This window comes from Saccharopolyspora hirsuta, from assembly GCF_008630535.1.
Lineage (GTDB): Bacteria > Actinomycetota > Actinomycetes > Mycobacteriales > Pseudonocardiaceae > Saccharopolyspora > Saccharopolyspora hirsuta.
The window spans coordinates 112,169-338,053 of record NZ_VWPH01000003.1; the positions used below are offsets into that span (position 1 = coordinate 112,169).

At 70.3% G+C, this 225,885-nt stretch carries 217 protein-coding genes, 6 tRNA genes and 1 pseudogene (1 of these 224 running past the window's edge); 96 read left to right on the forward strand and 128 right to left on the reverse strand.

The features are described from left to right. Window positions 1-7 precede the first annotated feature (7 nt). A complete protein-coding gene (locus F1721_RS06640; RefSeq protein WP_246154370.1) occupies window positions 8-1,414 on the forward strand; it encodes an NsdA family TPR-like regulatory protein in 1,407 nt (468 codons plus the stop codon). On the opposite strand, the gene F1721_RS06645 is transcribed toward F1721_RS06640, so the two are convergent. From F1721_RS06645 to F1721_RS06675, 7 genes are all read right to left on the reverse strand, one after another. Continuing rightward, a complete protein-coding gene (locus F1721_RS06645; protein WP_150065680.1) occupies window positions 1,389-2,270 on the reverse strand; it encodes a phosphotransferase family protein in 882 nt (293 codons plus the stop codon). The genes F1721_RS06640 and F1721_RS06645 overlap by 26 nt on opposite strands. A gap of 557 nt (window positions 2,271-2,827) precedes the next feature. Beyond that, window positions 2,828-4,618: an endonuclease/exonuclease/phosphatase family protein gene (locus tag F1721_RS06650; protein WP_150065681.1), complete on the reverse strand. Its 1,791-nt coding sequence runs from the start codon at window positions 4,616-4,618 to the stop codon at window positions 2,828-2,830. A gap of 606 nt (window positions 4,619-5,224) precedes the next feature. Further along, window positions 5,225-5,310: transfer RNA gene (locus tag F1721_RS06655), tRNA-Ser, on the reverse strand. 43 nt (window positions 5,311-5,353) lie between these two features. Beyond that, entirely contained in the window at window positions 5,354-5,911 is a 558-nt protein-coding gene (locus F1721_RS06660) for an RNA polymerase sigma factor (RefSeq protein WP_246154372.1), read from the reverse strand. A 114-nt stretch (window positions 5,912-6,025) separates the two neighbouring features. Beyond that, window positions 6,026-6,241 (reverse strand): CsbD family protein, encoded by a 216-nt coding sequence (locus F1721_RS06665; protein ID WP_150065682.1) that lies wholly within the window; start codon window positions 6,239-6,241, stop codon window positions 6,026-6,028. A gap of 68 nt (window positions 6,242-6,309) precedes the next feature. Beyond that, window positions 6,310-6,798: a nucleoside deaminase gene (locus F1721_RS06670; RefSeq protein WP_150065683.1), complete on the reverse strand. Its 489-nt coding sequence runs from the start codon at window positions 6,796-6,798 to the stop codon at window positions 6,310-6,312. Beyond that, complete coding sequence (locus tag F1721_RS06675; RefSeq protein WP_150065684.1) at window positions 6,795-7,283, reverse strand: tRNA adenosine deaminase-associated protein; 489 nt, start codon at window positions 7,281-7,283, stop codon at window positions 6,795-6,797. Before F1721_RS06675 ends, F1721_RS06670 begins: the two co-directional genes overlap by 4 nt. A 123-nt stretch (window positions 7,284-7,406) precedes the next feature. On the opposite strand from F1721_RS06675, the gene F1721_RS06680 reads away from it, so the two are divergent. Next, window positions 7,407-8,378, forward strand: a complete 972-nt coding sequence (locus F1721_RS06680) for a prephenate dehydrogenase (RefSeq protein ID WP_150065685.1) — start codon at window positions 7,407-7,409, stop codon at window positions 8,376-8,378. 347 nt (window positions 8,379-8,725) lie between these two features. Here the strand turns inward: F1721_RS06680 and F1721_RS06685 are convergent, their stop codons facing one another. Beyond that, on the reverse strand, window positions 8,726-8,917 hold the full coding sequence (locus F1721_RS06685; protein WP_150065686.1) for an antitoxin: 192 nt from the start codon (window positions 8,915-8,917) through the stop codon (window positions 8,726-8,728). Window positions 8,918-9,122: 205 nt separating this feature from the next. Here F1721_RS06685 and F1721_RS06690 point away from each other — a divergent pair, with 205 nt between their 5' ends. Together F1721_RS06690 and F1721_RS06695 are read left to right on the forward strand one after the other, a co-directional pair. Further along, on the forward strand, window positions 9,123-9,812 hold the full coding sequence (locus F1721_RS06690; RefSeq protein ID WP_150065687.1) for a TetR/AcrR family transcriptional regulator: 690 nt from the start codon (window positions 9,123-9,125) through the stop codon (window positions 9,810-9,812). 35 nt (window positions 9,813-9,847) lie between these two features. Continuing rightward, a complete protein-coding gene (locus F1721_RS06695) occupies window positions 9,848-11,029 on the forward strand; it encodes a cytochrome P450 (RefSeq protein WP_150065688.1) in 1,182 nt (393 codons plus the stop codon). A 60-nt stretch (window positions 11,030-11,089) separates the two neighbouring features. Here the strand turns inward: F1721_RS06695 and F1721_RS06700 are convergent, their stop codons facing one another. After that, window positions 11,090-12,268: an MFS transporter gene (locus tag F1721_RS06700; protein WP_150065689.1), complete on the reverse strand. Its 1,179-nt coding sequence runs from the start codon at window positions 12,266-12,268 to the stop codon at window positions 11,090-11,092. Window positions 12,269-12,697: 429 nt separating this feature from the next. Here F1721_RS06700 and F1721_RS06705 point away from each other — a divergent pair, with 429 nt between their 5' ends. Both F1721_RS06705 and F1721_RS06710 read left to right on the forward strand, forming a co-directional pair. Next, window positions 12,698-13,303: a class I SAM-dependent methyltransferase gene (locus F1721_RS06705; RefSeq protein ID WP_150065690.1), complete on the forward strand. Its 606-nt coding sequence runs from the start codon at window positions 12,698-12,700 to the stop codon at window positions 13,301-13,303. A gap of 51 nt (window positions 13,304-13,354) precedes the next feature. Continuing rightward, on the forward strand, window positions 13,355-13,825 hold the full coding sequence (locus F1721_RS06710; RefSeq protein WP_150065691.1) for a YbaK/EbsC family protein: 471 nt from the start codon (window positions 13,355-13,357) through the stop codon (window positions 13,823-13,825). Window positions 13,826-13,908: 83 nt separating this feature from the next. On the opposite strand, the gene F1721_RS06715 is transcribed toward F1721_RS06710, so the two are convergent. Genes F1721_RS06715 through F1721_RS06725 form a run of 3 tightly spaced genes read right to left on the reverse strand, consistent with a single transcriptional unit; the run spans window position 13,909 to window position 16,426 of the window. After that, entirely contained in the window at window positions 13,909-14,694 is a 786-nt protein-coding gene (locus F1721_RS06715; RefSeq protein ID WP_150065692.1) for an SDR family NAD(P)-dependent oxidoreductase, read from the reverse strand. 53 nt (window positions 14,695-14,747) lie between these two features. Then, on the reverse strand, window positions 14,748-15,416 hold the full coding sequence (locus tag F1721_RS06720; protein WP_150065693.1) for an O-methyltransferase: 669 nt from the start codon (window positions 15,414-15,416) through the stop codon (window positions 14,748-14,750). A 2-nt stretch (window positions 15,417-15,418) separates the two neighbouring features. Further along, window positions 15,419-16,426 (reverse strand): GlxA family transcriptional regulator, encoded by a 1,008-nt coding sequence (locus tag F1721_RS06725; protein ID WP_150065694.1) that lies wholly within the window; start codon window positions 16,424-16,426, stop codon window positions 15,419-15,421. Between the two features lie 45 nt (window positions 16,427-16,471). Between F1721_RS06725 and F1721_RS06730 the strand changes: the two genes are divergently transcribed. Further along, complete coding sequence (locus F1721_RS06730; protein ID WP_150065695.1) at window positions 16,472-17,716, forward strand: MFS transporter; 1,245 nt, start codon at window positions 16,472-16,474, stop codon at window positions 17,714-17,716. Window positions 17,717-17,723: 7 nt separating this feature from the next. Here F1721_RS06730 and F1721_RS06735 read toward each other — a convergent pair whose 3' ends face one another. The 3 genes from F1721_RS06735 to F1721_RS06745 all read right to left on the reverse strand — a co-directional run bounded on the left by F1721_RS06735 (window position 17,724) and on the right by F1721_RS06745 (window position 19,236). Then, window positions 17,724-18,125, reverse strand: coding sequence for a hypothetical protein (locus F1721_RS06735; RefSeq protein ID WP_150065696.1), 402 nt, complete (start codon window positions 18,123-18,125; stop codon window positions 17,724-17,726). A gap of 93 nt (window positions 18,126-18,218) precedes the next feature. Then, entirely contained in the window at window positions 18,219-18,626 is a 408-nt protein-coding gene (locus F1721_RS06740) for a DUF6924 domain-containing protein (RefSeq protein WP_150065697.1), read from the reverse strand. Window positions 18,627-18,717: 91 nt separating this feature from the next. Then, complete coding sequence (locus F1721_RS06745; RefSeq protein WP_150065698.1) at window positions 18,718-19,236, reverse strand: RICIN domain-containing protein; 519 nt, start codon at window positions 19,234-19,236, stop codon at window positions 18,718-18,720. 242 nt (window positions 19,237-19,478) lie between these two features. On the opposite strand from F1721_RS06745, the gene F1721_RS06750 reads away from it, so the two are divergent. The 3 genes from F1721_RS06750 to F1721_RS06760 are packed head-to-tail and all read left to right on the forward strand — an operon-like array spanning window position 19,479 to window position 20,876. Beyond that, window positions 19,479-19,841 (forward strand): ArsR/SmtB family transcription factor, encoded by a 363-nt coding sequence (locus F1721_RS06750; RefSeq protein ID WP_150065699.1) that lies wholly within the window; start codon window positions 19,479-19,481, stop codon window positions 19,839-19,841. Beyond that, window positions 19,838-20,320, forward strand: a complete 483-nt coding sequence (locus F1721_RS06755) for an SRPBCC family protein (protein WP_150065700.1) — start codon at window positions 19,838-19,840, stop codon at window positions 20,318-20,320. Before F1721_RS06750 ends, F1721_RS06755 begins: the two co-directional genes overlap by 4 nt. A gap of 1 nt (window position 20,321) precedes the next feature. Beyond that, the gene (locus tag F1721_RS06760) at window positions 20,322-20,876 is read left to right on the forward strand and encodes a maleylpyruvate isomerase family mycothiol-dependent enzyme (protein WP_150065701.1); all 555 of its coding nucleotides are present in this window, start codon (window positions 20,322-20,324) and stop codon (window positions 20,874-20,876) included. Window positions 20,877-20,912: 36 nt separating this feature from the next. On the opposite strand, the gene F1721_RS06765 is transcribed toward F1721_RS06760, so the two are convergent. After that, complete coding sequence (locus F1721_RS06765) at window positions 20,913-21,461, reverse strand: DUF1062 domain-containing protein (protein WP_150065702.1); 549 nt, start codon at window positions 21,459-21,461, stop codon at window positions 20,913-20,915. Between the two features lie 310 nt (window positions 21,462-21,771). On the opposite strand from F1721_RS06765, the gene F1721_RS06770 reads away from it, so the two are divergent. Further along, entirely contained in the window at window positions 21,772-23,142 is a 1,371-nt protein-coding gene (locus tag F1721_RS06770; RefSeq protein WP_150065703.1) for an MFS transporter, read from the forward strand. Between the two features lie 142 nt (window positions 23,143-23,284). Here F1721_RS06770 and F1721_RS06775 read toward each other — a convergent pair. The 4 genes from F1721_RS06775 to F1721_RS06790 form a co-directional block, all read right to left on the reverse strand. After that, window positions 23,285-23,357 (reverse strand) — tRNA-Arg (locus tag F1721_RS06775). Between the two features lie 41 nt (window positions 23,358-23,398). Beyond that, window positions 23,399-23,488, reverse strand: a tRNA-Ser gene (locus F1721_RS06780). An 80-nt stretch (window positions 23,489-23,568) separates the two neighbouring features. Then, window positions 23,569-25,560 (reverse strand): acetoacetate--CoA ligase, encoded by a 1,992-nt coding sequence (locus F1721_RS06785; RefSeq protein ID WP_150065704.1) that lies wholly within the window; start codon window positions 25,558-25,560, stop codon window positions 23,569-23,571. A gap of 407 nt (window positions 25,561-25,967) precedes the next feature. Beyond that, window positions 25,968-26,630 (reverse strand): dienelactone hydrolase family protein, encoded by a 663-nt coding sequence (locus F1721_RS06790; protein ID WP_150065705.1) that lies wholly within the window; start codon window positions 26,628-26,630, stop codon window positions 25,968-25,970. Window positions 26,631-26,813: 183 nt separating this feature from the next. Between F1721_RS06790 and hisC the strand changes: the two genes are divergently transcribed. Both hisC and F1721_RS06800 read left to right on the forward strand, forming a co-directional pair. Further along, a complete protein-coding gene (gene hisC / locus F1721_RS06795) occupies window positions 26,814-27,872 on the forward strand; it encodes a histidinol-phosphate transaminase (protein WP_150065706.1) in 1,059 nt (352 codons plus the stop codon). A gap of 129 nt (window positions 27,873-28,001) precedes the next feature. Next, entirely contained in the window at window positions 28,002-28,907 is a 906-nt protein-coding gene (locus F1721_RS06800; protein WP_246154375.1) for a D-alanyl-D-alanine carboxypeptidase family protein, read from the forward strand. 661 nt (window positions 28,908-29,568) lie between these two features. On the opposite strand, the gene F1721_RS35505 is transcribed toward F1721_RS06800, so the two are convergent. The 5 genes from F1721_RS35505 to F1721_RS06825 form a co-directional block, all read right to left on the reverse strand. Then, window positions 29,569-30,051 carry a hypothetical protein gene (locus F1721_RS35505; RefSeq protein ID WP_150065707.1) on the reverse strand — a complete coding sequence of 161 codons (483 nt, stop codon included), beginning with the start codon at window positions 30,049-30,051 and terminating at the stop codon, window positions 29,569-29,571. A gap of 47 nt (window positions 30,052-30,098) precedes the next feature. After that, window positions 30,099-30,887, reverse strand: a complete 789-nt coding sequence (locus F1721_RS06810) for a L,D-transpeptidase (RefSeq protein ID WP_150065708.1) — start codon at window positions 30,885-30,887, stop codon at window positions 30,099-30,101. 325 nt (window positions 30,888-31,212) lie between these two features. Continuing rightward, window positions 31,213-31,752, reverse strand: a complete 540-nt coding sequence (locus tag F1721_RS06815; RefSeq protein WP_150065709.1) for a DUF4352 domain-containing protein — start codon at window positions 31,750-31,752, stop codon at window positions 31,213-31,215. A 263-nt stretch (window positions 31,753-32,015) separates the two neighbouring features. Next, window positions 32,016-32,288, reverse strand: coding sequence for a hypothetical protein (locus tag F1721_RS06820; RefSeq protein WP_150065710.1), 273 nt, complete (start codon window positions 32,286-32,288; stop codon window positions 32,016-32,018). 18 nt (window positions 32,289-32,306) lie between these two features. Continuing rightward, entirely contained in the window at window positions 32,307-32,528 is a 222-nt protein-coding gene (locus F1721_RS06825; RefSeq protein ID WP_211840357.1) for an HC3 family zinc finger protein, read from the reverse strand. A gap of 128 nt (window positions 32,529-32,656) precedes the next feature. Between F1721_RS06825 and F1721_RS06830 the strand changes: the two genes are divergently transcribed. From F1721_RS06830 to F1721_RS06845, 4 genes are read left to right on the forward strand one after another with little or no spacing between them, the layout of a single operon-like run. Further along, a complete protein-coding gene (locus tag F1721_RS06830; protein WP_170301384.1) occupies window positions 32,657-33,505 on the forward strand; it encodes a helix-turn-helix domain-containing protein in 849 nt (282 codons plus the stop codon). Beyond that, complete coding sequence (locus tag F1721_RS06835; RefSeq protein WP_150065713.1) at window positions 33,502-33,693, forward strand: DUF397 domain-containing protein; 192 nt, start codon at window positions 33,502-33,504, stop codon at window positions 33,691-33,693. Before F1721_RS06830 ends, F1721_RS06835 begins: the two co-directional genes overlap by 4 nt. A 12-nt stretch (window positions 33,694-33,705) precedes the next feature. Then, window positions 33,706-33,903 (forward strand): DUF397 domain-containing protein, encoded by a 198-nt coding sequence (locus F1721_RS06840; RefSeq protein ID WP_150065714.1) that lies wholly within the window; start codon window positions 33,706-33,708, stop codon window positions 33,901-33,903. Next, window positions 33,900-34,112 carry a DUF397 domain-containing protein gene (locus tag F1721_RS06845; RefSeq protein WP_246154378.1) on the forward strand — a complete coding sequence of 71 codons (213 nt, stop codon included), beginning with the start codon at window positions 33,900-33,902 and terminating at the stop codon, window positions 34,110-34,112. Before F1721_RS06840 ends, F1721_RS06845 begins: the two co-directional genes overlap by 4 nt. Window positions 34,113-34,232: 120 nt before the next feature. On the opposite strand, the gene F1721_RS06850 is transcribed toward F1721_RS06845, so the two are convergent. The 4 genes from F1721_RS06850 to F1721_RS06865 all read right to left on the reverse strand — a co-directional run bounded on the left by F1721_RS06850 (window position 34,233) and on the right by F1721_RS06865 (window position 38,022). After that, window positions 34,233-35,645 (reverse strand): cytochrome P450, encoded by a 1,413-nt coding sequence (locus tag F1721_RS06850; RefSeq protein WP_246154380.1) that lies wholly within the window; start codon window positions 35,643-35,645, stop codon window positions 34,233-34,235. A gap of 169 nt (window positions 35,646-35,814) precedes the next feature. Beyond that, window positions 35,815-36,585 carry an ABC transporter permease gene (locus tag F1721_RS06855; protein ID WP_150065715.1) on the reverse strand — a complete coding sequence of 257 codons (771 nt, stop codon included), beginning with the start codon at window positions 36,583-36,585 and terminating at the stop codon, window positions 35,815-35,817. Beyond that, the gene (locus F1721_RS06860) at window positions 36,582-37,565 is read right to left on the reverse strand and encodes an ABC transporter ATP-binding protein (RefSeq protein ID WP_150065716.1); all 984 of its coding nucleotides are present in this window, start codon (window positions 37,563-37,565) and stop codon (window positions 36,582-36,584) included. The genes F1721_RS06855 and F1721_RS06860 overlap by 4 nt, the downstream gene beginning before the upstream one ends. Then, window positions 37,549-38,022 (reverse strand): MarR family winged helix-turn-helix transcriptional regulator, encoded by a 474-nt coding sequence (locus F1721_RS06865; protein WP_246154382.1) that lies wholly within the window; start codon window positions 38,020-38,022, stop codon window positions 37,549-37,551. The genes F1721_RS06860 and F1721_RS06865 overlap by 17 nt, the downstream gene beginning before the upstream one ends. 118 nt (window positions 38,023-38,140) lie before the next feature. On the opposite strand from F1721_RS06865, the gene F1721_RS06870 reads away from it, so the two are divergent. Together F1721_RS06870 and F1721_RS06875 are read left to right on the forward strand one after the other, a co-directional pair. After that, entirely contained in the window at window positions 38,141-38,569 is a 429-nt protein-coding gene (locus tag F1721_RS06870) for a MarR family winged helix-turn-helix transcriptional regulator (RefSeq protein ID WP_150066048.1), read from the forward strand. A 47-nt stretch (window positions 38,570-38,616) separates the two neighbouring features. Continuing rightward, window positions 38,617-38,701: transfer RNA gene (locus F1721_RS06875), tRNA-Ser, on the forward strand. A gap of 79 nt (window positions 38,702-38,780) precedes the next feature. Here the strand turns inward: F1721_RS06875 and F1721_RS06880 are convergent. From F1721_RS06880 to F1721_RS06940, 16 genes are all read right to left on the reverse strand, one after another. Next, window positions 38,781-40,130 (reverse strand): tyrosine-type recombinase/integrase, encoded by a 1,350-nt coding sequence (locus F1721_RS06880; protein ID WP_150065717.1) that lies wholly within the window; start codon window positions 40,128-40,130, stop codon window positions 38,781-38,783. 11 nt (window positions 40,131-40,141) lie between these two features. After that, complete coding sequence (locus F1721_RS06885; protein ID WP_150065718.1) at window positions 40,142-40,447, reverse strand: helix-turn-helix domain-containing protein; 306 nt, start codon at window positions 40,445-40,447, stop codon at window positions 40,142-40,144. Beyond that, entirely contained in the window at window positions 40,444-41,700 is a 1,257-nt protein-coding gene (locus tag F1721_RS06890; protein WP_246154384.1) for a DUF3631 domain-containing protein, read from the reverse strand. The genes F1721_RS06885 and F1721_RS06890 overlap by 4 nt, the downstream gene beginning before the upstream one ends. 29 nt (window positions 41,701-41,729) lie before the next feature. Beyond that, window positions 41,730-42,785 (reverse strand): bifunctional DNA primase/polymerase, encoded by a 1,056-nt coding sequence (locus F1721_RS06895; RefSeq protein WP_150065720.1) that lies wholly within the window; start codon window positions 42,783-42,785, stop codon window positions 41,730-41,732. Window positions 42,786-42,869: 84 nt separating this feature from the next. After that, window positions 42,870-43,130 (reverse strand): hypothetical protein, encoded by a 261-nt coding sequence (locus F1721_RS06900; protein ID WP_150065721.1) that lies wholly within the window; start codon window positions 43,128-43,130, stop codon window positions 42,870-42,872. Between the two features lie 143 nt (window positions 43,131-43,273). Beyond that, a complete protein-coding gene (locus F1721_RS06905; RefSeq protein WP_150065722.1) occupies window positions 43,274-45,451 on the reverse strand; it encodes an FtsK/SpoIIIE domain-containing protein in 2,178 nt (725 codons plus the stop codon). Next, the gene (locus tag F1721_RS06910) at window positions 45,448-46,347 is read right to left on the reverse strand and encodes an ABC transporter permease (protein ID WP_150065723.1); all 900 of its coding nucleotides are present in this window, start codon (window positions 46,345-46,347) and stop codon (window positions 45,448-45,450) included. Before F1721_RS06910 ends, F1721_RS06905 begins: the two co-directional genes overlap by 4 nt. Next, window positions 46,344-46,631: a hypothetical protein gene (locus tag F1721_RS06915; protein WP_150065724.1), complete on the reverse strand. Its 288-nt coding sequence runs from the start codon at window positions 46,629-46,631 to the stop codon at window positions 46,344-46,346. The genes F1721_RS06910 and F1721_RS06915 overlap by 4 nt, the downstream gene beginning before the upstream one ends. Then, the gene (locus F1721_RS06920) at window positions 46,628-46,993 is read right to left on the reverse strand and encodes a hypothetical protein (protein WP_150065725.1); all 366 of its coding nucleotides are present in this window, start codon (window positions 46,991-46,993) and stop codon (window positions 46,628-46,630) included. The genes F1721_RS06915 and F1721_RS06920 overlap by 4 nt, the downstream gene beginning before the upstream one ends. An 87-nt stretch (window positions 46,994-47,080) precedes the next feature. Further along, window positions 47,081-47,260, reverse strand: a complete 180-nt coding sequence (locus F1721_RS06925; RefSeq protein ID WP_150065726.1) for a hypothetical protein — start codon at window positions 47,258-47,260, stop codon at window positions 47,081-47,083. An 18-nt stretch (window positions 47,261-47,278) separates the two neighbouring features. Next, window positions 47,279-47,413, reverse strand: a complete 135-nt coding sequence (locus F1721_RS35290) for a hypothetical protein (protein WP_281288743.1) — start codon at window positions 47,411-47,413, stop codon at window positions 47,279-47,281. Between the two features lie 17 nt (window positions 47,414-47,430). Beyond that, on the reverse strand, window positions 47,431-47,592 hold the full coding sequence (locus F1721_RS34335) for a hypothetical protein (protein ID WP_170301385.1): 162 nt from the start codon (window positions 47,590-47,592) through the stop codon (window positions 47,431-47,433). Window positions 47,593-47,609: 17 nt separating this feature from the next. After that, window positions 47,610-47,996 (reverse strand): RRQRL motif-containing zinc-binding protein, encoded by a 387-nt coding sequence (locus F1721_RS06930; RefSeq protein WP_211840358.1) that lies wholly within the window; start codon window positions 47,994-47,996, stop codon window positions 47,610-47,612. Window positions 47,997-48,024: 28 nt separating this feature from the next. After that, on the reverse strand, window positions 48,025-49,032 hold the full coding sequence (locus F1721_RS06935) for a hypothetical protein (protein WP_150065727.1): 1,008 nt from the start codon (window positions 49,030-49,032) through the stop codon (window positions 48,025-48,027). A gap of 17 nt (window positions 49,033-49,049) precedes the next feature. Beyond that, the gene (locus F1721_RS34340) at window positions 49,050-49,226 is read right to left on the reverse strand and encodes a hypothetical protein (RefSeq protein WP_170301386.1); all 177 of its coding nucleotides are present in this window, start codon (window positions 49,224-49,226) and stop codon (window positions 49,050-49,052) included. Further along, window positions 49,226-49,510 carry a hypothetical protein gene (locus F1721_RS06940; RefSeq protein ID WP_150065728.1) on the reverse strand — a complete coding sequence of 95 codons (285 nt, stop codon included), beginning with the start codon at window positions 49,508-49,510 and terminating at the stop codon, window positions 49,226-49,228. The genes F1721_RS34340 and F1721_RS06940 overlap by 1 nt, the downstream gene beginning before the upstream one ends. Before the next feature lie 169 nt (window positions 49,511-49,679). Between F1721_RS06940 and F1721_RS06945 the strand changes: the two genes are divergently transcribed. Next, window positions 49,680-50,459, forward strand: a complete 780-nt coding sequence (locus tag F1721_RS06945) for a GntR family transcriptional regulator (RefSeq protein WP_246154386.1) — start codon at window positions 49,680-49,682, stop codon at window positions 50,457-50,459. 35 nt (window positions 50,460-50,494) lie between these two features. Continuing rightward, on the forward strand, window positions 50,495-51,319 hold the full coding sequence (locus F1721_RS06950; RefSeq protein WP_150065729.1) for a glycosyltransferase family 2 protein: 825 nt from the start codon (window positions 50,495-50,497) through the stop codon (window positions 51,317-51,319). Here F1721_RS06950 and F1721_RS06955 read toward each other — a convergent pair. Then, window positions 51,304-51,828 (reverse strand): hypothetical protein, encoded by a 525-nt coding sequence (locus F1721_RS06955; RefSeq protein ID WP_246154391.1) that lies wholly within the window; start codon window positions 51,826-51,828, stop codon window positions 51,304-51,306. The genes F1721_RS06950 and F1721_RS06955 overlap by 16 nt on opposite strands. Before the next feature lie 430 nt (window positions 51,829-52,258). Here F1721_RS06955 and F1721_RS06960 point away from each other — a divergent pair, with 430 nt between their 5' ends. Further along, window positions 52,259-52,513 carry a GntR family transcriptional regulator gene (locus tag F1721_RS06960; RefSeq protein WP_150065730.1) on the forward strand — a complete coding sequence of 85 codons (255 nt, stop codon included), beginning with the start codon at window positions 52,259-52,261 and terminating at the stop codon, window positions 52,511-52,513. A 37-nt stretch (window positions 52,514-52,550) separates the two neighbouring features. After that, window positions 52,551-52,898 (forward strand): hypothetical protein, encoded by a 348-nt coding sequence (locus tag F1721_RS06965; RefSeq protein WP_150065731.1) that lies wholly within the window; start codon window positions 52,551-52,553, stop codon window positions 52,896-52,898. A 546-nt stretch (window positions 52,899-53,444) separates the two neighbouring features. Here the strand turns inward: F1721_RS06965 and F1721_RS06970 are convergent. Further along, a complete protein-coding gene (locus F1721_RS06970; RefSeq protein ID WP_150065732.1) occupies window positions 53,445-54,029 on the reverse strand; it encodes a dihydrofolate reductase family protein in 585 nt (194 codons plus the stop codon). A gap of 128 nt (window positions 54,030-54,157) precedes the next feature. On the opposite strand from F1721_RS06970, the gene F1721_RS06975 reads away from it, so the two are divergent. Beyond that, window positions 54,158-54,781, forward strand: a complete 624-nt coding sequence (locus F1721_RS06975; RefSeq protein ID WP_150065733.1) for a hypothetical protein — start codon at window positions 54,158-54,160, stop codon at window positions 54,779-54,781. A 121-nt stretch (window positions 54,782-54,902) separates the two neighbouring features. Here F1721_RS06975 and pcaD read toward each other — a convergent pair whose 3' ends face one another. Further along, window positions 54,903-55,706 carry a 3-oxoadipate enol-lactonase gene (gene pcaD / locus F1721_RS06980; RefSeq protein WP_211840360.1) on the reverse strand — a complete coding sequence of 268 codons (804 nt, stop codon included), beginning with the start codon at window positions 55,704-55,706 and terminating at the stop codon, window positions 54,903-54,905. Between the two features lie 73 nt (window positions 55,707-55,779). Here pcaD and F1721_RS06985 point away from each other — a divergent pair, with 73 nt between their 5' ends. Next, window positions 55,780-56,715 (forward strand): LysR family transcriptional regulator, encoded by a 936-nt coding sequence (locus tag F1721_RS06985; RefSeq protein ID WP_150065734.1) that lies wholly within the window; start codon window positions 55,780-55,782, stop codon window positions 56,713-56,715. Between the two features lie 47 nt (window positions 56,716-56,762). Continuing rightward, window positions 56,763-57,623 carry a M15 family metallopeptidase gene (locus F1721_RS06990; RefSeq protein ID WP_150065735.1) on the forward strand — a complete coding sequence of 287 codons (861 nt, stop codon included), beginning with the start codon at window positions 56,763-56,765 and terminating at the stop codon, window positions 57,621-57,623. A 3-nt stretch (window positions 57,624-57,626) separates the two neighbouring features. On the opposite strand, the gene F1721_RS06995 is transcribed toward F1721_RS06990, so the two are convergent. The 3 genes from F1721_RS06995 to F1721_RS07005 form a co-directional block, all read right to left on the reverse strand. Continuing rightward, complete coding sequence (locus F1721_RS06995; RefSeq protein WP_150065736.1) at window positions 57,627-58,322, reverse strand: hypothetical protein; 696 nt, start codon at window positions 58,320-58,322, stop codon at window positions 57,627-57,629. A gap of 91 nt (window positions 58,323-58,413) precedes the next feature. After that, complete coding sequence (locus F1721_RS07000) at window positions 58,414-59,094, reverse strand: DUF899 family protein (RefSeq protein ID WP_150065737.1); 681 nt, start codon at window positions 59,092-59,094, stop codon at window positions 58,414-58,416. A 77-nt stretch (window positions 59,095-59,171) separates the two neighbouring features. Further along, a complete protein-coding gene (locus tag F1721_RS07005) occupies window positions 59,172-59,771 on the reverse strand; it encodes a cysteine hydrolase family protein (protein WP_150065738.1) in 600 nt (199 codons plus the stop codon). A gap of 48 nt (window positions 59,772-59,819) precedes the next feature. On the opposite strand from F1721_RS07005, the gene F1721_RS07010 reads away from it, so the two are divergent. The 3 genes from F1721_RS07010 to F1721_RS07020 all read left to right on the forward strand — a co-directional run bounded on the left by F1721_RS07010 (window position 59,820) and on the right by F1721_RS07020 (window position 61,651). Then, window positions 59,820-60,182, forward strand: coding sequence for a VOC family protein (locus F1721_RS07010; protein WP_150065739.1), 363 nt, complete (start codon window positions 59,820-59,822; stop codon window positions 60,180-60,182). An 83-nt stretch (window positions 60,183-60,265) separates the two neighbouring features. Then, window positions 60,266-60,997, forward strand: a complete 732-nt coding sequence (locus F1721_RS07015; RefSeq protein WP_246154393.1) for a D-Ala-D-Ala carboxypeptidase family metallohydrolase — start codon at window positions 60,266-60,268, stop codon at window positions 60,995-60,997. Window positions 60,998-61,126: 129 nt separating this feature from the next. Then, the gene (locus tag F1721_RS07020) at window positions 61,127-61,651 is read left to right on the forward strand and encodes a DUF4352 domain-containing protein (RefSeq protein WP_150065741.1); all 525 of its coding nucleotides are present in this window, start codon (window positions 61,127-61,129) and stop codon (window positions 61,649-61,651) included. Window positions 61,652-61,655: 4 nt separating this feature from the next. Here F1721_RS07020 and F1721_RS07025 read toward each other — a convergent pair whose 3' ends face one another. Together F1721_RS07025 and F1721_RS07030 are read right to left on the reverse strand one after the other, a co-directional pair. Beyond that, window positions 61,656-62,816: an endonuclease/exonuclease/phosphatase family protein gene (locus tag F1721_RS07025; protein ID WP_150065742.1), complete on the reverse strand. Its 1,161-nt coding sequence runs from the start codon at window positions 62,814-62,816 to the stop codon at window positions 61,656-61,658. 392 nt (window positions 62,817-63,208) lie between these two features. Next, window positions 63,209-64,720, reverse strand: a complete 1,512-nt coding sequence (locus F1721_RS07030; protein WP_150065743.1) for a M28 family metallopeptidase — start codon at window positions 64,718-64,720, stop codon at window positions 63,209-63,211. Between the two features lie 181 nt (window positions 64,721-64,901). Here F1721_RS07030 and F1721_RS07035 point away from each other — a divergent pair, with 181 nt between their 5' ends. Continuing rightward, window positions 64,902-65,879, forward strand: coding sequence for an NAD(P)H-quinone oxidoreductase (locus F1721_RS07035; protein WP_150065744.1), 978 nt, complete (start codon window positions 64,902-64,904; stop codon window positions 65,877-65,879). Window positions 65,880-66,307: 428 nt separating this feature from the next. Here F1721_RS07035 and F1721_RS07040 read toward each other — a convergent pair whose 3' ends face one another. Further along, on the reverse strand, window positions 66,308-67,507 hold the full coding sequence (locus F1721_RS07040; protein ID WP_150065745.1) for a cysteine desulfurase-like protein: 1,200 nt from the start codon (window positions 67,505-67,507) through the stop codon (window positions 66,308-66,310). A 227-nt stretch (window positions 67,508-67,734) separates the two neighbouring features. On the opposite strand from F1721_RS07040, the gene F1721_RS07045 reads away from it, so the two are divergent. The 6 genes from F1721_RS07045 (at window position 67,735) to F1721_RS07070 (ending at window position 75,114) form a co-directional block, all read left to right on the forward strand. Beyond that, a complete protein-coding gene (locus F1721_RS07045; protein ID WP_150065746.1) occupies window positions 67,735-68,262 on the forward strand; it encodes a bacterial proteasome activator family protein in 528 nt (175 codons plus the stop codon). A gap of 187 nt (window positions 68,263-68,449) precedes the next feature. After that, entirely contained in the window at window positions 68,450-69,313 is an 864-nt protein-coding gene (gene wzm / locus F1721_RS07050; RefSeq protein WP_211840361.1) for a galactan export ABC transporter permease subunit Wzm/RfbD, read from the forward strand. Window positions 69,314-69,327: 14 nt separating this feature from the next. Further along, window positions 69,328-70,146 (forward strand): galactan export ABC transporter ATP-binding subunit Wzt/RfbE, encoded by an 819-nt coding sequence (gene wzt, locus F1721_RS07055; RefSeq protein WP_150065747.1) that lies wholly within the window; start codon window positions 69,328-69,330, stop codon window positions 70,144-70,146. Next, a complete protein-coding gene (gene glfT1 / locus F1721_RS07060; protein ID WP_150065748.1) occupies window positions 70,143-71,057 on the forward strand; it encodes a galactofuranosyltransferase GlfT1 in 915 nt (304 codons plus the stop codon). The genes wzt and glfT1 overlap by 4 nt, the downstream gene beginning before the upstream one ends. A gap of 182 nt (window positions 71,058-71,239) precedes the next feature. Further along, on the forward strand, window positions 71,240-74,542 hold the full coding sequence (locus tag F1721_RS07065; protein ID WP_150065749.1) for an arabinosyltransferase domain-containing protein: 3,303 nt from the start codon (window positions 71,240-71,242) through the stop codon (window positions 74,540-74,542). A 302-nt stretch (window positions 74,543-74,844) separates the two neighbouring features. After that, entirely contained in the window at window positions 74,845-75,114 is a 270-nt protein-coding gene (locus F1721_RS07070; protein ID WP_150065750.1) for a hypothetical protein, read from the forward strand. 127 nt (window positions 75,115-75,241) lie between these two features. Here F1721_RS07070 and F1721_RS07075 read toward each other — a convergent pair whose 3' ends face one another. Beyond that, window positions 75,242-75,748: an LppP/LprE family lipoprotein gene (locus F1721_RS07075; RefSeq protein WP_150065751.1), complete on the reverse strand. Its 507-nt coding sequence runs from the start codon at window positions 75,746-75,748 to the stop codon at window positions 75,242-75,244. A 226-nt stretch (window positions 75,749-75,974) separates the two neighbouring features. Next, window positions 75,975-76,409, reverse strand: coding sequence for a GtrA family protein (locus tag F1721_RS07080; RefSeq protein WP_387510597.1), 435 nt, complete (start codon window positions 76,407-76,409; stop codon window positions 75,975-75,977). Between the two features lie 207 nt (window positions 76,410-76,616). On the opposite strand from F1721_RS07080, the gene dprE1 (F1721_RS07085) reads away from it, so the two are divergent. From dprE1 (F1721_RS07085) to dprE2, 3 genes are read left to right on the forward strand one after another with little or no spacing between them, the layout of a single operon-like run. Then, complete coding sequence (gene dprE1, locus F1721_RS07085; protein ID WP_150065753.1) at window positions 76,617-77,981, forward strand: decaprenylphosphoryl-beta-D-ribose oxidase; 1,365 nt, start codon at window positions 76,617-76,619, stop codon at window positions 77,979-77,981. Between the two features lie 26 nt (window positions 77,982-78,007). Further along, entirely contained in the window at window positions 78,008-79,342 is a 1,335-nt protein-coding gene (gene dprE1, locus F1721_RS07090) for a decaprenylphosphoryl-beta-D-ribose oxidase (RefSeq protein WP_170301406.1), read from the forward strand. Continuing rightward, on the forward strand, window positions 79,339-80,094 hold the full coding sequence (gene dprE2 / locus F1721_RS07095) for a decaprenylphospho-beta-D-erythro-pentofuranosid-2-ulose 2-reductase (RefSeq protein WP_150065755.1): 756 nt from the start codon (window positions 79,339-79,341) through the stop codon (window positions 80,092-80,094). The genes dprE1 (F1721_RS07090) and dprE2 overlap by 4 nt, the downstream gene beginning before the upstream one ends. Before the next feature lie 259 nt (window positions 80,095-80,353). Here the strand turns inward: dprE2 and F1721_RS07100 are convergent, their stop codons facing one another. Next, the gene (locus F1721_RS07100; RefSeq protein ID WP_246154404.1) at window positions 80,354-80,614 is read right to left on the reverse strand and encodes a YiaA/YiaB family inner membrane protein; all 261 of its coding nucleotides are present in this window, start codon (window positions 80,612-80,614) and stop codon (window positions 80,354-80,356) included. Between the two features lie 145 nt (window positions 80,615-80,759). Between F1721_RS07100 and F1721_RS07105 the strand changes: the two genes are divergently transcribed. Together F1721_RS07105 and F1721_RS07110 are read left to right on the forward strand one after the other, a co-directional pair. Beyond that, window positions 80,760-82,010 carry an LGFP repeat-containing protein gene (locus F1721_RS07105; RefSeq protein WP_150065757.1) on the forward strand — a complete coding sequence of 417 codons (1,251 nt, stop codon included), beginning with the start codon at window positions 80,760-80,762 and terminating at the stop codon, window positions 82,008-82,010. 155 nt (window positions 82,011-82,165) lie between these two features. Next, complete coding sequence (locus F1721_RS07110; protein WP_170301387.1) at window positions 82,166-82,714, forward strand: DUF4232 domain-containing protein; 549 nt, start codon at window positions 82,166-82,168, stop codon at window positions 82,712-82,714. A gap of 3 nt (window positions 82,715-82,717) precedes the next feature. Here the strand turns inward: F1721_RS07110 and F1721_RS07115 are convergent, their stop codons facing one another. Next, the gene (locus tag F1721_RS07115) at window positions 82,718-84,205 is read right to left on the reverse strand and encodes a hypothetical protein (protein WP_246154407.1); all 1,488 of its coding nucleotides are present in this window, start codon (window positions 84,203-84,205) and stop codon (window positions 82,718-82,720) included. 204 nt (window positions 84,206-84,409) lie between these two features. On the opposite strand from F1721_RS07115, the gene F1721_RS07120 reads away from it, so the two are divergent. The 5 genes from F1721_RS07120 (at window position 84,410) to F1721_RS07140 (ending at window position 93,634) form a co-directional block, all read left to right on the forward strand. Further along, window positions 84,410-87,547 (forward strand): arabinosyltransferase domain-containing protein, encoded by a 3,138-nt coding sequence (locus F1721_RS07120; RefSeq protein ID WP_246154410.1) that lies wholly within the window; start codon window positions 84,410-84,412, stop codon window positions 87,545-87,547. Between the two features lie 322 nt (window positions 87,548-87,869). Next, the gene (locus tag F1721_RS07125; RefSeq protein ID WP_246154412.1) at window positions 87,870-90,953 is read left to right on the forward strand and encodes an arabinosyltransferase domain-containing protein; all 3,084 of its coding nucleotides are present in this window, start codon (window positions 87,870-87,872) and stop codon (window positions 90,951-90,953) included. A gap of 2 nt (window positions 90,954-90,955) precedes the next feature. Then, window positions 90,956-91,969, forward strand: a complete 1,014-nt coding sequence (locus F1721_RS07130; protein WP_150065760.1) for a glycosyltransferase family 2 protein — start codon at window positions 90,956-90,958, stop codon at window positions 91,967-91,969. Then, window positions 91,956-92,363, forward strand: coding sequence for a GtrA family protein (locus tag F1721_RS07135; RefSeq protein ID WP_150065761.1), 408 nt, complete (start codon window positions 91,956-91,958; stop codon window positions 92,361-92,363). Before F1721_RS07130 ends, F1721_RS07135 begins: the two co-directional genes overlap by 14 nt. Beyond that, the gene (locus F1721_RS07140) at window positions 92,360-93,634 is read left to right on the forward strand and encodes an NAD(P)/FAD-dependent oxidoreductase (RefSeq protein WP_150065762.1); all 1,275 of its coding nucleotides are present in this window, start codon (window positions 92,360-92,362) and stop codon (window positions 93,632-93,634) included. The genes F1721_RS07135 and F1721_RS07140 overlap by 4 nt, the downstream gene beginning before the upstream one ends. Window positions 93,635-93,686: 52 nt before the next feature. Here F1721_RS07140 and F1721_RS07145 read toward each other — a convergent pair whose 3' ends face one another. From F1721_RS07145 to glf, 6 genes are all read right to left on the reverse strand, one after another. Then, complete coding sequence (locus tag F1721_RS07145; protein ID WP_150065763.1) at window positions 93,687-95,267, reverse strand: alkaline phosphatase D family protein; 1,581 nt, start codon at window positions 95,265-95,267, stop codon at window positions 93,687-93,689. Between the two features lie 100 nt (window positions 95,268-95,367). Then, entirely contained in the window at window positions 95,368-95,928 is a 561-nt protein-coding gene (locus F1721_RS07150) for a Uma2 family endonuclease (RefSeq protein ID WP_170301388.1), read from the reverse strand. A 136-nt stretch (window positions 95,929-96,064) separates the two neighbouring features. Next, complete coding sequence (locus F1721_RS07155; RefSeq protein ID WP_387510679.1) at window positions 96,065-97,024, reverse strand: decaprenyl-phosphate phosphoribosyltransferase; 960 nt, start codon at window positions 97,022-97,024, stop codon at window positions 96,065-96,067. A gap of 256 nt (window positions 97,025-97,280) precedes the next feature. Beyond that, a complete protein-coding gene (locus F1721_RS07160; protein WP_387510590.1) occupies window positions 97,281-97,862 on the reverse strand; it encodes a phosphatase PAP2 family protein in 582 nt (193 codons plus the stop codon). 22 nt (window positions 97,863-97,884) lie between these two features. Further along, window positions 97,885-99,846, reverse strand: coding sequence for a glycosyltransferase (locus tag F1721_RS07165; protein WP_150065765.1), 1,962 nt, complete (start codon window positions 99,844-99,846; stop codon window positions 97,885-97,887). 1 nt (window position 99,847) lies between these two features. Further along, window positions 99,848-101,038, reverse strand: coding sequence for a UDP-galactopyranose mutase (gene glf, locus F1721_RS07170; protein ID WP_150065766.1), 1,191 nt, complete (start codon window positions 101,036-101,038; stop codon window positions 99,848-99,850). A 304-nt stretch (window positions 101,039-101,342) separates the two neighbouring features. Between glf and F1721_RS07175 the strand changes: the two genes are divergently transcribed. Together F1721_RS07175 and F1721_RS07180 are read left to right on the forward strand one after the other, a co-directional pair. After that, window positions 101,343-102,590, forward strand: coding sequence for a glycosyltransferase 87 family protein (locus F1721_RS07175; RefSeq protein WP_150065767.1), 1,248 nt, complete (start codon window positions 101,343-101,345; stop codon window positions 102,588-102,590). Between the two features lie 215 nt (window positions 102,591-102,805). Beyond that, complete coding sequence (locus F1721_RS07180; protein ID WP_150065768.1) at window positions 102,806-103,825, forward strand: peptidoglycan recognition protein family protein; 1,020 nt, start codon at window positions 102,806-102,808, stop codon at window positions 103,823-103,825. 349 nt (window positions 103,826-104,174) lie between these two features. Here F1721_RS07180 and F1721_RS07185 read toward each other — a convergent pair whose 3' ends face one another. Continuing rightward, window positions 104,175-104,987 (reverse strand): HAD family hydrolase, encoded by an 813-nt coding sequence (locus tag F1721_RS07185; protein ID WP_150065769.1) that lies wholly within the window; start codon window positions 104,985-104,987, stop codon window positions 104,175-104,177. A 122-nt stretch (window positions 104,988-105,109) separates the two neighbouring features. Here F1721_RS07185 and F1721_RS07190 point away from each other — a divergent pair, with 122 nt between their 5' ends. Then, window positions 105,110-105,982, forward strand: coding sequence for an LLM class flavin-dependent oxidoreductase (locus F1721_RS07190; protein WP_150065770.1), 873 nt, complete (start codon window positions 105,110-105,112; stop codon window positions 105,980-105,982). A gap of 156 nt (window positions 105,983-106,138) precedes the next feature. On the opposite strand, the gene F1721_RS07195 is transcribed toward F1721_RS07190, so the two are convergent. Then, the gene (locus tag F1721_RS07195; RefSeq protein ID WP_246154415.1) at window positions 106,139-106,735 is read right to left on the reverse strand and encodes a helix-turn-helix domain-containing protein; all 597 of its coding nucleotides are present in this window, start codon (window positions 106,733-106,735) and stop codon (window positions 106,139-106,141) included. A 96-nt stretch (window positions 106,736-106,831) separates the two neighbouring features. Here F1721_RS07195 and F1721_RS07200 point away from each other — a divergent pair, with 96 nt between their 5' ends. Then, window positions 106,832-107,428: an endonuclease gene (locus F1721_RS07200; protein WP_150065772.1), complete on the forward strand. Its 597-nt coding sequence runs from the start codon at window positions 106,832-106,834 to the stop codon at window positions 107,426-107,428. 65 nt (window positions 107,429-107,493) lie between these two features. Here the strand turns inward: F1721_RS07200 and serS are convergent, their stop codons facing one another. The 3 genes from serS to F1721_RS07215 all read right to left on the reverse strand — a co-directional run bounded on the left by serS (window position 107,494) and on the right by F1721_RS07215 (window position 110,694). Next, window positions 107,494-108,756, reverse strand: coding sequence for a serine--tRNA ligase (gene serS, locus F1721_RS07205; protein WP_150065773.1), 1,263 nt, complete (start codon window positions 108,754-108,756; stop codon window positions 107,494-107,496). Between the two features lie 105 nt (window positions 108,757-108,861). After that, complete coding sequence (locus tag F1721_RS07210; RefSeq protein ID WP_150065774.1) at window positions 108,862-110,031, reverse strand: glutathionylspermidine synthase family protein; 1,170 nt, start codon at window positions 110,029-110,031, stop codon at window positions 108,862-108,864. A gap of 3 nt (window positions 110,032-110,034) precedes the next feature. After that, window positions 110,035-110,694: a hypothetical protein gene (locus F1721_RS07215; protein ID WP_246154418.1), complete on the reverse strand. Its 660-nt coding sequence runs from the start codon at window positions 110,692-110,694 to the stop codon at window positions 110,035-110,037. A gap of 138 nt (window positions 110,695-110,832) precedes the next feature. Between F1721_RS07215 and F1721_RS07220 the strand changes: the two genes are divergently transcribed. Both F1721_RS07220 and F1721_RS07225 read left to right on the forward strand, forming a co-directional pair. After that, on the forward strand, window positions 110,833-111,831 hold the full coding sequence (locus F1721_RS07220) for a septum formation family protein (protein WP_150065776.1): 999 nt from the start codon (window positions 110,833-110,835) through the stop codon (window positions 111,829-111,831). Between the two features lie 17 nt (window positions 111,832-111,848). Next, the gene (locus tag F1721_RS07225) at window positions 111,849-112,199 is read left to right on the forward strand and encodes a metallopeptidase family protein (protein ID WP_150065777.1); all 351 of its coding nucleotides are present in this window, start codon (window positions 111,849-111,851) and stop codon (window positions 112,197-112,199) included. A 259-nt stretch (window positions 112,200-112,458) separates the two neighbouring features. Here F1721_RS07225 and F1721_RS07230 read toward each other — a convergent pair whose 3' ends face one another. Both F1721_RS07230 and pheA read right to left on the reverse strand, forming a co-directional pair. Continuing rightward, window positions 112,459-113,085, reverse strand: coding sequence for a histidine phosphatase family protein (locus tag F1721_RS07230; protein WP_150065778.1), 627 nt, complete (start codon window positions 113,083-113,085; stop codon window positions 112,459-112,461). A gap of 158 nt (window positions 113,086-113,243) precedes the next feature. Continuing rightward, a complete protein-coding gene (gene pheA / locus F1721_RS07235; protein ID WP_150065779.1) occupies window positions 113,244-114,167 on the reverse strand; it encodes a prephenate dehydratase in 924 nt (307 codons plus the stop codon). A gap of 229 nt (window positions 114,168-114,396) precedes the next feature. On the opposite strand from pheA, the gene F1721_RS07240 reads away from it, so the two are divergent. The 3 genes from F1721_RS07240 (at window position 114,397) to F1721_RS07250 (ending at window position 116,408) form a co-directional block, all read left to right on the forward strand. Continuing rightward, window positions 114,397-114,996, forward strand: coding sequence for a macro domain-containing protein (locus F1721_RS07240; protein WP_150065780.1), 600 nt, complete (start codon window positions 114,397-114,399; stop codon window positions 114,994-114,996). A 69-nt stretch (window positions 114,997-115,065) separates the two neighbouring features. Beyond that, window positions 115,066-115,578: a DoxX family protein gene (locus F1721_RS07245; RefSeq protein ID WP_150065781.1), complete on the forward strand. Its 513-nt coding sequence runs from the start codon at window positions 115,066-115,068 to the stop codon at window positions 115,576-115,578. 188 nt (window positions 115,579-115,766) lie between these two features. Beyond that, window positions 115,767-116,408, forward strand: a complete 642-nt coding sequence (locus F1721_RS07250) for a response regulator (RefSeq protein ID WP_170301389.1) — start codon at window positions 115,767-115,769, stop codon at window positions 116,406-116,408. A 179-nt stretch (window positions 116,409-116,587) separates the two neighbouring features. Here the strand turns inward: F1721_RS07250 and F1721_RS07255 are convergent, their stop codons facing one another. From F1721_RS07255 to F1721_RS07295, 9 genes are all read right to left on the reverse strand, one after another. After that, window positions 116,588-117,775, reverse strand: coding sequence for a GAF domain-containing sensor histidine kinase (locus F1721_RS07255; RefSeq protein ID WP_150065783.1), 1,188 nt, complete (start codon window positions 117,773-117,775; stop codon window positions 116,588-116,590). Between the two features lie 191 nt (window positions 117,776-117,966). Further along, entirely contained in the window at window positions 117,967-121,227 is a 3,261-nt protein-coding gene (gene cydD, locus F1721_RS07260; RefSeq protein WP_150065784.1) for a thiol reductant ABC exporter subunit CydD, read from the reverse strand. Window positions 121,228-121,681: 454 nt separating this feature from the next. Further along, window positions 121,682-122,692 carry a cytochrome d ubiquinol oxidase subunit II gene (cydB, locus tag F1721_RS07265; RefSeq protein WP_150065785.1) on the reverse strand — a complete coding sequence of 337 codons (1,011 nt, stop codon included), beginning with the start codon at window positions 122,690-122,692 and terminating at the stop codon, window positions 121,682-121,684. A 20-nt stretch (window positions 122,693-122,712) separates the two neighbouring features. Continuing rightward, the gene (locus F1721_RS07270) at window positions 122,713-124,212 is read right to left on the reverse strand and encodes a cytochrome ubiquinol oxidase subunit I (protein ID WP_150065786.1); all 1,500 of its coding nucleotides are present in this window, start codon (window positions 124,210-124,212) and stop codon (window positions 122,713-122,715) included. A gap of 682 nt (window positions 124,213-124,894) precedes the next feature. Further along, the gene (locus tag F1721_RS07275; RefSeq protein WP_150065787.1) at window positions 124,895-125,278 is read right to left on the reverse strand and encodes a four-helix bundle copper-binding protein; all 384 of its coding nucleotides are present in this window, start codon (window positions 125,276-125,278) and stop codon (window positions 124,895-124,897) included. Window positions 125,279-125,367: 89 nt separating this feature from the next. After that, a complete protein-coding gene (locus F1721_RS07280; protein ID WP_150065788.1) occupies window positions 125,368-126,234 on the reverse strand; it encodes an NAD(P)H-binding protein in 867 nt (288 codons plus the stop codon). A gap of 278 nt (window positions 126,235-126,512) precedes the next feature. Then, on the reverse strand, window positions 126,513-127,199 hold the full coding sequence (locus F1721_RS07285) for an IclR family transcriptional regulator (RefSeq protein WP_150065789.1): 687 nt from the start codon (window positions 127,197-127,199) through the stop codon (window positions 126,513-126,515). Window positions 127,200-127,203: 4 nt separating this feature from the next. Further along, complete coding sequence (locus tag F1721_RS07290; RefSeq protein WP_150065790.1) at window positions 127,204-128,409, reverse strand: fumarylacetoacetate hydrolase family protein; 1,206 nt, start codon at window positions 128,407-128,409, stop codon at window positions 127,204-127,206. Continuing rightward, entirely contained in the window at window positions 128,406-129,272 is an 867-nt protein-coding gene (locus F1721_RS07295; RefSeq protein WP_281288744.1) for a hypothetical protein, read from the reverse strand. The genes F1721_RS07290 and F1721_RS07295 overlap by 4 nt, the downstream gene beginning before the upstream one ends. Before the next feature lie 281 nt (window positions 129,273-129,553). Here F1721_RS07295 and F1721_RS07300 point away from each other — a divergent pair, with 281 nt between their 5' ends. Continuing rightward, on the forward strand, window positions 129,554-130,333 hold the full coding sequence (locus tag F1721_RS07300; RefSeq protein ID WP_150065791.1) for a DUF2470 domain-containing protein: 780 nt from the start codon (window positions 129,554-129,556) through the stop codon (window positions 130,331-130,333). 55 nt (window positions 130,334-130,388) lie between these two features. On the opposite strand, the gene F1721_RS07305 is transcribed toward F1721_RS07300, so the two are convergent. Then, a complete protein-coding gene (locus F1721_RS07305; RefSeq protein ID WP_150065792.1) occupies window positions 130,389-130,748 on the reverse strand; it encodes a hypothetical protein in 360 nt (119 codons plus the stop codon). A 121-nt stretch (window positions 130,749-130,869) separates the two neighbouring features. Between F1721_RS07305 and F1721_RS07310 the strand changes: the two genes are divergently transcribed. From F1721_RS07310 to F1721_RS07320, 3 genes are all read left to right on the forward strand, one after another. After that, window positions 130,870-131,679 (forward strand): CPBP family intramembrane glutamic endopeptidase, encoded by an 810-nt coding sequence (locus F1721_RS07310; protein WP_425474397.1) that lies wholly within the window; start codon window positions 130,870-130,872, stop codon window positions 131,677-131,679. 123 nt (window positions 131,680-131,802) lie between these two features. Beyond that, window positions 131,803-133,011: an arginine deiminase gene (locus tag F1721_RS07315; RefSeq protein ID WP_246154421.1), complete on the forward strand. Its 1,209-nt coding sequence runs from the start codon at window positions 131,803-131,805 to the stop codon at window positions 133,009-133,011. A gap of 256 nt (window positions 133,012-133,267) precedes the next feature. Next, the gene (locus F1721_RS07320) at window positions 133,268-133,828 is read left to right on the forward strand and encodes a ferritin (RefSeq protein ID WP_150065794.1); all 561 of its coding nucleotides are present in this window, start codon (window positions 133,268-133,270) and stop codon (window positions 133,826-133,828) included. Between the two features lie 74 nt (window positions 133,829-133,902). Here F1721_RS07320 and F1721_RS07325 read toward each other — a convergent pair whose 3' ends face one another. From F1721_RS07325 to F1721_RS07355, 7 genes are all read right to left on the reverse strand, one after another. Next, window positions 133,903-134,130: a hypothetical protein gene (locus F1721_RS07325; RefSeq protein WP_150065795.1), complete on the reverse strand. Its 228-nt coding sequence runs from the start codon at window positions 134,128-134,130 to the stop codon at window positions 133,903-133,905. Between the two features lie 821 nt (window positions 134,131-134,951). Next, window positions 134,952-135,434, reverse strand: a complete 483-nt coding sequence (locus F1721_RS07330) for a hypothetical protein (protein ID WP_150065796.1) — start codon at window positions 135,432-135,434, stop codon at window positions 134,952-134,954. Further along, complete coding sequence (locus F1721_RS07335) at window positions 135,434-136,009, reverse strand: SigE family RNA polymerase sigma factor (protein WP_387510569.1); 576 nt, start codon at window positions 136,007-136,009, stop codon at window positions 135,434-135,436. Before F1721_RS07335 ends, F1721_RS07330 begins: the two co-directional genes overlap by 1 nt. 230 nt (window positions 136,010-136,239) lie before the next feature. After that, entirely contained in the window at window positions 136,240-137,190 is a 951-nt protein-coding gene (locus F1721_RS07340) for a DUF5926 family protein (protein ID WP_150065797.1), read from the reverse strand. 21 nt (window positions 137,191-137,211) lie between these two features. Next, on the reverse strand, window positions 137,212-138,054 hold the full coding sequence (locus F1721_RS07345) for a glycerophosphodiester phosphodiesterase (RefSeq protein ID WP_150065798.1): 843 nt from the start codon (window positions 138,052-138,054) through the stop codon (window positions 137,212-137,214). Between the two features lie 173 nt (window positions 138,055-138,227). Then, window positions 138,228-139,142: a DUF4328 domain-containing protein gene (locus tag F1721_RS07350; protein ID WP_150065799.1), complete on the reverse strand. Its 915-nt coding sequence runs from the start codon at window positions 139,140-139,142 to the stop codon at window positions 138,228-138,230. Further along, complete coding sequence (locus F1721_RS07355) at window positions 139,139-139,492, reverse strand: rhodanese-like domain-containing protein (RefSeq protein ID WP_387510564.1); 354 nt, start codon at window positions 139,490-139,492, stop codon at window positions 139,139-139,141. The genes F1721_RS07350 and F1721_RS07355 overlap by 4 nt, the downstream gene beginning before the upstream one ends. Window positions 139,493-139,826: 334 nt before the next feature. On the opposite strand from F1721_RS07355, the gene F1721_RS07360 reads away from it, so the two are divergent. Next, window positions 139,827-140,045 carry a hypothetical protein gene (locus F1721_RS07360; protein ID WP_150065800.1) on the forward strand — a complete coding sequence of 73 codons (219 nt, stop codon included), beginning with the start codon at window positions 139,827-139,829 and terminating at the stop codon, window positions 140,043-140,045. Window positions 140,046-140,101: 56 nt separating this feature from the next. Here F1721_RS07360 and F1721_RS07365 read toward each other — a convergent pair whose 3' ends face one another. The 10 genes and pseudogenes from F1721_RS07365 to F1721_RS07410 form a co-directional block, all read right to left on the reverse strand. After that, window positions 140,102-141,706 carry a solute symporter family protein gene (locus tag F1721_RS07365; protein ID WP_211840381.1) on the reverse strand — a complete coding sequence of 535 codons (1,605 nt, stop codon included), beginning with the start codon at window positions 141,704-141,706 and terminating at the stop codon, window positions 140,102-140,104. A 182-nt stretch (window positions 141,707-141,888) separates the two neighbouring features. Beyond that, window positions 141,889-142,233, reverse strand: a pseudogene (locus F1721_RS34925) (DUF485 domain-containing protein); the annotation flags it as partial. Window positions 142,234-142,538: 305 nt separating this feature from the next. Next, window positions 142,539-144,281: a sodium/solute symporter gene (locus F1721_RS07375; protein ID WP_150065802.1), complete on the reverse strand. Its 1,743-nt coding sequence runs from the start codon at window positions 144,279-144,281 to the stop codon at window positions 142,539-142,541. 44 nt (window positions 144,282-144,325) lie between these two features. Next, on the reverse strand, window positions 144,326-144,733 hold the full coding sequence (locus F1721_RS07380; RefSeq protein WP_150065803.1) for a DUF485 domain-containing protein: 408 nt from the start codon (window positions 144,731-144,733) through the stop codon (window positions 144,326-144,328). Between the two features lie 16 nt (window positions 144,734-144,749). Next, entirely contained in the window at window positions 144,750-145,580 is an 831-nt protein-coding gene (locus tag F1721_RS07385; protein ID WP_150065804.1) for a LytR/AlgR family response regulator transcription factor, read from the reverse strand. 314 nt (window positions 145,581-145,894) lie between these two features. Beyond that, window positions 145,895-146,800: a S49 family peptidase gene (locus tag F1721_RS07390; protein WP_150065805.1), complete on the reverse strand. Its 906-nt coding sequence runs from the start codon at window positions 146,798-146,800 to the stop codon at window positions 145,895-145,897. A 9-nt stretch (window positions 146,801-146,809) separates the two neighbouring features. Further along, window positions 146,810-148,063, reverse strand: coding sequence for a GAF domain-containing sensor histidine kinase (locus F1721_RS07395; RefSeq protein ID WP_150065806.1), 1,254 nt, complete (start codon window positions 148,061-148,063; stop codon window positions 146,810-146,812). Between the two features lie 168 nt (window positions 148,064-148,231). Beyond that, window positions 148,232-149,083, reverse strand: coding sequence for an Fpg/Nei family DNA glycosylase (locus F1721_RS07400; RefSeq protein ID WP_150065807.1), 852 nt, complete (start codon window positions 149,081-149,083; stop codon window positions 148,232-148,234). Between the two features lie 70 nt (window positions 149,084-149,153). After that, entirely contained in the window at window positions 149,154-149,591 is a 438-nt protein-coding gene (locus F1721_RS07405) for a DUF983 domain-containing protein (protein ID WP_170301390.1), read from the reverse strand. 172 nt (window positions 149,592-149,763) lie between these two features. Next, entirely contained in the window at window positions 149,764-150,360 is a 597-nt protein-coding gene (locus F1721_RS07410) for an RNA polymerase sigma factor (RefSeq protein WP_150065808.1), read from the reverse strand. A gap of 99 nt (window positions 150,361-150,459) precedes the next feature. Here F1721_RS07410 and F1721_RS07415 point away from each other — a divergent pair, with 99 nt between their 5' ends. The 4 genes from F1721_RS07415 to F1721_RS07430 all read left to right on the forward strand — a co-directional run bounded on the left by F1721_RS07415 (window position 150,460) and on the right by F1721_RS07430 (window position 152,661). Continuing rightward, window positions 150,460-150,870, forward strand: a complete 411-nt coding sequence (locus tag F1721_RS07415) for a PPOX class F420-dependent oxidoreductase (RefSeq protein WP_150065809.1) — start codon at window positions 150,460-150,462, stop codon at window positions 150,868-150,870. 72 nt (window positions 150,871-150,942) lie between these two features. Continuing rightward, a tRNA-Gly gene (locus tag F1721_RS07420) sits at window positions 150,943-151,015 on the forward strand. Window positions 151,016-151,423: 408 nt separating this feature from the next. After that, window positions 151,424-151,780 carry a hypothetical protein gene (locus F1721_RS07425; RefSeq protein ID WP_150065810.1) on the forward strand — a complete coding sequence of 119 codons (357 nt, stop codon included), beginning with the start codon at window positions 151,424-151,426 and terminating at the stop codon, window positions 151,778-151,780. Between the two features lie 296 nt (window positions 151,781-152,076). Next, window positions 152,077-152,661, forward strand: a complete 585-nt coding sequence (locus F1721_RS07430) for a hypothetical protein (protein ID WP_150065811.1) — start codon at window positions 152,077-152,079, stop codon at window positions 152,659-152,661. Window positions 152,662-152,667: 6 nt separating this feature from the next. Here the strand turns inward: F1721_RS07430 and msrA are convergent, their stop codons facing one another. Both msrA and F1721_RS07440 read right to left on the reverse strand, forming a co-directional pair. After that, the gene (msrA, locus tag F1721_RS07435; protein WP_150065812.1) at window positions 152,668-153,336 is read right to left on the reverse strand and encodes a peptide-methionine (S)-S-oxide reductase MsrA; all 669 of its coding nucleotides are present in this window, start codon (window positions 153,334-153,336) and stop codon (window positions 152,668-152,670) included. 21 nt (window positions 153,337-153,357) lie between these two features. After that, on the reverse strand, window positions 153,358-155,175 hold the full coding sequence (locus F1721_RS07440) for an acyltransferase family protein (RefSeq protein ID WP_246154425.1): 1,818 nt from the start codon (window positions 155,173-155,175) through the stop codon (window positions 153,358-153,360). A gap of 228 nt (window positions 155,176-155,403) precedes the next feature. Between F1721_RS07440 and F1721_RS07445 the strand changes: the two genes are divergently transcribed. Beyond that, window positions 155,404-156,648, forward strand: a complete 1,245-nt coding sequence (locus tag F1721_RS07445) for a hypothetical protein (protein ID WP_150065814.1) — start codon at window positions 155,404-155,406, stop codon at window positions 156,646-156,648. Window positions 156,649-156,762: 114 nt separating this feature from the next. On the opposite strand, the gene F1721_RS07450 is transcribed toward F1721_RS07445, so the two are convergent. Further along, the gene (locus F1721_RS07450) at window positions 156,763-160,023 is read right to left on the reverse strand and encodes a glycosyltransferase (RefSeq protein WP_150065815.1); all 3,261 of its coding nucleotides are present in this window, start codon (window positions 160,021-160,023) and stop codon (window positions 156,763-156,765) included. A 162-nt stretch (window positions 160,024-160,185) separates the two neighbouring features. On the opposite strand from F1721_RS07450, the gene F1721_RS07455 reads away from it, so the two are divergent. The 3 genes from F1721_RS07455 to F1721_RS07465 all read left to right on the forward strand — a co-directional run bounded on the left by F1721_RS07455 (window position 160,186) and on the right by F1721_RS07465 (window position 162,689). Then, window positions 160,186-160,422, forward strand: coding sequence for a hypothetical protein (locus tag F1721_RS07455; protein ID WP_150065816.1), 237 nt, complete (start codon window positions 160,186-160,188; stop codon window positions 160,420-160,422). After that, the gene (locus tag F1721_RS07460) at window positions 160,409-161,890 is read left to right on the forward strand and encodes a sensor histidine kinase (RefSeq protein ID WP_150065817.1); all 1,482 of its coding nucleotides are present in this window, start codon (window positions 160,409-160,411) and stop codon (window positions 161,888-161,890) included. Before F1721_RS07455 ends, F1721_RS07460 begins: the two co-directional genes overlap by 14 nt. Window positions 161,891-162,026: 136 nt before the next feature. Then, window positions 162,027-162,689, forward strand: a complete 663-nt coding sequence (locus F1721_RS07465; protein WP_150065818.1) for a response regulator transcription factor — start codon at window positions 162,027-162,029, stop codon at window positions 162,687-162,689. A 323-nt stretch (window positions 162,690-163,012) separates the two neighbouring features. Here F1721_RS07465 and F1721_RS07470 read toward each other — a convergent pair whose 3' ends face one another. Continuing rightward, entirely contained in the window at window positions 163,013-164,128 is a 1,116-nt protein-coding gene (locus F1721_RS07470) for a baeRF11 domain-containing protein (RefSeq protein WP_150065819.1), read from the reverse strand. A 291-nt stretch (window positions 164,129-164,419) separates the two neighbouring features. Here F1721_RS07470 and F1721_RS07475 point away from each other — a divergent pair, with 291 nt between their 5' ends. The 3 genes from F1721_RS07475 to F1721_RS07485 all read left to right on the forward strand — a co-directional run bounded on the left by F1721_RS07475 (window position 164,420) and on the right by F1721_RS07485 (window position 168,179). Further along, window positions 164,420-165,319, forward strand: coding sequence for a DMT family transporter (locus F1721_RS07475; protein ID WP_150065820.1), 900 nt, complete (start codon window positions 164,420-164,422; stop codon window positions 165,317-165,319). Between the two features lie 181 nt (window positions 165,320-165,500). Next, window positions 165,501-167,006 (forward strand): SLC13 family permease, encoded by a 1,506-nt coding sequence (locus F1721_RS07480; protein WP_150065821.1) that lies wholly within the window; start codon window positions 165,501-165,503, stop codon window positions 167,004-167,006. Window positions 167,007-167,030: 24 nt separating this feature from the next. After that, window positions 167,031-168,179 carry a glycerate kinase family protein gene (locus F1721_RS07485; RefSeq protein ID WP_150065822.1) on the forward strand — a complete coding sequence of 383 codons (1,149 nt, stop codon included), beginning with the start codon at window positions 167,031-167,033 and terminating at the stop codon, window positions 168,177-168,179. A 324-nt stretch (window positions 168,180-168,503) separates the two neighbouring features. Here F1721_RS07485 and F1721_RS07490 read toward each other — a convergent pair whose 3' ends face one another. Together F1721_RS07490 and F1721_RS07495 are read right to left on the reverse strand one after the other, a co-directional pair. Further along, the gene (locus tag F1721_RS07490; protein WP_150065823.1) at window positions 168,504-170,312 is read right to left on the reverse strand and encodes a gamma-glutamyltransferase family protein; all 1,809 of its coding nucleotides are present in this window, start codon (window positions 170,310-170,312) and stop codon (window positions 168,504-168,506) included. A gap of 187 nt (window positions 170,313-170,499) precedes the next feature. Continuing rightward, a complete protein-coding gene (locus tag F1721_RS07495; protein WP_150065824.1) occupies window positions 170,500-171,798 on the reverse strand; it encodes a UDP-glucose dehydrogenase family protein in 1,299 nt (432 codons plus the stop codon). Window positions 171,799-171,954: 156 nt separating this feature from the next. On the opposite strand from F1721_RS07495, the gene F1721_RS07500 reads away from it, so the two are divergent. The 6 genes from F1721_RS07500 (at window position 171,955) to F1721_RS07525 (ending at window position 176,209) form a co-directional block, all read left to right on the forward strand. Further along, entirely contained in the window at window positions 171,955-172,911 is a 957-nt protein-coding gene (locus tag F1721_RS07500) for an aldo/keto reductase (RefSeq protein WP_150065825.1), read from the forward strand. 104 nt (window positions 172,912-173,015) lie between these two features. Continuing rightward, entirely contained in the window at window positions 173,016-173,138 is a 123-nt protein-coding gene (locus F1721_RS35295; protein ID WP_281288745.1) for a hypothetical protein, read from the forward strand. Between the two features lie 104 nt (window positions 173,139-173,242). Beyond that, window positions 173,243-174,004, forward strand: coding sequence for an SDR family NAD(P)-dependent oxidoreductase (locus F1721_RS07505; RefSeq protein ID WP_150065826.1), 762 nt, complete (start codon window positions 173,243-173,245; stop codon window positions 174,002-174,004). Window positions 174,005-174,434: 430 nt separating this feature from the next. Further along, entirely contained in the window at window positions 174,435-174,950 is a 516-nt protein-coding gene (locus F1721_RS07515; RefSeq protein WP_150065828.1) for a DUF6879 family protein, read from the forward strand. Then, window positions 174,937-175,791 carry a helix-turn-helix domain-containing protein gene (locus tag F1721_RS07520; protein WP_150065829.1) on the forward strand — a complete coding sequence of 285 codons (855 nt, stop codon included), beginning with the start codon at window positions 174,937-174,939 and terminating at the stop codon, window positions 175,789-175,791. The genes F1721_RS07515 and F1721_RS07520 overlap by 14 nt, the downstream gene beginning before the upstream one ends. A gap of 67 nt (window positions 175,792-175,858) precedes the next feature. Next, window positions 175,859-176,209: a hypothetical protein gene (locus F1721_RS07525; RefSeq protein ID WP_150065830.1), complete on the forward strand. Its 351-nt coding sequence runs from the start codon at window positions 175,859-175,861 to the stop codon at window positions 176,207-176,209. A gap of 171 nt (window positions 176,210-176,380) precedes the next feature. Here the strand turns inward: F1721_RS07525 and F1721_RS07530 are convergent, their stop codons facing one another. The 5 genes from F1721_RS07530 to F1721_RS07550 form a co-directional block, all read right to left on the reverse strand. Continuing rightward, window positions 176,381-176,614: a hypothetical protein gene (locus tag F1721_RS07530; protein WP_150065831.1), complete on the reverse strand. Its 234-nt coding sequence runs from the start codon at window positions 176,612-176,614 to the stop codon at window positions 176,381-176,383. A 701-nt stretch (window positions 176,615-177,315) separates the two neighbouring features. Then, window positions 177,316-177,801, reverse strand: a complete 486-nt coding sequence (locus F1721_RS07535; RefSeq protein ID WP_150065832.1) for a hypothetical protein — start codon at window positions 177,799-177,801, stop codon at window positions 177,316-177,318. 27 nt (window positions 177,802-177,828) lie between these two features. Next, a complete protein-coding gene (locus F1721_RS07540) occupies window positions 177,829-178,041 on the reverse strand; it encodes a hypothetical protein (RefSeq protein WP_150065833.1) in 213 nt (70 codons plus the stop codon). 609 nt (window positions 178,042-178,650) lie between these two features. After that, window positions 178,651-179,262: a hypothetical protein gene (locus F1721_RS07545; protein WP_150065834.1), complete on the reverse strand. Its 612-nt coding sequence runs from the start codon at window positions 179,260-179,262 to the stop codon at window positions 178,651-178,653. A gap of 1,121 nt (window positions 179,263-180,383) precedes the next feature. Then, a complete protein-coding gene (locus F1721_RS07550; protein ID WP_150065835.1) occupies window positions 180,384-180,692 on the reverse strand; it encodes a hypothetical protein in 309 nt (102 codons plus the stop codon). 452 nt (window positions 180,693-181,144) lie between these two features. Between F1721_RS07550 and F1721_RS07555 the strand changes: the two genes are divergently transcribed. Then, a complete protein-coding gene (locus F1721_RS07555; RefSeq protein ID WP_211840363.1) occupies window positions 181,145-181,735 on the forward strand; it encodes a hypothetical protein in 591 nt (196 codons plus the stop codon). Between the two features lie 46 nt (window positions 181,736-181,781). On the opposite strand, the gene F1721_RS07560 is transcribed toward F1721_RS07555, so the two are convergent. After that, entirely contained in the window at window positions 181,782-183,350 is a 1,569-nt protein-coding gene (locus F1721_RS07560; RefSeq protein WP_170301391.1) for a recombinase family protein, read from the reverse strand. A 486-nt stretch (window positions 183,351-183,836) separates the two neighbouring features. On the opposite strand from F1721_RS07560, the gene F1721_RS07565 reads away from it, so the two are divergent. Then, entirely contained in the window at window positions 183,837-184,871 is a 1,035-nt protein-coding gene (locus tag F1721_RS07565; RefSeq protein ID WP_150066063.1) for an NAD(P)-dependent alcohol dehydrogenase, read from the forward strand. Between the two features lie 15 nt (window positions 184,872-184,886). Here the strand turns inward: F1721_RS07565 and F1721_RS07570 are convergent, their stop codons facing one another. Beyond that, window positions 184,887-186,518: a TM0106 family RecB-like putative nuclease gene (locus F1721_RS07570; protein ID WP_150065837.1), complete on the reverse strand. Its 1,632-nt coding sequence runs from the start codon at window positions 186,516-186,518 to the stop codon at window positions 184,887-184,889. Between the two features lie 272 nt (window positions 186,519-186,790). Here F1721_RS07570 and F1721_RS07575 point away from each other — a divergent pair, with 272 nt between their 5' ends. Then, the gene (locus tag F1721_RS07575; RefSeq protein WP_246154439.1) at window positions 186,791-187,354 is read left to right on the forward strand and encodes a DUF6474 family protein; all 564 of its coding nucleotides are present in this window, start codon (window positions 186,791-186,793) and stop codon (window positions 187,352-187,354) included. Window positions 187,355-187,499: 145 nt separating this feature from the next. Here F1721_RS07575 and F1721_RS07580 read toward each other — a convergent pair whose 3' ends face one another. The 6 genes from F1721_RS07580 to F1721_RS07605 all read right to left on the reverse strand — a co-directional run bounded on the left by F1721_RS07580 (window position 187,500) and on the right by F1721_RS07605 (window position 194,702). Then, the gene (locus F1721_RS07580; protein ID WP_246154440.1) at window positions 187,500-188,498 is read right to left on the reverse strand and encodes a glycine betaine ABC transporter substrate-binding protein; all 999 of its coding nucleotides are present in this window, start codon (window positions 188,496-188,498) and stop codon (window positions 187,500-187,502) included. After that, a complete protein-coding gene (locus F1721_RS07585) occupies window positions 188,495-189,262 on the reverse strand; it encodes an ABC transporter permease (protein WP_150065838.1) in 768 nt (255 codons plus the stop codon). The genes F1721_RS07580 and F1721_RS07585 overlap by 4 nt, the downstream gene beginning before the upstream one ends. Next, the gene (locus F1721_RS07590) at window positions 189,262-190,440 is read right to left on the reverse strand and encodes an ABC transporter ATP-binding protein (protein WP_150065839.1); all 1,179 of its coding nucleotides are present in this window, start codon (window positions 190,438-190,440) and stop codon (window positions 189,262-189,264) included. Before F1721_RS07590 ends, F1721_RS07585 begins: the two co-directional genes overlap by 1 nt. Further along, window positions 190,433-191,080: an ABC transporter permease gene (locus F1721_RS07595; protein WP_150065840.1), complete on the reverse strand. Its 648-nt coding sequence runs from the start codon at window positions 191,078-191,080 to the stop codon at window positions 190,433-190,435. The genes F1721_RS07590 and F1721_RS07595 overlap by 8 nt, the downstream gene beginning before the upstream one ends. 3 nt (window positions 191,081-191,083) lie before the next feature. Further along, a complete protein-coding gene (locus F1721_RS07600; RefSeq protein WP_150066066.1) occupies window positions 191,084-192,718 on the reverse strand; it encodes a BCCT family transporter in 1,635 nt (544 codons plus the stop codon). Between the two features lie 301 nt (window positions 192,719-193,019). Continuing rightward, complete coding sequence (locus F1721_RS07605) at window positions 193,020-194,702, reverse strand: BCCT family transporter (RefSeq protein ID WP_425474399.1); 1,683 nt, start codon at window positions 194,700-194,702, stop codon at window positions 193,020-193,022. 387 nt (window positions 194,703-195,089) lie between these two features. On the opposite strand from F1721_RS07605, the gene F1721_RS07610 reads away from it, so the two are divergent. The 3 genes from F1721_RS07610 (at window position 195,090) to F1721_RS07620 (ending at window position 196,863) form a co-directional block, all read left to right on the forward strand. Then, window positions 195,090-195,530, forward strand: coding sequence for a hypothetical protein (locus F1721_RS07610; RefSeq protein ID WP_150065842.1), 441 nt, complete (start codon window positions 195,090-195,092; stop codon window positions 195,528-195,530). Between the two features lie 65 nt (window positions 195,531-195,595). Beyond that, entirely contained in the window at window positions 195,596-196,336 is a 741-nt protein-coding gene (locus F1721_RS07615; RefSeq protein WP_150065843.1) for a YcnI family copper-binding membrane protein, read from the forward strand. Continuing rightward, complete coding sequence (locus F1721_RS07620) at window positions 196,333-196,863, forward strand: copper resistance CopC family protein (RefSeq protein ID WP_150065844.1); 531 nt, start codon at window positions 196,333-196,335, stop codon at window positions 196,861-196,863. The genes F1721_RS07615 and F1721_RS07620 overlap by 4 nt, the downstream gene beginning before the upstream one ends. A gap of 192 nt (window positions 196,864-197,055) precedes the next feature. On the opposite strand, the gene F1721_RS07625 is transcribed toward F1721_RS07620, so the two are convergent. The 4 genes from F1721_RS07625 to F1721_RS07640 form a co-directional block, all read right to left on the reverse strand. Further along, a complete protein-coding gene (locus F1721_RS07625) occupies window positions 197,056-199,650 on the reverse strand; it encodes an HAD family hydrolase (protein ID WP_150065845.1) in 2,595 nt (864 codons plus the stop codon). A 336-nt stretch (window positions 199,651-199,986) separates the two neighbouring features. Beyond that, window positions 199,987-200,289: a hypothetical protein gene (locus F1721_RS07630; RefSeq protein ID WP_246154445.1), complete on the reverse strand. Its 303-nt coding sequence runs from the start codon at window positions 200,287-200,289 to the stop codon at window positions 199,987-199,989. A gap of 148 nt (window positions 200,290-200,437) precedes the next feature. After that, entirely contained in the window at window positions 200,438-201,349 is a 912-nt protein-coding gene (locus F1721_RS07635; protein WP_387510543.1) for a phosphotransferase enzyme family protein, read from the reverse strand. A 38-nt stretch (window positions 201,350-201,387) separates the two neighbouring features. Continuing rightward, a complete protein-coding gene (locus F1721_RS07640) occupies window positions 201,388-202,755 on the reverse strand; it encodes a helix-turn-helix domain-containing protein (protein WP_150065847.1) in 1,368 nt (455 codons plus the stop codon). Between the two features lie 222 nt (window positions 202,756-202,977). On the opposite strand from F1721_RS07640, the gene F1721_RS07645 reads away from it, so the two are divergent. Both F1721_RS07645 and F1721_RS07650 read left to right on the forward strand, forming a co-directional pair. Further along, entirely contained in the window at window positions 202,978-203,229 is a 252-nt protein-coding gene (locus F1721_RS07645; protein WP_150065848.1) for a hypothetical protein, read from the forward strand. 13 nt (window positions 203,230-203,242) lie between these two features. Then, a complete protein-coding gene (locus F1721_RS07650; protein WP_150065849.1) occupies window positions 203,243-203,581 on the forward strand; it encodes a hypothetical protein in 339 nt (112 codons plus the stop codon). A gap of 345 nt (window positions 203,582-203,926) precedes the next feature. Here F1721_RS07650 and F1721_RS07655 read toward each other — a convergent pair whose 3' ends face one another. Further along, a complete protein-coding gene (locus F1721_RS07655; RefSeq protein ID WP_246154448.1) occupies window positions 203,927-207,355 on the reverse strand; it encodes an L-tyrosine/L-tryptophan isonitrile synthase family protein in 3,429 nt (1,142 codons plus the stop codon). Window positions 207,356-207,783: 428 nt separating this feature from the next. Between F1721_RS07655 and F1721_RS07660 the strand changes: the two genes are divergently transcribed. Then, the gene (locus F1721_RS07660; protein WP_150066069.1) at window positions 207,784-208,434 is read left to right on the forward strand and encodes a TetR/AcrR family transcriptional regulator; all 651 of its coding nucleotides are present in this window, start codon (window positions 207,784-207,786) and stop codon (window positions 208,432-208,434) included. A gap of 211 nt (window positions 208,435-208,645) precedes the next feature. Here the strand turns inward: F1721_RS07660 and F1721_RS07665 are convergent, their stop codons facing one another. Then, window positions 208,646-209,821 carry an amino acid deaminase/aldolase gene (locus F1721_RS07665; protein WP_150065850.1) on the reverse strand — a complete coding sequence of 392 codons (1,176 nt, stop codon included), beginning with the start codon at window positions 209,819-209,821 and terminating at the stop codon, window positions 208,646-208,648. A gap of 83 nt (window positions 209,822-209,904) precedes the next feature. On the opposite strand from F1721_RS07665, the gene F1721_RS07670 reads away from it, so the two are divergent. After that, window positions 209,905-211,272, forward strand: a complete 1,368-nt coding sequence (locus F1721_RS07670) for a D-arabinono-1,4-lactone oxidase (protein ID WP_150065851.1) — start codon at window positions 209,905-209,907, stop codon at window positions 211,270-211,272. Window positions 211,273-211,279: 7 nt separating this feature from the next. On the opposite strand, the gene F1721_RS07675 is transcribed toward F1721_RS07670, so the two are convergent. The 4 genes from F1721_RS07675 to F1721_RS07690 all read right to left on the reverse strand — a co-directional run bounded on the left by F1721_RS07675 (window position 211,280) and on the right by F1721_RS07690 (window position 214,344). After that, window positions 211,280-211,936: an SDR family oxidoreductase gene (locus F1721_RS07675; protein ID WP_150065852.1), complete on the reverse strand. Its 657-nt coding sequence runs from the start codon at window positions 211,934-211,936 to the stop codon at window positions 211,280-211,282. Between the two features lie 213 nt (window positions 211,937-212,149). Continuing rightward, window positions 212,150-212,698, reverse strand: coding sequence for a hypothetical protein (locus F1721_RS07680; protein ID WP_246154453.1), 549 nt, complete (start codon window positions 212,696-212,698; stop codon window positions 212,150-212,152). 315 nt (window positions 212,699-213,013) lie between these two features. Further along, window positions 213,014-213,802 carry an IclR family transcriptional regulator gene (locus F1721_RS07685; protein WP_150065854.1) on the reverse strand — a complete coding sequence of 263 codons (789 nt, stop codon included), beginning with the start codon at window positions 213,800-213,802 and terminating at the stop codon, window positions 213,014-213,016. Window positions 213,803-213,894: 92 nt separating this feature from the next. Then, a complete protein-coding gene (locus F1721_RS07690) occupies window positions 213,895-214,344 on the reverse strand; it encodes an HD domain-containing protein (RefSeq protein WP_246154464.1) in 450 nt (149 codons plus the stop codon). A gap of 328 nt (window positions 214,345-214,672) precedes the next feature. Here F1721_RS07690 and F1721_RS07695 point away from each other — a divergent pair, with 328 nt between their 5' ends. Beyond that, window positions 214,673-215,542, forward strand: coding sequence for a helix-turn-helix transcriptional regulator (locus F1721_RS07695; RefSeq protein ID WP_150065855.1), 870 nt, complete (start codon window positions 214,673-214,675; stop codon window positions 215,540-215,542). A gap of 128 nt (window positions 215,543-215,670) precedes the next feature. Further along, entirely contained in the window at window positions 215,671-216,525 is an 855-nt protein-coding gene (locus tag F1721_RS07700) for an oxidoreductase (RefSeq protein ID WP_150065856.1), read from the forward strand. A 524-nt stretch (window positions 216,526-217,049) separates the two neighbouring features. Here the strand turns inward: F1721_RS07700 and F1721_RS07705 are convergent. Then, window positions 217,050-217,132: transfer RNA gene (locus F1721_RS07705), tRNA-Leu, on the reverse strand. A gap of 212 nt (window positions 217,133-217,344) precedes the next feature. Here F1721_RS07705 and F1721_RS07710 point away from each other — a divergent pair. The 7 genes in view from F1721_RS07710 to pknB are tightly spaced (at most 45 nt apart) and all read left to right on the forward strand, a layout consistent with a single transcriptional unit that may run on beyond the window. Continuing rightward, window positions 217,345-218,697, forward strand: a complete 1,353-nt coding sequence (locus F1721_RS07710) for an FhaA domain-containing protein (RefSeq protein WP_150065857.1) — start codon at window positions 217,345-217,347, stop codon at window positions 218,695-218,697. Between the two features lie 45 nt (window positions 218,698-218,742). Next, window positions 218,743-219,204, forward strand: a complete 462-nt coding sequence (locus tag F1721_RS07715) for an FHA domain-containing protein FhaB/FipA (RefSeq protein ID WP_150065858.1) — start codon at window positions 218,743-218,745, stop codon at window positions 219,202-219,204. Continuing rightward, window positions 219,201-220,643, forward strand: coding sequence for a PP2C family protein-serine/threonine phosphatase (locus tag F1721_RS07720; protein WP_150065859.1), 1,443 nt, complete (start codon window positions 219,201-219,203; stop codon window positions 220,641-220,643). Before F1721_RS07715 ends, F1721_RS07720 begins: the two co-directional genes overlap by 4 nt. Next, on the forward strand, window positions 220,643-222,055 hold the full coding sequence (locus F1721_RS07725) for an FtsW/RodA/SpoVE family cell cycle protein (protein ID WP_150065860.1): 1,413 nt from the start codon (window positions 220,643-220,645) through the stop codon (window positions 222,053-222,055). The genes F1721_RS07720 and F1721_RS07725 overlap by 1 nt, the downstream gene beginning before the upstream one ends. Then, the gene (locus F1721_RS07730; RefSeq protein WP_150065861.1) at window positions 222,052-223,509 is read left to right on the forward strand and encodes a peptidoglycan D,D-transpeptidase FtsI family protein; all 1,458 of its coding nucleotides are present in this window, start codon (window positions 222,052-222,054) and stop codon (window positions 223,507-223,509) included. Before F1721_RS07725 ends, F1721_RS07730 begins: the two co-directional genes overlap by 4 nt. A gap of 3 nt (window positions 223,510-223,512) precedes the next feature. Further along, window positions 223,513-224,793 carry a serine/threonine-protein kinase gene (locus F1721_RS07735; RefSeq protein ID WP_150065862.1) on the forward strand — a complete coding sequence of 427 codons (1,281 nt, stop codon included), beginning with the start codon at window positions 223,513-223,515 and terminating at the stop codon, window positions 224,791-224,793. A gap of 37 nt (window positions 224,794-224,830) precedes the next feature. After that, on the forward strand, window positions 224,831-225,885 hold the 5' portion of the coding sequence (gene pknB / locus F1721_RS07740) for a Stk1 family PASTA domain-containing Ser/Thr kinase (protein WP_150065863.1). 907 nt of this gene lie beyond the right edge of the window; the window shows 1,055 of its 1,962 coding nt (coding positions 1-1,055); the start codon lies at window positions 224,831-224,833; the stop codon falls past the right edge of the window.

A 225,885-nucleotide genomic window follows, 5' to 3' on the forward strand; every position in this document is an offset into this window, starting at 1 on the left:
GACGGAGGTGACCTTGGAGGGCAACGAAGACCTCGCTGCCCTGATGCGCGAGGCCGGTTTCCTGAAGGGCGACGGCTCAGTCGGGCTGAAGGTGTTCGCCCGCGCCGTGAGCCGACATTCAGACCGGACGTACACGCACACCTACGTGAAGCGCTGGCTCGGCGGCATGGTGCCGCGAGACGACATGACGCGCCGCGCGATCACACGTGCCTTGAGCGAACGGCTCGGCCGCGCGGTCGGGCTCAGCGAAGTCGGCTTCGGCACGGCCGAGAAAGTGCCTGCTCACCTCGGGCTTTCGTACCCGGACAAGGCTGCTGAGGGGATCGCGATCGTTGGCAGCCTGTGGCAGGCAGACCTGGCCAACACCACAGCGCTGCTCAACGCGCCGACCAACGTCGGCGCGTGGAACGAGGCTTCACTGTCCTGGCTGGTTGCGGCCCGGCACGATACCGCGAATGGCTCTGGGAAACGGCGCGTCAGCCCCGGTGACATCGCGGGCGTCCAGAGCATGACCGAGATGTTCGACAGGCTTGACGGCCAGCACGGCGGCGGGCATGCCCGCCGCGCCCTGATCGAGTTCCTGCGGACCGACCTGGCGGCCCTGCTCCGCGGCTCCTACAGCGATGAGACCGGGCGTGAGCTGTTCAAAGTCGCATCTCAGGCGACCCTGCTCGGCGCGTGGATGTCCTACGACGCGGGCCTGCACGGCCTTGCTCAGCGGTACTTCATCCAGGCGCTCAAGCTGGCCGAGTCCACCGGCGATCGCCTTCGCGGGGCCAGCATCCTCGACGCCATGAGCCACCAGGCCACGTTCCTCGGCAAGTACAGGGAGGCCGCGAACCTCGCCCGCGCTGCGCGAATGGGAACGGAGACCGCCGGGTCGCCAAGCGCCTCTGCGCACTTCTACGCGATGGAGGCCCGCGCCCTGGCTCGTCTCGGCGACGCGGCCGAGTGCGACCGGGCCATGTCCGCAGCTGTCCGCGAGTTCGAACGCCGCAACCCGGAAGACGACCCGGCCGACTGGTTCGCCTACTTCAACGAGGCAGAGCTAGCGGCGGAGCTCGGCCACTGCAACCGCGACCTCGGCCGGTCGGTCGACGCCAGCACCTACGCCGCGCAGTCGCTCGGCCCGACCGAGAGCGGGTACGTGCGGAGCGACTTCTTCGCGACGATGGTCCTCGCGGACGCATACCTGGACCAGGGCGAAGCTGAGCAGGCCTGCCGCGTAGCGCTGGGGGCGCTCGAAATCGGCGAACAGCTCAAATCGGCCCGGTGCCAGGCCTACGTCGACGAGTTCCGGCAGCGCCTCGACCGAGTCGGCAACAGCGCGACGGTGCGGGACTTCGCAGAGCAGGCGTCGAATACCCGCCTGTGGCATCCCGAGGACGCTAGAAGGGCGCCCAATCTCGCCTAGTCCCGCCCGTCCTGATGGCCTCGACCCTCTTCCGCACTTCGGCGGCAGCGCGGGCGTCCTCACCCGCCTTGCCGCAGAGCCAGAGCGTCATCGAGATCTCGCGGTAGTCCGCGAGGACGCGGTACCCCGGCCACTCCATGACGTCGAATCCGTACACCTTGACGAACGTCCGGTACTCGTCTTCGGTGTGCCATCCGAACCGCTCGTAGAAAAGCGCGGTTTGAACGAGATCCCATTCCCGCGGCCCTATGCAAAAGCTGTCTAGATCGATAAGGACGGGACGGCCTTCACGGTCCACGATCACGTTTCCGACATTCGCGTCTCCGTGAATCACACCAGGTCGGAGCGGGAATTCCAGAGTCTCGTACTGGGCCCGGAGGTCAGCAATCCGATGCCGTAGGAATTCAGCGTCGCCCTGGTCGATCTCCGCCAGATTCAGCACCCGGCTATCAAGCTCCGAAAAGGGCTCTTTCATCGGCAGATCCAGCGATGGTTCCGGAAGCTCATGCAGGCGCCGGATCAGCTCCGCAACGCCCTCGATCGGCGAGTACTCCTCGCGTTCCGAAACGGACTCCCAGAACGTGGCCACGTGGCAATCGACCTCGACTGGCTGATCGACGTTCAGTGCGCGCGTGGCTGGGTAGTCCTGCGCTTCCAGCCAGCGAGCTACAGCCACCTGCTTTCGAGCGTTCTCAATCGACTCGCCATCGCGGGTAATCCGTACAATTACGGGCGTCTTCAGCCGGTACACCGCGTTCGAGCCGATGCGGATCAGCTCCGCTCCGGCCGGGTCGAGCCCGACCTGCTCGCATGCGGCCACCAGCGCGTGTTGCGCGGTCTCCTGAGTCAAAGCCATTGGTCTTGGCCTCTGTCCTTCCCACTCGCATCACCGGTTCCGAACGTACCGATGTCCGTTGTCCTGTACAGACCTCCGCCGGTCGAACCGCGCCTGGTGGATGGCTGGAACAGTGGGGGGCGGGCGACGGAGGCCCGGGCGCGCGGCTCAGCAGGCCGCTGGCGGCCGATCGGCCAGGGAACTGGATTGGAAGCTGCCGCTGAACGCCGGGCCTCAGCGAGGCTCTCAGGAGGCGCTGAGACGGCCGTAGAAGCCACGAACCGACCGCGCCCATGTGGATAGACCCGCCAGCACGGTCACGCACTCTCGGCCGTCGCCGTGATCGGCTCAATTTCCGTCTCAGTTCGCACCCGTGCCACCCACCCCCCACTGTTCCAGCAATGACGCTGACCAGCACGGATGTACGGCTGGGTACCTGTGTTGACCCGCGCCATCGGAATTGGAAATCGTGTTGGGTTAACAGCCCTCACGGGTTCGAATCCCGTATCCTCCGCTCTTCAGGCGGATGCCCCGCGAGATCTGATCTCGCGGGGCATCCGCCTTTTTCGCGCCAGGGGTCAGCGGACCGCGAAGCGGGCGATCTGGGGGTCGTGGTCGCTGGCCTGGTCCGCGAACTCCGCGTTGATGTGCACCAGGTCGTAGTCCGCCGGGAGCGACGGGGTCGCCAGGATGTGGTCCAGCTGCTGGGAATTGCCCTCGTAGACGTAGCTGTAGCGCTCCAGCGGGGGCAGGGCGTCCGCCAGCGGGACGAGCGCGCCGCCCTCGGTCAGGCGCTGCACCGCCGGGGAGAAGCCGTAGTCGTTGAGGTCGCCGAGAACCACCACGCGGGCTTGGTCGTCGATGGCCCGGGCTTCGTCGACGAAGCCGCGCACCGCCTGCGCCTGCTGGTCGCGCTGCAGCTCGGAGACGCGCTCCGGCGGCTGGATGCGGCCGTGCAGCGGCTGATCGCCGCCCTTGGAGTTGAAGTGGTTGGCCACCACCAGGACCGTCCGGCCGCGGAACAGGAACTCGCCGACCAGCGGCTTGCGGCTGTCCTCCCACGCCTCGTTCGCCGGGTCGATGCGGCCCGGGGAGGCGCTCAGCCCCACCCCGTTGCCGCGCTCGACCGGGTGCACCGGGGTGGTCGCGTCACCGCCCGGTCGGTCCACGAAGGACACTCGCGCCGGGTTGTAGAGGAACGCCACCCGGATGTTGCCGCCGGGCTGGCCGCCGTCGGCGTTGTTCTGCGGGTCGATCTGGCGCCACAGGTAGCGCGGGCCGCCCGCCGCCGCGATCGCGTCGGTGAACTGGCGGAGCGTCTCGTCGGCGGCCACCACGCCGTCGTCGGTCGGGCCGCTGTTGTCCTGGACCTCTTCCAGCGCGACGACGTCCGGGGACGCCAGGTGCTCGACCACGCCCTGCGCGAGGCGGTCGAACTTCGCCTGGTCGTTGCCCGCCGCGAGGTTCTCCACGTTGTAGGTGGCGATCGCCAGCTCGTCCTTGCTCTGCGGGCGGGTCGACTCCGGCCGCAGGTCGCCCGGCCGGTGCTCGCCGAGGCGCGTCGCCGCCAGCACGTACCCGCCGAAGCGGGAGTAGTCCAGCGGGCCTTCGGTGCTGCCGCGCAAGCCATCGCCGACGTCGGCCGCGGGGAACGGGCCGTCGGCCAGCGATTCGACCTTCAGCCGCCCCGCGTTGGGGTCGGCGTAGCCGGTGTAGGTGGCACCGCCGCGGCTGTTGGCGTTCTGCTCCGGCTTGGTGGTGATCCACAGCGCCCGGTAGCTGTCGGTCGGCCCGACGACCCGCGCGTCGTCCACCCGCAGCAGCATGCCCTCGCGCGACTCGTAGTAGTCCAGCGCGTAGTGCTGCGGTTCCAGCTCCCGCTTGTCGATGTTGCCGTCCAGCGGCGCGAACTCGGCCGGGACCGTCTCCGGGCCGACCACTTCGGCGGGCACCTCGCCCCGGCCGGTGACCTGCCAGCTCGCCTCGACCAGCTCGGTCACCGACTGGTTCGGCGTGGTCTCCGGGGTCTCCCCGCTCGCGGTCGGGTAGTACTCGGCGACCTTCCCGTCCACCGCCACCGCGTCGCCGACGGCCACCGCCGGGGTCTGCTCGCCGGTGAAGACGAACAGGCCCTCGCTGGTGCGCGGATCGCCGTCGGGCTCCGGGTCCTGGAGCCAGAACCCGCGGGCCGAGCCGTGACCGCGCACGCCGGTGACGACGCCGGGCACCCCGGTCACCCGCTGCCCGTCCAGCGGGGACACCCGCGCAACGCCCTGGATGTCGTGGATCCGGACCGCGGTTCCGGCAGCTGCGGCGGGGGCTGAGGACAGCAGCACCCCGGTAGCGACGAGCAGTGACGTGATGCGCACTTCGGCTTCCCCTCGCCAAGCGACATGATCGACGAGAAGCTACCCGCCCGAAGCGACGCACGACACACGATCAAGTGAACAAGAGGCCTGCTGGACCAGCCCGCGCCTCCCCTCAGCCGACAGCCAGCGATGCGAGGCGGCGCCCGATGAACGGCAGTTTCAATTGAAACTGTGAATCGCCGTGGGTGGAGAGCACAGTTTCAATGAGCCTTTTTCATCCTGCCCGTGGACCGCAGCTGCGAAGGGCGAACTGCACCGATCGGCGAGGGTCGCATGCGCCGCAGGCGCATAACCCACCCTCGCAACTCGCACCGCCGCGGGTTCTCAGCGTTCGCCTGGCGAGGACGGCCCTGACGCCGTGTATTGGTCATACATCAGTCAGGGCACCCACAGCCAGGCGGGCGCTGAGGTTCCGCCACCCGCACCGCCACGCAGAACGAGGTTGGAAAAACCTCAATTGAAACTGCGGCCTCCCGCGGACATCGAAGGTCGAAAGCCTTCCGGGAGCGGGAACCACCGGCAGGAGCGCCGGTGGGCGGTCGGCGAGGGCCGGGAAGGCGGTGTGCGCATGAAAAAGCCGGTCCCCGCGGGGACCGGCTTCTCGAGCGGTAGCGGTGGGATTCGAACCCACGGTGGCTGTTAACCACACGCGCTTTCGAGGCGCGCTCCTTCGGCCGCTCGGACACGCTACCGCCGACTAGGCTACATGTTCGGTTCGCAGCTCCGGACGGGGGGTCAGCGCCAGGCTCGGAGGGCGTCCGCCAGGGCCGCCCTGGCGCGGAACAGCCGTCCGCGCACCGCTTGCTCACCTGCGCCGACGCGCTCGCCGATCTCCAGGTACGACAGGCCGTCGATCTCGGCGAGCAGCCAGACCTCGCGCTGCGCGGGCGGCAGGGCGGCCAGCGCGCGCAGCAGCTCCAGCACGCCAGCCCCGGATTCGACCGCTCGCTGCGGGTCGGCCAGGGGCACGCCGCCGGACACCGAGCGCTGCTCGGGCACCGACCACACCGGGTCGGTGCGGCGGGTGCGGCGGGTGCGCAGGACGATCAGGCAGCGGCGGCGGGCGATCTGGAACAGCCAGCTCCGCAGCGCAGCCGGTTCGTGCAGGTCACCGGCACGCCGCCACACCGTGATGAAGGCGTCCTGGACCACGTCCTCGGCGTCCGCGCGGTCGCCCAGCATCCGCAGCGCCATGCCCAGCAGCGGGGCCGAGCAGCTGTGCACCAGTTGTTCGAAGGCCGCATCGTCACCAGCGGCGATGCGCTCTGCCAGCACCGCATCGGTCGGCTCCACGTCACTCCCCTGCAACGCGATGGGTCCGCCCCGGCGAAGCGGAGCGGACCCATCGTCACAGGATCCGGTCGCGAAGACGGCCCGGACAGGCCACCCGAACCGGTGGAATATTCCCTACTTGTCGTCGTCGCGGAGGCGGTCCTTCACGTCGTCCACGGCCCCGGCCGCGCGGTCCTTGATGTCCTGACCGGCCTCCTTGGCCTTGCCCTCCACCTGGTCGCGCTGCCCGGCACGCTTCATCTCGTCATTCCCGGTGGCCTTGCCGAGGGCTTCCTTGGCCTGACCAGCCAGCTGCTCCGCCTGCTGCTTGGCCTTGTCGAACACACCCATCGGTCACTCCGTTCCTCGGGGAACACGTGCACCATGTTGGGTACCCGGAACGCCCCGAACGTCTCGGGTCAGTGGCCCACGTCACCCCGATGGGCGGCGAAGAACTCCTCCAGCACCGCGGCGCACTCGTCGGCCAGCACCCCGCCGACCACCTCGGGCCGGTGGTTCTGCCTGCGGTCCCGCACCACGTCCCACAGCGAGCCGACGGCGCCGGTGCGCGGCTCCCACACCCCGAACACCACCCTGGCCACCCTGGCCAGCACCAGCGCACCCGCGCACATCGTGCAGGGCTCGACGGTGACCGCGATCGTGCAGCCCTCCAGCCGCCAGCCGTCGTCGTGCGCGGCGGCCGCGGCGCGCAGCGCCAGGATCTCGGCGTGCGCGGTGGGGTCGCGGAGGGCTTCCCGCTGGTTGTGCGCCTGCGCCAGCACCCGCCCGGCCGGGTCGACCACCACCGCGCCGATCGGAACATCCCCAGTGGACGGAGCTCCGGCGGCGACGCGCAGCGCGGCCCGCACCAGCTCGACGTCACCGGCGCGGAAACCGGATTCGCTCACTGCTCCAACTTCTCCAGCAGCTTCTCGAAGTCGTCCCCGAAGCCGCAGCGCTGGGCGATCATCACCAGCTGCTCGTCCGGGTAGAGGTCGACCTCCTCGATGATCACCAGCAGCTCGCCCTCGGGCAGCCCGAGGTCGGCGAGGATGGCCAGGTTGCCCTCCGGCCAGACCTCCTCGTCGTCCTCGTCGGGCGGCTCGACGCGCAGCAGGTCCAGGACGTCCGCGGCGATGTCGTAGTCCAGCGCGGCGGCCGCGTCCGACAGCAGCAGGTCCACCCCGCCGGGTATCGGCCGGATGAGCACGAAGAACTCGTCGTCCACATTGCACATGCCGAACACCGCGCCGGTGGACCGCAGCTCGCGCAACGCCGTGATCGAGGCGTCCAGGCCGGTCAGCGCGGTTCTGTCCATCGCGCTGCACCGCCACCGCCCGTCCTCGCGCACCACGGCGACGGCGAAGCCCGCGACCGGCTCCTGCACCGTCATGGGGACACCGTAGAGCGTGAGAACGCCACCCGAAAGCACTATTGCGCGCTCGTAACCTTCCGAGCACCGAATGCCGCTCAACCGGGTGCGCCGTGACCCACCGGGGTCGGGCAGGATGGGTGAATGCGTGCCGTGTGCGTGATCGGACTGGGACTCATCGGCGGCTCGGTGCTGCGGGCCGCCTCCGCCGCCGGGCGCCCCGCCTGGGGCAGCACCGCCTCCGAGGCCGACGCCGCCGCAGCTCGGGCGGACGGCTTCGACGTCGTCGACGTGGACGCGGCGCTGCGCCGGGCCGCCGCCGAGGACGCGCTGGTCGTGGTGGCCACGCCGCTGACCGCCGTCCGCGAGGTGCTGCGGAAGGTGGCCGAGCACGCGCCCGGGGCGTGGCTGACCGACGTGGTCAGCGTCAAGGACCCGGTCGACGCCGAGGTCCGCAGCCTGCTGCCGGGGGCCCGGTACGCGGGCGGGCACCCGATGGCCGGGCTGTCCAGCTCCGGGTGGGCGGCCGGTTCCGCCGAGCTGTTCTCCGGCGCGGCCTGGGCGGTGACCCTCGAGGAGGACACCTCGCTGGAGGCGTGGCGGGAGGCCGCGCAGCTGGCGCTGGACTGCGGTGCGCAGGTGGTGCCCACCTCGGCGGCGGCGCACGACTCCGCGGTCGCCCGGATCTCGCACCTGCCGCACGTGTTCGCCGCGGTGCTCGCTGCGGTCGGCGCGGACGGCGGACCGCTCGCGCTGTCGCTGGCGGCTGGATCGTTCCGGGACGGCACGCGGGTGGCGGGCAGCTCGCCGGACCTGGTGCGGGCCATGACGGAGGGCAACCGCAGCGCCCTGCTCGACGCGGTCGACGACGCCCTCGGACGGCTGGGCGCGGCCCGCGGCTCGCTCGCCTCGACCGGCGGTTTGAAGTCCACAGTGGATACCGGCTACGACTCGCGCCGGTACCTGGAGGAGCTGGTGGCCTCCGAGCGCACGAGCACGGCGGTCCGCCTCGACGCCTCCGCCCCGCAGCGCCTGCGCGAGCTCGGCGAGCTCGGCGGCCGGGTCGTCGCGCTCACCGCCGACACCGCGGAGGTCGAGATCCCGACCTCGGTCTGACCCGACGAGTGCGATTTCAATGGAAATCAGACCTCCGATTTCCATTGAAATCGCGGAAGTCCCCGCACCGCCGTCGGCGTGTCGGGCGCCCGACACGCAGTGGAACCACAGTTCCAATTGAAACTTTTCCATCGTGTCCGTGAACCGCAGCCGCGAAGGGCGACCGGCACCGCCACGCAGAACGAGACTGGAAGAACCTCGTTGGCCCGCACCGGGCTCGGACGCGAAGAGAGGCCGCCCTGTGCGTGGGGCGGCCTCTCCATGATCCGCTCCGACCACTGCCGCACCGGGACGGCCCTCACCAGGTCCCGTGCCGCAGCGTGGGTCGGGCGGCGATGTTCTGCTGTCTACTGCTGACCCGGCTCGGGTTTCGAATCGCCCAGGAACTCCTTGCCCTTCTGCGCGGCCTGATCGATCTGGTCCTCGTGGCCGAACTTCTCCTTGGCCTTCTCCGCGGCCGCGTCCAGACCCTGCTCGACCTTGTCCCCGTGCTCCCGGCCCAGGTCCTGCAGCCGGTCCTTGAAATCTCCGAGTCCCATGGTGCTCCCTTCCAGGTCGCGGGATAAGTCCTCGGGCTACGCACGCCGAACCTAAGCCCGGGGCCCGGGACCTGCAGCCCGTCAGGATCGCGTTAACACGTTCGAGGGGTCTTGCCGCCGATGCGTTCCGGCACTACCGTTCGTTCTGACCAGATGACCAGATTTCAAATCCGGTCACGAAGTCAGAACCACCCGGAGGTGCCCAGTGCCGCAGCCCACCGAACGCGCCGACCGCATCCTCGACGCGGCCGGGGAGCTGATGATCCGGTTGGGCTACCGGAAGGTGACCATCGAGGACGTCGCCCGCCAGGCGGGCATCGGCAAGGGCACCGTCTACCTGCACTGGCGCACCAAGGAGCAGCTGTTCGAGTCGCTCATCCTGCGCGCGGCGATGGAGATGCTCACCGAGCTGGCGGCGAACCTGCGGCGCGATCCGGGGGAGATCCAGCCGCACCGCTTCCTGCGCGCCGCGTTCATCGCCACCCAGCGCAACCCGCTGCTGCGGGCGCTGGTCACCGCGGACGCGGAGCTGCTCGGCAGCCTCACGAAGTCCCCGGTGCGGGCCCGGGAGCAGGACCTCTCCGCCCGGTACCACGCGCTGATCACCAAGCACGGCCTGGTCCGCGACGACGTCCCGCACCTGACCTACGCGATCAACGCGGCCACCCTCGGCTTCTACACGATCGGCTCCCTCAAGCCCGGCGTGCCGCACCTGGACGACGAGACCGCGGCGGACGTCCTGGCGCACACCGTCCGACACGCCTTCGAACCGGACGACGACCCCGACCCGGCTTCGCTCGTCTCGGCCGCGAACGAGATCGCCGACCTGTTCGACGACCTGAACACGACCTACCGGGAGTGGATATACGCCGCTCCCGGGACCGAGCGGGGTTGATCCCCCCGCTCGACCACCACGGAAAGGGGCAACACATGACGACCCTCGCCGACACCTGGGGAATCAACGAGGCGCAGTTCTGGCTGCGCGGTGTTCGACCGGACCACCCGGTGGAGCACGACGAGGCGACGGGAATCTGGAACGTCTACGGCTACCCCGAGGTCCTGGCGGCCCTGAGCGACCCCAGCACCTTCTCCTCCAACACCCAGCGGTTGGTCCCGGAGACGAGCCCGCAGTTCTCCGAGGGCAACCTCGTGCAGATGGACCCGCCGGAGCACAACAAGCTGCGCAAGCTGGTCAGCCACGCCTTCACCCCGAAGGTCGTCGCGGACCTGGAGCCCCGCATCGCCGAGCTCACCAACGAGCTGCTCGACGCGGTCCACGACCGGACCGAGCTGGTCGCGGACCTGGCCTACCCGCTGCCGGTCATCGTGATCGCCGAGCTGCTGGGCGTGCCGAGCAGCGACCGGGGGCTGTTCAAGAAGTGGGTCGACGCGATGTTCGACAGCTCCAACCAGTTCTCGCTCAAGGAGCGGAGCAAGGAGCAGGAGGAGTACTTCGCCAAGGCCATGGAGCAGGTCCAGCAGCTGACCGACTACCTGGTCGAGCACGCCCGGGAGCGGCGGCGGCAGCCGCGCGAGGACCTGCTGTCGAAGCTGGTGCTGGCCGAGGTGGACGGGGCGCGGCTCAGCGACAACGAGGTCGCCAACTTCGGGATGGTGCTGCTCATCGCTGGCCACATCACCACCACGATGCTGCTGGGCAACACCGTGCTGTGCCTGGACGCGCACCCCGAGCAGTACGCGAAGATCCGCGCGGACCGGTCGCTGGTGCCCAGCGCCATCGAGGAGTCGCTGCGCTTCTTCAGCCCGTTCGCGGCCGTGTCGCGGTCGACCACCCGGGACGTGGAGCTGGGCGGGCGGACCATCCCGGCCGACCAGCTGGTGCTGTGCTGGGTGGCGGCGGCGAACCGGGACCCGCGGCAGTTCACCGACCCGGACGTCTTCGACATCACCCGCGACCCCAACCCGCAGATCGGGTTCGGCCGGGGCATCCACTTCTGCCTGGGCGCACCGCTGGCCCGGCTGGAGGGGCGGGTGGCGCTGAACATCCTGCTGGAGCGGTTCCCGAACCTGCGGACCGATCCGGCCGAAGCACCGGAGTTCCTCCCGAGCCCGGCCATGACCGGGGTCAAGAGGCTCCCGCTGCTGCTCTGAGACGGGGTCGGGGACCCACCGGTGGGGCGGGCGGCCCGGGGACCGTCCGCCCCCTCGGGGTCAGGCTGGCACCGCCTCGCGCTCGGGGGCCGGGACCGGTTCCGGGGCCGGGGTGGTCGGCATCCGCCAGAACAGGCCGAGGGCGAGCACGGCGACGGCGGCCGACACCGGGCCCAGCGCCCACCAGCCCCACTGCGCGGCGACCGCGCCGCCGGTGATCCCGCCGAAGCCCATCCCCAGGTAGAGCGCGGAGGAGTTGAACGCGATCACCACCGCGGCACCGGTCGGGGCCGCGGAGATCAGCCGGTGCTGGACCGCGGGCATGATCCCCCAGCCGCCGAGGCCCCACAGCACCAGCAGCACCGCTGTGATCACCGGCGAACCACCGGCGAGCGGCAGGAACGCCAGTCCGGCGGCGAGCAGCAGCAGCGAACCCGCGATGCCGACGCTCGACCCGAAGCGGTCGGTGATCCGGCCGACCACCGCGTTGCCCATCGCACCGGCGACGCCGTAGATGAACAGCAGCGCGCCGAGGGTTCCCGCCCCCGCGCCGGTCAGCGCGGAGAGCATCGGCGAGGCGTAGGTGTAGGCGGCGAAGTCCGCGAGGGAGGCCAGCATCGAGACCACCAGGACCCACGCGACGGCCTTGTTGCGCAGCACCGACACCCGCTCGCCGAGCCGCATCGCCGGTGGCGCCGGGACCGGCGGCAGCGCCAGCAGCGCGGTCGAGGCGAGCACGCCCAGCCCTGCGATCACCCAGAACAGCCCCTGGTAGCCGACGGACTCCTCCAGCAGCACGCCCAGCGGCACGCCGATCACCGTGGCCAGGGTCAGCCCCGCCAGCACCATCGACACCGCGCGGCCGCGCCGGTCCAGCGGCACCAGGTCGGCGGCGATCACCACCGCGGTCGGGGTGAACAGGCTCGCGCCCAGCGCGCCCAGCACGCGCGCGGCGGTGAGGGTGCCGAAGTCCGGGGCGAGCGCGGTGGCGATGTTGCCCACCACGAACAGCGCCAGCGACAGCCACAGCAACCGTCGCCGCTCCCACTTCCCGACCACAGTGGAGAGCACCGGCGCGCTGATCGCGTAGGTCAGGGCGTGCACGGTGACCAGCTGGCCCGCGGTCGTGACCGGCACTCCCACGTGCGCGGCGATCGCCGGGAGCACCCCGGCGACCAGGTAGGACCCGGTGTTGATGACGAAGGTGCCGACGGCGAGCACCAGGAGCCGGAATTGCATTGGCGTCCCTCGGGATGGCGGGGTGGGCAGGGCAGCACGCAGCGCGCGACGACCCGCGGGCCGATCGCGTGGAGCTGGGAGGACCGAGACCTGTCGAGGCCTGCGGCGGGGAGTGTTCGGTTGGGGATTGACCCTGCAACTGCGGACGGCCGAGAAGGCCAGACCCGTTCTCGGTGTCAGGCGGAACAACGACCACAACGGGGCCGCACCCCGCATTTCGATCGCGCCCCGACGTGCGTTAACACGCGTGACCCGGATCACCGATCACGCGCCGGATCACCTTGTCCAGCAGTGGTTTCCGGGCCGGTGGCGGGCCCGGAAACCGGAACCGCGCGCCCGGCGATTTGCGATTCCCGCAAAGAACTTCGTCGGCTCCTCGCCGCAGCGGGCAGGTTGGGGGCGACGACCGGCACGACCGAGCGAGGACTCATGGACCAGCAGTTCTGGGACGAGCGGTACCGCAGCAGCGACCAGCTCTTCAGCGGCAACCCCAACGGGGTGCTCGTCGCCGAGGCGAGCGACCTGCCGCCGGGGCAGGCGCTCGACGTGGGGTGCGGCGAGGGCGCCGACGCGATCTGGCTGGCCCGGCGCGGCTGGCGGGTCACGGCGGTCGACATCTCGCGGGTCGCCCTGGAGCGCGCCGCCGCGACCGGGGCGGACCTCGGCGACCGCATCTCGTGGCAGCACGGCGACCCGATGACCACACCGCCCCCGGCGGGCGCGTTCGACCTGGTCTCCGTGCAGTACTTCCCGCTGCTGCGCCAGCCCGGGCACACCGCGCTGCGCGGCCTGCTGGCCGCCGTCGCACCGGGCGGCACGCTGCTGCTCGGCGGCCACGACCCCGCCGACGTGCCCTCCGACGCGGAGTTCGACCCGGCCGACTACTACCACCCCGCCGACGTCGCCGCCCTCCTCGACGACGGCTGGACGGTGCTGGTCGACGAAACCCGCGCGCGCACCGCTCCCCCGCCGCCGGGCACCCACCACACCCGCGACACCGTCCTGCGGGCCCGCCGCTCACGAGCCGTCGGGTGACGGGCGGCAATTCGCTTGTCCCGGCGTGCGACCTGGGGGATTCTGCGCGGCATGAGCAATGCCACCGACACCTTCGCCGCCTGCTTGCGCGGGCTGGACGTGCCCGGTCAGGTCGTCGAGTTCAGCACCGAGGTGCCGACCGCCGCCGCGGCCGCCGAACAGCTCGGCTGCGAGGTCGGCGCGATCGCCAACAGCCTGGTCTTCACCGCCGACGACGAACCGCTGCTGATCATCGCCAGCGGCGCGCACCGGGTGGACACCAGGCACGTCGCGCGGCTGCTGGGCACGGGCCGGATCCGGCGCGCCACCCCGGAGTTCGTGCAGGCGGCCACCGGGCAACCGGTCGGCGGCGTCGGGCCGGTGGGGCACCCGCGGCCGATCCGGACGGTGGTGGACCGGATGCTCGCCGATCACCCGGTGGTGTGGGCGGGGGCGGGCACCAAGCACGCGATGTTCCCGACGACCTTCGAGGAGCTGGTGCGGATCACCGGCGGCCTGCCCGCCGAGGTGGAGAAGCCCTGATCGCACGGCCTCCGCTGGTCAAAGCCCGTGAGCACTTCGTGGGGCTATAGCCCCAGAAAGTGCTCACGGGCCTGAGCAGCAGGTCAGACGCCGGGGTCGAAGCGGCCGTCGATCGCCGTCCAGCCGCCCTCCACCAGCTGCAGGCTGCCGGTCACGTAGGACGACGCGTCCGAGGCCAGGTACACGACGGTCCCGGCGATCTCGTCGGCCTTCGCCCAGCGCTGCAGCGCGGTCTTGCGCGCGTACGCGCCGTACCAGGCCTCGTCGGACTTGATCTGCTCGGTCAGCGGCGTCTCGAACGGGCCGGGCGCGACGGCGTTGACCCGCACGCCCTTCGGCCCAAGCTCGGCCGCCAGCGCGCGGGACAGCTGCACCACCCCGGCCTTCGTCGCCGCGTAGATGCCCTGACCCGGTTCGACCACCTCCGCGCGGAAGCTGGCGAAGGTGATGATGCTGCCGCGCCCGCGCTCGCCCATCCGCGCGCCGAACTCGCGCAGCAGCCGGTAGGTGCCCTTCAGGTTGACGTCGACGACCCGGTCGAACTCGTCGTCGACGGTGTCCACCAGCCGCTTGCGGACGTTGATGCCGGGCGTCACGACCAGCACCTCCGCGTCGGACTCGGCCTCGGCGAGCTCGCCGATCCCCGCGCCGTCGCGCACGTCCAGCTCGCGCCAGCTCGCCTCGTGGCCCAGCTGCCGGATCGCCTCGGCGGTCTCCGCCGCGCCACCGGTGTCCAGGTCCGCGATGACCACCCGCGCGCCGAACTCGGCGAGGCCGAGCGCGCTGGCGCGCCCCAGGCCGCTGCCGCCGCCGACGACCACGGCCTTGCGCCCGTCGAGTTGGAAGAGGTTGCCAGGCCGATCCGACATGCACTGCCTCCCGATCGTCCACAAGGGACGTACGTCCCGCTCCGAGAGGCGAATCATTCCCCCTCGGACAGCACCAGGGCAAGGGTGAACCCGTCGTGCCCCTTCGCCCCGACGGTCTGGATCGCGGTCGCCGCCGCGCGCGGTTCGGCGGCCAGCAGCTCGTGGAACCGGCGCACGCCCACCAGTTCCGGGTCCTGGTCGGTCTCGTCGAGCACCGCACCGCGGCGCACCACGTTGTCCACGACCACCAGCCCGCCCGGCCTGGTGAGCTCCAGCGCCCACCGGAAGTACTCGGGGAGGTTGGGCCGGTCGGCGTCGACGAAGGTCAGGTCGAAGGTCTCCCCGACCAGCTCCGGCAGGGTGTCCAGCGCCGCCCCGACGCGCACCTCCACGACGTCGTCGAGCCCGGCGCGGGACAGGTTGGCGCGGGCGATCTCCGCGCGCGCCGGGTCGTGCTCGAGGGTGACCAGCCGACCGCCCGGCGGCAGCGCCCGACCGAGCCAGATCGTGCTGTACCCGGCCAGCGTGCCGACTTCGAGGATGCGGCGGGCCTGCACCGTCCGGGCCAGGACCTGCAGGAACTTGCCCTGCAGCGGGGAAACCGCGACGTGCGGGAGCCCGGCCTCGTCGGCAGCGCGCCGCGCGGCGATCAGCACCGGGTCCTCCGGCGCGTGCCGCTCACCCAGGTAGTCGTCGACCGCTGCCCACTGCTCTCGTCCCATGCTCAGCTCACCGCCAGGACATCGCTGCCGCGGAAAGTGCTGCGATAAGCACTGGGCGACACCCCGAGCGCGACCTGCAGGTGCTGGCGCAGCGAAGCCGCGGTGCCGAACCCGGCTTCGGCGGCGATCCGCTCCACCGGCAGGTCGGTCTCCTCCAGCAGCTGGCGAGCGCGCTCGATGCGCTGCTGGGTGAGCCACTGCAGCGGCGAGATCCCGACCTCGTCGCGGAACCGCCGGGTGAAGGTCCGCACGCTCATCGACTCCTGAGCGGCCAGCTCGCGCAGCGACAGCGGCCGGTCCAGGTGCTCCAGCGCCCAGGTGCGGGCCCGCCGGGTGGACGAGACCTGCGGTTCCGGCACCGGCCGCCGGATGTACTGGGCCTGGCCGCCGTCGCGGTGCGGCGGCACGACGGTCATCCGCGCGACCTCGTTGGCGACCGCCGCCCCGTGGTCGGACCGGATCATGTGCAGGCACAGGTCGATCCCGGAGGCCTCCCCGGCGGAGGTGAGCACGTCGCCGTCGTCGGTGTAGAGCACGTCGGGGTCCAGCTGCACCTCCGGGAAGAACGCGCGGAAGCGGTCGGCGGAGATCCAGTGCGTCGTCGCCCGCCGCCCGTCCAGCATGCCCGCGGCGGCCAGCACGAAGGCCCCGGTGCAGATCGAGGCGATGCGCGTGCCCGGCCGGATCCGGGCCAGCGCGGCGGCCAGCTCCGGGCCGAGCCGCCCCTCGGTCTCGGTCTCGTCGTACTCGTGGGTGGCCAGCACGATCACGGTGTCGGCGGTGGCCAGCGCCTCCGGTCCGTGCGCGACGTGGATCGGGAAGTCCGCGTCGGTGCGCACCTCCCCGGGCTCGAGGGCGCAGGTGATGACCTCGTACAGCGGCTCCCCGGCGGGCGTGCACGCACGACCGAACAGCTGGTGCACCAATCCCAGCTCCATCGGCATGACGCCGTGCCGGACCAGTGCGACGATGCGACTCGACATGGCCCGATTCTTGCACATGTTGGCCATCAGGCCACTCGTTCTCGGGTGCCGAGAAGCGCAGGGTCGGTGGTCATGAGGATCGAAGTGCACCGCGCCTGGTGGGTCGCCGCCGTCACCGCTCTGGTCGTCGTCGCCGCGGGGGCCTGCGCCACCGCGGCGGGCCTGCTGGTCACCCCGCTGCACCGCGAGTTCGGCTGGTCGCGCGCCACCATCGGGGTCGCGGTGTCGGTGAACATGGTGCTGTACGGGCTGACCGCGCCGTTCTCCGCCGCGCTGGTGGACCGCTTCGGCATCCGGCGGGTGGCGGTGGGCGCGCTGCTGCTGATCGCCGCCGGGGCCGGGGCGACCACCGCCGTGTCCGCGTCCTGGCAGCTGGTCGCGGGCTGGGGCGTGCTGGTCGGGATCGGGTGCGGCGCGCTGGCGATGACGTTCGCGGCGACCGTGACGCACCGCTGGTTCGCGGCCCGGCGCGGCCTGGTGACCGGGTTCCTGACCGCCGCGAGCGTCTTCGGCCAGTTCGCGTTCCTGCCGGTGATGTCCTGGGTGATCGACCACTTCGCGTGGCGCTCGGCGACCGTCGGCCTCGCCCTGCTCGCGCTGGCCGCGGCACCGCTGACCTGGTCGGTGTTCCGCGACCACCCCGCCGACCTCGGCCTGCGCCCGTACGGCGCGACGGCCTTCGAGCCGAAGCCGCACCCCGAACCCGGCGCGGCCCGGCGCGCGCTCCGGCTGCTGCTCGACTCGGCGCGGACCGGCCCGTTCTGGCTGCTGGCGGGCACTTTCGCGATCTGCGGCGCCTCCACCAACGGGATCATGTGGACCCACTTCGCCTCGGCCGCGCACGACCACGGCATGCCGACGACCATCGCCGCTTCGGTGCTGGCGATCATCGGCGTGGTCAACGTGGTCGGCACCATCGCGTCCGGCTGGCTCACCGACCGCTTCAGCCCCCGCCTGCTGCTGGCCGCCTACTACGGCCTGCGCGGGGTGTCCCTGCTGTTCCTGCCGTCGCTGCTGGCGCCGGCGGTGCAGCCCGGCATGGTCGCCTTCGCGGTCCTGTTCGGCCTGCTCGACGTCGCGACGGTCCCGCCGACGATCGCCCTGTGCCGCGAGGTCTTCGGCGCGGGCGGCGCGATCGTCTTCGGCTGGGTGAGCACGGCCCACCAGGTGGGCGCCGGTCTGGTCGCGCTCGGCGGCGGCGTGGCGCGCGACGTCATGGGCTCCTACGACGCGGTGTGGATCAGCGCGGCGGTCCTGTGCGCGATGGGCGCCCTGCTGGCCACCGCCATCAAGAAACCCGCGCTCCAGCCGGTGTGATGCCGCCTCACCCCATCGACTGCACGACGGCGGCGGCGACGGCCTGCGCGCCGTCGCGGACGCTCTGCCACGCCTCCGAGGTCTCCTCCGGCCACTCCAGCAGCTGGTGCTTCTCCAGCAGCGCAGCCAGTTTCGGCGACAGCTCCGGCTGGAGCGGCATCCCCTCGCGCAGCGCCGCGACGATGCGCTTCAGGTCGTCGGGCGCCGCGCTGCGGCCGTCCAGCGCGGCGCGGGCCAGGTCGAGCGCGGCCATGTCGGCGATCAGCCAGCCCTTGGGCGGAGCGGTGCCGACCTCGGCGTCGACGTGGGCTTCGATGAGGTCGGCGAGCAGCCCGCAGGACTCCGCGGGCAGCGCCGCACCCGTGCGCAGCGCGCGGATCGCGCGGTCCATGTCGTCGCCACTGGCCATCGAGAACCTCCCCGTCGCGGTCAACCGACAGGCATTCTGCCCCCGCCGCCCGCAGCCCCTCGGAACCGGTCCGGCGGAAGTTCCCAGCAGCCTTCAGAAGCCCCGGAAGACACCGCCGTCGTCCGCCGAGCGCGTGAAGTCCGCCCAGTCCATGTTCCCCGTGCTGATGTTGTTCTCCACGCTCCACAGCGCAGCGGGCACCACTCGGAACGGCTGCTCGTCGACGTGGCTGCGACGCAGCACCCGGACGGCCAGGACCGGACGTTCGGCGTCGGTGAGGGTCCGCTCGTCCGCGAGGAAGGAAACCGCCGTCCCGCCCTCCTGCCGCGCCACCAGCTCTGCGGCGCTCAAACCCTCGAACGCCAGGTCGTCCACCGGAACGATGTTCGCCACGAACCCCTCGGCGCTGGGCGTCCGGACCTCCAGCAGGAGGGAGTCCCACGCGCGGGCATCGCCGAACCACGTGCGGACGAGAGCAGGAGCCTTCGGGAGCGCGGTCATTCGCGCACTCTAGAACGGGGTGGTTCTGGGCCACGCACGCGAGAGCGCCCGGCCGGGGTTCCGACCGGGCGCTCTCCGACAGCTCTCGGGGTCAGCCGACCCGGGTCAGCTGCCAGTCCTGGCCGATGCCCTGTCGGGCGTGCTGGACGTCGACCCGCGGCGGGAAGATCAGCACCGGCGAGACGTCGAGGCGGAACTCGCCCTCCGGGCTGTAGCTGGCGATGCGCACCCGGTCGAACTGCGACGAGGGCGCGAGGTCCCAGGTGTAGGGCGTGGCCGAGGCGACGGCGAACCGGTGCTGCCGCGGCTCGCTCTCGACGCCGAGGTAGAGGCCGGACTTCACGTTCCGGATGGTGTAGCCCCTGCCGTTCGGCGTGATCCGCCAGTCCTGGCTGCCCTCGCCGCGGGGCAGCAGCAGCGCGGGCGCCCCGGGCTCCGCAGCGCCCTCGGTCAGCACCTCGCCGAACGAGCTCGCGCCGAACCCGATCTGGTAGACGCCGGACGGGACGGCCGCGCGGGACTCCGCCGCCGTCGCCGCCGGTGCGATCCCGGCCAGCGCCGCGATGGACAGCAGCGCGAAGGCCCACGCCAGAGCACGTCGAAGAATCATCGTTCGAGGTCCTTTCCCGGGAAGTGCCGATGCCGGCGACCGCCCGGCCCCACCCGGACGATCACGCCCTCTCCATCGGCCACCAGACCCCCGGCCCGATGTCCTCGCCAGGAGGATTTCCCGCCCCCGACGGGTGATCCGTGATCCGCGTCCACCCGCGAGACCCTTTCTCAACCATCTGGTTGACAACGGCTCGGAACCCGGTCTAGCTTGGTATTCAACCGACTAGTTGAGGAATAGCGGTGAACGAGAGCACGGAGCGGCTCAACCGGGCGTTCGCGGCCTTGGCCGACCCGACCCGGCGCGAGCTGGTGGCCCGGCTGGCCGGGGCGGACGCGACCGTCGGCGAGCTGGCCGAGCCCTACGACATGAGCCTCCAGGCGATCTCCAAGCACGTGAAGGTGCTCGAGGACGCCGGTCTGGTGACCCGCAGCAAGGACGCGCAGCGTCGGCCGGTGCACCTGGACGCGGAGGTGTTCGACCTGATGTCGAAGTGGATCGAGCGGTACCGGCGGGAAGCCGAGGAGCGCTACCAGCGCCTCGACGCCCTGCTGGACCGGATGGACGAGGACCGGGAACCGGACCGGAGGAAGGACGCATCATGAGCGAGCACGAGACCCGGATCGAGGCCGACGAGAAGGTCCCGACGATCGAGATCGTCCGGGAGTTCGACGCGGCCCCCGAGCGGGTGTTCCGCGCCCACGTCGACCCCGAGCTCTACGCGCAGTGGGTCGGCCCGCGGTCGCTGTCCACGCGGATCACGCGGTGGGACGCCCGCACCGGCGGCGAGTGGGCCTTCGCCAACGACCGCGACGGCGAGGAGATCGCCACGTTCTACGGCAGCTTCCACGAGGTGCGGCCGAACGAGCGGATCGTGTGGACCTTCACCTACGAGGGCCACCCCGACGTGGTCGCGCTGGAGACGCTGACCTTCGAGGCGCTCGAAGGCGGCCGCACCCGGCTGCGGACGCTGAGCGTGGTGGGGGACTTCGAGACCCGCGACGGCATCATGGCCAGCGGCATGGACACCGGGGTCAACGAGGGCTACGACAAGCTCGACGAACTGCTCGCGAAAGACTCCTGAGATGACGTCCCGCGCCCAGCAGCACGCGCACGACGCCGCCCGGTTCACCGAACTGGTGGACGCGGCCGACGACTGGTCGCGGCCCAGCCCGGTCACCGGGTGGACGGCACTCGACATCGTGAAACACCTGGTCGAGTGGTCCCGCGGCTTCCTGAGGGGCGCCGGGATCGAGCTCCCCGCCCTGGACGTGGCGGCTGATCCGGTCGCCGCCTGGAAGCAGCACGTCACCGACGTCCAGGCGATCCTCGACGACCCCGCCGGGCGGGTGCTCAGCAACCCGCACACCGGCGACAAACCGGTGGACGAGGCGATCGACCAGTTCTACACGGCCGACGTCTGGATGCACACCTGGGATCTCGCCAAGGCGCTCGGCCGCGAGCCCGACCTGGGCGAGGAGCGCTGCCGCGCCGCGCTGGCGGCGATGAAGCCGATGGAGCAGGTGCTGCGCGACAGCGGGCAGTTCGGCCCGGCCGTGCCGGTCTCCGACGACGCCTCCGCGCAGGACGCGCTGATGGCCTTCATCGGGCGCGATCCGTCCTGGTCCGCGGACGACTGAGGGCCTGTCCGGCGCACGCCGGACAGGCCCCACCGCTCATGGTTTGAGCAGGAAGGTGAAGCCGCCGGAGAGCTTGCCGCTCAACCGGACCGCCGAGACGAGACTCCCCTCGTCGATCAGCCGCTCGACCTCGGCTCGCGAGAAGCCGAAACCGTCCGCGATCAGCCGCACCGGCCGGACGGGGATCCGCGCCGCGAAGCGGACCGCGACGTCGATCGCCTCGTCCGCCGGCCGCTCCGATCCGCCGGTCTCCAGCCGCCAGGCACCCTTCCAGTCCAGGGCGACGCGGTTGCGCCGCTGCACGACCGGATCCTGAAGCAGCTCGGCCGCCAGGTCGGGATCGTTGTCGTGCAGCCGGTCCAGGAGCTCGGGTCGCACGGAGCGCACGTGCGCCCGCTCCAGGACCGTGAGCTTCGCGGTGTCCCCGCACCCCTCGCACAGCACGAGGAGCCAGGCGTCGAGGAGCTTGTGGTTGGCGTTGACGCGAAATTTGCCGTTGGCCCGGAACCGCTCGGATTCGCACGCGTGGCAGCGACGACGAACGAGCGGCAGGCAGGTGGGCACGACCATCCAGTTGATGAGCACAGAAGTACACCTGTTCCAGTGAGAAATCCGCAGCAAGAAGAAGCGCGGCGCAGATGCGCGACGCGCGACGAATCAGCGCTCGGGAGGTCTCACTTGATGTACAACGGCCACGCCCTCAGCTAGACAACTCGGCCCGGCAGCAGAGTAGTGACGCACAGCCGTGCAGATCCACTGATTTTCCGCACCCCTCCGCCCAGCACCCTTGACTGATACCCCTATGGGGTATATAACCCTCCCGGGAGCGATACCCCCTATGGGTATATGAACCGCAGTGCTCGACGGTGACTGCGGTGCGCGGGAGGAGACGGGCATGGGGCTGTTCGCGATTCGCGACTACCGGCGGCTGTTCAGCGCTCAGGTCATCGCGCTGTTCGGCACCGGCCTGGCCACCGTCGCGCTGGGCCTGCTCGCGTACGAGCTCGCCGGACCGCGCGCCGGAGCGGTGCTGGCGACCGCGCTGACGATCAAGATGGTGGCGTACGTGGTCGTCGCCCCGCTCGCGGCCGCGTACGTCGACCGCCTGCCCAGGCGCTGGTTCCTCACAATCCTCGACGTGGTCCGCGCCCTGGTGGTGATCGCGCTGCCGTTCGTCACCGAGGTGTGGCAGATCTACGTGCTGATCGGGGTCCTGCAGACCGCGTCGGCGGCGTTCACCCCGACGTTCCAGGCGGTCATCCCCGACATCGTGACCGGGGAGGCCGACTACACCCGCGCCCTGTCCGCGTCACAGGTCGCCTCGACCATGGAGAGCCTGCTGAGCCCGGTGCTGGCGGCGGTGGCGCTCACCTTCATGTCGTTCAACCTGCTGTTCCTCGGCACGTCCGCCGGGTTCGCGGTGTCCGCGCTGCTGGTCCTGTCCACCCGCATCCCCGATGCGCGCCCCAGCGCCCGCGCGAACGCCTGGGACCGGGCGGTGTCGGGCATCCGCACCTTCGCGACCACGTCGAGCCTGCGCGGTGTCATGGCGCTGAACCTGGTGGTCGCGGCCGTCGGCTCCATCGTGGTCGTCAACACCGTGAACTACGTCCGCGACGTCCTCGGCGGCACCCAGTCCGACGTGGCCTGGACGCTCGCCGCCTCCGGCACGGGAACGCTGCTGGTGGCGCTCGTCCTGCCGCGAGTCCTGGACCGGGTGGCGGACCGCTCCGCGATGCTCACCGGCGCCGCGGTGCTGCTGCTCGCGATCGGCGCGGCGGTCGCGATGTCCGCGACGGGCCTCGCGGCGGCGCTGCCTACCGGGGTGATCTGGGTGGCGGTCGGCGGCGGCATGGCGCTGATCATCACGCCGACCGGCCGGGTGCTCCGCCGAGCGGTCGCCCCCGCCGGAATCCCGGAGGTCTTCGCCGCCCAGTTCTCCCTCTCCCACCTGGCCTGGCTGATCACCTACCCGATCGCAGGCTGGGTAGCCACCCAAGCGGACTTCACGACCACCTGGCTCGTCCTCGCAACCCTGGCCGTGATCGGAGCAACCACAGCCCTGACGGTCTGGCCGAGCGACGAGAAGGCCGAGGCCCGCAAGACCGCCGACCGCACCGCGAAGCCCGGAGCCGCAGCGGCCCACAAGACCGAGAACCGCGACCTCGTCACGGTGACGGCCGCCAGGCCCGAAACCCAAGAAGACGCGGAAGCGGCAGAAGGCACCCTCGCAACAAGCCAGTGCTCCTGCGTCCGCACGGTCTGAGGCAGCCCGATGAACAAAGCGGGCCTCCCGCCGCGAGCGAGAGGCCCGCTTCCCCATGTGAGGAGCAGCACGTTTCCGACCACAACCCAAAAAAGCAGGAAACCCCCTGCGTGAGGGGGTTTCCAGCTGTCTCGACCAGACGCGCGCCCGTAGGGATTCGAACCCCAAACCTTCTGATCCGTAGTCAGATGCTCTATCCGTTGAGCTACGGGCGCTTGTTCAATTGTGGGCCCCCACCTTACGGCGGGAACCGCTGCGGAGGCTCCGGGATTTGAACCCGGGAGGGGGCGTAACCCCCAACCGCATTAGCAGTGCGGCGCCATAGACCAGACTAGGCGAAGCCTCCCGGCGTCCTTCGCGGCCACCGGAGAAAAGACTACACGCCCCGTTCAACCCCTTTGCAAGGGGGGTCCACTTGAGCCGCGATCAGCCCCTCAGGTGCTCGCTGAGCTGCACGAACGGGTCCAGGGCCGCCGGGTTCTGCAGGGCGTCGCGGCTGACCGCGCGGTCCGGCGGGGTGCCCGCGAGGATCTTCTTCACCGGCACCTCCAGCTTCTTGCCGTTCAGGGTGCGCGGCACCTCGTCCACGACGATGAAGCGGTTCGGCACGTGGCGGGGTGAGAGCTCGCTGCGCAGCGCGGCCTCGAGCGCGGGCTGGACGTCGGCCAGCGATGCGTCCTCGGCGAGGACCAGGAAGCACAGGAGCTCGCCGTCGGTCTCCCCGGCGCCGGAGGTGTCGATCACCAGCGAGTCGACGATCTGCTCGAAGCCCTCCACCACCCGGTAGAACTCCGCGGTGCCCATCCGGACGCCGCCGCGGTTGAGCGTCGAGTCGCTGCGGCCGTAGATCACCACCGAGCCGCGGCCGGTCAGCCGCACCCAGTCGCCGTGCCGCCAGACGCCGGGGAACGCGTCGAAGTAGGCCTCGCGCAGCCGCGAGCCGTCCGGGTCGTTCCAGAAGAGCACCGGCATGGTCGGCATCGGCTTGGTCAGCACCAGCTCGCCGACCTCCTCGTGCAGCTCCGCGCCGCGCTCGTCGTAGGAGGCCACCGCGGCGCCGAGCATCGGGCAGGAGATCTCGCCCAGCCACACCGGGACGTCCGGGGACGAGCCCACGAACGCGGTGCACACGTCGGTGCCGCCGGAGACGCTGGCGATCTGCACGTCCGCGTCGATCGCGTCGGCCACCCAGCGGAAGCCGTCGGTGCTCAGCGGCGCGCCGGTGGAGCCGACCGCGCGCAGCGCCGAGAGGTCGAAGTCGTCCTTCGGGCGCAGGCCGTGCTTGAGGCAGCTCTGGATGAACGGGGCCGAGGTGCCGAAGAAGCTGACCCGGCTCCGGGCCGCCAGCTCCCACAGCACCGACAGCGACGGGTAGCCGGGGCTGCCGTCGAACAGCACCACCGCGGTGCCGTTCAGCAGGCCGCCGACCAGGAAGTTCCACATCATCCAGCCGGTCGTGGTGAACCAGAAGAACCGGTCGCCGGGACCGAGGTCGCAGTGCAGCCCGATGGCCTTCAGGTGCTCCAGGACCATGCCGCCGTGGCCGTGCACGATGCCCTTGGGCAGGCCGGTGGTGCCCGAGGAGTACAGCACCCACAGCGGGTGGTCGAACGGCACCGCGTCGAACTCCAGCGGTGCGCCGCGGTGCTGCGCGAGCAGGTCGTCCCAGCTGAGCGCGCCCTCCAGCGACCCGCCGCCGACGTAGTCGACCAGCACCGTCGCGGTCAGGCCCGGCATCGCCCCGCGCAGCCGGTCCACCGTGGGACGGACGTCGAAGGAGCGGCCGCCGTAGTGGTAGCCGTCGACCGCGATCAGCACCTTCGGCTCGATCTGCACGAACCGGTCCGCCACCGCCCGCGCGCCGAAGTCCGGCGAGCACGACGACCAGGTGGCGCCGAGGCTGGCCGCGGCGAGGAACGCCACCAGCGTCTCGGGGCAGTTCGGCGCCAGCGCGGCGACCCGGTCGCCGGTCCGCACGCCCAGGTCCACCAGCGCCGCGCGGGCCGCCGCCACGCGGGCCCGCAGCTCGCCGTAGGTGATCTCCTCGGTGCGGCCGTCCTCGCGGGCGAAGATCACCGCGAGGTCCTCGTCTCCCTTGCCCGCGCCCTCGCGCAGGGCGTGCTCCGCGTAGTTCAGCGTCGCGCCGGGGAACCACTCCGCGCCCGGCATCACCTCGGCGGTCAGCACCCGGTCTGCGGGGTGGTGGAAGCGGACGTCGAAGAAGTCCGCGATCGCGGCCCAGAAGCCGCGCAGGTCGGACACCGACCACTCCCACAGCGCCCGGTAGTCGGGCAGGTCGAGATCGCGCTCGGCGCGCAGCCAGTCGCGGAACGCGGCCATCCGGCTGGCGGCCACGCGCTCGTCGCTCGGCTGCCACAGCACTTCGGGGTTCGAGGCGGGTTCGGTGCGCGAGGTCATGCGCTCTTTCTAAAACACCGCACCCCCACCCAGCCACCCCTGTGAGCTGCTCGTTTCCGGGGCGCGCTCCCATCGCCCGTCCGGAGATCGCGCGATTTCAATGGAAATCAGAGGTCCGATTTCCATTGAAATTGTTCATCCTGCCCGTGGACCGCAGCCGCGAAGGGCGACCGGCACCGATCGCAAGGTGTCGCATGCGCCGCAGGCGCATAACCCACCCTCGCAACCGGCACCGCCGCGGGTTCTCAGCGTTCGCCTGGCGAGGACGGCCCTGACGCCGCGTATGGACATGCACAAGTCAGGGCACCCACAGCCAGGCGGGCACTGAGGTTCCGCCACCGGCACCGCCACGCAGAACGAGGGTGGAAAAACCTCACTGAAATCGCGGGCGGTCGTCCGCAGGTGGGTCAGCGGAGGTGGTGGTCGAGCCAGTTGCGGGCGCGGCGCCAGGCCTCGGCCGCCGCATCCGGGTCGCGGTCGAAGCGGTGGCCCGCGCCCGGGTAGCGGACCACGTCGGTCACCGCCGACGCCGTGTCCGCGACCTCCCGGAGCTTGTCCACCTCGCCCGCGTCCACGCCCTCGTCGTCGCCGTACAGGCCGAGCCACGGGCAGGAGAGCTCGCCCGCGATCTCCACCAGCGGCGGCAGCTCGGCCGACAGCGGGTCGAGGATGCCCCGCCCGCCGACGCTGACCGCCGCGCCGAGGGTGCGGCTCGCGGCCACCACCAGCGCCGCGGTGCCGCCGATGTCGAAGCCGATCACGCCCTGCCGGTCGGTGGGCACGCCCTGGTCGGACAGCCACAGGAAGGACGCATCGGTGTCGGCCAGGATCGATTCGCCGGACAGCCGCCGGACCTGGCCGGGGTCGTCGCCGCGGTACAGGTGCGGGGCGACGGTGAGCCAGCCCTCCTCCGCCAGGGCGCTGCTCAGCTTGCGCACCCGGTCGGTGACCCCGCGGGCCTCGTGCAGGAAGACGAGCCCGCCGCGCACCACGTTGTCCGGTTCGGCAACGGTGAGCCGCAGCTCGGTGCCGTCGGTGAGCGCGAGCGTCTCGGTCCGGGTTTCGGTCATGCCGTGCAGGTAATCACGCCCAGGTGAACACCAGTCAACAACGTCATCCGGTCGGACCAGCGAGTACGTCACAAGATCACCGGAACGCGGCAACGGGTGGCACTGACCGGAGTCGGACACGGGGCTGCTGCGCGCGGTCCCGGCGAGTTAACGTCAGCGTGACCGACCTCGAAGGAGTCGTAGATGAGCGTGCGCACCCGTGCCGACCTCGATCAGCTGCCCGCTTACGTGGCGGGCCGGACCGTGCCCGGTTCGATCAAGCTGGCCAGCAACGAGGTTTCCGAGGGCCCGCTGCCCAGCGCGGTGGCGGCCATCAACCAGGCGGCCACCGAGGTGCACCGGTACCCGGACATGGGCGTCGGCCGGTTGACCGAGGCGCTGGCCGCGCACTACCGGGTCGAGCCGGAGCGGATCGCCGTCGGCTGCGGTTCGGTCGCGCTGTGCGAGCAGCTGGTGCAGGCCACCTGCACCGCCGCGGACGAGGTGATCTTCCCGTGGCGGTCGTTCGAGGCGTACCCGATCATCACGCAGGTCGTCGGCGCCAAGCAGGTGCGGGTGCCGCTGACCGGCGAGCACGCGCTGGACCTGGAGGCGATGCTCGCCGCGATCACCCCGGCCACCCGGCTGATGTTCGTGTGCACCCCGAACAACCCGACCGGCACGCTGCTGCGCAAGGCGGAGCTCGACGCGTTCCTGGACCGGGTGCCGGAGGACGTGCTGGTGGTCCTGGACGAGGCGTACTTCGAGTTCGTCAGCGACCCGGACGCCCCGGACGGCGTGGAGATCGCCCGCGAGCGCAGCAACGTGGCCTCGATGCGCACCTTCTCCAAGGCCTACGGCCTGGCGGGTCTGCGCGTGGGCTATGCGATCGCGCCGCCGGAGGTCGCCGCGGCGCTGCGCAAGGTGATCATCCCGTTCAGCGTCAACGCCCTCGCGCAGGTCGCCGCGATCGCGTCCCTGGAGGCGCAGGACGAGCTCCGCAAGCGCTGCGCCAACGTGGTCGCGGAGCGCGAGCGGGTGCACCGCGAGCTGCTGGCCCTGGGCTACGAGGTCCCGGAGACCCAGGCGAACTTCGTCTGGCTGCCGCTGGGTGACCGCACCGCGGACTTCAACGAGCACTGCCTGCAGAACCGCGTCGTGGTCCGGGCGTTCGTGGGCGAGGGGGCGCGCGTGACGATCGGCCAGCCGGAGGAGAACGACGCGTTCCTGGCCGCCGCGCGGTCGTTCACCCGAGTGGCGTAGTGACTTTTCCCGGGTTCGGCGCATCCGGTTCCCCGGATGCGCCGAACTTGCCCCGTGCATGATCATCATCCGCTGTCGCGCGCGTAGGGTCGGCCCCGCGGGCGAAGCAAGACATCCATGGGGCTACAAGTGAATTTCACGAAGAAGGCCGTTGCCGGTCTGGCGACGGCGACCGCCGCGGTTCTGCTCGCGGCATCTCCCGTCCACGCGGAGCCGAGCGACGTGACCACCGGGTACGTCGTGGTCGACGCGGATTCCGGGGAGACGAAGGCCAAGGACAACGAGCACCACAAGTTCCGGTCGGCTTCGCTGGTGAAGCTGCTCATCGCGATCGACTACCTCGAGAAGCTCGACGGCGCGGAGATCCCGGCCGAGGACCGCGCGCTGCTGGAGCCGATGCTGCGGTCCAGCAACGACGACGCGGCCAGCGTGTTCTGGGTCCGCGGCGGCCAGCAGGAGATCATCGAGCGGATGGTGTCGAAGATCGGCCTGACCGACACCGCTCCCCCGCCTGCCGAACAGCCGGGCGTGTGGGGCTACACCGCGGTCAGCGCGGCCGACGTCGCCAAGGTCTACCAGTACATCTTGGACGATGCCGAGCCCGAGGTCCGCGAGTTCATGCTGACCAACCTGCACGCCCACACCAAGTGCGCGGGCGACGGTTTCGACCAGTCCTTCGGGATCCCCAGCGCGGTCGACGAACCGGGCGCGGTGAAGCAGGGCTGGTCCGGCTTCGGCGAGGGTCCGGAGCCCGGCGAGGAGTGCGAGGACTCCAGCAACCCGGCGCTGACCGCGAGCGTCCTGGCCTCCCCGGAGGTCCAGGAGGCCCGCCGCATCGCCCCGGCCGAAGCCCCCGGGACCCGGGCGGCCGGTGACATCGACCTGAAGCGCCGAGCGATGCACACCTCGGGAACGGTCGGCGACGACGACAAGATCATCGTCCTCCTCACCCTCCAACCGGAGGACACCTCCTGGGAGCAGGCGTCCAAGACCACAACAACCCTCACCAAACTCCTGGACCGCACCACCGACTGAAAAACCAGGCAAGCGCAACAACTTCGCCGCTCACCGGACACCAAGCCCGGCGAGCGGCGAAGCCGTTTTCGGCCGCATCCGGCGGGTGGACAGAGACCAACGTTCCGACCGCCAAGCCACGAACCTCGCAAACCGGCCAACGCCTGACCCGGCAGCCGAAGGCCAGCAAAAGCAGCGAGACGACGTCGCAGATCAGCCACCGTCAGGCAAGCGGCGAAGCCGCTTCCAGCGGTAAACAGCAACCGCGACGAACGACCGGCACCGACCTCAAGGTCGCCGCATGCGCCGCAGGCGCATAACCCACCCTCGCAGCTTGCACCGCCGCGGGTTCTCAGCGTTCGCCTGGCGAGGACGGCCCTGACGCCGTGTATTGGACATACATAAGTCAGGGCACCCACAGCCAGGCGGGCGCTGAGGTTCCGCCACCGGCACCGCTTCTCAGAAGGACCACTGGAATCCACGGACACAAAAACGGTGGTGCCCAGCGAAGAGAGGGGGAGTACTTCGCCGGGCACCACCGCAGGGGGTGTGGTCGTCCGAGCCGGGACGGCCACGTGGAGCGCGTAGCGATCTACGCAGCTCCGGAATGTAGTTGTGATCTCGGACCCCCGCCAGCCTGAACGGTGTGTTGTACCCGTTCAGGTGGCGGGTGTGCCCGTTGTCAGCCGGTGACCGCGTGGTGACCGAGCACCGGCGCCGGGGACGGCGCGGTGGGCAGGTCGGAGTTCGACGGCGGCGTCGTGCTCTGGACCGGCGGCGGGGTCTCGCCCTGCACCGGCGGGACCACACCGTCGCCCGGGGGCATCGGGGTGTCGTCGACCGGCGGGGTCTCGCCCTGCACCGGCGGCGGGGTCTCGCCCTGCACCGGCGGCTCCCAGTCGTCCTGCGCCGGGGGCTTCCCCTCGGGGTGGTCCGCGATCGGCGCGTTGACGCACTGGTTGCCCTGCGGCGACAGGATCGACACGACCGCACCGATCACCGCGATGTTGTTGCCGCACAGCTGGATCGGCGCAACGCTCAGGTTGTTGTCGTTGCCCGCGTTGATGCCGTCGTTGTCGGCGCTGTCGGCGAACGCCGGAATGCCTCCGGCGAGCAGTCCTGCGCCTGCGACGAATGCGCCGGCGAGGCAAGCACTTCTACGCATAGGCCCTCCCAATTCGTTGTCGTTCGGGGTGTTTCCATCCGCGGTGATCACCGCAGGTGGACCAGGGTGCCCAGCGGCAGCGTGGTGAGCAGCTGGAGCGCGTCGTCGGGCACCCGGACGCATCCGTCGCTGCTGGCCTGGCCGAACACCGACGGTTCGGGCCAGCCGTGCAGCGCAACGGTGCCGGGTCCGCCGCCATAGGTGCTGAAGGTGTTGGAGTGGGTGCCCAGCGGCAGGATGATCGGGCTGAACTTGGTCACCGTCTCCTCGATCGCGGCCATGATGTAGGTCCGGCCGCGCGGGGTCGGCGAGCTGGTCGCGCCAACTCCGACCACCCATTCACCGATGGGCGCGCCGTCCTTGCGCACCACGAGGCGGCGAGCGTCGATGTCGACGTCGACCACGTAGGGCGTTCGGGCGCGTTCGACCGGGCCGTCGGTGCGGACCCAGCCGGTGCTGCCGTTCGGGCGGGACGGGAGCAGCACCTGCGCCCACGGCCCGCGTTCGGCGATGATCGGCACCCAGGTCGGGTTCTCCAGCTGCTTCGCGGGCAGCTTGGCGAACACCGCGCCGTCGGGTGCGTGGTGCACGGCGATGTCCTGCTTGACGCGCAGGACCACGCCACCGGTCTCCCCGTTCGGCGCCGGGTCCTTCGGCGCGGTGGGGAACTCGGTGAAGGTGCTGGCCGGTGCCTGCATGCCGAGGTCGGCCCGGGCCATCAGCTGGGCGGGCTGGGCGGCCGGGGCGCTGCCGCAGCCCGTGAGCGCGACGCACAGCGCGCCCAGTGCAGCACCCAGCTGGATCCTGCGCCTGGCAGCGGCGGTCCGTGTACTCATGATCGGCTCCTGGCCCGTCGGAGGTACCGGTTCCCGGCGTCGGCCGGGAAAGCACCTGTGCGGTTGGCGGTTTGACCTGCGAGATCAAATGCTGGACGGACGCTAACCCGGAGGCGCAAGCTGTTGACGTGGGCCGATCGTCGCGCGATCCGGCGAATCCACCGTCTGAACAGGACAAACAGGCCAGCTTGATCGATTGAATTAAATCGTTACTAAGAAGCGATCACTCAATAGTGTTGCTTTTTTAGCTCTTCCGAGCGACAAATGGCCGGATCGCTCAAGCCCCAAAAGGGCTCGAACAACCCGGCCGAGGGGTGCCGGAGCGTCACTTCCAGCTGGCGAGCACGCCCATCGACTTGTCGTTCACGTCGGTCGGCTCGTACTCGACGGTGAAACCGGTCGCGTCCGCCGGGACGTCGTAGACGATCTTGCCCGACACCTGCTGCCCCCGGGACAGCAGGTGCAGGAACATGTTGTCCAGCGACACGGTGGTCGGCTGGTACCGGTTGCCCTGCGCGTCGATCAGCGTGAACTCGTCCTCGCTGATGTTCTCGACGGCACCCGCCACCAGTTCCGCCTGGGCGTCGACGGCGACGTACTTGCCGACCTCCGGCTGGAAGAGCGAATCCGCGGGGGTGTAGTCCGCGGGGGCCGCGACGGACACCTTCAAGCGGGCGCCCATCTCCTTCTCGACCTCGGCGAACTCGCCGAAGGCCACCGGACCGCTGGTGGTCTCCTCGGACGCCTGACCGGTCTCCGAGCTGCCGGAGTCCGGCTTGGTCGGCATCTCGATCGGCACGGCGGCACCGCAGCCCGCCAGCCCGATCAACAACGCCGCGGCCAGGGGTGCAATCAGCCTGTTCAACGTTCCTCGCACAAGGGGTGTTCGAATGGGTTCAGGAACAGGACTTTTGCACGCCAGAACGACGAATTTCACCGGAATGGACTAATGTTCTGAAGGATATTCGCACTGCACTCGGGATGAGCGCGGCTCATTCCCGGCTGGCGCAGGCCAGCTCGGCGAAGCGGGGTGGCCGGTCGGCGCGCGGGGAGGGACGACGCGCCGACCGGCCGTCCGGCTCGACGCCGCAGGTCGGGGGCATCGGCGACGAGCCGGGATTCGGGTGGTCAGAGGCGGCGGAGCCCGTCCAGCACGCGCTGCTGCAGCTCCAGCGGCGGCCCGGCATCGTCCGATGTGGACTCGACCGGTTCGCGGAGCCGATGTCGGCCGACGCGTTCTCGTTCCCGCCGCTCGGCTTCCACGTGCGCGACGAGCTGCCACACGGTCAGCGCGCCCTCGCCGCCCCCGGCATGCTGAGCGCGGCGCGGCCGCCAGGTGATGACGAGGTAGCAGGCGAGGATCGCCGCGACGTATCCGATCTGCGGCACGAGTTCCACCATGTCGAGTCCTCCCGGAGTTCAGCGAGCGTCGTCGGCCATCCGCCGCGCGGCGGCGTTGCAGTCGGTGCAGGTGCCCCAGAGCCAGGCGACCTCGGAGTTGTCGGCGACGAGCTCGGCCCCGCACAACGTCCGAACCCCGGTCCCGCTCGGATACGCCAAAGCCCCATCAGGCCGCGCATCGGTACTCGCATGCCGCGCCCCACCAGCAGGAACCCAATGAAACGGATACACGGTCACCACCCCAGGTCAACGGTTGATCGGGTCTCAGTCCCGAAGCTGACATGGGAAATATCGGGAGCAATCCCTCCCTTTTAAATCCTTCGATTCGGTGTCGTTCCGCCACGATCGGGTCGCGCTACGCTCCAGCTATGCCGACCATCCCGACGCGGCGGAAGAAGCGGCTCGGCCAACATCTCGCGCGTCTTCGCGTGGAAGCCGACAAGACGCTCGCCGAGGCAAGTGCACTGCTGCGCGTCGGTGATTCGACGGTCAGCCGCTACGAGACCGGCCACAACAGGCCTGGCTGGGCGACGTTGCAGGCATTGCTCGCGTTGTACAGCGCGAGCGAGGACGAACGCGCCGAAGCCGCCGCGCTGTGGGAGGACGCTGGCGAACGAGCTGCTCGGATCGTCACCCCGAACGGTTCGCCCAAGGCCTTCCGCGCCTTCCTCCGCGCTGAGGCGGAGGCCGACTCCGTACGCATCCTCGGCCCGCTCGTCATCCCGGGCCTGCTACAGACGCAGGGGTACGCCCGCGCGCTCAACTCGAGCGGCAGGCAGTTCCACGCAGCCAGCCCTGAGCGCTACGTGAACGCTCGCATCAACCGCCAAGCACGGCTGACCGGGCCAGCTCCGCTCCAGCTGCACGCCTTGATCGACGAGTCGGTCATGCATCGGCTCGTCGGCGGGCCTGAGGTCATGGCCGAGCAGTTGACCCACCTGCTCGCCAGCAGCGAGCGCGACAACGTGACGATCCAGATCGTCCCGTTCAGCCTCGGCTCGTACGGCACCATGACCGGCGGCTTCACGGTGGTCGACTACAGCACTCCGGAGGATCCGCCCGCCGTCTATCTGGAGTACATCGCTGGCGGTTCTTGGGTGGAGAATGCAGACGATGTGCAGCAGTTCCTCGACATGTTCGACGAGATCTCCTCGTCGGCGCTGTCACCTGCCGAATCGTCGGAACTGATCCGCTTGAGGTCGAAGGAGTTGGAATGAGCGGCTTGAACTGGCGCAAGAGCACCCACAGCGGCAGCGGGGCCAGCGAATGCGTGGAGCTGGCCATCACCGAGGCGACCACCTACATCCGCGACACGAAGGACCGCGACGGCGGCACGTTACGCGTGGGCCAGCCGTCGTGGGTCTCGTTCCTGGCCACCGTCAAGGCGGGGCGCCTGGACCGCTGACAAGGAGTCCTCATGCACCAACATCTGAAGGGCTGGCGGAAGTCCAGTCACAGCACTCAGCAAAGCGCGTGCGTGGAAGTCGCCATCAACGGCAGTTCCGCTGGTATCCGAGATTCCAAGCTCGGCGAGCAAAGCCCTGTGCTGCTGTTGTCCGCCCCTTCCTGGGCCGCCTTCCTGACCAAGGTCAAGGACGGCCACCTGGACCGATGAACAGGCAGGCGGTGATGGCAAACGGCCTGAACTGGCGCAAGAGCAGCCGTAGCGGCAGCGGTGCCAGCAACTGCGTCGAACTCGCCATCGGCGAGTCGGTGACCTGCATCCGCGACACGAAGGACCGCGACGGCGGCACGTTACGCGTGGGCCAGCCGTCGTGGGCCTCGTTCCTGGCCACCGTCAAGGCGGGGCGCCTGGATCGCTGAGTCCGGTCCTGGCGGGGGTGGCGATTTCGCGCGAAATCGGCGTTGGGCCAGGCACGCGGGTGCCGTTTTCGCGCGAAATCGGCGCGCATCCCAGCGCAGCAGGTCGGTCCGGCCGGGCCGTCAGGTGCGGCGGGTGAGGTGGATCGGGAGGCCGTCGGTGGGCATGGGGCCCGTGCCGTAGCGCATCGGGGGTTCGTAGTCCGGGGCTGCCGTCCAGCGGTGGCGGAGGAGGAGTTGGTGGAGGATCGCCTTCACCTCCATCGTGCCGAAGTGCATGCCGATGCACTTGTGCGCTCCGCCGCCGAACGGGGCCCACGCGTAACGGTGGACCTTGTCCTCGCGGCGGTGGTCGGCGAAGCGCTCCGGGTCGAACTCGTCCGGGTTCGGCCACCACTGCGCCATCCGCTGGGTCGCGTAGACCTGGGCGACCACCTTGGTGCCCGCCGGGACGTGGTGGCCGAGGATCTCGGTGTCCTTGACGGTCTCGCGGAACAGCCCGCCCACCGGGGCGTTGAGGCGCATGGACTCCTTCACCACCATGTCCAGCAGGGGTAATCGGTCCAGGTCGGCGTGCTCGACGGCCGGTTTGCCCAGGGCCAGGGCCTCCTCGCGGACGCGGTCCTGCCACTCCGGGTGCTTGCCGAGGTAGTGGGCCGTCATGGCGAGCGTGATCGTGCTGGTGTCGTGCACCGCCATCAGCACGAAGATCATGTGGTTGACGATGTCGTCGTCCGAGTAGCGGTCGCCGTCCTCGGTCTCGGCCCGGCACAGCACGCTGAACAGGTCCTGGCCGTCGCCCGCCCGCTTCGCCGGGATCCGCTCCCGGAAGTAGCGCTCCAGGAACCGGCGCCCGCGCAGGCCCCGCGCCCAGGTGCCGCCGGGCACGTCGGCGCGCACGATCGCGTGGCCGCCGTGCACCGCGTCCACGAACGCGCGGCTGAGCCGGTCCGCGTCCGCGCCGGGCTCCTCCCCGACGAAGACCTCGGTGGCCAGGTCGAGGGTGAGCCGCTTCGCCGCGGTGTACACCGGGAACCGCTCGCCGGGCCGCCACTTGGCGAGCTCGCGCTCGATGGCCGGGGTCATCGCGTCGAGGTAGCCGACCAGGCGCTCCCGGCTGAAGGCCTGCTGCATGATCCGCCGGTGGTGCAGGTGCTCGTCGAAGTCCAGCAGCAGGATGCCGCGGCGGAAGAACGGGCCGATCAGGTAGTCGTAGAAGCCTTCGTTGCCGAAGGCCTTGTCGCGGTTGGTGGCCACCGCCTCGATCGCGTCCGGACCCATCACGGTCACCGCCCGGGTGCCGAGCGTCACGCCCCACGACACCGGACCGAACTCCTCGTACCGGCGGCGGGAGGACCCGAGGAGATCGGTCAGCACGCTGACCGTGTGCCCGATGACCGGCAGCCCGCTGTTGCCGAGCACCGGCCGCAAACCGGAGCCCGGTGGTGGTTCGGCCAGCGGGCGGACCGCGGAAGCCATCCGCTCGGCCCGGTGGATCGTGGACTGCAGCTGTCTGACGAGCGTCCGAGTCGTCACCGGCGACCTCCCTGCGGAGCGGGGCACACCCCCTTCCACGGAAGCACGTCGCCGGTGCGCGAATCATCCGCCGTCAGCACGAACCTGATCCGCCGAACGCCTGGTCAAGGACCGTGAGCGCTTTCTGGCGCTATGGCACCACAAAGTGCTCACGGGACGATCTCGGCCATCAGTCGAGGGCGCGCCGGAGGAAGAACTTGATGCCCAGGGCGCCGAAGACCGCGCAGGAGGCCAGCAGCGCCAGCACGCAGATCCACGGCGCCATGTGCGGGACGTCCGGGAGGAGGGCGCCGCGCATGCCCTCGCTGACGTAGGTCAGCGGGTTGATCGCGCAGAGGACCTGGAACCAGCGCAGGTGCTCCAGCTGGGCCCACGGGAACTGGGTGGCGCCGGTGAACATCAGCGGGGCCAGGATCACCGCGAACATGATGTTGATCCGGCGCGGCGGGACCGCCGCGCCCACCGTCAGGCCGACCGCAGCCCCGGCGAAGGAGCCCAGCAGCATGCAGAGCAGCGCGAAGGCCAGGCCGCTGTAGTTCCAGTTGATCTCGCCCAGCATCACCATGCCGATCGGCACCATCAGCACCGCCGCGAGCAGGCCGCGCAACGCGCCGAAGAGCATCTTCTCCACCGCCACCCAGCTGATCGGCAGCGGCGCCAGCAGGCGGTCCTCGATCTCCCGCGAGTACGAGAAGTCCAGCACCAGCGGGAAGGAGGTGTTCTGCAGCGACACCAGGAACGCGTTCAGCGCGATCATGCCGGGCAGCAGGATCTGCGCGTAGCCGGGCTGGGCGTAGCCGAGCTCGCTGAGCACCTTGCCGAAGATGAACAGCAGCGCCACCGGCTGGACCAGCACCTGCGCCAGGAAGCTCGGCAGCTCCCGGCCCGTCACGAACACGTCGCGGCCCAGCACCGCGGTGAAGGCGCGCACCGGACTCATCGCAGCTCCCTCCCGGTCAGGTCGATGAAGACGTCCTCGAGCGTGGCCGAGCCCAGCGCCAGGTCGCTGACCGAAACCCGTTGCTCGTGCAGGGTTTGCGCGACCGGGCCGAGCAGCGCGGACGGCTCGCCGACGACGTAGAGCCGCAACCGCAGCTCCGCCTCGCCGTCCGCCGCGGTGCCACCGCCGATCCGCTCCACCCGCTGCACGCCGTCCACATCGGACAGGAGCGTCGAGATGCGGTCCGGGTCGTGGCCGTTGGGCCGCAGCGTCGCGTCCACCGTGCCGCTGCCCGGCAGCGACTTGATCAGCGCCTCCGGGGTGTCCAGGGTCAGCAGCTTGCCGTGGTCCACCACGCCGACGCGGTCGGACAGCTTCTCCGCCTCGTCCATGTCGTGCGTGGTGAGCACGACGGTCACGCCCTCGGCGCGCAGGTCGTTGATCCGGTCGTGCACGAACAGCCGGGCCTGCGGGTCCAGGCCGGTGGACGGCTCGTCCAGGAACAGCACCTCGGGCTTGTGGATCAGGGCGCGGGCGATCATCAGCCGCTGCGCCTGCCCGCCGGACAGGTCGTCGACGCGCGCCTTCGCCTTGTCCGCCAACCCCATCCGGTCCAGCAGCTCGTCGGCGAGGCGGCGCCGCTCGGACCGCGGCACCCCGTGGTAGGCGGCGTGCCAGATCAGGTTCTGCCGGGAGTTGAGCGAGCGGTCCAGGTTCACCCGCTGCGGCACCACGGCCACCTTGCTGCGCGCGGCCACCGGGTCGGCGGCCACGTCCACCCCGGCGACGCGGGCGGTGCCGCTGGTCAGCAGGACCCTGGTGGTCAGGATCCCGACCGTGGTGGTCTTGCCCGCGCCGTTCGGCCCGAGCAGCCCGAAGATCTCCCCCGCGCCCACCTGGAAGCTGAGCCCGTCGACCGCGTTGCCCCGCGCCTTCGGGTACCGCTTGACCAGGTCGGTCACTTCAACCGCAATGGTCACATCCGCCTTCTTCCTCGCCCAGTCCGCTGAGGACCGCAAGCAGGTACTGCCGGACGATCGCCGCCTCCGCCGCCGGGACGTCCGGTTCGATCCGCTGGAACTCCGCGCGCACCCCCTGCCACGCCGAGTGCAGCTCCGCGCGTCCCCTCGGGGTGATGCGCAGCCTGACCACCCGCCGGTCCACGGGATCCCGACGGCGGGTGACCAGCCCGCCGTCCGCCAGGGCGTCGACGACGGGGGTCAACGTCGCCGGGCGCACCCAGCAGCGGCGGGCCACTTCACGATGGGTCTGGTCGTTCTGCTGGTCGAGCACGTTGAGCACGAGCAGGGCGGTCCGGCTCAGCTCGGTACTGCGCGCCACGGCCCGCTCCCAGTGCTGGGACAACCGCCGACCGGTCAAACCCACCAGCCGGGTCAGCGGCATCAGCTGCGGGTCCTGCTCCGCGAAGCCGGGCACGCCCCGATGGTATCCGCGCCGAATGGTCAGGCGGCAAATGATTTTTCGGACCGTCGGTGCTGGCAGGTAGCCTGATCAAGTGACAGAGCAGGGCACTCGATGGCTGAACGACCGCGAAATGGCGGCCTGGCGCTCCTACATCGTGGGCAGCGCGCTGCTGACGCATCGCCTGAACAGGGACTTGCAGCTCACCCACGACCTGTCGATCGCGGACTACGAGATCCTGGTCCGGCTGTCCGAACGCCCCCACCAGCGGATGCGCATGAGCGAGCTGGCCCACGACGTGGCGCACTCCAAGAGCCGCACGTCGCACCAGGTCCGCCGCCTCGAAGCGGCCGGTCTGGTCCGCCGCGACGAGTGCCCGGACGACGGCCGCGGCGTCTTCGCGATCCTGACCGACAAGGGCGCGGCGAAGCTCCGCGAAGCGGCCCCCAGCCACGTGGCGAGCGTCCGCGAGAACCTGATCGACATCCTGGACGAGCGCGAGCAGGAGACCCTGGGCCAGATCTTCGACCGCCTGACGACCCACCTGGGCGGGATCAAGTAGCGGCCCGCCTGCACGCCGACCCGCCCCGATTGGCTACGCTGCGGCCTGGAAGCGTGGCAGAGCGGCCGAATGCACTCGCCTTGAAAGCGAGCGTCGCGAGAGCGACCGGGGGTTCGAATCCCCCCGCTTCCGCTCCTGTGACCAGCAGAAACAGAGCCCGGCGGGGATCTTCCCTCACCGGGCTCTGTCGCGCCTGGTCTCAGTTTTGGTCTCAGTTGGTGTTGTTTCCGGGCTCTGGTGGTTGGTTCTCCGCCGCCGCGAACAGCGCCCGGAGCACCGGTTGGTAGTGCTCGGGCAGATGCCGCGAAAGCTCCAGGATGACCTCGGTGCTGTCGAGCGGCTTCTCCTCCTCCGGCTCCGGCCACAGCGTCGCCCCGACCTTGTCGGCGACCGAGCCGAGAACGGTCCCGTTGACGTGCATGTACCGCTTGGTCATCGACGGGTTGGACCACCCCATCACGTGTTCCGCGGCGCGCTGAGTGACTCCGAGCTCCAGCAGCACCGTGGCGGCGGTGTGCCGGGCGTCATGCAGCCGAGCGTCACGCACACCCGCCGCGGCCAGCAGCTCCTTCCAGCGTTTGAGGTCGGTCCGGTGGTTGAGCGGCTTCCCGAGCTCGTCGGTGAACAGCCACTCGCCCTCGTGCCAGAGGCTTCCCGCCCGCTCCCGCTCGGCCGCTTGCTCCGCGGCGTGCAGTTTGAGCTGGTCCAGCAACGGGTCCGGGAGCCCGATCGGCCGCTTGCCCGCGCGGGACTTCGGCGTCTTCGTCTCCGCCCGGAGGTTGACCCGCTGCGGGCAGTGGCCGGCGTGTTTGCGGCCGCAGGTGTCGCCGCAGCCGTGCGCCCACTTCGGCCGGGCCCGCTGGATGTTGACCCGCAGCGTGCCCTCTTCGAAGTCGATGTCGGACCACCGCAACCCGAGCACCTCTCCCTGCCTCAGCCCCAAAGAGATCGCGATGATCCATCGGCAGGCATTGCGCTTCTTCAGCGCGACGTTGAACAGCTTGGAGATCTCCTCCCGCGAAAACGGCTCGATCTCCCGGTCTTCCACCTTCGGGGGCTTGGCGAGCAGAGCGGGGTTCTTCGCGAGCTTCTCTCGCGCCACTGCCACGTTCAGCGCCGTTCGGATCGTCCGATGCACCTGGTGCACGGTGGCGGCTGAGGCACCTTCCTCCTGCATCTTGCGATACATCGCCTCCAGATGCTCGGGCCGGAACTGGGGCGACAGCTTGTGCGCCCCGACGTACCTGCGGATGTGCTTCACCGCGTAGAAGTAGGCGTCCCACCCGTTATCGCTCGTCGTCGCGGTCACGATGTTGTTCAGCCAGTGGTCCATCCACTCGGCAACGGTCCACTTCTCGCCGGGCTTGGTGACGTTCCCCGAGTCACGCGCCTTCTCCAGCTCGCGGACCTTGCGGGTTACCTCCGCTCGCGTCTTTCCTCGGACATGTCGGCGGTCGGGCTTGCCGTCGTCGCGGACTCCCATGCTCACTCGCCCATGCCAACCGTCTGCCGCTTGGTAGATGGAAGACCGGCCGTTGGCGTTCCGTGTTCGCTTCGCCATTGGTGCCTCCTTCAGGCAGCTCGCTCGCTGATCTGTTGGCTGATGAGCCGCTCCGCGTAGGAGTCGATGGCCGCACGTGGGACGCGCCGAAGGCGACCGATCCGGACGGATTCGATCTCGCCCGAGGACACCAGCTCGTAGGTCTTCGTCCGGCCGATCCCGAGGTACTGGGCGGCTTCCTCGACGGTGAGCAACGTCCGGTTCGGCAGCGCCCGGGTCTCCGGTTCCGCCTCAACCTTCTCGGGGGTCTGCTCCTCGGCGAGCAGGGCCGCGAGCGCAGCGAGGGCGGCGGCGAGCTGGGTGGCGTTCGCGGTCATGCGACCCCCTTCGTGTTGGTGGCAGGCGGGGTAGCCGTCCCAGCCGTCCCATCCGTCCCGACGCAGGTCAGGGCGGGACGGCTGGAGTTGACGGGACGGCCGTTGCCGTCCCAGAGGGCCAAGCCGTCCCGCTGTGACGTGGGCGGGGACGCTTGGGACGGCTGGGACGACTCCCCCGGCTGAGTGGGGCAGTAGCGGGTCCAGGCGTCGTGGAAGTCGGAAGCGCGGTAGCCCTTGGCCTGGGTGCCGTCGGGGAACCGAACGTTGGCCGACTTGATCTCGAACTCGGACAGGAGGCTGGCGAGCTTCGCCGCGGTGAGCCCAGTCTTTCCGTAGCTGGACCAGGGCGCTTCGGGGTCGGCGTTGAGCTGGCGCAGCAGCTCGGCTGTCGAGATGGCCGTCTGGTCTCCGAACGTGGTGCGGCAGTCAACGAGCAGCCTGGTCCGCAGCGAGCCCTGGTCGTTGCCCGCGGCCTCGGCCAGCAGGTCAACCGCGGCGTTCCGAGCCCGTTCCGGCCAGTCCCCGCCAGCGTGGTCGGCGACGATGACCAGCGGTTCCCACGTGTCGGCGGCCCGGTCCTCGACCGGCATGGCCGGTTCGGCGGCTTCGAGCTGGGCGAGGTCGGCGCGCAGCCAGCGTTCGAGCCGCTGCGCGATGCTGGCCAGCACGGGCCGGTCGCGCCGGTAGCGGTAGGGCGAGACGGTTTCGCCGGGGGCGCGGCGACGCATGCGGATGATGACGGCGCGGTCCTCGATGGTGTCGGGCATCGCCCCGATCCCGGCGAGGGCGGCCATGGCGAAGGTGGGGATGGACTCGACCCGGTTGGCGGCGGCGTCGTAGCGCTTGGCGGGCCGGTTCCGCTGGTGCCCGGCGTTGAGCAGGCCGCGCAGGTCCTCGTTGCTGCCAGCGTCGGGGCCGAAGATGGTGTCGGCCTCGTCTACCAGCATGGTCGGCGGATCGTCGCTGATCGACCGGTACACCGCCGATGGCGAGGCGTTGACGGTGATGAACGGCTCGTGGCAGGTCGCCTCGACCACGTCGAGCAGGCGGGACTTTCCGCACCGCTTCTCCGGGGCGCGGATGACCAGCCGGGGCGCGTGAGCCCAAGCGGGCTGCGCGTGGGTGGCGGCGATCCACAACGTGACCGCGTCGACGGCCTGCGGGCTGGGCAGGATGACGTAGCGGGTCAGCGCGGAGTGGAGTTCGTTGAGCAGGGCCGCGCCCTGGTGGGCGTCGGCGGGCTGTGGCGTCACGGTGGTTCCTCCAGTGCTGGGGTGGGCGGTCATGCAGCGGTGAAGCCGTGCAGGGAGTCGGGACCGTCGTTCGCGCCGCGCTGCCAACCGCGGGCGGCATTGCGGCGCGCTGCGGCTTCTTCGACCGGCTTGCCGGTGCGCTGGCGTCGACGGATCGCGGCAGCCACCAGGGCGTCGATGACGTCGTGCTCGCTCCACGGGGCAGCGTCGTGGGCCGCGAGGTTGGCCAGTCGGCGCGCGGAGTTGTAGACGATGCGCCAGCGCTCGCCGTCGAGGGTCTCGACCTTGGCCAGCTCGCCGTCCCAGATCCGTTGCCAGTAGCCGGGGGCGTGGTTGCCGGGCTGGACGCCCCCGAGGTTGGGAGCTTTCGCTTGGGCGAGCGGCCGAGGGGCCGGGGCGACCCGGTGTCGCAGCCACTTCGGCAGCGGTGCGATGTCGGTGGTGGTCGACACCCGGACATATGCGCCGAAGGTGTCTTCTGGAGGCGCGGTGATCTCGCAGCTGGGCGCGACGACGTAGCCGCCTTCAGCACGGATGTCGACCTGATGACCGACGCGGCCGGTGGCGTCACTGGACACTCGCGCCTCGTCGGCGCGGAAGTACAGGTGTCGCCCCTCGCTCGGGGTAGCGATCGTCAAGGTGTCCGGCCACTGCTCGCCGTCGGCCGCTGCGATCGCACGCAGGGCTTCCATCCCGTCCGCGACCAGCTCGGGCACGTCGGATGCGGCCGGTGCCGGGAGCTTGGGCTTGCGGTCGAGGTCGAGCACGACCAGCCCGGACGGGCCGGTGGCGATGCCGACGTTGGCACGCGGAGTTCGCGCCCACCAGCGCCGGATCACTGCGGGCTCGGTGGTCGCGGCCAGCAGGCCGTGGCAGGGCCGGTCGGCGGTCAGGCATCCGCACTCGGCCGGGGTGCACTCGTCGGCCTTGCAGCGCGCGCAGTTCCCGAACGGGCGCTTGGAGTACGGCCGCAGCGGGAAGACGTAAAGGTCGTGGCTGGCCAGCCACGTGGCGACGTGCAGCGGGGTCGTCGCGCGGGCACTACCGCTGCGGTGGTCGTCGCAAGCGCGAGGTTCTGCGATCATGGTTCGGCGCTCCTCGTGGGTGCGGCGGCCTCGTTCAGAGCTCGGGCAGAGACGGCTGAACGGGGCCGTGCTCTTTTTCAGGGATCAGCTGCGGCGGTTGCGCCGGTTGGCGCGGTAGAGGCGGTTAAGGGAGTTCCACGCCTTGCGCCCGGCCCGTAAGCGGAGCCCGCTGGCTTCGCACGGAGGGCACAGCCGGATACCTCGCCCCAGCCGGGAGGTGATCCGGCCGCTTCCCTTGCAGACGCGGCAGGCCTTGAAGGGCCAGATCAGGCACATCAATCCGTAACTGACCGTGATCAGCAGGATGAAGGGCCAGCCCTTCACTAGGAGGTCGAACAGGGGCACCGATTCCTCTCCTTCCACTGTTTTTGGACGTGTTGAGCCAGACGCCTCTAGGAACTAGGGCGCTGGTGGGAAAAGGGATGGGTGTCTAGCTGGGCCTCTAGACCTAGAGGGGCTGGGGTCTAGGCCTAGAGGCCGTTCGTGGGCTAGCTCGCTTCCCGCTCACTGTCACGCTCCGTGACAGTCTTGGCGATGTCGGCGCGGACGATGCCGATCCGGTTCGCGCCCTTGCCGTCGTCGGTGGTTCCCCAGACCTGCCCGGTGCGGATGCCGTGCCGCTTGAGCGCGGCAGTCAGGTCGGCGGCTTCCCGGTACGTCTCGTAGACATCGGGGCGGAGCTCGTAGAGCCGGGCGATGACGCGCTCGTTCCAGACCTTCTTCTCGGTCTCGGGCACCACGGCCAGGATGTCCTCCAGCAGCGTGTCCCGGCGCGTGCTCTCCTCGACTTGCAGGGCTTCGCCGATGGCGTGCCCGGAGAGGGTCCCCGCCTTCTCACGCAGGGCACGGGCGTAGGCGGCGACCTTCTCCGAGGCCGGGCCGTCGAGCCCGGCGACGGTGCGCACGATCTGCGCGTCGGAGCCCTCACCGACCAGGTAGCCGATGCCCTTGTCCGCCCACGCGAACGTGGTTGCCCGCACGCCCTGCTTGTACTTCGAGGTGCCCAGCACCATGTCGTTTTCGGTCTGGCCCTGCACCTTCAGGCAGAACCGGGTGGAGACGTTCGCCGAGATGCCGGTCGGCAGGCTCTTGGCGTCCGGGCGCTGGGTGGCCAGGATCAGGATGATCCCTAGCGCCGGACCGCGCTTGACCAGGTCAGTGCAGATCCCGGCCAGCTCCTCGCCGTACTCCTCGTGCTCGAACCACACCTGGCATTCGTCCACGCCGATGACGATCGGGTGCAGCTTCAGGGACTTCTTGCTGGCCAGGTCCGGGGTGACCTTGTTCTCCGGGGCCATGCCCTGCTTGGCCAGGTCCCGGATGAGCTTGGCCCGGCGGCGCAGCTCCTCGCGGAGTCCGCGCAGGTCAGCCACGCCCTTTTCGATCTCGTCCTCGTCGTCGCCGACCCCGTGGACGTGGGTGACCTTCTCCAGCGGGTCGAGGTCGCCGGTGCCCTTGAGGTCGTAGGTGTGCAGCTCGGCGCGCGGGTCCAGGGCGGCGATGAGCAGCAGCTCACGCAGCGCGAAGGTCTTGCCCATGCGCGGGATCGCGCCGATGGCGACGCTGGTGAACATCAGCCGCAGGTCGACCCACCGGCCGCGCTGGTCGGTGCCGAAGGGCTGGGGCTGGAACAGGTCGACCTGCTTGCCGCTGCGCAGGGCCCATGCGGGCTGCTTCGCCTTGCGCATGTCCTGGTCACCGACCCACAGCACCATCCGACCGGCGTGCTCGGAGTTGTCGGCCTCCGGCCACACACACCCCAGCGGGCGGCGCAGGCCGGACGCGAGCTTCTCGCGGCGGTCCATGATGTCCCCGGCCGTCACCCCGTACGGCAGATCAACGTCAGCCCGCCAGCCCTTGCCGTCCCGGCTGATCGGCTTGGGGAACCCGATCCCTTCCCCGCCCTTGCCTACAGCCTGGTTGATCTGCGAGATCCCCAGCGAGGACAGGGCACGAGTCACCGCGTCGCTGGTCAGCTTGGGCACCTTGGTGGCCTCAACCGCCCGGCTGGCGATCGGCTTGTCCGCGGGAGCTCCCAACCAGCCCAACGCGCCGACGGCACCGGCAACGATCGACCACTGCACGATCTCGGGCAGCATGGCCCGGCCAACCAGGAACGCAGTGATTCCGGCTGCCCCGAGCCCGATTGCCATCACGGCGCGGGTGCGGACCCGGTGGTCACGCTGAATCGACAGCTTCAGGTACTCGCTGGCGTCCTCGCGGCGGGCCGACGCACCGCGGACCGGACGCCCTTCCGCGTCGGTCAGCCACGCCACCAGCCCGCCGATCAGGCGCAGCGAGCCCTGCGGAACCCGGGCAAGGACCCGAGCGATGTAGACCGGGCAGCGCACCGCGTGGAACGCGATGGTGTGCCCGGCGTAGCCCAGTGCCCACCGTGCGGTGTCGCGGAACTCCTGGGTGCTCTTCGCCCACGCGGGCAGGATCGGCTGCCGCTTCTCGGAGCGCACCAGCTCGGTACCCGGCTGCCGCTTCTCCGGCTGGTCGACCTGCGTCGGCTCCACCAGCTCGCCTTCGAGAACCTCGCCGGACTCGGCGTCGGTTCCGTCGAGGCGCTGGGAGGGGAAGTGCAACACCCGCGCTTCCTCGCTGGTCACGGTCTCGGCGCTCTGCTCGCTGGGGCGCTGGTCATCGGTGCGCTCGGTCATCGCGCCACCTCCAAGCGGTCGTCCTTGATCAGGTGAGCAAGCGCGGCCCCCATGCCCAGCACTGCAACGGGCAGGCAGGCGACCAGCGCGGTGATCGGCCACGGCGCGGCGTCCATGCCAGCGGCCTTCATCAAGTGGTAAGCGATCTGCCCCAGGGCCCCCAGCAGCAGAGACCCGAGAGCGGACCACTTGGCGAACCGCCGAGCTCGGGCCGGGACCTGCCCGGACATCCACACCCTCAGGGCGTAGGCTGCGTAGGTCTCCATCCCGATCGGCAGGGTGATCGCGGTGTTGAGGGCGAACCCGTCGGCGATCCCGGGCAGCGGGTGCACGATCCCGAAACCGGTAAGCCCACCCAGGCCTACCCAGCCGGACCAGATCGCCACGAACGCGGGCAGCGACAGCAGCAGCACCGGCCACGCCGACAGCGGCTTACCCAACCGGCTTGCGCGGGTGGGCTCAGCCGGGTCCGAAACCGCCGTGACCGGCTCGGACTCCGCCTTGCGTGTCTGCGGGGTCTCAGCGGCCGCAGCCGGGCTCGGCTCCGGTGCCGACTCGGCCACATCGGGACCGGCCACCGCCTCGGCACCCGCGCCAGAGGTGGTGTCGCCGGGGTGACCATCCCCGGGTTCGTCGCGGGTGGTCTCGGACTCCGTACCCACCTGGGCGGGGATGGACTCGGTGACCAGGTGCAGCCGGGTCGGCGAGTCGGGCGCGGACTCCTGCCGTTCGGCGTTGAGCTGGTCGAGGATCGCGCGGGCCTTCGTCGCGCCGATCCGCAGCTCGTTCATGAGCTTGTTGCGGCCCGGCACCCGGCCGAGGTCGGCGGCGAGCTGGCGGGCACGGGGCAGCAGTTCCTCCACCGGCACCGGGTACGCACTCTTCGCGGTCGTCATCGGCCGCTCACCCCCAGACGCAGCCGCGGGGCTGGGGCGATCTCGCCGAGACGATCGGCACCGGCCCACACCCGGCGCAGCACCACGACCGCGCCGAAGAGCACCAGCCCGGCCGTGCGGGCTGCCCCGGACACCACTGCCAGCAGCACCAGCACCACCGCGGGCAGGACGGTGGTCACCGCGAACCGACCAACCACAATCAGCGTGAACAACGTCAGCGGCAGGACCACCAAGGCCAGGAACTCGACCAGCCGGAACCCGGCCCCGAGCAGCGCGGTTTTCATCGCGTACCTCCGTCGTACTGGTCGTGCTGGTGGGTGGTACGCACCTCGCGGCAGCGGCGGCAGACCTTCGCGCGCTCCCCACAGCCGCCGGAGAGGTAGCCGTCTACGCACATGCACTGGTGTTCCTCGCCCCAGCGATGTCCCACGTAGGCGCAGATCAGGCGGGGATGGCAGGCGGAGCAGTACAGCTCCAGCGTGGGCAGCACCTCCCACGCACCGGCCCCGTCCGGGCCGCCCTCGGAGGTGACCGCTTCCAGCGCGTCCCCCTCGTCGAAAAAGTGCACGATCACGCCCGCCGCATCGCTGGCCGTGGTCCCGCAGCTGTCACACACGGCGACGGCGTACGGGTGCTTCCGTAACATCAGGGATCTCCTAGCGGTCGAAAGGTGGTTGGGAGACCCGGCCCAGCAGGTGTTCTTGGCGGAATGTGCTGCTGGGCCGGGGCGCGACTACTTCCCCGCGGCCTTCTTCGCGGCCTGGCAGGCCGGGCACTTCGGCGAGGCCGCCCCGAGGTACCAGTACTCGGACAGGGTCTTGCGGGTTTCGGCCTTCAGGCCGCACCAGAAGATGACCGTCCCGCTCCACAGGGACGTCTTCTTCGTCTCGTGCCACATGTCGTCGCTGGCCATGTCTCCGCCTCCCCTGTCTCAGTCCTCGCCCAGCAGGCCGCAGGTGTCGCAGCCGCAGCACGGGCACCCGCCCTGGTCCTGGCACTCCGGGCACGCGGCCGTCGCGTCGAGGACCTCGCCCTCGATGACCGGCCCCACCAACTCATTGCCCATGACGTCTCCAGCCGGACTCAGCGCCGCCACCACGGCACGTTCTCGGCGGCCCGGGCGACGCGGTCGTTGGCGGCCAGGTACTCGTCGGTCTCCGTGCGGTCGCGGCGGCTGACCTTCTCCAGCTCGGCCTGCGCGGTCTTGTACTCGTCGACGGCCTGCTTCTTGCTGTTCCAACCCATCTCGGTGTCCTTCCTCCTCAGGCGGCTTGCGCCGCGGTGGTGGTGCAGTTCCAGCAGATTCGCGGGCGGGGCAGGCAGTACCCGGCGTCGCTCCCGCATCGGGTGCAGCGGCGGCGGGCAGCCATCGCCGCGGCCAGGGCCCGGCGCTGCGCCAGCGTCGGGACCCGCTTCGGCTTGGCCTGGTTCACGTCGTAAAGCCCGGCCCACGCCTTGCCGCGGCGCCAGACGAGCTGGGCGACGATGCCGTGCCCGCCCGGGCACAGCCCCGCGGCCCGCAGCTGGCGGCGGGTCGCCAGCCCCTTCGGGGCCAGGCCGAACGGGAAGGTCGGCAGCCCGTTCGCGATCCAGCCGAACTCACGGCGGCCGTCGGGCAGCTCGACCAGCTCCAGCTTGCGCCTGCTCATCGCCAAGACCTCCACAGTGGCCAGTCGGTCAGAGCCGGTTGCCGTACTGCTCGATCTCCGAGACCGCCGCGTAAACCAACTGGTGCAGCTCGCTGACACGCTGCCCTTCCTCGGACAGGTCCCGGAACGCGGCGATGGCCTGCAGCACCTCGGACTGCTGGGACTGGCCGAGCGTGGTGTAGAGGTGCCCGGCGATCTCGCCAGCCCACTGCTGGACCTGGGCCAGCGCGGCGTAGATCTGCTCGGTCTTGGTCTTGGTGTTGGCGAGCGCGGCCTGGATCTCCTCGATACCGGCCATGGCAGAACCTCCCGTGTGCGTGGTGGTGGTTGGGGTGCTGGGTGCCGTCGGACGCGAGGCCTGGGTGGCGGTGACGATGCGCCGGACTTCGGTGCCGTTGAGTCGGCTGCGGGTGAGCAGCTGCTGGGCAACGGCGGTGATGTGGGGCCAGCGCTGGGCGATCCGGGCGTCGGCAGTGCGGTTGGCGCTGTCCATCGCCTCCCGCATCGACACGCGCCTGCCGCGGTCGTTTTCGAGGTTGATCACGTCCCCGAAACCGCCGTAGGCGACGTCGATGCGGTTGGCGTGGGTGTCCCACCCCCGCTCTGCCAGCCACCGCAGGTTGGCGCGCATTCCCGCGACGATGTAGGCGTGGTAGTCGTCGGTGGCGACGCGCTTCCCCTCCATGTCCCAGCGGGTCATGCCACCGGACGACAACGACGTGCCGTGGACGCTGGTGTCTTGATGCCCCAGCAACACCTCATCCAGGACGAAACCCGCGTCGGTGCCGACGACGGCGTGCGCGGCCTCGTGCACCGCGAAGTACTCCCGCCGGTCCTTCTCCGGCATCCACTTCAGCGGCTGCTCAAGAACCAGCTTCGGCGTGCCGTACTGCTCAACCGCGGCGTGAATCCGTGCAAGACACCCGCCACAACGGCTGAAGTCGGCGTTCACCAGGTGCTCGAACCGCTTGCCCCACCCCTCGCTGAGGATCGAGGCAGTGCAATCAGCACACAGAACCTCGGCGTACCGCAGCACCTTCTCGTCCGACCCCATCACGCCGCGCCTCCGGAAAGGACGGTCATGAACTCGATGGCCTTGCCCGCTCCGGCGCGGATGAAGGACGCGGACTCGCTGGGCCAACGCACGACGATGAAGATCAGGGCGGCGACCATCAGGAACGCCTTGAACGACCCCTTGCCGGGGTGCGCGAGAACGGGCTGACGTGCCATCACGCGGCCTCGCCATCGGTCGCCGGGAACGAGATGTAGGAGGTCTTCGCGGGCGGCAGGGCGCGGAGAACCCGCCGCTCGGTGCGCCGGTTGCGGCGCTTCTCGGCGATGTCGGTGGCCAGCGACGACGGCTGGCGCAGGGCCGCCTCGTCGAACTCGGAGTAGGCCTCGCTGATCAGGATGTTGATCGCGGTCTCGTTCAGCCCATCCGGCGCGTTGTACGACTCGACCGGGGCCTCGTCCAGCCACTTGGCGATCGAGCGGGGGACCGATCCGTACCTCATGACGCTCCCAACTTCGCGGGTCTGCAGGTTTGAGGGTTTGACCTCAAACTTTCGATGTTGAGCACGTTAACCCGGCCGCGAACCAAGCGCAAGGGGGTTTGCCTGCAAACCTTCAAACCGGCGTACTATGCGACGCATGGAACCTCGACCGACCGCCGTCGCAGCGCCGATGCAGCTGCGCATTGCGGACGACATCCGAATGCAGATTGAGCGGGGCGAGCTGACACCAGGCGACCCGCTACCGACGTTGCACGAGCTGGCCGCCCAGTGGGGGTGCTCCCTCAACTCTGCGCGGTCGGCAATTTCCCTGCTCAAGCAGCAGGGGCTGATCACCGGAGGCCGCGGGAAAGCACCGGTCGTGCGCACCCAGCCCCGCCAGGTTGTCCGGTCTTCGAACCGCCACCAGGTCGAGAAGGACCTCGTTCTGGCGGGCGAGGACGAGCGGGGGCAGAACGGCGTTGCTGAGAACGACCTCGGGGTGCCGCTCGACGACCTGAAGTTCACGGCCACCCACGAGGTCATCAGCGCTGACGCCGACCTCGCGGAAGGCTTCGGCATCGAGCCGGGTGCCGACGTGCTTCGCCGCGTGTTCGAACTGGCCGACCCGAAATCAGGTCACCTCGAAGCGTGGAGCGTCTCGTACATCCCGTACGACCTGGTCAGCGCCGCGCCGGAGATCTTCGAATCGACCAAGCCTCACCCCGGCGGCACGCAGCACCAGCTCTACGCGGCCGCCGGGATCGAGCTCGCCCGCATCGATGACGAGGTCACGTCGGCGATGCCCACTACTGTCACTGCGCAGCAGTGGGGCATGGACCCGGGCATCCCGATGATCCGCGTCCGTCGAATCTCCATCGACACGCAGGGCCGGACCGTCGAGATCTCCGACGCCGACTTCCCCGCCGATCGAACCAAGCTGCACTTCTCAACACCGCTGACCTTGTGGTGACCCCCGCCCCGAACCGCGCAGGAAACGGAGACCTCATGCCCCGGATCTCGATCGTTACGGCAGCGTACGGACCCACCGCGACCTACTTGGGCGAGACGATCGACAGCGTCAAGGCCCAAGCGCTCCCCCCCGGTTGGGAGCTCGAATGGGTCGTCCAGGAAGACGGGGATGCCCCCTCCTTGGCCGCGCAGTTCGACGGGCTCGACTTCGCCCGCTACGAGGCCAACGAAGCACAGCTGGGCCTCGCGGTTACCCGCAACCTCGCGCTGTCGCGGGTAACCGGTGACCTGGTGCAGATCCTTGACCACGACGACATCCTGCTGCCAGATGCCTTGACGGCCCTGATTCCGCGGTTCGCCAACCCGGCCATCCACTGGGCAATCGGGCAGGCTGACGACCTGATGCCGGACGGAAGCCGCGCCTCGTTCGCGTCCATGCTCGACCACGGCGTCGTTCCGGCTGGCCGCGTCAACGAGTGGGCTGCCGACAACGGCGGCAACTGGCCGATTCACTGCGCCGGGCTGATGATGCGCGCCGCGACACTCCGCGCTCTTGGCGGCTGGGCCGCCTCCCCGGCAGATGACGACCTGGTGATGTTCGCGGCGCTGTCCGAAGTGGTCGACGGTTACAACGACCCTGCCCTGACCTGGCTTTATCGGCAGCACCCCAACCAGACCCACAAGACGCAGTCCTGGAAGACGTGGGGCAACGCTGGTCGGCGGATCGCCCTGCAGCGCGCAGCCGCGGTCCGTGCCGCTGGGATCTTCGCGGCAGAGCCGGTCGCGCCCGTCGACGGGGCCGCCGTCGAAGCGGTCGAGGTCGGCCAGCTCATCCCGAAGGAGAACTACCCGGGCCGCTGATCACGGCCAGAAGGGCCGCCATGGTGTGCACCATGGCGGCCCTTCGCGTTCCGTGCGCAATCCGGCGTCGCCTCGTGCCCTGGGAGCGGCAAACCGTTGTCGTCGACGCTCCGCTCTCGCTCCTTCATCTCCGCCTCGAAAACGTGTCGCCGACCTTGTAGCAGCAGGTCGCGGGCTCGCTGTTCGTGTTCGCGGAAGCAGCGCCAGTAACCGTCGTCGAATTCCTCGACGACCTGGAACGTCCACCGCCCGGCGATGACGTTGCGGCCGACGAGCTCGCACTTGATCGTGTCGGCCAGCTCGCCTTGGCCGCAGTCCTTCAGGGCCGCCACAGCTGCGGAGAGGGCCGCGGCACCGGAACCGATCAGCTGGTGGAACTCGTAGAGGTGCCCACGTGCTCGCTCGATGGTTTCCAGTGCCTCGGTGAGCTTGCCAACCGCAGCCACCGTCGCGTCGTCAACGCCTTCCGGGCGCTGGTGCTCGAGTGCTGGCCGATCCGCGACGTCCATGCGGCCATGGTGAGCTCGCGTGGCGCGCTTAGCCTGTTGAGCCTCCCGCCTGGCCTATACCGAGGTATGGGCCAGCGCCTCTCAGGGCCGCTACGGCGATCTGAGAGCGCCTTGAAATCGCTTCTAAGGCGCGCGGGTGTCGTCGGGTGCCGAAGCTGCGTCTAGAGCTGTTTCCCCTGGCATAGGCGTCGCCAGCAAGTCAACGAGTGCCTCCAGCCTTCGCGCGAGCCGGGCTCGCTGCTCCTGCGTGACCTCGCCGCGGGGCAGCGCGAAAGCAACTTCGTCCAGTTCCCACTGGGCAGCGCGAAGCACGACGGCCAGGCGCGCGTTCTCGGACATGCCAAGCAGGGTAGACGACTATGTACGTCTCTAGACATCTCTAGTCGTAGAGGTTCATCCGTACAGGTCAGCGGGTATCCAGGCTGGGGTCATGTCCTGGAATGACCGGTCCGACCGCATCAACCACGACGGCCCGACCACCGTATGGCGGCAAGTTGCCGACGACATCACGGCCGACATCGAGTCGGGCGAGCTGTCGCCGGGCTCCCGCTTGCCGAGCGAGGCTGAGCTTGCCGAGTTGTACGGGGTCGCTCGCGGAACCATTCGGCGAGCGGTGGTGGCGTTGGTCGAATCTGACGCGGTGACTGTGGTGCATGGTCGCGGTACGTTCGTGGCTGCTAAGTAGGCCTGGCATGGGCGGGGCGAGCAGCGAGGACTGAAGCATGCTTGAGACCGGAAGCAGCGAGGACGCGATTCGCAGCAGCAATCCTGACAGCGTCGAGGGAATCGTGCTGCGACTCGCAGCATTCGGCATACAGGTCAGCGAACCGCAGCAGGCTGCGTTCTCAGGGCTGTCCTTTGACCAGGCGCTCCGCTTGGTCGAAGTTGGTGAGCTTTTCCAGATCAGAGACTGCCTGCACGACCTGCGCGTAAACACCGAGAACGTAGATGAGCACTTGGCGAACGTCGCCAGCAACACGTCCAACCTCAACACGATGACCCAGCACCTGGGGGCCGTCGTAAGCGAGCTCGAATCCAAGTCCGCTCAGCCGGAACAGGGCTCCCTGTAGCCCACAGGTGCGACGACCTTCGCTGCCTGGGGCCGACTTCAGCTGCGCGACTTTCTCGGTCTCAGTTCTGGTCTCATTCGCCTTCGTCCGCGACCGTTCAGCGGTGTCCGCGAGAGCCTCCGACCGACCCATACGGACAGAACGAACCGCACAAAACGGAAGATCGCAGACCTTGAAAGCGAGCGTCGCGAGAGCGACCGGGGGTTCGAATCCCCCCGCTTCCGCTTAGCTGACCAGCACGCACAGGTCCCGGCGGGGATCTCCCCCTTCGGGCCCTGTGCCCTGCGAGTCGCGTTCACCTTGGCCATTGACCGCTTCTTCTGCATCGTGGCCGGTGGCGGGGAGCGCAACCCCCTTCGCGGGCTCACGTGCAGCACTTACGCGTTGACCTCCTGCGATGTGCTGGAGGCGCTCGCTTGGTGTAGCGAGAACCAGGCGACCCCCGGTTGTTTCGTGCTCCACGCCGCTTCCTGGACCAACCACGGCTACCTCAGCATGCCGCCATGGTGCCGGGCTCCGGAGCCGCGGAGGGGTATCCGCCGGGTGTCAGCGGCGGACCGGGTAGGTGAGGTGGAGGGCTCGGCGGCCTTGGATCACGGTGGGGTCTTCGAGGAGGAGGTGCCCCCGGTCGAGCTTGGTGAAGTGGGGGACGCCTTCGCCGAACAGGACCGGTACGAGGCTGACGCGGACCTCGTCGACCAGGTCGAGGTCGAGGGCCTGCTGGATGATGTTGGCGCTGGCGATCGTGATGTCCTTGCCGCCAGCGATCTTCCGCGCCTCGGCGATCGCCGCCTCGACTCCGCTCGCGAAGGTCGTCCTCGGCCACCGCTCGGCGTCGGCCGGGGTGTTGTGGGTGACCACGACGACCGGGGCGCCGCACGGGTGCGCGTCGTTCCAGCCGTGCGCGATGTCGAACAGCCGTCGGCCCGCGACGAGCGCTCCGACGTTGCCGGTCAGGTCTCGCAGCGCCTCCGCGCTGGCCTCGTCGACCTGGAACGCGATGTCCTCGTTGCCGCTCGGCACGGACACCTCACCGGCGCCGTACCAGTCGAAGAGCTCGGCGAAGTGGTCGTCGGGGTCGGCCACGTAGCCGTCCAGGGACATCGTCACGTGCGTGAAGACCTTGCCCATCGTGGTGCTCCTCAGGTAGCGGGTTACCACCTGTCCAGACCAGGCAGGCCGGTATTTCTCATCGGCGGCCGCTGGCTGCGTCCCCGTTTCGCAGCGGGCGGGGCGGGGGTTCGGGCACACTGCGAGCGGTGAGCTTCCGCGATCAGGTCCCGACTTCTGAGCAGATCGAGGCGCTGGACCACGAGTTGCGGGTCAGCCCGGGCACCGCCTACGGCGACGAGGTCTCCGCCGTGCTCGACTGGTTGCGCGAGGAGCGGCCGAACGGCGGGGCGCACCTGGCGCGGTTCCGGTTCGGTCCGCACCCGGTGCTCGACTGGTTCGCCACCCGGAACCGGTTGCCCGAGCTGAACTGCATGCTCGACCACCCCGTCGTGCGCGGCACCCTCCCCGCCGAGTTCCAGCAGCCGTTCCCGCTCCCCGAAGCCGCGGAGCGCTATCGGCGGGGCTGGATCCCGGGCGTGTCGATGCAGCTCAGCAGGGAGTGGGCGTGGAGCTTGTACGCCGGTGGCATGCACACGTCCGTCGATCTGACGTTGACCGCGGAAGAGCGGGAGCAACGCGCCCACCGCGCCATCGACGCCGGGCAGGCGCTGTACTCGGCCTTGTTCCGCGACCGGTACGCCGCCATCAACGTGTACAGGACGCCGGACCCGTGGTGCGCGTGGTTCCCGGGCCTGTTCAACAGCACGTGGGCCGCCTACGACCTGGACGAGCGGACGTTGCTGTTGCTGTGCGTCACCGACATGGACTGAGCGGCGCGTTCAGGCCAGGCCCGCGTCGCCGCCAGCTGCTCCTGCAAGCCGCGTGCACGGATGATCGCCGCGCTTCGGGCATGACCTGATTCTGCCGCGCAGCTTGAGAAGTGCGCCGCGCTCAGCGCTCCTCGGTGAGGAAGGTCAGGACGGCTTCCAGGAACTCCGGTTGGGCTTCGACGTTGGCCATGTGGACCGTCGGGAGGATGGTGAGGCTCGCGCCGGGGACGATCTCGGCGAGCTCCTTGCCGTGGGCGGCGGACGTGACGGTGTCGTGCTCGCCCGCGATGACCAGCGTCGGGGCCTCGATGAGCGCGGCCGTGCGGCGCAGGTCGTAGTCGCGCACCGCTGCCCAACTACCGGCCACCCCCTCGCGCTTCGTGGCGAGCAGGGTGCGGCGGAAGGGCTCGACGACCTCGTCCTGCAGCATGTGGGGCGGGAACCAGTTGTTCAGGAACCTCTCCGCGGTGGCCCGCATGTCGGGGGCCGCCAGGAGGTCGGCGATCGGCTGGTCCCACTGGTCGGCAGGGCCGAGGTTCGCCGCGGTGTTGGAGAGCACCAGGCGGTCGACGCGCTCCGGGACGTGGATCCCCAACCACTGCGCGACGATCCCGCCCAGGGACAGGCCAAGCACGTGCACCCGCTGCAGGCCCAGGGCGTCCAGCAGCTCCACCACGTCGCGGCCCAGCCGGTCCAGGGAGTACGGGCCGCTCGGGACGTCGGAGGCGCCGTGGCCGCGCGCGTCGTAGCGCAGCACCCGGAAGTGCTCGGTGAGCGCGGGCACCTGGCCGTCCCACATGTGGAGGTCCGTCCCGATGGAGTTCGAGAGCAGCAGCACCGGCTTGTCCCGGTCCCCGTCGAAGCGGTAGGCGATGCGGACGCCGTCGCCGGTGGTGATCCCCATGTCAGCGTTCTCAGCGGTCATGCGCTCAGCCTATGGAGCCCTCCTGCAGACAGCTATTACAAAGATCGGACGGTCCTTGTAGATTGCTTGGACAATGTTCACGCTCCACGAGTTGCAGTGCTTCAACGCCGTCGTGCTCGACGGCGGGTTCCAGGCCGCCGCCGAGCGGCTGCACCGCTCCCACCCCTCGGTGTTCGCAGCGGTCTCCAAGCTGGAGCGCCAGCTGGGCCTGGAGCTGCTGGACCGCTCGGGCTACCGGGTTCAGCTCACCGAGGCGGGGCGCGCCTTCCACCGCAAGGTGCGCTTCCTGCTGCACGAGGCCGAGGAGCTGCAGACCTACGCCGCGCAGCTGGCGATGGGCGAAGAGGCCGAACTGCGCGTGGTGTTCGGAGACCTGTGCCCGCTGCCACCGGTGCTGGAGCTGCTCAGCCGCTTCTTCGCGGAACGCCCGCAGACACGGCTGCACCTGCAGTTCGAGACGATCACCGGCCCGTGGGAGCGGCTGCTGGAGGACGAGGCCGACCTCATCGTGCACCGCGTCCCCAAGAGCGACGTGCGGATGGAGTGGATCGACCTCGGCCGCGTCGCGCTGGTGCCCGTCGTGGCGCCCGGTTTCCTGCCCTTCCCGCCGGACACCGACATCACGCCGCAGCGGATGCAGACCTTCACCCAGTGCGTGGTCCGGGATTCGGCGCGGAACCCGTTCGAGCAGGGCCACTTCCTGGTCGAGGGCGCGCCCCGGAGCTCGGTGCCGGACCACCTCATGAAGAAGGAGCTGATCCTGCACGGCATGGCCTGGGGGCACCTGCCGCGGTTCCTGATCGAGCAGGAGCTGCGCGACGGGCGCCTGCTCTCCATCGCCGGGCGGCACTTCCCCGGCGTGGTCGAGGACCTCTCCGCGGCGCGCCGCCGCGACCGGCCGCACGGACCGGTCGCCGACCAGCTGTGGGACTTCCTGGCCAGCAACGCGCCGGTCCTGCGGCCGGGGCTGGGCCGGGTGGCCCGGATGAAGAGGCCACCGGCGGGCTAGGAGTCGCTCGCAGCGCCGGGTGGGACGAGCGGGGTTAGCGTGGCGGGATGACCCGACGGCTCCTCTCGGCAGCGGCGTTCGCGCTGGTAGCGGCGGCGTGCGGGACGACCGCGCCACCCGCTCCGGCACCGCCGCCACCCGCTCCGGCACCGCCGCCACCCGCGCCCAGCTCTCCTGCGCCGAGCCCGACGCCCACGCCGGAGGTCGAGCACGCGCCGCCCGGTTTCGTGCGGCTGCGCGACGTCGACCCCTCGATCGTCGAGGAGATCCGCTACGCGACGCCGCACAACTTCACCGGCGATCCGGTGCCGGGCTACGACGAGCCGATGTGCGTCGTGACGCAGCCGCTCGCCGAAGCGCTCCGCGCGGCGCAGCAACGATTCACGAGCCAGGGCTACACCCTCAAGGTCTACGACTGCTACCGGCCGCAGCGCGCCGACGGGCACTTCGTCGCGTGGGCGGAGGACGTCGACGACCAGCGCATGAAGGACGAGTTCTACCCGGGCCTGGACAAGTCGCGGCTGTTCGCCGACGGCTACATCGCCGAGAGGTCCGGGCACAGCCGGGGCAGCTCGGTCGATTTGACGCTCGTGCGGCTGCCCGTCAGCCCCCAGCGCCCCTACGTGCCTGGCGAGCCGCTGACCTCGTGCACCGCCCCGGCCGGGCAGCGGTTCCCGGACAACAGCATCGACATGGGAACCGGTTACGACTGCTTCGACAGCCGGTCGCACACCGACGACCCGCGCGTGACCGGCGAGGCCGCGGCCAACCGGAACCTGCTGCGCGACGTGCTCACCTCGGTCGGCCTGAAGAACTACGCCTACGAGTGGTGGCACTTCAACCTGCCCCGCGAACCGTTCCCGGACCGGTACTTCGACTTCCCGGTGAACAGCGCGGCCTTCCGGTGACCGCTAGCGCAGCCGCTCGGCCAGGCGGGCCCTCAGCGGCTCGTAGTCGTGGTCGGGGAAGATCTCCGGCAGCGCTTCGAGCATGTCCGCCAACCGGTCCGGTGTGCGGTCGTACTCCTCGGTTCCCAGCGGCGCTTCGGTGAAGAGGTGCTGCCAGTCGTAAGCACCCTTGGTGATGCGCAGCGCTTCGAGGTAACCGGGGTAGTCGAGGTCCATCTTCCAGAGCCGGCTGTGCGAGTCCGAGTACCAGACCTCGGGGTTCCCCACCCCGGGTTGGAGCCGGATCGCGGCGAAGTGACCGGCGCCGGTGACCGGGCCCTCGTCGATGACCCGGAGCTCCGCGCCCACCCGGCGCTCGGCCTCGGAGTGCAGCGACGACTCGAAGCTCGGCGGGTCCTCGTGGACGAGCAGCGCGAGCGGTGTGAGGTGGAACTCGCCCGCCACCCACGCGTGCGGACCGGCTGTCTGCCACTGGCGACCGAGCTCGGCGAAGCGGATGTTGAGCTCGCACAACGACCGGTCCAGGCTGATGCCCTCCCAGTCCTCCAAGTCGTCGAACGACCCGGAGGCGTCGGTGGCTTCCAGCTGAACGTCCCCCTGGTGCTCGTAGGACACCTCGATCGCCGGGTTCTCGTCCAACGCGCGGACGACCTCGAGCCAGCTCCGCTCGTACGCCGTCGGCTCGGTGAAGTCGGTCATCCTCGGTCTCCTGTCCCGTGCACCCTCGGCGGCGCGGCCCTGCCAGCTCATCACATCCCGGCGGCGCGGTGGGCGGATTCCGACCAGTCCGCTAGTAGTCGAGGGTCGGGTACCAGTCGCCGCGGCCCCGGGGCGTCAGGTCGAGGACGTGCCAGACCGGGGTCAGGAGATCGATGCCGCGCTCGTCGATCTCCTCGGACATGCGGGGGTGCGCCGAGTAGACGTGGCGCACCGCGCCGCTGTCGTCGCGGGTGAACACCGACACCGCCGAATCCTGACCGCCCTCCTCGTCCTCGCTGGCCAGGTCGCGCTTGAACGTGCTCTTCGCAGCGCTGAGCAGGCGCAGCCCCGACCAGCCCCGATTCCGGGCGTGCTCGCGCAGCGCAGGCAGGTCGGCCGCGGCCACGATCGCGAAATCCACGTTCCGCCCCAGGTGGTGGGCGACCCCGTTGAACCCGTCGACCCACATCGTGCACATCGGACACGGCTCGGTCTGCGCCTTGCCGTACATGAGGTGGTAGACGACGAGATCGCGGTCCGGCCCGGTGAACAGCTCGCTCAACCGCACCTCCCGCACCGGCTCATCACCGGCGTCCAGATCCGCCGGGCCCTCCTCGAACGCGTAGTCGTCGACGACCGGCCCCAGCGGGAGCCGACGGCGCTGGTCGGCGACCCGCTCGCGGTGCCGCATCAACTCGATCTCGGCCTCGCGCAGCTCCTCCCGGGCGCGGACGTACTCGGCCGTCTCCCCGGCGAGATTGGTCTGGCGCATGGCTCCCCCTCCCCTCAGCTGCCCCCATCGTCTGCTCCGGCAGCGGGGATCGCCAGGTCACAGGGTCGAGGCGGGGCTTAGGCGTTGTACGCCTGCTGGACGGCTTCGGCCGCCGTCACGCAGCCCGCGGTGGTCAGGTCCAGGTTGGCCAGGGAGGCTTCGTGGGTCTGCTCGTCGGCCGCGGTCACGCAGTCGCTGACGACTCGGACGTGGAAGCCGAGGTCGGTGGCGTGGCGGGCCGTCTGCTCCACCGTCAGATTCGTCGCCACCCCGGTCAGGAACAGCGTGTCGACGTCCCGGTCGCGGAGCCAGGCCGCCAGGTCGTTGCCCGCGAGACCGGAGAGCTTCTGGTTGTCCACCACGTGGTTCGGCTGGTTCGCCATCTCGGGGATCAGGGCCGAGCCCGGCGCGTCCGGGCGGAAGGACTCCTGCGCCTCGCCGACGGCCTGCATGAAACCCGTGTTGCGGACCAGCTGGCCCTCGCCCTCCGGGATGGTGAAGCGGGTGAACACCAGGTCCGCGCCCGCTTCGGCGGCAGCCGCGTGGAACCGCGCGGCGCGTTCCACGACCCCGCTCCGGGCCACCGGTTCGGCGAGCATCCCGCCGAAGAAGCCCTCGGGCTTGATCACGTTGACCTGCCAGTGCAGTGCCAGCACGGCACACCTGCGCTCACCCATCCGGCGATTCTGCCGCACGCTGTCGGGGGTTCGGGACACACTCCCGACATGTCCTCGCAGACCCACCACGCGCTCGACTACGTCGAGATCGCGGTCACCGACTTCGCCGCCGCCAAGGCGTTCTACGGCAACGCCTTCGGCTGGACCTTCACGGACTACGGCCCCGGACCGGCCTACGTCGGGATCCGCGGCGGCGGCGACGCCGAGGTCGGCGGTTTCCGGTTGACCGACCAGGTCACCGCCGGTGGACCGCTGGTCCTGCTGTACTCCACCGACCTGGACGCCAGCGCGCAGGCCGTGCACGACGCGGGCGGAACGGTCACGCAGGGGCCGTACGAGTTCCCCGGCGGGCGGCGCTTCCACTTCCTCGACCCCGCGGGCAACGAGCTCGGCGTCTGGTCCGCGCAGTGACCAGAACCCGACAAAGGCCGTTTTCCTCGTGAACTTCTGACATCCTCCGGTTCCTGGCCGCCGATCCGGGAACGGGGATGATCATGTCGACCGGTCCGTTGCGACTCGTCGCCGCGATGGCGATGGCCGCGCTCGTGTTCTCCGGGGTTTCCGCCACCGCAGCACCGGAAGCCGCCGCCTACGACTGGAGCCGCGAGCTCCGCGAGGGCGACAGCGGCGCTGACGTCACCGAGCTGCAGATCAGGGTCGCCGGGTGGGCGGCCGACAGCGCGGAGCAGACCTTCGTCGGCGTGGACGGGAAGTTCGGCCCGGCGACCGAGGCCGCCGTCGTGCGGTTCCAGCAGGCCTACGGGCTCGACGGCACCGGCGTGGTCGACGCCGCGACGCAGGAGAAGCTCAACGCGCTGGAGGATTCCGACGGGTCGACCGCGCACTTCGACTTCGCCGAGTTCCACTCCAAGGACGGCGCCGGGTTCGGCGGTGGGAACGTCGGGGCGAGCACCGTGCAGGAGAACGTGCGGCGGCTGATGTACAAGCTGGAGGCCGTCCGCAAGAAGGCCGGGGACGCCGCGATCACCGTCAACTCCGGCTTCCGCAGCAAGGCGCACAACGAGAACGTCGGCGGCGCGGCCAACAGCCAGCACACCTACGGCATCGCCGCGGACGTCGTGATCAGCGGCAAGAGCGTCGGCCAGACCATCGAGCTGGCCAAGACCTCCGGCATGTCCGGCATCATCCGCTACGACACCTTCACCCACGTCGACAGCCGCGTGGAATACCCGTACGGCACCCAGCACTGGTACTGGAAGGTGTGATTCCGCGCGGGAGCTGTTCCGGAGTTCAATTCAAATGGTTTTGGGATTTGTTCCGGGTTTTCGTGGTGGCGGGCCGTTCCTCGCTGGCATCATCCGTCGCGTTCATTTCGCGTGATCTGATGGGGAAAAGTGAAGAAGTTCATCGCGCCCGCGGTCGGATTGGTCCTGCTCGGCCTGGCCGGATGCGGCGCTGCCAGCGAGCCCACCGCTCCCGCGCCGAGTTCCCGGTCGCAGTCCGAGCAGGCCACGCCGCAGGTCGGCGGCAAGGACGTCGCCTTCGGCGAGACCGCGGGGATCGAGGAGGAGGGCGGCCAGTTCGCCGTCACCGCCGGTCCGCTGCAGGACGTCACCGAGTTCTCCACCCCGCCGGAGGTGGGCAAGTACGTCTCCACCGATGTCTCGGCCGAACTCCTCGGCGGCACCGGCGGCGCAGTCGCGTCGGTCGACTTCATGCTGGTCGACGGCGCGGGCAACCAATACCCGAGCGCCGCGCCGAACGGCACCGACATGACGGGCGTGCTGTTCGCGACGCTGCTGGCGAAGGGCGATTCCGGCAGCGGGAAGGTGTTCTTCGACGTCCCCGCCGACGCCACCGGTCTGAAGCTCGTCTACCAACCGCTCACCGCCACCGAGCCCATCGGCAGCTGGAGCTGACCTGTCAACCGAGCAGGTCGAGCCAGACGAGGTGGTGGTCGGAGGCGTCGTCGAGGCGGGACAGCTCGTCGTTCGCGGTCGGCCAGAACACCCCGGAGCGCAGCGGGACCAGCGGGGCGGACGGCAGCACGTAGTCGATGCGGAGGTTGCCCGGCGACTCGTCGTCGAAGTCGCCCGTGTCGAAGTACGGGCTGCCGCGGTGGGTCTCGTTCGCACCGCCCTGGGTCGCGCTCGCCTCGACCGCTCCGGCGCTGCCGGGCCGCGGGTCGATCACGCGCGGAGCGTGCAGCAGCTCGCGGATGCCGTTGCTGTCGCCGTCCAGCGGGTCGGAGTTCTGGTCACCGGCGACGACGAACCGGGCGCCGGGCCGCAGGCCGCCGCGCACCCCTTCGTCGTCGTAGACGTAGTCGCCGCGCTTCGGCGTCACATAGTCCGCCCAGAACCGGATCTCGTCCTGGTTTCGCAGGACGTTGCGCTGCTCCGGGCCGTCGAAGGCGGGCGGCGTCGGGTGCGAGGTCAGGAAGTGCACCGTGCGGCCGCCGACGTCGATCGGCAGGTCCCAGTGCGACTTCGAGGACAGGCGGACTTGCGCCAGCTCCTCCGGCGTGAACCAGTCCGCGGGTTCCGGCGTCGCCGGGTCGTCCGGCAGGCGTGCGCCCGGCATGTCCGCCCACCGGAACTGCTGGAAGGTGCGGACCTGGCCGATCGGGTACTTCGAGAGCACCACCATGCCGTACTGGCCGGGGAAGGCGCCGAACCCGTGGGCGTCGCCCGGGCCGCCGACGGTGCCGTCGTTGTCGAGGTCCATGCCGGCCGGCACGCCCGTGTTGACCGGTGCGGTGTAGGCGTAGGGGTAGTCGATCGGGTCGGCACCGCGCTGGCCCCGCGCCAGGTAGTTGGTGCGGAAGGCGTCGACCGCGGCGTTGCCCTCGACGTGGTCGAACTCGTTGAGCAGCAGCACGTCCGGGCGGACCCGCTGCACCACCTCGGCCACCTTCCGCGCCTGCTCGTCGTCCGGTGTGGACAGATCGGCGAGCAGCTCGCCCTCGGCGGCGCGGTTGAGCGAGGCGTTGAACGTCGCGAAGCGCACCGGTTCGGCCGCGTTCGCGGTCGGGGTCACCAGCGCGGCGGCCACCGCTGCCACCACCAGTGCGGCACGTTTCACGACATCACCCCTCCCCGGCGGACACGTCGTTCCGCAGTTTCAACTGAAACTGCGATCAGGCCCCCAACGGAATCACAACTTCAATTGAACCTTTTTCATCCTGGCCGTGGACCGCAGCCGCGAAGGGCGAACTGCACCGGTCGGCAGGGGTCGCATGCGCCGCAGGCGCATAACCCACCCTCGCAACTCGCACCGCCGCGGGTTCTCAGCGTTCGCCTGGCGAGGACGGCCCTGACGCCGTGTATTGGGTCATACATAAGTCAGGGCACCCGGAGTCCAGGCGGGCGCTGAGGTTCCGCTACCGGCACCGCGACGCAGAACGAGGTTGGAAAAACCTCGGTGAAACTGCGGTGACGTGCGGGGCACCCGGAGGCGCCCCGCACGCCGATCGGTCAGGACAGGTTGTGGCCGTGGCCGACCTTCGGGCCCTGGTCGAAGCTCTGGGCCATCATCGTGCTCTGCGCGGCGCGCAGCTGGGCGCGCTCCGCGCGGGTCTGCATGCCGTTGACCGCCTCGGTGCTCTGCGAGTAGGCCTGCACGACGTTCGCGATGCCCTTGGTCATCCGCTCCAGCGCCACGCGGTCCACATTGGACAGATTGTCCCGCGCGCTGTGGTAGTTCGGGTCGAACGCGACGCCCGCGGTGCCGCCCCACTTGGCGGCCTGCTCCTCGGTCTTCAGGTCCTCGACGCCGGTGTGCATGCCGCCGGACGGGATGCCCACCGCGATGAACTCGCCGTAGTCCGAGCGGCCGTTGAACTCGCTCGGCTCCGACTCGATGCCCTGCTCGGCCATCGTCGCGATGAAGTCGTCCTTGATCTGGCCCGAGCCCTGCGGGCCGGACGGGCCACCGGTCGAGCCGTCACCGTCGTAGACGAAGTACCCGGCGTTCGGCGAACCGATCATGTCGAAGTTCAGGTACAGCGCGATGTCGAGCTGCTCCTCGAAGCTCAGGCCCTGCACGTACTTCGTCGAGCCGACCAGGCCGGACTCCTCCGCGCCCCACCAGGCGAACCGCACCGCGTTCTGCACGTCCGGGCTGCCGCCCAGCTTCAGCGCGGTCTCCAGCAGACCGGCGCTGCCGGTGCCGTTGTCGTTGATGCCCGGGCCCTCCGGGACGCCGTCCAGGTGCGCCCCGGCCATCACCACGTTGTCGGTGCGCCCGGTCTTGGTCTGCGCGATGACGTTGCGGGTGGTCACGGTCTCGAACCGCGCCTGCACGTCCAGCTTGACCTCGGCCCCGGCCTGCCCGGACAGCGCCTCGCCGACCTGCTTGGTGACCCCGGCGGTGGGGATGCGCCCTGCGGCGGCGTCACCGAGGGTGCCGTTGAGGGGACCGTCGACGTTGTTGTAGATGATCGCGCCCACCGCACCGGCGTCGGACGCGAGCTGCTGCTTCGTCGCGAAGTTGCAGGCACCACGCGAGATGAGCACGACCGTCCCGGTGACGTTCGCGCCGTCGAAGTCGGTGGCCTCGCAGCCCGGCGTGTCGTCGACCGGCAGGACCGACAGCGGAGCGGTCAGCCCGCCCTGCGGGGTCGCCGGGGAGTACTCCAGCGCGTCGCCCTCGGTCGGCTGACCCGCGACGGCCAGGCTGAAGGAGTCCTTGAAGTACGCCTCGTAGGTGAACTCCGGGGTGGACACGTCGAAACCGGCGCGCTGCAGCTTGCCCACGACGTAATCCACGCTGGCCTCGTAGCCCGGCTGACCGGACGCGCGGTTCCCGCCGTTCTGGTCGGCGATCCGCTGCAGCGCGATCAGGTGACGGTTGACGGCATTGCCGTCGATGGTCCTGCCGAGGTCGGCCGGGGCCGCGCTGGCCGGGGTGACAACGAGCATCGCCGCCGCGCAGCCCGCGGCCAGAGCGGTGATCGAACGCCTGGATGTGATGGTTCGCAAACTCATCATGCTCCCCGTTTCGGGTGGATTTCCTGGCGGCAAGCCTTGAGAGGATCACGCTGCGAAGTCAAGGCTCTACCGAGAAGAGTTAAGAACCAGGGACAATTTCCCGTTTTTACCGTATTGTGCGGCTGATCCCCTCCCCGCGCACCGCGCGGACCGTCCGGTTCGGACTACCGTCGCGGGCATGTACGCCATCGCGATCCGTGAGCCGGGTGAACCGGACGTCTTGGAGTGGACCGAACACCCCGACCCGCGACCGGGCCCGGGCGAGGTCCTCATCGACATCGCCGCCAGCGCGGTCAACCGCGCGGACCTCAGCCAGCGGGAGGGCAACTACCCGCCGCCGAAGGGCGCCAGCGACATCCTCGGGCTGGAGTGCTCCGGCACCATCGCCGAACTGGGCGAGGGCGTCGAGGGCTGGCAGGTCGGCGACGAGGTCTGCGCGCTGCTGGCCGGGGGCGGTTACGCCGAGCGCGTCGCGGTGCCCGCCGAGCAGGTGCTGCCCAAGCCCGCCGGGGTCGACCTGGTGGACGCCGCCGGGCTGCCCGAGGTGTGCTGCACCGTCTGGTCCAACGTGGTGATGGAGGCCGGGCTCCGAAGTGGACAGCTGCTGCTGGTGCACGGCGGTGCGGGCGGCATCGGGACCTGCGCGATCCAGATCGGCCGAGCGCTCGGCGCGCGGGTCGCGGCGACCGCGGGGTCGGCGGCGAGCCGCCAGCTGTGCGCCGAGCTCGGCGCGGACCCGGTGATCAGCTACCGGGACGAGGACTTCGTCGCGGTCGTGAAGGAGCTCGGCGGCGCCGACGTCGTCCTGGACAACATGGGCGCGTCCTACCTGGACCGGAACCTGTCCGCGCTGGCCCCCGACGGGCACCTGGCGATCATCGGCATGCAGGGCGGCCGGAAGGCCGAGCTGGACCTGGGGAAGATGCTGGTCAAGCGGCTGCACCTGTCGGTGCTGGGGTTGCGCGGACGGCCGCTGGCGGGCCCGCACGGCAAGGCCGCGATCGTCACCGACGTGCGCGAACGGCTGTGGCCGCTGGTCGAGGCGGGCCGGGTCCGGACCCCGGTGCACGACCGGATCCCGCTGCGCGAAGCGGCCCGCGCCCACGCCGTCCTCGAAGCGGGCGACGTCCGCGGCAAGATCCTCCTGGTCCGCTGACCCGACCGGTGCGTCCTGCGCGATTTCAATGGAAATCGGACATCCGATTTCAATGAGGTTTTTCCAACCTCGTTCTGCGTGGCGGTGCAAGTGGCGGAACCTCAGCGCCCGCCTGGACTCCGGGTGCCCTGACTGATGTATGTCCAATACACGGCGTCAGGGCCGTCCTCGCCAGGCGAACGCTGAGAACCCGCGGCGGTGCGAGTTGCGAGGGTGGGTTATGCGCCTGCGGCGCATAGCGACACCTGCCGACCGGTGCAGTTCGCCCTTCGCGGCTGCGGTCCACGGACAGGATGAAAAAGGCTCAATGGAACTTGCGCCAGGTCGGCGTGTCGGGCGCCCGACACGCCGGTCGCGGGTCGGGACCTGCGCGATTTCAATGGAGATCAGAGGTCTGATCTCCATTGAAATCGCGGGGTGTCGCCTGGTCAGGCGAGTTCGGCGACCGCTCGGACGAGCTGGTCGACCTCGTCCGCGTTGGTGTAGTGCGCCAGGCCGACGCGGACCGCTCCGCCGACCTCCCCGACGCCCAGGACCGCGAAGACGCCGTGGGTGCCGGGGTCGGCGAAGGCGCAGACCCCGCGCTCCGCGAGGTGCTCGACCGCGTCCACCGCCTTCACCCCGGAGACCGTGAACGCCATCGACGGCACCCGGCGCATCGCGTCGCCGATCAGCATCACATGGTTCATCTTGCGGAGCCCGTTGGTCAGGTTCGCCAGCAGACCCGCCTGGTACGACTTCACCGAGCCCAGCGAGGTCAGCAGCCGCTCCCGGCGCGGCCCCACCGCGGCGTCGTCCAACCCGGCCAGGTAGTCCACCGACGCCACCAGACCGGCCAGCAGCGGGTAGGCGTGCGGGCCGAGCTCCATGCGCTCCGCGCCGCGCGCGCCGGGCTCCAGCGCCACCGACGGGAGCTGGTCGAGCATCGCCGCGTTCTTGAACACCAGCGCGCCCACCGGCGGGCCGCCCCACGCGGAGGCGTTCACCGCCACCACGTCGGCGCCCATCGAGGTGATGTCCAGCGGGACGAACGGCGCCGCCGCCGAGGCGTCCACCACGACCAGCGCGCCGTGCTCGGCCGCCGCCTCCGCGGCCTGCCGCACGTCCGGCCGGGTGCCCACCGCGCCGGACGCGGCGGTGATCGCCACGACCTTCGTCCGCGGGGTGACCAGCTCCTGGTACTGCCAGGTGGGCAGCTCGCAGGTCTCGATGTCGACCTCGGCCCAGCGCACCGTCCCGCCGGAGCGCTGCGCCACGCGCTGCCACGGCGCGACGTTGGCCGGGTGGTCCAGCCGGGAGACGACCACGTCGTCACCGATCATCCAGCCGTCACCCAGCGCGTCGGCCAGCCGTTGCAGCAGAACGGCAGAGTTGGGGCCGAGCACGACCCCGGCCGGGTTCGCCCCGACCAGATCAGCAATTGCGCGACGGGCGGCTTCCACGATCGCCTCGGCGCGCTGCGAAGCGGGGAAGATCCCGCCCGGACCGGATACCGGGGCCCGCAGCGCAGTCGACGCCGCGGTCGCCACTTGTTCAGGAACCTGCATGCCTGCCGGGGCGTCCAGGTGCACCCACCCGTCGCCGAGCGCGGGGAACAGCCCGCGAACCGCTGCGACGTCGAACGCCATGCCGCACACGTTACGTACGGGGCGGGCGGTACCGACTGCCGGGTGGCCGATATCGCACCACTCCGTCACCCGCGTGCGATACCGGGTGACGTGGTGTAATCGAGCGCCCGTCCTCGAACTCCCGCGCGAGGCGGGTTCGGGAACGGGTTCCGACCTGTGGCGGACCGAACAGGTCGGCACCGGTCACCGCGCACTCGAAGCGTTCCGCGACGCGCCAGGATGGAGACATGACCCGCGAAGACAGTGAGGGCAGGCCGCAGGTGTTCGTGGTCGGCGAGGACGGCAAGCCGCTCGGCGCCATCGCCGAGGGCGAGCAGCCCGAGCGCGGCGAGGACATCAACGAGCTGGTCGAGCAGCCCGCCAAGGTGATGCGCATCGGCACGATGATCAAGCAGCTGCTGGAGGAGGTCCGGGCGGCGCCGCTGGACGAGGCCAGCCGCAGCCGCCTCAAGGAGATCCACCAGTCCTCCATCCGCGAGCTGGAGCAGGGCCTGGCCCCGGAGCTCATCGAGGAGCTGGAGCGGCTGTCGCTGCCGTTCGCCCAGGAGTCCACGCCGTCGGAGTCCGAGCTGCGGATCGCCCAGGCCCAGCTGGTCGGCTGGCTGGAGGGCCTGTTCCACGGCCTGCAGACGGCGCTGTTCGCCCAGCAGATGGCGGCCCGCGCCCAGCTGGAGCAGATGCGCCGCGGCCTGCCCGCGGGCGGCACCGGCGAGGCCGACCACGGCCCCACCCGCGGCACCGGCCAGTACCTGTGAGGCGCCGGGGTGGCCGCAGTTTCAACTGAAACTGCGGCCACCCCGGGGGGAAGTTCACAGTTTCAATTGGAACTGCGGTTTCCGGGCGGCCCGCGCACGGTGCGTGGGGGTGCCCCGCCGGGTGGTTGCACCGTGGAGTGATGCCCTGGCCCGGAGGGCACTCCATCGATCGGTACTCTGACGCACTGTGCAGTCCACGAGCACGGTAGACCGCCCAGAGGCTCCGCCCGAGACTTCGTCGCAGACCTGGCGGAAAGCCTTCAAGGACATCAGTGACGCCCTCAGCCAGCGACAGCTGTGGGCGCACCTAGGCTGGCAGGACATCAAGCAGCGCTATCGGCGCTCGGTGATCGGCCCGCTGTGGATCACCATCAGCATGGCCGTCACGGTCACCGCGCTCGGCCTGCTGTACTCGCAGCTGTTCGGCATGAAGCTGGAAGACCACCTGCCGTACCTGGCGGTCGGGTTCATCATCTGGGGCTTCATCTCCAACTGCGTCAACGAGGGCTCCGAGGTCTTCATCTCGAACGAGGGGCTGATCAAGCAGCTCCCCGCCCCGGTCACGATCCACGTGCTGCGGCTGCTGTGGCGGCAGGTGCTCTTCTTCGCGCACAACCTCGCCGTCTACTTCGTGCTCCTGCTGCTCTTCCCGAAGCCGCTGTCCCTCACCGCGCTGCTGGCCATCCCGGCGTTCGCGCTGATCGCGATCAACGGCGCCTGGGTGATCATCGTGGTGGGCACCATCTCGACCCGGTTCCGGGACATCCCGCCGGTCACGCAGAGCATCGTGCAGCTGATGTTCTTCATGACGCCGATCGTGTGGAACTACGACCAGTTCCGGGCGCACGAGAACCCGGCGATCGCCGAGCGCGCCAGGCTGGCCGAGCTCAACCCCTTCATGCACTTCCTGGAGATCGTCCGCCAGCCGATGCTGGGCAGCCCGATCGTCTGGCACCACTGGCTGGTCGTCGGCGTGTTCACCGTCGTGGGGTGGGCGGTGGCCCTGGTCGTCCTGCGCAACTACCGCGCCCGCGTCTCCTACTGGGTCTGAGTGAGGTCCGAACTGTGGTCAGCATCGACGTCTGGAACGCAGCGGTCGACTTCCCGATCTTCGACGCGAAGTCCCGCTCGCTGAAGAAGGCCGTGCTCGGCAAGGCCGGTGGCAAGATCGGCACCGACAGCCGGGTGCCGATCATCGAGGCGCTGCACGACATCGACCTGTCGCTGCGGCACGGCGACCGGGTGGCCCTGGTCGGCCACAACGGCGCGGGCAAGTCCACCCTGCTGCGGCTGCTCAGCGGCATCTACGAGCCGACCCGGGGCAGCGCGCGGGTGGTCGGCAAGGTCGCGCCGGTGTTCGACCTCGGCGTGGGCATGGACCCGGAGATCTCCGGCTACGAGAACATCATCATCCGCGGCCTCTTCCTGGGCATGACCCGCAAGGAGATGGAGAAGCGGATCGACGACATCGCCGAGTTCACCGAGCTCGGCGACTACCTGGCGATGCCGCTGCGCACCTACTCCACCGGGATGCGGGTGCGGCTGGCGCTCGGCGTGGTGACCTCGATCGACCCGGAGATCCTGATCCTGGACGAGGGCATCGGCGCGGTGGACGCGGAGTTCCTGGAGAAGGCGCGCGACCGGCTCAACGACCTGGTCAAGCGGTCCGGCATCCTGGTGTTCGCCTCGCACTCCGACGAGTTCCTGATCGAGCTGTGCAGCACCGCCATCTGGATGGACAAGGGCGGCATCCGCGAGCAGGGATCGCTGCGCGAGGTCCTGACGCACTACAAGGGGTACGACCCCTTCGAGCACCTCAGCGAGGAAACCCTGGCCCGGATCGGCGAGTCCGCGGCCACGATCGGGAGCAAAGAAGGCGCATGAGCACCGACTCCGCACAGCAGCTGCCCGCCGGGTCCGTAGTCGCGGTGATCGTCACCAGACACCGTCGCGAGCTGCTGGCCGAGTCCCTGAAGGTCATCGCGAGCCAAACCCGGCTGCCGGACCACCTGGTGGTGGTCGACAACGGGCCCGACCAGTCCGCCGAGGACGTGGTGGCGGACTGCCCGATCCCGTCGACCTACATCGGGTCGCAGCGCAACCTGGGCGGTGCGGGCGGCTTCGCACTCGGCATGCTGACCGCGCTGGCGCTGGGCGCCGAGTGGGTGTGGCTGGGCGACGACGACGGGCGCCCGGCCGACGAGCACGCGCTGGAGACGCTGCTGGACGTCGCCACCAAGCGGCGGCTGGCCGCGGTGTCGCCGGTGGTGGTCAACATCGACACCCCGGACAAGCTGGCGTTCCCGCTGCGCCGCGGGCTGACCTGGAAGCGGCGGGTCAGCGAGCTCGGCGACGGCGACTTCCTGCCCGGCATCGCCTCGCTGTTCAACGGCGCGCTGTTCCGCGCCTCGACGCTGGACGTGGTGGGCGTGCCGGACTACCGGCTGTTCTTCCGCGGTGACGAGGTGGAGATCCACCGGCGCGTGCTGCGCTCCGGGCTGCCGTTCGGCACCACGCTGAAGACCCGGTTCCTGCACCCGGACGGCTCGGCGGAGTTCAAGCCGATGCTGGGCGGCCGGTTCCACGCGCAGGACCCGTCGGACGCGAACAAGCGCTACTACACCTACCGGAACCGGGGCTACCTGCTGTCCCAGCCGGGGATGCGCAAGATCGGCGCGCTCGAGGTGATCCGCTTCGGGCTCTACTTCGTGGGGCAGAAGCGCGATCCGAAGGCCTTCAAGGAATGGCTGCGCCTGGTCCGCCAGGGCCAGCGGGAGCAGTTCTTCCGCCGTTGATTCGGTCGTGAGTACGTAACAGTGTTCGAACACCGTTACGCACTCACGACAACGTCACGAATTGCTGAGAACGACCTGAGAGCAACCTGAGTCCGCAGCTCACGGGGTTGGCCGAGGTGTTCCTCTGCACACCCGCGGAACGCACCGAAAGGGCCCGGACCAGCAACTACTATTCTCCACCCGTGCTCAGTGGCCAGGAGGAAAGCCGCCGAACGGACGATGCGTCGGCGCGCACCGAGACGAACCCGCAACCGTCCGCGAAGCGGCTCAAGCTGTTCGCGACGGTCTTCGGACTGGTCGGCACGGTGCTCGCCCTGGCGGTGCCCTTCCTCCCGGTCAACTACGACATCACCACGCTGAAGTGGCCGACGGCCGAGGGCACCAAGTCGGTGTCCGCACCGCTGATGAGCTACTCGCCGGTCTGGCTGAAGGCCGACATCCCGTGCGCCTCGGCGCGCAGCCTCGACGCGCGCACCAACGGCCCCGGCACCCTGCTGAGCACCAACCCGCCGTCGTCGGACTACGGCAACCTGACCGGGTTAGTGCTCCAGGTCGACAACGGTCACCTGACGCTGCTCAACAAGGGCCAGCAGATCGGCACGGTGCCGCTGCCCGAGGGCAACTGCACGATCTCGCTGCACTCCGACGCCTACGAGACCACCGCCACCGTCGGCAACGAGTCGCTGGCCAAGCTGAGCGGCGACCAGCGCCCGCAGCTGACCGGCATCTACTCCGGCCTCAACGACGCCATCGACGACGTGCGCGGCCTGTCCTTCGAGGCCCGCGTCGACAACCGCTACGAGAGCCAGGCGACCACCATCAAGCTCGCCGCGATGGGGCTGGCCGTGGCGGCGTTCATCGGCTCGGTGGTGTGCCTGCGGCGGCTGGACGTGCGCGCCGGGCGCCGTCCCCCGAAGTGGGCCCCGGCGGGCTGGTGGAAGCCGACGTTCCGCGACGCCTCGGTGATCGGGGCGCTCGTCGTCTGGTGGGCCATGGGCGCCATGACCTCGGACGACGGCTACATCCTGAACATCGCGCGAGCGCGCGAGAGCTTCGGGTACGTCAGCAACTACTACCGCTGGTTCGGCGGCCCGGAAGCGCCGTTCGGCTGGTTCTACGAGCTCTACGCGCTGTGGGTGCAGATCTCCACCGCGACCCCGTGGGTGCGGCTGCCCGCGCTGCTGATGGGCATCGTGTCCTGGCTGCTGATCAGCCGCGAGGTGCTGCCCCGGCTCGGCCAGCAGGTGCGGCGCTCCAACGCCGCCGGTTGGGCCGCTGCCGCGGTGTTCCTGGCCTTCTGGCTGCCGTACAACAACGGTCTGCGGCCCGAGCCGGTCGTGGTGCTGTTCTCGCTGCTGGCGCTGTGCGCCGTCGAGCGCGCCGTGGCCACCGGGCGGCTGATGCCCGCCGCGCTGGGCCTGGTCGTGGCCGCGCTGTCGGTGGGTGCGAACCCGCACGGCCTGGTGTCCGTGCTGCCGTTCATCGCCGCGCTGAAGCCGCTGTTCCGGCTGGTCCGCAAGCGGGCGCAGGAGTTCGGCTGGCTGCCGGTGCTGGCCCCGATCGCCGCGTCCGGGTTCGTGATCCTGGCCCTGGTGTTCTCCGACCAGACCTTCAAGTCGGTCATGGACGCCACCGAGCTGCGCACCGACCTCGGCCCGAGCCAGAGCTGGTACGAGGAGCTCAGCCGCTACAACCTGCTGTTCAGCCCGACGCCGGACGGCTCCATGACCCGGCGCTTCCCGGTGCTGCTGGTGATCCTGTGCCTGGTGACCTGCGCGGTCGTGCTGCTGCGCCGCGGCCGGATCCGGGGTGCCGCGCTGGGCCCGAGCCGACGGCTGCTGGCGATCACCGCGATGGCCTTCGGCGTGCTGGTGCTGACCCCCACCAAGTGGTCCCACCACTTCGGCATCTTCGCCGCCTTCGGCGGAGCGCTGGCCGCGCTGACGGCGTTGGCCACCAGCAGCACGGTGCTGCGGTCCAAGCGCAACCGCGCGGTGTTCGTCGCGATGCTGATGGTGATCCTGGCGTTCGCGGCCACCGGGCCCAACGCCTGGTGGTACGTCTCGGGCTGGGGCGTGCCCTGGTTCAACATGCCGCCGCAGCTCGCGGGCTACAAGCTGAGCACGATCTTCCTGGTCTTCGCGGCCATCGCGCTGATCGTGGCGTTCATCGAGCACCTGCGCATCGACGAGAACAACCCCAAGGTGGTCGACGAGCGCTTCGGGCGCGAGGAGAAGCGCAGCCGCGCGCTGCGGCTGGGCACCGCGCCGCTGTCGATCGTGTGCGCGCTGCTGGTGCTGTTCGAGCTGGCCAACTTCGGCAAGGTCATCCAGAAGCAGTGGGGCAGCTACAGCATGGGTGCCGACAACGTGAAGCAGATCGTCGGATCGAGCTGCGGGTTGTCGGACTACGTCTACGTCGAGACCAACCCGCAGTCCGGGATGCTGCGGGTGTCCCCCGAGCAGCCGTCGAAGGGCGCGCCGTCGCAGGACGTGCGCATCCCGATCCCGCCAACGCGGCTGGAGGGCAAGGAGGACATCGACCAGTACATGCGGGCCAAGATGGTCGGCTTCAACCGGCCCGGCCTGCCCGCCGGTGACGGCACCGACCCGCAGGAGCCCGACTGGAAGCCGCCGCACCAGTTCGGCAACGACCGGGCGCCGGTGTGGGGCAGCTACGACCAGGCCGGTACCGGCACCGGCGAGCTGCGCACCCAGTGGTACGACCTGCCGGAGCGGGCCAAGACCGGCGAGGTGCCGGTGGTGATCTCGCTGGCCGGCAACGAGTTCGGGGCGAACTCGATCTCGCTGGAGTTCGGCCACGACACCCCGGAGGGCTTCCTGATCACCGCGCGCAAGTACGTGGTGCAGCCGGGCGGCCCGGGCTGGCGGGACTTCCGCTACACCGTCGGCGGGCTGTCCGAGGGCGCCACCAAGATGCGCGTGGTGGCCACGGACAACTCGGTGGGCCCGAACGGCTGGATCGCGATCAGCGCCCCGCGCGCGCCGCAGCTGGTGAACATGACCGACTTCGTCGGCGACCAGCCGACGTTCGTGGAGTGGACCGCGGCCCTGGTGCACCCGTGCCTGCAGCTGCCGGGCGTGCACAACGGCGTGGCGGAGATCCCGAAGTTCCGGGTGTCGGCCGGTGCCGAGGTGCGCGACGTCGGCCAGGGCTGGTCCTCGCCGGACGCGGGCGGCCCGTTCGGCTGGCTGAACGTGGCGACCAGCATGCGCGAGCTGCCGACGTACCTGAAGAACAACATCCACCGGGACTGGGGCTCGCTGTACGCGGTCGACCCGTACGAGCCGGACGCCCTGCCCGCGCAGGCGGCGATGGACGTGCACCGCGAAACGCACTGGGGCACCTGGACGCCGGGCCCGCTGTCGAAGACGGTCCACCTGCCGGGCGACGTCCCGAGCAGCGACGACCGCAACGACGTCAAGGGCTTCGAACCGCCCGAGGAGCAAGAACCCGAGCAGTGACGGGGTGCGATTTCCATTGAGGTTTTCCAACCTCGTTCTGCGTGGCGGTGCCGGTGGCGGACGCCCTTCGCAGCTGCGGTCCACGGGCAGGATGAACAATTTCAATGGAAATCGGACGTCCGATTTCCATTGAAATCGCGTCCTCCCGGAGCCCCCGCCGGTACGCCGTTGGCGAAAAGTGCTGGTGAGCGGGGTTGCGGCCCTCTGCTGAGGGTGAAACGGGGTGTTCCGGCCGGGGCGGTCGTGGTGCTCTGGTGGCCGGGTCCTCGACGGTCGGGGACCGGTGCCGATTGGGGGTTCCCATGCCCGAAACGCGACCCGGCCTGGTGCTGCACATCGCCGGTGTCAGCCAGCCGCTGCACATCGCGCTCGACCAGGCCGAGGCGGACGCGCTGCGCGACGTGCTCGCCGACCTGATGGCCAACGGCGAGACGAAGGCGCTCACCACCGCCGACGGCGGCAGCTTCGCGGTGAACTTCGCGCACGTGGCCACGGCGCACGTCGAGACGACGCGCTCCGACGCCAACGCCTACGGCGCCCCGGCCCGGGGCACCGGCTTCCGCAACAACTGACGCCTGCGGGGCCCTGTCGGCGAGGCCGGTCCTGGGGCGGGGGAAGTGCGATTTCGCGCGAAAACGGCATCGCGCACGCCTGCCGGTCGCCGATCTCGCGCGAAATCGCCAGCCCCCGCTGCGCGGCTCAGTAGTCGCCGGGGCGGTTCGGGTCGAAGCCGACGGGCGGGTCGGCCTCCAGCTGGCCGTCGCGCACCCGGATCGTGTGCTGGGTCGGCGTGCCGCTCGGGCAGCAGCCCGGGTCGTCGGCGTTGTACACCGGGAACTCGACCCGGACCGCCGTGCCGTCCTGGGACAGGATGCGCACCATCCCGACGTCCATCCGGTGCACCAACCGCTGCCCGTCGAAGAAGAACACGGCCTGGCAGCGCCCGTTCGCGCTGCCCGTGCACATGGCGTGGATGGCCCGGACCGGTCCGGCGAGCTCGGCCCCCGGCGGCGTCGGGGTGAACCCGTCCGCCTCGATCGCGGCCAGCGCGGCGGCGAGGTCGAAGGCGTCGGCCTGCTGCGTCGGCGGTGCGGGCGGCGCCTGGGTCGGCGCCGGGGCTGGTGGCGGCTGCTCCCCTGCCGGGCTCTGACCGCAGCCTGCGAGCAGCACGACGAGAAGGGACAGCAGCCCTGCGAAACGACGCACCAGATCCTCCGAAAACCGGCGGGCGCTCCACCGGCCCGCTCCTGCACATCCGACGCACGGACCGGGCCGCCCGTTCCCCGCGGGAGCACAAAAGAGCTCCGTTTTCGCTGGTCAGGCCCCGTAAGCACTTCGTGGTGCCGTAGCCCCAGAAAGTGCTCATGGGCTTCTACCAGCGGAAACGGAGCTCACATCGCAGTGCCCAGCAGCGGTGCCGCTCGCGGTCCGGTCAGTCGCGGAAGATGAGCACCTTGAGCATCACGAAGTTGATCAAGGTGCCGAGGCCCTGGGCGATCACCCAGAACAGGGTGAACTGCCACGGCTCCTGCGCGTTGAACAGCACCACCAGGAGCTGGTTCGTGCCCGTGTTCACGAAGAAGGTGATCGTGTAGAGCAGGGCGAACGCGCCCGCCTTGGCCTTCGTGTTGCCGGTGTTCGCGCCTTGGAAGGTGAACTTCCGGTTGATCAGGTACGAGGCCGTGGTCCCGAGGATGAACGAGATCGACTTCGACAGCCACACCGGCCACCCGGCGAGACCGAGCAGCACCGAGTAGGTGCCGAAGTCGATGACGGCGCAGCCACCGCCGATTACGACGAACCGGATGAGCTGGTTCAGAACACCCAGGCGCTTCGGTTCCGCTTGGTCCGTTCGGGCTTCGGCCACGGCCACTGGTTCACCTCGGGATTCGACGGCAGGTCGTTCGGTGCCCGGGGCTTCGTCGCTCGCGGAGCACCCGGCTGGGCGCCGAAGACGCGGAAGATCGAGCTCCACACGCGTCCCGGGCGAGTGTAGCGATGACGCATCGCACACCGCCGGAGACCGCGCGCACCCGCGGCTGTCGGTCGCTCCTGCGCGGATAGACTCGGCTGGGTGGGATCGGTAAAGGACGAGCTTCAGACGCTGACGGGCTGGGGGCGCACCGCGCCCACCAGGGCGCGCGTCGTCAGCACCCCGGACGTCGAGGCCATCGCCAGAGCCGTCCGCGAGGCCGGTGAGCGCGGCGTCATCGCCCGCGGTCTCGGCCGCAGCTACGGCGACCCGTCGCAGAACGCCGGGGGCACCGTCATCGACATGACCGCCCTCGACCGGGTGCACCTGATCGACGTGGACGACGCGACGGTGGTCGTGGACGCCGGGGTGTCGTTGGACACCCTGATGCGCCGACTGCTGCCGCACGGGCTGTGGATCCCCGTCCTGCCGGGCACCCGCCAGGTCACCGTCGGAGGCGCGATCGGCTCCGACATCCACGGCAAGAACCACCACTCGCAGGGTTCCTTCGGCAGCCACGTGCTGTCCCTGGACCTGCTCACCGCCGACGGCGAGGTCCGCACGCTGACCCCGGACGGCGAGGGCTCCGAGCTGTTCTGGGCCACGGTCGGCGGGATGGGCCTGACCGGCATCATCCTCAAGGCGACGATCAAGCTCAAGCGCGTCGAGACCGCCTACTTCCTGGTCGACAACGTGCAGACCAAGAACCTGGACGAGCTGATCGAGCACTTCACCGACGGCTCGGACGACAACTACGTCTACTCGGTCGCCTGGTTCGACTCGCTGGCCCGCGGCGACAAGCTGGGCCGCGCGCTGCTGACCCGCGGCAACTCGGCCAAGCTCGAGGACCTGCCGAAGAAGCTGCGCAAGGACCCGCTGAAGTTCAACGCCCCGCAGCTGATGACCGCCCCGCCGATCTTCCCGAACGGCCTGGTCAACAAGTTCACCATCACCGCGTTCAACGAGGTCTGGTACCGCAAGGCACCGACCAGGTTCGGACTCGTGCAGAACATCACCCAGTTCTTCCACCCGCTCGACCTGGTCGGCGAGTGGAACCGGGTGTACGGCCCGAACGGCTTCCTGCAGTACCAGTTCATGGTGCCGTTCGGCCAGGAGGCGATGTTCCGCCGCTCCATCGACAAGATCAGCGCGTCGGGCCACGTGTCGTTCCTGAACGTGCTCAAGACGTTCGGCGAGGGCAACCAGGCGCCGATGTCGTTCCCCCGCAAGGGCTGGACGCTCACCGTCGACATCCCCGTCACGCCGGGCCTGGACCGGCTGTGCACCGAGCTGGACGAGATGGTCCTGGAGGCAGGCGGCCGCCTGTACCTGGCCAAGGAGTCCCGCACCACGGCGGAGATGATCGAGCGGATGTACCCGCGCATCGACGAGTGGCGCAAGATCCGCGCTTCCGTCGACCCGGAGGGCGTCTTCCGCTCCGACCTGTCCCGGAGGCTTGACCTGTGACCGCAGCACTGGAGACCAAGGAACTGATGGGCTGGGCCCGCACCGCCCCCTCGCGGGCGCGCGTGCTCAGCACCACGGACATCGACGCGATCGCGGAAGCGGTCCGCACCGCCGACGAGCGCGGTGTCATCGCCCGCGGCTTGGGCCGCAGCTACGGCGACGTCGCGCAGAACGCCGGTGGCGTGGTCGTCGACATGACGCGGCTGAACCGGATCCACGAGATCAACCCGGACACCGCGATCGTCGACGTCGACGCCGGGGTCAGCCTGGACCAGCTGATGAAGGCCGCGCTGCCGTACGGCCTGTGGGTCCCGGTGCTGCCGGGCACCCGCCAGGTGACCATCGGCGGCGCGATCGCCAACGACATCCACGGCAAGAACCACCACAGCGCCGGGAGCTTCGGCAACCACGTGGTGTCGATGGACCTGATCACCGCGGACGGCGAGATCCGCACGCTGACGCCGGAGGGCCCCGAGTCGGAGCTGTTCTGGGCGACCGTCGCGGGCATCGGCCTCACCGGCATCATCGTCCGGGCGAAGATCAAGATGACCCGGACCGAGACGGCCTACTTCCTCGCCGACGTCGACCGGACGGCCAACCTCGACGAGACGATCGAGCTGTTCAGCGACGGGTCCGACGAGAAGTACACGTACTCCTCGGCGTGGTTCGACACGATCTCCACCGGTTCGAAGCTGGGCCGCGCCGCGTTCGGCCGCGGCTCGCTGGCCACCGTCGACCAGCTGCCGCCCAAGCTGCGCGCGAACCCGCTGAAGTTCGACGCGCCGCAGCTGCTGACGCTGCCGGACGTGTTCCCACCCCGGCTGGCCAACAAGCTGTCGTTCAGCGCGATCGGCGAGCTCTACTACCGCAAGACCCCGAAGCGGGGCCGGGACCTGATCCAGAACCTCACCGCCTTCTACCACCCGCTCGACATGATCGGCGAGTGGAACCGGGCCTACGGCTCCCAGGGCTTCCTGCAGTACCAGTTCTCCCTGCCCTACGGCAAGGAGGAGGACCTCAAGCGGATCACCCGCAAGGTCGCGCACTCCGGCCACGTCTCGTTCCTCAACGTCATCAAGAAGATGGGCGAGGGCAACCGCGCTCCGCTGTCCTACCCGCACCCGGGTTGGCTGGTGTGCCTGGACTTCCCGATCGTGGACGGGCTGGGCCGGTTCTGCACCGAGCTGGACGAGGACGTCCTCGCGCTCGGCGGTCGGCTGTACACCGCGAAGGACTCGCGGACCACGGCCGAGACCTTCCACAAGATGTACCCGCGGGTGGACGAGTTCCGAAAGATCCGCCAGACCGTAGACCCCGAAGGCATTTTCGCCTCAGACATGAGCCGGAGGCTTGAGCTGTGATCGACGCCGTTGGAAACCCGCAGTCCCTGCTGCTGCTCGGTGGCACGTCCGACATCGCGCTGGCGACGGCCGAGAAGTACGCCGCCCAGCGACCGCTGCGGATCGTGCTCGCCGCCCGCGAGTCCGAGCGCCTGGACGCCGCCGCCGAGCGGCTGCGCAAGACCGGCAGCACCGTGGTGACGGTGCCGTTCGACGCGCGCAAGATCGACACCCACGCCGAGGTCGTCGACAAGGCCTTCGCCGAGGGCGACATCGACATCACGCTGGTCGCGTTCGGCGTCCAGGGCGACAACGAGCAGGGCTGGACCGACGTCGAGGTCGCCCGCGAGATGGCCGAGGTCAACTACGTGGCGCCGATGACGCTGGGCGTCCGGCTGGCCGAGAAGCTGCGCAAGCAGGGCCACGGGCACCTGGTCGTGCTGTCCTCGCCCGCCGCCGAGCGGGCCCGCCGCTCGAACTTCGTCTACGGCTCCTCGAAGGCCGGGCTGGACACCTTCTTCAGCGGCCTGACCTACGCGCTGGACGGCTCCGGCGTGAAGGTCACCGTGGTGCGCCCGAACTACGTGCACACCAAGCTGACCGAGGGCATCAAGCCGGCGCCGATGGCCCAGCAGCCGGAGCAGGTCGCCGACGTGATCGTCGACGCCGTCCGCAAGGGCAAGGAGCAGGTCTGGGCACCCGCGCAGATGCGCTGGGTGATGACGGTCCTGAGGCACGTCCCGCGCGTCATCTTCCGCCGCCTGCCGTTCTGAAAGCCTCGCGCAGGGGGTCGCCGGGCGGCCCCCTGCGCGGAATGTCCGTTCATAACGTTTTGGTCTTCCGGGCAACGTTCTGCGGTCCGGATGCGATCACCCCTGTGACGGCGTTGTTTCCGCGCCGCCCGGATTGCTTCCCGATGCGCTTCGCGCTGGGGGAAGGCGGATGCCTGGCGAAGTGGGGTTCACCGGGTGCCCGTGTCCGTGGGCCCTCCACCTGCCCTGTTGTCCGGAGGGCCCACGGAACGTCGCGCGCTCACCTGCTGGCCAGCAGGTCGTGCTCCGCCAGGAACTTGTCCAGCCGCGCCTGGTCCACCCTGCTGATCACGCTCGCCGCTTCCTGCCGGTCCCGGATGCACTTGGCCAGCGAGAAGGCCGAGGTCACCACGTACAGCAGGGCCAGCGCCAGGAACGCCCTGATCCAGCCGTCCACCGGCAGGAAGACGATGCTCAGCGCCGCCGCGGCCAGGGAGACCGCGAAGGACAGGATCGACTGCACGTAGAAGGCGTTCGTCATCGCGGGCGATGATCCGGTTCTGTCCATGACGACCAGGGTGCCGCGACCGCGGTCCGCCGGACATGCGTAAAAACCCCCGAATGCCCGGGCAACCCGAGCGCGCCGCGGCGCGATCTACGGGTGACCGAGCGAAAGGGGTTTTCGCGTGACCGCAAGACGAATCGCGGCGTCCACCGCCGCGGCAGCCGTGCTCGCCCTGGCCTTGACCGCACCCGCCGCGGCGCAGGACGAGCCGACCAGCTCCGCGCCGGTGCCGACCACGTCGGCCGCCGAACCGGAACCGACCACCACCGCGCCGAATCCGGACGACGGCACGACCCAGCCGGACCAGCCGGACCAGCCGGACCAGCCGGACCCGGGTGACGGCGCGATCCAACAGCGCTACGAGTCGATGACCGACGAGGAGCGCGCGCAGGTCGGCGAGCCCCTCGGCGGCGAGGTCGTGGCCGACGAGGGCCTGCGCTGGCAGGACTTCACCCGCGCCCGCTTCTACTGGACCCCGGACACCGGCGTCACCGTCGTCCGCGGCCTGATCTACCAGCGGTTCCTGGAGCTGGGCGGGCACGACGAGGTCGGCGTGCCGATCACCGACGAGCTGGCCAGCAGCGGCGGCGGCCGCTACAGCGACTTCCGCACCCGCGACGGCGTGATCCACTCCGCGATCTACTTCTCCACCCGCACCGGCGCGCACCACGTCGTCGGCCCGATCCTGGAGCACTTCCGCGCGCTGGGCGAGGACGCGCACTTCGGCTTCCCGGCGACCGACACCCGGATCACCCCGGACGCGTTCGGCGCCTACAACCACTTCGTGATGCCGAACTCCCAGCACGAGGACGCCTCGATCTACTGGACGCAGCCGAGCGGGGCGAACGCGGTGCAGGGCGCGATCCGGGAGAAGTGGGCGGCCAGCGGCTGGGAGGCCGGGCCGCTGGGCTACCCGGTGACCGACGAGCTGACCGCGCCGGACGGCGTCGGCCGCTACAACCAGTTCAACGGCGACGGCCGGTTCCCGGCCGGGATCGTGTGGAGCCCGGAGACCGGCGCGCACTCCGTGCAGGGCGTGATCGCGCAGCGCTACGTCGAGCTGAGCGGGCCCGGCGGGGTGCTCGGCTACCCGACCACCGACGAGCTCGGCACCCCGGACGGGAGCGGCCGGTACAACCACTTCACCGGCACCGGCGGGGCGTCGGTCTACTGGACGCCGCAGACCGGTGCGCACGAGGTGTACGGCGGGATCCGCGTCCGCTGGGCGCAGCTCGGCTGGGAGCGCTCGTACCTGGGCTACCCGGTGAGCGGTGAGCACGACGTCCCGCAGGGCCGGGCGAGCGACTTCGAGCACGGCGTCGTGGAGTGGAACCGCGAGACCGGCGAGGTCGTCGACCGACCGACCGCGTGACCGGCTCGTGAGCGGCGATGGCCGCAAGAGCAGCCATCGCCGCTCACGAGACATGTGACCCACACCACTGCATCCGCGGTGGAACTGCGCCCGCCGCCGCGCGTCTTCCGGACGGAAATGCTGTTGCCAGCACGACGTTCCAGGGGGTTCGGAGAATGCGCGCTCACACCATCGGCAAGACCCTGCTCGCGACGGCGGTCTGCGCCGTTTCGCTCAGCGCCTGCGGGAGCCTGCCGACCGATTCCTCGACATCGGCGCAGGTCGACAACGCGTCCAATGAGGACAGCACCGAACCCGCCCCCTGCACGACGGAGCAGGTGAACCCGACGTTCGTGCTCGCCACGACCGGCTCCGTCGCCGGGCACGTCACGATCACCAACGGTGGCCCCGAATCCTGCCTGCTGGACAGCTCCCGCCCGACCGTCGAGTTCACCAACCGCGACGCGCAGCCGATCGAAGAGGTCAGCTACCAGCCGGGCAACCCCGGCAGCGGCCCGATCGAGCTCGCGCCCGGCGAGTCCGCCGCCGCGGAGCTCGACTGGAACGACCTCGGCGACAACTGCGTGGCCCGGGTCTGGGCGATGAACATGTCGGTCCGGCCGGGCGACCCGGCGAAGTCGGTGGACCCGCTGCTCAACGACAAGCCCTGGGTGTTCGACCTGTGCGGCCACGAGGTCACCGTCCACGGCTGGCAGAAGGCCTGATCGTCACCTCTCCCGGGGTTCCAGGACGAGGTGGGACTCGCCCGCCCAGGTCGACGCGATGGTCCAGGCGCCCGCGCCCGGCTCCCGGCGGAGGGTGTACGTGATCGGGCGCGGGGGCTCCGGGGTGAAGTTGCGGTAGTTGAGCTCCAGCAGGGCGCGGACCGGCGGGCTGGCCGCCGCCAGGCGCTGTCGCAGCTGGTCGGGCAGGTAGCCGCGGTCGGAGAAGCCGTCCACCACCGCGCAGTCGCAGAAGTACGCGATGGTGCCGATCTCCCCCGGGCTGCTGACCGTGCCCGCGCCCAGCTGGCGGCCGACCTCGGTGCCGATGCGGGCGTAGTCCGCCGCGCTCGCCCAGTTCGTCGCGATCGCCGCCTCGCGCCAAGGCATCCCGTGCGCGGCGGCGAACCACGCCTGCGCGACCAGCAGGCCGCAGCCGAGGAGCAGCGAGACCTCCCGGCGCACAGCGCCGAGGACACCGGCCAGCAGCAACGAGAGCCCGATCAGGCTCGGCGCGTAGTACCAGTGGTACGGCGGGACTCCCAGCAGCGTGTAGAGGTAGTAGTGCGCGACTCCGCCGAGGCCGAGCAGCGCCCACGGCCACAGCCGCACCACGCGCCGGAACGCGCGCAGCGCGCACAGCACCGGCAGGCACACCAGACCGAGCAGCGGCGGTATCAGCGAAACCACCACCGCCGTCGGGAAAACCTCGTGGTAGAGCCCAAGCCCGTTGCTGAAGTCCCAGTCGCCCCAAGACCTCTGCAGCTGCTTGATCACCAGCGTGTCCGGCACCGCGGAGCCGAAGTAGAACCAGCTGAAGGTGAACCAGGGCAGCGCGATCGCCGCAGCGGTCAGCAGCCAGCGCCACCAGCCGCGCCACAAGCCCGGCCGACCGATCAGCACCACGAGCACGAAGACCGCCAGGTCGAGCCGGGTCAGCGCGAGCAGCCCGGCCGCGACCCCGAACAGGACCGGCCCGCCCCGCACCGACGCCAGCAGCAGCAACCCGAGCAGCGCCGACGCCAGCGTCATCTCCAGGCCGACCGTCGAGAGCACCAGCGGATTCCCCGCGACCAGCAGCGCGCCCAGCGGTCCCGTCCAGCCGGGCAGGCCGGAGCTGCGGGCGGCGGCGCGCAGCAGCAGCGCCAGCGCGATGTTGGCCAGCACGAACACCACGCCCAGGGCGACGACGGGTTGCCGCAGCACCGCCGTGAACGCGGCGAGCACGAGCACGTTCAGCGGCGCGGTCGCGGAGTTCGACACCTCGCCGCCGATCAGGCCCCAGTGGCCGTGGAACGCCAGGTTGCGGGCGTAGCTCAAGGTGATGTAGGAGTCGTCGATCAACGCGTCGTGCACGACCCAGAACGCCACCGCGGCCACCGCACCGACCAGCACCGTCCACACCGGCCATCCGCTTCGGACCCGGTGCGGCGCACCGCCGGAGCGGGGCACCCCGCGGTGGTCGGGTAACGCGACTTCCTCTGCAACGCGCACGTTCGGTCTCCCGTCTGCTCGACATGTGCACGCCGGTGCGGACGGGTCCGTTGCCCCGATCGGGCAACCTGTTGCGTTGTGCCGATCGTCAATCGGCTGGACGAATTCGGCGCGCGGCAGCGGTGATCGCGCAGCGCGTTCGACAGGATTACCCGCGGCGCACCTGCAATGCCGGGAGGACCGTTGGAGCACCTGAGCAGCTCCGTGCAACTCGAGCGACCCGCCGAGCCCGAACCGGCCGGACCACCGCCCCGGTCCCGGCTCGGGCGGTGGCTGGCGCACCTGCTCGCCCTCTGCGTCGGCGTCATCGGGCTGGTCTGCGCCTTGTCCCTGCCGTTCGCACCGGTGTGGGTGGACCGCACCGAGGTGCACTGGCCGGGACCGCAACCCGAGACCACCACGGCGCTCCTCACTCCCTACCGGCCAGCGTCGTTCGAGGCGTCCGTGCCGTGCTCGGTGATGCGCAGCGCTCTCGACCGGCCGGGGCGGACCACGGTCCTCACCACGCTGCCACCGGGCAGCGACCGCGAAGGACTGGTCCTCGCGACCAAGGAGGGCAAGCCGGAGCTGGTGCTCGGACAGCAGCAGGTCCAGCTGCCGCCGAACGCGTGCGCGCTGGACATCAGCGCCGACGCGCAGCGCACGCTGGTGACCGTCGACGGCCGGACGCCGATCGCGCTGCCCGGCATCGCCGCGCCGGAGATCTTCACCTTCGCCACCGACCTCGACCCCGGGCAGCTCGCCGGGACCTCGGTCACGGCCCGGACCTTCTCCTGGTTCGACACCTCTCCCACCGAGTTCAAGAGCACCCTGATCAGCACCGCGCTGGTGCTCGCGCTCTTCTCGCTCGTCCTGCTCTTCGTGCACTCACCACCGGCGTTCGGCGCCGTGCGGGTGGCGCTCACGCCGCTGCCGGTGGACGTCGGCGTCGCGGCCGTGCTGGCGGCGTGGCTGGTCATCGGCCCGCTGACCGACGACGACGGATTCGCGATGATGACCGTCCGCAACTACGGCGACGCCGGGGACATCGGCAACTACTACCGCTGGTTCAACGCGTCGGAAACGCCGTTCACGCTGGTCCAGCACCTGATGCGCTGGTGGTCGGCGGACGACCTCTCGCCGGTCTGGCTCCGGGTGCCCAGCGCGGTGGCCGGGTTCCTGACCTGGCTCGTCGTCAGCCGCGGCATCGTGGCGCCGGTGTGCCGGGGCACCCGGCGGTTCCCGCTGCACCTGGTCGCCGCGGTGTTCTTCCTGGCCTGCTGGCTGCCGTTCGGGCTGGGGATCCGCCCCGAACCGTTCCTCGCGCTGGGCACGTCCGCGCTGGTCGCCGCGCTGCTGAAGCTGAACCGGACGCGCGCCCCGCAGCTGTGGCTGGGCATCGCGGCGCTGATCGCCGGGCTGACCGCGGCCGTCACGCCGACCGGCATCAGCGCGCTGATCATCGTGCTGGTGTTCGCCCCGCGCATCTGGCAGGTGCTGGCCCAGCCGGGCGCGCTGCCGCGCTGGGTGCTGGTGCCGACCCGCGGCGCGCTGGCCGCGTGCCTGGCGGGGACGGGCCTGGTGGCGATGTTCGCCGACTCGACCTGGCGGGGCGTCGTGGCGGCGACCCAGATCCACGACGAGTTCGGGCCGAGCCTCGGCTGGTACCAGGAGATCGAGCGGTACTCGGCGCTGCTGGGCACCTGGATCTGGGGCACCTCGGCGAAACGGCTCGCGGTGTTCCTGGTGATCGCGGCCGCGCTGCTCGCCGGGGCCTGCGCGGTGCGGCAGGTCCACCGCTGGACCTCGGTGGGCGACCTGCCGGTGCTGTTCGGCTCCGCGGTCGCGGTGCTGGCCGCGCTGTGGCTGACGCCGTCGAAGTGGACCCACCACTTCGGATCGCTGGCCGGGGTCGGTTCGGCGCTGCTCGCGGTGGTCGTGGTGGTGCTGGTGCGGGTCGGCAAGCTCCAGCACGCGAAGCGGGAGGCGCGGCTGCTCGGCGCGTTCGGCGCGATCGCGGCGGCGGTGGCGGCCGCGCTGGCGTTCATGGGCCCGAACATCTGGCCGATGCAGTCCGACTTCGCCGTGCCCTGGTCGGATTCCCCGGTGCGCCCCGGCGTTCCGCTGGACAGCCCGGCGTTCTGGCTGGTCGGCGCGGTCGCCGTCGGGCTGGGCGTGCTCGCGGTCCAGAGCGTCCGCACCGCGCTGACGTCCCGGCCCCGGAACCGCCTGACGTGGACGCTCATGCCCGCGTCGGTGCTCAGCGGGGCGGCGCTGGCGTCGGTGCTGGTGCTGCTCGGCTCGTTCACCGCCGCGGCGCAGGTCATGGGCGACCGGTTCTCGGTGGCGCGGATGAACTGGCAGGCCCCCAACTGCGGGCTGGAGGACGAGGTCCAGGCGCTGCCCATCGCCGAACAGCTGTGGCCGCTGGTCGGCGAGGCGGAGCTGGACGGGTTCACCGAAGGCGGCGCCCCGCCGCAGGAAGCGGACGTGCGCAACGCGGGCTCGGGCGAACCGCTGCAGGTGGTGCCGCCGGAACCGGCGCCCGAGGACGGCCCGCGCGACGAGGTGCAGGCGACGGCCGCGAGCGAGTACTCCTGGAGCAGCCTGACCGGCGGCCCGCAGAACACCGGCTCGCTGGTCAGCCCGTGGTTCGGGCTGTCCCAGCTGAGCAACGACCAGGTGCTGTCGCTGTGGATCGCCGGGCGGCCCGAGCAGGGCAACTCGCTGGCGCTGGAGTTCGCCTCCGCGGACCGCTCGCTGGGCGTCCGCGAACTCCGCGACCCGCCGCCGACGGACCTGCCGTTCGACGACCCGCGCCACGGGCGGCCGCTCGACTGGCGCAACTTCCGCAACTGGCGGCTGCACAACATCGACGCCCGCGACATCCCGCGCGGCGCGGACCGCGTCCGCGTCCTCGGCGAGGACCGCACCACCGACGCGCAGGGCTGGGTGTCGGTGAGCGGCCCGGTGGTGCGCGACGTGGTGCCGCTGCGGCAGGCGCTCGACGCGCAGCAACCGGTGCTGATCGACTGGACGATGAGCTTCGTGTTCCCGTGCCGCAGCGGCTACCCGCAGGTGGCGGGCGGTGTGGCGAGCAGTCCGAGGCTGATGGTGACCCCGCCGTCCGGCGACTGGGGCATGGCCGTCGACCCGGACTGGGGCGGGGTCTTCGCCGGGGCGACGATGCTGTCCCGCCGCATCGAGGTCCCCACCCGCCTCCGCGACGCCCCCGGCCACACCTGGGGCCACCTCTACGCGGTCCGCTACGGAATCGAACGCGACGCCTACACGACAACCCACCACCGCGACCTGATCGGCGGAGCCCACGGAGACCCGCCCTACCCCTTCGAGGAGCATTGACCGCACAACCCGGGATGCCAAGGCCCCGGGCGAGGTCCGTCCGGGCGTAGGGGCTGCCAGTTCTGCCTGAAACTGGCAACCCAGCACGCCCGGAACGCGTGGTCAGTTATAGGCAAAACTGGCACACAGACCCCGGACGACCGTTCCGAGCACAATCCCGAGCCCCACCGCACCTCAGGGGACCGTGACGCAACCCGGCCACAAGAAACCCCGAAAACGCAAGATCACCCCAGATCGCAACCACCACCAAAAATCGCGGAGAGGCGGTACTGGGCTGAAACTGGTTCGCATTGTGCATCCAGCCAGTTGACCGGGGGGCATCGTGGCGGACGGGGTCGAGCGGGCAGCAGAACTCGATCGGCCGCTGCCCGCACCGCCCCCGCGCAAGCGCCGGGTGCCCGGCGTCCTCGGGCTGGTCATCGGGGTGCTCGGCGTGCTGGTCGCCCTCGCCGTGCCGGTGGCGCCGGTGATCACCCAGCAGGTCACCGCGACCTGGCCGAAGGCCGGGCAGCTGCCCGAGAGCACGCTGGCCTTCGTGGTTCCGTACCACCCGGCCGCGGTGCACGTGCGGGTCCCGTGCCCGGTGGTCCGCGCCGGGCAGCAGCGCGACGTCCCGACCACGCTGGTCGCCGGGCGACCGCCCGGCCAGCCCACCGAGAACTTCGCCGTCACCACCGCGAACGACCACGTGATCGCCCTGGTCGGCGGGCGCGAGGCGCTGCGCGCACCGATCACCGCTGCCTGCGACGTGGCCGTCGACGCCGACAGCGCGGGCAGCCGGGCCCGGATCGGTGACCGAGTGGCCGAACTCCCCGGCGTGCGGATCCGCGACATCGTCGCGTTCGCCACCGACCTCCCGCCTGAGCGGGCGGCCGGTCTCGAAGTGCGCGTGACCACCGCGAACTGGTTCGAGAACTCCCCCACCGAGCTCAAGAAACTCCTGGTCGCCGCCCAGATCGCGCTCGTCCTCCTGGCCTTCGCCGCGCTCCTCGCCCACGACCGCTCCCGCCGGAAGTCCGCGATTTCCATTGAAATCGGACCTCCGACTTCAATGGAAATCGCGGAACCCCAGACCCCGGAACCCCGGAGGCGACGGACCCCGGCACCGGCGTACCTCGTCGACCTCGGTGTCCTGGTCGTGCTCGCCGGGTGGTGGGTGCTCGGACCGACCACACCGGACGACTCGTTCGCCGCGATGACGGTCCGCAATGGCCTGCTGACCGGCGACATCGGCAACTACTACCGCTGGGAGAACGCCTCCGAGGCCCCGTTCACGCTGGTCCAGCACCTGCTCGAACCCGTCGCCGCGTGGAACGCCAACCCGCTCGCGATGCGCATCCCGAGCGTGGTCGCCGCCGCGCTGACCTGGTTCGCGCTCAGCCGCGGCATCCTCGGCGCGGTGCTGCCGGAGCACGCCCGGCGCAGCCCGGTCCGGCTGCTGGCCGCGGTGAGCTTCCTGGCCTGGTGGCTGCCGTTCGGCCTGGGCGTGCGGCCGGAACCGTTCGAAGCGCTGGGCCTGGCCGCGGTGCTGGCCTGCGTCCTGCAGGCGGTGCGGCGCGAGCGGGTCGCGTGGCTGGGGCTCGCCGCGCTCGCCGCCGGGCTGTCGGTCGCGGTGAACCCGATGGGCATCACCGCGCTCGTCCCGTTCGCGGTGCTCGCCCCGCAGCTCCGCCGACTGCTCAGCGCGCCGGTCGTGGCGCTGCTCGGCGGTATCACCGCCGTCGGCCTGGTGGCGATGTTCGCCGACCAGTCCCTGTTCGGCGTCCGCAAGGCCACCGAGCTGCACGCCTACTACGGCCCGGACGTGCCGTGGTTCCAGGAGGTCCTGCGCTACCAGTACCTGCTGGGCTTCGACCTGCAGGGCGACGTCGCGCGGCGCGCCCCGGTGCTGCTGACCGCGGTCGTCGCCGTGTTCAGCGGACTGCTGCTCCTGCGCGGCGCCCGGCGCCTGCCCGGCATGTCCCTGGTGCACGTGCCGCCGCTCTGCCTGCTGCTGAGCGTTCTGCTGATGACCGCGACACCCTCCAAATGGACGCACTACTTCGGCGCGCTGGCCGGGGTCGGAGCCGCTACGCTGACCGCGGGTGCGGTGCTGATCACGCTCGGTGCCCGGCACTTCGCCCGCGACCGGGTCGTGCTGGTGGCGAGCGCGCTGTGCACCGCCCTCGCCGTGCTCGCCGCGGCGCTGGCGTTCGCCGGAAAGAACAACTGGTTCCTGCACTCCCAGTACGGAGTGCCTTGGGGAGAGCAGCCGGTGCGGCCGCTGAACAGCCCGGTGTGGTGGCTGATCGCGGTGGTCGCGCTGCTGGCGGCGTCCGTCCTGGTCGGACGCGGGCCCGGTCGGCTGCTCGTCCGGATTCCCGCGCTGGTCGGCGTGGGCGCGGTGGGGGTGACGGTGGCGATCGTGCTCGGTTCGTTCGTCGTCGCGCCCGTCCGCCAGACCGGCGCCTACTCCATCGGCGGTCAGGGCCTGGCCGCGCTCTCCGGCGGCAGCTGCGGCATCGCCGACCACGTGGTCGCCACCCCGGACGTCCCCGGCGGTGCGCTGGTCGCGCGCGGTCCGGCCGAGGCGCACGGCTTCGCCGCCGGGACCGGGCACGCGCAGGAGTTCGCCCCGCCGGAAGAGGTCCGCGAGTTCTGGGGCAGCCTCGGCGGCGGGCAGATCTCCACGGGCGAGCTCACCACCGGCTGGTACGAGCTGCCCGAGCTCGCGCCGGACCAGGAGCTGGCGGTGGCGGTCGCCGGGCGCAGCGGGGACGGCAACCGGGTGGCGCTGGAGTTCGCCTCGCCCGCCGGTGCCCTGGGCGAACGCGTCCTGGACGACACCTGGCTGGACGCCGACGAGCGCCCGACCTACCCCACCGACCACGTGGTGCCGGACCGCCCGCAGGACCACCCTGCGTGGCGCGACCTGCCCGTGCCCGCCGGGGAGATCCCGGCCGGGGCGACCGCGGTGCGGATCCGCGCGGTGGACGGCACCACCGATCCGGCCGGTTGGCTCGCGGTGGCCGGGCCGCGCGTGCGGGACGTCGTACCGCTGCCGGAGTACCTGCGGGGCAGGGCCCCGGTGCTGGTCGACTGGTCGATGACCTGGAACGCGCCGTGCCTGCAGGACATGCCGCGGGTTGCCGGTGGCCTGGTCGAACCCCCGGCCTACCTGGTCACCCCGCCCAGCGGGATGGGTTTCGGCGGCACTGCGGCGTTCGCGCGCAGCATCGGCGGATCCTTCGCCGGTGCGTGGGAAGTCGGTCACCGGAAAGAGGTGCCGACCCGACTACTCGGGGTCGAGAAAACCCCCGAGTACGCCGAATGGGGCCACCTGATCGAAGTGGATTACCCGATGCCGGGCAACGAATACGACGTGCGGAGCGTTCCTGTTCCACGGTGGGGTTGGCGAGGGGAGTGACCATGGCCGACACGATGCGCCAGCAGGTCCGGATTCCGGTGCCGCAGCAGCAACCGCGCAGCACCGGCGCGGACGGCCCCCAGCTGGTCTCCTACGTGCTGCCGGTCTACAACGAGGTGGACGGCATCCGCCGCTTCCACGAGGAGCTGACCGCGACCACCGCCACCCGGCCCGAGTTCGACTACGAGTTCATCTACGTCAACGACGGGTCCTCGGACGGTTCGCTGGAGGTCCTGCGCGACATCGCCAAGAACGACCCGCGGGTGCGGGTGGTGGACTTCGCGCGCAACTACGGCCACCAGATCGCCATCACCGCCGGGCTGGACCACGCCCGGGGCGACGCGGTGATCGTGATGGACACGGACCTGCAGGACCCGCCGAAGGTCAGCCTGGAGCTGATCGACGCGTGGGTGGCCGGGGCGGAGATCGTGTCCGCGCGGCGCCGCACCCGCCAGGACACCCGGTTCAAGCGCGCCACCGCGGCCGGGTACTACCGGGTGCTGCGGCGCTGCGCCGAGGTCGACATCCCGGTGGACACCGGCGACTTCCGGCTGCTCAACCGCCGCGCCGCCGAGGAGCTGCGGGGGTTCCGGGAGCGCAGCAGGTTCATCCGCGGCATGGTCGCCTCGATGGGCTTCAAGCAGCACGAGGTGCTGTTCGACCGGGACGAGCGGGTCGCGGGCGAGACCAAGTACCCGATGCGCAAGATGCTGCGGCTGGCCGCCGACGGCGTCACCGGGTTCTCCACCGTCCCGCTCAAGATGATCACCCGGATGGGGTTCATCACCTTGGGTCTGGCGCTGCTCGGCATCATCTACGCGGTGACCCTCCGGCTGTTCTTCCCCGCGGTGACGGTGTCCGGGTGGACCATGCTCATGGTCGCCATGCTGTTCCTCGGCGGGCTGCAGATGCTCTCGCTCGGGGTGATCGGCAGCTACGTCGGCCGCATCTACAGCGAGGTGCAGCAACGTCCCCTCTACATCGTGCGGGATGTGATCCGGCATGACGCGGACTGATCAGCTGGCGCGGCGCGTGCCGCTGGTCAGCCCGCAGCTGCTGCGCTACGCGCTGATCGGCGGCAGCGGCGTGCTGCTGGACTACCTGCTGTTCCTGCTGCTGTTCAACGCGTTCGGGGTGCACGAGCAGCTGGCCAACGCGATCAGCACCACCGCCGGGATCACCAACAACTTCGTGCTCAACGCGCTGTTCAACTTCCGCAAGCGGGACCGGATCGTGGTGCGGTTCCTGCGGTTCTACGCCGTCGGGCTGACCGGCATCGCGCTGACCTTCCTGCTGCTGCAGGTGTTCTCCGGCTGGCTGGGCATCGACCCGAACCTGGTCAAAGCGGGTTCGCTCCCGGTCGTGCTGCTCCTCCAGTACACCATCAACAAGAAGTGGAGCTTCGGATGAGAGTGGGCATCGTCGGCGCGGGTGCGACCGGGTTGACCGCGGCCTACGACGCGGTCAAGGCCGGGCACGACGTGACGGTGCTGGAGGCCTCCGCCGAACTGGGCGGGCTGGCCGCGTCGATCGAGGTCGGCGGCACCCCGCTGGAGCGGTTCTACCACCACAGCTTCCGCACCGACCGGGCGATGATCGGGCTGATCGAGGAGCTCGGGCTCGGCCACCTGCTGTGGTTCCACCGCCCCACCACCGGGGTCTACGCGGACGGGCAGCTGCACGACTTCGGCACCCCGCAGGAGATGCTGCGGTTCCCCGGTTTCTCGCTGCTGGACAAGCTGCGCTTCGGCGCGTCGGCGGCGGTGCTGAAGGCCGTGCGCAACGGGCAGCGGTTCAACTCGGTGCGGGCGCTGGAGTGGATGCGCCGCTGGGCCGGTCGACGGGTCACCGAGAACATCTGGGAACCGCTGCTGGTGGGCAAGTTCGGCATCCACGCCGAGCAGATCTCGATGGCCTGGCTGTGGGCCAGGATCCACTACCGCACCTTCGAACTCGGTTACGTGCACGGCGGTTTCGAGCAGGTGTACCGCGCGCTGCTGGACGCGGTGACCGAGCGCGGCGGGAAGGTCGAGTTCGGCAAGCCGGTGGCCACCATCCGCCAGCCCGGCGCGACGGTCCTGGTCGGCACCGGGGACGGCAGCAGCTACGAGTTCGACCGGGTGATCGTGACGGTGCCGCAGCCGGTGTTCGCGGAGGCGGCCGGGATCGAGACCGACAACGTGCTGTGGCGCAACCAGTACCTGGGCGCGACGTGCTTCATCCTGGAGTGCGACCGCAGCGTGATCCCGCACTACTGGCTGAACATCAACGACACGGCGTTCCCGTTCCTGGCGGTCGTCGAGCACACCAACATGGTGGATCCCGCGGAGTACGGCGGTCGCCACATCGTCTACGTCGGCAACTACGTGCCGCGCGACGACTGGCGCTTCAACACCGACCCGGCGGAGCTGCTGGAGCGCTACATCCCCTGGCTGCGCAAGCTGAACCCGGACTTCGACCGCTCCTGGATCCAAAACTGGCACTTCTCCAAGGCGCCCTTCGCCCAACCGATCGTGACGCCCCAGTACCGCGCCCTGATCCCCGGCCACCGCACCGAGATGCCCGGCGTGACGCTGGCGACGATGTCCCAGATCTACCCCCAGGACCGGGGCCAGTCCTACGCCATCGCGATGGCCCACGAGGTCACCGACCGCCTCGGCCTCAGCAACCGGCGTTCGTGATTCGTGAGCGGCGATGGCGGTAAGAACCACCACCGCCGCTCACGACGCAGTCTCAGGCCTCGTTGAGGCCCGGTTTGCCGTCCTCGATCACGAAGGAGGCGAGGGTTTCCACCGGGGCTCCGGGCTTGGAGACGTACGGGAGGACCCGGTAGTCCGCTCGAAGGGCGTCCGGAGTGATCTTGGTGCTGATGTAGCCGCGCTGGTTGCTGTAGAGGCGGACGTGCGGGTTCTCCTTCAGGTAGGTCTTCTCCTTGTCCGTGAGCTGGGCCGAGCCGTCGCCGCCGCTGGTGATGGACGTCGTGGTCAGCTCGGTGCCGACGACCTCGTCGCGGTAGTGGATGTCGTTGGCCCAGTGGGTGTGCACGTCACCGGTCAGCACGACGGGGTTGCGGACCTTGGCGCGCTGCCAGCCCTGGATGACGCGCTCGCGGGAGCCCACGTAGCCGTCCCAGGCGTCCGGGTTGTAGCCCTTCTCCGCGCCGTTGAGGTAGTCGATCTCGGCGAACATGACCTGCTGGCCGAGCACGTCCCAGCGGGCGTTGGACTGCTGCAGGCCCTTGAGCAGCCAGCGCTCCTGCTCCGCACCGGTGAGGCTGCGCTTCGGGTTCAGCCGCTCCGGGTCCTGGGTCGGGAACTTGTCGCCGCCCACCTGGTCGTCGCGGTACTGGCGGGTGTCGAGCATGTGGAAGTTCGCCAGCCGCCCCCACTGGATGCGGCGGTGCAGGCGCAGGTCGATGCCGCGCGGGACCTGCGCCCGGCGCAGCGGCATGTTCTCGTAGTACGCCTGGAAGGCGGCCTTGCGGCGCTCCAGGAAGTGCGGCTGCGGGATCTCCGGCTTCTCGTAGACCTCGTCGGCCCAGTTGTTGTCCACCTCGTGGTCGTCCCAGACCACGACCCACGGGGCCGACGCGTGCGCGTGCTGGAGGTCCGGGTCGCTCTTGTACTGGGCGTGCCGCTGCCGGTAGTTGGCCAGCGTCTCGGTCTCCGGCCCGGCGTGGTCGCGCGGGTTGCCGCCCGGCGCCACGTAATGGCCCGCCTCGTACTCGTACTGGTAGTCGCCGAGGTGCAGGATCAGGTCCGGGTGCTCGTCGGCCAGGTGGCGGTAGGCGGTGAAGTAGCCGTGCTCGTACTGCGCGCACGACGCGAACGCCATGGACAGGCTGGTCAGCGCGCCGGGCAGCGGCGCGGTGCGGGTGCGGCCGGTCGGCGACAGCGCGCCCTCGGCGCGGAAGCGGTAGAAGTAGTCGCGGTCCGGGCGCAGCCCGGTCAGCTCGACGTGCACGCTGTGGCCCAGCTCCGGCGCGGCCTGCGCCTCGCCGCGCTGCACGACGCGCGTGAACTTCTCGTCCTCGGCGACCTCCCACTGCACCGGGAGGGTCTTGTTCGGCATCCCGCCCATGCCGTCCTCGGCCAGCGGGTCGGCAGCCAGGCGGGTCCACAGCACCACGCCGTCCGGCGCGGGATCACCGGACGCGACGCCCAGCGTGAAGACCTCACCGCGCCGGGCGGCACCGGCCCCGGGCAGCGCGGCGACCGGCAGCGCGGCGGCAGTGGTCAGCGCGGCGGCACCGGCGAGCGTTCCGCCCAGCAGCACGCTGCGCCGCGAGAGGGATTCGGGCACGACGACCTCCATCGTTCGGGAAACGGGATCAACCCTCACCCCGAACGATGAAGGAGTGCTGCCTTCCGGGTGATCGCGAAGTGAACAGCCTGTTCCTTGCCAGGTCAGCGACTCATGCCCAGTCGGGCAACAACAACCCCGGATCAACGACGAACCGCGCAGGCGACGAGTACGTCACCTTCTTCGCGCTCTCGTCACCGACGGCCACGTAGATGCCGTCGTCCTTGAGCTCGTACGCAGCGATGCTGACCGGTTTGTTCAGATCAACGATCCAGTAATTCGGAATTCCAGCTTCGGCGTACTCGTCGAACTTCATCCTCGCCGAGCCGGGAGACACGATCTCGACGGCGAGCTGCACATCTGCAGCCCGGTATCGCGCCGGACTCTTCCGAGCCGCTTCGACGGAGACCACGACGAGGTCGGGAATGCGGATCGTGCTGGGCCATGTCTCGAAGAGAACCACCTCGACCTCGGGCAGCACGACCAGTTCACCCGGTACCTGGTCATCAAGCTGACGCGTCAGCTTCTTCAGCGCCCATTGGTGGTCGGACACCGGTCGAGGACTCACCAGAAGCGCCCCTTCGACGAGTTCAAAGCGGTGGCTGTTGTCCTCGGGAAGAGCGGCCCAGTCCTCCAGGGACAGCAATCGGTCCGGCCACGCCACAGCGCTCATCGCGCCCTCCTCCTCAGGCCCGGAACCGGTACTCGACCATTCTGTCCTCATCACCCAAGAGTGTCCCTGGTCAGCGGCTCGCGGTAAACACGAAAGCGCCCCCGGTCGGGGGGACCGGGGGCGCTGTTCGGGTTGCTCAGAGGTAGAAGGCCAGGAAGAGGCAGCCCGCCAGGATCAGGCCGAGGACCATCAGGACCTTGTCCTTCAGGACCACTTCCTCCGGCTCGCCCGCCACGCCCTTGTCGATGTCCACCGCGTACCGCAGGATCGCCACCACCATCGGGACGATCGAGATCAGGCCCCAGCGGGACATCTCGAACTCGCGGATGTCGTAGGCCCACAGGGCGTAGGACATGATCGTGATCGCGGCCGCGATGGCCCACACGAACCGCAGGTAGGACGGCGAGTACGCCTTCAGCGACTTGCGGATCTTCGCGCCGGTCTCCATCGCCAGCTTCACCTCGGCGTAGCGCTTGCCCGCGACCATGAACAGCGAGCCGAACGCGACGATCAGGTAGAACCACTGCGTGATGACCAGCCCGGCGGCGGCACCACCGGCGATGGCGCGCAGCAGGAAGCCGGACGCCACGATGCACAGGTCGATCACCGGCTGGTGCTTCAGGCCGAAGCAGTAGCCCAGCTGCACCGCGATGTAGACCGCCATCACGATCAGCAGCGGGGTGCTGGTCAGGCCCGAGATCAGCAGCGATCCGCCGAGCAGCAGCACGCACACCGCGTACGCGATCGGCACCGGGATCAGCCCGGCCGCGATCGGCCGGTTCCGCTTGGTCGGGTGCTGGCGGTCCGCCTCGACGTCGATCGCGTCGTTGACGAAGTAGATGCCGGAGGCGGCCATTGAGAACACGATGAACGCCACCACCGCGTGCCAGAGCACGACCGGGTCCAGGATCTCGCCCGCCGCGAACGGCACGGCCAGCACCAAGACGTTCTTCACCCACTGCTTGGGGCGCAGCTCCTTGATCAGGCCGGTGACCAGGCCCGCCGTGGTGCCCGCCTTCGCGGTCACCTTCGCGTGGTAGGCGTCCGAGGACTTGTCCTTGATGTCGTCGGACTTCTTCGGTTCGGGCTCCAGCACCTCGTCGCCGAACTCGGCACCGATGGTGCCCTCCGCGTCGGTCTCCACCTCGACGCGCTTGGCCGCGGCTTCCGCCGATTCGGCCTCGCCGTCGGTGCTGGCCACCTCGTCGGCCTTGCCCTCGCCGTCGGCGCTGGGCGCCTCGTCCGCCTTGCCGGACCCGCTCAGCAGCGCATCGCCGACGTGGGCACCGTTGCTGCCGTCGGCCTCGGCCGACGCATCGGTCTTGCCGGTGTCGGCCTCGGTTTCGTTCTTGTCAGCCACGGTTCCTCCGCCGTCTCATGAATCGCCGCACGCCCCACGCCACGGCACCGCCGAGCGCAGAACCGGCGACCACATCGCTCGGATAATGAACCCCCAGGACAAGGCGGCTGACCATCATCGGCGGCACCACCGCCGGGGTCAGCTTCTTGCCCGTCAACCCGCCGTAGAGCACCGCGGCGGCCGTCGTGGACGTCGCGTGCGAGGACGGGAAGCTCAACTTGCTCGGCGTGCCGACCAGCACCTGCACCTCGGGGTCGGACGGCCGACGCCGCCGCACCACGCGCTTGACCGCGATCGACGCCGCGTGCGCGGCGGCGACCCCGGCGGCGGCGGTCAGCCACTCGCCGCGGCGCTCGCGGTCCACCAGCGCGCCGACCGCGCCGATGGCCAGCCAGCCACCGGCGTGCTCGCCGAACAGCGACATCGCCCGAGCGGTCTTGACCACGGCCGGCTTGGCCAGCGCGCCCTGCACCTTGCGCAGCGCGACGGTTTCGGGCGTGACCGTCGCCGGTGCTTCGTCGGCGGGTGCGGCGACCGCTTCTTCGGAACCGGTCGCCGTCGTCAGCTCTGCCACATCGTCTCCGGGTGGATCGGGGTCACTTCTGGTCGAAGACCTGTTTCCAGGACTCCGGGCTGGTCAGCTCGGGCAGCGCCGCGCGGTAGACCGCGCACAGCCGGGTCCACTCCTGGCCCAGCCGCTTGTAGTTGGCCAGGGCCCGCATGCCGAGACGGCGGAACTCCTCCGGGTCGCGGCGCCGGAACGCCACCCCGCTGCCGTCCGCGTTCGACACCGTCGCGCTGTCGAGGTTGCCCAGCAGGAACCACCGGGCGCTGGCCGCGGGCACGTTGAGCTGCGGCCGCTCGCCCGCGTCCTTGGCCGGTTCCTTGAGGTTGTGCAGCAGCGCCTTGGACGCGCGCGCCGCGATCACCGCCGGGTTCACCGGCGGCTTGAGCAGGCCCTCGGCCATGATCGGGTTCGCCGAGGGCGGCGGGAACTCGCGGGCGGACGGCAACGTCTTGGCGTCGTCGTAGTCCTTGCGCAGCTCCCGGACCTCCGGCAGCGCCGTGCGGAGGCTGTCGAACAGGCCCTCGGGGCCCGCCATGAAGTCCTCCAGCGCCTTCTGCTGCACCGCGACCGTGGAGTACTCCATCGACAGCAGGTGCCGCAGGGTGAGCTTGAGGCCCTGCTTGATGATGTTGGCCTTGACCGCGTCCGGGCTGTGCAGCGCGGCGAGGATCAGCCGGTTGCGGGTGTGGAAGTACGCCGTCCAGTCGGTGGCGTCGTTCTTGTCCGTCCACGGCATGTGCCAGATCGCCGCGCCCGGCAGCGTCACCGTCGGGTACCCGCGCTCGCCCGCGCGCAGCGAGTACTCCGAGTCGTCGTGCTTGATGAACAGCGGCAGCGGCAGCCCGGTGCGCTCGATCACCTCGCGCGGGAACAGGCACATCCACCAGCCGTTGTAGGTGGAGTGGATGCGCTGGTGCAGCTTGGTGGTCTTGCGCAGCGGCTTCTTCGCGAAGTCGTGGTCGGTGACCGCACCCGGCGCGGCCCGCCAGATGCCCTGGCCCAGGTCCACGACCTCGCCCATGGTGTGCAGCCGCGAGCGGGCCTGCAGGTTCAGCATCTGGCCGCCGACGATGACCGGGTTCGTCGCGGCGCGGGCGAAGGCGTTCGCCCGCAGCACGCCGTCCGGCTCCAGCGCGATGTCGTCGTCGATGACCATGACCTGGTCGGCGTCGGAGTTGTAGATGCCCTCGTACATGACGCGGCCGAAGCCGCCCGAGCCGCCGATGTTGTCCTGCTCGATCACGTGCAGCTTGTCGCCGATCCGGCGGGCCGCCTCGTCGAAGCCCTCGGTGTCGCGGATCTTCTGCGGGCCCTGGTCGGCCACCACGACGCGCTGCACCACCTCCATGACCTGCGGGTCCTCGCCCAGCGTCTGGAGCGCGAGCACGCAGTCGGCGGGCCGCATCGTGGTGGTGCCGACGACGACCTGCTGCTTGGGCAGCGGCACGTCGGTGGTCCAGGCCGCCTCGTCGATCTCCAGCGGCGCGTCGTTGGTGAACAGGTCGAACCAGATCCACCCGCCGTCCTCGAACGGCGTCAGCGACACCCGGAACTCCAGCGAGGTCCAGTCCGCGCTGTCCACCGGGGTGCCCTGCAGGTGGACGCTGTCGCCGTTGGCCTTCGAGCGGTAGACGTCGAGCCGACCGGCCCCCTTGACCTTCAGCCGCAGCACGACCTCGTCGACCTTGGTCCAACGCTTCCAGTAGCTGGCCGGGAACGCGTTGAAGTAGGAGGCCAGGGAGATCTTGCGGTGCGCGGGCACCAGCAGCCGGCGCCGCGACACCACGGTCGCGGCGCTGTCCAGCGACGCCGGCTCGTCGATGTACAGCGGGCGCACGTCCAGCGGGTCCTCGCCGCGCGGGAACACCACGCGCTGCAGCACCTGCTGGTTGGCCACGTCGGGCGTCCCGGAGCGCATCGACGTCACGTCGCTGAGCTTGCTCTCCCCCGCGGCGGGAGAACGGTCCTCTCGGGGGGTCCGGTCGGTCACGTCAGTCCTCCAACGAGCCGTCCAGCGAACGACCCTCGGTGAAGTAGGGGGCGATCTTGTTGTCGAACATGCTCAGCGCCGAGCCGATGGCCATGTGCATGTCGAGGTACTTGTAGGTGCCCAACCGCCCGCCGAAGACGACCTTGCGCTCCTTGGCCTCCTTCTTGGCCAGCTCGCGGTAGGCCTCCAGCTTGCGCCGGTCCTCCGGGGTGTTGATCGGGTAGTACGGCTCGTCCCCGCTCTCCGCGGACCGGGAGTACTCGCGGACGATGACCGTCTTGTCCTTCGGGTAGTAGTCCCGCTCCGGGTGGAAGTGCCGGAACTCGTGGATCCGGGTGTACGGGACCTCTTCGTCGGCGTAGTTCATCACCGAGGTGCCCTGGAAGTCGCCGGTCTCGACGACCTCGGACTCGAAGTCCAGGGTGCGCCAGCCCAGCTCGCCCTCGACGTAGTCGAAGTAGCGGTCCAGCGGGCCGGTGTAGACGACCGGGACGTCGGCGGGCAGCTCGTCGCGCACGTCGAAGAAGTCGGTGCTCAGCCGCACGTCGATGTTGTCGTGGGCGGCCATCTTCTCCAGCCACGCGGTGTAGCCGTCGACCGGCAGCCCCTCGTAGGTGTCGTTGAAGTACCGGTTGTCGAAGTTGTACCGGACCGGCAGGCGGCTGATGGTGGCCGCGGGCAGCTCCTTGGGGTCGGTCTGCCACTGCTTGGCCGTGTACCCGCGGATGAACGCCTCGTAGAGCGGGCGCCCGATCAGCGAGATCGCCTTCTCCTCGAGGTTCTGCGCCTGCGCGGTGTCGAACTCGGCGGCCTGCTCGGCGACCAGCGCCTTGGCCTCGTCCGGGCTGAACCCGCGGCCGAAGAACTGCGACAGCAGGCTCAGGTTCATCGGGAGCGAGTAGATCTGCCCCTTGTGCTTGGTGAACACGCGGTGCTGGTAGTTGGTGAACTCGGTGAACTGGTTCACGTAGTCCCAGACGCGCTTGTTCGAGGTGTGGAAGAGGTGCGCACCGTAGCGGTGCACCTCGATGCCTGTTTCGGGCTCCGCCTCCGAGTAGGCGTTGCCCCCGATGTGGTCACGTCGGTCCAGCACCAGCACCCGCTTGTCCAGCTGGGTGGCGGCGCGCTCTGCGATCGTGAGGCCGAAGAATCCGGAACCAACAACGATCAGGTCATAGCCTGCGAAGCTCACAGCCGTCGAGGGTAGCGGGGGCGAACCGCCGCCCCGAAACCGCGTTGACGTTCGCCGCTACGCATCGCTACGGGGCGTGTCGATATCGCCGCAAACGGCATTTTGTCCGCATTTTCCGGGGGACAGCGCGTGAACTCCGGGTGAATGCGGCGATACGGCACGCAACTATTCACTACTGTTATTACTCGTCAGGCGACCCGCCCGGCGTGTCGTACCCCGAGTACGATTGCAAATCGCGTCGATGCGCCCGGCTCCCACTGCTCGCGAGCGCGGGCGCCGGAGTTCTGGGGTGGTGAGCATCGGGTTGGCACGTGCTCGTGACGGGCGGCACCTGCTGGTCGCGGCGATCGCGGTGGAGATCCTGGCGATCTGGTTCGTGCACTGGATCGACACCCGCGGCTACATCGACACCGAGATCTACCGCCTCGGCGCCCGCGCCTGGCTGCGCGGCTACGACGTGTACGGCGACGACCTCACCCCGGAGTCGCCGGACTCGGGCACCCTGCCGTTCATCTACCCGCCGTTCGCGGTGCTGCTGTTCGTGCCGCTGACCTGGCTGTCGGAGGGCGGCGCGGTCGTGGTGGTGTCCGTGCTCTCGCACCTCGCGATCCTGGTCACCGCGTACTCGCTGGCCCGCTCCTCGACCTACCTGGCGCCGCGGGCCGGGCAGGTGGCGGTGGCCACCGCGCTGCTGCTGCCGTGGTTCACGCTGATCGAGCCGACCCGGGAGACGCTCAACTACGGGCAGATCAACCTGCTGCTGATGGGGCTGGTGGCGGCCGACTGCCTGCTGCCGCGCACCCGCTGGCCGCGCGGCCTGCTGGTGGGCATCGCGGCCGCGATCAAGCTGACCCCGCTGGGGTTCCTGCTGCTGTTCCTGCTGCGCCGGGACTTCCGGGCGCTGGCCGTGACCGGCGTCACCTTCGCCGCGACCGTGCTGATCGGGCTGGTCGCCATGCCGAAGGACTCGGCGGACTGGTGGCTGGACTCGATGTTCTCCACCGGCGACTCCCTCGGCACCGTCTACGTGGGCAACATGACCCTGCGCAGCACGCTGGCCAAGCAGGAGCTGACCGGGTTCGCGCTGAACTCGCTGTGGGTGCTCGGCTCGCTGCTGCTGCTCGTGCTGGCGGTGCTCGGCATGCGGTACGCGCTGCGGGTGTCCAACGTGCCGCTGGCGCTGTGCCTGAACGCCGTGTGGGTGCTGCTGGTGTCGCCGATCTCCTGGTCGCACCACTGGGTGTGGGCCGGGCCGACGCTCGCGCTGCTGTTCGCCATGTCGCTGCGGCACCGCTGGTACGGCGTGCTGATCGCAGTGGTGCTCTGCGGGTTGACGGTGCTGATCGCGCCGCAGTGGTACCTGCCGAACACCGCGGACCGCGAGCTGGACTGGACGTTCTCGCAGCAGGTCGTCGGCAACTCGTACACGCTGATCGGCATCGGGTTCCTGGTGGCCGCCGCGGTGGCCTGCGCCCGGTTCCGGCCCGGCGCCGTCCGCGCACCGGAGCCCGTCGACGTCCCGGCGAGCAGCGCGCCCCAGCACTTCCGCTGAGATCGCGGGACCGTCCACACCCGACTTCGTTGCCCCCGCAATTTCCCGGGTGAAAATCCCCGGGAGATCGGGGGATTCCCGGTCCACAGGGGACGGCGGGTCACCCGGAAAGAGCAGTTGACCAGCGGCTGTTCGGAGTCGCCCGCATACTCGCTTCGGCCCCCGAACCGGTTCCGGCTTCCGGCCGGTCCCCCCGCGCGGAAGCGAGGTACCGCATGCGCCCACGGCTGGGTTTCCCGATCGCACTGCTGCTGGCCGCCGCGGCGCTGCCCGCGGCCAGCGCCGCCACCCCGGAGTCCAGCACGCGGATCCCGCTGCGCGACGCGCCGCTGGACCGCACCCAGACCCGCGAGGTCCGCACCCCGACCCAGTTCGACCTGGTCGGGTTCGCCTGGCGGGGTCCCGCACCGGACCAGGTCGAGGTGCGCACCCGCGGCAGCGGGGAGTGGAGCGAGTGGACCGAGCTGGAACCGGCGGCGGGCGGCAGCGAACCGCTGTGGACCGGACCCGCCGACACCGCGCAGGTGCGCGCCAGCCGCGGCGGCGCGGACGCGACCGGCGACCTCGAGCTGATCGCGATCGACCCCGGCACCCGCCCCGTCCCGACGGCGGACACGCGGATCGCCGGGGCGCCGCCGGTCGTCGGGCGCGCGCAGTGGGGCGCCGACGAGAACCTGATGACCTGGCCGCCCGAACCCACCCGGACCAAGGCCGTGATCGTGCACCACACCGCGGGCACCAACGACTACAGCTGCGCGCAGTCCGCCGACATCGTGCGGGCCATCTACCGCTACCACGCCGTCGAGCTGAAGTGGGGCGACATCGGCTACCACGCGCTGGTCGACAAGTGCGGCACCGTCTTCGAGGGCCGGGCGGGCGGCCTGCGCGGCGACGTCGTCGGCGGGCACGCGCGCGGCTTCAACCGGGAGACCTTCGGCGTGTCGATGCTCGGCAACTACGACCGGGTGGCGCCGAGCGGCAAGGCCGTCGAGTCGGTCGCGGAGATCAGCGCCTGGAAGCTGGGCACCGCGGGCGTGCCCGCCGACGGCCGGACCGAGCTGATCGCCGAACCGGCGAACAACTCGCACCACCCGGCCGGTGCGGCGGTCGCGCTGCCGACGATCTTCGGGCACCGCGACGTGAGCAAGACGGTCTGCCCCGGTCAGCGCGGCTACGAGAAGCTCGGCCCGATCCGCGCCCGCGCGGCCGTCCTGCAGCGCGACGCCCGGCCCTGAGCCCTCCAACCTGGCTGACCCGCAGCCACAACGACTGGACTGCACGGCCAGGAACGACCTCCCGATCTCCAACCCCGGCGCGGCCCCTGAGCCGCCCGGCAAAGCCCGCCCGCGCTAGTCGAGGTGCCAGTTTTGCCTAAAACTGACACCCCACCAGGCCCGGAACGCGCGGTCAGTTATAGGCAAAACCGCCACGCAGACCCCCGGACGACCTTGCCGGGCGCAGTCCCGAGCCCCACCCAACCGCACCTCAGGGGACCGTGACGCAACCCAGCCACAAGAAACCCCGAAAACGCAAGATCACCCCAGATCGCCACCACCACTGTGAATCGCGGAGAGGCGGTACAGATCACCACCAGCGGGTGAGGAGTTCGGCGACGCCGTCCTCGGAGTTGCTGGTGGTCACCTCGTCGGCGGCGGCCAGGGCCGCCGGGTGGGCGTTGCGCATCGCCACGCCGTGGCCCGCCCAGGACAGCATCGGCACGTCGTTGGGCATGTCGCCGAAGGCGATCACGTCCGCCTGCTCGACGCCGAGGTCGGCGGCCACCGCGGCCAGCCCGGTCGCCTTGTCCACGCCCGCCGCGGACAGCTCGATCAGCCCCGCCGACGTCGAGTAGGTCAGCTGCAGCTGGGAGCCGATCACCGCACCGGCCGCCTCGGCCATCTCCGCGCTCGTCATGTGCTCGTGCAGCACCAGCAGCTTGACCGCGGGCTTGCCGGTCAGCTCGTCGACCCCGGCGACCCGGATGTCCGAGTTCGGCCACACCCGGCGGAAGTCGGCCTCGGCCAGGAACTGCTCGTGCGGCCGGTCGTGCGCGCCGTCCGTCGTCCGCTCCACCGCGAACGCGCAGCCCGGCAGCTCGTGGCGCAGCTCGCGGACCACGTCGTGCAGCTCCAGGGACTCGATCACGTGGCTCTGCAGCACCCGGTCGGCCGCGGCGTCGTAGAGCACCGCGCCGTTCGCGCACACCGTCACCCCGGCCACCCCGAGGCCCGCCACCACCGTCGGCACCCAGCGCGGCGGTCGGCCGGTGACCAGCACGAACGGGGTTCCGGAGGCGACCACCCGCTGCACCGTCCGCGCGGTTCGCGAGCTCACCCGCTCCATCGGGTCGAGCAGGGTTCCGTCCACGTCGGATGCCACCAGGCCGGGTTTGCGCACCCCGCCATCCTGCCTCCCGGGGTGCGCGGGCCCACCACCGAGCACCCGTCAACGCGACCCGCGCCACCCCGCATCACCTGATCGGGTCGATGTCGGTGGTGCTCGACCAGTACGGTCGACATGTGCGAGTTGGGATCGTGATTCTGCCGGAGCACCGTTGGTGGGCCGCCGAGCCGCTGTGGCGGATGGCCGAGGAGTACGGCTTCGCCCACGCCTGGACCTACGACCACCTGGGGTGGCGGTCCCTTGTGGACAAGTCGTGGTTCGACGCGGTGCCGACCTTGACCGCGGCCGCGATGGCCACCTCGACCATCCGGCTGGGCACCCTGGTCGCCTCGCCGAACTTCCGGCACCCGGTGCACTTCGCGCGGGAGCTCACCGCGCTCGACGACATCTCCGACGGCCGGATCACCCTCGGCGTCGGCGCGGGCGGCCTCGGCTTCGACAGCCAGGTGCTGGGCCAGCCGGAGCTGACGCCCGGCCAGCGCGTCGACCGGTTCGCCGAGTTCCTGGAGCTGCTCGACCTGATCCTCACCCGCGACACCACCGACTACTCCGGCACGTACTACTCGGCGGTGCAGGCCCGCAGGCACCCCGGCTGCGTGCAGCTGCCCCGCCTGCCGTTCGTGGTGGCCGCCAACGGCCCCCGCGCGATGCAGCTGGCCGCCCGCTACGGCAGCGGCTGGGTGACCACCGGCCGCGGCGCGGAGGACCAGGAGTCGTGGTGGCGGTCGGTCGCCGAGCTGTCGCTGCGGTTCGCCGAGGCGCTCGCCGAGCAGGGGCGGGATCCGGCCAAGGTGGACCGCTACCTGCAGGTCGACGCGGCGCCGGTGTTCTCGATGTCCAGTGTGGAGCACTTCCGCGACGTGGTGGGCCGCGCCGCCGAGCTCGGGTTCACCGACGTGATCACCCACTGGCCGCGCGCCGACGGCCCCTACGCGGGCAAGGAGTCAACTGTCGAGGAGATCGCTTCAGAAGTTCTCCCGGAGATCTGATCTCAGGCGGCAACCCCCGCCCGCGCGGTGCGTCTCCCGGGCATGGAACACGCATTACGAGGCCGTTCCGCGCTGCACAGCCTCGGCCAGTCCGAGATCCCGGCGGACGAGTCCGGGGTAGAGATCGAGTACGTCCAGGAGCGCTGGCAGCCCTGATCACACCTCGCCGCGGGGCGATGCGAGCAGCGTCGCCCCCACCGCCAGGAACTCCGCGGGGGCTCCGCCCAGGGCCGAAAGCCGGTGCGGGACGCGGGCGCTGAAGCTGACGCTGTCCCCGGCGCGCAGCGTCGTCGCGCCCTGCTCGAAGTCCACGTGCAGCTGGCCGCTGAGCACGTAGAGCCAGTCGTGGCCCTCGTGCTTGACCGGGCGCACGCCCTCGCTGGTCGGCGAGATCCGGTAGCGCGCGGCGTACAGGCCGGGGATCACCGCGCGCGGCGTCAGCACCTGCAGCGCCATGCCGTCGGTGTCGACCGTCGGGACCTCGTTGCCGCGCAACACCATCGCCGCCGGGCCCGGCTTGCCGTCGGTGAACAGCTGGGACAGGCCGACGTCCAGCGCGGTGGCCAGCTGCGCCAGCACGTCCAGCGACGGCGTCGCGTCGCCCTGCTCGACGTTCACCAGGTGCGCCACGTCCAGCGCCGCGCGCTCCGCGAGCTCGCCCTGGTCCAGCCCGCGCGCGACCCGCAACCGGCGGATCCGGTCGCCGAGCCCGGCGAGGGCGAGAGCACGCGCGCTACCAGGGGAGTCGGACACGCCCACCACCATAAGTCGGGTGCGGCGGGTTCGCCGTGATCGCGCGTGTGCCCCGGCGTTCGGCCGGGTAGTCATGGTCGGCAGGAGGTGGTGGTGATGTCAGTCCGGGAGACCGTGCAGCGCCTGCTGGACGACGCGGGCACCACCTACGCCGCCGAGGCCGGGATCCAGCTGGCGAACAAGCCCGCCCCGCTGTACCGGCTGCTGGTGCTGACGGTGCTGATGTCCGCGCGGATCAAGGCGGAGCTGGCGGTGTCGGCGGCCCGCGAGCTCGCCGAGTTCGGCACCCCGCAGAAGATGTGCGACGCGACCTGGCAGCAGCGGGTGGACGCGCTCGACCGCGGGCACTACGTCCGCTACGACGAGAGCACGTCGACCGCGCTCGGCAAGGGCGCGCAGCTGCTCGTCGACCGGTACCACGGGGATCTGCGCCGGATGCGCGCGAAGGCCGACGGGGACCTGGACGTGCTGCGGGAACTGCTCACCGAGGTGCCGCGCATCGGACCGGTGGGCGCGGACATCTTCTGCCGCGAGGTGCAGCTGGTGTGGCCGGAGCTGCGGCCGTTCTTCGACGAGAAGGCGCTGGCCGGGGCGCGGAAGCTGGGGCTGCCGACCGCCCCGGACCGGCTCGCCGAGCACGTCGAGGGCCACGACCTGGCCCGCCTGGCGACCGCCCTCGTCCGCGCCGGGTGACCCCGCCCGCGATTTCCATTGAAATCGGACGTTCGACTTCAATGGAAATCGCGGGGACGACGCCCCTACTTGGGTTCGAGGACCTCGCGGCCGCCGAGGAACGGGCGCAGCGCCACCGGGACGCGGACCGAACCGTCGGCCTGCTGGTGGTTCTCCAGGATCGCCACGATCCAGCGGGTGGTGGCCAGCGTGCCGTTGAGGGTGGCCGCGATGCGGGTGCGGCCCTCCTCGTCGCGGTAGCGGGTGTTCAGCCGCCGCGCCTGGAACGTGGTGCAGTTCGAGGTCGAGGTCAGCTCGCGGTAGGTCTGCTGGCTGGGCACCCAGGCCTCGCAGTCGAACTTGCGGGCCGCGCTGGCGCCGAGGTCACCGGCCGCGGTGTCGATCACCCGGTACGGCACCTCGATCTTGGCCATCATGTCCTCTTCCCAGGCCAGCAGGCGCTGGTGCTCCTCCCGCGCGTCCTCCTCGCGGCAGTAGACGAACATCTCCAGCTTGTTGAACTGGTGCACGCGGATGATGCCGCGGGTGTCCTTGCCGTAGGAGCCCGCCTCGCGGCGGAAGCAGGTCGACCAGCCCGCGTAGCGCAGCGGGCCGTCGGAGAAGTCCAGGATCTCGTCCGAGTGGTAGCCCGCCAGCGGCACCTCGGAGGTGCCGACCAGGTACAGGTCGTCGGCCTCCAACCGGTAGACCTCGGTGGAGTGCGCGCCGAGGAAGCCGGTGCCGTCCATGATCTCCGGCCGGACCAGCACCGGCGGCACGACCAGGCTGAACCCGGCGGCGGTGGCCTGCGCGGCGGCCATGTTCAGCAGTGCCAGCTCCAGCTGGGCGCCGATGCCGGTGAGGAAGTAGAACCGGGCGCCGGACACCTTCGCGCCGCGCTCCATGTCGAAGGCGCCGAGCGCGTTGCCCAGGTCGACGTGGTCCTTGATCTCGAAGTCGAACTCGCGCGGCACCCCGACGTGCTTGAGCACGGCGTAGTCGTCCTCGCCGCCCGGCGGCACGTCCGGCTCGACGATGTTCTGGACGGCCTTCTGCGCCCGCACCAGCTCCTCGTCGGCCTCCGACTGCGCGGCCTCGGCCTCCTTCACCTGCGCGGAGAGCTCCTTGGCGCGGGCCAGCAGCGCCTCGCGCTCCTCGCCCTTGGCCTTGCCCACCTTCTTGCCGAGCTGCTTCTGCTCGGCGCGCAGGTTGTCCGCGCGGGACACCGCGGACCTGCGACGCTCGTCGGCGGACAGCAGCGCGTCCACCAGGGACGCGTCTTCACCGCGCGCACGCTGCGAAGCGCGCACGGCTTCCGGATCATCGCGTAGCGTCTTCAGGTCGATCACAGCTGGTCAGCGTAGTCCCCACCGGCCCGTCCCCGACGCCTGGGTGGCAAAAAGCGCCGAGATCGACAACCATCCGGGGGTCGTCGATCCCGGCGCGAAAACCGCTCAGCTGCTGCCGGGAATGCGGTGCGGGACGAAGGCCGCGCCGTCGTCGGTGATCAGGCCCGCCGTCTCGCGGATGCCGAGGCCCGCCGAGGAGTCGCCGACCACCCAGGCGCCGAGGGCGGGGCGCATGCCGTCGAACTCCGGCAGCGGGTCGAACGCCTGGTAGACGTAGCCCTCCTCGCCGTAGATGCCCGCCGTCTCGGTCTCCCAACCCGGCGCCACCACGGAGATGTTGTTGCCCTCGCGGCCCAGCCGGGGCTTGCGGACGTACTCGGTGAGCAGGCCCGGCTGGTCCAGGAACGTCGGCAGCAGGTTCGGGTGCCCGGGGTGCATCTCCCACAGGACGGCCAGCAGCGCCTTGTTGGACAGCAGCATCTTCCACAGCGGCTCGACCCACTGGGTGGCGGGCAGCGTGCCCACCGCGTGCTTGCCGAACTCGTCGTCGACCATCCACTCCCAGGGGTAGATCTTGACGACGGAGTTCATCGGCGCTTCCTCGAGGTCGACGAAGCGCTCCAGCAGGCTGTCCCAGCCGATCTCCTCGATGGCCAGGCCGACGGTGTTCAGGCCCGCCTCCGCCGCGGTCTCCTGCAGGTAGGCGGCGGTGATGTTGTCCTCACCGGTGGTGTCGGCCGAGGACCAGGTGAAGTGCACCTCGGTGGTGGCCAGCTGGTCCTTGATCTCGGCCCAGCGCTCCACCAGCTTCTCGTGGATGGAGTTCCACTGGTCGTCGCCCTCGTGGCACTCGGTCAGCCAGTGCCACTGCACGACCGCGGCCTCCAGCAGCGAGGTCGGGGTGTCGGCGTTGTACTCCAGCAGCTTGGCCGGGCCGGTGCCGTCGTAGCGCAGGTCGAACCGGCCGTACAGGTGCGGGTCGCCGCGCTTCCAGGACTCCGCGATGTGCGGCCACACCCACTCCGGGATGCCGAAGTCCTTGTACCGCTCGGTGGTGATCACGTGGTCCACCGCGTCCAGGCACATCGAGTGCAGCAGCTCGACGTCGGCCTCCAGGGAGAGCACCTCGTCCAGGCTGAACTCGTAGTGCGCGCCCTCGTCCCAGTAGGGCCGCGCCGAGCCGTCCGCCGCGCGGGCGGGGGTGCCGAAGACCAGCCCCAGCTCCTCGACCTTGGCCTGCCAGTCCGGCCGCCGCTCGGTTGTCCTGCGTCGCACCCGTCAGCTCCCGCTGCTGCCGCTCTTGTTGTTGATGCCGAAACCACCGCGCTGGATGGTCTTGCCGCTGGTGTCCTTGATCGTGGAGCCGGACGGCTTGGTGAAGGAGGACCCGGTCGCCGGTGAGCCCACCGGCGGGGCCGACACACCGGCAGGCGTGTAGGCGTAGCGGTAGGAGTTGTAGCCGCCGATGCCGCCCCCGGGCAGGAAGATCGGCATGAAGAACATGCCGCCGCTGACGTGTCCGCCGTGGCTGGTCACGTACTGCTCGTTGCAGAAGTCGTCCTGGTCGCGGACGCCCGGCTGGCCGGACTGCTCGGTGGCGCAGTACTGCTCGCTGGCGTTGGCCTCGTTGCTGACCTCGGACGCCGAGTACATCGCGGCGACCAGCGCCACCACGCCGACCGTCACGCCACCGCCGATCATCACGCGGCGGCGCTTCTGGCTCTTCTGCTCGGCCGCCTCCAGCTCGGCGCGCTCCTTCTCCTCGCGGCGCTTCTCGGCCGCGATGCGGGCGCGCTGCTCGGCGAGCGTCGGTTCGCGCGGGGTCGTGCTCTCCGGGTCCTGGTACCGGATCTGACCGCGCCCCGGTTCCGCCTTCGGCTGCTCGGGCTGCTCCGGGGGGTTCGGCGGCGTCCCCCCACCCGACTGCTCGTCTGCCACTGGCCTGCCATCTTCCGTCATAACCCCACTCCCGGAAGCAACACTACCTATCCCGAAGACGACCTCGGCAACGAATCGGTTCCGAACCGGCCCGAGGTAACCGCGCACCGCCCGTTCGAACCAGGCATCATGTCGATGATGGCCGCGCCCGATGCACCCCAGAGTCCCAGCCGGAAGCCCAACACCCGGCTCGTGATGATCTGCGCCGTGCTCGGCGCGCTGCTGGTCCTGGTGGTCAGCGCGCTGCTGAACTGGCCGACCGGCGGGACCTCGCAGAGCGGCGGCCCCAACCAGCTCGGCTCCGCCCCGGCGCCCCGGGTGGTGTTCACCGCGCCGCCGGGCAGCTGCCTGAGCTGGGCCGAGTCCGACGCCTCCGACATCCGCCAGGTCACCTGCGCCGAGCCGCACCTGTTCGAGGTCACCGGCACCGCCGACCTGCGCCCGCAGTTCGCCGACAACGCCCCGTTCCCGAACACCGAGCAGTGGCAGCAGATCAAGCAGGAGCGCTGCGTGGAGGTGTCCACCGGGTTCCTGTCCGGCCGGTTCGACCCCAACGGCCGGTTCAGCGTCGGCGCGTTCACGCCGAGCGAGGACGGCTGGGCCGACGGCGACCGGACGCTGCACTGCGGCCTCCAGCAGCCCGGGCCGTCCGGCAGGCTCTACCCGATCACCGGCAGCGCCTCGACGATGGACCAGTCCAACGTCTACCCGGAGGGCCGCTGCCTGGGCATCAACGGCACCGCGGTGTGGGACCCGGTGGACTGCGCGCGGCCGCACTCGGTGGAGATCACCGGCGTGGTCAACCTCGGCGACCAGTTCCCCGGCGGCTACCCGGCCGAGCAGGACCAGGACGGCTTCCTGTTCACCCGGTGCGAGGAGCTGACCGCCCGCTACGCGGGCAGCCCGACCGCGGCCAAGGACAAGGGCCTGGTCACCTACTGGGACACCCTCCCGGAGGAGAGCTGGAACGCCGGGTCGCGGCAGGTGAACTGCAAGGTCAGCGCGCAGCTGCCGGACGGCAGCGGGCTCGCACCGGTGACCGGCAGCGTCAAGGGCGAGGTGCAGGTAGGCAAGGAGCCCGCGCCGCGCGCCACCGCCCCGGGCGAGCCCGGCGCACCCGCCACCGAACCCCGCTGAGCTGGTAGAACGGGTTCATGCCGGTGGAGATGACCCGCGCCCGGTTCGAGGAACTCGTCGCGGACGCGCTGGATCTGCTGCCCGCGGAGTTCGCGGCCGCGATGAACAACGTGGTGGTGCTGGTCGAGGACGCCAACCCCGAGGACCCGTCGCTGCTCGGGCTGTACGAGGGGATCGCGCTGACCGAGCGCGACAGCACCTACGCCGGGGTCATGCCGGACCGGATCACGATCTACCGCGAACCGCTGCTGGACATGTGCGCCGACGAGGAGGAGCTGGTCGACGAGGTGGCGGTGACGGTCGTGCACGAGATCGCCCACCACTTCGGCATCGACGACGACAAGCTCCACGCCCTCGGCTGGGGGTAGAGCTCTGTACCGCCTCTCCGCGATTTTCAGTGGTGGTGGCGTTTCGGGGTGATCTCGCGTTTTCGGGGTTTCTTGTGGCTGGTTTGCGTCACGGTCCCCTGAGGTGCGGTGGGGTGGGGCTCGGGACTGTGCCCGGCAAGGTCGTCCGGGGGTCTGCGCGGCAGTTTTGCCTATAACTGACCGCGCGCTCCGGGCCTGGTGGGGTGCCAGTTTCAGGCAAAACTGGCACACCGCATCCGGACGGGGCGCTGTCTCGGGGTTACGCCGGGGGTTGGAGGTCGGGGAGGCCGTCCCAGGCTGTGCAGGTCCAAGCGGTGGGGGCGTCCGGGTCGGATTCGAGGACGATCACGCCGGTGTTCGGGAGGTGGACCGAGTTCGCCGTTGCTCCGTCGATGTTCGAGGCCAGGGCTGCGGCCGCCAGGCGGAGCATCGCGCCGTGGCTGACCAGGACCACCGAGCCGTCGCCGGAGCCGTTGATCGCGTTGCGCGCTCCGGTGACGAACCTGGTCAGCGCCTCGCGGCCGGTCTCCCCGTTGGGCATCGGGACGTCGAGCTCACCCAGGTGCCAGAGGGCGTAGATCTCGTCGAAGGTTCGCAGTGCTTCCGGGTCGCCTCGGCGCTCCAGGTCGCCGACGTAGACCTCGTGGGTGCCCTCGACGACCTCGACGGGCAGGCCGTGGCGCTGTGCGAGCGGCTGGGCGGTCTGCTGGGCGCGGACGGCGCGGCTGGCGTGGATCGAGACGATCTTCTCCTCGGCCAAGCGGACCGCCAGCTCCGCCGCCTGCTGCTCGCCGAGCTCGGTCAGGCCGGGGCCAGGCGGCAGGGTGTCGAGCACGTGGGCGACGTTGGCCGGGGTCTGCCCGTGGCGGATCAGGACCAACCGCATCCCAGCGGGGGCTTCCAGCGCAGTTCCGCCTCTCCGCGATTCACCGTGGTGGTCACGTTTGGGAACAATCTTGCGTTTCGCGGTTTCTTGTGGCTGGTTCGCGTCACGGTCCCCTGAGGTGCCGTTGAGCAGGACTCGGGACCGTGGATCAGGAGTGCTCATGCGAGCCGCCCCGCTCGGACGTCTTCCACCCACTGCACCGAGGCCAGGAACGCCTGTTCCGAGGCGTTCGGGCGGACGGTGGCCGGGGTTCGGTCGGCCTTCGGGTAGGAGCCGAGGAAGCGGACCGTGCTGCAGCGGCGGCGCAGGGCGGTCAGCGCGTCGCCGATGCGCGCGTCCGCGACGTGGCCGTCGAAGTCCAGGAAGAACCGGTACTCGCCGAAGCGGTCCTTGATCGGGCGGGACTCGATGCGGCTGAGGTTGATGCCGCGCAGCGACAGCTCGGCGAGCAGGTCGGCGAGCGCGCCGACCTCGTCGCTGATCACCGCGCACAGCGAGGTGCGGTCCGCGCCGGTCGGCTCCGGCAGCTTGCCGGGGCGGCGCACCAGCAGGAACCGGGTCACCGCGTCACGCACGTCGGCGATGCCGCCGATCAGCCGCTGCAGGGACGGGTAGTGCTCGACGGCGACCGGCGCGGAGATCGCCGCGTCGAACTCGCCAGCCGCCACCGCCGCGGCACCGGCCGCGGTCGAGCTGGTGGCGCGCGCCTCGGCGCCGGGCAGGTGCTCGGCCAGCCAGCCGCGGACCTGCGCCAGCGCGTGCGGGTGGCTGGCCACGGTGCGGATCGCGCCCTGCTCGGTGCCCGGCCGGACGAGCAGGTCGAACTGCACCGGCAGCAGGGCCTCCTGGACGGCGACCAGCGGCTCGTCCGCGGTCAGCGCGTCCAGCGTCGCGGGCACCGACCCCTCGACGGAGTTCTCCACCGGCACCCCGGCCGCCAGCACCTCGCCGCGGCGCACCGCGGCCAGCGCCAGCGGAACGGTCTCGTAGGGCACGAGTTCGGCGTCGAAGTCCCCGGTGAGCGACCTGGTGGCCTGCTCGGTGAAGGTGCCCGCCGGACCGAGGTAAGCGATTTGTGCCACGCGACCAGCCTAGAGAAGCCCGCCGAACCACCCCGCACCACGGGTGACCCAAGCCATACCGCGGCCCGCCGAAACCCGCATCGCCGGGCGGGCGGCTGAGCCGGTTCCGGCGGTGAGCAGCGGCCCTGGCAGCTCGCACCACCGCGCCGGGCGACCACTCGATCTTCAAGAGTCGAAGGTGTGACCTACCCGATGCCACCGGGGCGGGCTTTCCTGCGATGCTGTGTGCGTGACCGCAGATTCGGGGCGCTCGTCGGAGGGAGCGGAGCCGGAGCTGCAGCTCGTCCTGTGCGCGTTGGACGAGCCGCTGGCCGCAGCCTGGCAGGAGATCGCAGACGACCGCGCGGGCCTCGCCGTCCACCGGGGTTCGGTGCTGGACTTGTCGGTCGACGCGGTGGTGAGCCCGGCGAACTCGTACGGCTGGATGCGCGGCGGCATCGACGCCGTGTACGCGCGGGCCTTCCCGGAGGTGGAGGAGCAGGTGCGCAGCGCCGTGCTGGCCTACCACGGCGGGGAGCTCCCGGTCGGCGAGGCGCTGCTGGTGCCCACCGGCGTGCCGAACCCGATCTGGCTGATCAGCGCGCCCACCATGCGGGAACCCGGGGAGCGGTTGCCCGCCGACACCGTGCACCCCTACCTGGCGGCGCGCGCGGTGCTGCGGCTGTGGGCCAGCGCGGTGCTGGAGAGCGGCGCGCTCGTGCGGCAAGTGGTGCGGTCGATCGCGATGCCCGGTCTGGGCACCGGCGTCGGCGGGGTGGCGCCCGAGCTGTGCGCGCGGCAGATCGCCGCCGCGTGGGACGAGGTGTTCACCCGCGTGGACCAGCGCTGACGATCAAGCGGATCCGGGCCGCAGTGAGTACCGTCGGGCGCACCGGTCGACCACCGAGGAGGTTCCCCGATGCTGATTCGCCGTTTGGCCCGACCGATGCTCGCCGCGGTGTTCATCTACGGCGGGATCGGATCGCTGCGCGATGCGCCGAACCACGCCAAGGCGGCGGCCCCGCTGCTGGAGAAGGCCACCGGACCGATCAAGGACTCGCTGCCCGAGCAGATCCCGACCGACCCGGAAACCCTGGTGCGCATCGACGGCGTGGTCAAGATCGGGGCGGGCGCGATGCTGGCGCTCGGCAAGTTCCCGCGGCTGTCGTCGCTGCTGCTGGCCGGGAGCATCGTGCCGACGACGCTGGCCGCGCACGCCTTCTGGGAGATCACCGACCCGCAGGAACGCGCCAACCAGCAGGTGCACTTCCTCAAGAACGTCGGCCTGCTCGGCGGCCTGCTGCTGACCGCGGTGGACACCGCGGGCAAGCCGTCGGTCGGCTACCGGGCGAAGCGCCGCGCGCGCAAGGTCGCCGCGCAGACCCACCAGACCGTCGGCGCGGTCAAGGGCGTCACGAAGATCAAGAAATGACTGAGGTTTTCCAGCCCCGTCCTGCGTAGCGGTGCGGGTGGCGGAACCTCAGACGCTCCCCGGACCGCAGGTGCCCAGCCTTATGTGTGCCGGTCAGGTGTTGCCGCTGCGGTCGCCGACCAAGATTGAAAGGCGCCGGATCCGACCCTCCGCGCACGTCCTGGCGGGCACCTACGTAGCGTGGGTGTGTGCCGGTGAGCGTGCTGCTAGTCGATGATCATGAGGTGGTCCGGCGCGGTCTGCGCGACCTGCTGGACACCGAGGATGACGTGTCGATCGTCGCCGAGGCCGGGGGCGTCGGCGAGGCCCTTGTGCGCGCGCAGGCGACCCGGCCGGACGTCGCCGTCATCGACATGCGGCTGCCCGACGGCGACGGCCTGGAGCTGTGCCGTCGGCTGCGGGAACTGCCGGAACCTCCGTACTGCCTGGTGCTGACCGCGTTCGACGACGAGAGCGCGCTGGTCGGGGCGATCAACGCCGGGGCGTCCGGCTACCTGCTCAAGCAGGTGCGGGGCCAGGACCTGGTCAACGCGGTGCGCGAGGTGGCGGCGGGCCGTTCGCTGCTGGACCCGGTCACCACCGGGCGGGTGCTGGCCCGGCTGCGCCAGTCCAGCAACCCCGAGCAGGACGAGCTCGCGGCGCTGACCGAGCGGGAGCGGCGGGTCCTGGAGCTGATCGGCGAGGGGCTGACCAACCGCCAGATCGCCGAGCAGCTGTTCCTGGCGGAGAAGACGGTGAAGAACTACGTGACCTCGGTGCTGGCCAAGCTCGGCATGGAGCGCCGCACCCAAGCCGCAGCCTGGGTCGCCCGCCGCCAGATAGAGCACTGACGTGGTGGTACGAGGCCCATAAGCCCAACCCGGGGACCGCGACACAACCCAGCCACAAGAAGCTTCGAAACGCGAGACCCCCGGAACGCAACCACCACAGTCGCAACCTGAGCTCGACCCAACCGCAGCTAAGGGGACCGTGACGCAACCCAGCCACAAGAAACCCCGAAAACGCAAGATCACCCCGGATCGCAACCACCACTGTGATTCGCGGAGAGGCGGGTCAGCGGCACTTCCCAGGTGACCGTGGTGCCGCTGTCCGGGGATGAGGTGATCACGCAGCGGCCTCCGGCGGCGACCGCTCTTTCTTCGAGGTTGCGGAGGCCTCGCTTGCTCACGTCCCGGGGGATGCCGCAGCCGTCGTCGACCACCTGGAGGAGGAGTCCGGCGTCCGAGCGGCGGACCCGCACCAGGACCGTCTTCGCGCCCGCGTGGCGGACCACGTTGGACAGCGCTTCGCGCAGGGCGGCGCGGGCGTGGTCGGCGACCTGGACCGGCACGTCCGACAGGTCGCCCTCGATCTCCAGCCGCGGGGGGCGGCCCATCAGCTCCCCGGCTATCTGCACCTCGGAGCGCATCGAGTCATCCAGCGCGGGCGCGTGGTCCGGGGTCTCCGGGTCGGCCGAGCGCAGCGTGCGAGCCGTGGCGCGGACCTCGGCGATCGCCTGGTCGATCTGCTCCATGGTCTCCGACAGCCGGGCCGAGTCGGCCGGGGTGAGCTGGCCGGACAGCCTCCGCTCCAGCACCTCCAGCTGCACGCCGGTGGCGTAGAGGCGCTGCACGATCACGTCGTGCAGGTCGCGGGCGATCCGCTCGCGCTCCTGGTACACCGCGATGCGCTGGCGGGCGGTTGATCCCTCGGCGAGCACGAGCGCCAGCCCGGCCTGCGCGGCGAACGAGGTCAGCACGTCGACCGCGACGCGCGTGAACGTGCTCGCGCCGCGCCTGCGGTACACCGCCAGGGCCCCCAGCCTGCGCTCGCGGGTGCCGAACGGGGCGACCGCGAACGGTCCGTAAACCCGCAGCGCAGCGGGGACGTACGGGGCCGTCAGCGGGTCGTCGATGAGGTCGTCCACGACGACCGGGACCCCGCTGCGGGCCACGCGTGCCGCGGCCGACCGCGAGGACAGGACGGTGCCGACCGGGTCGGCGAGCGGGCCGATCGCGGACGGCGCGCCGTAGGCGGCTTCGACCGTCAGGCGGCCGTCGTCGGCGCGGACGGTGACGACGCCGAGGTCCGCCTCGGCGAGTTCGGCGGCGCGGCGGACGACCAGCGGGAGCACCGCGTCGGGATCTTCCGCGGACAGCGCCGCGCGGGTGATCTCGGTCGATGCCGCCAGCATTCGCCGGGCGAGGGAGGAATCCATGTCGTGCACGAGGCTATAGCTCCCCACCGGTTGCTGGCGCCTCCTGACGACGCAGGTCACAGGCGGTGGAGCCCGCCGTCCGCACAACGATCACGACCCGAGTTCCTACCGCGCGGCGGCCGACCGGCACCAGGTCGGCTTCCGACCAGCGGAGCACCGGGGTCACCGCCCGCTCCCCGACCGGGCCGCGGTCACGAGCCGGTCCCCGCTGGTGCGGCGACGGTGAGCTCGCCGTTCTCCACGCGCAGGACGACGTCGGCGCGCTCGGCTTCCGACCAGCGGTGCGTCACGTGCACCAGCGTGCGCCCGCGCAGTTCCTGCGACAGGCGGTCCAGGAGGGCTTCGGCGGTCGGGACGTCCAGGTGCGCCGTCGGTTCGTCGAGCAGCACCAGTTCGGCGTCGTGGACCAGCAGGGCGCGGGCCAGCGCCAGGCGCTGCGCCTCTCCCCCGGACATCGCGGTGCCGCCGACCACGGTGTCGAGCCGGTCGGCCCAGTCCGGCAGCCCGGCCACGCGGAGGGCCTCGGTGAGCTCGTCGTCGCTCGCCTTCGGCGCGGCCAGCCGCAGGTTCTCCCGCACCGTCGTGGACACGAGCTGCGGCTCCTGCGGGCACCACGCGATCCGCCCCGGCACCCGCACGTCGCCGCGCTCCGCGGGCAGGAATCCCAGCAGCAGGGCCAAGAGCGTCGACTTGCCGCCGCCGGAAGGCCCGACGACCGCCACGTGCGCCCCGGCGGGCACGCGCACGTCCACGCCGCGCAGCGCCGGTCCCGCCGCTCCCGGCCAGCGCACGTCGACGTCGGCGAGCTCGACCTCGCCCGCCGAGCGAACGGCCCCGCTCGGGAGGTCGGCCGTCCCGACGGCGAGCAACGGCTCCAGGCGGTTCTGCGCGGACCGCAGCGAACGCCACTGCTGCGCAGCCGGGGGCAGCAGCGCGACCGCCTCGGCCACCGCGAGCGGCACGAGCCCGAGCAGGGGCGCCAGTTCGGGTGCCAGCCGCCCCTCGGACACCGCTGCCGCGCCGAGCCACGCGCCGCCGAGCACCGCGACCCCGATGAGCAGGGTGATCACCGCAGTGGCCGCTCCAGCACCGAAGGCGGCGCGCCGTGCCCGCGCGGCCAGGCGGGTGTCCTCCGCGGCCAGTTCGGCGCGCTGCCCGGTGTGCGCGCCGAAGGCGAGCAGCTCCGCCGCACCGTCGAGGAGTCCGAGGACGCGTGCGGAAACCCGGCGCCGCCCTTCGGCCACGGCGGTCGTCGCGCGGCGCTCCGCCGCGACGGCCGCTAGCGGGCTCGCGAAGCAGGCGACGAGGAGCACGACGCCGAGCAGGACACCGGCCTCCGGCAGCACCAGCGCCTGCACGACGACCGCCACGACCATCACGACCACGGCCACCACCGGCGGGAAGATCACCCGCGGCACCAGGTCGCGGACCGCGTCGACGTCGTCGACGAGCCGGGCGACGCCCTCGCCTCGGCGGAGCCCGGACGTGCGCACCGGCCCGAGCCGCACCAGGGCGTCCCACAACCGGCGCCGCATGCGGCCGGACAGCCGGAACGCGGCATCGTGCGTGATCAACCGCTCGACGTAGCGCAGCACCGCGCGCGAGAGCGCGAAGGTGCGGACCCCGACGACCGCGACCGACAGGGTCAGGATCGGCGGCTGCTGCGATGCGCGGGCGATCAGCCACGCCGAGGTCGCGGCGAGGGCGAGGCCGGAGAGCAGCGACAGCGCGCCGATGCCGGTGCCGACGAGCAGGCGCGGCGACAGCAGGTCGCGGAGGCGACCGCGGGCCGCGGGCAGGTCGGGCGCAGCGGCCGGGGCGGCCGCGAGCACCGGCTCGGAGCGCTCCCCGGCGGCTTCCGGGCGGTGGCTGGCCAGCACCACGATCGCGCCCGCGTCGGCGGCGCGGCGGATCGCCGCGTTGACCTGGTTCGCCGTGGCGGTGTCCAGGTGCGCGGTGGGCTCGTCGAGCAGCAGGATCGTCGCGTCGCCGCGCAGCCGGAGCAGGGCGCGCGCCACCGCGACGCGTTGACGCTCCCCTGTGGACAGTTCGTCGGTGCGGCGGTCCCGCAGGTGGGTCGCTGCTGCTGCGGCCAGCGCTTCACCGACGTGCGCCGAGAGGTCCGGCTGGTCGGCGGTGGCGACGGCGAGCTCGTCCGCGACGGTGCCGCCGGAGAACGTCGGGCGCTGCGGCACCCAGGCGATGCGGCGGCGCCACTCCCCCGGCGCGAGCTCCGCGATGTCCACGCCGTCGCAGGTGACCGCGCCGCTCGCCGGTTCGGCGAACCCGAGCAGCACCGACATGGTGGTGGACTTGCCGCTGCCGCTGGGGCCGATGCCGTCGAACCCCTCCAACCGCACGATCTCGCCCGCCCGCGCGGTGAAACTCAACCCGTCCGGCGCGAACCCGTCCCGCCGCCGCACCCGGAGCCCCGAGACGCGCAGCTCCCGCGCGGGCAGGTCGTCGCTGCGCCGTGAGCGCGAATGGTCGTCAGAGCCACCATCGCCGCTCACGATCTCGTCGACCCGGCGGACGGCCTCCACGCCGTCCTCGCTGGCGTGGTGCGCGGCGCCCGCCGCGCGCAGCGGCAGGTAGCACTCCGGGGCGAGGACCAGCACCAGCAGTCCGGTGGCCAGGTCGAAGTCGCCGGAGACCAGGCGCAGCCCGATGCCCACCGCCACCATCGCCACCGACAGCGACGAGAGCAGCTCGAGCACCAGCGCGGACAGGAACGCGACGCGCAGCGTGGCGATCGTGGTCCGGCGGTGCGAGTCGCTGACCCGGCCGACCACCTCGCCCTGCGCCCGCGCCCGGCCGAACGCGGTGAGCACCGGCAGCGCCCGGATCAGCTCCAGCAGCTGCCCGGACAGCCGCTGGACCGCGTCGGCGGCCTTCGAGGTGCGCTGCTCGGTGTACTTGCCGACCAGCCAGGCGAACAGCGGGATCAGCGGCACCGTGATCAGGATGACCAGCGCGGACACCCAGTCGGACCACAGGATCCAGGCCCCCACCAGCGGTGGCACCACGGCCGCCGTGACCAGCGCGGGCAGGTACTTGGTGAAGTACGCGTCGAGCGCGTCGAGCCCCTTGGTGGCCAGCGCGGTCAGCTCCGCGGGACCGCGCCGCTGGATCCACTCCGGGCCCCGGCGCAGCGCGGAATCCAGCAGCAGGCCGCGCAGCTCCTCCTTCGCCCCGGCCGCGGCGCGCGCCGACACCGACTCGGTCGCCCAGCCCAGCACCGCCCGCGCCACCACGGCACCGGCCAGCACGACCAGGTAGTCGCCGATCTCGTCCGGCGCGGCGCCGCGCGTCACCACGGCCGCGAGCGCGCTGCCCAGCGCCCAGGCCTGCACGATCAGCGCGATCGCGTTGCCTACCGACAGCAGCCCGGCGACCGCGAGGGCACGTCGAGCCGACGCGGACAACCGCGGCAGCGCACCCAGCGGACCCATCACTCGCTCCTCACCAAACGTCCTGCGACCTCCACAGTGTCGGGCGGATCGGCGATTCCGCGGTGCTCGACATACCGCGGCATGTCCGGCGCCCGACACGCCGAGAGGCGCGGAACCCCCGCGATTTCAATGGAAATCGGAGGTCTGATTTCCATTGAACTTGTTCGTCCTGTCTGCGGACCGCAGCCGCGAAAGGTGACCGGCACCGACCGGCAGGTGCCGCATGCGCCGCCAGGCGCATAACCCACCTGATCAACCGGCATTGCCGCGGGTTCACGGTGCCCACCCCTCCGGGGTTCCTTCCGGCGAGGACGGCCCTGACTCCGTGCATTGGACATGCACAAGTCAGGGCGCCCGCAGTCCAGGCGGGCGCTGAGGTTCCGCCACCCGCACCGCCACGCAGAACGAGGTTGGAAAACCTCGTTCAAATCGCGGAGCACCGCCTCGGGACCGGTCACGTCGGGGCGTGCACCGGCGGGATGTGCTTGGTGCCGATGCGCTTGCGGAACACCCAGTACGTCCAGCCCTGGTAGACCAGCACCGCCGGGGTGCCGAAGGCCGCGACCCAGGTGATCACCGTCAGGGTGTACGGGCTGGACGCGGTGTCCGCGATCGACAGCGACCACGCGGCGTCCAAGGTGGACGGGATCACGTTCGGCCACAGCGCGCCGAAGAGCGTCACCACCACACCGGCCAGCGCCACGCCCTGCAGCGCGAACGCCTGCCCGTCGCGCCACCGGTACAGCCGCGCCAGCCCGGCCAGCGCCGACACCAGCGCGATCACCAGCGGCACCCAGGTCCAGGTGGATCCCTCGGTCAGCTGCGCGATGAACAGCAGCGCGACCACCGGCAGCAGCAGCGGCACGCCCATCCGCAGCGCGAACCGCCGCGCCCGCTCGCGGATCTCGCCCTCGGTCTTCAGCGCCAGGAACACCGCGCCGTGCAGCAGCGAGAACCCGCACACCGCCAGGGCGCCGACGATGCTCGGCACGCTGAAGATGGTCCACCAGCCGCCCACCCGGTCACCGTGCTCGTCCAGCGGCAGCCCGAACACGTTGGCCGACAGCACCAGGCCCACCACCAGCGGCGAGATCCAGGAGGCGGCCACGATCACCCGGTCCCAGTTGCGCCGCCACCGGTGGGTGTCCACCTTGCCGCGGTACTCGAACGCCACGCCGCGCCCGATCAGCGCCAGCAGCAGCACCAGCAGCGGCAGGTAGGCGGTGCTGAACAGCGAGGCGTACCAGCCGGGGAAGGACGCGAACATCGCGCCACCGGCCACGATCAGCCAGACCTCGTTGCCGTCCCACACCGGGCCGATCGTGTTGATCAGCACCCGCCGCTCGACGTCCTTGCGCCCCAGGACCGGCAGCAGCATGCCGACGCCGAAGTCGAAGCCCTCCAGGAACAGGTAGCCCAGCCACAGCAGGGCGATCACGCAGAACCAGAAGGTGGGCAGATCCATCGCTCGTCCTCTTCAACTCGTCAGTACGCGAAGGACAGGGCTTCGTCGGCTTCCTCGCCCTCGGGCGGCTTCGGCGGCATCACCGCGTCGAACCCGCCGCGCACGTAGCGCACGATCAGGAAGACCTCCACGACCGCCAGCACCCCGTACAGCGCGGTCAGCGCGATCACCGAGGTCAGCAGCTCGCCCGGGGTCACCCCGGCGGACACCGCCTGCGCGGTGAACATCCACACGCCGTCGATGCCGGACGGGTCGGGGTTGGGCGCCACCACGAACGGCTGGCGGCCCATCTCGGTGAACACCCACCCGGCGATGTTGCCCGCGAACGGCAGCCCGATCGCCGCCACCGCCAGCGGGGCCCACCAGCGGCCCTTGGGGAACTTCTGCTTGCGGGTCAGCCACAGCACCGCCACCGCGCCGAGCGCGGCCAGCCCGCCGAAGCCGATCATGAACCGGAAGCCCCAGTAGGTCACCGGCAGGTTCGGCGTGTAGTCGATGGGCTGCCCGGCGAACTGGCCCAGCCGCGGGTCGTCCGGGTAGTGCGTGCCGTACTTCGCCTGGTACTCGGGGATCAGCGCCTGAACGCCCTTGACCTCGCTGCTGAAGTCGCCGTTGGCCAGGTAGGACAGGATGTAGGGCACGGTGATGCTCTTGACGTTCTCGCAGTCCGGGCGGGCCACGTCGCCGACCGCGAAGATCGAGAAGCTGGCCGGTGCCTCGCTGTGGCACAGCGCCTCGGCGGAGGCCATCTTCATCGGCTGCTGCTCGAACATCAGCTTGCCCTGGATGTCGCCCGAGATCGCCAGCCCGGCGAAGGCGACCACCGCGACCCAGGCGCCCAGCCGCATCGAGCCGTGCCAGGCCTTGCGGTCCTCGTCGTCGACGCCGGACTTGCGGTGGTGCCGGGCGATCTGCCAGGCGGCGATGCCGATCAGGAACGACCCGGCGACCGCGAAGCAGCCGAAGATGGTGTGCGGGAACGCGGCGAGCACCGTGTTGTTGCCCAGCACCGCCCAGATCGAGGTCAGCCGCGGTCGGCCGTCCACCAGCTCCACGCCGACCGGGTGCTGCATCCAGGAGTTGGCGGCCAGGATGAAGTACGCGGACAGCACGGTGGCCAGCGAGAACGCCCAGGCGCAGGCCAGGTGCACGCCCTTGGAGAGCCGGTCCCAGCCGAAGATCCACAGGCCGAGGAACGTCGACTCGACGAAGAACGCGAGCAGCCCCTCCATCGCCAGCGGTGCGCCGAAGACGTCCCCGACGAAGCGGGAGTAGGAGCTCCAGGCCATGCCGAACTGGAACTCCTGGACGATGCCGGTGACCACGCCCATCGCGAAGTTGATCAGCAGCAGCTTGCCCCAGAACTTGGTCATCTTGAGGTAGCGCTGCTTGCCGGTGCGGTACCAGGCGGTCTGCATCCCGGCGACCAGCACCGCGAGCCCGATGGTCAGCGGAACCATCAGGAAGTGGTAGACGGTCGTGATCCCGAACTGCCATCGGGCGATGTCGAGCAGATCCACGAGACCACTCTCGCCGCGCGAGCCGGAAATCCGCAGGGGCAAGGGCCCTCATTCGCCCGGACGAGGGTCCTGCGGGGGACGGGACCTTGGTCCCGTCAACGCAGCGCATTGGCGCTCGCCGGTCGGGTTACTTCTTACCAGTCCCATCGGGGAACGGGGAAGATGTTCCGGCGAAATCCGGATTCACGCGCTGTGCGTACTACCCGGCAGGTCCGGCGAGAGGAGCTGCCATGCGGAGACCGGTCCTCGCCGCCGTCGGCGTGCTCGCCGCAGCGGGTGCCCTGGTGGCGCCAGCGCATGGACATCTTCGACGGCACCACGGGCACCGGGGCGGGGGCATCGTGGGGTGAGGTGTGGTGATGCCGGGGGATCGGTGGTGATACCGGGGTTGGCCTGGCGATGAGGGGTGCGGTTGGGTGGGGGGTTGGGTTTGGGTTCAAAGCGGTGGGTGGTTGCGTTGCGTGGTGTTGCAATTTCAATCGAAATTGCGGACGTCACCACCCCTCGGACGGCCGTCCGATATGCCGACGTCACCACCCCTCGGACGGCCGTCCGAACTGCAGGCCTCACCGCCCCTCGGCCGGCTGTGATTGCGGTTTGGGCGCCTCTCGGGTGGTGTGGTGGGGTTTCGGGCGGGCGTGGCGGGGCCCACCGGCGGGGGTTCGCCGGTGGGCCCTCTCGGTCATGCCGACTGCATCGCCTGCGGGGTCATCTGGCGGCACATGGCGGCGCACCGGGTCATCACGTCCGCCAGCTCCGCCATCTCGCGGGATTCCATGCGGCGGCACATCTCGGCCGTCATGTCGCACATGTCGGCGCACATGCCGCACATCCGCACGCACATCTGCACCATGTCCGAGCTGGCCTTCGCCATGCTCGAACAGCGCATCATCATGTCCGCGCACATCCGGCACATGTCCGCGCAGGAGATCAGCACCATGCTCATCTGCATGGACTCGTCGCTGCGCTGCTCCATGCAGTGCGAGAGCGTCTGCTCGCACATGTCGTGGCACTTGTGGCACATGTCGATGCACTGCTGCATCTCGGTGGTCATCTGTCGTGTCATCGTCGACTCCCAACATCCGCCGAAGGACGCCGCCCGTCGCGGCGCCCCAGCGCTCGGAGTACCCCTGACCTGGCGAGATCGCACGCCGGTCAGGGCCGGAAGTCGGCCGCGTGGTCCCGGGCCCACTCCGCGAAGCCGCGGGCGCGGCCGGTGACCGGTTCCGCGGTCGGCATCGGCGGGATCGCCGAGGCGTCGAACTCGGCGGTCTCCGCGGGGTCGGCCGCCGCCCCGGAGTAGTCCTCGAAGCCCAGCAGGAAGTCGGCGTTCGCCGCGGCGAACCCGCCCTGCGCGAGGTAGCGCTCCCGGGCCTCCTGCCGCGTGATCACCTCCACCCGGATCTCCCGGCCGGTGGCCTCCGCGATGAGCTCGACCTGCTGGCGGTAGGTGAGCAGGTCGGGCCCGTTCACGTCGTAGGCGCGGCCGACGTGCCCGTCCTCCAGCAGCGCCGCCACCGCCACGTCCGCGATGTCCTGCTCGTGCGTCGGGTACCAGGCGACGCCGTCCGGGTTCGGGTCGCGCACCACGCCCTCGGCGCGGATCGACGGGCCCCACAGCCACAGCTTGTTCAGCGCGAACTCGCCGGGCCGCACGTGCGTCCAGGCCAGCCCGGAGTCCTCCACCGCCCGCTCCACGGGCAGGTGGAAGTCGGTGTCGAAACCGCCGGTCACGGCGCCCGACGACAGCACCACGACGCGCTGCACCCCGGCCCGCTCCGCGGCGTCCACCACCTCCCGCGCGGTCTCCGGCACGGGGAACAGGAACAACCGCTCGACGCCCTGGAACGCCTCGTCCAGGCCGTCCGGCCGGGCGAGGTCGCCGCGCACCGACGGCACCCCGGCGGGGAACTCGGCCTGCGCGTTGCGGGTCATCGCCCGCACCGGCTCACCCGCCTCCGCCAACCGGCGCAGCACGCGGCGGCCGATGTTCCCGGTGGCCCCGGTGATCAGGATGGTCATGACGTCCTCTCGACTGGTTCGGAACATGTCGAGCGCTCGAAGACGAATTCATCCTGCCCCGCCGATCTCCGCACCGGCAAACCTGAACACGTTGTTCGCATACGCCTCTGACCTGCAAAAACAGTTCACGGAAAAGACGCGCGAGAATCGCAGTTCCGTCCCGGCGAAACCACCGCTGAACTGCCGGGACGGCACTTGCCGACCAGCCGTGCGAAAAAAGTTCCGCCGTCGAGGGGTCGTGAGTGCATAACACTGTTACACACTCACGGCCAACAGGCTCAGCGGAGCGCTTCGGCGACCGACTCCGCCGTCTCCAGGACCAGCGGCCCGATCTCCTCCGGCACCAGCGGTTGCAGCGCCACCACGCCGACGCTGGCGCGCAGACCGGGCACCCCGCGCACCGGAGCCGCCACGGCGAACGCCCCGGGCTGCAGGTCGCCGCTGCTGGCGATCCACCGCGGCCCGCCCGGCGGCAGGTCCACCGCGCGCCCGGCCGCGCCGCGATGCACCGGGTGCCGACTGCCCACCCGGTAGGACACGTGGTAGCTGGTCCAGGACGGCTCCACCACGGCCACGGCCTGCGCCTCGCTGCCGTCGGCGACCGTCAGGTGCACCGTCGCACCGACGCGCTCGGCCAGCGCCCGCAGCGCGGGCAGCGACGCCACGCGCAGCTGCGGCAGCACCCGCCCGGCCAGCCACAGCACGCCGAGCCCGAGCCGCACCTTCGAGCCCTCCCGGCGCACCAGGCCGCGGCTCTGCAGCGGCCCGAGCAGCCGGTACACGGCCGCGCGGCTGACGCCGACGGTCGCCGCCAGATCGCTGATCGTCGGCGCTTCGCTCTCCGACTCCGCCACCGCCTGCAGCAGGTTCAGCCCGCGCTCCAGCGTCAGCGAGCTCTCCTTCGTGCTGGGCTGGGGGTCGCCGAGCGGGGTGCGGATCGGTTCCGGGGTGGTTGGTGGGGCCATCGCGTCACCTCCGAGCGGCGGCCAGCACCGTGCCGGTCACCTCACCGAGCCCGACCACCGTTCCCCCAGGTCCGGGCGCGCTCCCCCGCAGTGTCACCCGGTCCCCGTCCTGGAGGAAGGTGCGCTGCTCGCCGTCCTGCAGCGTGATCGGCTCGGCACCGCCCCAGGTCAGCTCCAGCAGGCAACCGCGCTGGTCGCGCTCGGGCCCGGACACGGTGCCGGACGCGAACAGGTCGCCCGGGCGCACCTGGGCCCCGTTCACGGTCAGGTGCGCGAGCTGCTGCGCCGGTGACCACGACATGTGCTCGAAGCGCGGCCGGGCCAGCACCGTCTCGTTGCAGGACACCTCCAGCCGCAGGTCGAGACCCCAGGGTTCGGTCTCCACCAGGTACGACTGCAGCACGTGCTCCGGTCCCGGCAGCGGGATCCGGGCGTCCTCGAAGGCCGCCAGCGGGGTGATCCACCCGGCGACCGAGGTGGCGAAGGACTTCGCCAGGAACGGGCCGAGCGGGTCGGACTCCCAGGCCTGGACGTCCCGCGCCGACCAGTCGTTGACCAGCGCGACGCCGAACACGTGCTCGGCGAAGTCCGCGGTGGCCACCCGGCTGGCCGGTTCGCCGCCGCAGACGAACCCGACCTCCGCCTCGAAGTCCAGCCGCCGGGTCGGCCCGAACGCGGGGTGCAGGTCACCGGCCGCCTTGCGCTGCCCGCTCGGCCGGTGGATGTCGGTGCCCGAGACGTAGACGGTGCCGGAGCGGCCGTGGTAGCCGACCGGCATGTGCGTCCAGTTCTCCGGCACCGGCGCGGTGGTGCGGCGGAAGATGCGGCCGACGTTCTCCACGTGGTGCCGCGAGGAGAAGAAGTCGACGTAGTCGGCGACGGTGAACGGCAGCACCAGGGTGTGCCAGTCGGTGCGCACCAGGTGCGCGCCCGCCGGTGCTCGGTCGGCCGCGACGATCTCGGTGAGCCGCTCGCGCAGCTCCTGCCAGCGTTCGCGACCGGCCGCCAGCAGCGGGTCGAGGGAGTCGCCGGAGACCAGCTCGGCGAGTCGAGGACCGAGCGCCCCGGCGATGCCGCGCAGCGGCAGCGCGTGCCGCCCGACCCGCACCGCGACGACGGGACCGTTGCCGGTCACCAGCACCCCGTAGGGCAGCGTCTGCGGGCCGAACGGCCGGTCCGGGGCGAACTCCGGATCCTCGATCCAGGTCAAAGCAGTCCCAATCCTTCGAGCTCGACGACCGGGTCCTTCAGCGAGCGGGCGCCGTAGGAGGCGAAGACGTCGCGCACCGCGTTCGCCGCGTCGTCGGACAGCGCCCGGGCCTCCGCGGCCAGCGCGGCACCGTCGGTGCTGGCCAGAGCTTCCCGCACGTCCTTGCCGGACAGCGAGCGGGCGGTGGCGACCAGCAGGTTGAGGAAGCCGTGCGTGGTGAACCCGGTCTCCGGGTCGGTGCCGCGCACCGCCGTGTGCAGGCCGGTGGTGGCCTTGAACGGCACGTCCAGGCTGGCGGCGACGGCGAGGAAGTCGGTGACCACGTCGACCGACGGCACCGATTCCGCGGTCTGCCCGCCGCAGCGCAGCTTCGGCCAGCAGCCGTGCTCGGCCACCCGGCGGATGCCGTCCAGCCAGCCGTCGCCGCCGCGCCGCGGCTCGACGACCCGGATGATGTCCTCGGGCACGAACTCCGACACCCGCTCCAGCCAGATGTCGTCGACGTCCGACGGCGCGGGCATCTCGACCATCCGCAGCGCCAGCAGCTCCTGGCGGCCCTCGATGATCGACAGCGCCTTGGGCACGCCGCCGAGCCCGGTGTCGCACACCAGCGAGAGCGGCACCGGCGCGCTGGGCTTGGCCTTGGCCAGCTCGGTGATCAGCTCGGCGAGCCGCGAGGCCTGGCACAGGATCGGCCCGAGCAGTCCGGCGAGGGCGCCGCCGCGCGCGTCGAGGTGGTCGGTGACCACCTGCGGGACCTCCGGCGCTCCCGGTGGGAACAACGAGGCGTCGTCGACCAGACGGGCGAACAAGGGCGGGATGCCGCGCGGACCGGGCGCGCGAAGCTCAACAGCGCTTGACACGGCTGACACGCTAATGCCGTATCAGCCAGTGAACAAAAGTGCCCGATAAACGGACGTCTGGCGGGGTCATGGGCTCCTCCCTCGCCTGGTTCGGACCTCATCATCCACCCAGCGCCGACAGCCGCCGACAGCACCCTTCCCCACTGGTCGGGATCGGCTCCCGCTGCAGCGTTCCAGCTGGTACTAAGAGCATGTCGGCGAATTCGGGTCGAGATCCCCCGAGCAGACGACTTCCACACCCCAGCAAGATAAGTTAGGCTTGCCTAAGTTGGAGGTGAGCGGTGAGCGAGACGACGACCCGGAGACCTGCCACGCCGAGCCCGGCGGAACGGGCCAGGAGCATCGCCAAGCGCGGTGGCCGGGCCGCACTCCTGCCGTCCAGCGAGACGTCGGTGCGCGTCGCGCCGCTGCTGCACCACGTGCACGCGGACGGCTCCGCCACCGTGCTGCTCGCCGACGACCACCCGCTGATCTCCACCGCCTGGCAGGCCCCGCGCAGCGAGCTCGCCGCGGTGCTGGAGGTCGCGGACCCGACGCCCGTCCGGCTCCGCGAGCCGGTGCGCGGGCTGCTGTGGCTGACCGGCTGGGTCCGCCTGCTGGAGGGCTCCGACGCCCGCGCCGAGGTGCTCGCGGTCGCCGAGGAGCGCCCGGACCCGCGGCTGCTGGACGCCGGGCACGGCGCGACCGTGCTGAAGCTGGAGTCGGCGTCGCTGGTGCTGGCCGATTCGGAGGGCACCAGCTCGGTCGAACCCGCGGAGTTCCAGGCCGCCGCGCCCGACCCGTTCTGCCTGCACGAGGACTCCTGGCTGCGGCACCTGGAGCTGTCCCACCGGGACGTCGTCGGCCTGCTCGGCAGGCACCTGCCGGAGCAGCTGCGCGGCGGCCACATCCGCCCGCTCGGCCTGGACAAGTACGGCCTGCGCCTGCGCGTGGAGTCCGCCGACGGCGACCACGACGTCCGCCTGGCCTTCTCCCGCCCGGCCACGACCACCGAGCACCTCAGCGCGGAGCTGCGACGCCTGGTCGGCTGCCCCTTCCTCGCCCAGCAGCGCTCGGCCTGAAGCATCGTGAGCACTTGATGGGGTCATAGGCTCACGGGCGACCGGAGCAGAGCTGTCAGTCGTCCTGGACGGCTTCGGAGTCCAGGGGTTCGAGGTGGTGGATCCGGCCGTCGCGGAAGCGCAGGAGCGTTTCGCCCGGTCCCACCAGCAGCGCCTCGTCGACGTCGCAGCGGCGGGTGATCATCCACAGGAACGAGCGCGCCACCACCGCCGCCCGGCCTGGCCGGGTCCCGTCGACGAACCGCACCAGCAGCCCGCCCGGGTCGCTGTGCCGCAGCTCCACCAGGACCCCGTCGCGCACGCCGAACAGGTCGGCCGCGCCCACCGGTCCGTCGAGCGCCTCGAACCCGCGCACCGCCTGCAGCACCTGCACCGCGCGTCCGGCGTCGGCCGCACCCCACACGAACACGTCCATGACCACCTCCGCCGGGCCGTCACCGATCCGACGCCACCGCCGCGGGGCCAGTTCCGGGCCGGGTTTCCCGGTTTTGCCAGACCGCGCGGGCGCTGTCGGCGGTCCGGGTAGGTTCGTCCGGGTGAGCACCCTGCGCGCCTGGCTGACCCCCGCCCGCCCCGGTGACCCCGCCGTCGTCGCCGACCGCCAGGAGCGCAAGGCGATCGCGATCGAGCTGGTCGTGGTGTTCACCGTGACGCTCGGCCTGTCCGGCCTGCAGAGCCTGCTGTCGCTGCTGGACGCGCTGATGCGCCCCGAACCGCTGGCCGACCAGCACGCCGCGATCAACGTCCCGCGCGCCGAGCTCGGGCTGCTCGACATGCTCCAGCAGCTGACGAACGTGACCCGGCTGATCGCCTGGGGCGCGCTGGGCGCGTTCCTGCTGTGGCGCGGCGGGATCGCGCTGTGGCGGGTCGGCCTCGACCGCTCCCGGCCGGGGAGCGACTTCGTCCGCGGCATGGGGCTCGCCGCGCTGATCGGCATCCCCGGGCTCGGCCTCTACCTGACCGCGCACGCGCTCGGCCTCAGCCTGACCGTGCAGCCGTCCACGCTGGGCGAGGCGTGGTGGCGGGCCCCGGTCCTGACGCTGGCCGCCTTCGGCAACTCCTTCGCCGAGGAGGTCCTGGTGGTGGCCTACCTGCTGACCCGCCTGCGGCAGCTGGGCTGGTCGGAGAACCGGGCGCTGTGGTTCTCGGCGGTGCTGCGCGGCAGCTACCACCTCTACCAGGGCATCGGCGGGTTCGTCGGCAACGTGGTGATGGGCCTGGTCTACGGCCGGATCTGGCAGCGCTCGAACCGGTTGTGGCCGCTGATCGTCGGCCACGCGCTGATCGACGTGGTCGCCTTCGTCGGCTACGCGGCCCTCCGCGGCCACGTCGGCTGGCTCCCGTAGCGCATTCCCGATTCCGATGTCCCGCACAACGAATCGACGCCGAAGCCCTCATTCTCGTTAACGTTCCATCGAAAACAGCGCCGACTGCGGATGTTTTGGTTCGTCGTGGCTACGCTGCCAACCGTGACCGAACCACACGTCCAGAGCGAGGTCGGGCCGCTGCACTCGGTGCTGCTGCACCGGCCGGGCACGGAGTTGAAGCGGCTCACCCCGCGCAACAGCGACCAGCTGCTGTTCGACGCGATCCCGTGGGTCGACCGCGCGCAGGAGGAGCACGACGCGTTCGCCGAGGTCCTGCGCAGCCGGGGCGTGGAGGTGCTGCTGCTGCGCGACGTGCTCACCGACGCGCTGCAGGACACGCGGGCGCGCGCGGCGGCGGTGCTGACCGGGGTCGACGAGCTCAAGCTCGGCGCCGACATCGCCGACACCCTGCGCTCCCACCTCTCCAGCGTGGACGACGCCGCGCTGGCCGAGATCCTCATCGCGGGCATGACCTTCGAGGAGCTGCCCGCCGCGGAGGGTCAGTCGCTGGTCCGCCGGATGCACCACCCGCACGACTTCGCCATCGAGCCGCTGCCGAACCTGCTGTTCACCCGCGACTCGTCGGTGTGGGTGGGCGACCGGGTCGCCATCGCCGCCCTCGCGATGCCCGCCCGCCGCCGCGAATCGGCCCTCACCGACCTGATCTACGCCTACCACCCGCGCTTCTCGCACTCGGCCCGCGCGTACGGCGCGCACTCGGCCCCGGTGGAGGGCGGCGACGTGCTGCTGCTCGCTCCGGGCGTGGTGGCCATCGGCGTCGGCGAGCGCACCACCCCGGCCGGGGCGGAGTCCTTCGCGCGCTCGGTCTTCGCCGACGACCTGGCGCACACCGTGCTCGCCGTGCCGATCGAGCAGACGCGCGCGTCGATGCACCTGGACACGGTGTGCACGATGGTCGACCGCGACGCGGTGGTGATGTACCCGGCGATCCAGGACTCGCTGCGCGCCTACACGCTGCGCCCGGCGGGCGACGAGCTGAAGGTGTCCGGTCCGACGCCCTTCCTGACCGCGGCGGCGGAGGCGATGGAGATCGACCACCTGCGCGTGATCGACACCGGCCTGGACCCGGTGACCGCGGAGCGCGAGCAGTGGGAGGACGGCAACAACACGCTGGCGCTGGCCCCCGGCGTGGTGGTCGCCTACGAGCGGAACGCGGAGACCAACGCGCGCCTGGAGGAAGCGGGCATCGAGGTGCTGCGGATTTCCGGTTCGGAACTCGGTTCCGGCCGCGGCGGACCCCGCTGCATGTCTTGCCCGATCACCCGCGCCCCGCTTCCGGAGATCACCTGATCGTGAAATGACGGAGGGCGCCGCCGGGCAATTCAATCACCCAGCGGCGCCCTCCCCCGGAAAACGATCACTCGAATAAGCGACACCACGGGGATCTCCCCCACCGCGAGCCACCTACCAGCGAAAACGACGCAGGTTTGCCTTGCCTTCATTTGTTGAGGTTTACCTGAACAAATTCGCGGAACCTTAGGCTAACCGCATTTTGCTTAGGGTCACCTGGAATGAATCTGGACTGATTCCAGAGTATATTGATGGCATGACTGCCACCGCGAAGAAGATTCAGCACAAGGAATCCAAGTTCGAGCACCTGCTGCAGGAGCAGGTGCGCAACGAATTCACCGCCTCGCACCAGTACATCGCGGTCGCGGTGTGGTTCGACGACAACGACCTGCCCCAGCTGGCCAGGCACTTCTACCGCCAGGCGCTGGAGGAGCGCAACCACGCGATGATGATCGTCCAGTACCTGATGGACAACAACATCTCGCCGAAGATCCCGGCCATCGAGCAGGTCCGCAACGACTTCACCGAGACCCGGGAGCTGGTCGCGCTCGCCCTCGAGCAGGAGCGCGAGGTGACCCGCGAGATCGAAACCCTGGCCAAGACGGCCCGCGAGGAGGGCGACTACCTCGGCGAGCAGTTCATGCAGTGGTTCCTCAAGGAGCAGGTCGAGGAGGTCTCCCAGATGTCGACCCTGCTCAACGTGGTCGACCGCGCCAAGGGCAACCTCTTCGACGTGGAGAACTTCCTCGCCCGAGAAACGGTCGGCGACGAAGGAGCCGACGCCACGGCCCCCAAGGCCGCCGGCGGCGCCCTCTGACGAGCCCGCCCCGAGGCAGCAGCGCCGCCTGGCCACCCCAGGCGGCGTTCATGCCGACCAGGACCACCCGCGAATCACCGCGGCTGCACGGCGGCGTAGAACTTCCTCGCGAACTCCCGCGCGCCTTCACGACATCCCTCGCTCCGCGGGTCGACATCCCCGGCCGAGGGATCATAATAAGCTGTGTCCATCACCGCGTTCTCATCAAGAATTTCGAGCGTGCAGCCACCGCTCTCCACAAAGTGAGCCCAGCGGGATTCCGAACCAATTCCCGCACTGCTGTCTTCTTCCACATCTGACATCGAACGCTCATCGAAGAACTTTCTTGCGATTTCAGCTCCCGTTTTAAACCCGTCCGCATCCTCCCGCCCCCGTGGAGCGAAACCCGAAAACCGACAACAATGGCACCACTTTCCGCTGGCATGAAAGTGCACGTCCGCGACGAACCACCTACCGTCTCCTCGTCCTGCGGACGCTCAAGCGGCTTCAGCCCGGGGACCTTCTGCTGAATTTCCAGACAACTCGGGAAATCCGCGAAGGAATACTTAACCGGCCCCAGCGGTGGCCCAGGCGGCAACGAAGGCTCCTCATCAGTGCTTCTAGGCATCTCAAACGGCTCAATCGCGGGCGCGAAGCAACCACCGGTGAACATAATCGACGTGGCCAACAGCCCAACGGCCGACCGCTTCCAGATGCTGTGGGACTTCCTAGTCATGACGCCCTCTCGTCATGGGCAAGAATTCATCCTTCGACCGCCTGAGGCCATTCACCACGGACGAGACTCCCGTCGATCATGTAGCTCTTCCCGGATTGAGCCGCCTACGCCGCAACCTGTTCCCGGGGAACCGGGGAAGGTCGTTCAGCGCGGCTCAGGTGATGCTAGGGAACGTCGCCGGGAATGTGGTGCGGATTGGGGGATTCGGCTGACAGGTTCGCCCGGACAGATCACAGACTACGACGTTCCAGTGAATGCCAGCGGGGCCGCGCCTCTGGATTTTGTGACCAGGACCATAGGACTTGCCGACTGGCGGACCTTCCCGGATTTCCCTGAGTTCGGGAGCTGATCTGCTTGAAGCGGCGCTGATAGGTCCAGCAGCACGGACGCGCACTCCCACCGCCCGGGTCACTGGCCCGGGGGTTCGCTGGTGGGGTTTGCCGAGGACGTCGGGTCGGGTTTTGTGGTTTGGGTTGGTTTCGACGTCGTCGGGTTGGGTTCCGAGGTTTGGGTGCTCCTGAGGATCTCCGGGGGCACCGTCGTGGTCTGCGGGGGTTGCGGGTGGCGCGGTGGGGCCGGGGGTTGGACCGGCGTGTGCTGCGGCGGCTGCTGGTGGGGTGGTTCTTCGCTGGTCGGGGTCTGCTCCGTGGTCGAGTGGACCACCGGGGGGACCGCCGGTGGGATCGGTCGTTCGGTCTGGTGGTTGGCCAGGACCGCGCCGCCGCCCGCCAGGATCAGGGCGGCGAGGGCGCTGCCGGAGGCGGCCAGCATCGTGTTGCGCTGGCGGCGGCGACGCGCGCCCGCGACGACCGACCACTCCGCCCCGGTGCGCACCGGGATGTCCAGGCGGTCGTCCCGGAGGATCCGGTTCAGCTCGTCCTCCAGGTCCATCACACGTCACCTCCTTCCAACGAGCCGAGCCGCTTGCGCAGCGTCGCCATCGCCTTGCTCGCCTGGCTCTTGACCGTTCCGCAGCTCACGCCGAGGCTCTCGGCGATCTCGGCCTCGGACAGCCCCTCGTAGTAACGCAGCACCACCACGGCGCGTTGCCGCGGCGGCAGACTTCGCAGCGCCTGCCACAGCGGCTCGTTCTCCAGCCGGTCCGGCTGCGCGTGCGCGGGCACGTCCGGGAAGTCGGCGAGCAGCGTTTCGCGGCGGGTGCGGCGCCAGCGGCTGACGTGCGTGTTCGCCATCGCCTTGCGGACGTAGGCGGTCGGGTCCGCGCAGTTGCGGCTGACCTTGGCCCAGCGGGCGCCGACCTTCTCCAGCACGGCCTGCACCAGGTCGGCGGCGTCGTGCGGGTTGCCGGTCAGCGCGTGGCCGTAGCGCATCAGCCCGGGCAGTGCCACCCGGACGAACTCCGCGAAGTCGTCTTCCGTCGCCGCCATATCCCCCCGGCGCGCCTGCCGCTGGTAGGCACCGGCCGCCTCGGCGGCGGTCGGCACTGCGGGCAGGTGCGCGGTCACCCGGTCCACCCCCGTCCACTTCGGGTATCGCCGTGGAGAACACGCCGCAACGCACCCGGGGGTTGCCCCACCAATACCGCGATCACCCAATCGGCGCAGTGCCGTACCGATCGCGAGAAGCAACGAGCCGTCGGCGCGTCGTGTCCCGACACGCCGACGGCTGCGGAGAACTCCCGCGATTTCAATGGAAATCGGACGTCCGATTTCCATTGAAATCGCGGTGGACCTGGTCAGCGGATGGTGACCTGGCGGCCGCGGAGGCCGTCGCGGGCGCGGCGCTCGGCCGCGTCGAGCGGCTGGTCGTCGAGGGAGGCGAGGGCCTCCTCGAGGCGGCGGCCCAGGGCCGCGGCCGGTTCGTCCCACTCGCGGGCGTGCTTCTCCCGGTCCAGGTCCCACACCGGGACCAGGAGGCCGTGGGCGCGGAAGGACCCCGCGTAGCGGCTGTCCTCGTCGAGCGCGAGCTCACCGCGGGCGGACAGGCGGGCCAGCGCGGCCAGGAGCTTCTCCTCCGGCTCCGGGCGGACCCAGCGCAGGTGCGCCTTCTCGCCCGCGTCCACCCAGTAGGCCGATTCCACACCTTCGGCGGTCAGCCGATCGGTGGGCATGATCGCCGCGTTCGCCCGCTCCAGCGACAGCGCCACCTCGCCGGTCGCCTCGACGTCCTCGGGCAGCCACCAGGCGAAGTCCTCGTGCACCTCGACCTCGAGCTTGGCGTCCGGGTCCAGCAGGTCCTGCAGCCGGGTCGGCACGGTGCCCGCCGGGGCGGTCTCCGGCCCCACGACCGACAGCGATTCGCCCAGCTCAGCGCCCTGCACCCACTCGATGGCGCGGGCCAGGTCGCGGCTGATGTCCCCGGAGTGGGTCTGCACCTGCAGGCCGACGAACGACTTGTCGTCGTTGCGGCGCAGCGCCGCGGCGGCCATCGGCAGCACCGTCGCCAGGGTGATCTCGCCCTCGCCGCGCAGCGGCAGCTTCGCCACCGCCGAGGGCACGAACTCGCGCAGCGCGATCAGCTCGCACTCCGCGGCCAGTCCCTCGAAGGGCCTGGTCACGATCACGTCGGCGGCACCACCGGCGGCGCCGTGGCAGGCCTTGTAGCGCTTGCCGGAACCGCACGGGCAGGGCTGGCGCGGCTTGATCCCGGTGTCCGCCTCGGGCTTGGGCGCGGTTCGCTTCGACACTGCAGATCCCCTCGCTCGCGGTTACGTCGCCGTGACGCTACCGAACCGCGGGATGTCCGAATCAGCCAGGTGGGAGCGGGTCGCGGCGGGCGAGTTGGTGGCCAGGTACCGCACCCCGGAGCGGTCGCAGAGATCGACGTCCGCCGGGTCGTCGACGGTCCAGCAGTAGGTGTCGCGGCCGAGCGCCGCGGCGCGGGCGACGAAGCCGGGGTCCTCGCGGAGCAGGTCGATCCCGGGTCCGGCGATGTCGGCCCACGGCGGCAGCACGCCGTTGCGCCAGGAGCTGCGGAACCGGTCGAACAGCAGCACCGTCGGCACGCGCGGGGCCGCGGCGCGGAACCGGCGGACGGCGGACTGGGAGAATGACATCATCAGCACCGGCGAGTGCTCCGGGTCGGTCGGCGCGGCCAGGCCGTGCCGCGCGAGCAGCGCGACGAGCTTGTGCTCCACCAGCCCGCCGTAGCGCACCGGGTGCTTGGTCTCGACGAACAGCCGCACCGGTCGCGGGTGGTCGTGGAGGAGGCCGAGGAGCTCGTCGAGGGTCAGCACGCCGCGCTCCGGTTCGGGGCGGGTCCAGTCCACCAGGTCGTCGGCGGAGCCCGGCAGTTCGCGCTGCCAGCCGCCGAAGTCCACATCGGACATCCCGGCGAGGGTCAGCTCGCTGACCACGCCCCGGGCGCTGGAGGTCCGGTCGATGCGCCGGTCGTGCACGCACACCAGGTGCCCGTCCCGGCTGACCCGGATGTCGCATTCGAGTGCGTCGGCGCCCTGTTCGAGGGCCAGTTCGTAGGCACCGCGGGTGTGCTCGGCGCGGTGGGCCGACGCTCCCCGGTGCGCAACGACGTCGGGAGTCGGCTGCCACACGCGATCGATTATCCGGGTCGTCCAGATCCACTTCCGGCATCTGTGACGCAACGCGCGGCGCCCACCGCCCGGCGAGATCGTTTTGCCTGATCAGGGCCCGTGAGCACGTTGCGGGGCTATGGCACCAGAAAGTGCTCGCGGGCGATGAGCTGCCGAGACGTCGCTCGGAGGGATCAGCGCGCGGCCGTGGTCGGGCGTTCGGCGCGCGGGACCGGCGGGCTCGCGCGGACCGCTCGGACCTGGAGGTGGTGGAGCTCGGTCGGATCCGGTTCGACCAGCAGGCGCATCACGTACTTGATCAGCAGCGCGGTGAGCACCGCCAGGAGCGTGACGAGCGCGTCGTTCAGGGTGTGCAGGACGACCCCGTCGGCGAGCGCCTGGACGGTGCCCCGGAATCCCCAGAGGATCGTGAACCAGCCGACGAGCAGCGTCGCCACCCAGGTCGCCCACCACGCCCGGACGCGCAACGTCGGGAACGGCCGCGCGCCGCGCTCGCGGTCACCTTCGGCGACCAGCACCGCGTGCTCCAGCTCGGCCACCGCCGAGCCGGGCACGAACAGGTTCAACCCCGGCACCAGCACCCCGACGACCACCTGCCAGTCGGGGCGGGCGTTGCGCACCCCGATCCGCTCGGCGGCCGCGGCACGGGCCCGCAGGCCCCAGAGCACGACCAGCACCCCGCTCAGCACGCCCAGCACCCACAGCAGGAACCCGGTGGTGGTGACCAGCGCGTCGGACACCGCCAGCGGTGCGCGCGCCAGCGCCCCGTCCCGGCTCATCAGCAGCAGGACGTAGCGCCAGCCCTCGGCCAGGGTCGCCAGCCCGGCGACGCCCGCGGTGATCCACAGCGTCACCACCGCCGTCCCGGCCGTCGCTTCCGCGCGCGCCTCGGCGTTGACGTGCTGGTGCGCGGGGAGCGCGAGCGGCCAGCGCCACGCCAGCATCGGGAAGCCCCAGCGCGGCACCGCCGGGTAGGCGGGCGGGCCGGTGTAGCGGCGCGGCTGCTTGCGCGCCTTCGGGCGGCGCAGGCCGCCGGGCGGCGTGGCGACCCACTGCGCCGGGCGCTGCTGCCGAGGTCCGGGGGTCACAGCACGTACGGCTCGCCGTCGTCGGCCACCATCGGCCGGTTGATGGCCGCCCAGCCGTTCATGCCGCGCTCGACGTTGACCGCGTCCCAACCGTTGGCGTTGAGGTACGCGGTGACCTTCGCCGATCGGCCGCCGGACCGGCAGATCACGTAGATCTGGTCCGCCTCGGGGATCTCGTCGAGCCGCTGCACGAGCTCGCTCATCGGGAGGTGCACGGCCTGCGGCGCGTGCCCGGCCTCCCACTCGTTGGCCTCCCGAACGTCCAGCAGCACGCTGCCCTCGGGCAGCTCGGCGGGGACCTCCTCCGGCTGCACGCCGGGAACCTGATGACCGGGAACTGGAGTAGTCACGCCCCGAATGCTGCCACGCCGGACGTGGTGCCCGCGTGAGACCCGTCCGGCGGATCCGCCCGCGCCGGGCGCGGGGCACCCGAGCTGCCACGTCGCCTGGCCGTGGGACTGCAGCTCGGCGTACGAGCGACACGAGGCATCGGAGCCGTCCGGGCCGGGAAACCTCGAGAAGTGGCACCAGCGAACCGGCAGAACCGCCCTGACCAGGAAAGACGCGAGACCGTTTCGTGGTTGTTCACGCTTTCAGGCGGTCTTGCCCTCGAAATTGGCGAAGCAAGATCATCGCGTGCGAAGGTTCGCTTGCTCGATTCAGATCCGACCGAAAGGGGTTCCCGTGTCTCGTCTAGTCGTGCTCCGCTGGCCGAACGGCGGCGAATGGGGGCATCTGGCCGAAGTTCCGGACGAGGGCGGACTGCCCCGCTTCACCGGCTTCGTCCGGATGACCGACCCCCGCGTGCAGGCCCTGATCACCCGCGTCGAGCCGCAGCGCGCCGACGACGACATGTGGGAAGTGCACTTCACGGCGGCCGAAACCGAACTCGTCCCCACCTGAACAGCGGAGCGCCCGCCCGGCGCGAGACCGGACGGGCGCTCTCCCGAAGCGAACGATCAGTGCGAGATCGCCTTCTCCGCTCCTGCTCCGGTGAGGGAGCGGACCTCCATCTCGGCGTACTTGGCCTCGTTGGTCTTGTCCTTGCTCAGGACGGTGCCGAGGTAGCCGAGCAGGAAGGACACCGGGATCGAGATCAGACCCGGGTTCTTCAGCGGGAACAGCGCGAAGTCCAGGGACGGGAACATCGCGTCCTTGCTGCCGGAGACGGCGGGCGAGAACACGATCAGCACGATCGTGACCGCCAGACCGCCGTAGATGCTCCACAGCGCACCGGTGGTGTTGAACCGCTTCCAGAACAGCGAGTACAGCAGCGTCGGCAGGTTCGCCGAGGCCGCCACCGCGAACGCCAGCGCCACCAGGAACGCCACGTTCTGGCCGTTGGCCGCGATGCCGCCCAGGATGGACACGACGCCGATCACCACCGCGGTGATCCGGGCGACCTTGACCTCCTGGTTCTTGTCGTCGACCTTGCCCTTCTTGAGCACGTTCGCGTAGATGTCGTGCGCGAACGAGGCGGACGCGGTGATCGTCAGACCCGCGACCACGGCCAGGATGGTGGCGAAGGCGACCGCGGCGATGAAGCCCAGCAGCAGCGGGCCGCCGATCTCCAGCGCCAGCAGCGGCGCGGCCGAGTTCACCCCGCCCGGCGCCTCCTTGATCGCGTCCGGCCCCACCAGCGCCCCCGCGCCGTAACCCAGGACCAGCGTGAACAGGTAGAACAGGCCGATCAGCCAGATCGCCCAGACCACCGAGCGGCGGGCCTCCTTGGCGGTGGGCACGGTGTAGAAGCGCATCAGCACGTGCGGCAGACCGGCGGTGCCGAGCACCAGGGCGATGCCGAGCGAGACGAAGTCCAGCTTGCTGGTCCCGGTCTTGCCGTACTGGGCACCGGGGTCGAGCACGGACGGCCCGGCGACCTCGGCGGCGTGGCCGAGCAGCCCGGACAGGTTGAAGCCGTACATGGCCAGCACCCACACGGTCATCACGAAGGCGCCCGCGATCAGCAGCGCGGCCTTGATGATCTGCACCCAGGTGGTGCCCTTCATGCCGCCGACCAGCACGTACACGATCATCAGCGCGCCGACCACGGCGATGACCAGGGCCTGCCCGGTCTTGCTGGAGATGCCCAGCAGCAGCGCCACCAGACCGCCGGCACCGGCCATCTGGGCGAGCAGGTAGAAGAACGTCACGGCCAGGGTGGACAGCGACGCGGCGGTGCGCACCGGACGTTCCTTCATCCGGAAGCTGAGCACGTCGCCCATCGTGTACTTGCCGGTGTTCCGCAGCAGCTCAGCGACCAGCAGCAGCGCCACCAGCCAGGCCACCAGGAAGCCGATCGAGTACAGGAAGCCGTCGTAGCCGTAGACCGCGATCGCCCCGGCGATGCCGAGGAAGGACGCGGCGGACAGGTAGTCGCCGGCGATGGCGATGCCGTTCTGCGGGCCGGTGAAGGCGCGGCCGCCCGCGTAGTAGTCGGCGGCGGTCTTGGTGTTCCGGCTGGCCCGGAAGACCACGACCATGGTGACCACGACGAACAGCGCGAAGATGCCGATGTTGAGCGCGCTGTTGTTCGCGGTCTCGCCCTGGGCCAGTGGGGACAGTGCGGCGATCACTTCTGCTGGCCTCCTTCGGCGTCCGCAGCGGGTTCGTCCTTCTCCTCCGCCGGGGCGTCGTCCTTCTCGGAATCGCCCTTCTCGGCGTCGTCCTCCGGGGTTTCAGCCTTCTCGGCGTCACCCTTCTCGGACTCCGGCGCGTCCGCGTCCTTCTCGGACGTCTTCGCCTCCGCGCCCGATTCGAGGGATTCGCGGATTCCCTCCGCCACCGGGTCGAGGTTGCGGTTGGCGTAGCGGACGTACCAGGTGGTGATGGCGAAGGTGGACACGAACTGCAGCAGGCCCAGCACGAGGCCGATGTTGATGTTGCCGACCAGCTTGATGCTCATGAAGCCGTGCGCGTAGTCGGCGAGCAGCACGTAAACCAGGTACCAGGCCAGGAACAGCGCCGAGACCGGGAAGACGAAGTTGCGCAGTTTGCGCCGCAATGCGGTGAATTCGGGGCTGCTTTGCGCAGCTGCCCAGGTTTCGGCGTCGATACCGGACCCGGACCCGACTTGGTCCGTGGTGCTCACGGGGTCCCTCCCAGAAGAAAAAGGCCCCGCCCGGGGTGCACCGGGACGCGAGCCTGAATCGCTTTCAACGCGGGAACGCTACGTAGTTCGCCCCACCACTGTGAAGACCCGGAGGGAGTACACAAGCTAACGATCGAGTGAAGTTGATGAAGGCCAAGTGCAGTCAGGAAACCGCAGCACAATGCCGTGATTTCACCCGTTCGGACTATTGTTTTCGATTGGTTTAGACATTCTATTACGCAAGGTGACCGAATCGCGGGCGAAAATCCGGCGAATGGACTAAACAATCCGCCAGATGATCACGCTCAGCGCTGGTGCCGACCGCCGGCCTCCGGCGGCTCGACGGCCCCCGCGACCAGCTTCTCGTCCAAGAACCCCAGCCGGTCCGGGGCGTGCAGCCGCAGCATCACGCGCCCCACCCCGGGGGGCACCCGCGACCAGGTGGCCCGGCTGACCACCACCGCGACCGCGAACGCGATCGGCACCGTGACCAGCGCGGGCTGCCCGATCAACGTCGCCCACCAGGTCTCCGCGCGGCCCACGAAGTACGACAGCAGCGAGGCGATCAGCACCAGGCTGCCGCCGACCACCATGCCGCTGGCCGCGCCCGCGGCGGTGAGCCCGCGCCACCAGATCCCGAGCACCAGCACCGGGCAGAACGTCGAAGCGGCCATCGCGAACGCCAGCCCCACGCTGCGCGCGATGTCGTGGCTGTCCGCCAGCAGCGCCAGCAGCGCGGGCACCAGGCACGCGAGCGCGGCCAGCACCCGGAAGTCGACCGCGCGCCCGCGCAGCACGTCCCGCGAGGACAGCACCCCGGCCAGGCTCACCACCAGCCCCGACGAGGTGGACAGGAACGCGGCGAACGCCCCGGCCGCGGTGATCGCCGCGAGCAGCCCGCCGACCCAGTTCCCGAGCATCTCGTTCGGCAGCATCAGGACCGCCGCATCGGTCTCGCCGGTGACCAGCAGCTGCGGCGAGTACATCCGGGACAGCAGCCCGAAGACCGTCGGGAACAGGTAGAAGGCCCCGAGCATCGCCACCACGTACAGCGTGGTGCGGCGGGCCGCGGTCCCGCTCGAATTGGTGTAGAAGCGGGCCAGCACGTGCGGCAGGCCCATGGTGCCCAGGAACGTCGCGACGAGCACCGAGTACGTCTCGAGCAGCCCGACCGCCCCGTCGTGCTGCGGCCGCAACCAGGTGGCGTTGTCCGGTTCGGCGTCCGACACCACCGGCACCGCCGCCCCGGCCGGGAACCGCAGCTCGCTGCCCGCGGGCAGGGCGTGCTCGCCCGGCGGCAGGTAGACCGAGCCGTCCCGGTCGGCCAGCCACACCGGTTCGCGCACGGTCAACCGCACGTCGGTGTCGATGCTGACCGCGGTGTCGCGCGGGAAGACCGGCGGCACCGGCGCGTCCAGCGCCTGCCGCTGCGCACCGCCCAGGAACACGATGAACAGCGCGAAGGCGGGCACCGTGATCGCGAACAGCTTCACCCAGTACTGGAACGCCTGCACCAGGGTGACCGCGCGCAGCACCCCGCTGGCCACGATGACCAGCACGATCGCCGCGACGACGAAGATCCCGGCCCAGTGCGGGAAACCGACGATCGTGGCCAACGTCATCCCGGCGCCCTGCAGCTGCGGCACCAGGTACAACCAGCCGATCAGCACCACGAGCACGGTGCACAGCGAGCGCAGCCGCAGCGAGTCCAGCCGGGCCTCGGCGAAGTCCGGCAGCGTGTAGGCGCCCGAGCGGCGCATCGGCGCGGCGACGAACAGCATCAGCGCCAGGTACCCGGCCGCGAAGCCGATCGGGTACCACAGCGCGTCCACGCCGTCCTTCAGCACCAGACCGGCGACGCCAAGGAACGACGCGGCCGACAGGTACTCGCCGGAGATCGCCGCGGCGTTGTGCTCCTCGCGGACCTCCCGCCGCGCGGCGGAGAAGTCCGACGTGGTGCGCGCCGACCGGGATCCCCAGAGCCCGACGGCGAAGATCGCCGCGACGATCAGCGCAACGCCGACCAGGGACCAGGGATTCGAGGCCATCGCACCGTGCCGTCTACTCGGGGTGGGTTTCGCCGATCATGCTGTCACCTCTCGACCATGTCGAGGAAATCCCGCTCGTGCCGCTCCGCCCGGCGGGTGCAGAAGTACCCGATCAGCACGAAGAACGGGTAGATCAGAACGCCGAGCAGCAGCCACGGCAACCGGATCCCGAGCACCTCGACGTCGCCGGCCGACGGCACCGCCCAGAACAGCACCGGGAAGCCGAACAGCACCGCCACCACGACGCCCGTCAGCAGCAGGGCGGTGCGCAGCTGCGCCTTCACCAGGCTGGTGACCAGCACCTCGCCGACGCTGTTCTGCTCCTCCAGCTCCATCATGGTGCGGGCGACCTGGCGGGTCCGGCGGCGGTCGGCGAGCACCACGCGCTTGCGGCGCGGCCGGGGCGCGGCCTCACCGAGCCGTCCGCGGACGTCGAAGCCCTCGGGGCTCATCGGGCCGAACCGCGGATCACTGCTGCCCCCAGTTCTGCCGCGGCGCCCGGACCAGGCGGTCCTTGAGCTCGCGGGTGTGCCGCCTGCTGACCGGGAGTTCCTTGGGCTGTCCGCCGCCGAGCACCACCGAGTACCCGGACGAGGACATCCGCAGCTCGGTGACCAGCGACAACGACACCAGGAAGGAGCGGTGGATGCGCAGGAAACCGGCCTCGGCCCAGCGCTCCTCCAGCTGCGCCAAGGGGATTCGCACCAGGTGCGAGCCGTCGGTGGTGTGCAGCCGGGCGTAGTCGCCCTGCGCCTCGACCCACCGCACGTCCTTGCGCGGGATCATCCGGGTGGTGCCGGCCAGCTCGACCGGGATCACCTCTTCGTCGTCCTGCGCCGGGGCTTCCAGCGCGCGGGGCCCCTTGGCCGCCTGCTGCTTGTTCTTCTCGATCGTGCGCAGCGCGCGGTCGATCCGCTCCGCGTTCGCCGGTTTCATGATGTAGTCCAGCGCGCCGACCTCGAAGGCCTCGAGGGCGTTCTCCTCGTGCCCGGTGATGAACACCAGGGCAGGCGGGTTGCGGAACGCGGTGAGCACCCGCGCCAGCTCCATCCCGCTGAGCCCCGGCATCGACACGTCCGCGAACACCGCGTCCACAATGGACTCGTCCGGGTCGCGCTGGCCGAACAGGTCGGGGTCGTCGCTGCGGAGCAGGCGCAGCGCCTCGGCGGCGTCGAAGGCCGTCAGCACCCGCCCGACCCTCGGGTTGTTGCCGAGCAGGTACTTCATCTCGTCCAGCCCGGCCATCTCGTCGTCAACGGCCAGAACGACGAGTCCCGCGGGGTTCTCTCGTGTACTCACTGCACGCCATATCCTGCCGTCGAATCCCACTCGCCCCCGAGCGAGTCCAGTCACGCCTTGCCAACAAAGCTAATTGCTAACGGAGCGCGGCGGTCTTCAGGGGGCTTACCACGAAAATCCCCCCTCGGCGCAACGGTTCTTCGCCCGTTCAGCCCAACAGCTGCCGCCGAACGAGTGACGGCCTCAATGCGGCCGTCGACGCAGCGCAACCGCCTTGATCACGGTCCGCACACCGGAACCGAAAACGACCGCAGTCTCAGTTGAAACTGCGGTCGATCACGTTCCGAAATCACACTTCCACCTGGAACCTCTCTTCAGAGCCCGAAGCGGTTCCACATCGCGCGGTGCTCCAGGGCCTCCACAGTGGACAGGACCGCGTCCGCCGGGGAGCCGCCGAGGCGGATCGACGAGGACATGCCGAGGCGCGCCAACAGCGGCTTCCGCTGCTCGACGGTGTGCAGGTGGGCGTCCGGGAACTTCTCCTTCACGATCTCCCGCAGCGAGCCGACGCCGTCCACCAGGCCGAGCTCCGCCGCCTTCGCCCCGGTCCACACCTCGCCGGAGAACAGGTCGTCGTCGGTGCCGTTGAGCTTGCTGCCGCGCCGCTTGCGCACCCAGTCCCGGAACTGCTCGTGCAGCTCGCCCTGCAGGCCGCGCAGCCACTCGACGTCCTCCTCCTTCTCCGGGAAGAACGGGTCCAGCCGCACCTTGTGCTCGCCCGCGGTATGCACCCGGCGCTCCACGCCGAGCTTCTCCATCAGCCCGGTGAGCCCGAAGCTCGCGCTGACCACCCCGACCGACCCCACGATCGACGTCGGGTGCGCGTAGATCTCGTCGGCCGCGCAGGCCAGCCAGTACCCGCCGGACGCCGCGACGTCCTCGCAGTAGGCCAGCACTGGCACGTCCTTCTCCGCGGCCAGCTCGCGGATCCGGTCCGCGACCAGCGCGGACTGGGTCGGCGCGCCACCCGGCGAGTTGACCGACAGCACCACACCGCTGAGCCGGTCGTGGCCGAACGCGCGGGTCAGCGCGGCCTCCGCGGTCTGGGTCGAGATCGTCGGCCTGCTCATCGGCGAGGGCGTCGAGGTGATGACGCCGTGCAGCTTCACGACCGCCACCACCGGTCCGCGCTCCGCTCGCTCGGCGAGCTTGCCCGGCAGCTTCGCGGACAACTTGCCGGACAACAGGTCGGTGAACTTCTGCGGCGCCTTCTCGGTCATACCCCGACGTTACCGGCTCACCGCGGGCCCGGCCGCCAACCCGATGCCCGATTCGTCGAAGGCCGGCGGCGGCACCGGCCGCACGCCCGGGGCGAACTTCGGCACCCGCATGATGACCTTCATGCCCGCGTTCTGCTCGGTCTCCACGACCAAGCCGTAGTCGTTGCCGAAGGTGGCCCGCATCCGGTTGTTGATGTTGCCCAGGCCGACGTGCGCGCCGGTCAGGTGCGCGTTGGCCAGCTCCGCGTCGAGGCGCTCCGGGTCCATCCCGATGCCGTCGTCGTCCACGCTGATCAGCGCCTCGGTCCCGTTGTCCTCGGCGGTCACCGACACGGTGCCGCCGCCCGGCTTGTTCGCCAGGCCGTGCCGGACCGCGTTCTCCACCAGCGGTTGCAGCGCCAGGAACGGCACCACCACCGGCAGCACCTCCGGCGCGATCTTGAGCTGCACCTTCAGCCGGTCCGGGCCGAACCGGGCGCTCTCCAGGGTCAGGTAGCGGTCGATGTTGCGGATCTCGTCGGCCAGCGTGGTGTAGAGGCCGCTGGTGCGGAACGAGTAGCGGGTGAAGTCGGCGAACTCCTGCAGCAGGTCCCGCGCGTGCTCCGGGTCGGTGCGGATCAGCGAGCCGATGGTGTTCAGCGCGTTGTAGATGAAGTGCGGCGAGATCTGCGCCCGCAGCGCGCGGACCTCGGCCTGCGCCAGCCGCTCCTTGGACTCCTGCAGCTCGGCGAGCTCCAGCTGGGTCGAGACGTGGTTGGCGACCTCGGCAGCCGCCCGCAGCAGGCGCTTGCGGTCGCCGCCGGAGATCACCGCCAGCGCACCGCGGGTCTCGTCCTCCACCTCCAGCGGCACCACGACGGCGTGCCGCATCGGGCACGGCCGGTGCTCGCAGGTCACGTCGCCGTGGTCGAGGAACTCGCGCTTGCCGGTGCGCAGCACCTGCTCGATCTTGGTGCGCAGGTCGGCGTAGTGGTGGTTCGCCTCGCCGTCCCAGCTCAGCAGCGTCCCGTCCGCGTCGACGATGCCGACCGCGACGCAGGCCAGCAGCTCCCGCAGGTGCGGCGCGGCCTTGTCCGCCGAGGCAGGCGTCAGGCCGGCGCGCAGGTGCGGAGCCGCGCTGGTCACGCGGTGCAACGCCGCCAGCGTCGCGTCCTCCACCGAGGTGCTCACCCGACGCGCCCGGCACAGCAGGACGAACATGCCGAGCACGGCGAGGGCCGCGAGCGTGGTCAGCACCGTCCGCTCAGTCAACAACTCCGCCACAACATCAATCTGCCCGACGCGCACACCAGGAATCAAGACAGCTACGCTCAGTGCACGCTTTCCATCGGTAAGCGGTACCTTACTCTTCCGTTCAGCGGTATGGACCGGCTCCACCAGCGGCTATTCGGCTGTGCACAACCGCCGAATTCATCCACAACCTGTGGACAACTACTTCAGCAGCCGGGAGAGCCGTCGGTCCGCCAGCGGTTTGCCCCCGGTCTGGCAGGTGGGGCAGTACTGCATCGACCGGTCCGCGTAGGACACCTCCCGGACCAGGTCGCCGCACACCGGGCACGGCAGCCCGGTCCGCCCGTGCACCCGCAGCCCGGAACGCTTCTCGGCCTTCAACCGCGCGGCGTCCTGCTTCAGCGAGCGCTGCACCGCGTCCTGCAGGATCTCCTGCGTGCTCGCGTGCAACCGGGCCACCGCGTCGGCGTCGAGCTTGCCCGCGGTGGCGAACGGCGAGAGCTTCGCGGCGTGCAGGATCTCGTCGGAGTAGGCGTTGCCGATCCCGGCCAGCGCGGACTGATCCGTGAGCAGCGTCTTGATCCGCTCGGTGCGCCCGGACAGGATCGCGGCCAAGCCGTCGACGTCCAGGCCCAGCGCGTCCGGCCCGAGCTTCGCGATGCCCGGCACCTCGGCCGGATCGGCGACCACCCACACCGCCAGCTTCTTCTGGGTCCCGGCCTCGGTCAGGTCGAACCCGACGCCGCCCAGGTGCACCCGCAGCGCGATCGGCCCCCGGCCGGGCTTCGGCGGGGTCGGCGACAGCTCGTCCGACCAGCGCAACCACCCGGCCCGCGCCAGGTGGCAGACCAGGTGCAGGCCGTCGCAGTCCAGGTCCAGGTACTTGCCGCGCCGCGACGCCGCGGTGACGGTGCGGCCGTGCAGCTCGGTCCACGGCGGGCTCGCCGTCTTCAGCACGCTCATCGACGCGACGTCGACCCGGGCGACGACCCGGCCCACGGCGTTGTCGCGCAGGTGCTGGGCCAACGCTTCGACCTCAGGGAGTTCCGGCACGGCCCCAGTGTGCGATGTCCGCGAGCGTTTTGGGGCGCCATGACACCCCGAAGCGCTCACCGAGCCGAGATCACTCCACCGGCTGGAGGCTGCCGTTCATGTCCGGCTCGGCGTAGAGCTCGATGTGGCGGGCCACCTCCGAGACCTCCTTGCGGACGTCGTAGAAGCCGCGGACCACGCCGACCCAGGTCTCCGGCGGATTCTCCTCGTGGTCGCCCGGGGTGGCCGCGGTGACCGTCCACGGCCGGTGCAGCACCCAGCGGACCGGGAAGAACAGCACCGCCACGATCAGCAGCAGGATCAGCCACGGCGGCACGTACACCTCGTCGGGCGTCCAGACCGCGAACATCACAACCAGGAACAGCAGCACCGCGCCCATCACCACGGCGGGCCCGGCACCTCCGTTGACGTCGTGCTCGAACTCCTCCGCCGCGATCGGGTTGGACCACTCCAGGTTCGCCTTGATGGTCCACTCGCGGCCGTCGGAGCCCCGCACCACCCGGTTCATCGTCGCCTCCCCGCCCACCCGGGCTGGTCGCCTCACCAACATCGCTTCGCCACTCGAACCCCGGCGCTAACCGAGCGTGAAGCAACGGTACCGCGCGCGTCATGGGCCCGACGGGTGATAGTCGTCCCCGAACGGGCCCATTGTCGATCATGTCCGGCACCCCGGCCAACCCTCAGGCCCGGCGCAAGCACCTCGCCCGCCCGACCGGCAGGTCCGACGCCTGGTGATACGCCTCACGCAACCCGCGCCGGGCCCGGTGCGCGAGCACCGCCGTGGCGTTCGGCGTCAGCCCCAGCTGGCGAGCGATGCTGGACGGCCGGTGCCCCTCCACCTCGGTGCGCCACAACACCTCGCGCCACCGCGCTGGCAACCGCAGGAACGCCCGGGCCAGCAGCTCGCGCTCCGCCTGCGCCACCTGGTGATCGCCCTGCCGGGGCACGTGCTCACCCAGCTCGTCGGAGGTCATCGGTTCGTCCCGCCGCGCGGCCGCCCACTCCGCCAGCACCCGCCGGACCGCCGTGAACAAGTACGTGCGGACCGCGTCCCGAGGCCCGCGGCCGGACCGGACCGCGCGCAGCACGCGCAAGAACACCTCGGCCACCACGTCGTCGACGTCGATCCCCGACCGCTGCATGCTCAACGCGAAGCGCCGCACCATCGGCGCGTGCCTGCGGTACAGCTCCCCGAAAGCGGAATCGTCGCCGTCCCGCAACCGCGCCAGCAGCACCGCGTCGTCCGACGACCGCACCGCACCCTCGCTCGACCCCAACGTTCCTCCCCCAGCCGAGCCGACCGGCGAAACCCCTCAGCCGCCGGTCGGAATCGCTACCGTGGACGTCCCGGATCACGGCGGCACCAGGAGGTCGCGATGGATCTCGACGAAGCACGCGAAGCGATCGGCCACCAGCACCGCGCTGTGCTCAGCACGCTGCGAGCCGACGGAACCCCCCAGATGACGCCGGTGCTGGCCACCGCGGACAGCGCCGGGCACATCACCGTCAGCACTGTCGCTGGCTCCGCCAAAGTCCGCAACCTGCGCCGCCACCCACACGCGTGGCTCTGCGTCCTGCCCGACGAGTTCTTCGGCCGCTGGATCCAGCTCGACGGCGACGTGGAGATCGTGGAGCTCCCCGACGCCCTGCCGCTGCTGGAGGAGTACTACCGGAGCATCTCCGGCGAACACCCGGACTGGGCGGCATATCGCCAGGCCATGCGGGCCGAGAACCGCGTGCTGCTGCGCATCACCCCCACCCGCGCGACCGCCCCGCCCACCCGATGAGGACCCCCCGGTGAACGGCCCGCGAAGCATGGGCTAAAGTAGTCACCAACAGCCCACCGGGGCGATGAAGATGCGGATGTAGCGCAGCTGGTAGCGCATCACCTTGCCAAGGTGAGGGTCGCGGGTTCGAGTCCCGTCATCCGCTCGGAGCTGGGAGCCGTGTGCCACGCTTTCGCGTTGGCCTCGGCTCCTTCGCCATTTCTTTGGGGGGTTCGAACCCCCCAAGCCCCCCACGGGGCGGGGGTTGCTTCTCGAGTGCTCCTTGCGATGGGTGGCGTACCCGACCTGGGTTGCCGACCAGCACCATCAGGACCGCCTTCGCATCTAGTGCCTTCGCACCTGTGGCGGCTTCTCATGCGGTCCCTCGCATCGGTGGGTTCGCTGGGGTGGGTTCTGGGTTGGCACTTTTGGGTTGGTGGGGTTTTGGTTGTTGTTTGGCGGGGTCGCTCGATGTTGGGAACTTCTTTGGCTTTTGGGTTTTGCGGGGTGCGGTAGTTATCTGGGTGTGATCTTCTCTGGGGGTCTTGTTCTCGTTCTCCTTGGAGGGTTTTTCATGCGTCGGGTTGTTGTTGGTGTGCTGGCCGTCGGGGCTCTCGGGATCTTGGGCAGCGGGGTTGCCAATGCCGTCGGGGAGCAGCAGGACCAGCCGGGTTCGCAGTCCTGGGGCTGGCAGACCACCAACCAGGAGGTCCAGCGCTGGCAGGGCGGGTGGGGCAGCTTCACCACCTCCAGCACCACCACTTCTTCCACCCAGTCCAGCACGACCGGCACTTCCGCGCGGTCCGGCGACTTCGGGCACGGCGGGCAGGGCGGGCACGCGCAGGGCGGGTCGTCCCACAGCGTCGTCGAAGGCGACGGTTGGGCGCAGAGCTACGCCCAGGGCGAGAGCGCTCAGGGCTCCAACGGCTGAGCCTGCGATTCAAGTGCCGCGCTCGATTCGTGCCGGGCGCGGCACTTCGCACGTCCGCGCGGGAATCGTCATCCCCAGGTCTCGCAAATCGACGATCTTGAAATGGCTCGTCCCGAATAGTTCTGCGCACGCGAAGGAAATTCGAGCGACGAAATGGTTCGAATGATTGTCGTGAGCGTTGATGGCCGGTGGGGCGACCATCGCCGCTCACGACCTCAACTCCGCCGACCGGCTCCGGACGGCGGGCTCGGCCGATAGGCTCCCCCGGCGAAGAACGAGCCGCGGGGAGGAGCTGCATGTCCGGTGCCACTCGCTCGCGGGTGCGGCGGGCGCTCGGCGTCGGCCTGTCCGTGCTCGCCGTCGGCCTCGGACTCCTGGTGGCCGGTTGGATCCTGCCCGTGCCGACAGCGGTGCCCGGCTACACGGGCCTGCCGAACGCCTGCGAGTCGGTTTCCCCGGAGTCGCTCCGGAAGGCGTTCGAACCGCGCCGGGCGGAGATCCACGAACAGCACCACGGCGTCGACGGCCAGCGCCACAGCTCGAAGTGCCAGTGGCGGACCGAAGGCCCGGTGCACAGCGCGCGCAAGACCCGCCTGCACGTCGAGCTGGCCCTCGAGTTCAACCGCGAAGCCCGCCCGGACACCGCCTACGTCGACCAGTACCTGGACTACCTGGCGCTGGAACCGGGCGCGGCCGAGGTACCGGGCCTGGACGCCCGAGCGGTCCTGATCCGCAGCCCGCGAGACGTCCAACTCGTCGCGGCCAGGGCCAACATGACGATCGAAGTCCGCTACAGCGCCACCAAACCCACCGCGGACCTCGAACCCATCGCCCGCAGGATCACCGAAGAGCTCCTGACCACCGCAGGCCACCCGGGCTGACCGGGGTCAGCTGTCGGTGGTGACTCCGGTGCCGATCGGGCAGGAGACCCCGGTGCCTCCGAGGCCGCAGTAGCCGTTGGGGTTCTTGGCGTCGCTCAGGTACTGCTGGTGGTAGGTCTCCGCGTAGTAGAAGGCTTGGAGCGGGGCGATTTCCGTGGTGATGTCGCCCCGGTTCGCCTCGTGCAGGGCCTTCTGGAAGAGGTCTCGGCTGGCTTCGGCCTCGGCCCGCTGGGTGTCGTCGGTGAAGTAGATCGCCGAGCGGTACTGGGTGCCGATGTCGTTGCCCTGGCGCATGCCCTGGGTCGGGTCGTGGTTCTCCCAGAAGACCTTCAGGACCTGGGAATAGGTGATCACCGACGGGTCGAAGACCACCAGGACGACCTCGGCGTGGCCGGTGAGGCCGGAGCAGACCTCCTCGTAGGTCGGGTTCGGGGTGTAGCCGCCCGCGTAACCGACCGCCGTGGTCCACACCCCCTCGGTGCGCCAGAAGACGCGCTCCGCGCCCCAGAAGCAGCCCATGCCCACGACCGCCGTGGCACAGCCCTCCGGGAACGGCGGCACGATCCGGCGATCCGTGTGGACCGCGTGGAACTCCGCCACCGGCAGCGGGGTCTCCCGGCCCGGCAGGGCCGACGCCTGGTCGATCAACCTCGTCCTGTCACCGAAGAGCGCCATGTCCTTGAGGGTACGCCCCGATCAGCGGCGGTCCTGGTGCTTGGGATGGGGTCGGGTCTCCTCGTCCGGGCCCGGCGGCGGCTCCGGGCGCGCGTGGCGACCGCCGCCGCGGCGGACCGGCGGGCGGGGTCGGCCCGGCGGGGTCTGGCGGGGATCCACGTCGCCGGTCAGGCGCTTGGCCAGCGCCGACTCCTCCTGGACCGGGGCCGCGCGGCGGCGCGGCGGACCGTCGACCGGGCGCTGGGGGCGCCCCGGCACCGAGCCGTTGGGCGGGAGGTCGCCGGGTGGCCGGGCGATCCCGTTCGGCCTGGGGACGCGGTTCTGGGGCGCGCCGTTGATCGGCCGGTCACCGGTCGGCCCGGGGGCGGCGTTGCGCGGATCGGCGTCCGCCGGATCGCGGAGCGGGCGGACCGGTCCGGCCGCCCGGTTCGGCGCGGGGGCCGCGCGCCTCCTGGGGGGTCGGCCCGGCCTGGGGTCGACGTCCCCGGCCGGGGGCCGCGGCGCGTCGGCGTCCGCCGGTCGCACGTCGCCGACCGGCCTGACCCGGCGAGGCCGTTCGACGTCCGCCTCGGCGCTCGGGAGCGGCGGGTCCTGGTCCCGGCGACCGGGAGGCACCGGGGTCCCCTCGGGCGGGGTGCGGGGGCGGCCCGGGCGACCGACCGCGGTCACCTTCGTGGTCGCCTCCGGCGCGCCTCCGCGCCCGGTGGGCTCCTCGTCCGCCTCGTCCTCGGCGAGCTCCTCGTCCGGCTCCTCGGGCTCGTCCTTCTTCTTCGGTGCCGGGGTGAGGTAGTGCCGCAGCTTCATCGTGGGGTCCTCGACGAACTTCCACGACAGCGTGCCCGCCACGTACGCCAGCGGCGCCGCGCAGATCAGCATCAGCCACTGGTTGCCGATCCCGGCCATGGCCAGCAGCTGCTGGATCGGGAAGCCCCACACGTACACGCCGTAGCTGCCGTTGACCCACACGCCCGGGACGGTCAGCTTCGCCGGCCAGCAGTGCCCGGCCAGCACCACCGCGTAGCTGACCACGAACGCCATCAGGAACGAGGCCGCGATGCTGTTGGGCATCAGCGCCAGCACCACGATCCCGGCGACCGCGGCCAGCGGCGACAGCGGGATCCGGTAGAGGTTCAGCACCACGCCGAAGGCGAACGCGACCAGGAACGCCACCAGCGACTCGACCGGGACGCTGAGCAGCGACCCCGCCGACTCCGGGCCGGGGGCCTGCTCCAGGTGCCGGTCCCAGATGACCAGCGCGACCAGCGCCACCACCGCCAGCCAGCGGTACTTGTCGCGGCCCGCGCCCAGCAGCAGGAGCACGAACAGGCCCGCGTAGGCGAGCAGCTCCATCGGCAGCGTCCACAGCGAGCCGTTCACCGCGTTCGGCCACGGGTTGTCCTCGAACACGCCGGGCAGCTCGTGCTGGAGGGTGAGCAACCCCGCGTTGTTGACGATGTAGCCCCAGGTGCCTTGCGCGGCGAAGTACTCGCCGACGGGCAGGGTGGTGACCATCGGGCCGATGACCAGCGCCATGGCCAACGTCACGGTGAGCATCGGCGGCCAGAGGCGCAGGACCCGCTTCGCCGCGAACCGGCCCGGGTGCGGATCGCGGAGCCAACTCTCCGTGATCTGGAAGCCGCTCATCGCGAAGAAGCCCATCAGGACCCCCTCGTCGGGCTGCAGCGCCCAGTCCTCCGAGAACAGCACCCCGGTGCCGGCCAGCGGCGAGCTGTGACCGTAGATGACCAGCACCGCGCCGATCATCCGGATCCAGGCGAAGCCGTGGGCCGGATCGGCGAACAACTCCGGACGGGTGTGCACGACCCGCGCATCACCCACCCAGATCACCCCATCAAGTCAAAGTCCCCACCAGTGAAGTCAACGCTGCGTAGCCTAGCTGGGGGCGCGGCGGTTGGGGACCCATTACCTGCTGGTGGCCCGCGACGACCAGACCGGGAGCCGGATCGTTATCCGGCCGGTGCCCCCCGCCCCGCCGAACGGGTGCCAGAATGGCGATCGATCGCATGTGGGGGCGTTCGCTGTTCAATTCCGGGAAAGGGCGCATCGGTGACCTGGCAAGACGAGCTGCAGAATCTCGACGCCGAACTCGCGGCGGGACGGATTTCCGCCGAGGAGTACCGCCAGCGACGGGACGCCGTGCTCGGCCGCGCGCAAGGTGGGCAAACCGGACCTTCTTCCGGCGGGTTCCCGCAGCAGCACCCCGGTACCCCGTCCGGGGGCGTTCCGCAGCAGCACCCGGGAACCCCGGCCGGGGGAACGCCGCAGCAGCAGCCCAACCCGTTCCCGCCCGCCTTCAGCTGGGGGGACGCCGCTGCGCAGGGGGCGCAGCAGGCCCAGCAACAGCAGCAGGCCAACGCCGGGGGCGAGGCCACGCAGGTCGTGCCGAACCCGGTCGCGGGTGCGCCGCAGCCTCCCGGTGACTCCGAGAGCACCCAGGTCGTCAACCTCAGCCAGGCGCAGCAGCAGTGGCCCGCGGCCCAGCCGCCGCAGCAGCCGCAGTGGGGCCCGCAGCAGGGCTGGGGCGCGGTGGAGAGCACCGGCACCCCGTGGGGTGACGACCTGCCCGGCGGGCAGCCGGAGCACGGCGACGCGGCCTGGATGCGGCAGGGCCCGGAGGTCTTCGACAGCGCGGGCAAGTCCGGCAAGGGCAAGCTGATCGCCGGGCTGTCCATCGGCGGTGTGCTGGTGGTCGGCCTGATCGTCGCGCTGATCTTCTACTTGACCAGCGGCGGCGACGACACGACCACCACCGCCGACCCGACGCCCACCGAGCAGGCCCCGCCGCCCCCGACCACCAAGGAACTGCCCGAGCCGCCCGCGGCCAACCCGACCCCTCCGGCCAACCCGCAGGACGTGCTGGTCGGCGTGGACGGCCCGCCGCACCCGTGGAACGGCCCGCTGGACCTCCCGGCGCTGCAGGGGCACAAGTCCGGCGTGCTGCAGCCGCAGGCGGTGCTGGACACCGCGATCCAGAACGGCCTGACCGACGGCTGGTTCACCAAGACCGACGGCCCGCCGCAGGTCACGCTGCTCGCGCTGCGCATGCCGAGCCAGGACGCGGCCAAGACCGTGGTGGAGAAGTACCTCGACGCGCAGCAGGGCCTGGCCGTGGACGAGGACCTCTCGTACAAGGGCGTGGAGGTGGTCTCCACCGGCAGCACCTTCCGCACCGCCTACGTGGCGCACGGCTGGGTGGTGATCATCGACTCCAGCGGTGACCAGGCCGAGCAGAAGTTCAAGACGGTGCTCGAGCAGCAGCTCGCCCACACCCCGCCGACCGTCCGCAGCTGACGGAGCCCGGCGAAACGGCCCGTTCACCTCGCTTGCCGAGGTGGACGGGCCGTTCTGGTCGTGAGTGGACAAACCGGCTGGAGCCGGTCTGCGCACTCGCGACGCCCTCGGCCGTCAGGCCTCGTGGTCGGCGGTCTTGAGGAGCTCTCGCAGGGTTGCGCGGGAGACGTCCGGGCCGAACTGGGCAGCGATGCCGGACTTGCCCGCCTCCGCCAGGCGCTGCCAGTCCTCGTCGTCGGTGAGCAGGCGGACCACCGCGTCGGCCAGGCCCGCCGCGTCGTCGGCGACCAGCACCTGCCGACCGTTCTCCAGGTGCATGCCCTCGACCGCCACCGACGTGCCGACCACCGGCACCCCGAGGCTCAAGCTCTCGCCGACCTTGCCCTTGACGCCCGCGCCGAACCGCAGCGGCGCCAGCGTCACGCGGCTCCGCGCGTAGTGCGGGTCCAGCTCCGCGACCCATCCGTGCACCTCGACGCCGGGTCCGGCCAGCGCGCGCACCTCGTCGGTCGGGTTGCTCCCGATCACGTGCAGCACCGCGTCCGGGCACTTCTCGCGCACCAGCGGCATGATCTCGCGGGCCGCCCAGCGCGCCGCGTCGACGTTCGGCGGGTGGTCGAAGCTGCCGACGAACAGGACGCCCGAGCGGCCGCTCGGCTGCGCCGGACTCCAGTCCACCTCGTGCACGTTGGACAGCACGCGGACGTCGGCCTCGGGGACGAGCTCGCGCAGCAGCGCCTGCTCCGCCTCCGACACCACCAGCGTGACGTCGCAGGCCCTGGTCAGGCCGAGCTCCATCTGCCGGGACGCGAAGGCCTTGCGGCGCAGCGCTTCCGCCTTGTCCGCGTCGCCCTGCTGCTCGGCGACCTCGGCCTGCCGCTCCAGGCGGAGGAAGTGCACGTCGACGGTGTCGTAGGCGATCACCGCCTGCGGCGCGCAGGTGCGCAGCTCCTCCACCAGGCTCCAGGCGACCTGCGGGCGGGACAGCAGCGCCAGCGAGATCTCCGAACCCGCCTCGTGCAGGAACGCCTGCTGCAGCTCCGGCGCGGGCAGGACGGTGACGCCGAGCTGCTGGAGCTCCGTGGTGTAGGGCTCCAGCGGCGCGTGGTTGGCCGGGAAGAACACCACCCGGCAGCCCAGCTCGACGAACTGCTCCAGCACGCGGCGGATCCGCACCGAACCGGAGTCGAAGTCCGGGCGCGGCACCTGGTGGTCCTTGACCAGCACGATCGGCCCGTGGTGGCCGCGGGTGCCGCGGTGGCGGGCCAGCCACAGGTTGCGCGGCGAGGCCTCCGGCAGGTGCTCGGCGGCGAGCGTGTCCGCCCACTTCTCGACGAACGCCCGGCGGTTGATCTCCTGGTGCTTCTTCACCCCGGTGCTGAGGTCGGTGCCGTTGGACACGCCCTCGTGGTGCACCACGACCGCCTTCGGCTGCACCACGGTCCGGTACCCGGCGGCGCGGACCGCGAAGGCCAGGTCGGTGTCCTCGTAGTAGGCCGGGGCGTAGCGCGTGTCGAAGCCGCCGACCTGCTGGAACACGTCGTTGCGGACCAGGATCGCGGCCCCGGAGCAGTAGTCGACGTCGCGGACCACGTTGAACTCGGCGCCGCCGGGGTCGGTGTTGCGGCCGTAGTTCCAGCCGGTGCCGTCGGACCAGACGATGCCGCCCGCCTCCTGCAGCCGACCGTCCGGGTAGACGAGCTTGGCGCCGACCAGCCCGATGCGCTCGTCGGAGCGCATGGTGTCCATCAAGATGTCCAGCCAGGACTCGGTGACCTCGGCGTCGTTGTTCAGGAAGAACAGGTACTCGCCGCGGGCGTGCTCGGCGCCGAGGTTGCAGGCGCCGATGAACCCGAGGTTGCGCTCGGCGCGCACCAGCCGCACGCCCTCGCAGGCGGCGAGCTTCTCGGCGCTGTCGTCCGGGGACGCGTCGTCGACGACGATCACCTCGAACGGCACGGAGACCACGTGCCCGCCGAGGAACCGCAGGCACTGCCGGGTGTAGGGCCACTTGCCGTGCACCGGCACGATCACGCTGACCAGCGGCTGGTCGCTGCGCGGCACCGACAGCGGACCGGTCTCCACGACCTCCTCGACCTGCGGGATCCCCGGCTTGCGCCCGAGCACGATCTCGTAGGCGTCGCGCCGCGCGGTCCCCCGCGGCGCCACCCGCTCCACGACCTTGCGGTACTTCGTCACCGCGCGCTGCACCAGCGCGGAGTTCTGCGCCGCCAGCTCGGCGTTCGCCGCGCTGAGCTCCGCCGCCTGCCGCTCGGCGTCCGCTACGCGTCCTTCGAGCCGCGCGACGGTGTCGCGCAGCCACTCGATGCGCGCCGCGTCGCGCTCCGCGCTCTGCTGGCGCTCGCGCAGCTCGCCGCCGAGGCGGTCGAGTTCGGCTCGCAGCTTCGCCTGCTCGCGAACTCCCTGGTCGGCGCGCTGCTCCTCGCTCTTGCGCAGCTCTTCGAGCCGCGCGATCGCGTTCTTGAGCTCGTCGGTTTCGCCGCGGCTGCGCTGGTAGAGCTCGTTGAGCTTGGCGACGTCGGCGACCGCGGCGTCGCGCTGCTCGATGATCGGCGCCACGTCCGCGTTGCCGCGGCGGGCGAGGGTGAGCTCGGCGTCGGTGAGCACGGCCGCGGCGGGCAGCTTCGGCAGGTGCTTGTCGGAGGCGACGCCCAGCAGGTAGGTGTGCGGGACGCCCTGCTGGACGGTCCAGCCGTCCGCGCCGGGGGCGATGGTCTGCAGCCGGACGCCTTCGATCGCGGTGTCCGGGTCGCCGGGGTCGGCGGGGGTGACCAGCGAGCCGACGGTCACGTTCTGCTTGAGCACCGCCACGTGCCGGAACGCGCCCTCCAGCAGGGTTTCGTACTGGTCGGCGGTGAGCTCCTTGACGTGGTACGGGTTCTCGTTGCCGTGCTCGTGCGAGTAGACCGCGGTGTCCGGGGTGCTGCTGAGGAACAGGCCGCCCTGCGCGAGTCGGGACTTGACCAGCTGCAGCACCGCGTCGTGGTCCTCGACGTGCTCGATGGCCTCGAAGCAGACGATCACGTCGAAGGGCTTGGCGTCGGCGAGCAGGTCGGGGTCGGTGATCGAGCCGACCTGGAAGCTGATGTCGCGGCCGCCGTACTTGCGCTGCGCGTGCTCGACGGTGTCGGCGTCGACGTCCACGCCCACCACCTCGGCGCCTTCGGCGGCCAGCAGCGCGGTGCCGTAGCCCTCGCCGCAGGCGAGGTCGAGCACCCGCTTGCCGCGCGCGAACCGGGCGGCCAGCGCGTAGCGGTGGTAGTGCTCGTAGATGACTTGGACGTCATCGGTCCACGGCACGCACCGCTCCCCGGTCCACTCGATCAGCCGCTCGTCCTTCGGGTCCTTCGACACGTACCGCAGGCTATCGCCCGGATCGGCGCTCCGCGGCGATACGTCCGAACCCGTTGCGCCGCGTCGCGTTCCGGGGGCGGAGGGTGTCGATCGGGCGCAGATGAAAAACCTCTCATCCGGCTTTCATGTCCGTCTCCGGGGAGGAGGGTCAGAGTGGACGGCATGAGGTCGGTTCCCAAGGCGGTCCTGCTGCTCGCGGCGATGGCGCTGCCCATCGCCGCGGTGCTGGTGAGCTTCGCGCTCACCGACGGACCGCGCACTCCCCACGTACCCGCCACCGTGCAGATCGGCAGCTCGCCCGGACCCGACCCCACCACCACGGCGCCGTCCTCACCGGCGACGGAGATCCCGCCGCCCGCGCCGGACGACGACGATGACGACGACGATGACGACGACTGAGCCCGCGCCGACGCGGTCGCTCCGCAAGCTCCCCACCCGCCGCGGCACCCGGGTCCCGGCGCGCGCGCAGATCATGGGCTGGCTGCTGCTGGTGCTGGTCGTGGTGCTGCTGGCGGTGATCCTGATCGTCCGCTCGTTCCTGCACAACGACGTCAACGACCAGATCGCGGCCTCGCTGGAGCAGGAGGCGCACGAGTTCTCCACGTTCGCCGCCACCGGGCGCGACCCGAGCACCGGGCAGCTGATCAGCGCCCCCGACGCGCTGTTCGACTCCTACCTGCGCCGCCAGTACCCGGACCGGGACGAGGCGCTGATCGGGGTGTGGCGGACGCCGACCGGCCTGCGCACGCTGGCCCAGGAGCAGGACGACGAGATCGAGCGGTTCGCCGAGGACCCGGCGATGGTGCAGCGGATCGTGGACACCCCGAGCAACTACGGCGAGGAGAACACCCCGCTGGGCCGGATGCACTGGGTGAAGGTGCAGGCCGAATCGCAGCACGGCGACTCGGCGTGGTTCATCGTCCAGCGCTACGCGGACGGGGCGATGGCCGACGCGGACCGGACCGTGCAGCTGCTGCTGCTGGTCAGCGGGGTCGGCGTGCTGATCGCGGCGCTGTCGTCGTGGGTGGTCGCCGGGCTGATCCTGGCCCCGGTGCGGGCCGTGCGGCAGACCGCCGCCGAGATCACCGAGCACGACCTGACCAGGCGCATCCCGGTCGAGGGCCGGGACGACATCGCGGCGCTGGCCGACCAGTTCAACGCGATGCTCGACCGGCTGGAGGACGCCTTCCGCATCCAGCGCCAGTTCGTCGACGACGCCGGGCACGAGCTGCGCACCCCGATCACCATCGTGCGCGGCAACCTCGAGCTGCTGGGCGACGACCCCGCCGAGCGCGAGGAGGTGGTGCGGCTGTGCACCGACGAGCTGGACCGGATGACCCGCATCGTCAACGACCTGCTGATGCTGGCCAAGGCCGACCGGCCGGACTTCGTCACCCCCGCCCCGGTGCCGCTGGCCGAGCTGACCAGCGACATCGAGGCGAAGGTCCGGTCGCTGGCGGACCGCCGCTGGGTGCTCGCCGACATCGGCGAGGGCGACGTGGTGGTCGACGAGCAGCGCGTCACCCAGGCGATGGTGCAGCTCGCGCAGAACGCGGTGCAGCACACCGAGCCCGGTTCGGAGATCCGCATCGGCTCGTCGCTGGACGGCGGCACCGTCTCGCTGTGGGTGGCCGACCGCGGTCCCGGCGTCGACCCGGCCGAGGTGGAGAAGATCTTCGACCGGTTCACCCACGGCAGCGGCAAGGGCAAGGGCGGCGCCGGGCTCGGCCTGGCGATCGTCAAGGCCATCGCGGACGCCCACCACGGCCGGGTCCGCGTCCTGTCCGAACCGGGCAGCGGCGCCACCTTCCGCCTCGAACTACCCGCCACCCCACCACGCATCCCGACCGAGGAGCCCACTCCATGAGCACCCCGAGGACGAGTCCCCAGCTCTGCCCAACCGCACCTCAGGGGACCGTGACGCAACCCAGCCACAAGAAACCCCGGAACGCGAGATCCCTCCCCAACGCAACCACCACTGAAAATCGCGGAGAGGCGGCGCTGTGAGCAAGATCCTGATCGCGGAGGACGAGGCGCGCATCGCTGCGTTCATCGAGAAGGGACTGCGCGCCAACGGTTTCACCACCACCGTCGTCGGCGACGGCGACGCCGCCCAGGACTACCTGCTCACCGGCGACTTCGACCTGGTGGTGCTGGACCTGGGGCTGCCGGGCAAGGACGGGTTCTCGGTGCTGCGCGCGGCGCGGGCCCAGCACGTGACGGTCCCGGTGATCATCCTGACCGCGCGGGACACCGTGCACGACACGGTGGCCGGGCTGGAGGGCGGCGCGGACGACTACATGACCAAGCCGTTCCGGTTCGAGGAGCTGCTGGCTCGGGTGCGGCTGCGGCTGCGCCCGGTGGACCGGGTCCCGGAGGTCACGGTGCTGCGCGACGGCGAGCTCTCGCTGGACCTGCGCACCCGGCGCGCCCAGGTGCCGGACGGCACGGTGGACCTGACGGCGCGGGAGTTCGCGATGCTGGAGCTGTTCCTGCGGCACTCGGGCCAGGTGCTCAGCCGCGAGCAGATCCTGTCCCACGTGTGGGGCTACGACTTCGACCCGGGCTCCAACGTGGTCGACGTCTACGTCCGGGCCCTGCGCCGCAAGATCGGCGCGACCCGCATCACCACGGTGCGCGGCATGGGCTACCGCCTCGGCACCTGACCCCGGACGTGCTGCGCGATTTCAATGAGGTTTTTCCAACCTCGTTCTGCGTGGCGGTGCCGGTAGCGGAACCTCAGCGCCCGCCTGGACTGCGGGTGCCCGGCTTTATGTATGCCAATACACGGCAGCCGGGCCGTCCTCGCCAGGCGAACGCTGAGAACCCGCGGCGGTGCAAGCTGCGAGGGTGGGCTATGCGCCTGCGGCGCATGCGACACCTCCCGATCGGCGCCGGTCTCCCTCCGCGGCTGCTGTCCCCAGCCGGGGTTGAACAAGTTCAATGGAAATCAGATGTCCGATTTCCCTTGAAATCGCCTCACCCCCGGTCAGGGGGCGTAGCGGAGGATGGCGGCGGCTTCGGCCCCGGCCGGGATGTCGTCGCGGCGGACCGCCAGGACGTCGCCGCCGGTGAGCCAGACGCGGCGGGCGATCTCGTCCTGCAGGCCGTAGGTGGACGCCCCGGCCGGTTCGAACTGCACCGAGCCCGCCTCGTCGATGACGCCCGGCGTCGTGTTGTCGATGTCCACGAACACCGTGTCCACCGCGCCCATCGTCGCGTAGCGGGCCACGTCTGCGATGTCGCTGACCGCCCGGCCCTGGCCGACGCGCTCGTCGAACAGCCGGTGCAGGGCGCGCAGCCGGTCCGCGTGCAGGTCGTCCAGGACGCTGCGGGCCGCCGAGGCCAGCTCGCGGTCGGTGCTCTCCTCCGGGTTGCCGGTCAGCCCGACCGGGGCCAGCTCGGGGGCGCCGCTGACCGAGCGGAAGATGCTCTGCAGCGGTTCGGTGGCGGCCAGGATCAGCGGCACGTCGCCGCGCAGGACCGGCCGCAGCGCGCGGTCGACCTGGCGCGCGAACTGGCGGATCCGCACCTTCTTGCCCTCGTCGGCCTGCAGTCGGCGGATCGGCGAGCGGTCGGCCGGGAACGCCCGCCCCACCGCGCTGTCGATGTCGGTCGGCATCCCGGGCACCTCGATGGCCACCGGGTCCAGCTCCGGCAGGACCTCCAGCAGCCGCACCGAGTTCTGCGCCAGGGCCAGCACCAGCGCGGTGCTCGGGAAGCTGGTGGAGCGCAGCAGCGGCTTGAGGTGGAACCGGTCGGAGACCTCGACCGCGGCGCGCAGGTGGTTGGGCAGCCGGAAGGTGGTGATCGACTTCGGCGTGGCGAACACCGCGAGGCTGCGCGCCTGGTAGCGGAAGAACGCCTCGTCGTCGGCGAGGTCGGCGAGCTGGTCGGCGAGCTCGTTGACCTCGTCCTTGTCCGCACCGGCCGCGCGGAGCTGCTCCAGCGCCTCGCCGGTCAGGTTCTTCAGCTCGACGCGCTCCGCGTCGCCGCTGGACGCCGGATCGGTGGGCAGGTACAGCGACGCGCTGTGCGGGTTGCGCGCGGTCAGCAGCGCATCGACCTGGGAGCGCGTCGGGATGTCGGTGTGCAGGATCGCCATCGCAGACCTCCGCGGAACGTCCAGGGCCCGGCGGGGCCGGTGGTGCGGTGCGGAGCACGTTCCGAACACCCGGTCGGCCCGCTAGGGTGTCCCCGTGAACTCGTACTGGCGTCGCGTCACCCCGCCGCCGTCCCGCTGACGGGCGGCGCTCCCGACGGCTGAACCGGCCGTCGCCTCACCCTGCTGTGCAGTCCTCCGTCGGTCTTGCCTGAAACCGGCGTCCGGAAACCCGCTGCACGCACGCGCCCCCGTTCGACGCGTCCTGTCGGTCCTCGAACGGAAGAGTTCACCGTGTCCAACGAACTTCTCGACGCGCCCGCGCGCGCCCGGACCTCGTTCCTGTCCGGTCCCCTCCCCGTCCTGCTCGCCTCGGCGCTGTGGGGCACCACCGGTACCGCGGCCAGCTTCGCCCCGGCCGGGGCAAGCCCGCTGTCGATCGGCGCCGCCACGATGGGCTTCGGCGGTCTGCTGCTGCTCGCGCTCGCGGGCCGCTCGGCGTTCGCCGTGCTGCGCTCCGGTCAGCTCGGTCTGCTGGTCGTGGGTGCGCTGGCGGTGGCGGTCTACCCGCTGGCGTTCTACTCGTCGATGGCGCTGGCCGGGGTCGCGGTCGGCACCGTCGTCACGCTCGGCTCGGCGCCGGTGTTCGCCGCGATCCTGGAGCGGGTGGTGGACGGCGTCCGGCTGGACGGCCGGTGGGCGGTGTCCGCCGCGCTGGCCGTGCTCGGCCTGCTGCTGATCACCGGTGGTGGCTGGAGCGGCGGCACGAGCACAGCGCTCGGTGTGCTGCTCGGCTTGCTCGGCGGCGCCGCGTACGTCGTGTACTCGTGGTCGGCGTCCCGGATGATGCGCCGCGGTTTCGGCTCGCGCGCGGTGATGGGCGCGATGTTCGGCGGTGGTGCGCTGGTCCTGCTCCCGGTGCTCGCGCTCACCGGCGGGCCGCTGCTCGGCTCGCCGTCCGGGCTGCTCGTCGCGGGCTACCTGGCGGTGATCCCGATGGGGCTGGCGTACGTGCTGTTCGGCGCCGGGTTGCGCCGCACGTCCACCAGCGTGGCGACGACGCTGAGCCTGCTCGAACCGGTGGTCGCCGCGGTCCTCGGCGTGCTCGTCGTCGGCGAGCGGCTGGCCGTGGGCGCCTGGTGCGGGATGGCGCTGATCGGAGTCGGTCTGGTGCTGGTCAGCACCCGCCGCTGACTTGTGCACAGCTGTGGATAACTCGTGCGCCACAGCATCCGCCCGTGAGGTTGTTTTCGCTGGTCACACCCCCGTGAACAAAGTTGTCCACAGGGGTGTGGAAAACCCGTCCGGCGAAACATGAACGTCCCCTCATGAACTGTTCACGCCCGCCTCAGCAGCACACCCGATCGTGGTCACCATGAACGGCGACCAGGACACCCGGCGGGGGCGCATCGACTACGCCACGAAGCCGATGCGCACCGTCCGCACGTCGTCCGAGCCGCAGACCGAGCGAAGCTGGGCCATCGCGATCACCGCCGGTGCCCTCTTCCTGTTCGCGGTGGCGGCCGTGTTCACCGCGCCGGAGACCTCCGGACCGGGCGAGCTGGACCGGACCGGGCTGACCACCATCCTGATCTTCGCCGCCGCGGTGGTCGGGTGGATGAGCAGCCGCCTCGACGACACGTTCGTCGCGCTGACCGCGGCCGCCGCGCTCGTCGTGCTGGGCGCGCTGGACGCCGAGGAGCTGTTCGAAGCCCTCGGCGACGACCAGATCTGGCTGCTGGTGGCGGCGTTCGTGATGGCTGCCGGGATCAACCGGACCGGGCTGCCCGCCCGGCTGGCCGTCGCGCTCGTCGGCCGCGCCCGGTCCGCCCGCGGCATGGTCCACCTGATCACGCTCGGGCTGCTGGTCACCGCGCTGCTGGTGCCGAGCACCAGCGGCCGGGCCGCGCTGGTGCTGCCCATCTTCACGGCGCTGGCCGAGGTGTTCGCGGCGCAGCGGAGGCTGGTGCGGGCCCTGGCCGTGCTGTTCCCGACCGTGGTGCTGCTGTCAGCGGTCGCGACGCTGGTCGGCGCGGGCGCGCACCTGATCACCAGCCAGATCCTGGACGCCACCGTCGACGAGGGCATCGGCTTCGGGCAGTGGCTGCTGTGGGGCCTGCCGTTCGCGGCGATCAGCTCGCACCTGGCCGCCGAGCTGGTGCTGCTGCTCTTCACGAAGCACTCGGACCGCCGTACCTCGCTGCGCATCGACGCCGCCGACCTGCGGATCCGCCTGTCCGTTCCCGAGAAGATGCAGCGCGCCGAGATCCGGGCCGTGACGCTGTTGGGCGCCGTGGTGGTCCTGTGGAGCACCGAGTCCCTGCACGACCTGCCCCCGGCGCTGGTCGCCCTGGGCGGGGCGCTGCTGATCACCTCGCCGCGCCTGGGCACCGTGCGGATGGGCAAGGCGATCGGCGAGATCCCCTGGTCGCTGCTGCTGTTCATGGCCGCCACCGCTGCGCTCGGCACGGCGCTGACCTCGTCCGGCGCCGCCGAGTGGCTGGCGTCGCTGGTCCTCGACGCGGGCAGCCCGATGACGCTGCTCATCACCGTCGTCGTGCTCAGCACCGCTGCGCACCTGGTGGTGCAGTCCCGCTCCGCGCGGTCCTCGGTGCTCATCCCGCTGGTCGTGCCCGCCGCGGTCGCCGTCGGGATGAACCCGGTGGCGCTGGCCTTCGCCTCGACCGCGGCCGCGGGCTTCTGCCACACCATGCCGTCCTCGGCCAAGCCCGTGGCCATGTTCGCCCGGCTCGAGCAGGTGCCCACCTACGAGCCGCGCGACCTGCTCAAGCTGTCCGCATTCCTCGGTCCCGCGATCGCCGCGCTCGTCGTGCTGTTCGCGCTCCACGGCTGGCCGCTGCTCGGCCTGCCGCTGATCTGAACGTCCACAGTGGAGGAGATTGTCATGCTGCGCTTCGTCGTCGCCCCGAGCGGCTTCAAGGAGTGCCTGGACGCCGACGGGGTCGCCGCGGCGATCCGCACCGGCATCCGCCGGATCGTGCCGGGCGCGATCGTCGACACCATCCCCCTGATCGACGGCGGTGAAGGTTCGGCGCGGCTGCTGGCCCGGTCCACCGGCGGCGAGCTGGTGCCGGTCACCGTCACCGGTCCGGTCGGCGAGCCGGTGGCGGCGCACTACGCGCTGCTCGGCGAGCGCACCGCCTTCGTGGAGATGGCCGCCGCGGCGGGGCTTTCGCTGGTGCCGCCGGACCAGCGCGACCCCGGCACGACCACCAGCCGCGGCGTCGGCGAGCTGATCGCCGCCGCGCTCGACGCCGACGTCGAGAAGATCGTCATCGGCTGCGGGGACTCCGGCACCTCCGACGGCGGTGCGGGTGCGCTGCGGGCGCTGGGCGCGCGGGTGCTCGACTCCGACGGCGCGGAGATCGGCGAGGGCGGCGCGGAACTGCTGCGCGCCCGGCACATCGACGTCAGCGGCCTGGACCCGCGGCTGTCCGAAGTGGACGTCGTGGTCGCGGTGAACCCGGAGAACGTGCTGTGCGGGCCGAACGGCGTCGCCCGCCGCTACGGGCCGCAGAAGGGCGCCACCCCGGAGCAGGTCGAGCAGCTGGCCGCCGCCATGCAGAACTGGGCGGACCTGCTGCGCAAGCACAGCGGCACCCGTTGCTCCGCGCTGCCCGGTGCCGGTGCCTCGGGTGGTCTGGCGGCGGGGCTGGCCGGGGTGCTCGGCGCGCAGCTGCAGTCCCGGTTCGACGTGTTCCTCGAGAGCGCCGACCTGGACCGGCGACTGGAGGACGCGGACCTGGTGATCACCGCGGAAGGTGCCATCGACGCGTCCACCGCGCTGGGCAAGATCCCGACCGAGGTGGCCCGCCGGGCCAAGCTGCACAGCCGTCCGGTGATCGCCCTGTGCGGCACCATCGGCCCCGGGGCGGACACCAGCTACGACCACGGCATCGACGCGATCACCGGGATCCTGACCGGCCCGGTCGACCTGGCGGACGCGATCACCCGAGCCCCGGAGCTGATCGCCGACGCCACGGCCCGAACCCTCCGGATGCTCCTCCTCGGCCGCACCCTGCGAGCGGCCTGACCCTCCACAGAGGACCTCCGGCGCGTCGGGCGCCCGACACACCGGAGGTGCGCGATTTCAATGAGGTTTTTCCAACCTCGTTCTGCGTGGCGGTGCAAGTGGCGGAGCCGGTTGCGAGGGTGGGTTATGCGCCTGCGGCGCATGCGACACCTGCCGACCGGTGCAGTTCGCCCTTCGCAGCTGCGGTCCACGGGCAGGATGCGATTTCAATGGAAATCAGAGGTCCGATTTCCATTGAAATCGCGGGAATCCCGACACCCCGTCGGCGTGTCGGGTGTCCGACGCACCGGGGAGGCGCAGTTTCACTTGAAACTGCAGGTCCGGTCAGCGGCCTGCGGCGTAGCCCTGGGCGCCGCGGGCGTTGGCCGCGGCTCGGAGGAGGCCCGTTTCCGGGTCCCGGGAGACCGCCGAGAGGCGGCCGAGGGCCCAGGGGCCCGCGTCGAGGACGTCGTGGCCGCGGCGCTGGAGCTCCGCCAGGGTTTCCGCGCCGAGGCGGGACTCCGCCACCAGGCGGCCCGGTTCCCAGGCCCGCGGGTAGAAGGAGCCCGGGAAGGCACCGGTGTGCCAGGCCGGGGAGTCGATCGCCTCCTGCAGGTTCAGCCCGCCGTGGACGTGCGCCAGCCAGAAGCACAGCTGCCACTGGTCCTGCTGGTCACCGCCCGGCGTGCCGAACGCCAGGGTCGGCACCCCGCCGCGCAGCGCCAGCGACGGGCTCAGCGTGATCCGGGGCCGCTTGCCCGGGGCCAGCGAGTTCGGCAGGCCCTCGTCCAGCCAGAACATCTGCGCCCGGCTGCCCAGGCAGAAGCCCAGCTCCGGGATCATCGGCGAGGACTGCAGCCAGCCGCCGGACGGGGTCGCCGAGAGCATGTTCCCCCAGCGGTCCACCACGTCGATGTGCACGGTGTCGCCGCGGCTCTCCCCGGTCGGCGACACCGTCGGCTCGCCGATGCCGACGCCGCTCGGGTCCTTCGCGCCGTCGACCCCGCGGCCCTCGGCGACGTGCGCGGCCAGCGCCACCCGCCGACCGCCCGGCGAGCCGGGGCGCAGCTCCAGCGACGCCCGGTCGCCGATCAGCTCGCGGCGCTCCGCGGCGTACTCGCGGGACACCAGGTCGGCGAGCACCCCGGGGTCGGCCGAGTCGCCGTACCAGGCCTCGCGGTCGGCGAAGGCGAGCTTGGCCGCCTCGACGGCGAGGTGCACGGTGTCGGCGTCGGCGATCCCGTCGACGTAGTTGATCCGGTCGGCCGAACCCTCCAGCAGGCGCAGCTGCTGCGCCAGCGCCGGGCCCTGCGACCAGATGCCGAACTTCGCCAGCGTCCAGCCGCCGGGCAGGTCGACGGTCAGCGGCGTCTCGTAACCCGCCTCGAACTCGGCCATGTCCTGCGCGGTGATCACCCCGGCGTGGTCGCGCCCGGAGTTGTCCCGGTGCGGGATCCGCGCGAACTTCTCCACCGCCTCCGCGACGAAGCCCTGCGACCAGGCGCGGCGGGCGGCGTCGATCTGCGCCTCGCGGTCGGACCCGGCCGCCTCGGCCTCGCCCAGCAGCCGCTCCCAGGTGTCGGCCAGCGCCGGGTTCCGCAGCACGCTGCCGGGAGCCGGAGCGGCGCCGCCGGTCAGCCACTGGTTCGCCGAGGTGGGCCAGTGCTCCCGGAACATCTCCCGCACGGTGTCGATCGTGGTGCTGATCCGCTCCACGATCGGGTAGCCGCCGCGGGCGTAGCCGATGGCGTACTTCAGCACCTCGCGCAGCGACTTGGTGCCGTGGTCGCGCAGCAGCAGGAGCCAGCCGTCCCACGCGCCGGGCACGGTCGTGGCCAGCAGTCCCGTGCCGGGCACCAGGTCCAGGCCGAGCTCGTCGCGGTAGTGCTCGATGGTCGCCCCAGCGGGCGCCGGGCCCTGGCCCGCGAGGGCGCGCGGGCGCGGGTCGTCGGCGGTGGCGAACAGCGCGGGCACCTCCCCGCCCGGACCGTTGAGGTGCGGTTCGACGACCTGCAGCACGAACCCGGCCGCGACCGCGGCGTCGAACGCGTTGCCGTCGTCCTCCAGCACCGCCATGCCCGCGGCGGAGGCGAGCCAGTGCGTGGAGGCGACCATTCCGTGCGTACCGGCGAGTTCCGGGCGAGTGGTGAACACGTCAACTACCTTAAGGTCCCATCACCCGGTTGATCGATAGCCGAAATAACAATCGCAGGTGCGGAACGGGGTTTCCGCTGGTGGCGGCACGTGAGCACTTCGCGGGGCGATAGCACCGCAAAGCACTCGCGGAACCTGACCAGCTAGAACGGTGCCGATGACGGTGGTCCGGGCGCGGGATCGCCGGTCAGCCGACCGGGGTGCGGCCGACGCCGCGCCACCTCAGGCCCGCGCGGCGCAGGGCGTCCGGGTCCAGGTGGTTGCGGGTGTCCACGACCACCTGGCCGTCGAGCTCGTGCGCCACCCGGGTCCAGTCCAGCGTCCGGAACTCCTGCCACTCGGTCAGCAGCACCAGCGCCGCCGCGCCCTTCGCCGCCTGGTACGGGTCGGACACCAGCGCCACCGCCGACGGCAGCTCCGGCTCGTCGCCGCGCAGCCCCGGGTCGAAGGCCACCAGCTCCGCGCCCCGCTCGGCCAGCAGCCGCGCCACCTCCAGCGCGGGCGAGTCGCGCAGGTCGTCGGTGCCCGCCTTGAACGTCAGGCCCAGCAGCCCGATCCGGACGCCGGTCAGCGAACCGCCGCAGGCCTCGACGACCTTGGCGACCATCCGCTCGCGCTGCCGCGCGTTGGCCGAGATGGTCGCCTGCAGCAGCGGGAAGTCGAACTCCACGGCCTCCGCGACCTGCAGCAGCGCCGCGGTGTCCTTCGGCAGGCAGGAGCCGCCCCACCCCGGGCCGGGCTGCAGGAACGCCTGGCCGATGCGGCGGTCGTAGCCCATCCCCTCGGTCACGTCGGTGATGTCGGCGCCCAGCCGCTCGCACAGCTCGGCGATCGCGTTCACGTAGGACAGCTTGGTGGCCAGGAAGCAGTTCGCCGCGTACTTCACCATCTCCGCGCTGGCCGCGTCGGTGAGCACCGTCGGCGCGCCGAGCCGCGCGTACAGCGCCGCCACCCGCTCGGCCGCGTCCTGGGTGTCCGAGCCGACCACGATCCGGTCCGGGTTCAGGAAGTCGTGCACCGCGGACCCCTCGCGGAGGAACTCCGGGTTGCTCACCACCGCGACGTCGGGCCGGGCGACCAGCTCGCGCAGCCGGGCGGACGTGCCCACCGGCACCGTCGACTTGGTCACCAGCACGCAGCCCGCGGGCAGCACCTCGCGCACCTCGCGGGCCACCGACTCCACGACCGCCAGATCGGCCCCGCCGCCGGAGCCCATCGGGGTCGGCACGCACAGGAACACCACCTCGGCGTCGGCGACCGCGCCCGCCGAGCCCAGCACGAACTCCAGCCGACCGGCCGCGATGCCCTCCTGCACCAGCTCGGCCAACCCCGGCTCGTGGATCCGGACCTCACCGCGGGACAGCTGCGCGACCTTCTCGGCGTTGACGTCGCTGCACACCACCCGGTGGCCCAGCGATGCCAAGCACGCACCGGTCGTCAACCCCACGTACCCGGTTCCGACGACGACGATCCGACGGGCGAACACCAGTCCCCACACCCCTTCGCGCGCGCGGCCGGGCGGCCGCTGACCCCCACCGGCATCGTGGCACATCGCTCGACGAGTGGAACCGACTTGGGCAAACGTTCACGCGCCGTACGTCCAGGGTGACGTGCAGGTGACCAGCCGTTTATGGTCACCGGCGTGGAACAGCGACGCCTGGGCGAATCCGGTCTGGTGGTCAGCGCGGTCGGTCTCGGTTGCAACAACCTGGGCCGCCCCGGAACGGCGACCGAGTCCCTCGCCGGTGCGCGAGCGGTGGTCGACACCGCGCTCGACGCCGGCATCACCTTCTTCGACGTGGCCGACGTGTACGGCTCGCCGCGCGGGCGCAGCGAGGAGCTGCTCGGGCAGGCGCTCTCCGGGCGCCGGGAGCACGCGATCATCGCGACCAAGTTCGGCATGGACATGCAGGGCGGCAACGGCCCGGACTTCGCCGCGCGCGGCTCGCGCCGCTACGTGCGCCGGGCGGTGGAGTCCTCGCTGCGGCGGCTGGGCACCGACTGGATCGACCTGTACCAGCTGCACCGGCCGGACCGGCTGACGCCGCTGGAGGAGACCCTGTCGGTGCTCGACGACCTGGTCCGCGAGGGCAAGGTCCGCTACGTCGGGCACTGCAACCTGGCCGGGTGGCAGCTCGCCGACGCGTCCTGGCTGGCGTCCTCGACCGCGCTGACCGGACCGGTGTCCACGCAGAACCACTACTCGCTGCTGGCGCGCGAGGCCGAACGCGAGATCATCCCGGCCTGCAAGCGGTTCGGGGTCGGGCTGATCCCCTACTTCCCGCTGGCCAACGGCCTGCTGACCGGCAAGTACCGGAAGGACCAGGAGCCGCCGGCGGGCAGTCGGCTGGCCAACCGGAACCAGATGCTGATGGACGCGCCGTGGGAGCGCATCGAGCAGCTGCGGACCTTCGCCGAGCAGCGCGGCATCCCGATGACGTCGGTGGCGGTGGGCTGGCTGGCCGCGCAGCCGGTGGTCGGCTCGGTGATCACCGGCGCGACCACGCCGGAGCAGGTCCAGGCCAACGCGGTGGCCGGTCAGTGGCGCCCCACCCAGGAGGACCTGGACGTCCTCAACGCCATCTGCCCGCCGCTCTGACGTGATTCCGATCACGTTCGGTGATGGGGTTTTCGCTCGGACGGACCGGAGTTCCGCACTGGTGGCAGACGCGGCGGGCGCGGTGAGCGGACCACGCTCTTCGCATGGAGCTCATCGGGTTCGCCGCACTGTTCATCGGCCTCGCGCTGCTGGCCGCGCTGCCCCTGGTGGCGCTGCTGGCCCTCGTCGAGGCGGCCTCCGACCGGGAGGTGCGCCGCCATCGCTGACCGGCGCTTCGCCCCCTGCCCGTTCCGCGTCAGATGCTGGGCAAGGAAGTTCCCAGGTGTTAGACATGCCCGGGTACCAGCACCGGACGCAAAGGAACGAGCAGATGCAGATCACCGACACCGCGGCGATCGTCACCGGCGGGGCTTCCGGCCTTGGCGCGGCCACCGCCAGAGCACTCGCCGGGCGCGGGGCTCAGGTGTTCGCGGTGGACCTGCCGGACGCCGTGGGCAAGGCGCCGGTGGTCGACGGCGTCACCTACACCGCCGCCGACGTCACCGACGCTGAGCAGGTGCAGACCGCGGTGGAGCAGGCCGCGGGCGCCGGGAAGCCGCTGCGGATCGTGGTGAACTGCGCGGGGATCGGGCCGTCGGCGCGCATCGTCGGACGGCAGGGCCCGCACGACATCGACCTGTTCCGCAAGGTCATCGAGGTGAACCTGGTCGGCACCTTCAACGTGCTGCGGCTGGCCGCGGCGGCGATCCGCGAGACCGAGGCCGACCAGCAGGGCCAGCGCGGCGTCGTGATCAACACGGCCTCGGTGGCCGCCTTCGACGGTCAGATCGGCCAGGCGGCCTACGCGGCGTCCAAGGGCGGGGTGGCGAGCCTGACGCTGCCCGCGGCGCGCGACCTGTCCTCGGCCGGGATCCGGGTGATGACCATCGCGCCCGGCATCGTGGACACCCCGATGCTGGCCACCGTGAGCGAGGAGTTCCGCCAGGGCCTGGCCGACGGCGTGCCGTTCCCGAAGCGCCTCGGCACCCCCGAGGACTACGCCCAGCTGGCGCTGAACATCGTCGAGCACGACTACCTGAACGGCGAGGTCATCCGCATGGACGGCGCGCTGCGTATGAATTACCCCCGTTGACGCAGAGACTACACGAACGCAGAGCCCGCCGGTTACCCGGCGGGCTCTTTCTGTTGCCTAGCAACGATATTCAGGTGCCCAGGAACCAGACGCGTTGTCTGGCACGGTCCGGGGGTAGCGGACCGGGTTATGCGACATCGCGACTAGACCACGGTGCAGCCTTGATCCTCCCTGCCTGATCGCTAAGGCTGGTGAGCATGAGACTGCACAAGGTATCCGGCTGTGACAACGGCACGTGTCCAGCCGTCTATGTGTCCGACCGGGGTACGGCCGTAGTCCAGGGCGACCCTGTGGCCGCTGCTGAGGGCCTGGAGCTAGGCGAGGGGGAAACAGCCGTTGAGTTGCCGCCTGACATCGTTCTAGCCGCAGTAGCCGCGCTGGTGGAATCTGGCAGTGCGGAGACGGTCCAGCGGCTTAGGGAGGCTCTGTAGTGCTCCTGGACGGGGAACAGTTCGGCCGGTACCTCACTGGCTACGAGCGGTCGGCATGGCGGTTCGAGTGCCAGCCGACCTACACCATGCCGAACGAGCAGGAGAACCTACGTCGGTGGCGTGCGGGTGAACCGAAACCCGAGGGCCATAACGCGGGATGGCATGAGACTGTCCGCTCTCTGGTGTCGGCAGGTAAGGCCATCGGCCGTGTCCGGACCGTTCGGCAACCGCTGACCGAGTACCAGCGGTACCAACTTGATTGGGGCATCCCGGGCAACATCGCGGCCGGGGAGGACATCCGTGTCCTCGACTTGACCGACCTAGATCTGGACCTGCCAGCGCAAGACTTCTGGTTGTTCGATGATTCGTTGGTGGTTGATCTGAACTTCAACCCAGATGGAACGCTGAACAACGTTGACAAGCTGGAAGACCCGAACCTAGACCAGTACCTCAAGTGGCGAGACACGGCATTGAGTCACGCCGTGTCGTTGAGCGAGTGGAATGCTAGAGCCTGACAGTAGGGACCAAGGCAGAAAACACCTTGCCGAGGCATTGAGGGAGCTACGCAAAGCGGCTGGCTTGTCCGGGGAACGGCTAGCCGCTCGGGCGGCTATGTCTCAGTCCAAGGTGAGCCGGATTGAATCCGGCAAGGTCCTACCCACTGTCGTAGACGTTGAGCGAATCGTCACGGCTCTAGGCGTCCCGTCGGAAGTCGCTACCGAACTTCTCTCGCTCGCTCGGGCGGCGAACGTTGATTACGCGTCTTGGCGTTCGTACGCGCGTGTCGGACTGTGGCGCAAGCAGGCCGAACTAAAGGCGCTTGCCGCTTCATCGGCTACGGTCCGGCAGTTCCTGCCGGTCATCCCTTCTGGCCTCATACAAGCCCCTGATTACGCCCGTGCCGTCCTAACGCCAGCGGTCGAGGGTAATCCTGCCCGGAACATAGAACGGGCCGTAAAGGCCCGTCTGGACAGCCAGGAAGTCTTAGAGGATGAATCCCGGCGATTCCACTTTCTGCTGACCGAGCAAGCGATTAGCTGGCAGCGTGCCGAACCAGGGGTAATGGCAAGCCAGCTACGACACATGGCCGGACTGCTCGACCGGCAGAACCTAGACCTATCGATCATCCCTGGTGGGGTGACCGTCAGAGCGTCGCCCCTAAACGTGTTCGTCGTCTACGACGACCGATTGGTGATTGTCGAACTGTTCTCGGGCGAGGTCGCCCTACGAGACCCCCAAGACGTCTCGTATCACCTGAACCTGTTCGACTACTTCCGCGAGCGCGCCGTGTCTGGCGACGATGCGAGACAGATTCTCGAAACAGCCGCTGATCAGTTTATGCGAGCACGAGACTAAAGCTACACCAGCTAACCGGAGCCCCCGATAATCAAGGTAGACAATTCGGGAGGCACCACATGCGCACATGGTTGTGGCGCTGGCAAGAGCAGCGCCGGAAACGCCAGCAGTACCGCGAGATGGTGAAGCGCCGGAAGCGGGTGCGGCTGTGACGTTCTTTCCGCCTAAGAACCTGCCTTGGCACGTCCGTGCCGGGGATCACGTCTACATCTACGCTGGCGGTGAGTTGGTCCGCCGAATGCACCTCACCGCGTATCAGGCGATGGCCGCTGGTGTGTTCGTGCACGCCGAACACCTTGCAGCCGAGCACTGGGCCACTATCGAAGAGTTCACCGAGTCATGCGCAGAACACGAGGAACAGCAACGGCACAAGTTCCTAATGTCGCTACCTAAACTCGTGATCGATCAGCATCGATAGAGGTTTCCCTTAGTCATCCGCCCACAGGGGAAATGTAACCGCCGGCGGTTACATTCACCTAGTCTGACCTGCGAAAACACAAATAGCCCCCTCCGTGGCCGATAAAGGACCAGGAGGGGGCATTCTGTTGCTTGAGTTCGGGGCGAAGACCCCTCCCGAAGGAGGGGTTTGTCAGTTGAGCCCGTGGATGCTACGGATGACGTCGGGGTCTATCCTCAGGCCCCACTCGCGGCACCTGTTGCGGTACCTCTGCTCTACGTCGTCGTCAGTCAGCTCTTCTAACCACGGGAAGTCGCCGCTACCGACCGATGGGTACCGGCCGTACCTCTGGTGAAACCACTCTCGGTACGACTCGTTCAGCTGGTCTTGCGTCGGTCCCTTGTTGGTGTTGACCCGCTTACCCATCAGTGCCTCCAACGGGCCTGGGCAGCCTTACGGGCGACCTGGGAGCGGGATAGGGTTCGGGACTGCTCTTCTTCCTCTTCATCAGGGACGGAAATCCGGCCCAAAAGACTGGCTTGGGCCGTCTGCAAGGCCCTGATTTCGCCTCTGAGGGGGTGGATAACGAGCTGCCCTGCTGACCCTCGAACGGTCAGCGGCTCGCCTTCTACGGCTTTCTCGTACTCGGCAACACGGTCCGCCATCCGGCAGGCAGACTCAAGAATTGCGAGCTCATCGGGCCTGTAAACGATTCCGTTCGTCATAGACCTCCAGAGCTTTCTACCGGCCGTTCCAAGGCCGGTTGGTGCCTTCTGGGGCATTGCTTTCTCCAAAAATCAGGCATGCATGCTAAGCATAGAAACGCAGCTGCTATGGACCCCGGTCCCCAGACCGGGAGGGGAGGGGATGCCCCCGTGGGGGTCCCAGAGTCCGGGCAACTCCAAGACCCCCCCACGGAATCAGTTACGGCCCGGGTGAGTCAGATCCTCGCAGACCTGGGAAGCATCAACGGGATAGCTGAACTTAATCAGCACCTTCTCATTCGTGTTGCCGTTGACCTTCTGCCGATACGGTGGATGTCCGATGTATCGGCCGCAGGTCTTACACCTGCCCCAGTGCGGATAGTCACCGTTAGGCCCCGGATCGTATGCGTCGTTTGCCATTGGTTACTTCACCGTAGCAATCGCATCCTGCCGAACCTGGTGCAACTCGTCCCACTTCTCTTGCGCGCGCTCTTCCGCGATGAGCGCGGCCTCACGCTCAAGGATCTCCGCAGCCCACGCGAACGGGTCCGCCTCGTAATAGGTCAGGTCGGGCTTAGTCTGGCCAACGCCGGTAGATGTTTGGGCGTTCTGGTAAATCGACCGCAGCGACGCCCGCTCATGGCGAATAGAGCGGTATTCCGCCCACAAGGTCATCCAACGGTGATCCCCGTCCAGAACAGCCTTACGGGCGAGTTCCTGTGCTTCCTTCTCGCGCCCCATCAAGGAGTCCTCAAGGGCGTCATAGTTGCGAACGTATCCCAGGTACCACGTGTGCTCTGCCTCAAGCTGGGCGCGCATCCTGCGTTCGTTCAGTTCCGCTTCTGCCTGCTTGGCGGCAGCCAGCTGGGCTTCGAGCTCTTCGATGCTGGGCGTCTTGGTGGTAGCCATGTCCTTAACCCTCTTTCTTGGTCTTCGTCAGTTGCTGCGGTTGATCAGGTAGCCCAGAGTCATCCGGGTAACTGGATTGAGGTTGTCAACCGACTTCAGGTGTTCGACCTGCTCAGCCTCGCTAGGCTCGGCAGGGCGGTCGTCGGTGTAACCGGCAGCGATAGTGTCAATCGCTCGTGCCCCGGACACCGCCCGTGTCTGACGCTCGTTCGCCGCTGCGTGATCGCGCATCTCGTTCATTGCTCTTTCCCTTTCGTCGTCGGAGCCAATAGGGGCTCCATCGAATCATGTGTGGTTTGGCGTGCGGCTTGTTCACGCTGCCCCTAGAACGGGGGGGTGATCGGAGTACGGCTTGATCCGGACCCAAGGTGTAAGCGGGTCCGATGGATCATCAGTTGATCTCAGCGGTCTTCGTAGACTGCTCATTGGCTCAGAACTAAGCCTGAGCACGCAACCTTCTTCATGGGCTTCCCGGCAGCCATTATCCGGGCGGTTAATCTGCCCGATTTGCGGATCGTTGAACCGGTGCGCTCGAAGGCACCGGGGACAGGTCCCGATTACGTACCCGTTCCAGGTCAGAGTCTGGTCCGACCAACGGCGGAAAACCTCGAACTGAATCATGCTGAACCCCTAACACCTCGGATTTTGAGGTCTTACAGACCCCATCTCCCGAAGACCTCAGATTTTGGGGTCTTAGGGGCTCCCCCTAGACTCCACTTCGTTCCGTCCGTCCAGAGGTGGATATGAAAAGACCAGGCCGCAGGCCTGGTCGTTGCTCTCTCAGCATGTATTTCTTCCAGATACATACTAGAGTAGTGTCCTCAGATTTTGAGGTCTTTAATTGAGGTCTTAGAAGTCAGGCACGGCCGGGGCGTACACCGCCCGGTTGGTGCCACCCTTACCGCCGTTGCCGTTGTCGACACGGCGGAAGAAACCACACTCGATGGCGTGCGTGATCGCACGCCTGATGGTGTTCTCCGAGGCTATGCCCGTGATCTCACAGAGGAACCGGGCCGCCGCTTCGGTCGGCTTGCCGTACTGACTCTTGTGCTCCAAGCCCATGAACTGAGCGAACGCCAGCGCCACATGATGAGCCGCTGGCATCCCCCGCAGCCTCTTCGAGTGGAAGATCTTAGACATGTGCTCGTTCTGGTTCTTCGGGTCACGAGTCGGAACCTTCGGCGTTGGAATAGACCGGCCTTGCTTGTTGGTCTTCCCAGTGGCCTTCTTCTCTGCCTCTTCTGGATTCCTTGGTAGAGCGACCGGATCAGGGGACGGTCGCTCTACCCCTGGTTCAGGCTTAGGAGGCTCTGAGGGCCCCTCAGGGGCCTCTACTGGTTCCGGGGCGGGCTTTGGCTGGTTCTCTGGGGCAAACGGATCGAACGTGGAGAACTGAGGCTTAAGCGGCGGCGGGGCGGTCTCAGGCTCGTGGTCAAACTCAGTCTTGAGCGGATCGAACATTCTCGTTGTCCTTGTCATCATCAGTAATTCTTAGTTCGTGGCCGATCTGTGCCTGCCGACAAGCAGGCGTAGTCACGTCCCACTTGTTCCGGCGATAGACTGTCTTCCGCCACTGGCCGAAGCTCACGGACGGCTTGGGGGTGTTCATCGGCCGTACCTCGCTTTCGTTAGGTCTCTGCGAACGTGTTCCATCTGTGTCCTAATTAGCCCCAGGTAGGCCACCAGGGCGACAAATGCGGCTTCAGCGATGACATGCATGCCTGACCCTCTCAGCGCTTCTTAGGCCGTTTCAGCGGTCTGTGTGGTTCTTAGTGCCGCTGCGGTCCTGCGGCGGTAGTCCCGGATACACCGGTTGTAACAAGTTCGGCAGCGCGGGCTACCGCTCGATGTGTAGGTGTTCCGCGCGGTCTTCTCGTGACCGCAGCTCTTCCACTCCTCTTGCATGTGGCTCACCTCCTTTGATTGGCAATCAGTTTTCGGCACAAGAGAAGAGCCCCGGGCTAAACCCGGGGCTTATCTCTGGAGCAAATACCCTTTGACCTCAGTTGTTCGGTTGGAAGCCTGCGACCCGATAAAACAGGGTCCGGGATAGTGCCGGTGAGTGAGGAAGCACCACCCCGCCCCCCGGAGCTGCGCGCGAGGGTCGGACGCGCGCTCTACCGGCAGGGCGCATTCTGCCGGAGTCTGCTAAGCGAGCCGTCAGGCTCGCTCTTAAGTTGACTAGGCAGGGTCAGCGCTGACGCGCTGCCCTACTAGTAGGTCTACGTAAGCGAGCCGTCAGGCTCGCTCTTAAGTCGGCTTAGGTAGGTCGCAGTCGATCGGTCGCTTCGCTCCCTCTCTCCTGCTCCAATAAGTTATGGGTGCCACATCTTCGGAGTCCGCCGCTTCTGGCGGTAGATGTGCCGTAGTTCACTCGGATGGAGTAACCTCGGGGCCGTCGCCTGTGAGGGTGCTCGTTCGGAGCTTCACTCCCCCTCTCCCGCTCCCTTTGTATATGGGATCGGCATCGTCAAAAACCGCGTGTTCCGCGCCCCTGACGTGGCATAGCTCACGCGTGGGCCGTTCTTCACCCGCGTCAATCGGTCGTCGTCCACCTAGGACTCCTTTCCGCCGATTTCCTCTTATTCGGTCCGTTCGGCCTTGCACAGGTGATCTACGCCCAAACCGGGGCAGACCGGAAAGACCGCGTAGCGGGTGAAGACGTATCCGTCCCCGGCCCAATCGTCATCGTCTTCCACGGTTGCCCAGTCGGTCTCTTTCGTGCAATTGTCCGCCAGGAATTCGAACACAGGGGCACGGCACGGATCATCGATCTCCACCAAAGGGCTGATCTTCGTTTCAAGGATCTTATTGATACTGGCGGGGTCATCCCAGAGCCATGCCTCAATGAAGAATTCGAGCCGTGCAATCAATTTTCGAGTGGTCGCCATCTTTGGCCCCACCTTTCTGCCGTGACGGAAAGCGAGCTGATCAGCTCGCCTATGGCTCATTAATTGCTTGGGCTTCCCTTACTTCGGCGTCATGGTCTTTCGACTGGCGTACAACGCTGGGCACCGGGTATTGCCGCTGTTGACGGGCTGCGGTGTTGGCCAACGTGCAAGGGATGTGCTTGTTCAGGGTTCTGGTGCCCCTTGGGTGCGGTGTCATTCGATACGACGCTCCTGCCGCACCCTGCTATTCGGTAGCCGTCCGCTCACCACTTCTGTCGCCTGAGCCTGCCGACTGCGTCGGCGGTTCTCTGGTCCCGCGTGATCGCTTGGGCCTTGTCTCGGGCCGGGGGATCGGACCCCGTGAGCCGGACAGCGACAACAGTACGCCTGGTCTAACTGGTCAGTCAAACCAGTTAACCGGCAAGGTTGGGCGATGCTGATAGGCTCTTGGTATGAGCACCGAACGGGCACGCACGGTCGTGCAGGACCTCGGCCCCGACATGGAGTGGCTCTGCGAGATGGAGTGGCCTGAAGGCGTCACGACCGGCGGCCCCGGCATGCTCGTGATCCGGCCCGCCGGGCATACCGGCTATCCGGCGGGCGGGATCAGTTCCACGCTGCTCCGAGAGATCGACTTTCGGGGCGCCGTCGAGACGCTGCGGGATCAGCTCGCCAGCTCCGACCGGTGGGCCAAGAGTCGGGAAGAATCCGCCCAGAAGCTAAATGAGCGGCTTCTAGAGGCTGCGCAGGGCGGCATCACTCCCGAATACCTGGCGCTGCTGTCGCGGGTCTACGTCGGCAGCGTGAACGAGGGGCAGGACAAGCCGCTGGCGCACCTGGCAGAGCTGACCGGGAAGTCCGCTAGCGCGATCAAGAACCATCTATGGCAAGCGACCCGCAAGGGCTTCCTTGAGCGCAGCCCCGGAAGGGCTGGCGGGAAGATCACCGAGAAAGCCGCAGCTGTTCTAAAGGAAGTGCTTCAGGTTGATATTGGCATGAGTCCGGCGGAGATGCTGGAGCATGCAAGAGAAACGCAGGAATGAGAAAGCCCCCGGATGAAACCGGGGGCTTTCTCGTGTCTGGGGTAGGTCAGTCCAGGGCGATACCTAGCGCGGCTCTGTTGGCCGCTTGCTCAGCGCTTATTTCCTGTAGGAAGTCCTCGGCGGATAGCTGCGGGTCGATACCCGAGAGCAACCGGTCCAGGTGTGTGAGGTCGTAGCGCCAATCTACCCCGTTCCATTCCGCACGGACCTTGGACTGGCGCAGGAACGAATTCCGTTCGTCAACGGTCATCGCTTCCCAAGCCTCTGAGAACGTCTGTCCCGTGTCCTCGTATCGGTAGCCAGGCGCAACCACCGGACTGGCCTCCAGCTCGCTCCGGCGAGCGTCTAGGGCCTCGATTCGGTTGTTCAGCCTATCCAGCGCTTTACCCCGGAATGCCGGGGTACCGACTAGGCCAGCGATCGAATCCAGCTCAGCTTCGATTTCTGCTAGCTCGTTGGTGTTGTCGGTTCCGGGGACGTAAATCCGCTTGCGCATCGGCAGCGTTCCGAACGACTCCAACAACACTTCTTGCAACGCTTGCTCTGCCGACTCGGCAGTAGCCGAGAGAGTACCGCAGGATCCGATACCCGAACCAACAGAACGGCATCGGTACCGGAATACACCCCGAGACGTAATCGAGCGGTCCAATGGAGTACCGCACGTGCCATTCCCACGCAGACCTGAACAGAAACCGACTTGCAGCAACAGCGGTGTCTGAGTCTTACGCCGTTTCGGAGCGCTACGGATATTCTCGCCTAAAGCCGCTTGCAGCTCGTCGAACCGAGTGCGGGTTACCAGCCCCTTCGCTCGCTTCACTGGTGCACCGGACTCATCCCGTACCGCGTAGAACTCCCCGTAGTTCTTGTTTCCTTTCTTGTCCCGAACCGGATTACCATCGGCACCGAGCACAGCGTCACGACGAATCGCGTAACCGAGCATCGCCTCAGACTTGAGCATGTCTTTAAGCGGAGTGTCTCGCCACGGGGAGCCTTTCGGCTTCTCACCGTTATTAATCCTGCGCTGATCGCTCGGACTCGGAATCCCGGAATCGTTTAGCCACATGCGAACCGAACGGATCGACTGTTTGTCGATGATCCGATCAATGATTTCGTTCAGTACTTTGTGGGCGTAGCGGTCGATGGCATAGACGCCGTTTTCGATTTTGTACCCGTACGGGACCGCCCCGCCTCGGTACTTGCCCAAAGAATAGTTGAAGTCGAATGTGTCGGTGGTGCGCTCTCGGATCGCCTCAAGCTCACCAGCGGCAACCTCGGCGAGAATGAACGCAATCATACGACCGGGGCCGGAACTGAGATCAAATGTCTCGGACGTCGAAACAATCGACTTGCCGCGTTCCTGGCACCACTCCATTACCTTGCTCAGGTAAATCGAACCAGTGGCGATGCGGTCCAGCCGGTACCCGGCGATAATGTCCCACGAATCGATCCGCTGGGGATCGTGGAACCACTTCCCAAGGTCGGGAGCCTCTAGCGGGTCAACACTGCGGCCTAGGTCAAGATCAGTAGCCCAACCGATGATCTTGTGTCCGTTCGATTTCGCCCAACGCTTGATGTTGAGTTTCTGGCGCTCCGGCGACGTCGTGACGTCTTCCAACCCCCGAAACCGGCTCAGCCGGATACGTCCTAACACCCTCACTGTCCGGACTCCTGTCCGGCCACGGCCAACAGAGCGGACAGGGCGGCCTTGCGTGTCCGGCACGGCCGGTCACCGTTGTTGGCCCTAGCCCAACGGTCACCGGTCAACCGGTAGCACCACCACCATTGACGCTGGCCGTAGCCGTGTCCACGCCAAGACCGGTCATCACCGACGTACCCCACGAAAACCCCATCAACTTTGACCGTGTAGACCACGGTTCCACCTGCGGCGCTGACTACATCGCGCCTGGTCAACGCAACGTTTCCGGTACCCACTGGGGCGTCTCCCTAGTGGGGGTAATTTGCGCGGTGTGAGGGCGCCCTCCGGATGGCTCCGCGCTGATCGCGTGGCCCGTGACGGCCGTTCGAGCGGTGGCGGGGCGCGAGTCGGCGCAAGATGGGCTCCTCGGGCCAACCGCGTAAGGAGTTCACGATGGGCCAGCTCATGAAGGCCGTTCAGTACCAGCAGGTCGGGACGAAGCCCGTGGTGGTCGAGGTGCCCAAGCCCGAACCGGGCCCCGGCCAGGTGCTGCTGCGGGTGACCGCGGCCGGGATGTGCCACTCCGACCTCGAGGTCATGAGCTGGTCCGCGGACCAGTCGCCGTTCGAACTGCCGCTCGTCCTCGGGCACGAGGGCGTCGGCACCGTCGCGGAGCTCGGGCCGGGCGTGCGCGGGGTGACCGAGGGCGAGTCCGTCGCGGTGTACGGGCCGTGGGGTTGCGGGGTGTGCCGGAACTGCGCGCAGGGCAAGGAGAACTACTGCACCCGCAACGAGGAGCTGGACATCCGGCCGCCGGGGCTCGGGCGGCCCGGCGCGATGGCCGAGTACCTGCTGGTGGACGACGTCCGCCACCTGGTCCCGCTGGACGGGCTGGACCCGGTGCAGGCCGCGCCGCTGACCGACGCCGGGCTCACCCCGTACCACGCGATCAAGCGCTCGGTGCCGAAGCTGGTCGGCGGCAGCACCGCGGTCGTCATCGGCGCGGGCGGGCTCGGGCACCTGGCGGTGCAGATCCTGCGCGCCACCACCGCGGCCCGGGTGATCGCGCTCGACCTCACCGACGAGAAGCTGGAGCTGGCCCGGAAGGTGGGCGCGCACGAGGTGGCCCGCTCCGACGAGTCGGCACCGGCGCGCATCCGGGAGCTGACCGGCGGGCTGGGCGCGGACGTGGTGCTGGACTTCGTCGGGATCGCGCCGACGGTGAAGCTCGCCGCGCAGTCGGTGGCGATCGCGGGTGACATCACCATCGTCGGCATCGGCGGGGCCCCGCTGCCGGTCGGGTTCGGCCTGCTGCCGTACGAGGTCTCGGTCGCCTCGCCGTACTGGGGCAGCCGCTCGGAGCTGATCGAGGTGCTGGACCTGGCCCGGTCCGGTGCGCTGCGCGCGCACGTGGAGACCTTCGGCCTGGACGAGACCCCGGAGGTCTACGAGCGCCTCCGCGCCGGGGAGATCACCGGCCGCGCGGTCATCGTGCCGTAGCTCCGGACGCCGGGGTCAGAGGTCTTCGGCGAAGGGGATCTCGCGGACCGCTTCGGAGGTCATCCAGCGGCGGATCGTCCAGGTCGCCCGGACGTCGTCCTCGTTGTAGCGGAGGATCCGGTCGCGCTGGGAGAGGACCGGGACGGTGCCGCCGAGGCCGACCGCGTCCCGGTACCAGCGCATCGAGTTCTCGCCGCTGGCCTCGGCGTCCCGCCAGCCGAACCCGGCGCTCGGGGCGATCACCTTCAGGCCCTTGCCGTTCGGGCACAGGAACTGCTCGCGGACCGAGGCGAACAGGTCCACCCACTCCGCGGAGCGGATGAACTCGCGGACCTCGGCCACCGACGGGACGCCGGGCTTGCCCGCGAACCGCTCGGCGGAGGCCAGCATCCAGCGGTTCTCCGCCAGCTCGTTGTAGCAGTACGCGCGGAAGCTCAGGCCGCGCTCGTACGCGCGGCGGCGCACCGAGCAGAACCAGGTCCAGAACTCCGCGAAGGAGCGGCCCTCGTCGTCGGACGGCAGCGGCTCCCAGCTGACGAACGCCCGGTAGCCGGGTTCGTCGCCGATGTCCGCGCCGGACAGCCAGCAGCCCCACAGGTAGGCGCCCGAGTCGCCGTAGCTCTCCATGTCCACGTCGACTTCCACGTCCGCCCGCGGCACCGACACGTCGCTGACCCGCCGCACCAGCGGCAGGTCCTGCAGCCACGCCTTGGCGAGCAGGATCGCGTCGGTGTTGCGCACCCCGGTCAGCGGCAGCTCGTCGGCCCGCTCCAGCGGCACCGCCGCCAGCTCGTCCACTGTGGACACGCCGAGGTCGCGCAGCGCGGTGGCGTCCTCGCCGCGCACCACCAGGCTGACGTCGCGGCGGTCGCGCAGCTGCTGCTCGCAGACCGGCCACCACGGGCAGCCCTTGCACTCGTTGATCCGGGACGGTTCCGCGAGCGGTTCGGCGCCCTCGTTCGCCGCCGTGGCCACCGCCAACCGGTCGGCGAACCGGACCTCGTACTCGGTCAGCGCGGTGCGCCCGCCCGGCCAGTTCGGGTTCGCCAGGTCGTGCCAGACCACCACGTCGGCTTCCACGCCGATCACGCCGCCCCGGTGCCCGGCCGCGCTCATCCCGCAGGCCTGCAGCAGCCGGACCGCGTGCGCCAGCCGGAGCTGGTCGCGGGGCTGCGCCCGCACCTTGCGGGTCTGGTCGGTCGAGGCCGCTTCCGGGACCGGGCGCTCCACCGGCGACACCTGCGCCCCGCGGCCCGGATCGGTGATCTTGTGCCGCACCACCAGCACCGGCACGTACCCGTCCCCGCTGCGCACCAGCAGGTCGACCGTGCCGCGCCGACCGCTGACCTCGTCGGACGGCAGCTGGGCGGCGGAGATGTAGCGGGTCCCGGCGCGCATCGCGGCCAGCGTGAGCTCCGCGCGGTCGCGGGCCGCGCCGCGCGGGATCTCCGTCCAGTCCGGACCGTGCAGCCTGCTGAGCAGCTTCGCGACGGCGCGGCGGTGCTCGGCGGCGTCGGCGATGCGCTGCTCGATGCCCAGGTCCAGCGGCGCCGGCGGCTGGTCCTGCATCGCGGGGTCGTTCTCCAGGTGCACGCGTCGACGGCAGCGCGTCACCACGCTTGCGTCGAGCAGCACCTTCTCCTTCACGGGTGAAGCGTATGCCGTCGGCATGACAGGTGCGGCCATCCCCCCGGCTACACGACCGAGCGGTGTCGTACGCTCCGCGCACGAAGCGTGACCCTTGCGGTCGTGCGCAACCGTGCGCGGTTCCGGGTTTCGCACCGGTCCGCGAGCCGGCCTCACCCGAACCGGGAGTTCTGAGCTCCGATTTCCGCGGAATCGCACCGCCAGCTCAGGCCGGGATCGCGGGTGCGCTCTTAGAGTGATCGGAAACGCCAACCGCCGAACAGGAGATCCCGGTGAGGAAGCGCACGAACCGGCGCAGGGCCGCGAAGCGGACCCCGACCGAGCACCGCAGGGCGGCCAAGGCGGCGAAGAAGGCGGACAAGCGGGCCGCCAAGGCGATCAAGAAGGGCGAGCACGGACGCATCACGCCGAGCAACGCCAAGAAGGTAATCGGCGTGGCCAAGGTCGTCGGCCCGGTGCTGGTCCCGTTCGCGATCCGCGCGGCGTCCGCCGTCCGCGACAGCTACGACCGGGCGCGGGCCCGGCGCCTCGGCGTCCCGGTGGACGACCTCGGCACCTACACCGGCCACGGCGCGGCGCTGCACGCCCGCATCGCGGGCGACTCCGACGCCCTGCGCGCGCTGCGCGAGCAGGCGGGCGACGAGGAGGCGCGGCTGGCCGCGGAGCAGTACGCGGAGCGGACGGGCGCGCGGCTGATGCAGCTGACGACCGCGGTGCGGGCGGCGGAGCGGATGCCCGCGCAGCGCCGCCGGTCGGCGCACCGCGCGGTGGACGCGGAGCTCGGCCAGATCGAGGACGACCTGCTGACCCGCTTCGGCGTCCCGCCCCGGCGCTGACCCCGGAACACGACGAGGGGCACCTGCCGATGCGCAGGTGCCCCTCTCTTCGAGTCGCAGTTTCAATTGAAACTGCGATCCGTGCTGCGCGGAGTCCCCGCGATTTCAAGGGAAATCCGAGTTCCGCTGAGATCGCGGGGCCGGGTCAGCGGCCGGGGATCTTGACGAAGCCCTTCTCGGCCATCCAGTCGCGGGCGACGTCGGCCGGGTCGCGGCCCTCCACGTCGACCTGGGCGTTCATCCTGACCAGCTCCTCGTTGGTCAGCACCTTCGACACCGGCTCGAAGATCGCGGTGATCTGCGGGTATCGCTTGAGCAGCTCATCGCGGGTGGTGATGCCGATGTTGTAGCGCGGGAAGAACAGCTTGTCGTCCTGCAGCACCTTCAGGTCCAGCGCCTTGATCCGGCCGTCGGTGGTGAACACCTCGCCGAAGGTGCAGGTGCCGTTCGCGGTCGCCTGGTAGATGCTGCCCTCGGTCAGCGTCTTCACCTTGGACTTGTCCGCGGTGAAGCCGTACTCCTGCTCCACCCCGGGCATGCCGTCGTTGCGGTTGGCGAACTCGGTGTCCACGCAGAACGTGGCGTCCTCCGGGTGCTCGGCGATGACCCGCGGGATGTCCGACAGCTTCTCCACGCCCAGGCGCTTGGCGGCGTCCTGGTTGACCGCGAACGCGTAGGTGTTGTCCACGTTGTAGTCGATCGCGGTCCAGGCGATGCCGTTGCGCTCCAGGTCCTGCTGCTTGACCGCCTCGTACTGGGCGCGGGCGTCCGGGATCGGGTCGTTGTTGCCGTTGTAGCTGATCCAGGACGTGCCGGTGTAGTCCCACAGGACGTCGATCTGACCGCTCTGCAGCGCGCGGCGGGCCGTGGACGACCCGACGATGCTGGTCAGGTCCCGCACGTCGGCCCCGGCCGCGGCGAGCGTGAACTCGGCGATGTAGCCGAGCACCATCTGCTCGGTGAAGTTCTTCGACCCCACCGTGATGGTCACGCCCTCCAGCTCCGGGACCGGCTGGATCGAGCCGGGCTCCACCGCCAGCGGCACCGAGCTGCCCGAGCTCAGCCCGCAGCCGGACAGCAGGACCCCGGCCATCGCCAGCGAGGCCAGTTTCAGCGCGCCGCGGCGCGACGTTCGAAGCTTCATCGCAACCCCTTCGGCGACAGGTAGGTCTCGGCCAGCGCGCCCAGCCAGTCGACCAGCAGCGCCAGCGCCATGGCCAGCACCGAGCCGACGATCATGACCGTCCAGTCGTTGAGCTTGTAACCGGTGTCGATCATCTCGCCGAGGCCGCCGGCACCGACGAACAGCGCCAGCGTCGCGGTGCCCACCGCCAGCACCAGCGCGGTCCGCAGACCGGCCAGGATGTACGGCACGGCCAGCGGCAGCTCGATGCGCAGCAGCACCCCGGCACCGGACATGCCGATGCCGCGGCCCGCGTCGATCAGCGACCGGTCCACCTGCTGCAGGCCGACGATGGTGTTGCGCAGCACCGGCAGCAGCGCGTAGAAGGCGATCGGCAGCACCGCGATCCAGAACCCGGTGGCACCACCGGTGAACAGGAAGAACAGCACCAGCAGACCGACCGCCGGGGCGGCCTGGCCAATATTGGCGATGCCGATCACCACCGGCGCCGCCCTGCGCGCCCACGGGCGGCTGAGCAGCACGCCCAGCGGCACCGCCACCGCGATCACGATCAGCGCCACCGCGAAGCTCATCAGGAAGTGCGCCCAGGTCAGGCCGAGGATGAACGGCGCGTTGATGCTGCGCGCGGTCACCTCGTCGTTGTCCTGGCTGAACGCCCAGCCCAGCACCGCGGCGACCAGCACCACCACCGCGACCGGCTGCGCCAGCAGGCGCAACCGCTCCGCGGTGCGGGATCCGGAGTCCGAAGCGAACTGGCTGCTCATCACTCGTCCCCGGCCGAATCGTCGGCGTGCTCTTCGCGCAGCGCCTTGATGGTGTTCATCACGGTGTCGATGTCGACCACGCCGACGTACTCGCCGCGGGACCCGGTGACCACCGCGACGCCGTCGTCGTCGGTGAGGATCGCCTCGAGCGCGTCCTGCAGCGTGGAGGCCAGCGACACGCTGTCCTCGACCGGCCGACCGGCGCGGTCCAGCGACGACACCGCACCGGCTTCGCGGGCGGTGGCCCAGCGCAGCGGGCGGTTGCGCTTGTCCAGCACCAGGCCGATCGCGCCGCGGCGGGTGCCCAGCTTCTCCTTGAGCACCGACGGCTGCTCGTCCACCTTCGCGGTCGGCACCTGGCCGACCTCGATCTCCCGGACCCGCCGCAGGGTCAGCTGCTTGAGCGCGGCACCGGCGCCGACGAACCCGGCGACCGTGTCGTCGGCCGGGTTGGCCAGGATCGCGTCCGGCGTGTCGTACTGCAGGATCTTGGACCGCTCGCCCAGCACCGCGATCCGGTCGCCGAGCTTGACCGCCTCGTCGAAGTCGTGCGTGACGAACACGATCGTCTTGCCCAGGTCCGCCTGCAGGCGCATCAGCTCGTCCTGCAGCACACCCCGGGTGATCGGGTCCACCGCGCCGAACGGCTCGTCCATCAGCAGCACCGGCGGGTTGGCCGCCAGCGCCCGGGCCACGCCGACGCGCTGCTGCTGACCGCCGGAGAGCTGCCGCGGGTAGCGGTCGCGGTACTCGGCCGGGTCCAGGTTGACCAGGTCGAGCATCTCGTCGATGCGCTCGCTGATCCGCTTCTTGTCCCAGCCGACCAGGCCGGGCACCATGCCGACGTTCTCGCCGACGGTCATGTGCGGGAACAGCCCGGCCTGCTGGATCGAGTAGCCGATCTCGCGGCGCAGCTTGTCCGGGTCCAGGCCCAGCACGTCCTGCCCGCCGATGGTGATCTTGCCGGAGGTCGGTTCGATCAACCGGTTGATCATCCGCATGGTGGTGGTCTTGCCGCTGCCGGACGGTCCGACCAGCACCACCGTCTCACCGGCGGGGATGGTCATGGTCACCGATTCGACGGCGGGCAGCTTCTGGCCGGGGTAGCGCTTGGAGACCTCCTCCAGGCAGATCTCCACGCCGTGCCCGCTGGTCGGGGTCTTGTTGTCGTCAGCCACGAATACCTCTCGAAGTCGTCAGCCGCCCGATCAGCACGAAGACGGCGTCCAGCAGCAGGGCCAGGACGATCACGCCGACGGTGCCGGCGATGGCCATGTTCAGCGCGTTCGCGCCGCCCAGCTGGCCGAGTCCGCTGAAGATCAGGTTGCCCAGGCCGGGTCCCTTGGCATAGGCGGCGATGGCCGCGATGCCCATCAGCATCTGGGTGCTCACCCGCATGCCCGCGAGGATCGCGGGCCAGGCCAGCCGCAGTTCGACGCGCGTCAGCACGCCGAACCGGCTCATGCCGATACCGCGGGCCGCGTCCAAGATCGGTTGATCGACTGTAGACAGCCCGACGATGGTGTTGCGCACGATCGGCAGCAGCGCGTACAGCACGAGCGTGAGCACCGACGGTGCCACGCCCAGCCCCAGCACGGGGATGAGCAGGCCGAACAGCGCGAACGACGGAATGGTCAGGATGGCGCTGGAGAGCGCGGTGGCGATCGCCGCCCCGGCGGGGCTGCGGTAGACCGCAACCCCGACCAGGACTCCGACGATCGTCGCCAGCACGATGCACTGCAGCACCATGCTGACGTGCTGGTAGGAGTCCACCAGCAGCGATTGCCACCTGGATGCGACGTAGTCCAGGAAGTTCACTCGTTACTCTTTCCCGCCCGCCGAGGTCGCGGTGGGCTCCTCATCGGTCTCCACCGGTGTGGTGACCAGCTGGAAGTCGCCGTCGTGCTCCTCGGTACCGGTGATCACGGCCTGCTCGAGGACCTCGGCGCCCTTGGCGTCGCGCAGCATCATCGGATCGCTGCGCAGGTCCTTGACCAGTGCCATGCACATGAACAGCAGCACGATCACGAACGGCGCGGCCGCGATGATGGCGGTGTTCTTCAGCCCGTCGAGGGCGTCCTCACCGCCGGTCAGCAGCATCACGGTGGCGACGCCGCCGATGACCACGCCCCAGAACACCACGACCGCCTTGCCCGGCCGGGTGCTGCCGCGCTGCGACATCGAGCCGAGCACGACCGAGGCCGAGTCGGCGCTGGTGACGAAGAAGTTGACGATCAGCAGCATGGCGAGCACGCTCGCCACCCCGGACAGCGGCAGGTTGCGGAACAGCTCGAACAGCTGGTCCTCGCCACCGGCCGCCTCGGACAGGGCCGCGCCCTCGCGCTCCTGGGAGAGCGCGGTGCCGCCCAGGACGGCGAACCAGACGACGCTGATCACGCTCGGCACCAGCAGCACGCCGCCGATGAACTGGCGGATGGTGCGGCCGCGGCTGATCCGCGCGATGAACATGCCGACGAACGGCGTCCAGGAGATCCACCACGCCCAGTAGAAGATCGTCCAGCCGCTCAGCCAGCTCTGCATCTCCTCGCCGCCGATGGCGCCGGTGCGGGAGATCATCCCCCCGAAGTCGCCGAGGTAGGACCCCACCGACAGCGGGATGATGTCCAGGATGAACACCGTCGGACCGGCGAAGAACAGGAAGATCGCCAGCAGCAGCGCGAGCACCATGTTGCTGTTGGACAGCAGCTGGATGCCCTTGGCCACGCCCGAGACGGCCGAGGCCACGAACGCCGCGATGAGCACCGTGATGATCCCGACCAGCAGCGTGTCGCCGATCGCGTCCACCCAGCCGACCTGCTGCAGCCCGGCCGCGATCTGGGTCGCGCCGATGCCCAGCGAGGCGGCGGTGCCGAACACCGTCGCGAACACCGCGAGGGAGTCGATGATCCGACCGGGCACGCTCTCCGACGCCCGCTTGCCGAAGAACGGCACGAACGCCGAGCTGAACAGCTGCTTGCGCCCGCGCCGGTAGCTGGCGTAGGCGATGGCCAGGCCGACCACCGAGTAGATCGCCCACGGGTGCAGCGTCCAGTGGAACAGCGAGGTGGCCATCGAGACGCCGACCGCCTCGTCGGTGCTGGCCTCCACGCTGCCCGGCGGCGGGCTGGCGAAGTGCGTCAGCGGCTCGTTGACGCCGAAGAACATCAGGCCGATGCCCATCCCGGCGGCGAACATCATGGCGATCCAGGACGAGGTCCGGAACTCCGGCTTCTCACCGTCCTCGCCCAGCGGGATCCGCCCGTACTTGCTGAAGGCCAGCCACAGGGCGAAGACCACGAACGAGGTGGCCGCGATGACGAAGACCCAGCCGCCGTCGCGCACCAGCACGTTCAGCGCGGTGCTGGAGAAGGCGTTCAGCGAATCGGGGTCGATCACGCCCCAGGCGATGAACGCCACCGCGGCGACCGCGGCGATGCCGAACACCACCCAGTCCATCCGACCTGGCTGGTCGGCGAGCTTGGTGCTCACCGCCCCGGCCGGTTCGTCCGATCGTTCTAGTACTTCGGTCGACACAGATCTCGGCGCCGAACGAGCGGCGCCTCCTCCTTTCGGGGGGTCGGTCGCACCCGGCCGGTTCCGGGGGTTCCGGCTGAACCGGGACCCGGAGCCGATCACGCGCGACCCGTGCAGTTCCGCCACCCCGGGGGAACGGGACAAAAGCCCCAGGGGGTGAACGCAGTGCGCGCCCGGCCGCCGCAGCAGCCGGGCGCGCACACGCTTCGGCCGGAAGGACTCGCTACTTCTCCTCGGCCTTGGTCCCACCGGTCGCCCCGTCGTCCTCGACCGGGGTGGTGACCAGCTGGAACTCGCCCTCGTGCTCCTCGGTGCCGATGATCACGGCCTGCTCGAGGACCTCGGCGCCCTTGGCGTCGCGCAGGGTCATCGGGTCGCTGCGCAGGTCCTTGAGCAGGGCCACGCACATCAGGACCATGACGACCGCGAACGGCAGCGCACCGATGAAGGTCAGGTTCTGGATGCCGTCCAGCGCCTTCTCGGCGTCACCACCGGCGGTACCGATGACCAGCATGATCGCGGCCACCGCACCGGTCGCGGCACCCCAGAAGATGACCACCCAGCGGCTCGGCTCGATGGAGCCGCGCTGGGACAGGGTGCCCATCACCACGGACGCGGCGTCCGCACCGGAGACGAAGAAGATCGCCACCAGGATCATCACCAGCACCGAGGTGATCAGCGTCAGCGGCAGGTGCTCCAGGACCGCGAAGGTCTGCGCCTCCGCGGTGCCGTCGCCGTAGACGCCGTTGCCCGCCTTCTGGCTGTCGATCGAGGCACCGCCGAAGATCGCGAACCAGACCAGGCTGACCACGCTCGGCACCAGCAGCACGCCGCCGACGAACTGCCGGATGGTGCGGCCGCGGCTGATGCGGGCGATGAACATGCCGACGAACGGCGTCCAGGAGATCCACCACGCCCAGTAGAAGATCGTCCAGCTGGCCAGCCAGTTCTGCATCTCCTCGCCGCCGGTGGCCCCGGCCCGCGAGGACATCTCGCCGAACTCGCTGATGTAGGAGCCGATCGCGGTGGGCAGCAGGTCCAGGATGAACACCGTCGGGCCGACCACGAACACGAAGATCGCCAGCAGCGCCGCCAGCACCATGTTGATGTTGGACAGCCACTGGATGCCCTTGGCCACGCCCGACACCGCGGAGGCGATGAAGCACACGGTCAGCACCGCGATGATCACCACAAGGACGGTCGACGAGGCCTCGCCGATCCACCCCGCGGCCTTCATCCCGGCGCTGATCTGCAGCGTGCCGATGCCCAGCGACGCCGCCGAGCCGAACAGCGTGGCGAACAGCGCGAGGATGTCGATCAGCTTGCCGATCGGGCCCTCGGCGTTGCGCTTGCCGATCAGCGGGCGGAACACGCCGCTGATCAGCTGGCTGCGGCCGCGGCGGAAGCTGCTGTAGGCGATCGCCAGACCGGCGACCGCGTAGATCGCCCAGGGGTGCAGCGTCCAGTGGAACAGCGACGTCGCCATCGCCGTCTCGATCGCCGCTTCGCTCTCCGGCGGGACGGTGCCCGGCGGCGGGGAGACGAAGTGCCCGAGCGGCTCGCTAACGCCGAAGAACATCAAACCGATGCCCATACCGGCGCTGAACATCATCGCGATCCAGGAGACCGTCCGGAACTCCGGCTTCTCGCCGTCCTTGCCGAGCGGAATCCGGCCGTATTTGCTGAACGCCAGGAAAAGGGCAAAGATGACGAAACCGGTGGCGGCGAGGACGAAGCCCCAGCCCGTGTTCGTCAACAACCAGTTCAGCGCGGCCTTCGAGGCGGTGCTCAGCGAGTCGGTGCCGACGGCACCCCAGATCACCACTGCGAACATGATCGCAGCGGTGAAACCGAACACGACCCAGTCCGTTCGCGGCTTGCCTAGGAACTCGGTGTTCGCGGGCAGCTCACTCGTATGGTTCCCCTTGGCGGAGTCACCACTTCGTTCTGTTTCGGTCGACACAGGTTCCGGCGTCGACATTCGGCGACGCCCCCTCCTCTCCGTCGTCAGTCACGACGATCCGATTCAGCGCCCGGCATTGCGCGCAGCCGTGCCCGGACCGTCTGCAACCCGATAAACCGTGACCCAATTGGGTGAACATGGCAAGCTCGCCCGCGGTCAGCGTGGCCGAACCGACACCTAGACTGGGCTGCTGTGGCAGCCGGTCTCACCCCTACGCAGGGCGCACTTCGCGTCCTGCGCGGCGGTGCGTTGGCCACGACGTCGGCATCACTGTCCGTAGCCGCTCACGTGGCCGCGGGCGGGTCGTTACCCGATCTGGGCTCGACCGTTGTGATCACCGTCCTCCTGGCCGGCGCCGGTGTGGCGCTCGCTGATCGCAAGCGCGGGTCGTGGGGCATTCTAGGGGCACTCGGCGTCAGCCAGCTGTCACTTCACGCATTTCTCCAGCTCGTGGCGTCCCACCAGGACGGACCGGGTGCCATCGGCATGCCGTACTCGCCGCTGGAGATGACCCTCGGTCACATCGGCACCGTGCTGGTGACCGGGCTGCTGATGGCCCGGGCGGAACGAGCACTCTTCGTAGTCGCGAGGCTGCTCCGTTCGATTCTGCCGCGCCGCCCGCGGCCGCTACCCACCGTCACCGAGGTGCACACGGTCTGCATCCCGGTGATCACGGTGCGTCCCCTGGCGCACCTGCTCTACCAGCGGATCCACGCCCGCCGCGGACCCCCGGGATCTCCTGCTCCCGATCAGGCGGAATTCGCCGCCTGATCGTTGTCGTTCCGTCATTTTCCGATCATCGGCGACCGCCGAATTGCAGGAGATTCCAAGTAAACATGTCGACAAAACGATTTGCGGCGCGCTCCGCGGCGCTGACCGCTGCCTGCGGGCTCACCGCGCTGCTGGCTGCCGCGCCCGCGTTCGCCCACGTCAGCGCGCAGCCGGGGGAGGCCGCCAAGGGCGGTCACGCGAAGATCGCCTTCCGGGTGCCGAACGAGCGGCCGAACGCCTCGACCGTGCAGGTCAAAGTCACCTTCCCGGAGGCGCAGCCGCTGAGCTCGGTGCGCACCAAGCCGATGCCGGGCTGGACCGCTGAGGTCGAGCGGGTCCAGATCGCCCCGGTCCAGGTGGCGGGTACCGAGGTCAAGGAAGCCGTGCGCAGCATCACGTGGACCGCGCAGCCGGGCAACCGGATCGGGCCGAACGAGTTCAACGAGTTCGAGGCCACCCTCGGCACGCTCCCGGACGACGTGGACGAGTTCGTCATGCCCACCTTCCAGACCTACGACAACGGCGAGGTCGTGAAGTGGGACACGCCGACCCCGCCCAACGGCGAGGAGCCGGAGCACCCGGCGCCGACGCTCAAGCTGGTCGAGGACGCCGAGGGCGGCCACTCGCACGGCAGCGGCTCGGAGGAGCAGGCCGCGGGCGGTGCCGGTGACGACACCGCCCGCTGGCTCGGCGGCGCCGGGCTGCTCGTCGGGGCGCTGGGCGTCGGGATCGGGGCCGGTGCCCTGGCCCGCAGCCGCAGCGCCGGGTCGGCCGGTGCCGGATCGACCGGGAAGGACGAGTCGTGAAGCGGTTGATCGCAGTCGCGGCGCTGGCCGTGGCCGCGCTGCTCGGCGGCGCGGGCACCGCGCTCGCGCACAACGTGCTGGTCAACAGCGACCCGGCGGACGGCGCGCAGCTGTCGGTCGGGCCGCGGGAGATCCGGCTGACGTTCGACCAGCCGGTCCGCTCCGGTGCGGGCTACAACACGGTCAACGTGGTCGGCCCCGACGGCACCTACTGGACCGACGGCGAGGTCCGGGTCGAGGGCAACTCGGTGTTCGCCCCGGTCCGCGAGCTCGGCCCGGCCGGGACCTACACGGTCGGCTACCGGATCCTGTCCAACGACGGCCACCCGGTCCCGGGCAAGGTGACGTTCAACCTGACCCAGGCCGGCAACGGCACCCCGGCCCCGGCCCCGCAGAACGCGGAGCAGCCGGACCAGCAGCAGGGCGAGTCCGGCGGCATGCCGATCTGGCCCTGGATCGTCGGCGCGGTGATCGTGGTGGCCCTCGGCCTCGTCCTGGCGCTCCGCCTCGGCAAGCCCAAGGCCTGATCAGCTGATCGGTGAGGGGCACTTGCGACCCGGTTGCTCGGTCGCGGGTGCCCCTCACCTCGTTCAGGGCGATTTCGCGCCGCACGGAGTCGTGCAGCCGACGAGCCGGAGCGTTTTGGCTGGTCAAGTGTCGTGAGTGGTTTGCGGGGCTATAGCACCGCAAACCACTCACGAGTGCTTGGACGGCTGGACCTACTTGGCGCGGAGGCGGATGCCCGACAGGAGGGCTTCGGTCGGGCGGCCCGAGCCGTCGAGGAGGTGGGGCGGGGCCATGAGCCAGGGTTGGCGGAGGCCTCTCCGGGGCGGGGTCCCCGGGGCGTAGAGGGGGCGGAAGCCCTGGTCCACCAGGGAGATCGCGTAGTCGACCGCCACCTCCTGGTTGGCGGTCAGGGCCGCCGTGCCGTGCCAGGGCATCACCCCCGAACCGCCGAGGGGGACGAAGCGGAGCCTGCCCGGGGCCGGGCGGATCGACAGGCTCATCCGGACGTCGTCCTGCCACAGGACCTCGTAGCCGAGGTCGGCGTCCACGTGCTTGTTCGCCAGGTAGGTGATGGTCTCGTGCCAGGCCGAGACCAGCAGTTCGCCGCGGGCGCCGCGGACCTCGGGCGGGACGTCGCGGTCGGTCAGGTCGAAGGGGTCCGCGTAGATCCGCTGCGACCAGGCCAGCGGATCGCCGCCGCGGCACGGGACGTCCACCGCGTGCAGGACCGACCGGAACAGCTCCGCGAACCTCGGTTGGCCGGGGGCCGACGGGTCGCGGGTCGCCGCCTCGGCCAGCACCGCGCGGGGGTTGCGGCGGATGTCCAGGCCCGCGAAGGCGGTTTCGTACCGCTCGCGGTGCGCGCGCAGGAGGTCCGGGCGCTGGGTCCGGTCACCGCAGGCCGGGTGCGCGTCCGCCGCGTCGTCGAAGTCCTCGACCACCACCAGGTCCTCCGCGCCGACCGCGGCCACCTGCCGGGCGAACTCCTGGTGGTAGGCCGCGCACCGGTGCGGTTCGCGGAACCGGAAGTGGCTGGCGTCGGTGAGCGCCCGGACCCGGACCCCCGGCGGGTGCACCTGCCGGACCGCCGCGTCCAGCTGCCGCAGCCGGACCAGCATCGCCAGCTCGGCCAGGTCTGGCAGCCCGCCGAGCGCCTTGAGCCGCGAGCCGTCCTGCTTCAGCGACGGCCCCACCACCACGAACCGGATCGGCTCGCCCGCCTCGACCGGCGCGCGCAGGTCCCGCTCCGCGGCCGCCAGCGGGTACGCCGACCTCGACGCGCCGAACGGCTTCGCGGTGATCACCTGCCACACCGCGCGGACCGGATCGGTCCCGGCGGCGACCTCCCCGCCGAGCTTCCGACCGCTGGTCACCGCGGTCGCCACCAGCGCATCCACGATCCGCGCTTGGTCCGCTGCGGTCAGCTCCGCGCCGCGGTCCCAGATCGTCGGGCGGGTGCTCAGCTCCCCGACCCGCAACGCGCTGACCGAGGTCGCGTGCGACAGCTGCGCCTCGCGGGCGTGACCGCGGCCGAGCGGGACCGGGTGCGGCAGCGACTCGAACGTCGCGATGCCGTCGGCGTCGTCCGAGGTGAACAGCGGCGCGCGGACCGGGACCACCAGCGCGGACGGGAAGGCTGAGCGCAGCGCGGCCCGGTTGGTGGCCGAGTCGTCGAACGCCGCGACCAGCTCGTGCTCGCGGAATTCGCGCAGCGCGGCCACCTTCTGCTCGGCGATGCTGCGCGCCGGGTCGTCGTCGGACGTGCGCAGGTCGAGGTGCCCGAGACCGCAGCCGGTCAGGAACTCCTCGGTCGCGGCGCGCACCCGGTTCCGGCGCCCGGTCAACCAGACGACGCGGGCCCCGGCCTGCTCCAGGTCCCGCACGTACCGCTTGATCCCCGGCGCGAGGACGTCGGTCCGCAGCGCCTCCCCGTCCCACGCGATGTTCCGGCGGAACTCGGTGTACAGCTCGTCCCAATCGAATTCGGGGTACCGCTCCCGCAATCCGTTCCGCGCCAGGAACGACGGCCATCCCGACCGGTAGAGGCCGGGCAGCACGGCGAGCCGGTCGGGATCGGCGAACTCCGCGATGCCGCCGACCCGGCGCAACGCCTCGCGGACCCGCTGCTCCGGGTGCACGGCGCAGAAGTCCAGGTCCACCGCGACCAGCGGGCGCGGCAGCCCGCGCTCGCGGCGGCACCGCGCGCTGCGCTCCCGGACCGCCCGGAGCACCTGGCGCAGCACGTCGTGCTGGCCCGCTTCCACGACGTGCAAGAACTTCCGCCACGGGTGGTCCCCGGCCAGCGCGGCCGCGGTCTCCACCGACAGGTTGCGCAATTCCTGCGCGACGACCTCGTCGAACGCGCCGCGGATGCGGTCCCGCTCGTCGCCGGTGACCAGCACCGCGGCCACCGCCAGCTCGTCCAGCTGGCCGTCCAGCGCGGTGATCGCCACCGGCACCTCCGCACCGGTGGCCGGGCGGATCCCCTCGACGACGATCCGGCCGGTGGCCGAGGATTCCGCGCCGAGCTCCACACCCACCTCGCCCACCGGCAGGAAACCCCTGGCCAGCAGGCCGCGGAAGGTGATCAGCAGCGGCCGCACCACGAACTCGGCGAGGTGGTCCCGCGCCCGCCAGTCCGGTGGCTGGTCGGCCACCAGCCGCTTCAGCGCCAGCACATCACCCGGGAAGTCGCTGCGCGCCAGCTCACCCAGGGCGAGCCAGTTCTGCGGTGCGGGGGCGCAGTACAACCGCAGCAGCGCGTCGTCGGCGAGCACCCTCCGCAACCCGGTGCGGAACTCCGACATTTCTTCCGGACGGCACAAAATCATCTCCCATCAAGGATTTTCGGCGACTTCGGCGAGCGAATTCGCCGGAGCGCGACGAGAATTCGACTGCGGTGAAACGAATTCGAAGCGGACGCGGTGCTGGTCACCGCGCCCGAGCGCGTGGCGTTGCGCACCGCCCGGACGGTCCTGTCCGGACGGGGAAAACGCCCCGGTCAGCCGAAAAACCGGCTGCTACCAGGGAAGATGCGGAGTTCGGCCGGACCGAACGCGGCTGCGCCGATCGGCGAAGCACCAGGAAGGAGGGCCGGACAGCGCCGCGCGTCAACGATGACGCGCCGGTCGCCGAGCGGTCATTCAGCGTCGGTGAGTTGCACCGACGCCGAGTCCACCGGGTTCTTCGAGGCGGAGCAGCGCGGCCCGACCGCGGCGCTCGAGCTCCCGCCGGCTGATCCAGCCCTTCGCGTAGCAGCGGTACACCTGGGCGAGCAGCACCAGTTCGGCGAGGTGGTCGGCGTGCCGCCGCCGGAGGTCCGCCGGCAGCAGGGGCAGCGACGCGACCTGGGAGTTCACCACGTCGTCGAGCACCTGGGCGGAGCGCAACGCGCGCATCCGGCGCCAGCGCGGGAACAACTTCCCCAGCAAGAACTCCGCGACCATCATCGACAACCCATCCAGTTGCAACGCCCTGACGGATCAGTTCCCTCGTATGATTTACCCCTTCGGGTCAGCGTCGTCACCAAGAATGACCAAAAGAGCGTGGCGATCGGGTCAAGATCGCCCATTCGGGCGCACATCCCGGTAGCGGTCAGCTGTACGGCGCCCACTGCGCGGCCAGATCGCCGTCGCGCATCGTGCGCAACCGCCGGTGCAGCTGGTCGCGGAGCCCCGGATTGCTGCGCACGATCGGCAGCACCCCGGTGGTGATCTTCAGCTCGCGCAGCTCCCGCAGCACCGGGAAGCCTTCCCACTCCGTGACGTCGAAGCCGTACGCGGCGGCCAGGTCCTCGTACCACGCCGACGGCTGCCCCATCCGCAGCCGACCGACCGCCAGCGGCGTCAGGTCCCACTCCGGCGGGCCGATGCACAGCGAGTCCAGATCGCACAGCAGCGGGCCGTCCGGACCACCGATCACGTTGCCCAGGTGCGCGTCCGCGTGGATCACGCACTGCTGCAGCGGGAACCGCAGCTCGGCCAACCGCTCCTCGACGTGGTCGGCGCGCTGCTCCAGGAAGTACCGGTCGGCGGGGTCGATGTCCACCGCGTCGGTCAACCGGCGCCGGATGTCGGCCATCGGCTGCCAGTCCAGGAAGGTCGGCGACAGCGGTTTCGAGTGCATCAGCCGCAGCAGCTCGCCGAGGTCCGCCCCGCTCGGCACCGGTCCCAGCTCCGGCACGTACCGCCAGAGCGTCGCCAAGTGCTCCCCCACCTGGACCGGCTGCTCGAAACCGGGCAGCAACCGCACCGCCGGAACCCCGTGCACGGCCAACCAGCGCGCGGCCTCGACTGCGTTGAAAGCTCGGTACCCGAACGACGGGGACAGCACCACGCGGACGATGACGGGATCGTCGCGGAGCAGGAAAACCCCGTTGTTGATGAATCGGATCAGTCGCGCACCCCGCGGGTCCAGTCCGACGGAGGCGCAGATCTCGGCCAGCGCCAGGCCCAGTTCAGGCGGGACTCGCTGACCCTGTTCCACCTGGTATGTCTGCATGTTCATGGTTCTCAAACCGACGCACCGGTCGCGACCCAGCAGCCTCACGACTGCCGGAACTGCCGGACCTCGTCGAACAGGTCGCGGGCGTCGGAGTTTGCCCGGTGCTTGGCCGCTTCCAGCTCCAACGGCTTCAGCCGGTCGGCGACCCGAGCGGATTTGACCCGCTCCCCGTGCTGCAGCGCGCGACGACCGACCTTGATGCCCTCCTGGACGTCACCGGCCCGGAAGTGGTTGGTGGCCTGCAGGCTCAGCCCGAAGACGTGGGTGCGCTGCATGTCCGCGCCGTAGGCCTCGTTGCACTTGATGGTCTCGGCGACCGCGATCGACGCGTGCTTCTTCGGGTCGAACACGGCCAGCGCGTCGTGCGCGGAGCCGATCATGCCGTGCAGGTCGTTCTCGTTGAAGAACCGCACCCAGTCCGGCGCCTCGCTGGCCTGCGCCCGGGCGAACTCGTCCTTCGTGCGGCCCACCATCTTCTGCACCTGGTCGGGCTTGTTGAGCATCCCGTACGCCCAGGCCTCGTTCGCGCACAGCACGGCGACGGTCAGCGCCGAACCGGACTCCTGCGCGGCGATCTGGCCCAGCTGGAACAGCTTCAACGCCTCGTTGGGCTCCTGGTGGTGCAGGTACACCCGGCCCATCCGGTACAGCACGCTGGCCAGCAGCCCGTGGTCGTCGGCCTGCTTGGCGAACTCCAGCGCCTTGCCGAAGTGCCCGCGCGCCGGGTCCAGCAGGCCCACGTCGAAGGACGTCCACCCGGCGAGGCTGTGCATGTCGGCCAGCGCGACGAACAGCTGCTTGCGCACCAGGTCGGTGGAGGTCGAGTCGAGCAGCTGCTGCGCCCAGGACAGCTGGGCCACCACGGCGTCGCGGCAGGTGCCGCCGCCGTAGCGGTAGTCGAGATCGCGCAGGGCCTTGGTGGCTGCCTGGATCTGCTGCACGTCGGTCATGCCGATCCGGGCCGGCGCCGGTGTCTGCGCGTTCGCGGGAAGCCAGCTGCTGGCCTCCCCGAACACGGCAGCGCCCATGGTCACCTGGGCGGCGTGGGACAAGAACTTCCGCCGCTTCACCGATTCGTCCTCCTCAGCTTCGAGGGCGTTGGTCGCGTTAGCGACCCGCATCGCGGTCGCCCCGTCGTAAGCGAGGCCCATGTAGCCCCGCGGGATACCCAGCCCGTCGGCGATCCTGGCCAGCACGTCGTAAGCCATGACCTGCCGACCCTTGAGGATCTCGGACACCTCGGATTGCGACTGGCCGGTGGAGGCCGCGATCTGGCGCTGCGAGACACCGCGTCGGCGCAGTTGCTTGTAGATCTCGCTGACGTCCCGCCGGGCCAGGGCATCCCGCATCTCCCGATCGTTCCAGACGTCGGGTGTAACGGGAGAGCCGCTAGAACCGATGATGTTCATTTAGACCCCCTGACGCTCTGCACGGGCGTTGGTCGCAGAGTAAGGGCACTGCGGCAACCCGGTGAAGTCCGTTTCGGTAGAGGTGATCGGTTGCGCTGAAGTTCGCCGACCGCTCGTCGTCGCCATTGGCCCGGTCACCGCCCGACGACTAGGCGAACACGGCCGACTGGGACCAATCTAGTCATCAGCAAGCAACCGAGCACGGACGGGACGGGAAGCGAAGTGGACGAGCAGGCGCGGGAGACCGGGATCGGCCGAACGGCCGAGTCCGCTGCTGCGTCCGCCGAACACCGGCGGTGGTGGCAGGTGGACTGCCGCGACCTGTCGAACGCCCACCGGACCCTGGCCGTGCTGGTCGATCGGGATGAGGTCGAGCTCGTCGGACCGCCCGGCCACGCCGCAGTGCTCTCCGCGCTGGGCGTGCGCCAGTTGTCAACAGCGTTGCGGGATGCCGCGACGCAGGCGAGAAAGTGACGGTGACGTTTCAGTGGACGAGATCCTGGGTCAGGTGCTGCGCAGCGCGGTTCGCGAACGGCTCGACATGCTGAGCGAGCTCGCGGACCGGGCGGACGCCACCTCCCTGCTCTCCGTGGCGCGTTCCGAACTCCCCCGGCTCACCGAGGGGTGGCGAACGCTGCTCACCGCCCACGAAGCCGACGAGAAGGGCAACTGCCCGGAGTGCTCCAGCCGTTGGCGCCCGCAGAAAGCACCGTGCTCGGTGTGGCGCTCGGCGTACGAGCACCTGGTGGCCGGTGCCCTGGCTCCCCGTCCCGCACGGCACCAGCGCCCGGCGCACGCTCTGCGCCCGGTGGCGCCGGTGCCGTAAAGCCGGCGGACTCGGTCCCGGACAGCAACACCTCCTCCCCGACCCCGGACAAGACCGAGAAACCGCCAGGTGGCGGCCGATGGGCGACTGGTCGCGTTTCCCCGACCTCGACCACCGCGCATCGGCCGCCACCGAGAAGAACTCCACAGCTTCCGCGGGCTGGTGCTGACGCACTCCCCTCCCCCCGACCGGTGCCGGTCCGCGGACTCCAACAGCTCCGGCACCCGTTTCCCCGGACGGCCCCGGAGCGAGGGTGGAAAGGCCCTGGCAGCTCGATTCCCCGACCGAGCGGCCAGGGCTCTTTCCCGTTCTTCAGGACGATCCGGTGTGGACGATCGGCGCCGGTCACTTGCGGCGGAGGCGGGCCTTCGCGGTGAAGTGCTCGTCCAGCCGCAGGCCGGGCTGCGGCGCCGCGCCCCGCGGGGCGGGGACGTGCTGGGGCTCGGCCGGGTGCGTGCGGTCGGCCGGGACCATCGCCCACGGCTGCCGCGGCCCCAGCAGCGGGGAGTAGACCGGGACGAAACCCTGGTCCAGCAAGGAGATCGCGAAGTCCACCGCCACGTTGCCGCGCGGGTCCAGCACCCCGGTGCCCTGCCACGGCAGCAGCCCCGAGCCGCCGAGGTAGGTGAAGCCCGGGCAGCCCTTGCGCACCGCGCTCAGCGTCAGCCGGACCCGGTTCGGGATCATCCGCTCGTAGCCGAACTCCTCGTCCACCTGCATGGTCGCCATGTAGCGGATGACGGTGTGCCACGCCCGGCGCAGCACCGCGCAGCGCGCTTGGCGCACCTCGGCGGACACGCTCTGGTCGCCGAGGTTGTAGACGTCGGCGTAGATCGCGGTGGACCACTCCAGCCGGTCGACGCCGGTCGGCACCGACACCGGCACCGAGTACACCATCGACATCAGGATCTCCCGGAACAGCCCGATGACGTGCGGCGCGAAGTCGTCGGCCCCGGCCGTCCACCGGTGCACCCGCTCCAGGGTGCGCAGCGGGTTGTCGGTGATGTCGAACTCCCGCAGCGATTCGCCGAGCAGCCGCCGGTACTTCGCGATCCGCTCGGCCCGCTGCGCGGGCAACCCCGGGCCGAGCCGCTGCTCGGCGACCACGTCGACGTCCTCGACGAGGGTCCGGTCCCCGATGCCCGCCAGGTCCGCGTACTCGCGCAGCTTGCGCTGGTAGGCGTCGGTGATCGCGGCCGGGCGGCTCCGGAAGTGCCGCCCGTCGGTGAGGATGTTGAAGTGCAGGCCGGGCGGGTGCACCGCGCTGATCGCCTGCTGCATCTCGCGCAACCGGGCCATCGCGCCGAACTCGGCCAGGTCGGGCAGCGGACCGCCCGCCTTGAGCCGGTTCAGGCACTGCTTGACCGGGAAGCCGAGCAGCACCACCTCGATCGGTTCGCCGCGCCGCACCAGCGGTTCGACGTCCGCGCGCAGGTCGGCGAGCTGGTAGTTGGACCGGGATCCCTTGAAGAACTGCTTGCGGGTGAGCACGTGGTGCACCGCGGCGAGCACCTGCTCGGGGTCCGCCGGACCCGGCCGGTCGAGGCCGAACTTCGCCGCCGCGGCACCCCCGGTCCGCATCGCCGCGCGGTCGACGTCGGCGAGCACCGAGTCCACGATGTCGCGGGTCTCCTGGGCGGTCAGGTGCACGGCCCAGCGCTGCGCCAAGCGGTTCTTGCGCAGCGCGCCGATCTGCAGCTCCTCCAGGGAGTGCGTGTTGGACAGGCGCGGTCCGATGCGCTCGTCGGGGCGCGGGCGGGTTTCGAAGGTGGCGATCACCTCGTCGCGGTCCGCCCGGCGCCCGGCGGCGAACCCGGGGACCTGCACCGCGATCGTCCGCGCGCCGCCGAACTCCGCGCTGAGCGCGCCCCGGTCGGCCCGCTCGTCGTCGAAGACCGCGACCACGTCGATCTCGCCGAGCTCGGCGGCCTTCAGCGCGGAGCCGCCGTCCTCCGGACGGCAGCACAGGGTCACCTCGGCGATCCCCGCCGCGGCCAGGACCTCCTCGGTCTGCTCGCGGTACCGCTCCTTGCGCCCGGTGTAGAACACCACCTGCCCACCGGCGTCCTGCACGTCCCACACGAACCGGGCCAGGCCCGCGTTGACGCTGTCGGTGCGCAGCCGCTCGCGCGGGCGCGCCAGGAACGCGCGGACGAAGTCGGCGCGCACCCCGGCCCAGTCCACCGCCGGGTAGCGCTCGCCCAGCCCGCTCCGCTCGACGAAGTCGTCCCAGGTCTCCGGCGAGTGGGTGGGCAGGACCGGGAGGGTCCCGGCGCTGGCGAGCTCGAGGATGCCCTCCGGGGCGCCGGGCCGCGGACCGGCGGTCGCGCGGGCGGCGTCGAGGACGCGCTGCAGCGGGACGAGCCCGCACAGGTCCACGTCGATGGCGACCGCGGGTTTCGCGAGGTCCGGGTTCCACCGGCGCTGCCGGGTGCGCTGCTGGACCTCGTCGAGCACCGACCGGAGCACCGCGTCCTGCTCCTCCGGCACGGTGTGCGCGTAGCACTGCAGCGGCTGCTCGCCGGAGAGCAGCTCCGCGGTGCTCGGGTCGAGGTAGCGCAGCTCCTCGGCGATCACCCGGTCCACCGCGTGCCGGATCTGCCCGGTCCGGCGACCGCCGCCGAGCTCGGCGAACCCGGTGCTGAGCCGGTCCAGCGTGCCGACCAGCGCGCGGACCCCGGAGGCCACCTCGGCGCGGTTGGGCTCCCAGCTGACCCGCTCCTGGTCGGTGACCACGATCCGGCCGGTGGCCTGCAGCTCCGGGGACAGCTCGACGGCCAGCCCGGTCTCGTCCAGCGCGAACAGCCCGATCCGGTGGACGTCGAGCGCCACCCGGAAGGTGCGCAGCAGCGGTCGGACGAAGTGCTCCAGGAAGTACTCGAGCTCGTCCTCGCGCCATTCGAAGCGGTTGTCCAGCACCACGCGGAGCAGTTCCGGCGTGCCGTCGGCGTCCGGCCGCAGCAGCGCGGAGAGCGGTACGGCGATGGTGCCGCCGGGGTGGGACGGGTGCGCGGGCGCCGGTTCGGCGAGGCGGAGCAGCGCCGCCGCGCCGGTCTCGGTGTCGACCACGGCGCCCGGAACGGGTTGGGCCGCGCAGTGCATCCGCAGGTTGGGGTCCTCGGCGACCACCGCCGAGAACCGCTCCCAGCAGCGGAGCTGCCGTTGCGCGCGGTCCCGCGAGGCGACCGCCCGCAGCTGCACGGTGCGCGCCCGGTCGGTGACGCTGATCTGCCCGTCGGGCAGCTGCACGGCCAGGTCCGGTCCGGTCACCGCGGTCAGCAGGCTCGCGGTGAACTCCGGGTCGGCGCCCGGCAGCAGTTCGACGCGGTCCACCGGAACCCTGGTGCAGCGCCCCGGATCCGGTGCGGCCACCAGGGACCGGGTCAACCGCTGCAGCCAGCTCGCGTCGAACACCTTCCGGGTGCGGCGCAGCCGGACCAGCGCCCGGTACAGGTCGGCCCAGTCCGGTTCACCGCCCAGCGGCACCCCGCTGCCGATGCCGGTGAGCAGGAGGTCCCCGCGCGCGGCGCGCTCGACGCGCAGCCCGTAGCCGCCGTCGGCCAGCAGCTCGTTCGCCGCGGAGGTGGTCAGCGGGTGCCGGAGCGCCGGGGCGTCCTCGGTCGCGCGCGACCGGCCCGGGTGGTGGGCCGGTTCCGCGGTCAAGCGCGCGGTCACGACGTCGCGGTGCGCGTCGCGCACGGGGCAGCGGTACAGGCACGGGTACCCGTGGCAGGGTTGGTGCAGGTCCTCGCGCTCCCCCAGGTCGGAGTCCACCGGGTAAGCACAGCACGACGAACGACGGGAAAACGAGAGGCAGCCGCGCAGTAACCCACAATGACCTTTCTGTCACGGAGAATGACGACCCGATCACCCTAGATAGTGACGTCGCGCGCTGACAACATGACTCAATGCATATTCAATTCGTGTAACGCGGGCGGATCCGCAGGTCAGCGGTGTGGCTGTCACCCGGCCGATGACCAAACAGCCCGATTGGTCAAGTCGTTGCCCGAGGAATCACCCGTTCGATTGATACGGTCTTCGGCATGTCCGGAGCGCACGACACCCCGCGGGCCGGGAAACTTGGGACATCACCGACATCCGGGGAAGCCCCCGGATCTCACCGGTGAACCAGACCGCCGGGTCGGACTCGGCACATCTCCCAGGGCCTCCCCTGAAAGAGAATCACGGTCGTGGTCGGCAAGATGGTCAGTGAACATGATCAAGGAGTTGCCTTGCCAGCCGAAGTCGCCCCACTGCGCCGCAAGCCGGTCCAGCAGCGCAGTGCACAACGCGTGGAGAAGATGCTCGCAGCCTGCGCCGAGCTGATCGACGAGGTGGGCTACGACGGGTTAACGACCACGCTCATCGCCGAACGCGCCGGCGTGGCGGTCGGATCGCTCTACCAGTTCTTCCCGGACAAGCGGGCGGTCGTGCAGGAGCTGACGCTGCGCAACCTGGACCGCTTCGTGCGCACCGTGTCCGCCCGCTTCGACCAGCTGGAGCTGGAGCACTGGTGGGACGCGGTGGACGCGGTCTTCGACGTCTACCTGACCATGCACCGCGAGGTCCCGGCCTTCAGCCGCCTGCACTTCGGCGACGTGGTCGACCTCCGCCTGCTGGACCCGGGCAAGGACAACAACGCGGTCATCGCGGAGAAGCTGATCGGGTTGATCGCCGAGGAGTTCGGCCTCGACCCGCAGCGCCTGGTGCTCCCGCTCGCGGTCGCGGTCGAGGCCGCGGACGCGGTGCTGCACATGGCCTTCCGCCGCGACCCGGCAGGCGACGCGACGCTGGTGGCCGAGGCCAAGGAGATGGTCCGCGGCTACCTCTCCAACCGGATCCCGGAGGGTTAGACCTGCCGGCGAAGCCGTCCGCGCTCGGGTAAGCGGCGTCAGCCGCTTGGAGTGGCTGTTCAGGGTGACCACCCGCGGGTTCTGAGCGGTTTCCTGACGAGGACGGCCCCTCCACCGCGTATTGGACATACATCAGGAGGGGCACCCGCAGTCCGGGGAAGCGCTCAGGTTCCGCTAAGCGAACCCCGAACAACGCAACCCCCACAGGCTCTCAGCCGAAGGACTTGCCCTCGCCCCGGTAGGTCGGGACCGCGGTCAGCTGCTCGCCGTCGATCAGGTGGTAGTGGGTGAAGCGCTCGGCGAGCTCACCGGCCTTGGCGTGCCGGAACCACACCCGGTCGCCGAGCCGGAGCCGGTCGGCGGCCGCCCCGACGACGGGCGTCTGCACCTCGCCAGCGCCCTCCGCCGCGGTCAGCCGCAAGCCGCGCGGCAGGCTCGGCACCGGCACCCGGTCCGGGCCCGGCGGGCCGGAGGCCAGGTAGCCGCCGCCGAACAGGGTCGCGATGCGCGGCGCGGGCCGGTGCACGACCGGCAGCGCGTACTGCACCGCGGGCCGCGGCTGGAAGGCGCGGTAGGCGTCGAACAGCGACGGGCCGATCAGCCCGGAACCGGCGGCGAGCTCGGTGACCGCAGGTTCCGCTGCGGTGCGTTCGAGGCTGCCGGTCCCGCCGCCGTTGACGAACTCCAGCGAGGTCAGCGCGCGCACCGCCCGCACCACCGCGGCGCGCCGCTCGACCAGCTCGGCGGCGGACCGGCGCTGGAGCCAGCGCACGGCGGCCCCGCGCAGCGGGCGTCCGGTCGGCGCGTCGCCGATCCCGGCGATCTGGCCCTCGTAGGCCATCAGTCCGACGAGCTGGAAACCCTTGCGGCGCAGGATGGCCCCGGCAGCCCGGCGGGCCTGGTTCGCGCTGTGCACCGGGGAGCGGCGGGTGCCGATGTGCAGGCCGGGCAGCGGTCGCCAGGAGGCGTCGACCTCCAGGCAGAGCCGGATGTCCGGTCGGGTCGCGCCGACCGCGGCGTCGATCAGGTCCAGGTGCTCGGGCGAGTCCACCACGAGCGCGATCGCGGCGGCCGCGGCCGGATCGGCGGCGAGCTCCCGCAGCGCGCCCCGGTCGACGGTCGGGTAGGCGACCAGGATGTCGTCGCTGACGCCTTCGCGGTGCAGCCACAGGGCTTCGGCCAGGCTGTAGCACATCAGCCCGGCGAAGCCGGGGGTGCGCAGCGCGCGGCTCAGCAGCTCGCGGCAGCGCACCGACTTGGTGGCCACGCGGATCGGTCGACCGGCGGCCCGCCGCACCAGGTCGGCGGCGTTGTGGTCGAACGCGTCGAGGTCGACCACCGCGAACGGCGGATCGAGCTCGCTGGTGATCTCGTCTAACCGGGGCACGCCGACAACGGTAAGCGGAAGGGTCTTGTTATGTGAATCTCTTTCACATAATTTCTCGGCGTATGCACCCGAAGGAGGTGGGCATGCAGCGTTGGACCAACTGGGCCCGAACCGCCACCGGCACGCCGAGCAGCGTCCTCGCGCCGCGCGACACCGCCGAAGCGGCGGCCGCGATCCGCGCTGCGGCCGAAGCCGGTCGCACCGTCCGCCCGCTGGGCACCGGGCACTCGTTCTCCAGCATCGGATCACCGGGCACCGGCTGTGCGCTGGACCTCTCGCACTGGACCGGCATCGTGCGCGCCGAACCGGACACCGGGCTGGTCACGGTCCGCGCCGGGACCCCGCTGCACCAGCTCAACGCGGAGCTGGACGGGCTCGGCCTGGCGATGGCCAACCTCGGCGACATCGACCAGCAGACGATCTCCGGCGCCATCTCCACCGGCACCCACGGCACCGGCGCCGGGCTGGGCGGGCTGGCCACCCAGGTCGAAGCGCTGGACCTGCTGCTCGCCGACGGCAGCGAACGCCGCTGCTCGGCCACCGAGAACCCCGAGCTGTTCGCCGCCGCGCGCGTCGGCCTCGGCGCCCTCGGCGTGATCACCTCGGTGACCCTGCGCTGCGTCCCCGCGTTCACCCTCGCCGCCGAGGAGCACCCGGCGCCGCTGGACGAGGTGCTGGAACGCTTCGACCAGCTGGCCGCCGACCACGACCACGTCGAGTTCTACTGGTTCCCGCACAGCTCGAACACGCTGGTCAAGCGGAACGACCGGCACGACGGGCCGCCGCGACCGCTGCACCCGGTCCGGCACTTCCTGGAGTACGAGGTGCTGGAGAACCGGCTGTTCGGCGCGGTCTGCAAGCTCGGCCGCGCGGTGCCCGCGCTGGTGCGGCCGCTCAACCGGATCTGCGCCTCGACCTGGTCCGCCCGCTCCTACAGCGACCGGTCGCACCGGGTCTTCACCACCCCGCGCAGCGTCCGGTTCGTGGAGTCCGAGTACGCGATCCCGCAGGAAGCCCTGCGCGACGTGCTGCGGGAGCTGCGGGCGGCCGCGCGCGACCTGGCCGATCCGGTGATGTTCCCGGTCGAGGTGCGCGTCGCGGCGGCCGACGACATCTGGCTGTCCACCGCCTACCAGCGCCCGACCGCCTACATCGCGATCCACCAGTTCCAGGGCATGCCGCACCGCCGGTGGTTCGACGCCTTCGAGGACATCGCGGGTGCGGCGGGCGGCCGACCGCACTGGGGCAAGATGCACCGGCTCGACGCCGCCGCGCTGCGCGAGCGCTACCCGCGCTTCGACGACTTCCGCCGCCTCCGCGCCGAGCTGGACCCCGGCGGCGTCTTCCGCAACGCCTACCTGGACCGCGTCCTCGGCCCTGTGGACAACTCCGCGACTTGTCCACAGGAGGACCCCGATTTCAATGGAAATCAGGTGTCCGATTTCCATTGAAATCGCATCAGCCCAGGGCCTGGCGGAGGGCGTCGGGGATCGGGGTCGGACCGTTGACCAGAGCCAGCTCGCGCCGGACCGAGGCGGGTTCGTCGAGCAGCGCGATGAGCACCGCGGCGACGTCGGCCCGCGTCACCTCGGCGCGGTCGACCTCCGCGGCCAGCGTCACCCGACCGGTCGGCGGATCGTCGGTCAACCGACCCGGCCGCAGGATCGTCCAGTCCAGCGGGCGGGCCCGCAGATCCGCCTCCGCCGCCCGCTTGGCGTCCAAGTAGGCGCCGAACACGGGGTCCACGTCGGACGGATTGGGCTTGGTGGTCCCCATCGCGCTGACCTGCAGGAACCGGCGCACTCCGGCCTCCTCGCAGGCATCCGCCAGCAGCGCCGACGCGGCCCGGTCCACAGTGTCCTTGCGGGCCGCGCCGCTGCCCGGACCGGCACCGGCGGCGAACACCGCGGCGTCCACACCGGACAGCGACCCGGCCAGGTCGACCGCGTCGACCTCCTCCAGATCGGCCACCAGCGGCTCCACCCCGTCGGCCCGCAGGTCCGCGGCGTGGTCCGGGTTGCGGACCAGCCCGAGCACCGAGTCGCCGCGTTCGACCAAGCCCCGCCCGAGGTGCCGCGCGATCTTCCCGTGGGCCCCGGCAATCACGATTCGCATGCCGTCCAACGTAGGCCACCGACGGCATCTGCACCGATCAACCACAACCTGTGGACAACTAGGCACAGGCTGTGGACAACTGCTGTGGAGTGTGGAGAAACGGCCCGCCCACCACAACCGGTGGTACCGGCGGGCCGCTCGCTCCACCGACGTATGGCGCAGTTCCAGCCGGAGTTACTCGGCGCGGGCGGCTGGAACTGCGTCCCCCAGGGGTTAGCTCCGCGTGGGCGCCGGGGCCTCGGTGGCGAGCAGCTGCTCGTAGACCACCTCGTTCACCCAGCGCGACACAGCGGTGTGCTCCACCGGCGGCGCGTCGGCGAAGCAGCGGCCCTCGAGCTCGACCTGCACGTCGTCGCCGTCCGCGCTGAGCACCGCGATGCCGAACTGGCGGGCCCGGATCAGGCAGGTCTCGGTGAAGTCCGGGGCGATCGCGACGTTGCGCGGCACCACGATCGCCGCGCTGGTGAACCGGGAGAACGGCACCGCGGCGGTCAGCGCGCTGCGCCAGTGCCGGGCCGGGGCGAGCACGCCGGAGAGCTCCGCGGCGGGCGGGGGCACCCGGCCGTCCATCTCCGGCCACACCCAGGTGGCGATCTCCGCGCGGTCCAGCACCGGGCCGCTGCCGAAGCAGAGCCGTTCGGCGTGCGCGTCGGGCAGCAGCTCGGCCGTCGCGATGACCTGCCGCCCGTACAACTTCACCGGCGGCAGCACGCTGCCCGCCCACCCGAGGATGTCCACCGCGCGCTGCGCGAGCCGGCCCATGGAGGCGACCGGTCCCAGCGGGGACCGAAGTTGCGTCGTCGAGCAGGCTCGGACCTCGTCCTCGGTCCAGGCACGTCCCGGCATTCCGGTCACGGCGTTCCGCCTCCCTCATGAACTGCGCTTGCACTCCACGGCCACCGACGGCGGGGCCACGTGCTGACTAAAACAGCTCGGGGCGGGTTCTGCGCTGCTCATCCGGTGCCGCTGCGACCGGCGGCGGACATCGGTCGGTGACTGGTCGATGAATGACAACTGGACTTCAGTCCAGCGATGCCGCCATTCAGGTGATGGCGGTACGACGCACGCCGCCCGAGCTCACCGGGACAGCAGGTCGAGCTCGGTGCGCTCCAGCTCCAGCAGGCGCTGCCGGATCCCCTCCGCGGCGGGCAGCAGTGCTTTGACCAGCTTGCCGACGTCGGCCCGCACGCTGTGCGCCACCACGCCGAGCGCGGCGACGACCGAACCACCGGCGTCGAGCACCGGCACCGCGACCGAGCAGTTCCCGAGCGTCATCTCCTCGTTGGCCTGCGCGAAACCGCGGCTGCGCACGCTCTGCAGCTCGCGCCCCAGCCGACCGGGCTCGGTGATCGTGTAGGCGGTGTACCGGGCCAGGCCGCGCTCGCAGCACTCGTGCACCACCGTCGCCGGGGCGTGCGCGAGCAGCACCTTGCCGACTCCCGTCGAGTGCAGCGGCAGCCGCCCACCGCTGCGCGAGATGATCGGCACCGCGCGGGGCGTGGTGAGCTTCTCGACGTAGACGACCTCCAGCCCGGCGCGCACCGCCAGGTGGACGTTGTCGTGGGTGTGGCGGCAGAGCTCCTGCATGTGCGGCAGGGCGACCTCGCGCAGCCGGGTGTTGACCGGTGCCAGCAGCCCGATCTCCCACAACCGCAGGCCGATCGAGTACCGGCCGTCGCCGTCGCGCTGCAGCGCGCCCCAGAGCTCGAGCTCGCGGACCAACCGGTGGGCGGTGGCCAGCGGGATCTCCGCCCGCCGCGCGATGGCGGTCAGGGTCAGCCGGACGTGGTCGATGTCGAAGGCGGTGAGCACGCTGAGGGCGCGCGCCGTGACCGATCGGCCAGGATCCCGACTGTTTCCCGCCATGTCGCCTCCCGTGGAGCGGCCCGGGCCGCTCGGGTGTCACCCGCTGGACCCAAGCCCAGCACAGTCGATCGCTTTCGCCAAGCCCGCGCCGATCATCCGAGCCCGAGCAGTTCCCGCATCCGCGCGTACTTCCGCGCGAGCCGCTCCTGGGTCGCGGCGTCCAGCGCGGCCAGCCGCCGCGGATCGGCGTTGTGCGTCAGGTCCGCCTCCTTGACCAGCAGCGCGCCGGGGGTCTCCAGGATCCGCGCGGCGTACTCGGCGGGTTCCTCGCCGGGCCGCTTGGTCACGGCGAGCACGATGTCCTTGGTCTCGGCCAGCAGCGGGGCCTGCCGCAGCCACTGCTCGGTCACCGCCCCGTCCTCGACGGAGTCGTGCAGCCAGGCCGCCGCGATCTGCGCCTCGCTGCCGCCGCGGTCCCGCACCCCGGCGGCCACGGCGGCGAGGTGCTCGACGTAGGGCCGTCCGGCCTTGTCGACCTGTTCCCGGTGCGCCCGCGCCGCGAGCTCGGCGATCTCGTCCAACCCCATGACCTGCGCTGCCACAGCAGAACCGTACAAGATCAACTAATTCCGGCGACCAGCGCGAGCACCCGGCACAGCAGCGAACCGGCACCGGCGAAGGCCCGAACCGCACCAGCCCGGCGGCCACCCGCGCCGAAAAACCTGGCAGAACCCCGCCAACCCCCAATCCGCCCCCGAGTGGCGATCACCACACCCCCTCCCCAACCCGATGTTCGCCGTCCGCTGAACCCGTCCGAGCCCCCGAACATGACGAATCCCACCCCGCAACAGAGTTCCGCCCGGTCCGGGTGGTCCTCGCAGGGCCACCCATCCCGTTGGCGGGCGCCCGCGGCGAGCCCAGACTCGAGGCATGGCCAACAAGGAACTGGGCGACTTCCTCCGCGCCCGCCGCGCCGGGCTCACACCGGAGGAGATCGGGCTCCCGGTCGAGCTCGGTGTCGTCCGCCGCGTCGCCGGTCTGCGGCGCGGCGAGGTCGCCCGGTTGGCCGGGGTGAGCGCCGAGTACTACACCCGGCTCGAGCAGGGCCGCGTCGGACAGCCCTCCGAGCAGGTGCTGCTCGCCCTGTCCGACGCCCTGCAGCTGGACGACGTCGAGCGGCGGCACCTGTTCACCCTCGCTGGCACCGCGTCCGGGGTGCGGGACCGCGGCGAAAGCTCGGCGCGACTGCGGCCTGCGATGCGGCAGGTGCTGGAGTCGATGGACCTGTGCCCGGCCTACGTCCGCGACAGCAATCTCCAGATCGTCGCCGGGAACTCGCTGTGGGAGCTGCTGTTCCCGGACATCGCCGCGCTGCCCCGCCGGGAGCGCAACATGGTCCGCTGGACGCTGCTGGACCCCCGAGCCCGCCTGGTCTGGCGCGACTGGGAGCGGGTGGCCCGCGACCACGTCCGCGTGCTGCGGCTGGCCGCTGCCGACCAGCCCCGCAACCAGCGCATCGCCAACCTGATCGGCGAGCTGATGGTGCGGTCGCCGGAGTTCCCGGCGTGGTGGTCCGAGCACCGCGTCCACGAGCGCAGCACCGGCACGAAGCGGATCCACCACCACCTCGTCGGCGACCTGGAGCTGCAGTTCGAGATCTTCACCCCGGTCGCCGACCCGAGCCTGTCGATGCTGGTCTACGCCGCCCCGACCGGATCCCCCAGCGAGGAGCGCCTGCGGCTGCTCGCGAGCTGGGGACGCCAGCCCGCGGCGCCCCGGAGCGCTGACGCGGACACCTGACCGGCCGTCACATCCCCATCACCCGGACACGAGTGCACCGCGCACTCGGAGTCGACAACGCCGTGCGCGCACGCGCCCGGCGGCGCCCGATCACGGCCTGAGAGCCGTCACCGAAAGGAAAATCGCTGATGAGCAAGACGTTCCTGGTCACCGGTGTCAGCACCGGGCTCGGACTCGCGATCGCCCGGCGGGCGCTGGCGGCCGGGCACCGGGTCGCTGGCACGGTGCGCACCGAGGAGCACGCGGCCGCCTTCCAGGCCCTGGACGCCGAACGCGCCCGGGCCTTCATCCTCGACCTGACCGAAGAGGACCGGATCGAGCCGACGGTGCGCGCCGCCGAAGCCGCGCTGGGGCCGATCGAGGTGCTGGTGGCCAACGCCGGGTACGGCGTCGAGGGCACCTTCGAGGAATCCCCGATGTCCGACCTGCGCCGCCAGTTCGAGGTCAACGTGTTCGGCACGGTGGCGACCGTGAAGGCGGTGCTGCCCGGCATGCGCGAGCGGCGGAGCGGCCACATCTTCGTGATCACCTCGATGGGCGGGATGACCACGTTCCCCGGCCTGTCCTTCTACGAGGGCAGCAAGCACGCGATGGAGGGCATCACGGAAGGACTGGCGCAGGAGGTCGCGCAGTTCGGGGTGCGGGTGACCGCGGTGGCCCCCGGCGCCTTCGCCACCGACTGGGCGGGCCGGTCGCTGACCCGCACGCCGCGCAGCATCCCCGACTACGACGAGCTGTTCGACCCGATCCGCGCCCGCCGCCAAGCCCTGGCAGGCCAGGGGATCGGCGACCCCGACCGCGCAGGCCGAGCCATCCTCACCGTGCTCGAAGCCGACGAGCCACCCGTGCACCTCCTGCTCGGCTCGGACGCCCTGCGCCTGGTCACGGCCGGACGCCAACGGGTCCAGAACGACATCGACACCTGGAAGGACCTCACCCTCTCCACCGACCGCCCCGAAGGCGGAGCCACCGTCTCCGCCTGACCCGACAACGCCGCGCGTGGTCGACCAACCCGAACCTGGTCGACCACGCCGACGTGCTGCGGCGAAGAGACCGAACTGTTCGCTGTCCGCTGAACCCACCCGGGCCCCGAACATGACAAACCCCACTCCCCAGCGAAAAGACCAACCTCACACCGAAAAACCCCAGCACAACCACCAAACCGGACAAACCAAACCCAAAACCCGACCCCACCCCGAAAACCGAGAAACACCCCACACCCCAACACCTCAGAACCGGAGAAGGAGGAGGAGAAGGACCACCGCGAACCGCAGCCCGCGAACCACCGAAGCCGCAAGGCGAGCAACGAGAGACAAAACGAGAGGCCGGTCACCCCACCGCACAAGGTGACCAACCCGCTGGTCCCCAACCCAGGCCGGGAACGCCACCCATCGCAAGGAGCAAGAAGAAAGGTGCCCACCGCACCGTGGGGGCCTACGGGGGCTCGGCCCCCGTAAAGAAATACGAAGAAGGCCCCCGGCGAAGCATGAGCCGGGGGCCTTCCGAGTGGGCGAGGAGGGAGTTGAACCCTCACGTCCTTTCGGACACACGGACCTGAACCGTGCGCGTCTGCCATTCCGCCACTCGCCCGTGGCTTGGCTGGAAGCTTACACTGCCTACTTCCGGCCTTCGGCACCGGGGTCGCTTTCGCTTCCCTGCTGCCCTGTTGGCGGAAGTAGATTAGCACGGGCTGACGAGGGGCTTCGACGGGGGGTCGGACTTGTTGGGAACTGGGCGGTGTCTCGGCCCGTTGACCCAGATACGATGGGTGCCAGGAGTCGTACGCGTGGAAGGAAATTGCCGTGGGCCTCGTGCAGCGCTTTGAGCGCCGACTCGAAGGCATCGTCGGCAACGGCTTCGCGCGCGTTTTCGGCGGGAAGGTCGTACCCCAGGAGGTCGCCCAGGCGCTGCAGCGGGACGCCGAGCTGCAGGTCCGGGAGCTCGCCGGGGGGCGGCTGCTCGCGTGCAACAACTACGTTGTGCAACTGAGCCCGTCCGATCACGATCGGCTCACCGACGACGAGGACCGGGTGACCGACCTCCTCGCCGACTGCGTTCAGGAGCATCTCACCGAGCAGGGGTGGGACACATATGGTGACGTCGTAGTCTCCCTGGAGCGCTCTGAGACGCTGCACACGGGACAGTTTCGAATCAGTTCGACCGTCGACCCCGACGTGACTCGACGGCCGGCACAACCGCGTACCGCAGGAGACCGACCCATGAGCCAGCCACCAGGCCACTACCCCCAGGGAGATCCGTACAACCAGCAGGGGCAGTACGGCTACGACCAGGGTTACGGCCAAGGCCAGGACCCCAACTACGGCTACGGCCAGCAGCCCCCGGCCCCCGGCTACGACCAGGGCGGCTACGGCCAGCAGCAGCCCCCGGCGGCCGGGTACGACCAGGGCTACGGGCAGCAGCCCGGTTACGACCAGGGCGGCTACGGCCAGCCCGCCGGTTACGACCAGGGCTACGGCCAGCAGCCCGGCTATGACCAGGGCGGCTACGGCCAGCAGCCGGGCTACGACCAGGGTTACGGCCAGCCCCCGGCGGCCGGTTACGACCAGGGCTACGGGCAGCAGCCCGGTTACGACCAGGGCGGCTACGGCCAGCCCGCCGGTTACGACCAGGGCTACGGGCAGCAGCCCGGCTACGACCAGGGCTACGGCCAGCCCCCGGCGGCCGGGTACGACCAGGGCTACGGGCAGCCCGCCGGGTACGACCAGGGTTACGGCCAGCAGCCGGGCGGCGCCTACCCGCAGTCGGGCGGCTTCCCGGACCAGGGCGGCTACGGGCAGCAGCCCGGTGGCGCCTACCCGCAGAGCGCTCCCGGTGGTTACCCGCAGGGCGGCCCGCGCGGCATGATGACCGCGACGCTGCACCTCGACGACGGTTCGAACCGCTCGTACACGCTGCAGCAGGGCTCGAACATCATCGGCCGCGGCCAGGAGGGGCAGTTCCGGCTGCCCGACACCGGGGTGTCCCGCAAGCACATCGAGATCACCTGGGACGGCCAGAGCGCGATGTTGGCCGACCTCGGTTCCACGAATGGCACCACGGTGAACGGCACTCCGGTGCAGACTTGGCAGTTGGCGGACGGCGACGTGATCAGGGTCGGCCACTCCTCCCTGATCTTCCGCGCTCAGCAGGCCTGAGCCAGCGGACCGCGTCAACGACACGAGTAGGAGCGTTCACAACAAGTGCCAGAGCTGGTGATGCAGCTGACCAGAGCAGGGTTCCTCGCCCTGCTCTGGTTGTTCGTGCTGGCTGCGCTTCGAGTGGTTCGTTCGGACCTCTACTCGGCGTCCGGGATGCGGGTCCCGATGCCAGGTGCGGGTCGGGCTCCGGCGAAGGCCAGGGGCAGGAGCAAGGCGCCACGCCAGATGGTGGTGACGCACGGCGCGCTCGCCGGCACGCGCATTTCGCTGGACGGTCGGCCGATCCTGATCGGCCGGGCGGACGACTCCACGTTGGTCCTCGATGACGACTACGCGTCGACACGACACGCGAGGTTGTCGCTCCGGGGCTCCGATTGGTACGTGGAGGATCTAGGCTCCACAAACGGCACATACCTCGATCGGGCGAAGGTCACGGGGCCGACCAAGGTCCCGCTCGGCGTTCCGATCAGAATCGGCAAGACGGTGATCGAGCTGCGCTCATGACCCTCGTCCTTCACTACGCAGCCCGCAGCGACCGCGGCCTGGTTCGTTCCAACAACCAGGACTCGGTCTATGCCGGCCCACGACTACTCGCCCTCGCGGACGGCATGGGAGGCCATGCCGCCGGGGAGGTCGCCAGCAAGGTCGTCATCGCGGCGCTGGCGCCGCTGGACGACGACGAACCCAGCGACGACCTGTTGGGTGAGCTCCGCAACGCGGTGCTGACCGGCAACAGCGCCATCGCCGAGCTGGTGGCCAACGACCCGGACCTGGAAGGGATGGGCACCACGCTGACCGCTGTCCTGTTCGCGGGCAGCAAGCTCGGCCTGGTGCACATCGGCGACTCCAGGGCCTACCTGGTCCGCGACGGTGAGCTGACCCAGATAACCCACGACGACACCTTCGTGCAGTCGCTGATCGACGAAGGCCGGATCACCGAGGAGGAGGCCGCCAACCACCCGCAGCGCTCGCTGCTGCTGCACGCGTTGACCGGCCACGAGGTGGAACCGAGCCTGGCGATCCGGGAGGCCCGCGCCGGGGACCGCTACCTGCTCTGCTCGGACGGGCTGACCGGCCCGGTGAGCACCGAGACGCTGGCGGAGGCCCTGCGCATCCCGGACCCGCAGCAGTGCGCGGACCGGATGATCGAACTCGCCCTCAAGGGCGGCGGTCCGGACAACGTGACCGTGATCATCGCCGACGTCGTCGACGTCGAGTTCGGCGACGACGCCCCGATCGTCGGGGGCGCGGCGGGAAATGGCGATGAGCATCCGCAACCCGATTCGTCGGCGGCGCGCGCGTCCGCGGTGACCATGCCGCGGCCGCAGCCGCAGCGTTTCGAGCCCACCTCACCGCCGCCGGAGCAGCCGCGCAAGCGGCGTTGGCTGCGCTGGCTGCTGGTGACGTGCGGCGTGCTCATCCTGCTCGGAGGCGGTGCACTGGTCGGGCGTTGGTGGGTGCTCAACCAGTACTACATCGGTGCGAACAGCGCCGACGAGGTGGTGATCTACCAGGGCGTGCAGGGCAGCGTGCTCGGCGTCTCGCTGAACTGGCAGGTGGAGACCTCCTGCCCGCCGGACTCGGCCGCGGACTGCACCCCGATCAAGGTGACCGACCTGCAGGAGGCGCAGCGGGGCGACGTGCGCAACGGCATCACCGAGGTCAACGGCCTGCAGGACGCCCGCGAGGCGATGCGCCGGCTGCGGATGACCGCGCTGCTGCCCGAGTGCAAGAAGCCCGAGCCGCCGGCTCAGCAGCCGCCGGCTCAGCAGCCGCCGGCTCAGCAGCCGCCGACGCAGCAGCCGCCGAACGGGCAGCAGCCACCGGGTGCGGGCCTGCCGCCCGACCAGCCGCAGCCGCCCGAGGCACCCGCCCCGGATGACGCAACCCCGCTGCAGACGGAGGAGCAGAAGCCGGGCGTGACCTGCCGGATGGTGAGTTGATGCCCGAACCGGCCGCTCAGACCGGAGCGACCAGCGGCGCCCCGCGAGTTCTCACTCGGCGGGGCACCGAACTGTTCATGCTGGTTATCGCTGCGGTGATCGTCACCTTCGCGCTGCTCATCGTGGAGATCTCCCAGGAGCAGACGCTCACCAAGGAGCTCTTCCTCTACGGTGCGGCGTTCCTGGTGCTCTTCGGCGCGGCGCACTTCGCGGTGCGCCGCTGGGCGCCGTACGCGGACCCGCTGATCCTGCCCCTGGTCGCGTTGATCAACGGGCTGGGGTTGGTGATGCTGCACCGGCTCGACCTGGCCGAGGTCGTCGGCGGGCCCTTCACCGGCAAGCAGATCATGTACAGCACGGCAGGCGTGGTGCTGTTCGTCCTGGTGCTGGTGTACGTCAAGGACCACCGCACGCTGGCCCAGTACGGGTACACGTGCGGTTTCATCGGGTTGGCGCTGCTGGCGCTGCCCGGTCTGCTCCCGGCGAGCATCTCGGAGGCCAACGGCGCCAAGCTGTGGATCCGGCTCGGCCCGCTCGGGCAGATCCAGCCCGGTGAGTTCGCGAAGATCCTGCTGCTGGTCTTCTTCGCCTCGTTCCTGGTGTCCAAGCGGGAGCTGTTCACCACCGCGGGCAAGCGGTTCCTGGGCATCGACTGGCCGCGGCCGCGGGACCTGATGCCGGTGATCGTGTCCTGGGTGCTGTCCATCGGCATCGTGGTGCTGGAGAAGGACCTGGGCACCTCGCTGCTGTTCTTCGGCATCGTGCTGGTGATGATCTACATCGCCACCGAGCGCGCGGTGTGGGTCTTCCTCGGCCTGTCGATGTTCGCCCTCGGCTGCATCGTCGCGTTCAACCTGTTCGACCACGTCCAGGCCCGGGTGAACACCTGGCTGGACCCGTTGGCCGAGGGCTACGCGAACGACCAGCTGCGCACCGGGCTGTTCGGCATGGCCAACGGCGGGGTGCTCGGCTCCGGGCTCGGGTCCGGGCGGCCGAACATGACCTCGTGGGCGGTCAGCGACTTCATCATCTCCGCCATCGGTGAGGAGCTCGGCCTCGTCGGGCTGATGGCGCTGCTGATGGTGTACCTGCTGCTGATGATGCGCGGGCTGCGCAGCGCGCTGGCGGTGCGCGACTCCTTCGGGAAGCTGTTCGCCGGTGGTCTGTCGTTCACCATCGCGCTGCAGCTGTTCGTGGTCGCGGGTGGCGTCACCGGCCTGATCCCGATGACGGGTCTGACCGCGCCGTTCCTGGCCTACGGCGGTTCTTCGCTGCTGGCCAACTACATGCTGATCGCACTGCTGCTGCGGATCTCCGACGCGGCGCGCCGACCGCAGACGCCTGCCAAGCCCAAGCCCAAGCAAGCGCCTATCGCGGAAGCGCACACGGAACTGGTGGAGCGTCCCCGATGAACAAGCCACTGCGCCGAGTGGCGCTGGCCATGATGGTGATGGTCGTGCTGCTGATGGGCAACGCGACCTACGTCCAGGTCATCCGGGCCGACGAACTCCGCGACCACCCGCTGAACAAGCGGACGCTGTACGAGGAGTTCGGCCGGGAGCGCGGCCAGATCATCGCCCAGGGCCAGTCGCTGGCCAGGTCCGTGCCCAACGACGACAACCGCTACAAGTGGCTGCGCACCTATCCGAGCGGGCCGCTGTACGCCCCGGTGACCGGGTTCTACTCGTTCTACTACGGCTCCAACGGAATCGAGCGCGCCCAGGACAAGATCCTCACCGGCAAGGACGACAGCTTGGCGTTCGACCGGCTGTCGGACATGATCACCGGCAAGGAGGCGCGCGGCGGCAGCGTCGAGCTGACCATCAACCCGGCCATGCAGCAGGTCGCCTACGAGCAGCTGACCAAGCAGGGCTACGAGGGTTCGGTGGTGGCGCTGGACCCGCGGACCGGCGAGATCCTGACGATGGTCAACGCGCCGTCCTACGATCCGAACCTGCTGACCTCGACGGACAACAACGAGGTCGCAGCGCGGTGGAACGAGCTCAGCGAGGCCCCGGGCAACCCGATGTCCAACCGGGCGGTCTCCGAGATCTACCCGCCGGGCTCGACGTTCAAGATGATCACCACGGCGGCCGCGCTGCAGAACGGCTACAAGCCGAACAGCAAGGTGGAGACCGCCGCGCGCATCCCGCTGCCCGGCACCGCCAGCGCCACGCTGCCCAACTACGGCAGCAACACGTGCAAGGGCGACACCCTGACCGACGCCGTGGCGTACTCGTGCAACACGGCGTTCGCCAAGATCGCCGGTGAGCTCGGCGCGGACAAGCTGCGGGAGACCGCCGCCGCGTTCGGGTTCGGCGACGACCTGCAGATCCCGATGAGCGTGGCCAAGTCGGACCTCGGCGCGATGGCCGACCAGGCGGCGCTGTACCAGAGCGGCATCGGCCAGCGCGACGTGCGGGTCACCCCGCTGCAGAACGCGATGATGACCGCGGCCATCGCCAACGACGGCAAGCTGATGAAGCCGCAGCTGGTGAAGGCGACCCGCGCCCCGGACATGTCGGAGCTGGACACCCTCCGGCCGGAGGAGATGAAGCAGTCCGTCTCGCCGGAGATCGCGCACATGCTCCGCGAGATGATGATCCAGTCGGAGAAGAACACCAGGGGCTCCGGCAAGATCTCCAACGTCCAGATCGCCTCGAAGACCGGTACCGCCCAGCACGGCGACCCCGGTGACAAGCCGCACGGCTGGTACGTGGCGTTCGCGCCCGCCGAGAACCCGACCATCGCGGTCGCGGTGATCGTGGAGAACGGCGGCGACGAGGGTGCGGAGGCCACCGGCGGCTCGATCGCCGCCCCGATCGGCCGGGAGGTCATCCGGGCCGGTCTGCAGGGGGGTGGCTGACCCGTGCTGACCTCCGGCCAGTTACTCGCCGACCGGTACCGCCTCGGCAAGCGCATCGCGGTCGGCGGGATGGGCGAGGTGTGGGAGGCGGTGGACGTCCGGCTGGACCGGACCGTGGCGATCAAGGTGCTCAAGGCCGAGCTGTGCGGGGACGCCGAGTTCCTGCACCGCTTCCGCACCGAGGCGCGCACCACCGCGTCCCTGAACCACCCGGGCATCGCCGCGGTGCACGACTACGGCGAGACCGCCGCGATCCCGGACGGGCCGGAGGACACCGCATACCTGGTGATGGAGCTGGTGGAGGGCGAGCCGCTGGCGGCGATCCTCGCCCGCGAGGGCCGCATCAACACCGACCACACGCTGGACATGCTGGAGCAGGCGGGCCAGGCGCTGCAGGCCGCGCACGAGCGCGGTCTGGTGCACCGCGACGTCAAGCCCGGCAACATCCTGATCACGCCCGACGGCAAGGTGAAGCTGACCGACTTCGGCATCGCCAAGGCCGCCGACTCGGCGCCGGTGACCCGCTCCGGGATGGTGATGGGCACCGCGCACTACATCGCGCCGGAGCAGGCCCTGGGCAACGACGCCACCCCGTCCAGCGACGTGTACTCGCTGGCCGTGGTCGGCTACGAGTGCCTGATGGGGCACCGCCCGTTCCTGTCCGACAACGCGGTGACGGTCGCGATGATGCACATCCGCGACATCGCGCCGCCGCTGCCGCCGGACGTGCCGCCCGGGGTGCGGGCGCTGATCGAGGCGACCATGGCCAAGGACCCGCGGCGCCGCTACGCCGACGGCGGCGAGTTCGCCGCCGCGGTCGCCGCGGTGCGCGCCGGTCGACCGCTGCCGACGCCGTCGTCGCTGGTCGTGCCGCAGCAGCGGCAGCAGCTGGGCGTGCCGGTGAACACCGGGGTCCACCCGATGCCGACGCAGCTCCCGCCGATGGGCAACACCTATCCGCCGGGGCTGATCCCACCGCAGGCACCGGCGCCGCAGCTGCCACCACCACCGCAGCCGCCGCCGACGTCCTCGGCCAACAAGGTCGTGGTCTGGGTGCTGGTGGCGGTGCTGGCGGTGGCGGTGCTGGTCGCGGTGGGCTTCACCACGTACTGGATCGTCAACCGGGACCAAGGCCTGGGTGCGCAAGCTCACGGCCTGGATTCCACCGCGGCGCTGAGCCACACTGCGCTGCGGAAACCGGACCCGGTGGCCCCGCCGGGCACCGGAGTCGGGGAACCACCACTCGCCCTGTCGGCGTCGACCGGCGGGGGCGGATCGGCATGATGGGACGATCGTTGACAAGGATCGGAACGACGCTTCGATGAGTTCACCCCGACTTCTGTCCAACCGATACGAGCTCGGTGAGACGCTCGGCTACGGCGGCATGTCCGAGGTGTTCCGCGGCCGCGACACCCGGTTGAGCCGGGACGTGGCGGTGAAGATCCTGCGCGCCGACCTCGCCCGCGACCCCACGTTCCAGCTGCGGTTCCGGCGCGAGGCGCAGAACGCCGCCGCGCTGAACCACCCGGCGATCGTGGCCGTCTACGACACCGGTGAGACGGACTCCGAGAGCGGGCCGCTGCCGTACATCGTGATGGAGTACGTCGACGGCCGGACGCTGCGCGACATCGTCAAGACCGAGGGTCCGCTGGCGCCGCGCCGGGCGATGGAGGTCATGGCGGACGCGTCCGCGGCGCTGGACTTCAGCCACCGGCACGGCATCGTGCACCGGGACGTCAAGCCGGCCAACATCATGATCACCCGCTCCGGCGCGGTGAAGGTGATGGACTTCGGCATCGCCCGCGCGCTGGCCGACGGCCAGGCCGCGGTCACCCAGACCGCCGCGGTGATCGGCACCGCGCAGTACCTGTCGCCGGAGCAGGCCCGCGGTGAGGCGGTGGACGCGCGCAGCGACGTCTACGCCTCCGGCTGCGTGCTGTTCGAGCTGCTCACCGGGGAACCGCCGTTCACCGGCGACTCCCCGGTCGCGGTGGCCTACCAGCACGTCCGGGAGGAGCCGCGCAAGCCCTCCGACGTCAACGCGACGGTGCCCGCCTCGCTGGACGCGGTGGTGCTCAAGGCGCTGAGCAAGAACCCGGCGAACCGCTACCAGTCGGCCGCGGAGATGCGCGCCGACCTGGTGCGGGTGCTGTCCGGGCAGCGCCCGAAGGCTCCGATGATCATGTCGGACGAAGAGCGCACCGCGATGCTGACCCAGAACTCGGCGACCGAGCTGATGTCGCCGGGTCGGCACCGGTCGGTGGACCGCGACCCGGAGGAGCCGGTCGACGACGAGAAGGAGCGCAAGCGCCGCCGGACCCGGACGGTCGCGGCGGTCACGGTGGCCTGCGTGGCGGTCTTCGCGCTGGCCGCGTG

What these genes read in the sequence shown, in the direction of transcription:
- F1721_RS06995 (WP_150065736.1), bottom strand. Translation starts at nt 58,322, where the DNA reads ATGACCGACTTCACCGAGCCGACGGCGTACGAGCGGAGCTGGCTCGAG.
- F1721_RS06785 (WP_150065704.1), bottom strand. Translation starts at nt 25,560, where the DNA reads ATGACCTCGCGCACCGAACCCGCCTCGAACCCCGAAGTGCTGTGGCAG.
- cydB (WP_150065785.1), bottom strand. Translation starts at nt 122,692, where the DNA reads ATGGATCTGCCCACCTTCTGGTTCTGCGTGATCGCCCTGCTGTGGCTG.
- F1721_RS07695 (WP_150065855.1), top strand. Translation starts at nt 214,673, where the DNA reads ATGGCCAACAAGGAACTGGGCGACTTCCTCCGCGCCCGCCGCGCCGGG.
- F1721_RS06715 (WP_150065692.1), bottom strand. Translation starts at nt 14,694, where the DNA reads ATGTCGGATCGGCCTGGCAACCTCTTCCAACTCGACGGGCGCAAGGCC.
- F1721_RS07630 (WP_246154445.1), bottom strand. Translation starts at nt 200,289, where the DNA reads ATGGTCGCGGAGTTCTTGCTGGGGAAGTTGTTCCCGCGCTGGCGCCGG.
- F1721_RS06810 (WP_150065708.1), bottom strand. Translation starts at nt 30,887, where the DNA reads ATGAGTACACGGACCGCCGCTGCCAGGCGCAGGATCCAGCTGGGTGCT.
- F1721_RS06725 (WP_150065694.1), bottom strand. Translation starts at nt 16,426, where the DNA reads ATGGCCAACATGTGCAAGAATCGGGCCATGTCGAGTCGCATCGTCGCA.
- F1721_RS07580 (WP_246154440.1), bottom strand. Translation starts at nt 188,498, where the DNA reads ATGAAGCTTCGAACGTCGCGCCGCGGCGCGCTGAAACTGGCCTCGCTG.
- F1721_RS07030 (WP_150065743.1), bottom strand. Translation starts at nt 64,720, where the DNA reads ATGAGTTTGCGAACCATCACATCCAGGCGTTCGATCACCGCTCTGGCC.
- F1721_RS07225 (WP_150065777.1), top strand. Translation starts at nt 111,849, where the DNA reads ATGCCGGTGGAGATGACCCGCGCCCGGTTCGAGGAACTCGTCGCGGAC.
- F1721_RS07485 (WP_150065822.1), top strand. Translation starts at nt 167,031, where the DNA reads ATGCTGCGCTTCGTCGTCGCCCCGAGCGGCTTCAAGGAGTGCCTGGAC.
- F1721_RS07180 (WP_150065768.1), top strand. Translation starts at nt 102,806, where the DNA reads ATGCGCCCACGGCTGGGTTTCCCGATCGCACTGCTGCTGGCCGCCGCG.
- F1721_RS07380 (WP_150065803.1), bottom strand. Translation starts at nt 144,733, where the DNA reads ATGAGCCCCGAGGGCTTCGACGTCCGCGGACGGCTCGGTGAGGCCGCG.
- F1721_RS06920 (WP_150065725.1), bottom strand. Translation starts at nt 46,993, where the DNA reads ATGTTACGGAAGCACCCGTACGCCGTCGCCGTGTGTGACAGCTGCGGG.
- F1721_RS06965 (WP_150065731.1), top strand. Translation starts at nt 52,551, where the DNA reads ATGCTTGAGACCGGAAGCAGCGAGGACGCGATTCGCAGCAGCAATCCT.
- F1721_RS06645 (WP_150065680.1), bottom strand. Translation starts at nt 2,270, where the DNA reads ATGGCTTTGACTCAGGAGACCGCGCAACACGCGCTGGTGGCCGCATGC.
- F1721_RS07455 (WP_150065816.1), top strand. Translation starts at nt 160,186, where the DNA reads ATGAGGTCGGTTCCCAAGGCGGTCCTGCTGCTCGCGGCGATGGCGCTG.
- F1721_RS06840 (WP_150065714.1), top strand. Translation starts at nt 33,706, where the DNA reads ATGCACCAACATCTGAAGGGCTGGCGGAAGTCCAGTCACAGCACTCAG.
- F1721_RS07040 (WP_150065745.1), bottom strand. Translation starts at nt 67,507, where the DNA reads ATGGCGTTCGACGTCGCAGCGGTTCGCGGGCTGTTCCCCGCGCTCGGC.
- F1721_RS07525 (WP_150065830.1), top strand. Translation starts at nt 175,859, where the DNA reads ATGGTTGTGGCGCTGGCAAGAGCAGCGCCGGAAACGCCAGCAGTACCG.
- F1721_RS07675 (WP_150065852.1), bottom strand. Translation starts at nt 211,936, where the DNA reads ATGCGAATCGTGATTGCCGGGGCCCACGGGAAGATCGCGCGGCACCTC.
- F1721_RS07615 (WP_150065843.1), top strand. Translation starts at nt 195,596, where the DNA reads ATGTCGACAAAACGATTTGCGGCGCGCTCCGCGGCGCTGACCGCTGCC.
- F1721_RS07010 (WP_150065739.1), top strand. Translation starts at nt 59,820, where the DNA reads ATGTCCTCGCAGACCCACCACGCGCTCGACTACGTCGAGATCGCGGTC.
- F1721_RS35505 (WP_150065707.1), bottom strand. Translation starts at nt 30,051, where the DNA reads ATGCGTAGAAGTGCTTGCCTCGCCGGCGCATTCGTCGCAGGCGCAGGA.
- F1721_RS07145 (WP_150065763.1), bottom strand. Translation starts at nt 95,267, where the DNA reads ATGGAGGTCGTCGTGCCCGAATCCCTCTCGCGGCGCAGCGTGCTGCTG.
- pcaD (WP_211840360.1), bottom strand. Translation starts at nt 55,706, where the DNA reads ATGACCGCTGAGAACGCTGACATGGGGATCACCACCGGCGACGGCGTC.
- F1721_RS06925 (WP_150065726.1), bottom strand. Translation starts at nt 47,260, where the DNA reads ATGGCCAGCGACGACATGTGGCACGAGACGAAGAAGACGTCCCTGTGG.
- F1721_RS06855 (WP_150065715.1), bottom strand. Translation starts at nt 36,585, where the DNA reads ATGAGTCCGGTGCGCGCCTTCACCGCGGTGCTGGGCCGCGACGTGTTC.
- F1721_RS07425 (WP_150065810.1), top strand. Translation starts at nt 151,424, where the DNA reads ATGCGTCGGGTTGTTGTTGGTGTGCTGGCCGTCGGGGCTCTCGGGATC.
- F1721_RS07505 (WP_150065826.1), top strand. Translation starts at nt 173,243, where the DNA reads ATGCAGATCACCGACACCGCGGCGATCGTCACCGGCGGGGCTTCCGGC.
- F1721_RS07140 (WP_150065762.1), top strand. Translation starts at nt 92,360, where the DNA reads ATGAGAGTGGGCATCGTCGGCGCGGGTGCGACCGGGTTGACCGCGGCC.
- F1721_RS07275 (WP_150065787.1), bottom strand. Translation starts at nt 125,278, where the DNA reads ATGACACGACAGATGACCACCGAGATGCAGCAGTGCATCGACATGTGC.
- F1721_RS07375 (WP_150065802.1), bottom strand. Translation starts at nt 144,281, where the DNA reads ATGGCCTCGAATCCCTGGTCCCTGGTCGGCGTTGCGCTGATCGTCGCG.
- hisC (WP_150065706.1), top strand. Translation starts at nt 26,814, where the DNA reads ATGAGCGTGCGCACCCGTGCCGACCTCGATCAGCTGCCCGCTTACGTG.
- F1721_RS07200 (WP_150065772.1), top strand. Translation starts at nt 106,832, where the DNA reads ATGTCAGTCCGGGAGACCGTGCAGCGCCTGCTGGACGACGCGGGCACC.
- F1721_RS34335 (WP_170301385.1), bottom strand. Translation starts at nt 47,592, where the DNA reads ATGGGTTGGAACAGCAAGAAGCAGGCCGTCGACGAGTACAAGACCGCG.
- F1721_RS07535 (WP_150065832.1), bottom strand. Translation starts at nt 177,801, where the DNA reads ATGGCTACCACCAAGACGCCCAGCATCGAAGAGCTCGAAGCCCAGCTG.
- F1721_RS07045 (WP_150065746.1), top strand. Translation starts at nt 67,735, where the DNA reads ATGACCCGCGAAGACAGTGAGGGCAGGCCGCAGGTGTTCGTGGTCGGC.
- F1721_RS07245 (WP_150065781.1), top strand. Translation starts at nt 115,066, where the DNA reads ATGCTGATTCGCCGTTTGGCCCGACCGATGCTCGCCGCGGTGTTCATC.
- F1721_RS06745 (WP_150065698.1), bottom strand. Translation starts at nt 19,236, where the DNA reads ATGATTCTTCGACGTGCTCTGGCGTGGGCCTTCGCGCTGCTGTCCATC.
- F1721_RS07540 (WP_150065833.1), bottom strand. Translation starts at nt 178,041, where the DNA reads ATGAACGAGATGCGCGATCACGCAGCGGCGAACGAGCGTCAGACACGG.
- F1721_RS06930 (WP_211840358.1), bottom strand. Translation starts at nt 47,996, where the DNA reads ATGAGCAGGCGCAAGCTGGAGCTGGTCGAGCTGCCCGACGGCCGCCGT.
- F1721_RS06970 (WP_150065732.1), bottom strand. Translation starts at nt 54,029, where the DNA reads ATGGGCAAGGTCTTCACGCACGTGACGATGTCCCTGGACGGCTACGTG.
- F1721_RS07390 (WP_150065805.1), bottom strand. Translation starts at nt 146,800, where the DNA reads ATGACCGAGAAGGCGCCGCAGAAGTTCACCGACCTGTTGTCCGGCAAG.
- F1721_RS06760 (WP_150065701.1), top strand. Translation starts at nt 20,322, where the DNA reads ATGACGTCCCGCGCCCAGCAGCACGCGCACGACGCCGCCCGGTTCACC.
- F1721_RS07220 (WP_150065776.1), top strand. Translation starts at nt 110,833, where the DNA reads ATGGCCGCGCCCGATGCACCCCAGAGTCCCAGCCGGAAGCCCAACACC.
- F1721_RS07320 (WP_150065794.1), top strand. Translation starts at nt 133,268, where the DNA reads ATGACTGCCACCGCGAAGAAGATTCAGCACAAGGAATCCAAGTTCGAG.
- F1721_RS06960 (WP_150065730.1), top strand. Translation starts at nt 52,259, where the DNA reads ATGTCCTGGAATGACCGGTCCGACCGCATCAACCACGACGGCCCGACC.
- F1721_RS07520 (WP_150065829.1), top strand. Translation starts at nt 174,937, where the DNA reads ATGCTAGAGCCTGACAGTAGGGACCAAGGCAGAAAACACCTTGCCGAG.
- F1721_RS07305 (WP_150065792.1), bottom strand. Translation starts at nt 130,748, where the DNA reads ATGGACGTGTTCGTGTGGGGTGCGGCCGACGCCGGACGCGCGGTGCAG.
- F1721_RS07325 (WP_150065795.1), bottom strand. Translation starts at nt 134,130, where the DNA reads ATGTCAGATGTGGAAGAAGACAGCAGTGCGGGAATTGGTTCGGAATCC.
- F1721_RS06820 (WP_150065710.1), bottom strand. Translation starts at nt 32,288, where the DNA reads ATGGTGGAACTCGTGCCGCAGATCGGATACGTCGCGGCGATCCTCGCC.
- F1721_RS06880 (WP_150065717.1), bottom strand. Translation starts at nt 40,130, where the DNA reads ATGGCGAAGCGAACACGGAACGCCAACGGCCGGTCTTCCATCTACCAA.
- F1721_RS06770 (WP_150065703.1), top strand. Translation starts at nt 21,772, where the DNA reads ATGGGGCTGTTCGCGATTCGCGACTACCGGCGGCTGTTCAGCGCTCAG.
- msrA (WP_150065812.1), bottom strand. Translation starts at nt 153,336, where the DNA reads ATGGCGCTCTTCGGTGACAGGACGAGGTTGATCGACCAGGCGTCGGCC.
- F1721_RS06990 (WP_150065735.1), top strand. Translation starts at nt 56,763, where the DNA reads ATGACCCGACGGCTCCTCTCGGCAGCGGCGTTCGCGCTGGTAGCGGCG.
- F1721_RS07725 (WP_150065860.1), top strand. Translation starts at nt 220,643, where the DNA reads ATGCCCGAACCGGCCGCTCAGACCGGAGCGACCAGCGGCGCCCCGCGA.
- F1721_RS06955 (WP_246154391.1), bottom strand. Translation starts at nt 51,828, where the DNA reads ATGGACGTCGCGGATCGGCCAGCACTCGAGCACCAGCGCCCGGAAGGC.
- F1721_RS07430 (WP_150065811.1), top strand. Translation starts at nt 152,077, where the DNA reads ATGTCCGGTGCCACTCGCTCGCGGGTGCGGCGGGCGCTCGGCGTCGGC.
- F1721_RS06730 (WP_150065695.1), top strand. Translation starts at nt 16,472, where the DNA reads ATGAGGATCGAAGTGCACCGCGCCTGGTGGGTCGCCGCCGTCACCGCT.
- F1721_RS07015 (WP_246154393.1), top strand. Translation starts at nt 60,266, where the DNA reads ATGTCGACCGGTCCGTTGCGACTCGTCGCCGCGATGGCGATGGCCGCG.
- F1721_RS06695 (WP_150065688.1), top strand. Translation starts at nt 9,848, where the DNA reads ATGACGACCCTCGCCGACACCTGGGGAATCAACGAGGCGCAGTTCTGG.
- F1721_RS07135 (WP_150065761.1), top strand. Translation starts at nt 91,956, where the DNA reads ATGACGCGGACTGATCAGCTGGCGCGGCGCGTGCCGCTGGTCAGCCCG.
- F1721_RS06685 (WP_150065686.1), bottom strand. Translation starts at nt 8,917, where the DNA reads ATGGGACTCGGAGATTTCAAGGACCGGCTGCAGGACCTGGGCCGGGAG.
- F1721_RS06845 (WP_246154378.1), top strand. Translation starts at nt 33,900, where the DNA reads ATGAACAGGCAGGCGGTGATGGCAAACGGCCTGAACTGGCGCAAGAGC.
- F1721_RS06705 (WP_150065690.1), top strand. Translation starts at nt 12,698, where the DNA reads ATGGACCAGCAGTTCTGGGACGAGCGGTACCGCAGCAGCGACCAGCTC.
- F1721_RS07150 (WP_170301388.1), bottom strand. Translation starts at nt 95,928, where the DNA reads ATGAGCGCTGTGGCGTGGCCGGACCGATTGCTGTCCCTGGAGGACTGG.
- F1721_RS07230 (WP_150065778.1), bottom strand. Translation starts at nt 113,085, where the DNA reads ATGCGGTTGGTCCTGATCCGCCACGGGCAGACCCCGGCCAACGTCGCC.
- F1721_RS06790 (WP_150065705.1), bottom strand. Translation starts at nt 26,630, where the DNA reads ATGACCGAAACCCGGACCGAGACGCTCGCGCTCACCGACGGCACCGAG.
- F1721_RS07720 (WP_150065859.1), top strand. Translation starts at nt 219,201, where the DNA reads ATGACCCTCGTCCTTCACTACGCAGCCCGCAGCGACCGCGGCCTGGTT.
- F1721_RS06735 (WP_150065696.1), bottom strand. Translation starts at nt 18,125, where the DNA reads ATGGCCAGTGGCGACGACATGGACCGCGCGATCCGCGCGCTGCGCACG.
- F1721_RS07545 (WP_150065834.1), bottom strand. Translation starts at nt 179,262, where the DNA reads ATGTTCGATCCGCTCAAGACTGAGTTTGACCACGAGCCTGAGACCGCC.
- F1721_RS07670 (WP_150065851.1), top strand. Translation starts at nt 209,905, where the DNA reads ATGCAGCGTTGGACCAACTGGGCCCGAACCGCCACCGGCACGCCGAGC.
- F1721_RS07330 (WP_150065796.1), bottom strand. Translation starts at nt 135,434, where the DNA reads ATGGACCTGGAGGACGAGCTGAACCGGATCCTCCGGGACGACCGCCTG.
- F1721_RS06940 (WP_150065728.1), bottom strand. Translation starts at nt 49,510, where the DNA reads ATGAGGTACGGATCGGTCCCCCGCTCGATCGCCAAGTGGCTGGACGAG.
- F1721_RS07635 (WP_387510543.1), bottom strand. Translation starts at nt 201,349, where the DNA reads ATGAACATGCAGACATACCAGGTGGAACAGGGTCAGCGAGTCCCGCCT.
- F1721_RS06915 (WP_150065724.1), bottom strand. Translation starts at nt 46,631, where the DNA reads ATGAAAACCGCGCTGCTCGGGGCCGGGTTCCGGCTGGTCGAGTTCCTG.
- F1721_RS07415 (WP_150065809.1), top strand. Translation starts at nt 150,460, where the DNA reads ATGGATCTCGACGAAGCACGCGAAGCGATCGGCCACCAGCACCGCGCT.
- F1721_RS06910 (WP_150065723.1), bottom strand. Translation starts at nt 46,347, where the DNA reads ATGACGACCGCGAAGAGTGCGTACCCGGTGCCGGTGGAGGAACTGCTG.
- F1721_RS07460 (WP_150065817.1), top strand. Translation starts at nt 160,409, where the DNA reads ATGACGACGACTGAGCCCGCGCCGACGCGGTCGCTCCGCAAGCTCCCC.
- F1721_RS06665 (WP_150065682.1), bottom strand. Translation starts at nt 6,241, where the DNA reads ATGGGTGTGTTCGACAAGGCCAAGCAGCAGGCGGAGCAGCTGGCTGGT.
- F1721_RS07100 (WP_246154404.1), bottom strand. Translation starts at nt 80,614, where the DNA reads ATGACGAACGCCTTCTACGTGCAGTCGATCCTGTCCTTCGCGGTCTCC.
- F1721_RS06710 (WP_150065691.1), top strand. Translation starts at nt 13,355, where the DNA reads ATGAGCAATGCCACCGACACCTTCGCCGCCTGCTTGCGCGGGCTGGAC.
- dprE1 (WP_170301406.1), top strand. Translation starts at nt 78,008, where the DNA reads ATGGGCTGGGCCCGCACCGCCCCCTCGCGGGCGCGCGTGCTCAGCACC.
- F1721_RS07555 (WP_211840363.1), top strand. Translation starts at nt 181,145, where the DNA reads ATGAGCACCGAACGGGCACGCACGGTCGTGCAGGACCTCGGCCCCGAC.
- F1721_RS06755 (WP_150065700.1), top strand. Translation starts at nt 19,838, where the DNA reads ATGAGCGAGCACGAGACCCGGATCGAGGCCGACGAGAAGGTCCCGACG.
- F1721_RS06895 (WP_150065720.1), bottom strand. Translation starts at nt 42,785, where the DNA reads ATGATCGCAGAACCTCGCGCTTGCGACGACCACCGCAGCGGTAGTGCC.
- F1721_RS07625 (WP_150065845.1), bottom strand. Translation starts at nt 199,650, where the DNA reads ATGTCGGAGTTCCGCACCGGGTTGCGGAGGGTGCTCGCCGACGACGCG.
- F1721_RS06985 (WP_150065734.1), top strand. Translation starts at nt 55,780, where the DNA reads ATGTTCACGCTCCACGAGTTGCAGTGCTTCAACGCCGTCGTGCTCGAC.
- F1721_RS07660 (WP_150066069.1), top strand. Translation starts at nt 207,784, where the DNA reads ATGGTCAGTGAACATGATCAAGGAGTTGCCTTGCCAGCCGAAGTCGCC.
- F1721_RS07600 (WP_150066066.1), bottom strand. Translation starts at nt 192,718, where the DNA reads ATGGACTGGGTGGTGTTCGGCATCGCCGCGGTCGCCGCGGTGGCGTTC.
- F1721_RS07640 (WP_150065847.1), bottom strand. Translation starts at nt 202,755, where the DNA reads ATGAACATCATCGGTTCTAGCGGCTCTCCCGTTACACCCGACGTCTGG.
- F1721_RS07110 (WP_170301387.1), top strand. Translation starts at nt 82,166, where the DNA reads ATGCGCGCTCACACCATCGGCAAGACCCTGCTCGCGACGGCGGTCTGC.
- F1721_RS07550 (WP_150065835.1), bottom strand. Translation starts at nt 180,692, where the DNA reads ATGGCGACCACTCGAAAATTGATTGCACGGCTCGAATTCTTCATTGAG.
- glfT1 (WP_150065748.1), top strand. Translation starts at nt 70,143, where the DNA reads ATGAGCACCGACTCCGCACAGCAGCTGCCCGCCGGGTCCGTAGTCGCG.
- F1721_RS07005 (WP_150065738.1), bottom strand. Translation starts at nt 59,771, where the DNA reads ATGGGTGAGCGCAGGTGTGCCGTGCTGGCACTGCACTGGCAGGTCAAC.
- F1721_RS07470 (WP_150065819.1), bottom strand. Translation starts at nt 164,128, where the DNA reads ATGGCGATCCTGCACACCGACATCCCGACGCGCTCCCAGGTCGATGCG.
- F1721_RS07130 (WP_150065760.1), top strand. Translation starts at nt 90,956, where the DNA reads ATGGCCGACACGATGCGCCAGCAGGTCCGGATTCCGGTGCCGCAGCAG.
- F1721_RS35290 (WP_281288743.1), bottom strand. Translation starts at nt 47,413, where the DNA reads ATGGGCAATGAGTTGGTGGGGCCGGTCATCGAGGGCGAGGTCCTCGAC.
- F1721_RS07730 (WP_150065861.1), top strand. Translation starts at nt 222,052, where the DNA reads ATGAACAAGCCACTGCGCCGAGTGGCGCTGGCCATGATGGTGATGGTC.
- F1721_RS07000 (WP_150065737.1), bottom strand. Translation starts at nt 59,094, where the DNA reads ATGCGCCAGACCAATCTCGCCGGGGAGACGGCCGAGTACGTCCGCGCC.
- F1721_RS07530 (WP_150065831.1), bottom strand. Translation starts at nt 176,614, where the DNA reads ATGGGTAAGCGGGTCAACACCAACAAGGGACCGACGCAAGACCAGCTG.
- F1721_RS06905 (WP_150065722.1), bottom strand. Translation starts at nt 45,451, where the DNA reads ATGACCGAGCGCACCGATGACCAGCGCCCCAGCGAGCAGAGCGCCGAG.
- F1721_RS07700 (WP_150065856.1), top strand. Translation starts at nt 215,671, where the DNA reads ATGAGCAAGACGTTCCTGGTCACCGGTGTCAGCACCGGGCTCGGACTC.
- F1721_RS06680 (WP_150065685.1), top strand. Translation starts at nt 7,407, where the DNA reads ATGCGTGCCGTGTGCGTGATCGGACTGGGACTCATCGGCGGCTCGGTG.
- F1721_RS06835 (WP_150065713.1), top strand. Translation starts at nt 33,502, where the DNA reads ATGAGCGGCTTGAACTGGCGCAAGAGCACCCACAGCGGCAGCGGGGCC.
- F1721_RS07285 (WP_150065789.1), bottom strand. Translation starts at nt 127,199, where the DNA reads ATGGCCCCACCAACCACCCCGGAACCGATCCGCACCCCGCTCGGCGAC.
- F1721_RS06945 (WP_246154386.1), top strand. Translation starts at nt 49,680, where the DNA reads ATGCAGCTGCGCATTGCGGACGACATCCGAATGCAGATTGAGCGGGGC.
- F1721_RS07480 (WP_150065821.1), top strand. Translation starts at nt 165,501, where the DNA reads ATGAACGGCGACCAGGACACCCGGCGGGGGCGCATCGACTACGCCACG.
- F1721_RS07035 (WP_150065744.1), top strand. Translation starts at nt 64,902, where the DNA reads ATGTACGCCATCGCGATCCGTGAGCCGGGTGAACCGGACGTCTTGGAG.
- F1721_RS34340 (WP_170301386.1), bottom strand. Translation starts at nt 49,226, where the DNA reads ATGGCACGTCAGCCCGTTCTCGCGCACCCCGGCAAGGGGTCGTTCAAG.
- F1721_RS07405 (WP_170301390.1), bottom strand. Translation starts at nt 149,591, where the DNA reads ATGAACCGGGTGGTGCGGGGCTCCGACGGCCGCGAGTGGACCATCAAG.
- F1721_RS07585 (WP_150065838.1), bottom strand. Translation starts at nt 189,262, where the DNA reads ATGAGCAGCCAGTTCGCTTCGGACTCCGGATCCCGCACCGCGGAGCGG.
- F1721_RS06950 (WP_150065729.1), top strand. Translation starts at nt 50,495, where the DNA reads ATGCCCCGGATCTCGATCGTTACGGCAGCGTACGGACCCACCGCGACC.
- F1721_RS06675 (WP_150065684.1), bottom strand. Translation starts at nt 7,283, where the DNA reads ATGACGGTGCAGGAGCCGGTCGCGGGCTTCGCCGTCGCCGTGGTGCGC.
- F1721_RS07680 (WP_246154453.1), bottom strand. Translation starts at nt 212,698, where the DNA reads ATGGGCCGGCTCGCGCAGCGCGCGGTGGACATCCTCGGGTGGGCGGGC.
- F1721_RS07280 (WP_150065788.1), bottom strand. Translation starts at nt 126,234, where the DNA reads ATGACCATCCTGATCACCGGGGCCACCGGGAACATCGGCCGCCGCGTG.
- F1721_RS07255 (WP_150065783.1), bottom strand. Translation starts at nt 117,775, where the DNA reads ATGGATTCCTCCCTCGCCCGGCGAATGCTGGCGGCATCGACCGAGATC.
- F1721_RS07070 (WP_150065750.1), top strand. Translation starts at nt 74,845, where the DNA reads ATGCCCGAAACGCGACCCGGCCTGGTGCTGCACATCGCCGGTGTCAGC.
- F1721_RS06720 (WP_150065693.1), bottom strand. Translation starts at nt 15,416, where the DNA reads ATGGGACGAGAGCAGTGGGCAGCGGTCGACGACTACCTGGGTGAGCGG.
- cydD (WP_150065784.1), bottom strand. Translation starts at nt 121,227, where the DNA reads ATGGGTCCGCTGGGTGCGCTGCCGCGGTTGTCCGCGTCGGCTCGACGT.
- F1721_RS07685 (WP_150065854.1), bottom strand. Translation starts at nt 213,802, where the DNA reads ATGGCGGGAAACAGTCGGGATCCTGGCCGATCGGTCACGGCGCGCGCC.
- F1721_RS06885 (WP_150065718.1), bottom strand. Translation starts at nt 40,447, where the DNA reads ATGACCGCGAACGCCACCCAGCTCGCCGCCGCCCTCGCTGCGCTCGCG.
- F1721_RS06870 (WP_150066048.1), top strand. Translation starts at nt 38,141, where the DNA reads ATGGCGGCCTGGCGCTCCTACATCGTGGGCAGCGCGCTGCTGACGCAT.
- F1721_RS07565 (WP_150066063.1), top strand. Translation starts at nt 183,837, where the DNA reads ATGAAGGCCGTTCAGTACCAGCAGGTCGGGACGAAGCCCGTGGTGGTC.
- F1721_RS06830 (WP_170301384.1), top strand. Translation starts at nt 32,657, where the DNA reads ATGCCGACCATCCCGACGCGGCGGAAGAAGCGGCTCGGCCAACATCTC.
- F1721_RS06700 (WP_150065689.1), bottom strand. Translation starts at nt 12,268, where the DNA reads ATGCAATTCCGGCTCCTGGTGCTCGCCGTCGGCACCTTCGTCATCAAC.
- F1721_RS06740 (WP_150065697.1), bottom strand. Translation starts at nt 18,626, where the DNA reads ATGACCGCGCTCCCGAAGGCTCCTGCTCTCGTCCGCACGTGGTTCGGC.
- F1721_RS35295 (WP_281288745.1), top strand. Translation starts at nt 173,016, where the DNA reads ATGGAGCTCATCGGGTTCGCCGCACTGTTCATCGGCCTCGCGCTGCTG.